General features: G+C 41.3%; 125 protein-coding genes and 1 tRNA gene. 43 read left to right on the top strand and 83 right to left on the bottom strand.

Annotated features, from left to right (window positions below):
* Positions 1-578 (top strand): IS3 family transposase (locus BLR37_RS20585; RefSeq protein WP_167356654.1); only part of this gene is annotated, 578 nt, incomplete at its 5' end.
* Positions 579-652: 74 nt separating this feature from the next.
* Here the strand turns inward: BLR37_RS20585 and BLR37_RS20590 are convergent.
* From BLR37_RS20590 to BLR37_RS20615, 7 genes are all read right to left on the bottom strand, one after another.
* On the bottom strand, positions 653-2,158 hold the full coding sequence (locus BLR37_RS20590) for an alpha-L-fucosidase (RefSeq protein ID WP_090771919.1): 1,506 nt from the start codon (positions 2,156-2,158) through the stop codon (positions 653-655).
* A 137-nt stretch (positions 2,159-2,295) separates the two neighbouring features.
* On the bottom strand, positions 2,296-4,173 hold the full coding sequence (locus BLR37_RS20595; RefSeq protein ID WP_244154720.1) for a RagB/SusD family nutrient uptake outer membrane protein: 1,878 nt from the start codon (positions 4,171-4,173) through the stop codon (positions 2,296-2,298).
* A 12-nt stretch (positions 4,174-4,185) separates the two neighbouring features.
* The gene (locus tag BLR37_RS20600; protein ID WP_090771921.1) at positions 4,186-7,548 is read right to left on the bottom strand and encodes a TonB-dependent receptor; all 3,363 of its coding nucleotides are present in this window, start codon (positions 7,546-7,548) and stop codon (positions 4,186-4,188) included.
* Between the two features lie 240 nt (positions 7,549-7,788).
* Positions 7,789-8,952 (bottom strand): FecR family protein, encoded by a 1,164-nt coding sequence (locus BLR37_RS20605; protein ID WP_090771923.1) that lies wholly within the window; start codon positions 8,950-8,952, stop codon positions 7,789-7,791.
* Positions 8,953-9,019: 67 nt separating this feature from the next.
* Positions 9,020-9,580 (bottom strand): RNA polymerase sigma-70 factor, encoded by a 561-nt coding sequence (locus tag BLR37_RS20610; RefSeq protein WP_090771925.1) that lies wholly within the window; start codon positions 9,578-9,580, stop codon positions 9,020-9,022.
* Positions 9,581-10,015: 435 nt separating this feature from the next.
* On the bottom strand, positions 10,016-10,159 hold the full coding sequence (locus BLR37_RS25430; protein WP_167356655.1) for a hypothetical protein: 144 nt from the start codon (positions 10,157-10,159) through the stop codon (positions 10,016-10,018).
* A 179-nt stretch (positions 10,160-10,338) separates the two neighbouring features.
* Positions 10,339-14,265 carry a Dyp-type peroxidase gene (locus tag BLR37_RS20615; RefSeq protein ID WP_090771927.1) on the bottom strand — a complete coding sequence of 1,309 codons (3,927 nt, stop codon included), beginning with the start codon at positions 14,263-14,265 and terminating at the stop codon, positions 10,339-10,341.
* A gap of 381 nt (positions 14,266-14,646) precedes the next feature.
* On the opposite strand from BLR37_RS20615, the gene BLR37_RS20620 reads away from it, so the two are divergent.
* On the top strand, positions 14,647-16,224 hold the full coding sequence (locus tag BLR37_RS20620) for a sulfatase (protein WP_244154721.1): 1,578 nt from the start codon (positions 14,647-14,649) through the stop codon (positions 16,222-16,224).
* 51 nt (positions 16,225-16,275) lie between these two features.
* Here the strand turns inward: BLR37_RS20620 and BLR37_RS20625 are convergent, their stop codons facing one another.
* Complete coding sequence (locus tag BLR37_RS20625) at positions 16,276-16,638, bottom strand: hypothetical protein (protein WP_143009634.1); 363 nt, start codon at positions 16,636-16,638, stop codon at positions 16,276-16,278.
* 808 nt (positions 16,639-17,446) lie between these two features.
* The gene (locus BLR37_RS20630; RefSeq protein ID WP_090771931.1) at positions 17,447-19,306 is read right to left on the bottom strand and encodes a helix-turn-helix transcriptional regulator; all 1,860 of its coding nucleotides are present in this window, start codon (positions 19,304-19,306) and stop codon (positions 17,447-17,449) included.
* Positions 19,307-19,535: 229 nt separating this feature from the next.
* On the opposite strand from BLR37_RS20630, the gene BLR37_RS20635 reads away from it, so the two are divergent.
* The 7 genes from BLR37_RS20635 (at position 19,536) to BLR37_RS20665 (ending at position 26,483) form a co-directional block, all read left to right on the top strand.
* Positions 19,536-19,859, top strand: coding sequence for a magnetosome magnetite crystal formation protein family (locus tag BLR37_RS20635; protein ID WP_090771933.1), 324 nt, complete (start codon positions 19,536-19,538; stop codon positions 19,857-19,859).
* Positions 19,860-19,871: 12 nt separating this feature from the next.
* Positions 19,872-20,402 (top strand): hypothetical protein, encoded by a 531-nt coding sequence (locus BLR37_RS20640; RefSeq protein WP_090771936.1) that lies wholly within the window; start codon positions 19,872-19,874, stop codon positions 20,400-20,402.
* 48 nt (positions 20,403-20,450) lie between these two features.
* Positions 20,451-21,014: a hypothetical protein gene (locus BLR37_RS20645; protein WP_090771938.1), complete on the top strand. Its 564-nt coding sequence runs from the start codon at positions 20,451-20,453 to the stop codon at positions 21,012-21,014.
* Between the two features lie 103 nt (positions 21,015-21,117).
* Positions 21,118-22,110, top strand: coding sequence for a hypothetical protein (locus BLR37_RS20650; RefSeq protein WP_090771941.1), 993 nt, complete (start codon positions 21,118-21,120; stop codon positions 22,108-22,110).
* Positions 22,110-22,994, top strand: coding sequence for a hypothetical protein (locus BLR37_RS20655; protein WP_090771943.1), 885 nt, complete (start codon positions 22,110-22,112; stop codon positions 22,992-22,994). Before BLR37_RS20650 ends, BLR37_RS20655 begins: the two co-directional genes overlap by 1 nt.
* 130 nt (positions 22,995-23,124) lie before the next feature.
* A complete protein-coding gene (locus BLR37_RS20660) occupies positions 23,125-24,615 on the top strand; it encodes a PhoX family protein (RefSeq protein WP_208599705.1) in 1,491 nt (496 codons plus the stop codon).
* A gap of 74 nt (positions 24,616-24,689) precedes the next feature.
* The gene (locus BLR37_RS20665) at positions 24,690-26,483 is read left to right on the top strand and encodes a cytochrome-c peroxidase (protein WP_090771945.1); all 1,794 of its coding nucleotides are present in this window, start codon (positions 24,690-24,692) and stop codon (positions 26,481-26,483) included.
* 281 nt (positions 26,484-26,764) lie between these two features.
* Here BLR37_RS20665 and BLR37_RS20670 read toward each other — a convergent pair whose 3' ends face one another.
* Positions 26,765-27,448: an arylesterase gene (locus BLR37_RS20670; protein WP_090771947.1), complete on the bottom strand. Its 684-nt coding sequence runs from the start codon at positions 27,446-27,448 to the stop codon at positions 26,765-26,767.
* A gap of 100 nt (positions 27,449-27,548) precedes the next feature.
* On the opposite strand from BLR37_RS20670, the gene BLR37_RS20675 reads away from it, so the two are divergent.
* The gene (locus BLR37_RS20675) at positions 27,549-28,238 is read left to right on the top strand and encodes an ABC transporter ATP-binding protein (protein WP_090771949.1); all 690 of its coding nucleotides are present in this window, start codon (positions 27,549-27,551) and stop codon (positions 28,236-28,238) included.
* The gene (locus BLR37_RS20680) at positions 28,231-30,765 is read left to right on the top strand and encodes an ABC transporter permease (protein WP_090771951.1); all 2,535 of its coding nucleotides are present in this window, start codon (positions 28,231-28,233) and stop codon (positions 30,763-30,765) included. Before BLR37_RS20675 ends, BLR37_RS20680 begins: the two co-directional genes overlap by 8 nt.
* A gap of 186 nt (positions 30,766-30,951) precedes the next feature.
* Here the strand turns inward: BLR37_RS20680 and hxlA are convergent, their stop codons facing one another.
* Complete coding sequence (gene hxlA / locus BLR37_RS20685) at positions 30,952-31,584, bottom strand: 3-hexulose-6-phosphate synthase (RefSeq protein WP_090771953.1); 633 nt, start codon at positions 31,582-31,584, stop codon at positions 30,952-30,954.
* 31 nt (positions 31,585-31,615) lie between these two features.
* On the bottom strand, positions 31,616-32,245 hold the full coding sequence (gene hxlB, locus BLR37_RS20690) for a 6-phospho-3-hexuloisomerase (RefSeq protein ID WP_090771955.1): 630 nt from the start codon (positions 32,243-32,245) through the stop codon (positions 31,616-31,618).
* Between the two features lie 205 nt (positions 32,246-32,450).
* Here hxlB and BLR37_RS20695 point away from each other — a divergent pair, with 205 nt between their 5' ends.
* From BLR37_RS20695 to BLR37_RS20705, 3 genes are all read left to right on the top strand, one after another.
* On the top strand, positions 32,451-33,314 hold the full coding sequence (locus BLR37_RS20695) for a helix-turn-helix domain-containing protein (RefSeq protein ID WP_090771957.1): 864 nt from the start codon (positions 32,451-32,453) through the stop codon (positions 33,312-33,314).
* Between the two features lie 42 nt (positions 33,315-33,356).
* On the top strand, positions 33,357-33,539 hold the full coding sequence (locus BLR37_RS20700; protein ID WP_090771959.1) for a hypothetical protein: 183 nt from the start codon (positions 33,357-33,359) through the stop codon (positions 33,537-33,539).
* 100 nt (positions 33,540-33,639) lie between these two features.
* On the top strand, positions 33,640-34,929 hold the full coding sequence (locus BLR37_RS20705) for a GntT/GntP/DsdX family permease (RefSeq protein ID WP_090771961.1): 1,290 nt from the start codon (positions 33,640-33,642) through the stop codon (positions 34,927-34,929).
* A gap of 15 nt (positions 34,930-34,944) precedes the next feature.
* Here BLR37_RS20705 and BLR37_RS20710 read toward each other — a convergent pair whose 3' ends face one another.
* Genes BLR37_RS20710 through BLR37_RS20720 form a run of 3 tightly spaced genes read right to left on the bottom strand, consistent with a single transcriptional unit; the run spans position 34,945 to position 39,738 of the window.
* Positions 34,945-37,392 carry a TonB-dependent receptor gene (locus BLR37_RS20710; protein WP_090771963.1) on the bottom strand — a complete coding sequence of 816 codons (2,448 nt, stop codon included), beginning with the start codon at positions 37,390-37,392 and terminating at the stop codon, positions 34,945-34,947.
* Between the two features lie 23 nt (positions 37,393-37,415).
* Positions 37,416-39,329 (bottom strand): M56 family metallopeptidase, encoded by a 1,914-nt coding sequence (locus BLR37_RS25435; RefSeq protein ID WP_167356656.1) that lies wholly within the window; start codon positions 39,327-39,329, stop codon positions 37,416-37,418.
* A 25-nt stretch (positions 39,330-39,354) separates the two neighbouring features.
* Entirely contained in the window at positions 39,355-39,738 is a 384-nt protein-coding gene (locus tag BLR37_RS20720; RefSeq protein ID WP_244154722.1) for a BlaI/MecI/CopY family transcriptional regulator, read from the bottom strand.
* 189 nt (positions 39,739-39,927) lie between these two features.
* Here BLR37_RS20720 and BLR37_RS20725 point away from each other — a divergent pair, with 189 nt between their 5' ends.
* Genes BLR37_RS20725 through BLR37_RS20735 form a run of 3 tightly spaced genes read left to right on the top strand, consistent with a single transcriptional unit; the run spans position 39,928 to position 41,874 of the window.
* Positions 39,928-40,623: a FadR/GntR family transcriptional regulator gene (locus BLR37_RS20725; protein WP_244154723.1), complete on the top strand. Its 696-nt coding sequence runs from the start codon at positions 39,928-39,930 to the stop codon at positions 40,621-40,623.
* A gap of 4 nt (positions 40,624-40,627) precedes the next feature.
* The gene (locus BLR37_RS20730) at positions 40,628-41,461 is read left to right on the top strand and encodes a sulfite exporter TauE/SafE family protein (protein ID WP_090771969.1); all 834 of its coding nucleotides are present in this window, start codon (positions 40,628-40,630) and stop codon (positions 41,459-41,461) included.
* Positions 41,462-41,472: 11 nt separating this feature from the next.
* Positions 41,473-41,874 (top strand): DUF1634 domain-containing protein, encoded by a 402-nt coding sequence (locus BLR37_RS20735; RefSeq protein WP_090771971.1) that lies wholly within the window; start codon positions 41,473-41,475, stop codon positions 41,872-41,874.
* Between the two features lie 334 nt (positions 41,875-42,208).
* Here BLR37_RS20735 and BLR37_RS20740 read toward each other — a convergent pair whose 3' ends face one another.
* Positions 42,209-43,066, bottom strand: a complete 858-nt coding sequence (locus BLR37_RS20740; protein WP_090772141.1) for an NAD(P)-dependent oxidoreductase — start codon at positions 43,064-43,066, stop codon at positions 42,209-42,211.
* A 129-nt stretch (positions 43,067-43,195) separates the two neighbouring features.
* On the opposite strand from BLR37_RS20740, the gene BLR37_RS20745 reads away from it, so the two are divergent.
* Together BLR37_RS20745 and BLR37_RS20750 are read left to right on the top strand one after the other, a co-directional pair.
* Positions 43,196-44,299, top strand: a complete 1,104-nt coding sequence (locus BLR37_RS20745; RefSeq protein WP_090771973.1) for a DNA alkylation repair protein — start codon at positions 43,196-43,198, stop codon at positions 44,297-44,299.
* A gap of 73 nt (positions 44,300-44,372) precedes the next feature.
* Positions 44,373-45,032 carry a hypothetical protein gene (locus BLR37_RS20750; protein ID WP_090771975.1) on the top strand — a complete coding sequence of 220 codons (660 nt, stop codon included), beginning with the start codon at positions 44,373-44,375 and terminating at the stop codon, positions 45,030-45,032.
* 78 nt (positions 45,033-45,110) lie between these two features.
* Here the strand turns inward: BLR37_RS20750 and BLR37_RS20755 are convergent, their stop codons facing one another.
* From BLR37_RS20755 to BLR37_RS20785, 7 genes are all read right to left on the bottom strand, one after another.
* Positions 45,111-45,302, bottom strand: coding sequence for a hypothetical protein (locus BLR37_RS20755; protein WP_090771977.1), 192 nt, complete (start codon positions 45,300-45,302; stop codon positions 45,111-45,113).
* A gap of 70 nt (positions 45,303-45,372) precedes the next feature.
* Entirely contained in the window at positions 45,373-47,457 is a 2,085-nt protein-coding gene (locus BLR37_RS20760) for a glycoside hydrolase domain-containing protein (protein WP_090771979.1), read from the bottom strand.
* A gap of 133 nt (positions 47,458-47,590) precedes the next feature.
* Positions 47,591-48,109 (bottom strand): DUF2911 domain-containing protein, encoded by a 519-nt coding sequence (locus BLR37_RS20765; RefSeq protein ID WP_039475639.1) that lies wholly within the window; start codon positions 48,107-48,109, stop codon positions 47,591-47,593.
* A gap of 413 nt (positions 48,110-48,522) precedes the next feature.
* Positions 48,523-50,217 (bottom strand): sodium:solute symporter family protein, encoded by a 1,695-nt coding sequence (locus BLR37_RS20770; RefSeq protein WP_090771980.1) that lies wholly within the window; start codon positions 50,215-50,217, stop codon positions 48,523-48,525.
* 101 nt (positions 50,218-50,318) lie between these two features.
* Entirely contained in the window at positions 50,319-52,787 is a 2,469-nt protein-coding gene (locus tag BLR37_RS20775) for a PIG-L family deacetylase (protein WP_090771982.1), read from the bottom strand.
* A gap of 93 nt (positions 52,788-52,880) precedes the next feature.
* On the bottom strand, positions 52,881-53,984 hold the full coding sequence (locus tag BLR37_RS20780) for a M20/M25/M40 family metallo-hydrolase (protein WP_090771988.1): 1,104 nt from the start codon (positions 53,982-53,984) through the stop codon (positions 52,881-52,883).
* Between the two features lies 1 nt (position 53,985).
* Positions 53,986-54,597 (bottom strand): N-acetyltransferase, encoded by a 612-nt coding sequence (locus BLR37_RS20785; RefSeq protein ID WP_208599706.1) that lies wholly within the window; start codon positions 54,595-54,597, stop codon positions 53,986-53,988.
* 284 nt (positions 54,598-54,881) lie between these two features.
* Here BLR37_RS20785 and BLR37_RS20790 point away from each other — a divergent pair, with 284 nt between their 5' ends.
* The gene (locus BLR37_RS20790) at positions 54,882-56,219 is read left to right on the top strand and encodes a sigma-54-dependent transcriptional regulator (protein ID WP_090771990.1); all 1,338 of its coding nucleotides are present in this window, start codon (positions 54,882-54,884) and stop codon (positions 56,217-56,219) included.
* A 311-nt stretch (positions 56,220-56,530) separates the two neighbouring features.
* Here BLR37_RS20790 and BLR37_RS20795 read toward each other — a convergent pair whose 3' ends face one another.
* Positions 56,531-56,983: a substrate-binding domain-containing protein gene (locus tag BLR37_RS20795; RefSeq protein WP_090771992.1), complete on the bottom strand. Its 453-nt coding sequence runs from the start codon at positions 56,981-56,983 to the stop codon at positions 56,531-56,533.
* A gap of 45 nt (positions 56,984-57,028) precedes the next feature.
* On the opposite strand from BLR37_RS20795, the gene BLR37_RS20800 reads away from it, so the two are divergent.
* The gene (locus tag BLR37_RS20800) at positions 57,029-58,663 is read left to right on the top strand and encodes an ABC transporter substrate-binding protein (protein WP_090771994.1); all 1,635 of its coding nucleotides are present in this window, start codon (positions 57,029-57,031) and stop codon (positions 58,661-58,663) included.
* A 6-nt stretch (positions 58,664-58,669) separates the two neighbouring features.
* On the opposite strand, the gene BLR37_RS20805 is transcribed toward BLR37_RS20800, so the two are convergent.
* From BLR37_RS20805 to BLR37_RS20890, 18 genes are all read right to left on the bottom strand, one after another.
* Entirely contained in the window at positions 58,670-60,754 is a 2,085-nt protein-coding gene (locus tag BLR37_RS20805; RefSeq protein WP_090771996.1) for a S9 family peptidase, read from the bottom strand.
* Positions 60,755-60,852: 98 nt separating this feature from the next.
* Entirely contained in the window at positions 60,853-62,283 is a 1,431-nt protein-coding gene (locus BLR37_RS20810) for a SusD/RagB family nutrient-binding outer membrane lipoprotein (RefSeq protein ID WP_090771998.1), read from the bottom strand.
* A gap of 11 nt (positions 62,284-62,294) precedes the next feature.
* Positions 62,295-65,429, bottom strand: coding sequence for a SusC/RagA family TonB-linked outer membrane protein (locus BLR37_RS20815; RefSeq protein ID WP_167356657.1), 3,135 nt, complete (start codon positions 65,427-65,429; stop codon positions 62,295-62,297).
* Between the two features lie 310 nt (positions 65,430-65,739).
* Positions 65,740-68,196 carry a TonB-dependent receptor gene (locus BLR37_RS20820; RefSeq protein WP_090772000.1) on the bottom strand — a complete coding sequence of 819 codons (2,457 nt, stop codon included), beginning with the start codon at positions 68,194-68,196 and terminating at the stop codon, positions 65,740-65,742.
* Positions 68,197-68,446: 250 nt separating this feature from the next.
* The gene (locus BLR37_RS20825) at positions 68,447-69,685 is read right to left on the bottom strand and encodes an SAM-dependent methyltransferase (protein WP_082018578.1); all 1,239 of its coding nucleotides are present in this window, start codon (positions 69,683-69,685) and stop codon (positions 68,447-68,449) included.
* Positions 69,686-69,705: 20 nt separating this feature from the next.
* Positions 69,706-70,509, bottom strand: coding sequence for a DUF1365 domain-containing protein (locus BLR37_RS20830; RefSeq protein WP_090772002.1), 804 nt, complete (start codon positions 70,507-70,509; stop codon positions 69,706-69,708).
* Positions 70,510-70,641: 132 nt separating this feature from the next.
* Positions 70,642-71,886: an NAD(P)/FAD-dependent oxidoreductase gene (locus BLR37_RS20835; RefSeq protein ID WP_090772003.1), complete on the bottom strand. Its 1,245-nt coding sequence runs from the start codon at positions 71,884-71,886 to the stop codon at positions 70,642-70,644.
* Between the two features lie 104 nt (positions 71,887-71,990).
* Positions 71,991-73,019, bottom strand: coding sequence for an SAM-dependent methyltransferase (locus BLR37_RS20840; protein ID WP_090772004.1), 1,029 nt, complete (start codon positions 73,017-73,019; stop codon positions 71,991-71,993).
* Between the two features lie 84 nt (positions 73,020-73,103).
* Positions 73,104-73,919, bottom strand: coding sequence for a DUF1295 domain-containing protein (locus BLR37_RS20845; RefSeq protein ID WP_090772006.1), 816 nt, complete (start codon positions 73,917-73,919; stop codon positions 73,104-73,106).
* Between the two features lie 82 nt (positions 73,920-74,001).
* A complete protein-coding gene (locus BLR37_RS20850; RefSeq protein WP_090772008.1) occupies positions 74,002-74,337 on the bottom strand; it encodes a DUF1475 family protein in 336 nt (111 codons plus the stop codon).
* 347 nt (positions 74,338-74,684) lie between these two features.
* Positions 74,685-75,413 carry an acyl-CoA desaturase gene (locus BLR37_RS20855; RefSeq protein WP_039475592.1) on the bottom strand — a complete coding sequence of 243 codons (729 nt, stop codon included), beginning with the start codon at positions 75,411-75,413 and terminating at the stop codon, positions 74,685-74,687.
* A 129-nt stretch (positions 75,414-75,542) separates the two neighbouring features.
* A complete protein-coding gene (locus BLR37_RS20860) occupies positions 75,543-76,040 on the bottom strand; it encodes a cupin domain-containing protein (RefSeq protein WP_039475589.1) in 498 nt (165 codons plus the stop codon).
* A gap of 256 nt (positions 76,041-76,296) precedes the next feature.
* Positions 76,297-77,157 carry a polysaccharide lyase gene (locus BLR37_RS20865; RefSeq protein ID WP_143009636.1) on the bottom strand — a complete coding sequence of 287 codons (861 nt, stop codon included), beginning with the start codon at positions 77,155-77,157 and terminating at the stop codon, positions 76,297-76,299.
* 269 nt (positions 77,158-77,426) lie between these two features.
* Entirely contained in the window at positions 77,427-78,449 is a 1,023-nt protein-coding gene (locus BLR37_RS20870) for a LacI family DNA-binding transcriptional regulator (RefSeq protein ID WP_090772013.1), read from the bottom strand.
* A gap of 197 nt (positions 78,450-78,646) precedes the next feature.
* Positions 78,647-80,527, bottom strand: coding sequence for a RagB/SusD family nutrient uptake outer membrane protein (locus tag BLR37_RS20875; RefSeq protein ID WP_090772145.1), 1,881 nt, complete (start codon positions 80,525-80,527; stop codon positions 78,647-78,649).
* A gap of 11 nt (positions 80,528-80,538) precedes the next feature.
* Positions 80,539-83,676, bottom strand: a complete 3,138-nt coding sequence (locus BLR37_RS20880) for a SusC/RagA family TonB-linked outer membrane protein (RefSeq protein WP_090772015.1) — start codon at positions 83,674-83,676, stop codon at positions 80,539-80,541.
* 576 nt (positions 83,677-84,252) lie between these two features.
* The gene (locus BLR37_RS20885) at positions 84,253-85,809 is read right to left on the bottom strand and encodes a RagB/SusD family nutrient uptake outer membrane protein (RefSeq protein WP_090772017.1); all 1,557 of its coding nucleotides are present in this window, start codon (positions 85,807-85,809) and stop codon (positions 84,253-84,255) included.
* A 25-nt stretch (positions 85,810-85,834) separates the two neighbouring features.
* On the bottom strand, positions 85,835-89,035 hold the full coding sequence (locus BLR37_RS20890) for a SusC/RagA family TonB-linked outer membrane protein (protein ID WP_090772019.1): 3,201 nt from the start codon (positions 89,033-89,035) through the stop codon (positions 85,835-85,837).
* Positions 89,036-89,761: 726 nt separating this feature from the next.
* On the opposite strand from BLR37_RS20890, the gene BLR37_RS20895 reads away from it, so the two are divergent.
* Positions 89,762-90,157 (top strand): DoxX family protein, encoded by a 396-nt coding sequence (locus BLR37_RS20895; RefSeq protein WP_090772021.1) that lies wholly within the window; start codon positions 89,762-89,764, stop codon positions 90,155-90,157.
* Between the two features lie 91 nt (positions 90,158-90,248).
* Here BLR37_RS20895 and BLR37_RS20900 read toward each other — a convergent pair whose 3' ends face one another.
* A complete protein-coding gene (locus tag BLR37_RS20900; protein ID WP_090772023.1) occupies positions 90,249-90,629 on the bottom strand; it encodes a winged helix-turn-helix transcriptional regulator in 381 nt (126 codons plus the stop codon).
* A 78-nt stretch (positions 90,630-90,707) separates the two neighbouring features.
* On the opposite strand from BLR37_RS20900, the gene BLR37_RS20905 reads away from it, so the two are divergent.
* Entirely contained in the window at positions 90,708-91,448 is a 741-nt protein-coding gene (locus BLR37_RS20905; RefSeq protein WP_090772025.1) for an SDR family oxidoreductase, read from the top strand.
* A gap of 166 nt (positions 91,449-91,614) precedes the next feature.
* Here BLR37_RS20905 and BLR37_RS20910 read toward each other — a convergent pair whose 3' ends face one another.
* From BLR37_RS20910 to BLR37_RS20920, 3 genes are all read right to left on the bottom strand, one after another.
* Positions 91,615-92,370 (bottom strand): DUF4262 domain-containing protein, encoded by a 756-nt coding sequence (locus BLR37_RS20910; RefSeq protein ID WP_090772027.1) that lies wholly within the window; start codon positions 92,368-92,370, stop codon positions 91,615-91,617.
* A 142-nt stretch (positions 92,371-92,512) separates the two neighbouring features.
* Positions 92,513-93,631, bottom strand: coding sequence for an agmatine deiminase family protein (locus tag BLR37_RS20915; protein ID WP_090772029.1), 1,119 nt, complete (start codon positions 93,629-93,631; stop codon positions 92,513-92,515).
* Positions 93,632-93,703: 72 nt separating this feature from the next.
* On the bottom strand, positions 93,704-94,540 hold the full coding sequence (locus tag BLR37_RS20920; RefSeq protein WP_244154724.1) for an AraC family transcriptional regulator: 837 nt from the start codon (positions 94,538-94,540) through the stop codon (positions 93,704-93,706).
* Between the two features lie 365 nt (positions 94,541-94,905).
* On the opposite strand from BLR37_RS20920, the gene BLR37_RS20925 reads away from it, so the two are divergent.
* Positions 94,906-95,553, top strand: a complete 648-nt coding sequence (locus BLR37_RS20925; protein WP_090772031.1) for a hypothetical protein — start codon at positions 94,906-94,908, stop codon at positions 95,551-95,553.
* 57 nt (positions 95,554-95,610) lie between these two features.
* On the opposite strand, the gene BLR37_RS20930 is transcribed toward BLR37_RS20925, so the two are convergent.
* The 9 genes from BLR37_RS20930 to BLR37_RS20970 all read right to left on the bottom strand — a co-directional run bounded on the left by BLR37_RS20930 (position 95,611) and on the right by BLR37_RS20970 (position 106,934).
* Complete coding sequence (locus BLR37_RS20930; protein ID WP_090772149.1) at positions 95,611-97,350, bottom strand: CocE/NonD family hydrolase; 1,740 nt, start codon at positions 97,348-97,350, stop codon at positions 95,611-95,613.
* Positions 97,351-97,373: 23 nt separating this feature from the next.
* Positions 97,374-98,066, bottom strand: a complete 693-nt coding sequence (locus tag BLR37_RS20935; RefSeq protein ID WP_090772033.1) for a LytR/AlgR family response regulator transcription factor — start codon at positions 98,064-98,066, stop codon at positions 97,374-97,376.
* Positions 98,063-99,118 carry a sensor histidine kinase gene (locus tag BLR37_RS20940; RefSeq protein WP_090772035.1) on the bottom strand — a complete coding sequence of 352 codons (1,056 nt, stop codon included), beginning with the start codon at positions 99,116-99,118 and terminating at the stop codon, positions 98,063-98,065. The genes BLR37_RS20935 and BLR37_RS20940 overlap by 4 nt, the downstream gene beginning before the upstream one ends.
* Before the next feature lie 215 nt (positions 99,119-99,333).
* Positions 99,334-102,555, bottom strand: a complete 3,222-nt coding sequence (locus BLR37_RS20945) for a PVC-type heme-binding CxxCH protein (RefSeq protein ID WP_090772037.1) — start codon at positions 102,553-102,555, stop codon at positions 99,334-99,336.
* A 12-nt stretch (positions 102,556-102,567) separates the two neighbouring features.
* Entirely contained in the window at positions 102,568-103,425 is an 858-nt protein-coding gene (locus BLR37_RS20950; RefSeq protein WP_090772039.1) for a ThuA domain-containing protein, read from the bottom strand.
* 21 nt (positions 103,426-103,446) lie between these two features.
* Positions 103,447-104,382, bottom strand: coding sequence for a 2-hydroxyacid dehydrogenase (locus tag BLR37_RS20955; protein WP_090772041.1), 936 nt, complete (start codon positions 104,380-104,382; stop codon positions 103,447-103,449).
* Positions 104,382-104,870, bottom strand: coding sequence for a VOC family protein (locus tag BLR37_RS20960; protein WP_090772044.1), 489 nt, complete (start codon positions 104,868-104,870; stop codon positions 104,382-104,384). The genes BLR37_RS20955 and BLR37_RS20960 overlap by 1 nt, the downstream gene beginning before the upstream one ends.
* A gap of 11 nt (positions 104,871-104,881) precedes the next feature.
* Positions 104,882-106,048 (bottom strand): mandelate racemase/muconate lactonizing enzyme family protein, encoded by a 1,167-nt coding sequence (locus BLR37_RS20965; RefSeq protein ID WP_090772046.1) that lies wholly within the window; start codon positions 106,046-106,048, stop codon positions 104,882-104,884.
* A 1-nt stretch (position 106,049) separates the two neighbouring features.
* Positions 106,050-106,934 (bottom strand): sugar phosphate isomerase/epimerase family protein, encoded by an 885-nt coding sequence (locus tag BLR37_RS20970; protein ID WP_090772048.1) that lies wholly within the window; start codon positions 106,932-106,934, stop codon positions 106,050-106,052.
* A 182-nt stretch (positions 106,935-107,116) separates the two neighbouring features.
* On the opposite strand from BLR37_RS20970, the gene BLR37_RS20975 reads away from it, so the two are divergent.
* The 3 genes from BLR37_RS20975 (at position 107,117) to BLR37_RS20985 (ending at position 108,855) form a co-directional block, all read left to right on the top strand.
* Positions 107,117-108,016, top strand: a complete 900-nt coding sequence (locus BLR37_RS20975) for an AraC family transcriptional regulator (protein ID WP_143009637.1) — start codon at positions 107,117-107,119, stop codon at positions 108,014-108,016.
* A 108-nt stretch (positions 108,017-108,124) separates the two neighbouring features.
* Positions 108,125-108,439 carry an aminoacyl-tRNA hydrolase gene (locus BLR37_RS20980; RefSeq protein WP_090772052.1) on the top strand — a complete coding sequence of 105 codons (315 nt, stop codon included), beginning with the start codon at positions 108,125-108,127 and terminating at the stop codon, positions 108,437-108,439.
* Positions 108,440-108,444: 5 nt separating this feature from the next.
* Positions 108,445-108,855 (top strand): hypothetical protein, encoded by a 411-nt coding sequence (locus tag BLR37_RS20985; protein ID WP_090772054.1) that lies wholly within the window; start codon positions 108,445-108,447, stop codon positions 108,853-108,855.
* Between the two features lie 957 nt (positions 108,856-109,812).
* Here BLR37_RS20985 and BLR37_RS21000 read toward each other — a convergent pair.
* The 3 genes from BLR37_RS21000 to BLR37_RS21010 form a co-directional block, all read right to left on the bottom strand.
* A tRNA-Ala gene (locus tag BLR37_RS21000) sits at positions 109,813-109,886 on the bottom strand.
* 208 nt (positions 109,887-110,094) lie between these two features.
* Positions 110,095-110,721 (bottom strand): chloramphenicol acetyltransferase, encoded by a 627-nt coding sequence (locus tag BLR37_RS21005; protein ID WP_090772060.1) that lies wholly within the window; start codon positions 110,719-110,721, stop codon positions 110,095-110,097.
* Positions 110,718-111,413, bottom strand: a complete 696-nt coding sequence (locus BLR37_RS21010) for an HAD family hydrolase (protein ID WP_039475531.1) — start codon at positions 111,411-111,413, stop codon at positions 110,718-110,720. The genes BLR37_RS21005 and BLR37_RS21010 overlap by 4 nt, the downstream gene beginning before the upstream one ends.
* A gap of 79 nt (positions 111,414-111,492) precedes the next feature.
* Between BLR37_RS21010 and BLR37_RS21015 the strand changes: the two genes are divergently transcribed.
* The 3 genes from BLR37_RS21015 to BLR37_RS21025 all read left to right on the top strand — a co-directional run bounded on the left by BLR37_RS21015 (position 111,493) and on the right by BLR37_RS21025 (position 113,910).
* Positions 111,493-112,134: a Crp/Fnr family transcriptional regulator gene (locus BLR37_RS21015; RefSeq protein WP_090772062.1), complete on the top strand. Its 642-nt coding sequence runs from the start codon at positions 111,493-111,495 to the stop codon at positions 112,132-112,134.
* Between the two features lie 296 nt (positions 112,135-112,430).
* A complete protein-coding gene (locus tag BLR37_RS21020) occupies positions 112,431-113,042 on the top strand; it encodes a hypothetical protein (RefSeq protein ID WP_090772064.1) in 612 nt (203 codons plus the stop codon).
* Positions 113,043-113,283: 241 nt separating this feature from the next.
* Entirely contained in the window at positions 113,284-113,910 is a 627-nt protein-coding gene (locus tag BLR37_RS21025; RefSeq protein WP_090772066.1) for a carbonic anhydrase, read from the top strand.
* A gap of 94 nt (positions 113,911-114,004) precedes the next feature.
* Here the strand turns inward: BLR37_RS21025 and BLR37_RS21030 are convergent, their stop codons facing one another.
* The 10 genes from BLR37_RS21030 to BLR37_RS21075 all read right to left on the bottom strand — a co-directional run bounded on the left by BLR37_RS21030 (position 114,005) and on the right by BLR37_RS21075 (position 132,705).
* Positions 114,005-114,769 carry an SDR family NAD(P)-dependent oxidoreductase gene (locus BLR37_RS21030; protein ID WP_090772068.1) on the bottom strand — a complete coding sequence of 255 codons (765 nt, stop codon included), beginning with the start codon at positions 114,767-114,769 and terminating at the stop codon, positions 114,005-114,007.
* Between the two features lie 54 nt (positions 114,770-114,823).
* Entirely contained in the window at positions 114,824-115,663 is an 840-nt protein-coding gene (gene kduI, locus BLR37_RS21035; protein WP_090772070.1) for a 5-dehydro-4-deoxy-D-glucuronate isomerase, read from the bottom strand.
* An 86-nt stretch (positions 115,664-115,749) separates the two neighbouring features.
* On the bottom strand, positions 115,750-116,976 hold the full coding sequence (locus BLR37_RS21040) for a DUF2264 domain-containing protein (protein ID WP_090772072.1): 1,227 nt from the start codon (positions 116,974-116,976) through the stop codon (positions 115,750-115,752).
* 290 nt (positions 116,977-117,266) lie between these two features.
* Entirely contained in the window at positions 117,267-118,451 is a 1,185-nt protein-coding gene (locus BLR37_RS21045; RefSeq protein ID WP_208599707.1) for a glycoside hydrolase family 88 protein, read from the bottom strand.
* 80 nt (positions 118,452-118,531) lie between these two features.
* Complete coding sequence (locus BLR37_RS21050) at positions 118,532-120,640, bottom strand: polysaccharide lyase family 8 super-sandwich domain-containing protein (RefSeq protein WP_090772074.1); 2,109 nt, start codon at positions 120,638-120,640, stop codon at positions 118,532-118,534.
* Between the two features lie 3 nt (positions 120,641-120,643).
* Positions 120,644-122,938, bottom strand: a complete 2,295-nt coding sequence (locus BLR37_RS21055) for a glycosyl hydrolase family 95 catalytic domain-containing protein (RefSeq protein WP_090772076.1) — start codon at positions 122,936-122,938, stop codon at positions 120,644-120,646.
* Positions 122,939-123,063: 125 nt separating this feature from the next.
* Positions 123,064-124,794, bottom strand: a complete 1,731-nt coding sequence (locus tag BLR37_RS21060) for a RagB/SusD family nutrient uptake outer membrane protein (protein ID WP_167356658.1) — start codon at positions 124,792-124,794, stop codon at positions 123,064-123,066.
* A 12-nt stretch (positions 124,795-124,806) separates the two neighbouring features.
* Positions 124,807-127,917, bottom strand: a complete 3,111-nt coding sequence (locus BLR37_RS21065) for a SusC/RagA family TonB-linked outer membrane protein (protein ID WP_090772080.1) — start codon at positions 127,915-127,917, stop codon at positions 124,807-124,809.
* Between the two features lie 41 nt (positions 127,918-127,958).
* Positions 127,959-129,641 (bottom strand): RagB/SusD family nutrient uptake outer membrane protein, encoded by a 1,683-nt coding sequence (locus tag BLR37_RS21070; RefSeq protein ID WP_167356659.1) that lies wholly within the window; start codon positions 129,639-129,641, stop codon positions 127,959-127,961.
* Between the two features lie 10 nt (positions 129,642-129,651).
* Entirely contained in the window at positions 129,652-132,705 is a 3,054-nt protein-coding gene (locus BLR37_RS21075) for a SusC/RagA family TonB-linked outer membrane protein (protein WP_090772084.1), read from the bottom strand.
* 336 nt (positions 132,706-133,041) lie between these two features.
* On the opposite strand from BLR37_RS21075, the gene BLR37_RS21080 reads away from it, so the two are divergent.
* On the top strand, positions 133,042-137,079 hold the full coding sequence (locus BLR37_RS21080; RefSeq protein WP_090772086.1) for a hybrid sensor histidine kinase/response regulator transcription factor: 4,038 nt from the start codon (positions 133,042-133,044) through the stop codon (positions 137,077-137,079).
* 33 nt (positions 137,080-137,112) lie between these two features.
* On the opposite strand, the gene BLR37_RS21085 is transcribed toward BLR37_RS21080, so the two are convergent.
* Together BLR37_RS21085 and BLR37_RS21090 are read right to left on the bottom strand one after the other, a co-directional pair.
* Positions 137,113-137,937: a HEPN domain-containing protein gene (locus BLR37_RS21085; protein WP_090772088.1), complete on the bottom strand. Its 825-nt coding sequence runs from the start codon at positions 137,935-137,937 to the stop codon at positions 137,113-137,115.
* Positions 137,938-137,943: 6 nt separating this feature from the next.
* Positions 137,944-139,119 carry a hypothetical protein gene (locus BLR37_RS21090; RefSeq protein ID WP_143009638.1) on the bottom strand — a complete coding sequence of 392 codons (1,176 nt, stop codon included), beginning with the start codon at positions 139,117-139,119 and terminating at the stop codon, positions 137,944-137,946.
* Positions 139,120-139,221: 102 nt separating this feature from the next.
* Between BLR37_RS21090 and BLR37_RS21095 the strand changes: the two genes are divergently transcribed.
* Positions 139,222-139,869: a LexA family transcriptional regulator gene (locus tag BLR37_RS21095; RefSeq protein WP_090772092.1), complete on the top strand. Its 648-nt coding sequence runs from the start codon at positions 139,222-139,224 to the stop codon at positions 139,867-139,869.
* A 64-nt stretch (positions 139,870-139,933) separates the two neighbouring features.
* Here BLR37_RS21095 and BLR37_RS21100 read toward each other — a convergent pair whose 3' ends face one another.
* The gene (locus BLR37_RS21100) at positions 139,934-141,460 is read right to left on the bottom strand and encodes a RagB/SusD family nutrient uptake outer membrane protein (RefSeq protein ID WP_090772094.1); all 1,527 of its coding nucleotides are present in this window, start codon (positions 141,458-141,460) and stop codon (positions 139,934-139,936) included.
* A gap of 11 nt (positions 141,461-141,471) precedes the next feature.
* Positions 141,472-144,741 (bottom strand): SusC/RagA family TonB-linked outer membrane protein, encoded by a 3,270-nt coding sequence (locus tag BLR37_RS21105; protein WP_090772096.1) that lies wholly within the window; start codon positions 144,739-144,741, stop codon positions 141,472-141,474.
* 324 nt (positions 144,742-145,065) lie between these two features.
* Here BLR37_RS21105 and BLR37_RS21110 point away from each other — a divergent pair, with 324 nt between their 5' ends.
* From BLR37_RS21110 to msrA, 3 genes are all read left to right on the top strand, one after another.
* Positions 145,066-146,313, top strand: a complete 1,248-nt coding sequence (locus tag BLR37_RS21110; protein ID WP_090772098.1) for a YdcF family protein — start codon at positions 145,066-145,068, stop codon at positions 146,311-146,313.
* 2 nt (positions 146,314-146,315) lie between these two features.
* Positions 146,316-147,191: a hypothetical protein gene (locus BLR37_RS21115; RefSeq protein ID WP_090772100.1), complete on the top strand. Its 876-nt coding sequence runs from the start codon at positions 146,316-146,318 to the stop codon at positions 147,189-147,191.
* Positions 147,192-147,432: 241 nt separating this feature from the next.
* Entirely contained in the window at positions 147,433-147,921 is a 489-nt protein-coding gene (gene msrA / locus BLR37_RS21120) for a peptide-methionine (S)-S-oxide reductase MsrA (RefSeq protein WP_090772102.1), read from the top strand.
* Positions 147,922-148,014: 93 nt separating this feature from the next.
* On the opposite strand, the gene BLR37_RS21125 is transcribed toward msrA, so the two are convergent.
* The 5 genes from BLR37_RS21125 to uvrA form a co-directional block, all read right to left on the bottom strand.
* Positions 148,015-150,456 (bottom strand): bifunctional YncE family protein/alkaline phosphatase family protein, encoded by a 2,442-nt coding sequence (locus BLR37_RS21125; protein ID WP_090772104.1) that lies wholly within the window; start codon positions 150,454-150,456, stop codon positions 148,015-148,017.
* 19 nt (positions 150,457-150,475) lie between these two features.
* The gene (locus tag BLR37_RS21130) at positions 150,476-151,315 is read right to left on the bottom strand and encodes a hypothetical protein (protein WP_090772107.1); all 840 of its coding nucleotides are present in this window, start codon (positions 151,313-151,315) and stop codon (positions 150,476-150,478) included.
* A 19-nt stretch (positions 151,316-151,334) separates the two neighbouring features.
* A complete protein-coding gene (locus BLR37_RS21135; RefSeq protein ID WP_090772109.1) occupies positions 151,335-152,177 on the bottom strand; it encodes a metallophosphoesterase family protein in 843 nt (280 codons plus the stop codon).
* A 539-nt stretch (positions 152,178-152,716) separates the two neighbouring features.
* A complete protein-coding gene (locus BLR37_RS21140) occupies positions 152,717-153,328 on the bottom strand; it encodes a LysE family transporter (RefSeq protein ID WP_244154725.1) in 612 nt (203 codons plus the stop codon).
* Positions 153,329-153,378: 50 nt separating this feature from the next.
* A complete protein-coding gene (gene uvrA / locus BLR37_RS21145; RefSeq protein ID WP_090772113.1) occupies positions 153,379-156,192 on the bottom strand; it encodes an excinuclease ABC subunit UvrA in 2,814 nt (937 codons plus the stop codon).
* 260 nt (positions 156,193-156,452) lie between these two features.
* Between uvrA and BLR37_RS21150 the strand changes: the two genes are divergently transcribed.
* From BLR37_RS21150 to BLR37_RS21160, 3 genes are all read left to right on the top strand, one after another.
* The gene (locus tag BLR37_RS21150; protein ID WP_039483301.1) at positions 156,453-157,037 is read left to right on the top strand and encodes an RNA polymerase sigma factor; all 585 of its coding nucleotides are present in this window, start codon (positions 156,453-156,455) and stop codon (positions 157,035-157,037) included.
* An 84-nt stretch (positions 157,038-157,121) separates the two neighbouring features.
* Positions 157,122-157,316 (top strand): hypothetical protein, encoded by a 195-nt coding sequence (locus tag BLR37_RS21155; protein ID WP_039483298.1) that lies wholly within the window; start codon positions 157,122-157,124, stop codon positions 157,314-157,316.
* Between the two features lie 245 nt (positions 157,317-157,561).
* Complete coding sequence (locus tag BLR37_RS21160) at positions 157,562-158,773, top strand: MFS transporter (protein WP_090772115.1); 1,212 nt, start codon at positions 157,562-157,564, stop codon at positions 158,771-158,773.
* A gap of 93 nt (positions 158,774-158,866) precedes the next feature.
* Here the strand turns inward: BLR37_RS21160 and BLR37_RS21165 are convergent, their stop codons facing one another.
* Positions 158,867-159,556, bottom strand: coding sequence for an LA_2272 family surface repeat-containing protein (locus BLR37_RS21165; RefSeq protein ID WP_090772118.1), 690 nt, complete (start codon positions 159,554-159,556; stop codon positions 158,867-158,869).
* 206 nt (positions 159,557-159,762) lie between these two features.
* Here BLR37_RS21165 and BLR37_RS21170 point away from each other — a divergent pair, with 206 nt between their 5' ends.
* From BLR37_RS21170 to recA, 3 genes are all read left to right on the top strand, one after another.
* The gene (locus BLR37_RS21170; protein ID WP_090772120.1) at positions 159,763-160,728 is read left to right on the top strand and encodes a helix-turn-helix domain-containing protein; all 966 of its coding nucleotides are present in this window, start codon (positions 159,763-159,765) and stop codon (positions 160,726-160,728) included.
* A gap of 260 nt (positions 160,729-160,988) precedes the next feature.
* A complete protein-coding gene (nth, locus tag BLR37_RS21175) occupies positions 160,989-161,654 on the top strand; it encodes an endonuclease III (RefSeq protein ID WP_090772123.1) in 666 nt (221 codons plus the stop codon).
* Between the two features lie 134 nt (positions 161,655-161,788).
* Positions 161,789-162,802, top strand: a complete 1,014-nt coding sequence (recA, locus tag BLR37_RS21180; RefSeq protein WP_090772154.1) for a recombinase RecA — start codon at positions 161,789-161,791, stop codon at positions 162,800-162,802.
* 92 nt (positions 162,803-162,894) lie between these two features.
* On the opposite strand, the gene BLR37_RS21185 is transcribed toward recA, so the two are convergent.
* A complete protein-coding gene (locus BLR37_RS21185) occupies positions 162,895-163,092 on the bottom strand; it encodes a hypothetical protein (protein WP_090772125.1) in 198 nt (65 codons plus the stop codon).
* Positions 163,093-163,373: 281 nt separating this feature from the next.
* The gene (tsaD, locus tag BLR37_RS21190; RefSeq protein WP_090772127.1) at positions 163,374-164,375 is read right to left on the bottom strand and encodes a tRNA (adenosine(37)-N6)-threonylcarbamoyltransferase complex transferase subunit TsaD; all 1,002 of its coding nucleotides are present in this window, start codon (positions 164,373-164,375) and stop codon (positions 163,374-163,376) included.
* Between the two features lie 74 nt (positions 164,376-164,449).
* On the opposite strand from tsaD, the gene BLR37_RS21195 reads away from it, so the two are divergent.
* Complete coding sequence (locus tag BLR37_RS21195; protein WP_090772129.1) at positions 164,450-168,883, top strand: translocation/assembly module TamB domain-containing protein; 4,434 nt, start codon at positions 164,450-164,452, stop codon at positions 168,881-168,883.
* A 335-nt stretch (positions 168,884-169,218) separates the two neighbouring features.
* Here BLR37_RS21195 and BLR37_RS21200 read toward each other — a convergent pair whose 3' ends face one another.
* The 3 genes from BLR37_RS21200 to BLR37_RS21210 form a co-directional block, all read right to left on the bottom strand.
* Positions 169,219-170,430: a bifunctional 3,4-dihydroxy-2-butanone-4-phosphate synthase/GTP cyclohydrolase II gene (locus BLR37_RS21200; protein WP_090772131.1), complete on the bottom strand. Its 1,212-nt coding sequence runs from the start codon at positions 170,428-170,430 to the stop codon at positions 169,219-169,221.
* A gap of 139 nt (positions 170,431-170,569) precedes the next feature.
* A complete protein-coding gene (locus BLR37_RS21205; RefSeq protein WP_090772134.1) occupies positions 170,570-171,994 on the bottom strand; it encodes an LptF/LptG family permease in 1,425 nt (474 codons plus the stop codon).
* A gap of 30 nt (positions 171,995-172,024) precedes the next feature.
* Complete coding sequence (locus BLR37_RS21210) at positions 172,025-172,405, bottom strand: START-like domain-containing protein (protein WP_039483412.1); 381 nt, start codon at positions 172,403-172,405, stop codon at positions 172,025-172,027.
* 659 nt (positions 172,406-173,064) lie between these two features.
* Here BLR37_RS21210 and BLR37_RS21215 point away from each other — a divergent pair.
* Positions 173,065-173,324 (top strand): transposase (locus BLR37_RS21215; protein ID WP_143009639.1); only part of this gene is annotated, 260 nt, incomplete at its 3' end.

Here is a 173,324-nt window from a genome sequence, read left to right on the forward strand (position 1 = left end):
CCTTGATCAGGAGAAAGAAATACAGATCCTATAAGGGTGAGTTAGGAAAAATTGCACCCAATTTATTGAATCGAGATTTTAATTCAGCACAACCTTGCCAGAAGTGGGCCACCGACATTACAGAATTCAAAGTGGGGGATAAAAAACTGTATCTATCTCCAATCATAGAATTATTTAATGGGGAAATTCTCAGCTATAACTTATCTGAGTCTCCAAATTTTGAACAGGTATCCCTTATGTTGAAAGATGCGTTCAAAAAGATAAATAGGAACACAAACCTGATTTTACACTCTGATCAGGGATGGCAATATCAGATGAAAGAACATCAGCGAATGCTGAAAAAGAAAGGCATTAGGCAGAGCATGTCCAAAAAAGGTAACTGCCTGGATAATGCCATTATTGAGAATTTCTTTGGCATCATAAAGTCGGAACTATTCTATCTTAATAAGTACAGTGCAATCAATGAACTTAAACAGGATATAAAAAATTACATTGAATACTATAATAACGATCGAATAAAACTCAATCTAAAAGGAATGAGCCCGATAAAATATCGAGCTCATCACATTAATAATTAATTGCTAATTTCGTCCAACTTTTGGGGTGCACTTCACAAATACAACTGTCCTCTTTTTGATATGCATCCTATCAGTTACCCTTTCTCATCCAAAAGATACAAACCAAACTCGGCTAATGTAGGGTTTAACCGCGAAGCCAATATTTTAAACCTCACCTGCTTAGTGGTAACGGCATTAAACTTCAGCAAACGTTTGTAGCCTACTGTAGTGCCCATTGCAAAATTCTTCCACTGCTTACCATCAAAATACTCAGCTTCAAACTTTTCAATACGTTGCCCCACGGCTATGTTTTCTTGTAAAGCAAGTACATTAAAAGTTGCATTATTGGTCCAGTTTAACTGGATAGTAGCAGTAGTATCTTTACCTGTAGTAGTAAAATAGGTATTTAATTTACCATCAAACATGGCTTTTAAACCTTTGCCAGTTGTTGATGTAGCGGTTGCCGTCTGAGCAATATTGTGGCTAAACGTACTTTTCATTTTGCGTCCAAAAGCAGCCAGGTTTTTAACATCACTTTCGGCAATAAGCCCTTTTTTATCTGGTGGAATATTTAAAAGCAAAACACCGTTTCTGCCTACCGAAGTGAAATAGATATCCATTAGTTTAGCGGGCATTTTTACTTTTGCATCTTCATTGCTGTGGTAAAACCATCCCGGACGGATACTCACATCGGTTTCGGCCGGATACCATACCAAACCTTTTGCATTGGCCAGTTTACTGCGGCTGCCACGATCCTGATCTTTGTACGATCCGGTTAAGGTTGGGATCACATTTACATCTTTTTGAGATAAAGCAGCAATTTTTTCCTGGCTCTGCTCGCCCATAGGCAACACACTCCATTCAGTTTCGCGCCCAACGCCAGTTTCGGTACCCACCCAGCGTACATCAGGCCCCTGCACAGCAATAACCGCCTGTGGTTGTAATTTCCTGATTAAGGTGTACCAGCTATTAAAATCATATACCTGCTTTTTGCCATTAGGGCCTTCGCCATTTGCGCCGTCAAACCAAACCTCATCTACCTTACCGTATTGGGTTAACAGTTCAGTTAACTGGTTAACAAAATAAGTATTGTAAGCATCAGTTCCGTACAAAGCATTATTGCGGTCCCAGGGCGATAAATAAACACCAAAACCAATGTTATATTTTCTGCAGGCATCGGCTACTTCTTTTATAATATCGCCTTTACCTTGTTTGTATGGTGTATTTTTGATGCTGTGCTCCGTAAACTTACTTGGCCATAAGCAAAAACCATCGTGGTGCTTGGCGGTAATAATGGCCTGCTTAAAACCAGCCTCCTTTATGGCTTTAACCCATTGTTCGGCATCTAATTGCGCGGGATTAAAAGCCCTGATATCTTCCTTGCCATCGCCCCATTCCCTATCGGTAAAAGTATTAATACCAAAGTGAAAAAAAGCCGTTAACTCGAGCATTTGCCAGCGCAACTGCCGTGGCGAGGGGGTTACATTGGCAGCCTTGGTAATGATGGTGCTTTCACTATCGTCTGGCGAAAGGCTAACAATGCTTTTTTGTGCATAGACCTGCGTGCAGAGCAGGGAAATTAAAAAAATAATCTTTTTCATTTGTGTTGTTGGTTGTATTGGATAAACTCAATTTGAGGTTATAAATTTATGCATAAAAGCAACAGCAATTCTGCTGCTGCCTTTAAAGAGCGCATATTTTAAAGATTGTTATAGCTGGCTTCAAAGTCTGCCCCGGTTTACCATCCAGGATTTTGAACCAGTTTGGTGCTTTTCTGAATTTCTGCCAGTGGAATAGGCCATAAATAATAGGCACGGGTAAATACCCTGGTCTCGTATTGTGTACGTTTAAGAAAATCGGCATCGGTTTCGGCCCCAACGTTCATACCATAAAAAGGCCCTCCCTGTGCGCCTTGCCCCGAAGCATTTTCGGCAATCATCCACCTGCGCACATCAAAATACCGCTGTCCTTCAAAACAAAGTTCTACCCGGCTTTCTTTTCTGATGGCCTCGCGCTGCAAAGCCTGGTTGCCAATTATAGCCGGATTACTTACACTCCATTTTGGAATACCTGCACGTTCGCGAACCAGATCTACATACTGTGCAATTTTAGGGTCGGCCGGATTAACTTCATTTAATGCTTCGGCATATAAAAGGTAAAATTCTGCCAGGCGAAAGATAAAAGAAGGGCGGTAAAAAGTTTTCGGTGCCGTGGTTACCGACTGGCTTACTGTTCTGTTTAAACGTTTGTACATGTTGTAGCCGGTAATCGAATAGTTAGAAGCAATGTCGTTACCATTCCCTTTGGTGAACTTAATCAGCGCATTGGTTACCGGCCATCTTTTTCCATGATAAACAATCGAAGCATAAAAACGGGGTTCGCGGTTTACATACATGTTAAAAGTTCCGGCTTCCGATCTTCCTGCAGGCACCTCGGTTACGGTAGAAAAACCTACCTCACTGTAACCCGATCCCGGATCGTTAATGGATTTACCGTTTTTCATAAAAAAGGCATCTACCAATTCCTGGGTAGGTCCAACATTTCCGTAGCCACCCTGACTGCGTGGGGTTGCCCGGCGCACCATACCATCTCCGGAAGAAATACTCCCGTAAGCTTCGTTACCGCTTGCCCAGATTACTTCACTGTTCATGGCCTGAAACAACTGATAAATAGATTTATCGGGATCTAAAACGCCAGCCGTAAATTCGCGGTACAAATCATATTTACCCACCGAGAAATTAATAAAATCCTGAAGTGCACTAACTGCCTTTTGCCATTTGTTATCATCTTTTGCCGGGAACAGTTTTTTACCACTTTTATTGGTTAAGGCCATGGCTTCAGCAAAACCTCCGTTGTACAATGGGCTTGCGGCCAGAACCAGTATTTTGGCCTTTACTGCCAGCGCAACACCTTTAGTTGGTAAGCCAAGATTATTGATATCAGTTAGGGAAATATATTCATCCAGATCAGGTGCTACCGCATCCATCTCTTTAGTCACAAAATTAACTACTTCGTCTACACTGTTGCGCTCAAAATCCAGATCGGCATCGTTTGGGTTAACGGTCTTATCCATAATCGGAACCGGCCCATACAGTTCGAATAACAAATAGTGATAATAGGCCCTTAAAAACCTGGCCTGTGCCATTAGTTTTTTGTATTCAGGCTCTTCAATGGCATCGGCAACGGTACCACCGGATGAAGTGCCACCAACACGGGGTATAATTTTAGCATTGGCCATAAAAACATTGGCCTGGCGGATATACAGGTATAAATCCCAGCGACTAAAGGGTGCACTTGAAGCATTAAAACCAGCAGGTGGTTCTACCCTGAAAGCGCCTTGCTGATTTCTGTTTTCATCGGTAAAAGCTGGCCACGGGTTGTCTACTCCCCTAACGGCTGTAGTAGATAACTGAAAAACCATTGCCGATGAAGTGCCAATACCTGCAAAAATATTGCGGTGAAAGGCACGTGCATTAGCCGGTGTAGAAAAAATCTGGTCGAGTGTAAGCTGACCGGCTAATTCATCAGATACATTTAAATAGTTTTTACTGCAGGAACCCATACTGATGATTATGCAGCATAACAACAGGGCTTTATATATTTTTGATTTCATCATTTCTTCTTTGGATTATAAATTAAACTCAATGCCAATGGTGTACGAACGTGGAATAGGATAATTTAGCCCTTCATTGGCATTGCCGATCTCAGGATCCCACATTTTAATGCTATCCCAAACGGCTATATTGTTACCCATTAAATATATCCTGCCGGTTTCGAAACCAATTTTCCGCAGCATTTTTTTAGGGAAACGATACCCCAGTTCAATATTTTTTAAACGTATAAAACTGGCATCACGCAGCCACCAGGTGCTTGCTACCTGATTGTTTGCAAAACTGATAGAATGTAACCTTGGGAACATTACATTTTGGCTGGGATTAGCTTCTGTCCACCTGTCTGCCACTTCAGCCCTTAAATTTGATTCTTCTACACCAAAAGCAAACGGGAAAAAGTTACCTGCAGCGTTTTGGCCAAATACGGTTGAGGTTTTGGCTACGCCCTGAAAAAAGATACTTCCATAAAAGCCTTTATACTCGGCATTGAGGCCGAAGCCATACACAATGCCCGGGTTTGCAGGATTGCTGCCTGTATAGTAACTGCGGTCGAAATTATCAATCTTCCCATCACCGTTTAAATCCTTGTATTTAATATCACCGGGCCTAACTACTCCCCCCAGGGTGCTTACCGGCAATCCTGGTTTTAAGGTATAGGTGCGTTTTCCTGCCGCATCGGTAGTCAGGGTGAAATCATTATCGGTATGTAAGCCATCGGCGGTATACAAATTCCACTCCCCTATGCTTGTACCGGTTTGGTTCATCCAGGGATAAGGTTGTGGCAGCTCATCAATCTCAAGTATTTTATTTTTGGCAATAGTTAAATTACCCCTTGCTGTTAATTTCAGCTCGCCAATATTTTGTTTAATGTTAACTGATCCATCCATCCCTTTGTTAGCTACGGAACCAAAGTTTTGCCATGGCGACTGCCTGAATCCGGTAACGCCCGAAACGGTGCGGCGTTGCAATAAAATACTGGAACGCAGGTTATTGAAATAATCGACAGAAAAATCGACAGCTCCTTTAAAAAATTCGATATCTATTCCGTAATTCCTTTTGTTTTCAATCTCCCAGGTTAAATCGGGTGCTTCAAAACGTCCTTCTACAATACCATTTAGACCATTCAGAGAGCCGGTGCCACCAATTCCGATCGGATACCCGGTTGTGCCAGTGGTGTAGGTACCGCGGTAAAGAAACCTTGCCCCACCGGTATTATCGTTACCTGTTTTCCCCACAGATGCCCTGAATTTTAATGATGATACTACTTTGCGCAGTGCTTCGGGATAAAAAGGCTCATTGCTGGCAAACCAGGCACCACCTACTGCAGGGAAAAACCCAAACCGGTTTTCGGGTGAAAAAGCTTCACTACCGGTAATACCAAAATTCCCTTCTATTGAATATCGGTTGGCATAATTGTAAGTTACCCGGCCTACGTAGGCTTGCTTTTTAAAGGCCAGGGCTTCACCTTGTTGCTGCGCCTCTTTTTGATAGGTTAACAACATGGCACCAACGGTGTGGTCGTTTGCGAAAACCCGGTTATAATTTAATGAACTCTCTAAATAGATATTTTTTTGGCCGTTGCTTGTTTCTACAGGCTCGCCCAAAGTGGTTTCAGGATTTCCAACCTGAACATAGATTAGTTTTCCATTGGCATCGCGCGAGGTTGCATTGAATTGTTTAGGCGATTTTAGCCTGTTCATGTAATAGTTCATGGTAGCATCGAAACTAACAATGCCTTTAAAGCTCAATCCTTTGGTTATAAAATCTAATTTCTGATCTAATGATAATTTGGATTGCAAACTTGTTCTCCACTCTTTGGCATAACCAGACTCCATTAATAAATTATATGGGTTTACCCTGTTACTACTTGGAATACCAGGGTGACCGGCTATGGTGCCATCAGAATAAACGGCCGGGAAGAGATAACCGGGCACGCCCATCATCCTCGAAAATATGGCTGCAGTTCCGGTACCGGGGTAATTGGTTAAAAGATACTGTCCGCTCAAATCTACCCCCAAAATGGTTGTTTTGGTCACATTTAAATCGATATTGCTGCGCAGGTTATAACGCTTAAGACCTAAATTATTATCGTAAATATTGTTGGGATTGGATTTAAAAATCCCGTTTTCCTGATAATAGGCCCCGGAAACAAAAAACTTAGCGATATCACCTCCACCCCTGAAATTTAAAGTATGGCGGGTATTAAAGGTATTATCCCTAAGCATAACATCCAGGAATTTGGTATTCGGATATAAATCAGGGTCTGTTCCGTTTTTATACAAAGCCAGTTGTTCATCTGTTTTAAACACTGGACTATCTTCATTCCTCAAGGCCTCATTGTAGGCAAAAAGGTAATCGTACGAGTCCATAAACTCGGGGAGCCTGGTGGGTTTATTCTGCGTATACTCGCCGCGGTAAGTAATTTTTGTTTTTTGTACTATACCACGTTTAGAAGTAATTAAAATTACACCATTAGCGCCTTCAGCCCCATATACCGCAGTAGCCGCGGCATCTTTCAATACGTTAAAGGTTTCAATTTCATCGGGCTCAATATCGGTCATAGCGCGGGGTATCCCGTCAACCAGTACCAGCGGATTGGTTCCACCTGCAAAAGAGCTTACCCCTCTGATCCAGAACTCGGCATTATCATAACCCGGTTCTCCCGATCGCTGAATAGCGATAATACCTGGCACCTGGCCTGCAATGGCATTGGTTAAGCTGCGCGTGGGTACGCGCAATGCATCGCCCTTTACCGAAGCTACTGAACTAACCAGGCTACTCTTTTTTTGTTTACCAAAGCCAACCACGACCACATCACTCAGGTTAGCCTCATCGTTTTTAAGCACCACGTTGATCACTGTACGACCATTTAGCGGTTGTTCCTGACTCTTGTAGCTTAACAAACTAAAAACAAGTACCGCCCCCTCCGGCACTCCTTTTAATACAAAGGCACCGTTTCCATCAGTAGCAGTGCCGATAGTAGGTTTATTTTTAACCTGTACCGTAACACCCGGTAATGCAAGCCCCGAGGTATCTTTTACTGTTCCGGTAATGGTTAAGACCTTTAGGGCAATTGGATTTATTTTAGCTGTTTCTAAAATGGTGATGGTTTCTCCGTGAATCCTGAACCCTAAACCCGAGCCTTGCAAAGCTTTACTTAAGGCGGTATTGATATCGGCATTGCTTACTTTAAAGGTAACCCGAAAAGCCTTTTGGATGATTTCTTCGTTATAAAGAAACCGGTAACTGGTCTGTTTATTCAACTCGGCAAAAACAGTTTTTAGTTCCGCATTTTTTACCGAAATATTAACCTGCTGTGCCCTTCCCTTGGCGAATACACCAATCTGAAGCACAAAGATTAAAAGGGTAATAAGTTTCATAATTCTGATCACTATAGGTATACCGGAAATTGCTTCCCGATGGGCAATATTTTGTCTGTGACAAAAGAAATTCATACTTTCGTTTGATTTAGGTTAGAGAAATAAGTTCGGTTTTACACTGTTTTTTCGTGTCTGAATTACTTACCGGAGGTGGTGGTACACTTCCGGTATTCATTTTTTCAGACATGGATGGTTCTGTCTGCTTTTACATCATATTTTTTCGGTTTGGTTTATATTTGGTTAATTGATAATCAGGTTGCGGCCTTCTATACCGAAAGAGCGGTTACTTACATCTTTAAGCATATCCAGTACCTCGCTTAACTTAGCCTTTCTGCTTACATGCCCAGTGATATGGATTTCTGGTATTTTAGTTTTATAAATGAGTTTTAAATCGTACCATCTGCTTATTTCAGTCAAAACGGGCTCCAGTGCATCATTACTGAAATAGAAATCGCCTTTACACCAAGCCACGGCTTTATCTAGATCACCTTTTGCAACTACAATGTTCTGCTGATCAGACAATGCCTGTTTTCCGGGAACGAGGATACTACTACTTTCTCCGTTTCTTACCTTAACTGAACCTTCTAAAAGTGTGGTTTTGGCAGTTTGGTTATAGGCTGAGACGTTAAAATGGGTACCTAAAACTTCAACTTCCGACCCGTTAAGCTTTACTTTAAAGGGACGGGCAGCATCTTTTGCTACTTCGAAATAGGCTTCGCCCTTTAAGCTTACCAACCGCTCATTGTCTGCAAAACTAACCGGAAATTCCAGTTCAGACATCGCATTCAACATAACTTTTGAACCATCAGGCAAGGTTACTTTATAAGTACCGGCTTTAGGTACAATAAGCGTATTGAATTTTGTAGCTGCAAGCGCATTGGTGGCCGACTGACCATAACTGATTTCCCCCTGATTACTCACAATAGTGGTTCCTTTTTCATCACCGATTATCTGCTTTTCTTTATCTAAGGTTATTTGGGTTCCATCCGAAAGAATCAGTTTAGCGGTTTGGGTACCTGGCAAAACATCGTTCTGGTAGGTCTTAGTAATATCAGCCACAATTCCCGGATCAGCTTTATTTAAATTAAAATAGAAAAGAAAAACTCCAATAACTGCAATCAAAATAGCGGCATATTTAAGCCATCCATACCGGTTCTTGCGTTGAACAACCTGAGGTGTCTGAAAACGGTTATTAACCTTGTGCCAGGCCTGATCTACATCCACACTATCCATGTTGGACAGACGCGCTGCAGTGGGCTCGGCAGCACGGTAAGCTTCCAATATCCTATACCTTTCTTCATCAGCTGCCAATAGTAACTTCAATCGCTCCTCCTCTTGAGGGGTTAAGGTACAAAGCAGATATCCGGAAATTAATGCTGACAATTCAAAGGCTTCTTCTTTCATCGTTTATATTGGCTATATAACTAAGAAACCTGAAGGGCAAAAAAGGATGGAAAATATTTTAAAAAAATTAATGGTGGAGATACATGACCGTAAAAAGTGCCATTGCAGCTTTACCAAGGTGGATTTTCATTAAAGATAAGGCACGTTTTTTCTGACTTTTAACGGTATTTATGCTAATATTCATCAGCTTGGCAATTTCGCTGTTGCTTAATCCTTCTAAATAGCCATATCTGATTACCATAGCACATCCTGGCGGAAGGGCATTGATCTGATCATAAATTTCAGCAATAATCTCGGTATGAATAATACTTTCCAGAATCTGCGGATCAGAATAAATATCCAGGGGATTGTTTTTATGATAAACATCAACCACATTATTGTGTCTGATTTTATTTAAACAGGCATTTTTTACGGTTGTGTATAAAAATGATTTTACCGCATTGAAATTGGCTGCGATACTTTCCTGCTGCTCTAAATAAACCACGAAAGCATCCTGTGCCACATCTTCAGCCAGTTCTTTATCCTTTAAAAGGTAATACGCAAAATCGTATAAACGCCGGTAAAGCCCCTTAAAAAGCTGCTCTGGTTGCAAAACATCAACAACATCTTCGCCGTTTTTACTGAACATGCTTATCTATTATGGGATAGTCAAATTGGTTACACAAAAATTGGAATTGAATATAAATAAAGGGATTTCCGCCAGTATGGTATTGAGTTAATGTATTTGGTCACAGCAAATTTATAATAATTAAGCTAGGATCAAAATCAAATGAGATATTTAAAGACTAAAGCTGAAAGACCAAGCGTGAATATTTAACCCATTAATACTTATCATCAATCAGTTCTATTTCTTTAAGATTTTTCCCTTTAAAAAAAACTCTCCGGATGAAAAGAAACCTAACCTGAATTTTAGCAGTGAAGCGAATCGTTTGGCGATTTTCTGCTTCAGCAAAAACATAGAAACCTTTTCGTAAAAATGAGAAGTATCACTTGCAAAATAAATATTTTTTCCATTTTCCAGTATTACCGTTTTTGTTCTATGATTTCCCTGATCAATAAATTTCTATGCAACTGTACCTGAATAGGATTCAACCTTAAAGCCATTGAGCCGGTCACAGGCGAGCAACCGGGAAAATTTACGTTCATTAAAATAGGCAATTACCAGAATCAGCATCCCAACTACCGGTAATAGTTTAATATATTTCATCTGATATAACCTATAAAATACTAGCGCTATAGGTAAAGCTTAAAAGGAAAAGGCCAAAACAGATCATCATTTAAACCTTAGCGGAGAAATCTACCCTAAAGAGGACTAAAGCTGAATGTTAAAAGGAACAAAATAAAGGCAGGTGGTAAGCTTGGCTCCCACCTACCTATTATTCAATTTTATCCTTCTGCCATTTTATGGTGGAACGGACATTTACTGATATCTCCCTCTTTCTTTTCCATCACTTCTGGTGTAGAAACCGGCCTTCTGCGGTGCTGATCCTGTGTAAGCGGGAACACCGAAGTAAAGAAGTTAGACCAACCTCCTGTCCTTACCCTAAGCAGGTTAAACTGCTCTGGCGAGCCTACAGCCTGGCTATAGGTATCAGGGCTTGCTACTGTAATAGTTAAAATATTGGATGAATGACCTTGGGCGAATTGCTGCATAACGCGTACGATTCTCTCTGCCGGAAAATCTTCATTCACATTATAATCGGTTGGTGCACCATCGGTCATCAGATCAGTGCCTTCTCCTTCAAAACCAGCTAATGAAGCTTCGAAACCTGCATATTGATGTTCTACCGGTAAATCCATCGGACTTGGTGCTGCGCTCAAATCGGAAGCTACAGCAGTACCCAATCTACGTCCATCTGCACTCGCACCATTCCAGGCACCCATTTCTACGTGGTTTTCGAATGTACCCACCCCCGGCTGAATCTGAATACCAAAAGGATGCTCTTCTGTACCGTAACGTACAGCGAGGTTTTGCAAAGCGCTGTACATTTGCGGCAGTGGTTTGGTAAAAGTCTCTACTGAAATTTTAGCAATTCCACCCACGATAGTATCGCCAAAGGCATCAATTTCGTGATGTCCTCTGCCATAACGCGGCAGGCTTAAAGCAATTTCGCGCAGACGTTTAAAACGATCGGAACGGCTGGTAATGCGCGATTCGCCGGCCAGTGTACTGATAAAGGGCTCGGTCATTTTATATCCCCAGTCGCAGCACAAACATTCCAACAACTCGGGCAATGTGGTAACCGCATTTTTATCGTCAAACACCATTACTTTAATGGCGTATAATGAATTAATGGCCGAACTTAGCGAGATGTAACAAGGTCCGTAAATATTGTATTTGGTACCACCGCTATAAAAATCAAGTCCACGGGCCAGGCAATCGTCCATCAATACGTTTAATATTGGCGAAGGGCAGAATTTGGTGTTGGCACCAAAGCCCATGAGCTGTCCGTTAAAGGCTTTACGGTTTAACAGTTCAAAATGCTGGAAATAAATCCTTACCAGCTCATCAAAGCTCTTGATCTGATCGGCAGGTTTGGAATTAAGCGATACATTTTGTCCGAACAGGTAGGCTTGCCCGGCCGATGAATAGGTACGTCCCTGGTTTAAAGCACACTCCAGCGGCTGTAAGGTAGAAAAGCCACCCAGCGAAAACCAGTTCTCGCCCGGAAACTGTGGCTCGTAGCAACCATCGCAGGCATAATTCTGTGCCGATTGCATGGAAACTGCCGAATTCCAGTTTTTATTGTTATGACTCAATTCGCCTCCTACATGATCACCACTGCGGTAAAGCCCTTCGATAATTTTCTCATCGTTAAGCAAAATCGGATGTGCACCGCCTGAGAGGACAGCATGGGCCGCTTCTTCGAGTATTTCTTTGGGAATATCTTTACGGGTACGCAACGACAGACAAGGTGCATTTAAAGGTAACCTGCCCGAGGCGCGGATAAACAGTTTGGTTATATCGTTATAGGCTGGTTTGCTGGCAGCAAAATCTGTAGTGCCATCGGCAATGGTTCCGCCTACGGTAATTTGCTGAATCCACTGACCTAAAGAAGCGCCCTGCGGGTACGGACCAGAGGCACCACCCATGGCCAGGTTGCCAAAAGGCTGATGATCTTCCATAAAAATACGGTTCTGCTGTACTTTCTCATCCAATTTAATGTAAAAAGCATCGATAATTTCCTGTGCTTCATCTTCAGAAATACCATCCTTTTCATAAAAAGGCTGCAACAGCTGATCCATACGACCAATTGCGGTAGGCTCGCCGTTTAAGTGCAAACAGGTGTGCAGGGTAAAAATAAACTGTACCGCTTCTACAAAAGTATCGGGCTTATCGTTAGCCAGTTTTTTCATCCTTGCGGCAATAGCCAGCAGGTTGGCTTTTTCCCAGGCCTGCCCTTCGGCCATTTTTGCAGCAGTTTCCCGTGCCAGCTTTTCGTAGTTCTGAATGTATTCGGTAATGCCTTGCAACGATAAATATGAAGAACGGTAAAAGTCTTTCAACTCAGCAGTTGTGGCCTTATGCTCGTAAGCCAATACCTCGGTTTTCATTTGCTGTAAACCTTTTTGCAAGGCTTTTTCGTAGTGCGGAATTACGTGCCCTACTCCCGATGCTTCACTCAGGTTGCTTAAAAAGCCATCCATACGCTCCGTTTCTGAAAGGTATTTCATTACATAACGTCCTTCGCCCAGCGACAGGTTTGGCATAGCACCTACAATAATCTCTTCGGGCGAAATGCGGTAGGTATCCGATCCGTACACACATTCGCCTTTAGCTTCGATAAAAGCGGAATAAGGGTGTAGCGAACCATCAGGAAACCTGATTTTACGTCCCCTGAAACCGTAATCGGCCGAGCTGAATAACTGCAGGCTCATGCGTACTGCCCAGCCCTTTCTGATCATGATCGATTCTTTCATGATGTCGGCCGGTTTATCGCTGCCCTCGTAAGCTTTGATGTAATGTGCCAGGTCTTCTTTAATTTCCTCCTGCTTGCGGTTAAAATACCAGTTGTCCTGCCATAAAGAAAAAATATTTTCGAGCAGACTCAGGATACGGTTGCTAGGGGTTTTAAAATAGTGGTTGTGGCGGTTAATACCAGTCGACATGGCAAAAAGATAATTCTGATGGTTGTAGTACATCAGACCGTTTTTAGATGCATCCTGATAATGACGGTCTAAACGTGTCCAGTCTACCCCTGGAAATTTAGACCAATCGCCTTTTTCCATAAACGAGAAGTTATTGCTGTAATCGGGATGTATATCAAGCCCCAAATCATCTACGCTTGGGATGTAAAAAATACCACCCAGATCAGATTTAAGGTGATTGAACAAACGGTCGTTCATAAAGCCTTTATCGCCACCAACCTGGTTGCTCATGATGTTTTCGAGAATACCTGCTTCCTTGGCAAAACCGGCAAAGTAAATACCTTCCTCATCAGAAACAGTAACCGATTTAGGTGCCCTAAAACCAACTGATGATTGTTTAGCTCTGCCAAAAGGTAAACCTAAACGCAGGATTGGTGTGGTATTCCCATGTGCGTCCTGTATCCGGGCCGATTTAATGTGGCTACGCGAATCGCGGTCGGGAATAATGGTATCATCAGTTTTGCGGCCAATCAGGTCTTCAATCTGGTCTTCTGTCATCATGTTGATCTGGTTCCAGTTAATAATAAATCGCTGTGCCAGTACAAACGATCCACCCAGGTGACTAATGTCTTCGCCACCAATTAAAGTATGTTTGGCTATGGTGATCGGGTCAGACGGATTGTTGAGGTTTTCGGAAAAACGACAGCCCAGTACCTTACCTTTATTGCCATCCTTTTGGTTGGATTTAGAAGCCGCATCTTGCGCAAAATAATGTTTGGTTACCCCTTTAAGTCCGTTGGTCAGAAAATCGAGTACAACCTCGCAGGCCTGCTTGCTATCGCTTTTAATGTGAAACCAAAGATCGCCATCCGTATCATCAAAAACCCCTTTCGAGGCGTCGAAAACATCAGAGGTAAAAGGATCATCTTTGGTTGGGAAATTAAGGCGCATGCCCAGCGGTAAGGTTAGTCCTTCTTTTTTACAGATATTGGCCCAGTTTTTAAAAGAAATACCCAGTACTACCGAAGTATTTCTGTTGGCCAATACTTCGTTGGTATTAATTTCTTTCCGTACTGCAGCCATCAGTTCGGTTAATTGCGGCCGGCTTACGGGTGCATTAGTCCAGAAGGTGGTAAAAATGGCAAATGGTGATGGGTACACTAATCCACGCTGACAATGTTTCCACACTTCGTCGAGTCTTTCTTCAAGTTTTAAGGTGTTCATTTTAAGAGATGTTTATGTTTATAGATGGTTAATTTTGCCTGCTCTTTAACTTAAGATTTAGCGATCTACTAAGTAACCATATTTCGATGTATTTTTACACCGTATAATCACCCTATTTTTAACTACACATCTACTATCACGGCCCTTACATCTACTTCTGCAGAACCGCACTTAAAACCGTCGACATAAATCACTAATTACCAACTAAATCCATTTTTAATCCACGGGCTCAGCTGCCGGAAATCCGACGGAAATTTCGATAATGAAAGCAACATTAGTCATCTAATAAATTGATCAAACGTTTGCGTTGTTTTGCATTAAACATTTAGCTTATCTTAGAACCTAACAGCTATTCATCAACAAGTTAACCAGCTAACCAAATTGAAAACAACTCCTAAAATAAGCAGCAACATAATACAGCGATTGGCCTTTATACTCTTGCTTTTAACTGGTGTAAACACCTTTGCGCAACAAAAGAAAAGCAGGCCAAATATCATTTTATTTTTAGTAGATGATATGGGTATCATGGATACTTCTGTTCCTTTTCGCGGCGAGGCAATGCCCTTAAACAAGCGATATCATACCCCCAACATGGAGCGATTGGCCAAACAAGGCATGAAATTTACCAATGCGTATGCGCAACCGGTTTGTACGCCCACACGAACAAGCTTGCTTACAGGAATGAACACGGCACGTACCCACATCACCAACTGGACATCGCCCAATAAAAATGAACCAACAGATGCTAAAGACGAACAGTTTGGTCCTTTAAACTGGAATATTAACGGATTAAGCAACACTCCGCAAACCGAAAACACAGTTTATGCTACTACTTTCCCACAATTATTAAAAAATGCAGGCTACTACACCATTCATGTAGGCAAAGCGCATTGGGGCTCAATGGGTACACCAGGATCAAACCCTTACAACCTGGGGTTTATGGTTAATATTGCCGGTCACTCGGCAGGTCACCCGCAAAGTTATCTTTCCGAGCAACGCTATGGCAATTTACCAGGCAAAGCACAGGCACAAGCCGTGCCCGATTTGCAGGAATACTATAATACCGGTACTTTTTTAACTGAAGCACTGACTCTAGAAGCTAAGAAAGCGATGGAAACGCCTATTGCCAGAAAAGAACCTTTTTATCTCAATCTGGCACATTATGCTGTACATGTACCACTAATGGCCGATAAACGTTTTGTGCAGCGATATTATGATGCTGGGTTAGATAGTGCCGAAGCCAGGTATGCCAGCATGATTGAAGGTATGGACAAAAGTTTGGGCGATATTATGGATTTCCTTAAAGCAAAGGGCATAGCAGAAAATACCATTATAGTTTTTATGAGCGATAATGGTGGCTTGGACGCGCATGGTCGTGGTGGACCGGTGAATACGCACAATTATCCTTTCCGTTCGGGAAAAGGTTCGGTATATGAAGGCGGTATCCGCGAGCCGATGCTGGTAAAATGGCCAGGTGTAACCAAACCACAAAGTACAAATGCCAATCCGGTAATTATCGATGATTTTTTTCCCACTATACTGGATTGGGCAGGCATACGCAATAATAAAACGATTCAAAAACTGGATGGCATAAGCCTGGTACCTACCTTAAAAAACCCAGCTGTTAAACTTACCGAACGCCCACTCGTTTTCCATTACCCAAACAAATGGACCAACGAAAAGGAAAAAGATGAGCAGCTTTTAGGCATAAACTATTATAGTGCGCTAAGGTACGGCCAATGGAAACTGATTTACCGCATGCGAAACCAGGAATTAGAATTGTACGATTTGAGTAAGGATATATCGGAGAAAAATAACCTGGCAGCAGCAAATCCTGCCGAGACTAAAAAACTGGCTGGCATTTTAGGTAAAACCTTAAAAGAACGTGGTGCACAAATGCCTGTAGCAAGTAGTACATCAAAGCCAGTTCCTTTCCCTGATGAAGTGACTATCCGGTAAAACATGAAGATATCTAAATATCCCAAAGGCATAAAAGCGTTGGGATATTTTTCAATGCCATAATAAAACAATAACCATTACCAGAAGCATAACCAGCAGTAAGATAAAAATAAATGGTTTTGTAACCAGGTTACCGAATATTCCTTGCGGATTTGTAAACCAGGAAGTTAACGTCTTCCGTACCCCATGCAGCGAAGCAGCCTCGCTTGATTTAAATTCGTTCCAATTGAGATAACCCACAAATATGGCCAATGCATTTAATGTTGTAATTTGAGGGTGGTAGGACTCTTTGGTTTTCAACTTTCCGAAAACCCTTTTAAGTGTATTTTTACTAATGTATATTTTGGTTTCCCGCATTACAGCTTCCGATAATACGATATAATTAGAGTCAGACCACTTGTTTATTATGGGCATATTTAATTTTTGGGCAATTAAATTGCCACAAACAGTCAGATATGAATTGAGATTAACCAGTTTTCTATGCATTTTCAGTGCAGTTGTAAATTATTTCCCTTTGCTTTAATGCCCCGTTTTCCGGCAGGAAACCGCTATTTAATAGTGAAGGGCTGATATGGTGACAAAGACAACAATTACACCAATAGCCATATACGCACAGTTTTACGCAGTAATTAGCTCATTTATTAACTGTATAATGCAAATAACAGCTGTTTCGGGCCTTTATTTTTTTCAGGCTTAGCTATTTATCTAAAATCAGGGATTAAAAAAGTGTGGAAATAATTCCACGCTTTTCCACAATTCAACAATATTTTATTCCACACTACAAATCCCGCAAACAGCAGCACAAAAAAATCACGTCCATGATTTTGGATGAACAATGGGCAAGAAAAAAATAGGCTACATCTTGATTTTACAATAGTTTTGGGACAATGATTCTTGATTCTGGCATTGAGCCGAATTCAGACAAATAACAAACCCAATGCAACTTCAAATAGACAGTACCTGGATATTGGTTATAGCAGGAGCGCTATTGGGTTATTACCAATTAAAAAACAAAGGGAAGATTTAGCAGCAGTGCTTTAAAAAACATTTAAGATTCTTCGCTCTGGAGATATACCTCGGGATGGGTAATCAATCAGGGTTTAGAGTTGCCCTGAATAGCTTATAGCTATGGATGCAGTTTCTCATCAACTGCATCCTTTTTTTTATTTACGTTGCTAAGTTATCGTAAGCTTAAATAACATTGTTTTAAAAAGAGATTTGTTTAAACCTGTTTGGTACCTACGTGCTGCAAGAATAGGTTAAGATCGTCTTCTTTGCTTAAGCCCAGTTTTTGTTTTATACGGTACCGGCTCATACGCACACTTTTGGCTTCTATGTGCAGAATTTGTGCTATTTTTTTGGTATCCATATTCAGGTGTAGGTAGGCACAAAGCTTCAAATCAAGCGTTGTGAGTTTTTGTTGTGCCTGCTGAATAAGTAATGTAAAGAAATCGGGATGAACTTCCTGTATCTGAAATTTAGCCTGTTCAAAATCATGATCAAGCAACAGTTCCTCGTTCCAGATCTTATTAATGTTAAGCGTACTGTTTGTGCCCAGCTGCTCTTTGATCTGAAAAAGCATTTCTTTTTTATGCGCCAACTGCAGTTTACTGGCCATCATCTCTTTCTGTAATTGCTGTTGCTGGCTTTCTAACAACTGTTGCTCGGCTTTTAACCGCGACTGTTCTTCTTTCTCCAGTCTGGCCTGTAGTTCTGCTTCTTGTTTTTCTAAATCCAGTTCGCGCTCGCGCTGGATAGAATATCGTAACCTGAAATGATAGGATCGAAACATAAATACCAGGCCCAGTAAGGAAGCGATGGCAATGCCGATGTACAGATTTTGTTGCTGACGGGCGTATTTTTCGCTTTGCTTTAATAATTTAACCTCATTGTTTTTTTTTTCAGACTCGTATTGTATTTCCAGTTTCTGTGCATTTAATACCTGTTTCTGATCAAAGAGCTTCTTATTGTATTCGGTTATTTTTTGCTGAAATATCAAAGCTTTCTGAAAATCTCCCTGCTGTTCGTAAAAGTCAGCCAAGCCCATTGCAACGGTAATCAGTGTAGGATAATATGGAGTTTCCTGACTTTTCATGATGCTATAAGCTTGCTGTAAATAAGCTTCTACCAGAGGCATATTCTTGTCCCTTTTGGCAAACTCGCTTAAAATACCTAAACCATTGGCCCTTATTTCTTCGCCGTTAACAGCATTGCGCATTACTTCTTCGGCCATACCAGCATAGCGGATAGCATTGTTTTTCGCTTGCTCATCAGTTTCAGGGAAAAACCTTACGTAATAGTCGGCACTGTTAATACACACAATAGCATAGGTTTTACGGGCCACATCTTGCCCATGTTGCTGATAAAGTTGCTCAGCCCGGTTTAAGTAATAAATGATACTATCGCGCATTACCTCATTTTTGGAAGCAGCATAATTGTAATCAGCTGCAACCGAGCACGCAACATAGCAGTTGCTTAACAAATTATAATCACTTGCCTGAAGTGCATTTACAGTAGCTGCCTTGGCATAACGGTTTACATTAGCTACATTATCCCAACGTGTATTTAAAGCATATAACTGGTAATAAATTTTAGCCGAAAGATACGGATCGGCTGTTTTCTCCAAAGCTTTTAGCCCCTGCTGGCAATATTTGGTTACCAGTTCGGTATTATCAATCGCATTGTACAATAAGGCTTGCGCATAACAGGCGTAAGCCATGGCAAGTGGCTGGTGTGCAAGTTGTGCCATAACCAAGGTGGTATCGGTCATTTTTTTTGCCAAAGCCAGTTGTTTAGTATTGGCATAAACATTTGCCAACATTAAATAAGCCTTTGTGGCTTCCAGATAATTCTTGTGTTTCAAAGCCAGGCCAGTACTTTGTTGGGCCTTAACTAAAGCGGCTGCATAATTGCCACCGGTACGGTCCTTTTCGGCCAGTTTGGTAAGTAATGCAGGGCGGTCTTTCTCGCTAAGCCGAAACAAAGCGCTGCTATCGGCCGGTTTTTGTGCCCTCGCCAGACTTAAACAGCACATAAAGCTGCCTAAATAAAAGGGTATGTTTTTAAAAACGGTAGTTTTCATATCGTAAAAATAACCATATAGATGATAGCTTGAGCAAACATCTGGCCGAAAAGCAAAAGCAAAACACAAATAAAAACAATTAATAATCAATACGTTACATAAAACTGTAGATATATTGTAGACGCGCTTTTTTAAGTTGTAGATGCTCTGTAGCCAGCTAAACTTTGCAAAAAAAAGTCATTTACCCCAGCTTTGCCTTAAACATTTTTAAACTTAAAAACATCAAACCATGGACAACAAGACCTTATCCATCATTTCTTACATTACCATCATCGGATGGTTAGTCGCTTATTTTAGTGGAAAAGATAAAGCCGACAGTTTACTCAAGTACCATTTAAGACAAGCGCTGGGGCTGGGTATAGTGAGTATCATTTTTAATATTGTGTTTACCGCTGTAGCCATGGCGGTACCTGCATTGTCCTTTTTGGGTATAGTGGGTTATGTATTTATTATCCTGTGGATTATCGGTATTATTAATGCAGCCAACAGCGTAGAAAAACCTTTGCCCCTTATTGGTAAGGCTTTTGAAAATAAATTTGCTTTTGTAGGCTAGTAAAAAAGAAGTATGTCTCTCCAATCTATCAGAATTTATGTGCTTATGGTGGCGGTACTAACTGCCACCGCATGTAAATTTCAGCAAAACAGCCCTGAAGAATATTTCGACCAGGCAGCATTAAATACCAATGATATATCGCGCTTTGGTACATACTACTTTGAAGGCTACCAGAAATATCTTAAAAGTACAAGTGGCTCCGGCAAAGTGACCAGCTGTGAGGAATATTTGAAAAATTCTATTTCAAGGGCTGAAAATAATTTAGAAAAAGTAAAACAGCTTAAACAAACTACTGAAACAAGGCAAATGCTGGAGGCCTCGATAGCGTTGCATTCTTATGTTTTAACAAGTTATAAATCAGAACATCTTGAAATAGCGAAAATGATTGATATGCATGAGCCTGAAGCACAAATTAACCAGGCGCTTACAAGCCTGGATAATAAGCCCTACAATGCTTTTATTGACAAATACAACAAGCTTTGGAAACTTGCCTCCAAATATGCTAAAGACAATAAAATTGAAGTAGAAGAGATGCCTTTTTAAGCATTGTTGTTTCAACCATGTAAAAATTTTATCATTAACTGAACAATCATGATAAACATAACAGATTTTAAAGAAAACCTGGGGCTGAAGGAAATCCCTGTTGAACTTGAAAAACTAATTTATTTCCAAAATAACATCTCTTCCTTCGAAAATTATGTACAGGGTTTTGGTGTTTTGATCGATAACAAATGGGGATTGAAAAGCTGGAGCGAAGATGAAGATTTTTTAGCCCGATTATTTCCCTTTGCCCAGGCAAACAGTACAGGTTCTTTTTATACTATCTGGAACGACGGGAGCAATAAACCTTTAAACCAGATGCCCGTTGTAGTTTTTGGAGATGAAGGCGGCGTACATGTAGTGGCAGAAAACATCTTACAATTGCTGCATCTGCTTACCTACGATACCGAAATCATGGTGGATTTTGATGAGGCTTATTTCTATAAAGATGAAGAAGACGACTATCAAAGTGAAGATCTGGATCGGTATTTAGAATGGACAACAGCAGATTACAAGCTCAATAAAATTGAAGTACCCAATGAACTCATTAAAAATGCACAGGAAAAGTATAAAGAAAATTTCGACGGGTGGTTCCAACAATATTTTAAGAACTAAGGGCAGCAGAAATTAAAAATCGGATAAGCTTGTTTAACAGGAGCTATAAGTGTTTTGAATGATATAAAACAGACCGGGCAATGAAAAAGCAAACCCCAACGCTATGATAGGCCGCATATTTTCGATATTCTGGATGGTGTTTATGTTATTTTTCGCTATCCCTTTTCCGATGTTGCTGTATTACAACATCAAGAGCGAAAGTATGCCCAATCTGATCGAAAATGATCCATGGATTTCGCTGGCCCTGGTAGCTTTATCTATTTTACTTTGGGTAAAGCTGTTAATTGGCTACTACTACAAATGGGTACTGGTAAACTTTGCAATAAAACGCAATATCGAGCGCCTCAAAACCACTGGTATACCGCGTGAAGCTAAAATTTTGGCAGCTACAAAAGTACCAGATACTTATGCTGGCTGCGACACTTACAACCTCAAAATTCAATTTAAAAATCTGGTCGATAGTGAAATTACCCATCAAACAGCTGTAAACGATGCCAAACCTTACGAACGTCGCTACGAAGCGGGTAAACGTGTCAGCATCCTGATTGATCCGGGAGTTAAACGGATTCCTTATTTCATTTTTGCGTCTACCGAAGTCAGTATCCGTAAAATGACTATTCTACTCACCTCTCTAGGCTGGCTCGTGCTCTTAAGTGCGGTTGCAGCTTATTATATTTATGCTTATACGACCGAAAGCGAAGGTATGGGCTGGCGTTTTATGAGTATTGGCCATCCTTTACTCATCTGCCCTGCAGTACTTTTGTTTTACCGGTTTTTACTGGCGTTTATTGCAGGAAAATTATCAGGCAAACCCAACGAGAAATTCCTGATTAAATTTAAAGGCATAGCTACCGAGGCAAAACTCCTTGCTGCAAGACAAACCGGAACCTACATTAACGAGCAGCCGATGATTGAATTTGAACTGGAATTTCGCGATAACCACTACCAGAAACATCAGGTGAGTATAAAAAAGGTAATCGACTTGTTAGCACTCGATATTACGAAGCAGGAATATATTTCAATTTTTTATCTGAAAGACAATCCGCAGCGTGTGGCATTTGCACAGGATTTAAATGAAATTAACGGAGAATTCTGATGAAAAACCTAAAACATATTTCTCTGATTATATTGTTGGCTTTACTGTGCCTGGGTTGTCAACACATCAGTAAAAGCATTGATGAAACTTTTCATCCTAACGATTCGCTGGTTAAAGCTTACTATAAGAAACATAGCTTTGCAAGCAATAGAGCGTATACCAGCACAATTAAAACAAATATTACTACCGATACGCTACGTCATCAGGAGAAAATTGTAATTATAAATGGTGATACAATTACTACAACTAACATGGAAAGTAAAGCAAAATTACTTTTCGAGGATATTGAGCAACTCAAACAAAAACAATCGCCTACGGCTGCAAAGGCCATGCAAAAACGGATAAATGATTTTTTAAAAGAAATGAATTTGCCAAACATCGGTCCCAAAAGCCCCCCAGAAGGGAAAACCTTAAAAAAAGCCAGAAAAGGAATACTAAATGAAAGCGAACTAGCCAGGGCACAAGAAAAATTGAAACAGCTTCCGCAATACCAAGGCAAAGAGATATTTTTATATGAGTCTGTTCACTTTTACCAGGATGGATCTATTAACCTTGCACTTCAGCAGCCTGCTAACCCAGCATATGTAGATGCATACCGGTATCGGCATGGAGAATGGTCGACGCCAAAGGCTGTTTTGGCTCGAAATATACCGCGGAGGATCTTTCCTTTAAGTAAGATCAATTTTGCCGATGCGCTTAAAGTAGTGAGCAACTACAATGAGAAAGCAGCACTGGTTGAAGGTGCAGAGCCTACTGCTACCGTCTATATTTCCATTTGGGATGGTGGTATGCGTTGGTTTCCTGGTACCATAACCGGTAGCCGGATGCGTTATGATATACAATTTAACAACGACGGATCACTTAAAAGTTTCAGGGAGGAATAATGGAAATAGTTTTCATTCCAGCGTTTACCACAGAACCATTCTAAATAACGCAATGCAGTTTAGCTTAACATAAGCTTTAATTTTTCGCAACATAGCCCATGTAATTTTGCGCAAACGGAAAACAAAACTTATGAACAAAACACTCTTAAAGCAAAAGGCTTTAGCCCTTGCTGTGGCCGCATTCGTTACTTCGGCAGTTGTAATCAGTGCCTGTAAAAAGAACAATGAGCCTGAAACACCTGAAACCACTACCCCGGTTACATTAAAAGATTATTCAGTAAACCCTTCGCTGGTAAAAGCAATGCCTGGTTTCGAGAACCTGAACATTACTACCTTAATCAGTTCGGATGATGTATTGCCCGAATCACCAAATTTCATTTTCGGTGCACAGCCCGATGGAGCAGGAATTATTAAAAATCCTGCAGGCGAAGGTTTCATTATGATCAACAATCATGAAATTCTTCAGTCGGTATCGCGCGTATATCTGGATAAAAACTTCAAACCGGTAAAGGGAGAATACATTGTTGATTCGGATGGTGGCATGACCCGTCTTTGTTCTGCTACTATGGCCACTCCGGAAGAACACGGCTTTCCTAAACCAGTTTTCTTAACTGCAGGAGAAAGTGGTGCAGAATCGATGATTCATGCCATCGATCCGCTTGCAGCAGCCGACAAAAAGAATAAACAAAGAACCGTTAGCGCTTTGGGCAGATGGAGTGCCGAAAATGCGGTACCACTTCCTAAAGGAGCGTTTGCGGGTAAAACTGTAATCATGATTGGCGAAGACGAGAGTGACGGACAGTTGGCCATGTATGTTTCCAATACACAGGGTGATTTGGAAAACGGCAAGTTATACGTAATGAAACGCAGCAATAACGATCCAATTGAAACCAATATGGATAAAGGACAAAGCTACGACGTAGAATTTGTAGAGCTTGATAACGTAAAAAGCAGTACCGGCGCCCAGTTACAACAACAAACTATTGATAAAAAAGCTTTAATGTTAGCACGTGTAGAAGATATCGACTACAGAAAAGGCAGTGCTGCTAACGGACGCGAAATATACTTTACTGCCACTGGTGTTAGTCAGGGCGATAAAATTACACCTGTAAGTGGTAAAACCATGTGGGGTCGTGTATACAAGCTGGTATTGGATGCAAGCAACCCATTAAAAGGTAAATTGGAAGTAGCGGTTGACGGGAACGACAATCCTGGAAAAAGTATCGTAAACCCGGATAACCTTTGCGTTACCGAAAACTACGTATACATTCAGGAAGATGGCGATTCATTTTACAAAAACAACGATCACGATGGAACCATCTGGCAGTTTGCAATGGCTTCGAAATCGCTAAAACCGATGTTGCAGATGAACCACCGCAGAACGGATGCTACGTTTAATGCAAAATACAACCCATCCAACAACACACAATTAAGCAGCTGGGAGTATGGTGCCATGTACGATATCTCTGCTTTAACCGGTATTCCAGATACATTTGTGGTGAATTTACATCCACATACCTGGACAAATGATAAATACAAAAATGCCGATGGTGGTACAACCAGGTTGGTTAACAACAACGAAGGTGGACAAGTAGTAATTGTTCGCGGCGTTTCTAAATAATCCAAAACGCTTTCTTATCCCTTTCAGCAAAAGCTGGAAGGGATTTTTCTATTTTATTTCAACTCTACCCAAACATGCCTGCGCTTAAAAAATTTGTCTTTTTTGCTTCATTAATCAGCCTGACTACGGTGTTATCTATTTTCTGTAAAACAGAAACTAAAACGACTGCAGAACAGATTAAAACAGATTTCGATGAGCAGCTCACTGAATTTCAAAGCATTATTGACCAAAAATTATTTAAAGCTGCTCAAAACCGGGACGAAAAAGCAATTAAGCAAGCCTTTTTACTGGCAAGGGCAAAATACAAGCAACTGGAATATTATATCGAATATTTTTTTCCTTCAACAGCAGTTATGCTTAATGGCGCCCCTATTGATGAAATTGAACTGGGCGAAAACCTGATCGAGAACCCAACTGGTTTCCAGGTGATGGAAGAAATAATTTACGAAAGTCCAACGAAAGAAAACCGACTTGAATTACTAAACGAGGTAAAGAAAATGCAGCTGAACCTGCAAAGGGTTAGTCGCTTTAATGCGCAATACCAGCTTACCGATGCCCAGCTCTTTGATGCAATCCGTTTAGAAATTTTCAGGATTACAAGCCTGGGCATTACTGGTTTCGATACGCCAAATGCCTTGCAGTCAATTCCCGAAACCACTTCTGCTTTAAAAGGAATTGAAGGTGTACTGGAGAAATATGAGGGAAAAGCAGCAGATCAAACAATCACTTCGGCGATTGCCTACCTGGATAAAAACTCCGATTTTAATACTTTTGACCGGCTAACTTTTATTACGCAATATCTCGATCCAATCAGTAAAAAAATCAACGCAATCCGGTTGAAAAAAAATATCGCAACAGCAGCAAGTGGCTCTGCATTGCGTGATGAAGCGGTAAGCATGTTTGAGCCAAATGCCTTTAATGTAAATAAATTTGTAGGTAACAGCACTTTGTTTATCAGCGACGCTAAAATTGCATTGGGCAAAACCTTATTTAACGATCCGGTACTTTCTAACAGTGGTAACCGCAACTGTGCCGGTTGTCATCACCAGGCGAAGGCCTTTACCGATGGTTTAACTAAAGCGGTAGGAATATCGAAACGCGAAACCTTGCTCCGGAATACCCCAACACTAAGTTATGCAGGTTTGCAACGTGGTTTCTTTTACGATTTAAAAGCTGGGACACTCGAAGATCAAGCCTTGGATGTAGTACATCACAAACAGGAAATGAACGGATCGCTTAGTCGGGCTGCTGAGCGCATCAACGCTTCCAAAAATTATCAAACCTTATTTCAAACAGCCTATCAGGATAAAGCCGGGAAAGCCGACCCCTGGAAGATTCAACATGCATTAGCCTCTTATATCCGGTCGTTATCTCCTTTCAGCTCCAGATTTGATCGCTATATGCAGGGAGACCAGAAACAACTGAGTACAGAGGAAAAAAAGGGTTTTAACTTATTTATGGGCAAGGCCAAATGCGGCAGCTGCCATTTTGCACCGCTTTTTAACGGTACTCCGGCTCCCCTTTTCAATAAAAGCGAAGCAGAAGTTTTAGGTGTACCTGCAACCACCGATACCATTAAGCCTCAATTAGACCGCGACCTGGGTCGTTACGCGCTTTATAATTACCCGCAATACAAGCATGCCTTTAAAACTTCGACTTTAAGAAACATTACCAAAACAGCGCCTTACATGCACAACGGAGTTTACAAAACCCTGGAAGAAGTTATGGATTTTTATAACCGTGGTGGAGGGGCAGGAATGGGCATTGAGGTTGATAACCAAACTTTATCTGCAGATAAACTGAATTTAAGTAAAACGGAGATTAAACAGATTATTGCCTTTTTAGATACGCTTGAGGATTTGCCTTAGACTACTTGCGTTTTTTTACCATTCCGGATCGTCACCCTGAATTTATTTCAGGGTCTCTGGCTAATCTATGAAGTGTTTTTGCCACGGAAGCACAGAATCCACGGAGGAAATTTTATAACTTAGCGTACTTTGCGCCTGCTCTTTATGCGCTTTGCGGTTAAAAAAGGCGATGGGTTATTTTTGCCACGGAAGCACAGAACCCACGGAGTATTATTTTATAACTTAGCGTGCTTTGCGCCTAATCTTTGTATCCTTTGCGGTAAAAAATGGTGGTTAAAAAATTAAAGTAAATCTTTCAGCACCACCCAAACATTTTCCGCCAAAATCTTATCGCCTTCTGCTGTTGGATGAATACCATCTGCCTGATTTAATTTCGGTATGCCACCGACCTTATCGAGCAAAAACGGAATCAGCGCCATATTATTTTTCTTAGCCAACTCCGGAAATATGTTTTTAAAATCGGATGCATATTTAGCACCCATATTTGGTGGCACCTGCATGCCGGCCAATACCAGCTTGGCATCAGGATATTTTGCTTTTACCCGATCTACAATATCCTGCAGATTTTTAGTGGTTTGCGCAACCGGCAATCCCCTTAAACCATCGTTAGCGCCAAGTTCGAGTACAAAGATTGATACCGGCTGTTTCAATAACCAATCAATCCTCCCTTTACCACCTGCAGAAGTTTCGCCGCTCAAGCCGCCATTAATTACCTTATAAGGCAGCTTTAACGAGTCGATTTTATTTTGGATTACCGCCGGATAAGCTTCCGATGGATCGAGCCCCATACCGGCTGTTAAGCTGGTCCCAAAAAAGAGAATATTCTTTTCCTGTTGATTTACCACAACAGCTTTTTGGTCAGCCGAATCTAAAGTTTTATCCGTATCGCTTTTGCTTTGCCCATTACCGCAGCCCAGTAGCGCTATTCCCAAAACAAATAAGCCTAAAATGCGTTTTCGTAACATATTTAACCGGTGTATATCTAATTATAAAACATTATCTTAACAGGCAACATCCTGTTATGTTTGGCAACAATCTATCCGCAAACCTTAAAAAAATCAGCTATTGGAAAGCATATTGAACATCCGAAAAGTAAGCAAAATTTACCAAAGTGCCGGACGCGAATTAACAGTTCTCGATCAAATTAATTTTTCAATCACACAAGGTTCAACTGTAGCCATTACCGGTCCATCGGGAAGTGGAAAAACTACTTTACTCGGTTTATGTGCAGGGCTTGATCGGGCAAGCACCGGCACGGTAGAGCTTAATGGCATTGCCCTCGAAAAATTAGACGAAGATGAACGCGCAGCCGTAAGGAACCAATATGTTGGCTTCATTTTCCAGAATTTCCAGTTACTGCCTACGCTGACAGCATTAGAAAATGTAATGGTTCCTATGGAGCTAAGGGGCGCAAAAAACATAAAGGCACATGCTTTAGAGCTGCTGGATAAAGTTGGACTGGCCGATCGCGCACATCACTATCCCGTACAATTATCGGGCGGAGAACAGCAAAGGGTTTCCCTAGCCAGGGCTTTTTCAAATCAACCGGCCATTCTTTTTGCCGACGAGCCTACCGGAAACCTCGATGCCGAAACGAGCGAAAAGGTAATTAAGCTGCTTTTCGATTTAAACAAAGATGCCGGAACCACATTAATTATTGTAACACACGATCTTGAACTCGCTGCCCGTACAGCAAGAACCATCAAAATTAAAGGTGGCGCAATCCTCTCAGACGAAAACCCTACCTATGCATAATCTCATCCCGAAACAGCGTATTAAACTTTCGTGGCTCCTTAAAATGGCCTGGCGGGATAGCCGCAAAAACCGTTCGCGTTTATTGCTTTTTATTTCTGCTATTGTTTTGGGCATTGCTGCCTTGGTAGCTGTTTATTCCTTTAAAGATAACCTGCAAAAAGATATCGATGCGCAAGCGAAAGAATTAACCGGTGCCGATTTGGTGTTGGATAGCCGGAAAGGGGTAAGTAATGTGATGAACAATATGCTCGATACACTGGGCGATGAGCGTTCGCAGGAGAAAACTTTTGCCTCCATGATTTATTTCCTGAAAGGTGGTGGCAGCCGTTTGGTACAAATGAAAGCCCTGCAAGGAAAATATCCTTACTATGGCAGCATCGAAACCACTCCAATAGCAGCAGCTACAAACTTTCAATCAGATAGAAATGCTTTGGTCGATAAAACATTGATACTTCAATTCAACGCAAAGGTGGGCGACTCGGTAAAGGTAGGTGATCTTAATTTTAAAATCTTGGGTACACTAACCAAGGCGCCTGGTCAAACCGGTATTTCGGCCAGCATTGCCCCCACTGTTTACATTCCGCTACAATACCTCGAAAAAACCAATCTGATTAAAACCGGAAGCCGGATTAACCATAAGTTTTACTTTAAATTTAACGATCCATCAAAAGTTGACGAATGGGTAAAAAAACACGATAGCAAACTCGAAAAAGAAGGCTTTGATGCCGAAACCGTCGAATCAAAAAAAGAACAAACCGGCAGATCGTTTAAAGATGTAAACCGCTTTCTGGCCTTGTCGGGTTTTATTGCATTGCTACTGGGCTGCATAGGTGTTGGTAGTGCCATACAGGTATATATTCAGGAAAAACTGGCAGCCATTGCTACCTTACGTTGCCTGGGTTTAAAAGCGCGCCATGCCTTTTTTATTTACCTGATTCAGGTCTTTTTTATTGGTTTAATTGCAGCAGTTATCGGCGCAGTGCTGGGTACAGCCATTCAATTTTTGCTTCCCTGGGTATTGAAAGATTTTCTGCCCATCGAAATTACCATGCAGGTTTCCTGGCCTGCCGTGGGCCAGGGCATTTTACTCGGAATCATCATATCTGTACTCTTTGCCCTACCATCGCTCTTAGGGGTAAGAAAAATATCGCCATTAAATGCCATCCGGGTTTCCTTCGAAAAAAGCCGGGGCCGTCTCGATCCCCTCTTGTGGTTGGTATATCTGCTTATGGCAGCCTTTATTGCAGGTTTTACACATTTACAGATGAAAACCTGGGTACAGACCCTATTTTTCACCACGAGTATCGCCATTGCCTTTATTTTACTGCTGATCTTATCTAAACTACTCATGTTTATGGTCAGAAAGCTTTTGCCCGGAACAGCTAGTTATTTGTGGCGCCAGGGTTTTGCCAATCTGTACCGCCCCAACAACCAAACTTTGATGTTGACGGTTTCCATTGGCCTTTCTACAACTTTTATCTGTACTTTATTTTTTGTACAAGGTATTTTAATGAACCGCGTTAGCCTGTCGTCAGGCAGCAACCAGCCCAACATGGTGATGTTCGATATCCAGAATACACAAAAGGAAGGGCTCGACAGTTTAACCAAATCCTTTAAGCTGCCCTTAATGAACCAGGTACCGGTAATTACCATGCGTATTGAAGAAATTAATGGCAAAAAATCAACTGCTGATACCAATAACCGAAGGGCCTACCGCAACGAAATCAGGGCTACCTATCAGGATACCCTAACTGCAGCAGAAAAAATTACTGCAGGTAAATGGACTGGAAGCGTAAAAGCTGGTGCAACAGTCTACATTTCGCTCGATCAGCGGTATGCGCAACAAATTAAGGTAGGCTTAAACGACAAAATTCTTTTCAATGTTCAGGGTATGATGATCCCGACTGTAGTGGGGAGCTTAAGGGAAGTAAACTGGAGCAGGATGCAAACCAATTTCAGGGTTGTTTTTCCGGCAGGTGTTTTAGAAGAGGCGCCGCAGTTTCATGTGCTGATGACCAGGGTGCCATCAAGCGAAGTTTCTGCACGTTTTCAGGGCGAAGTGGTGCGGCAATTCCCCAATGTTTCGGTTATTGATTTAGACCTGGTTCTAAAACTGCTCGACGAACTATTGGGCAAAATCGGCTTCGTTATCCAGTTTATGGCGGGATTCAGCATGGTAACCGGTTGGATTGTGCTGATTTCTTCAGTGCTAACGAGTAAAAACCAGCGGATAAAAGAAAGTATTTTACTGCGCACTATGGGTGCCAGCAGTAAGCAGATCATCCGGATTAATGCGATTGAATATTTCTTTTTAGGAGCCTTTGCAGCTGGTGCCGGATTAATCCTGTCACTGGTTGGAAGCTGGACACTGGCTAAATTTAGTTTCGATGCAGCATTTATACCGCCGTTTTGGTCAACGCTGGCATTATTTGGTTCGATTGTATTACTGGTGGTAATTACGGGTGTTTTAAGTACAAGAAGCATTCTGAAACAGCCACCCTTAAAGATTTTAAGAACGGAGGGTTAAGCGGATGAGCGAAATGCGTTTGGCGTTAAGGGTTAACCACTGGACAAACAGAAATAAATCTGGCTTTAACTTCTGGTGTATTAAGCTAATTGCTAAACATCATTTAACCAACGATAAAAAGGATGCACGCAGATATAAAAATCTGTGTGCATCTGTGGTTAAAACCGAACTTAATAACGTTTTGTCCTATGCGGCATTAATCGCTTCGCGAAGTGCTTTTGCTGCTGCTGCCGGATCTTCGGCACCGTAAATGGCCGCACCTGCTACAGCTACTGTTGCACCTGCCTGTATAACGGCGGTAACATTACTAAGATTTACACCTCCTGCTATAGAAACCGGAACACCAGCTCTTGCAGCTTCATCAATCAATACCTGAATCGAGTAACCTGCCGTCCATTGCTCATCTAAACCTGCGTGCAGTTCTACAAACTCAACACCTAGTGAAGTAACTTCCTGCGCTCGTTTAACACGGTCAGGATAACCTATAGTATCTACTACTACACCTTTTCCATGGGTTTTTGCGGCTTTTACGGCTCCAATAATTGTTGCATTTCCGGCAGCACCCATTACGGTAACTAAATCAGCACCTGCTTTAAAAGCAATATCAGCTTCTAATTCTCCAGCGTCAGCAGTTTTTAAATCTGCAAAAACCAATTTATCAGGATGCGCGGCTTTCATTGCGGTAATAACTGTCGAACCCATATTTTTGATCAAAGGGGTTCCCAATTCTATAATATCTACATAAGGTGCAACTTTAGCAGCCAAAGCCAATGCTTCTTCTGTCGTTAATAAATCTATTGCTACTTGTAATTTTGCCATGATTTTATTTTATATATGATTAAATTAATTGTTATTCCAGGTTTGCGTGTCTTGCCCATAACAGTTCTGCCGGTTGACCGCTCAGTTTCCATAGTGACTGAAAAACGGCATCGTTAAGTAAAAGCAGAAACTGCTCAAAAAGGCTACCTGCATATTGCACGGATATTTTCTTACTGTGGTCTTGTTTTTCCGCAGCAGGTATCAGTACCAGATGGCTTGATAATTTCGCCAATGGCGATGCTACGCTGGTAGTTATTGCTACTACATTCGCCCCTGCCGCAATCGATTTTTCCGCAGCCTTTACAATTGACCCGGTTTTTCCCGAACCTGATGCCGCAATCAATAAATCGCCTGTTCCAATTGCCGGACTTGTTGTTTCGCCTACATAATAAACGGTTAATCCAAGGTGCATTAAACGCATAGCTGCTGATTGCATAGCAAAACCCGAACGACCTGCAGCAATTATAAAAATCCGCTTAGCCTGCTGAATATGGTTTACAAAAGGAATAAGCTGATCGAATTCCATTTGTGTAACCAAACGGGCATTTTCTTCAATAATCTTATCCAGGTTCATCTGCAGATCCCAAACCAGTTGCTGGTTATCAAGAAAATCCGTTGCTGATTGCTTATCTATAACCTCTTCATTTGATTTTAAATCCATTTTTAGCAGTCTATTTATTGGCTCAAAGGTATAGCCACATGCTAAAACAATGATTATACATTTAGCTACTTATATAGGACAATTTGGAAATATATCTCACCAAAAGTCATCCATTAGCCACATTAAAAGCATTATTTCCGAATAGTCCACCATTATCATCAATTAATCCAACACCTAAAAAATTAATCTTTTAACTTTAACCATCATGAGTTTATCGAAAGAAGCCAGCTACCTTGAAAAATCGATTATTTACATCCGCGATCTGAGTAATTGCCCTCCCAGCTACCTTAACGATCCAGGTAGAAAAGAGTTTTTCGAGATCGTTTGGCTCAAAAATGAAGAGCCCTTACATGCGCTTCAGTTATCAGAATTCGAAAGTAAAGGCGACTGGATTTACCTTATCCCACCATATCGCGTACATCAGCTAAATAAAGCAGGCAAAAATGGGGTATTGATCTCTTTTAAAAGATCGGTACTGGAAGGAGAAGAGAAAGAATTTTTGCTCGATCTGTTTAAGATCTTTAATGTTCAGGGCGAATTTTCATGCTTAAGGCTAAATCAGGAAACGGCAGCTGAGTTAAGCAATATTTATCGGTTGATCGAAGATGAATACCAGAAAGTTAGCAATACTTTCATCATTACCAGGGCTTTGTTAAAAGTATTTCTGTTAAAATTGATTCAGGTAAAAGAGCATGAATTCACGAGCCATGATGTACAGCAAAAAAGAGTTTACGAATTCCTGATGTTACTCGAAAGCAACTATCAACAGATTAGAAACACTGATTTTTATGCCGGTAAAATCGGCCTCAGTTCAAAACGACTGAACCAGATTTTAAAAGAAAAACTAAATAAAACTGGTATGCAGATCATTCACGACCGTATTATACTGGAAGCTAAAAGAAAAATCATCCATAGTGAGCAAACTATAAAGGAAATTGCCTTTGAACTCGGATTTTCCGACCGCCCTTATTTTAGCCGTTTCTTTAAAAAACAAACCCAGCAAACACCAGAAGAGTTTCAAAAAGAGGCCAGAAAGCACATTGAATCGAAATTTAATACGCTGGTTTAAAAAAACCTACAATTTTTACGAATAATCTATACTTTTATCTTTATGATCAGATTAAACAGTGATACCCCAATTGATGTGCTTCAGGATGTAAAAGTTGGCAGCATGGTTACCGATACTTTCAGCAAAACCGGCCTGGTAGAAAGCATTGAAGTAAAAGATGATGGCTTATACCGAATTTATGAATTTACACTGGTTACCGGCCGAACCATTACAATTAAAAAATAGCTTGTAACTATGGTGATTTAACCACTGATAAACAGGATAAACACAGATACAGTATTTATCCTTAGTAAAAAATAAAACATCGATCCTTAACCCTAACCAAATGTCATTATTCATCTTACTCTTCGGAATCCTGCTGCTATTTGTATTGATTTTGAAAAAAATCAACCCGATGATTGCTTTGCTGGCTGTTGCCATGATAACAGGTTTGCTCTTGGGCATGCCTATCACCAAGGTAATGGGCGCCATAAGCAATGGAATTGGTAGTACGCTGGGTGGTATGGTAATGGTTCTGGCTCTTGGTGCTATGATGGGCAAAATAATTGAGGATAGTGGCGCAGCAAAAAAGATTGTCTTTATCCTGATCAGGGCTTTTGGTCAGCAAAATATCCAGTGGGCAGTCTTGTTAACCGGATTATTGGTTGGCATTCCGCTTTTTTACAATGCTGGTTTTGTGGTACTAATTCCGCTGGTTTTCGCTATTTCAGCAGCTACGGGTTTATCTAAATTATATATCGGATTGCCCATGGCTACTGCACTTTCGGTAACACATGGTTTTTTACCTCCGCACCCGGGCCCGGTAGCGCTTGCGGGTATATTTCATGCTGATATTGGCAAAACCCTGATTTACGGATTGGCACTCAGTTTACCGATTGCAGTTATTGCAGGGGTATATCTACCCAGGCTCATCATTAAACGAAACCCGGCAAATACACCGCAGTTCTTTGTATGGAATGAAGATGAGCATCTCCCATCGGCTACCAGAAGTTTTATTACCGCATTACTTCCGGTATTTTTAATTATTGCCGGAACACTGGGCAGTAGTTTTAAAATGGAGTATCCAGGCAAAGCCATCTTTATTTTCCTGGCCGATCCAACCGCAGCACTTTTGCTTTCGGTAATACTTACCTTATTGCTGCAAAAAGTTGCGATAGCCAAAGCCATGGAATCGTGCACTGAAGGGGTAAAAAGCATTGCCATGATTGTTTTAATCATTGCCGCAGGCGGTGCCTTTAAACAAATATTAATCGATAGCGGTATGGGTGAAACGGTAAAAGCGCTTACAGGAGGTTTAAACTTATCGCCATTATTGCTAGCCTGGCTCATTACTGCATCACTCAGGATAACTTTGGGCTCGGCTACCGTTGCAGCGTTAACAGCCTCGGGCATGGTTTTGCCTTTAATCGGATCAGGTACCCCACCCGAACTGATGGTATTATCAGTTGGTGCGGGCAGCCTGATGTTCTCGCACGTTAACGATACCGGTTTCTGGATGTTTAAAGAATATTTTAACCTTAGCCTGAAAGAAACCTTCAGCACCTGGACGGTGATGGAAAGTTTAGTCTCAGTTTTAGGTTTGGTAGGTGTTTTGCTATTGAACCAGATCGTTTAAAAGACGATTAATCCATTAATTCTTCACCCTGTTCTTTTCTGCATCGGCACCCGATGATTCATGACTGGAAGGTGTGTTAAATGCTTTACCAAAGCGGTAGCTGTAACTCACAACTATTCTTCTCGAATCCTGACGGTTAACCCAATTGGCTTCTGTAGCGGCCAGGTTATTAATTACCCCATTAAAAATCCGGTTTCTGAAAATATCGCCAGCACTTAATTTCAATGTACTTTTGGGACTTAGCTTTTTCTGTACCGCGGCGCCAAACTCATGCACCGATCCCAATAAAAACTGTACATTCGAAAACTTGCTCTGGTATTGTCCGTTCAGTTCGGCGCTCCAGCTCGGGCTGATTTTAAACTGCAGATTGGGATAAGCCCTGAAAAAAGTACCATTGGTTACCAAAAATCCGGTATAAAAATCGGTCTTCGAAACCATCCTGCCCACCTCTGTGTAAGCGTTCAGTTTCAGCCATTTGGTTAAATCGATTTCTGCATTTACCGAAAGATTGGCTACTCTGGTTTTACCCACATTGGCTGGCCGGCTATAATAGGTGCCGTTTAAAATTTCGATGGTTTCATTTACTTCATCGCACACCCAGCTGTAGCTAAAGGTGGTGGTTATTTTATTTTTAAAGGTATGCGATAACTCTAAACTCTGCGTAAACGAGGGCTTTAAGAAAGGGTTACCCACATAATACGTAAACTTATCCAGCGGAGAAAAGAAAGGGTTCAGGTCCTGGTAATAAGGCCTGTCAATGCGGCGACCATAGTTTAACCCGAGCTGGTTATTTCCTGCAGTATCAAGCTTGTAAGAAAAGTAAAAGGTAGGGAACAAGCTGTTGTAGGTACGTTTAAAACTCGAATCGGGTTTAATCAGGTTACCTAACTGATGCCCGTTTGAAACGGTATTTTCGTAACGCAAACCCACTTGCAACGAAAACCTTTTCCCTTCCCTGCTCATGTTCAGATAAGCCGCATTGATATTTTCGCGGTACAAAAAGTGATTGCTCTTTTCGTAATCAGGGCTTGTTTTTCCGTTAGCAGTATTGAAATAACCTGCCGTGTTATTGGTTTTGGTATAAGCCGATTTCGCGCCGGCATCCAGCTTCCATTTATTGGCCAATGGATGGCTGTAATCTATTTTAGCCGTATAAATATCGATATTGGAAGGTAAATCGCCCGTTAAAATATCCTGATATTTCAAAGCCATGTTGGGCAGATAACTGAAGTTGTAATAAGTTTGATCAGTTTGGTTGTGATACAGGAGGTAATCTGCATCAAAGGTTAACTCTCTACCCGCTTGATTAAATTTATGCCTGTAATTTAAATTCACCCCCGCATTCTGGTACTTAATCTGGTCGATATTTTCGGCACGGATTACCGAATCGAGTTGCATGCTGGCATTAGACAGGTTGCTGGTGTTGTTATTTACCTGTTTCGAAATCCTGTTCATCCCTGTAAACACTACACCCCATGTTGTTTTTTCGGTCGCATAAAAATCCAGTCCTGTTTTCAGGTTAAAAGTGTTGCCATGCCTGCGGAAATAAGAATTCTGGTTAAAGTAGGATTTGGCACTACCATCGTCATTTTTATATTTCCTGTTCAGATCCAGATCGGTAAAACTGTTGTTAAGGTTGTAACTGAGCGTTCCGAAAACATTGAGCTTATCTTTGCGGTAATTAAAATTAAAACTGTCGTTCGAGCGGCTCATCTGGCCCTGATTCAGACTAAGGTTAATTCCTCCATTAAATCCTGCCGTTTTGGTTTTCTTCGTTTTAATGTTAATTACCCCACCATTTCCAGCCGCATCATATTTGGCCGGTGGATTGGTCATCAGTTCAATCTGATCGAGTGATGAAGAGGGCAACGAGCGCAGGTAATTTTCAAGATCAGCACCAGAAAGGTAAGTAGGCTTATCATCGATAAAAATAGCCACCCCATTTTTTCCTTTAAGCGAAATAGCCCCGTTCTGATCGACACTTACGCCCGGCGATTTGCTCAGCACATCAAGCGCTGTGGTACCCGCATTGGAAATTAACGCATCAACATTAACCACAGTACGATCTATCTTGCGTTCAACAAAGGCCTTTTGGCCGGCAACCGTTACCTCTTTCAGGTTATTGGCTCCGGTAGCCATTTTAATATCCGCCAGGGCGATATTGGGTTGCGCCGCATCCACCACCAATAAATCTGACTGGTAAATGGACGCTCCCACAACTGATATTTTAATCTGGTATTTACCATAACCCAACTGATCAAAACTAAACCGTCCGTCGGCTTCGGTAAAACTGGTTTTTAACAAAATAGTATCTTTAAGCAACGCAACCGTAGCAAATTCGATGTTTTTGCCTTCGGCATCCAATACCCTGCCATAAATTTTAGATGATGGTGTTTGAGCTTGAGCGAAAGTAAGGGCAATATTCATCCACATGGCAAAAAAAGCCACTATAATTGTTTTCATGAGGGGTTTGGATTAGCGCTTTTTTAGAAATTGGTTTTGTGGTTCTCAATCACATAATTATACATCAGTGAATGGCCCTCATTTTTCAGAAACTTTTGTTTGTATTTTTTCTGCACATCGGCACTTTGCTTAACACCATTTACAATCAGTTCATCTTTGTTAAGCTTGTAAGATAGCTTGTTGGTACTGCTGATAATCCCATCTTTCATCATTTCCTGATTAATTTCACTGGTATAATCGTGGCCATCGCCATTGGTTACTGTTTTAGAAGTAACGGTACGTTCAACACCGGTTCTGGTTGTTGTGGTGCCATAGGCAGGTGGCGTAGGCGGAGTTGGCGGCGTTGCAGGTGTACCATACGCAGCCGGAGTTGGAGGAGTGGGAGGCGTAGGTGGTACCGCGTAAGAATTTATAGCTCTTGGTGCTCTGGCCGGACGTGGAGCCCTTGCCGGACGTGCTGGTCTCGGAGGACGAGGAGGACGAGGCACATCATAACCTTTTCCATCAGCATGCTCTTTTGCCCATTTTGCATCTTCCTTAGCCCATATTGCGTCTTGTTTTGCCCATTCAGCATCTTCCTTAGCCAGTTTTTTGTCTTCTTCCGCGCGTTTTTTATCTTCAGCGGCCATTTTCCTGTCTTCTCTTGCGCGCTGTTGATCTTCCTTCCGGGCTTTAATGTCTTGTTCAGTTGCTAATGCAGCTTTGTTTTTTTCCTGCACCAATTTTTCGTTACGATCAAGCTTAGCCGCTATTTCGCGTTCCATTTGCTCAGCAGATTTACCTTGTTCTGTTTCGCTGGCTTTGCGATTGGCAGCAGTCCGCTTTTTGGTCGAATCCTGCAGTACCTGAATAGCACTTGATATGTTATTTCCGGCAACGGTTTTTGCATTGCCCACACTTTTAAACGCAGCAGTGCAAATCACTACCGAAACCAGTGCGATGGTTAATATTGTCTTTTCCATTTTGTTTAAAGTTGAATTGGTATTGAATAACATCCTGCTTGCCCTATGCAGCAGGCTACCTTTCCTGCCCGTAACCGCCATTGCATAAGCAGGTGCACGCTGCTTAAACTCCTGACAGACAACCAGGGCCTGAACGTAGTTTTTACGATCGTTAACACAGGCAATGGCCAAATCATCGCAGCAGTGTTCACGTTCTGTTTTTATTAATTGCGATACCCAAAGTACCGCCGGGTTGAAGAAGAAAACGATTTCGATAAAGCTCTGTAACAGGTTTACCAGATAATCTTTGCGTTTAATGTGCGCCAGCTCATGGGCGAGAATGGCTTCCACCTCGGTAGTTGATAATCCGTTAAGTAAACCAAGCGGCACTAACACCAAAGGTTTAAAGTGACCTACCACCATAGGCATTTGGGCAATACCCGATTGCATCAGGCTGATTTGCTGGTTTATCCCCAGTTTTTCACTAAGTTCAGTCAGTTTTGCATCCCATTTTTTACCAGCAGCATAAATGGCATGGTTACGCAAATGGTAAACATTATTTAAGCCCACAATCAGCTGAATGCTTTTACCACAAATGATCAAAAACCAGATCAATACAATTTGTATATCGTAGGCATTCCATAATGAAAGTGCCCTGTTCATACCGGCACTCATTTTATCCTGAACACTGGTAACTGCTTGCCCGTCAGCAGGAGAAAGGTTAACGATCTTATTGTGGTTATCGCTAAACAATTGTGCGGCTATTACCGGCTTTTGCAATTCTTTATAAAAGGTAAAAGCGATGGCTATTACAAACAGGCTTAAACAAATGGTTAACAGGTTATAACGCAAAGTAGCACTTGCCTTGCGGGTAGTAAACATAACCAAACCTGCCAGCAGGGCCAGTATTACACCCAGCCAAAGCGAATGAAAAAGCGTTGCGCCTAAGGCATGCAGCCAATTTTCGGGTAAAAGGTTAACCAGTTTAAATTCCATGATTGTGGTTTTTAGCATTAATTAATTATTCCATGCTATCCAATAGCCGCTTAATCTCTTCAATCTCTTTTTTAGATGTCTTTTCATTGCCCAGAAGTTGCATCATTAGTTGCGATGCCGAGCCTTTGTACAGGGTATTTACAAAACGATCTAATAATTGTACTTTGGTTTTCTCTTCTGCCTCAACCGGAATATAAATGTGCTTCATTTGGCTTTCATCACGTTTTAAAATTCCTTTCTCGGTCAGGATTTGCATTTGTTTGAGGGTTGAAGTGTAGTTCACCTCGCGCTGCATATTCAACTGATCGTTCACAAACCGAACCGTAGATGGACCAAATTCCCACAAAACCTGCAATATTTCTAATTCGGCTTTGGTAGGTTCGGGTAGATTATTTTCAGTCTCATTCATTTTCATACGCTAAAGGTACGATAGTTTTCGTACGATACAAATATTAGGTTAATTATTTTTTCACAACCAATCCCGAAAAACATATAATAGCCTCATAATCAATTAAAAATATTTTAAAAATTAACCACTACCAAATGAGAGTTTATATATAAAATATAGAAATGAGATTAAAAAGACACTAAACATCTGATGTTTAAAATAAACATCGTATGTTTGCGACATCATTTTAAAGCTATGGAACAGGAAGGTAAACTTTTCGAACAAGTTTCGGTTAAAATCCGCAACGACATTAAAGCAGGCAAATTTAAAACCGGCGAAAAAATACCGGCAGAACCGGCTTTGATGGAAATTTATGGTGTAGGCCGCTCTACCATCAGGGAAGCAATCAAATCGCTCACCCTCTCAGGTATACTTACAGTTAAACAAGGTTTTGGTACTTTGGTCAATGCAATCCCTGCTGAACCGATTGAACAACGCCTGCGCCGGTCGGATTTTGCCGAAATTAATCAGGTAAGATCGATACTTGAGCTGGAGATTGTACTCCTGGCCGCACAAAACCGTACGGAGCGTGATCTGGAAACCATAGCCACCGCACTGCAAAGCAGAAAAGAAGCGATTGAGCAAGAATCGCGGCCCGATTGTTCCAATGCCGACATCGAATTTCACCTGGCCATTGCCCGGGCATCAGGCAATCATGTTTTAGCTGATCTTTACGAGAGCTTTACGGTAATCATCCGCGACTTCTTTGCCAAAAGGGCACCATCAGGTATTACCCATTTTGCCATGAGCCACCACTTGCACCAATCGTTGTTTGAGGCCATCCAAAACCGAAATGCTGCCGCAGCCCGCGAAATTACCAGTACCATATTGAACAATAACCATTAATATCATGTCAATTTTAACTTTTACCCTAATATTAATCCTGGGGGCTTATCTGGCCGGTCTGGTCGGTTCGTTAACCGGTTTGGGTGGTGGAGTAGTTGTAATTCCGCTGCTTACCCTGGTGTTTCATGTCGATATCCGTTACGCCATTGGTGCCGCCCTTCTGGCCTCCATTGCCAATTCATCGGGTGCAGCAAGTGCTTATATTAAAGAAGGCATTACCAATATAAGACTGGGCATGTTTCTCGAAATTGCCACGACCCTCGGCGCAGTACTGGGTGCGTTAATTGCCATTTATACGCCAACCAATACCATTGCGATCCTTTTTGGCTGTGTATTGCTTTTTTCTGCAGCCATGACACTGAGGAAAAAGAACCAGGAAGCTTTAACGGAAGGCAGCCAGCTATCGGCCATTTTAAAACTGAACAGCAGCTATCCTACAGCAGCAGGCCCGGTAAATTATAAGCTTAGAAACGTGGGTGCGGGTTTTTCCATTATGACAGTGGCCGGGGTAATGTCGGGTTTACTAGGCATTGGCTCGGGAGCTTTAAAGGTACTGGCAATGGATACAGCCATGAAAATCCCTTTTAAAGTGAGTACAACCACGAGTAATTTCATGATTGGGGTTACGGCAGCGGCCAGTGCAGTGGTTTACCTGCAACGTGGCTACATGGACCCAGGTATTGCTTTTCCGGTAGTACTCGGCGTACTGGGTGGTGCATTTACGGGTGCGAAACTCTTAACACATATCAACCCTTCAACACTCCGTATCATCTTTTGTATTGCCATTACTTTTGTCGCCTTAGAGATGATTTATAACGGTTATCACCATCAATTTTAAACACTACCAATATGAAAAATTCAATTTCAAAACAACTGATCGGCGACCGCGATGTAGAAAAAATTGTTGGTCAGTTGTTGCGCTTCGGAGTAATTACCGCAAGTTTAGTTGTGCTGTTGGGCGGCATCCTTTTTTTAACGCAAAACGGCAACGGGCCCCGTCCCGATTATCATATTTTTAAAGGCGAGCAAGACAGCTTTATCACTTTTGAAGGGATATTTATGGGGCTTTTTACTTTTAAACCCATGGCCATTATCCAGTTTGGGGTTTTACTGCTAATCATTACCCCTATCATGCGGATTGTATTTTCGCTATTTGCATTTATGCTGGAAAAAGACAAACTCTATGTAATCATTACGCTGATTGTTTTGGGGATTATTCTGGCGAGTACTTTTGGCGGATTGAAGGTTTAAATTTTCGGTTGTTGCAAACAAGCCAATCATTGCTGTCCGTAGAGTTAAGCGTAGCGTCTCTACGGATTGGTAAATGAAATTGAGTTTTCTAACTCAATCCATAAAAACGAGTCAAAGACTCTTTTCTATTCATAATCCGTAGAGTCCTCCGGAACTCTACGGACAGACAGTGGTCATTAATTTATCGGTCGGTGTCACCACCGACCGAAATAAAATATCTATTCGGTTGGTGCAGACACCAACCGATAGTCCAAAGCCACAGATTAACAGATTGGATTAATCTGTTAATCTGTGGCAAAAAAATAATAGCTAATAGCCGTAAGAATAGTGGTCATTAATCAGCCTTAATCTCTTTTATCACTGCAATAATATCTTCTTCGCCATATTTAACAGCTGCAGCTTCGAAAGTTTGCAATGCCGTTTTAGCGAGTGGCGATGAAATCCCTTCCGCTTTAGCCAGGTTTAAATCTTTCACAATGTGTTTCAGTGCGAAAGCGGCCTGATATTGATCTGCAATGATCGCATCGCCCTTAATTTTCGTAAAGATATTTCCAATGGCGGCATTGTTGATCAGATTGAGCAAATCTTCGGTTTTGATTCCCTGTGCATTGGCAAACAATACGGTTTCGGCCAATCCCTGAGCATACAAAGCCAAAAGTGAATTAATGGCCAGTTTCGCACTATTCCCTGCTCCTGTTTCGCCTACGTGCATGGCTAGTTTTCCCAACCGTTCTAGAATGGGTTTTATGGTATTAAAAGTACTTTCATCGCCTCCAACCATAATAACTAACTGACCTGTTTCGGCCTGCTTTACACTACCCGAAACCGGGGCATCTAAATAAAAGTGTCCTTTAGCCGCGCAATCGGTAGCCATTTGCTTCGAGATAGCAGGTGAAACCGTACTCATGTTAACAATGGTTTTCCCAGTTGTTTCTGCACTCAAAATACCATCCGATCCCTTAAAAACAGCTTCTATTGCGGCATCGTCACTCACCATTACAAATACTACATCTGTTTGTAATGTGAGCTCTTTTGGTGTTTCGGCCAGTAAAGCCCCTGCTTCTGTCAAGGCTCCTTCTTTTGCTTTGTTCCGGTTATATACTTTTACCTGGTAACCTGCTTCAATCAATTGCGTAGCCATCGGGATACCCATGTTACCCAATCCGATCCAGCCTATTTTTGTTGTGTTCATTCTGTCTTTTTGTTGATAAACAAATGTGCCAAACAAAAAGCTGAAATCGTTTACGACAATGGTAAAAATGATGTTGACCAAACAAAATAAAATTTTATTGCGTTAACTTTGATCTTCTATTCTACTCCTATGGCCAGCCCCCTTAAAGATTTATATTCACCAGCATTTTACAACAGGTTAAGCAGCGCATTAACGACTACTATTCCGGATTTTGACACACAAAAGTTTACGCAAAACATTTTTGTAGCGCATTTCGATTCGATGGAGCTGAAGGAAAGAATGAAGCACACCTCGCAGGTATTGCATCATTTTTTACCTAAAAACTATCCGCAGACCATTACAATCCTCAAAAAAACAATAGAACAGCTAAGAATTCAGGGTATTGGCGAAGATGGACTTGCTTATATGTTTTTACCCGATTACATCGAGACCTATGGCATTGATGATTTTGAAAACTCTGTAGCAGCACTGGAGTTTGTTACCCAGTTTGTAAGCTGCGAGTTTGCCGTTCGCCCTTTTATCTTGAAATATGGTAACGAAATGATTTTGCAGATGCAACAATGGTCGTTACACGAGAGCCATAAAGTGCGCCGACTGGCTAGCGAGGGCAGCAGACCGCGCCTGCCCTGGGCCATGGGTATCCCGTTTCTGAAAAAGGATCCGGCTTCTATTTTACCGATTTTAGAAAACCTTAAAAACGATCCTTCCGAATATGTAAGGAGAAGTGTAGCCAACAGCCTAAACGATATTGCGAAAGACCATCCACATATCGTTTTGCAGGTTGCCAAAAGCTGGTCGGGCTTAAGTGCCGAAACGGATGCCCTGATTAAACATGGTAGCCGTACCCTTTTAAAACAAGGCCATGCCGAAATTTTGAAACATTATGGTTTGGATGATACCGGCATTGTACTGAAAGATTTTAAGCTTTTAACACCGACAGTAAAAATTGGCGATAGCCTGACTTTTTCATTTACGATTAGAAACGAAAATCCCACAGAACAAAAGGTAAGGCTTGAATATGCAGTGTACTACAAAAAACAAAACGGACAGAACACCAAAAAAGTTTATAAAATTTCAGAAAGAATTTATCCTTCAGCTGCCGAAATCAGCATCATCCGCAAGCAAAAATTTGTATTAATTACCACCCGGAAATTCCATTTAGGCGATCATCAGCTTTCGATGATTATCAATGGAGCAGAAAAAAATCTGGTAAGTTTTGAATTAATCAGTTAGCTCAAGAAGTCAAGTTTTTAGCACAATGGCATTAAAAACTTGACTTCTTTAAAAAGTTTATATAAATTCATTAATGCCTGTTAATGAAAAATATATCCAAGATTTCATTGAAGATGAGTACATTCATATTATTTGTAAATCTGTTAGTGGCTCATTATTATTTAAAAGTGATGAGAACCGTATATATTTTCTCAAAAAATATGCAGCGTATACCTCAGGATATTTAGATACCTACTCCTATATTTTATTGGACAATCATTCACATTTCCTGGTAAAATGTATTAATTCCGATGATCTTAAATCTTATTTAAGTACTCTAAACAATGGCTCTTTAAAATCACATCAAAAAAAATACCTGCTTGGTAAAATCACCTATAGTGAGGCTGTCGAATTTCAAATGAAAGATTTTTTCATTGCTTATGCGATGGCTTTTAATAAAGAAAATAACCGATCAGGCTCTTTGTTTATTAATCCTTTTCGAAGAATAAGAATCAATGATGATGCGCACTTGCAGCAAATCGTAATCTATATTCATGCTAATGTACTGAAACACAATACACGCAAGAAGTTTGAGGATTACAGATGGTCATCTTACTTATCAATCTTATCAGATAAAGCGACCCTGTTAAAAAGAAAAGAGATTATTGATTTCTTTGAAACCAGAAATAATTTTATCCTTCAACATCGTACACAAAGCCAGTACTTTTATAATTGTGAAGGACAATTGGAATAAATGGCAGGAAACAAAAGAAGTCAAGTTTTAAAAACTTGACTTCTTTGCTAGTATATTGAGAATTTTTTAAATGGTGTTTTACAGCAACCCATACAAACCGTGTGCATAATTCCGCAAGGAAGCCGATACTGTTTTCATTTTATCGGGCGATGGTCCTTTAACTTTATAAGCCTCCGGATGAAGGGCTAAAGGTTGCTCATCGGTTTCTGCTGTCGTGTTTCTGTTGCTTAATGTAGCATGTTGTTCGTCGCTTAATTTTAAAGGTGCCATGATCTCGAATTTATACTACAATAACAGGGCAGATTTAAATATGTTTTCCGGTTAAGCTTAATTTTTCAAATTAATTTTCGAGACTGGAAATCCAGTTTTCAGTATCAGAAATTTTAACAGGTGTAGCGCTCGCCACAATCTTTAAAACACCTCCCGCATTAATATCTTCCTGTGTAATATAATTTTTCTTAAAAGGCTTTCCGTTCAGAAAAACTTCTTTAATGTATTTGTTTTTTAAGCTAAAATTAACGGTTTCAATTTTAAAGGTTTTTCCTTGCGGCAGGTTATAGGTAACCGTCGGGAATAAAGGCACATTTAAGTAATAAACCGGCCAACCCACGCAAGCCGGAGAAAAACCACTGGCAGCAAATACATACCAGGCACTCATTGCGCCAGCATCATCATCCATGGTACGCAGATAAGCATGCGGCTGATTGCGGTAAATTTTACCGATATAACTACCAATGCCGCGGCTGTTGTCGTTAAAGTAATTCTGGATCACCGTATCGGCAGCCAGTTGATGCATCCAGTACTGTGATTTATATCCCGATTTGGTTACATTGTACATTAACGGCACCTGTAAATCGGGTTCGTTGGCATGGTTATACAAATCGCGGTCAAAAAATTCATCCAGTTTGGCTAGGTACGATTCTTCTCCCCCGTCAAGCTCGATCAGCCCTTTAAAATCGTAAGGTACAAACCACCTGTACTGCCAGATGGTACCCTGATATAAACCTCTTGCCTGCATGCGGTCCACATCATTCTTGCGCATGTCTTTAAAATCTTTGTTCCAGTATTTTTTGTACTCCAAAGCCTTAGCAAGGTAATAATCAGCCTTTTCCTTGTTCTTTAAGATCTTGAATATTTCGGCCAGTGCCCAGTTATCGTAACTCGATTCCAAAGCTTTATCCGGCGATTTATAATCCAAACCATTTACTTCTTTCACCAAAGAATCGGCTATTTTATTAAAATCAACCGGATATCCTTTCCGGTAGGCATCCAGCAATACTACAATGGCATGTTCTGAACGTACCGTGTTTGAAGGCTCATTTTGACCTGCATAATCTTTTTTACCTGACTGATACAAATCGGCAATGGAGCTAACCATGCCCGCATAACGGTCTTGTGCAATTAAAGAAAGTAGAGGAAGCTGTGTTCGGTAATTATCCCAAATGGCCCATCCATTGTAACGGATTTCTTTGTCTTTCTGTTCTTCACCTTTGGTGTTCCGGTAGGTACCATCTGTTTCTGAAATAACATAAGGCGACTGCATAGTACGGTACAGGAGCGAATAAAATAGCTTTGCACTTTCTAAATCGCCATTTACTGCAATTTTCGATAAATTGGCATTCCAGTCTTCGCGGCTTTGCGCCTTTACCGCAGCAAATGCATTTTTATTGATTGACGCTTTTGCAGCAGCTACACTAACCGAAGAAAGCGCAATATTGATACCAGCAGAAGTGATACCTGATTGCAGTGTAGCAATTAACTTATGTTCACCAAGTACTTTCCAGGAAACATTTTCTCCCATTTCCAGATAGTAAAACAGTTTGTATTTACCCGCTCCACAGGTTGTGCGTGAGGTAATCCAACCGCTAATGGTATTGCCATTTACTTCATGTTCTTCGGCTACAAATGCACCATTAAAAGCATAACCTAAATCGAGGTAAAAACCTTTTGCACCTACCGGGAATTGATAAGCATGCTTACCGGCCTTTCCCAGCACAGTAAAGCTGGCTTTAATTTTATTTTCGAAACCCACTTCATAATAACCCGGACCAGCCTTTTCTGATGCTTTAATTAATTCTGATTGTGCCGGATCGCTACCTAAGAAAGGTTTGATGAAGATATTCCCACCTGAACCCTGACAACCTACCCCTTCAAAACGGTTATGCGTAAAACCTTCAAACTTCTTAGCCAGATACTCGTAACCGGTATGGGTTTTAGGGTAAGTTTGCGGACCGATACTTAGCATACTGAAAGGGTAAGATGCTGCTGGCGACATTTGTCCGTGATCTGCAGAAGAACCTAAAAAAACATTCACCTGATCGACAGGTTTAGCTGTACTAACGGAAAATAAGCTTGTTTTCTGTTGAGGTAAAACGTTTAACGAGAAGAGTAATAGCACCGCTATTATTGGGATTGAAAACTTCATTGGTGTTTGGTTTTAAAATTGCGCCAAAATAACATTTTAAGATGAAGTGAAGGTTATGTTTTAGCTTCTTTACAAAACAAAAAAGCCATTCCGAAAATTCGGAATGGCTTTTAATATCGTATTTGCCTTAAGCTTATTTTACCGCAACCGGAACAGAAATCTTATCCCAGTCTAAAGAAAAACCGCTTTTGCCAATTTTATAAACCAAACGCTCCTGGGTAGCTTTCAAAGCTTTTGTTTTTACATCAACGCGCAAAGCATCTTTAGCTTCTTCGTATTTGTAAGCACCCCATTGTTTAGGCTCTTTGTTAAAAATAGCTGTCCAGGTTCCGCTTTCTTTCGGGATTAAGAAGAAGCTATATTTACCAGCCGGCAACGCTTTACCTTCTACCATAATGTCTTTATCGGTTTCGAAAGTTGTGGCTTCGTTTGCACCTGCACGCCAAACTTTATCCCATGCTTCTAAACCACCCCAAATTTTACGGCCTTTTACCGCAGGGCTGCTGTAGTTGATGGTAATGGTTGCATTCTTGATTTTACCGGTTGCAGTTGCTGCAGGGCTTGGTTTAGGCTGCGCATCTTGTGCCATTGCACTTACAGAAACCGTAATTGCTGCAAATAACATAGCGATTGATTTGATCATCGTTTTCATAGTATTGTATTTATCTGTTTTTGTTGTTTTTGATTTTACGAATTTATGGCTTTAACACGATAAAACAATAATCCTGAATAAATTGATACCGGAATGACGATTAGCACCATCCGTCCAGATCCTGTCCGTAGAGTTAAGCGTAGTGACACCGACCAGTAGGATGAATGAATTACTCCGTGCGTTCAGTGCTTCCGTGGCAAAAAATGCCGGTTTTGGTGCCAGAGAAATACGCACGTGATATTGGGAAAAAGTTGTAAAAATATTTGTGCTCCTTGTGTCTTTGTGGTTAAATATAAATGATGGTTCGTGTGACACGAACCATGGGAAGGTAATAGAAAAACTCAGTTGGTTGGTGGCGACACCAACCAGTAAAAAAATGGTTCGAGTGGACACGAACCATGGGAAAATAAAATTTATTGACTTACAACCGCCTTAGGTTTATGAAACAGTAAGCCCAGCAGTGAAAACCCAATTACAGCAGCAGCGCCAATTACATTAAGCCACAAAAAGGAAACAATATCAAACTCGTATACGGCAACCACTACAATTTCTGCTAGAATTGCAGCAACAAAAACCAGTGGTCCATCAATTTTTTTAAAGTAAAACGCCACCAGGAAGATTCCCAGTATTGGTCCATAAAAAAGGGATCCCAGTACATTTACTGCCTCGATTAAAGACCCCATCTGTGTAGCAAACATGGCCACAGCAATTGAAAAAACACCCCAGCCTAGTGTGTGTAGCCTGCTGTATTTCAGTTCCGTTTCATCATCTGCAGCTTTGGTGCCGAAAATGAGATGTACATCTTTTAATGAGCACGCTGCAAGCGAATTAAGCGCGGCAGAGATAGATCCCCAACTGGCCAGAAATATCACCGCAAAAAGCAATCCCACCATACCTACCGGCAGTGTATTTTTAACAAAATATAAAAAGATATAATTGGTATCTGTTTTCTCTGCGTTGTAGTTCGATTGGTTAATAGCCTCTTCTACCCGCGTATGCAGGTCTTTCACCTTGCTTTGGGTAGCTCTAAAGTCAGCTATCGAGGCATCCAGCAAAGGTGACTGCTTATCCTTTTCGGCCAAAATAGCACGCGATTGCCGGGTAAACTGCTGTTCGAGTACATTGTGTTCTTTCTCGAAGTCAGCAGCCTGTTGAGGTGATTTTTCCTTTAAAAATTGATAGGAACGTTCGTTAAAATAAATGGGAGCCGGTTTTAAAGAGAAAAAAGCAAAAAGTAAGGCACCAATTAAAAGAATGGCAAACTGCATGGGGATTTTAACCAGGCCATTTAGCAGCAATCCCATCTTAGCATTGGTATTATCTTTTGCAGTGATATACCGCCCTACCTGACTTTGATCGGTACCGAAATAAGAGAGCGCCAGGAAAAAGCCCCCAATCAGTCCGCTCCAGATATTGTATTTATCTTTCCAATCGAACTCAGTAGTGATTACGTTCAATTTACCCGATTTGCCGGCCAGATAAAGCGCATCCTTAAATCCAATACCATCAGGCATGTGCTGAATCAACAAGTAGCCAGCAAAGGCCATGGTGCCCAAAATAATTAAAAACTGTAGTTTCTGGGTATGCGCGATGGCTTTGGCTCCACCCACATAGGTATAAATCAGCAAAATACCTCCTGTAAGGATATTGGTTAAATAAATATTCCAGTTTAAAACACTCGATAAAATAATGCTTGGCGCATATATACTAATCCCGGTTGATAATCCCCTGGAGAACAGGAAAAGCAGAGAAGTGAGTACCCGCGTTTTTTTATCGAAACGGTTTTCCAGATACTCGTAGGCCGTGTAAACATTCAGTTTTTGAAAAATGGGAATGAAGGTAATGCAGATTACAATCATGGCCAGCGGCAGACCAAAATAATACTGTACAAAGCGCATTCCATCGGTATAGGCCTGGCCCGGTGCCGATAAAAAAGTGATGGCGCTGGCTTGTGTTGCCATAATGCCCAACAGCACAATATACCAGGGCATTTTATTATCGGCCTTCAGGTAGGAGGCATTGTTTTTTTGCCCGCGACCAATAAACACGCCATATGCCACTACAGCAAAAAGGGTAAATATCAATACTGCCCAATCGATATTACTCATGCCCAGAATTTAGTAAAGAGGTAATAAAATACAATCTGAAACACCAGTGCAAGCGCCAGTAGAATGTACCAGGTGTTCCAGTTTTTAAGTTGATTTTTCATTTACTTCCCAGCTGATAAAAAGTTAAAGAATAACCTGGCAGCACCAACATTTCCAGCAGGCAACTGTCTGAAGAATGCAAGCGGACTATAAATAAAATTACCTTTACCATATTTGGCATATAAGGTCGATCCCTGCAAAGGTTCCTCATCGGTATCGTGCATTTCAAAAAGTGTTTCGTATTTATCATCCCATTTATCAGGGAAATAAGCACCACGTTCCTGCACCCAGCCTTTAAAATCTTCGGCAGTTATTTTGTTTGGATAGTTCAACAGCTTGTGATCTGGCTTTAAGATTTTTACCTCAGCATTTTCTTCGGTTACCCTTTTCCCGCTAATACTCAACGGATAAATGCCGAAATCCTGCAACGCCATATCCTGAGTGGTGTTATACTGCATTACAATGGTACCACCATTTTCTACATAACTACGTAGCGCAGCCTGCCAGTTTTTAATTCTTTTCTCTGTATTAATTACACGCACACCGGTTACCACTGCATCGTAAGTAGCGAGCTTTGCAGCATTCAGGATATCTGCTTCGGTTAACACATCAACCTGCAAACCTGCTTGTCTTAAAAACTCCGGAATTAAATCCCCTGCACCTTCAATATAACCAATTTTTTTAGCCAGCACTTTTACATCGCCTTTTATCAACCAGGTGGTAGCAGGTACAAAATACTGTAAGGTTGGCAAATGTGGATACTGAATCATTACCTGCCCGCGGGTGTATTCGGCACTTTCTGACGAAAACACAGCTTCAAGTTTATTCTGGCTGGTTTTAATTGCCGCCAGGTCTTCAGCAGGGATTAAGAAATTACGGGTATTGATGGTATTCTCAGCCAGGTTAATCCCTTGGAAGGTTTTGATCACCTGATTGCCGATTTTGAAGCTGATTTTACCATAATTGAGATTCTTATTGGCCCTTAAACGCAGCGTAATATTCAAACCTTCTTTCTCTTTGGCAAAATAAACCGGTTCGGTAAAACTCAAATCAAGCGCCGGAATAATGCGGAGTCCTTCAACCACATCACCTTTAACGGGATCAAGCTTCTTGAACGACAAAGGCAATTGCACATCAAATTTTTCGGTTTCAATTTTTAAGGAAAGTAGTACATTAATAGGCGATTGCACTTCAGGCAAACCAATCAATGTATCGTTAGGCACGCTAAAAGTTGCCGCGTTTTTTGCCGGTTTAGCTAACCAGTAAGGCTCCGTTGGAGCAGCATCGGCTGGAATCTGAATCTTACGTTCGATGGTAATTAACGAATCGCCTGATAATTTCCTGTTGAGATTATCGGTTTGGTTTAACCAGTTTACGCTTTCTAAAATTACCGGGCTTGCCGACCGCGAAATGAGGTTTAAACGGAAGTTATAACTGTTACCTGCAATGGCTTCTGGTTGATTAGTTACTACCTCTCCCATAAAGCCTACACAGCTTAAAATAATATGATCTATAGTCGCAAGTTTATCTTTACGCAAGTCTGCATCAGGCAATGCGGCTATCTTTTTCCGAAGCATGAGCAGGCCATGCAAACTTTTATCGGGCTGGTTGTAATTAAACGATAACAAAATAATATCGATCAGTTCATCAATGTCGCCCACACCTTTGTCAGACCAGTTCATGTTTAAGCCATCAAAAAGCCCTCTTTTAGCCGGCTCGCCAGCTACATGGGTAAAATACTCGGTACGCACACCTGCTACCGACTGCGTGCCCGCGCCCTGGCTTTTGTGCAAACTTCTGCTTAATCCGGCCAGTTCGCCGTAACCCATACCCAATTGCGCATCGTACTGACCAACGGTAAGCTTTAACTGATTTTCGGCAGTGGTGTTAACCGAACCAAACCTGAACGTATTCCACAACAACCTTTTAGGCTGCCAGACCGAAACGTATTTTAGCTGATTGGGAAACATGTTTTTATCTGCCGCAGCCTTAAAGGCTTTTTCGGCTACCACAGCGGAAGCGGCATGTTGGCCATGACCTGCCGCAGCAGTAGGCGGAAAGCGGCAGATAATTACATCGGGCCTGAATTTCCGGATTACCCAAACTACATCCGCGGTAATACTATCGGCATCCCATTGTTTAAAAGTATCGTTGGTGTTTTTAGAGAAACCAAAATCAATAGCACGGGTAAAAAATTGCTGTGCCCCATCCAGTTTTCGGGCTTCTAACAGCTCATGCGTTCTAATCAATCCCAAAGCAGCCCCTTGTTCAGTACCCAGAAGGTTTTGGCCACCATCTCCCCTGGTAAGCGATAAATAAGCAGTTTCTACATTTTGATCATTTATTAACCACGAAAGTAAACCTGTATTTTCATCATCGGGGTGTGCAGCTAAATATAAAACCTTGGGCAAGTGCTTTAGGGTTTTGAGTTCTCTGTAAATCTCGGCCGATTTTGCCGGGCGCACTTGTTGGGCAGCACAGAACATTACCGGTAAGCATAGGGTGAATATGGCAGTTAATCTTTTGAACATACTATTTGTTTTGCGAAACTCAAATATGCTCAAAAAGCTTTTACTTTAGCGCTTCGGAAACGAAAAAGGTACAAAAAATGGCGCTTTGCAGATTTATTGCGTTTTAAAAAGCGTTTCGAGCAAATGAATGTAAAGACTTATCCCCTCCTCTATTTCTTCTATCCTGATAAACTCATCGGCCGTATGCGATCTGGCCGATTCGCCCGGCCCCATTTTTACCGAAGGCATAGTCAGCCAGCCCTGATCGGAACTGGTAGGCGAAACATATGTTTTTCTACCCAGCGCCAGTCCGGCCACTACCACTGGGTGTAGTACATCAATATTGGATGGATTGAGCACATTGGGCCGAACATTGAAACTGCACAGGGTGTGATTGATAATAACATTAAGAATCTCGCGTGGCGTATAGTTGTGATCGAAACGGATATCGACTGTAAAATGACATTCGCCGGGTACAATATTGTGCTGTAACCCTGCATTGATTTGTGTAACAGTCATTTTTACCGGGCTAGGCAAATGGTCTTCTATGGGAAACTGAAAGTGCGAAAACCATTCGATATCTTTTATGGCTTTGTAAATCGCATTATCACCTTCCTCACGTGCAGCGTGCCCTGAACGACCCTTGGCCACGCAGTCAATCACCATCGATCCCTTCTCTGCAATAGCCATATGCATACCTGTTGGTTCTCCAACGATAGCAAAAGAAATGGGTTTAAGATCGTTCAGAATACTTCTGATACCGTTTACCCCCGAGGTTTCTTCTTCGCCTGTCGCTGCTAAACATAAATTAAACGGAAGATCAGTCGATTCATAAAAATAAATAAAGGCCGAGATGAGCGATACCAATGAAGCCCCTGCATCATTACTGCCTAAACCATGTATTTTTTCATCATAAATCAGCGCACGAAACGGATCTAAAGTATACTGCTCATTGGGTTTTACGGTATCGTGGTGCGAGTTGAGCAAAATAGTTGGTTTGGCATTGTCGAAATATCTATTGTAGCACCATACATTATTGTTTTTGCAGATGGTGTTAACGCCGTGTTTGGCCAGATGCGATGCTATTTCGCTGGCGGTACCCTGCTCTGAACCGCTAAAAGAAGGTATGGAAATTAAAGTGGACAAAAGCTCGAGTGCCTCTGTGTACAATTGGTTTAAATCGGGATGAGCGGTCTGTTGTTTTTCTGCGATGTTCATATTAAATGCTTTTAAGGTTGAGGTTTTGTTTCAGTTGGAGCGTATTTTCTGCACTGGCAATAATTTGATCGATATGTTCGGGGCTGAATAACATGGCTGTGCATAAACAGTTACTTCTGTTTTTACTTTCGAGAATTGGATAGTTGATGCAGCTTTTGCAGCCTTCCCAAAACGCGGGATCCTGGGTAATCTGTGCAAAGGTTACCGGCTCGAAACCCAGCTGATTGTTCATTTTCATGATGGCTGCACCAGAGGTAATGCTGAATATTTTCGCATCAGGATATATACGGCGTGAGAGACTGAAAATTCTGTTTTTAATACTTTTGGCAACCCCCGAATTTCTAAATTTGGGTGCCACAATTAATCCCGAATTGGAAATGAAGGTATCTTTTTCCCAGCTCTCGAAATAGGAGAAGCCCACCCATTCGCCAGCAGCAGTTACCGCAATCACGGCCTTCCCTGCATTCATTTTTTCGACAATGGAGGCCGGTGTTCTTTTCGAAATACCCGAACCCCTTAACAATGCTGAGCTTTGCGTTTCAGCTACAATTTCTTCTGCATATTTTGCATCTGCGCTGGTAGCAACCCTGACAAAAATTATTGAATTGTTCATTTTAATAAAATTTCATACTTGTCAGTCATCAAATGCAATACCCACAGTAGCACAAAACGATTAAAGCATTGATTATCAATACAAAAATTTAAATCAAGTCTAAAGCTATCCCAGCAGCAACAAACAAAACCCTGCCATTTTGAAAAGCTTTTTACCATATTGAAAAGTTTTCAAGCCAGCGGAATTTAATTCAGCCCTTTACCAATTAAGCGCCTGGGCTGAATTCTAACAATCGTTAATTATTCGGTATATTTATTGTTAATATTGCAGCATAAATTGAACCTATGAATGGGATGGTGCTCATCATCGATGACGAAAAGAAAATCTGCAGTTTACTTTCCAGAATTATAGAACTGGAGGGCTTTAAAACCTTACAGGCTAACACCGGGAAAGAAGGATTAAAACTTTTAAAAAACAACGATGTAAGTATCGTGATCAGTGATGTAAAGCTGCCTGATGTGAATGGCGTTGCACTGGTAAAGGAGCTTAAAGCCATTAAACCGTTTGTCGAAATCATTAACCTTACCGCTTATGGCACCATTGCTGATGGCGTACTTGCCATTAAAAACGGAGCCTTCGATTACCTGGTAAAAGGCGACGACAATGATAAAATTATCCCCCTTTTATACCGCGCGATGGATAAATCCAATCTGCAACGACGTGTTGCGGACCTGGAAAACAAAATTGCTCAAAAACACAGTTTCGAAACCATTATCGGCCAATCAAAAGCCTTAAAAGAGGCGATTGATCTGGCCCGAAAAGTAAGTGTAACTGATACAACTGTTCTGCTTTTAGGAGAGACGGGTACGGGTAAAGAGGTTTTTGCACAATCTATCCACTATGCAAGCCCCCGGGCAGACAAGCCTTTTGTAGCATTGAACTGCAGTGGTTTTAGTCCCGATTTGCTAGAAAGTGAGCTTTTTGGTTACAAAGCTGGGGCATTTACTGGGGCCAATAAAGATAAAAAGGGCTTATTGGAAGAAGCCAACGGTGGCACCTTGTTGCTGGACGAAATTGGCGAAATGAATCTCGACCTGCAAGCCAAACTATTGCGTGTATTGGAGAGCCAGACTTTTATAAAGGTAGGTGATACCCATACCCAACAGGTAAATGTCAGGGTTTTAGCGGCCACCAATAAAGATTTGAAAGGCGATGCCGCTTCCGGCAAATTCCGTTCAGACCTTTATTACCGCCTTTCAGTTTTTACACTCACGCTTCCGCCGCTACGCGAACGTAAAACAGATATCCCGGCTTTGGCCAAACACTACTTAAAGGCTTTTGCTGATAAAGTAAACCGTGCAGTACCAAAAATGGATGATAAAATCCTTTCCATCCTCACCGACCACAGTTGGAAAGGCAATATCCGCGAACTTAAAAATGTAATTGAACGCCTGGTCATCCTTTCAGATGGCGATACTTTAAGTGCCACTGCCCTGCCCCCTGAGTTTTTCGAGTTTATGCCTGCCGAAAATGAGTATAACTTACAACAGATCGAAAAGCAACACATCCAGAAAGTACTCCTGCATACCAAAGGCAACAAAACAGAAACTTCGAGATTACTGGGCATTGGCTTAACTACGCTTTACCGTAAAATAGAAGAATATCAGATTAAAGAGATCTAGTGGAAAGCTTAAAGACTAAAGCTAAAAGACCAAAGCTGAAAGCAGGTCTCCCATAGGCACATCGTCATTTCGAGCGCAGCCGAGAAATCTATCTTGAGCCTAAAACTCAAATGCCCTTAAGTGTCTTAGGTGGTAAATAAAAGTCGGAAGTCAGAGGTCGGAAGACCGGACGTTAAAAGGATGGAAGGTGGAAGGCTGGAAGGTAGAAGATCAAATGCCTGTCTTTTCAATATACCCTTAAATGCCCTTAAGTGTCTTAGGTGGTAAATAAAAAGTGTAGGATCGGCGCCTTATATGGTGAAACAGCCAGACTAAGCCCCAAAGCGAATCCATTTATCCCCTTCATGACCAAATATAAAAGAGCCAGGATGCAACATTTCGGCAATATCTTCGATTAAAGAAACGGCATTTTCGGCAGTTCTTTCCCGGTTAACATCGTCGTTTAAAAGAATAATGCGATTATTTTGTACAGCCTGCCAATCGGTGTTCAAAGCAGCGGGTACCTCGCGCATTAAATCTGTAAGTGTTTTGCCTGGTTGATAATAAATTATAAATACCGCATTTAAAACATCGGCTTCTACCATTCCACCAGCCAGCGCGATCTCTTCGGTTAACAGATAGTTTGGATTATTGCTGGTATCCAGGCAGGCTACCGGCATTTTATCCATAAATTTAATCTTATGTTCTACTAAATCTAAACGTTCCTGTAATTCTTCCTGTTTAGTAGCTTCGAGGCCAATAAATAAATCGTTTAAAAAAGACATCTGCATTAAATTTATTAATTTGTGCAAAAATAACATTCCTACCCGATGCGAGGCTCATTTAATTATATATTTTGGATTTTTTGTGCTACCCTGATTTTTAGCTGTAAAGAAAACACCAGTCACCAGGACAAAAAAGTCTTCAATATTAACCTCGATCAGGGCCTGACCTCAATAGATCCAGCCTTTGCACGCAACCAGAATGCGATTTGGATGACCAATCAGATTTTTAATGGTTTAGTGCAGGTCGATTCATCACTGCAAACCATTCCCTGCATTGCCAAAAGCTGGCAGATTTCTGCAGATGCTTTGACTTACACTTTCCACCTGCGCAACGATGTGTATTTTCACGACGATCCTATTTTTAAAAATGGCAAGGGACGAAAAGTTGTAGCCAGCGATTTTGCCTATAGCTTTTACCGGTTAATTGATCCGAAGGTCGCTTCATCTGGCGGATGGATTTTTAGCGATAAAGTGAAGGACGAGCATAATTTTATAGCCTTAAACGATTCTACTTTTCAGATTAAACTCGTGCGCCCCTTCCCGCCGTTTATGAGTTTGCTTACCACGCAGTATTGCTCGGTAGTACCCAAAGAAATTGTAGCGCATTATGGCAAAGACTTCAGGAGTCACCCTATTGGCACCGGGCCATTCAAATTTAAATACTGGAAAGAAGGTGAAATTCTGGTGCTTTTAAAAAACGAGCACTATTTCGAAAAAGACGCCAACGGTAAACAGTTGCCTTACCTGGATGCCGTAAAAGCGACCTTTATTACCGATAAACAGAGTGGGTTTATGAGTTTCTTGAAAAAAGACCTCGATTTCTACTACAATGTTGATGGCAGTTATCGCGACGATATTTTGACCAAGAGCGGCAAAATGACCACTAAATATAAGGGAAAATTCAGTTTGACCAAAAGCCCTTATCTCTGCACTGAATATGTAGGCATATTGGTCGATACCAATCTGACTATTGTTAAAAAATCGCCTTTGCGATTAAAAAAAATCAGACAAGCCATTAATTACGCCATTGATAAAGATAAACTCATTAAATATCTCCGCAATGGCATTGGTGTAGCTGCTACCTCCGGTATTATTCCGAAGGGCATGCCTGGATTTGACAGCGTTGCAGTAAAGGGATATGCCTATAACCCCAAACTGGCCGCCAAACTTTTAGCAGAAGCAGGTTTTCCGGAGGGCAAAGGTTTAGCAGAAGTTACCCTGAATACCACTACAACTTATAAAGATTTAATTGAGTTTATACAAGGCGAGCTAACCGCCGTTGGAATTAAAACCAAAATTGATGTAAGCCCAAGTGCAAGCTTAAGGGATTTAATGTCTAAAAACCATGTTAATTTTTTCCGTGGCTCCTGGCTGGCCGATTATGGTGATGGCGAAAATTTCCTTTCGATGTTCTACTCCAAAAACAAGGTTCCGTATGGCCCTAACTATACAGCCTTTTACAATAAGGCCTTCGATGCGTTATTTGAGCAAAGCTATTATGAACCTGATAGCGAAAAGCGTTTTGCGCTATACCGTAAAATGGACCAAATTGTGATGGATTATGCCCCAGTAGTTCCCCTTTTTTACGACCAATCGGTGGTGATGCTACAAAATAATATCTCGGGATATTCTTTTAATCCGCAGAGCCTGATGATTTTAAAGCGGGTTCAAAAAAAGTAAGACGGATTACTTTTTATCCATTAATTTACGTTTCAGAAAATCGGCGGTAGCCTCGCTTACCTTTAAGCCGTTTGAAAATTTCATCCAATGGTGCGTATCATCTGGAATGACTAAATATTCAAAATCAAACTTCTTGTCTTCGAAACGTTTGGCCAAATCAACACTTTGGTTAAAGGCTACATTGCGGTCATCATCGGCATGGATAATGAGTGTTGGCGATGTCCAGGTGTTGATGTAGCTAACCGGCGAGGATGATAAAGCAATTTTAGCTGCCAATGCAGCATCGGGTGCAGGTTCTTTACCTTCGGCAGCCTGATTGCTGAAACGGTTGTTTACACCATGAATATCTACACCAGCAGCAAACAGTTTAGAATCTTTTCCAAGAGCCAACGCAGTTAAATAACCACCATAAGAGCCTCCGTAAACCCCTATTTTGGTTTTATCGATGTTAGGCTGGGTAGCCAGCCACTCTCCGGCGGCTTTAATGTCCTGATATTCTGATGCCCCCTGCGCCCCTGCCCCCATTGGTTTATGAAAATCGAATCCATAACCAATGCCTAAACGGTAATTAACAGCTAGTACCGTAAAGCCCAAATTAACAAGGTATTGATTCAATGCATAATCAATGGAATAATAATCCATAGGGTTCCAGCCTAAAAACATTTGCCTTTGCGGACCGCCATGCACATACACGATTGCAGGCTGGTTTTTGATCGCTTTCTTTGGCGAGAAGAGCTGCCCGTAAACCGTATTACCATCGGCAGCTTTAAACTGTACATGTTTGGGCACCACCATTTCTTTAATTGGAAAATCGGCTGGAATCAGCGAATCACCAATCAGCGTCACTTTTTTCCCTGCGTTAAGTATAGCCGGTAAAAGCGGTCTTTGCGCGGTAGCGCTCAGGCAGAAAAAGGTTTGGTTATCACCCGCAATTACCGGGTAAGCCTCAATCCCTTCGCCGCTGCTTAAAGGCTGCATATTGGCTTCATTTACCGAAACCTTGTAAATGTGCCTCCTATCCAGATCATCCTGATTTTTGCCTGTGTTGGCTGCAAAAACCAGGGTCTTTTTATCGTTGCTCAGTTTAATATTTTCGACACCATAATTGCCCGGAGTAAGCAACAACCTGCCCGTACCATCGGGATTGATGGCGTACAGGTGCGGCCAGCCATCTTCGTAAGAAGTAAATACAATTTTACCCTGTGCCCAGTGTAAATTGGCACCTCCATCAATAGTCGGATAGGAGCCTCTGATCGTTTCAGCCGCTTTCCAAACCTGTATGTCCTGACCGGTTGAAATATTAACTTTGCGAATGGCCCAGGGCTGGTGTTTGCGGGTTAAAACAGAATCCGTTTCGGTACCTGTACCGGGTGTACGGATAAAAGTAATTTCACTTCCATCTGGCGACCAAACCGGCATATTATCCCTGGAAAAAGATGGCGATAACCATTGTACCGGGGTTTCATCGTTGGTGTACACCCCTATAAAAGCGTGATCGCTTCGGTTGGAAACGAAAGCAACTTTTTGCCCGTCAGGCGACCATTTATAACTTCCGTTCAGGCCTTTTGCGTAAAACAGGTTTCTGGCGGGTACTGTGCCATCTATTGCGGCAATTAAAATCTGGCCTGCTTTGCTAAAAAGTACCTGTTTACTATTGGGAGAAATTGCCGGGTTATCCCCCTCGCCAAGCACAATTACCTTTCCTCCACCATAAGGAACCGCCAATACCTGTACTTTAGGTGCAATTGGAGATGAATTTGCATTAACCGGGCCGCCATCTCTGCCACCATGATCTCCGCCGCGCACAAAAACAATCCAGTCACCATCAGGCGAAACAGATAAACTGGTTAACTCCTGACCATCATCTTCGTTGTAGCTGGTAATTTTAATCGCTTTATAATCGGGCGCCGTTGCTGTATAAATATTTCTCCTGCCCTGTTCGTTTGCGGCCCAAGCTATTTTTGAACCAGTAGGCGCAGCTACCAACTGGCTTGGAAAAGGATAAGACAAAACAGATTTTAGGCTAAACGACTGTGCAAATATTTTTGAGGTAAAAAGGAGCACAAACAGAATAAACAGCGATTTTTTCATTCCTTCCGATTTTGGGATAAAGCAGTTAATGCATAGCGTTTGGCGGATAGCGTCTGGCGAAAAGCATATCAAACACTTTCCGCCACACGCTTAACGCTTTACTGATCCCACCACAATTTGGTTGTCCGTGGTACATCAACAGGTACATTGCCTCCGTTTTTACTTCTTTCGCCCTGGGTATAATCTAAACGGCGGATAAAGGTAGGAAGCGCTGCATTGGCTGGCATTCCGAAATCTTTATACTTGTAATCGAAACGGCGGGCATCGTTCCAGGCTTCGGGATTTAAATAAGTAACAATGTACTTTTCTTTAAAAATAAGGTCTTTGGTTAAGGCCGCAGCACCAACCGCCACCAAAGGATTGGCCAGATAAGCATCCCTGTTAGCCGCTGTAACCCCAAGTTTATCCATATTGGCACTGATCCCAGCGAGGTATGCTGCATAAGATTTTACCTTATCAGTACTAAAATAAGCTTCTGCTTCGATAAATTTAAGCTCGGCATAGGTAACAATAAACAAAGGAGAAGTATCGCTCGTCCAGGGCGAATTTCTAGAAATGTAGCACTCATCTTTGGTAGTGTTAGCTCCGGGCAGGCGGTTACCGGCACCATTTACCGTTCCGATATATACGTTATTGATCGTTTTATCGGTAATCTTTTCAATACGGGGATCAAAAACAGTAAAAGTGGTACCATTCATCGCATCAATAAGCTGCTCAGACAGCCAGCCACCTAACGATTGTTGGGAATTAGCCAGTGCCACGTTTGCCCATGGGTTGCGCTCTTTAAAAGTAGCCATGCTTGCATCATCGGCATTGGCGGTAAAAGAATTGCTCAATGCTGCCAATACAGCCGTTGGATTGTAGGCACTTGTTTTACTCACCTTATTCAACAATCTCGCTTTCAAAGCATAAGCCATTTTTAGCCAGTTTGCCCTTTCGGCAGTAGTTTTTCCATAAATCAAATCGCTGGTTGGCGCCAGTTTAACGGTCGATGTGGTTTTAGCCAGTTCTACAATGGCTTCATCTAAAAGCGCCATGGCCTGGTTATAAACATCCTGCTGTTTATCGTACTTAGGCCTCAGGTTATTGATGTTAAAAGCTTCCGAAAATGGTGCATCGCCCCAAAGATCGTTTACCAATGTAATATTGTAGGCTATAATTACATCGGCCACGCCTTTATATTCGCTAGATCCCTGGGCAATGGCCAGTTTCTTCATTTCATTTGCATCAGCCATGGCAAAATAAAGAGCATCCCAGGTGGCACTAAAATCGATAGCCTGATAGGTATCGCCAGCACCATTGGCTGTTGGATTAGCCGTATATTGCACATATGGAGCAGTAATACTTCCAATGAAATAATTGTTGTTTCCAATTTTATAGGTTGAGGTAGCCAGCAAAGTACTAAGCGTTGCCACCGGAACCTGGTTCGGATTATCAGACAGTTTATCAAAATAGCTGTCTTTACAGCTTTGCAATCCTAAAGTTGCAATTAAAGCTGAGCATAAGGTATATTTTATAATCTTTTGCATCGTAATACTATTTAAAAACCAACATTAAGGGTAAACATTATGGTACGGGCAGATGGATAGGTAAAACCTGCCGATCCATCGTTGTTGCTACCTGCATCGAAAGAACTCGATTCCGGATCTACACCATAATATTTGGTCCACAACCATAAGTTATTTCCGGTAACCGAAAGTGAAGCATTTTTAATGGCTTTTGCCGGCAACCAGTTTTGTGGCACGTTGTAAGTTAAACTTGCCGAACGTAAGCGCACCCAGGATGCATCGCTAACAAAAGGCTCTGAAACGTTACGGTAATAAATACGGTAGTAACCCTCACCATAATCTACACCATCCGGTCCAAAACGCTGCCCCATGTAAACCGGTTTGGTATTGGGCTGGCCATTGGCCAATACACCATCAAATACTTTGGTCGTTCTTCTATCGGCAGTATAATCAGGTAAACCGAAAGCGGAATAGAAATCTTCAAGCCAGTTGTATTTTTCAAAACCTAAACGGGCATCGAACAAGATATTTAAACTAAAATCTTTATACCTGAAGGTGTTGCCCAAACCTACAATATAATTTGGCTGCGAGTTACCCAAAAGCTTCTGTTTACCGCCCGAAATACTCGGAAAACCATTGGCACCGATTAATAAAGGCAGATTTTTATCAAGTACAATCGGATCTTCGGCCTGGCTGCCATAGTAACGGTTAAAATAACTGCCATAAATATTACCATAAGGCTGGCCCTCGATGAGTTTCATGGTTACGCCGGCATTTCCATAACCTCTTGCCGCACCATAAACAATCTCGGTTATTCCGTTTGGCATAGTAAGCACCTTATTTCTGTTGGCCGATAGGTTCAGGTTTACATCCCACCTAAAATCTTTTGATACAATGGGTTTACCATTGATTACCAATTCTACCCCCCGGTTCCTGATATCGCCGGCATTGATAGATTTGGTTACATAGCCTACTGCCGAAGAAATCTGCGTCTGGATAATCTGATCCTGGCTCAACGAGTAATAATAGGTAAAATCGAATCCTAAACGATTTTTAAAGAACGACATTTCCAAACCAGCCTCGTAAGTATTGGTAAACTCGGGACGAAGATCGGGGTTACCCAGGTTTGGTGCAATGGTTAAACCTCCGGTGCCTGTTGGTAAAGGCGTGTAAGGTGTATATCCGGTAAAAGTCGAATATTCGGAAGCATCTTTACCTATGCGCGCGTAAGACAGACGTAATTTAGCCTGACTGATTACCTCTGGCAGCTTAAACTGATCGGAGAACACATAACTTAAACTTGCAGAGGGATAAAAGAACGACCTGCTTGCTTTAGGTAAGGTAGAGGTAATATCATTTCTACCGGTGATGGTTAGGAATAGGTAATTTTTATAATCAAAAGTAGCCTCGCCAAAATAACCAACCAGCCTTTTTTGCCTTGAACTCTGGCTTGGTGTCAGCACCCCTGCATTGGCGAGATTAAAGAAATCGTAAACGCCCAATATGCTTCCCAGCGTACCCACTTCTTTTATCTTGCGGTCGTAAAGCTCTTGTCCGAGCCTTAAGGTTCCGGTAAGGTCGTCAGTTAATTTAGTAGTTAGGGTGGCCACAAAGGTGCTGTTAATGGTCCTGAACTTGGTATTGTATTCGCCATAAAAACCCTGCAAGTTATCGTACATGGCCTCAGTTGCATACATCGGGCCACGCGCGGTACGCACCCGGTTATCGTTATAAGTATCAAAACCCAAACGGTAAGAAAAATTAAGCCATTTTGCTGGATCGTAGGCCAGGCTCAATCCACCAATAAAGCGGTTAACATCGCCTTTAAACCTGTTGTTGGCCGTGCCCCAAATGGGGTTGTTGGTACCAATATATTTTTGCGAACCATCTGCATTCTGATAGTCGGAAACATCGTAACGTGGCGACCAGTAGGCCAAACTTTCACCAAAACGATCGGCGCTGTAGGTATAGCCACCCGAGTTGGTAAAATTCATGTTTACCGAGGCTTTAAATTTCGGGCTAATGGTAAAATCGGTATTTAACCTGCCTGAAAAGTTTTTGTTATCGGTATTGGGCATCATCCCTTTCTGGTACAATTGCGAAACCGACGAGAAAAACTTAACTACATCGCCACCGCCTGCTACGGAAACTGAATTTTTAATCTGCTGACCAGTGCCAAAAGCCTGATCGTAGTTGTTAAACAGCTGATCGGGATGTGTAGGATCGATTAGTTTTGCCTCTGCTATGGTTGGGCCCCATGCCGGGCCAATGCCGCCCGGAGGGTTAGTATAAACACCCAAAACACCCTGTGTATATTCGGTTTGCACATCGGGGCTTTTTAATACCTCGTCAAACCCGTAACTGCTGTTCAGGTTAACCGTAACGCCGTTCTGTTTACCTCTTTTGGTTGTAATTACTACTACCCCATTGGCACCTCTTAAACCATAAAGTGCTGTTGCAGCGCCTCCCTTTAAAATATTAATGGTTTCAATATCTTCCGGATTAATATCAGAAGCCCTGTTGGTTACTCCCCTTGCCCCAAAAGCGGTACCATCGGGATTTGCGCCAACCGTTGAGGTTGAATTATCGATCTGTACCCCATCAATTACATACAACGGATCGCCTGAAATATTGGGATCGATAGAGTTTACGCCCCTGATTCTGATATTTGCCCCCTGACCAGGCCCTCCTCCCGTACTTGAGATGGTTGCCCCTGCAATTTTGCCTTGCAAGGCATTTAACAGGTTAGGCTGATGGTTGTAGTTTAAATCGTTTCCACTAACTGATTGCGCAGCATAGCCTAAAGATTTAGCCTGCCGGGTAATACCGAGTGCTGTAGAAATGGTAACCTCCTGCAGTTCCTGCGCATCGGGCACCAATGTAGCATTAATGCTGGTTTTATTCCCAACAGTAATTTCCTGGATTTTATAACCGATTAAGCTGATCACCAATATCGAACTGGAAGCAGGCGCTTTTATGGTATAACTACCGTCGCTATTGCTCGATGTTCCTGTATTCGTTCCTTTTATTTTAATACTTGCACCTGGCAATGGTCCACCATCATCAGACGAGGTTATTTTTCCCGTAATTGTTTTTACCTGCGCCATTGAGGATAGGCCCAGCAGTAAAATACAAAGAAAAAAAATTGAGGTAAAGGTTTTTCTCATTTCTCAGTAGTTTAGGGTTAATAATGTAGTTAATGCAATATAAGGTTTTAGCCTAAAAGAACACGCATAAAACGTGACGGAATGGCCTTGATTTCAAGCAAATTTTTACACAATAGCGGCACATCCCGGCAAAAGCATGCAAAAAAGAACAGTAAAGCCGCAAAAACAAGCTTAAAAGACTATTCCCCTTAAAAAGTGTAAAATGCACCATTCATTTTTAATTGTTTACGCACAAAAAACCTCAAATCGAAACAAAAAATCCTTTCTGAAATGATTCAGAAAGGATTTGAATGTATGTTGATTGGGTATTTTATTGCTGAACGCCGCCACCCATACCGCCACCACCTTGTTGCTGGTCTTGCTTGGTATCGTCGTTTTTAATTTTTTTCTTTTCAGTAAATTTAAGTTTACCAAAAGAGTAACTGAAATTAACACCAAACGATCTTAGCGGATAATAGATATTGGTACTTTGGTATAGGGTACTAATTCTATTGCCATCAGTTGTTACCGAATTATTAACTGTTTTAATGTGTAAATCTCTGGTAAATGGATTTAAAGTGTTTATACCTATTGATCCCTTTTTGTTCAGGATATCTTTCTTAAACGATGCGCCATAAAACACCATAGCATCTGTCTTACCCTGATAGGTTCTTCTTGGCGAATTTACAACACCAAACAATTCGAAATTGTAACCTTTACCAAATCCGTATGCAGAGCGTCCAAATATATTATAGTTTAAGAAAGTGCCTGTACTTACCCCTGTTAAACTATTGCTTACTTCGTAAGTATTCACACCAAGATTGGTCATCAAAGTCCATTTTGGTTTAGGATTGTAAGATGCAAAAACATTGGCACCATAAGTTTGGGCTACACCAACGTTAATAAAGCTTGTTAAAGTTTTATCTACTCCGTTTTCTTTAAAAGAAGTTATAGAACTTTCGATAACCCCTCCGGTACGACGATAAAACACAGATGCATTAATTACCGAACCTTTAATAAAGGTTGAATAGCCCAGCTCCAGATTATCACTTAATTCAGGTGCCAAATCAGGTCTTCCCTCTCTAACGTTAAACTGATCGCTCTCGTTACGGAAAGGATTTAAATAAGATAAACTCGGTCTTTGTACCCTGCGGTTATAGCTTAATTTCAAAGTTGCATTTCCTTTAAGCGTTTGCGAAATAATTACACTCGGGAACAAGTTAAAGTAATCGTTTTTCTGAATTCCTGCCTTTTCAGTGTTAAAGCTAATGCTGGTATACTCTGACCTCAAACCACCTTTAAAATTTAGTTTTTTGCTTAATTTAAAACTGATTACACCATAAGCCGAGGCAACGTCCTGATTATAATCGAAATCACCCTCACTTTCGTTGCTAAACTCACTGCTGATATTCCTGAAAATACCTTTAGCACCCACTTCTAAAATAGTCGATTTGCTAAACGGATAGGTATAATCAGTTTGCGCGGTATACTCCTTGTTTTTACCGGTGTTGTTGTTGTTAATCGGCTTGAAGTTAGAGCCCATTATTTCATTCTGAAATTCAGTAGTATTTCTTCCGGTTGATAACTGGCCTGAAATGGTAAATTCTTCGCCTTCTTTCTTGGTGGTGTGTTTGTAATCTACGTTCCAGTCAAAATTACTGAAACCCATATCCATATCGCTTTTATTTACCAATTTAACACCATTAATCGTATAATCGGCTTCACCAGGACCACCGTTAGAAAAATTATTGTATTTTAAGTTAGAGCTCAGGTTGTTATAAGCATTAAAATCATAATCTACACCAACACTTCCGTTATAACCGTTACGGCTCCATTTTGAGTATCCGTCTTGAGAGATGTTGTTAAATGTAGTTTTGGTTAAACTATCTATACGGGTATTGTTTTCGAACTGTACCCTCGATTTCTGTGCATAAGCCAGGTTTGTACCTAAACTTGTATTGATACTCAACCGACCGGTTTTAGCAGTTAAGTTAAATGCACCATTATTTTGGCGGGTACCTGCCGAAGCATTAACTGTTCCGCTTACACCTTGTGCATTTGATTTTTTAGTAATGATATTGATGATACCACCAGATCCTTCTGCATCGTATTTAGCCGATGGACTGGTAATTACTTCCACACTTTTAATCTGCTCGGCAGGAATCATCTTCAACGCATCAGCAACGCTGCTGGCCATGGTACCAGAAGGTTTACCATTAATTAATACACGTACGGCGCCACCACGTAATTGAACGTTTCCATCCACATCAACCGATAACATCGGTACTTTACGCATTACATCGGTTGCATCGCCTCCGGCGTTCGTGCCATCGGCTTCTGCATTGTACACCATCCTGTCAATTTTATTTTCAATTACCGCTTTCGTACCCTGTACCTGTACATCGGCCAGTACATTCTCAGTAGAAGAAATATAAATGGTACCCATATTGTTATCGGGCTTGCCAGGTGTGGTAGTAACCAATATGGTTTTAGTTTTATAACCCATAAAGCCAATCATCAGCTTGTAAGCATCGGGCGATACATTTTGAAGGCTTAGTTTACCTTTTTCGTCGGTAACACCACCGTTAACCGATTTATTATCTTTTACGTTAATTAACGATACAGTTGCGTAATCAATAGGTTTTTTAGTTAATGAGTCGAGTATAACAGCGGTAATCCGACCGGTAACGGTTGTTTTTTTTGCTCCTCCACCAAAGCCACCTGGAAATTGGGCATGCGCTTTAAAAAACAGGGCAATGGTGAGGGTTAATAGTAGCAGTTTTTTCATGTTAGGAGTTAGTCTTTTGTAATTAGTCTGCGCAAATTGCATTTTGTTACAATGCTGCGCCACACTTTTTACGTGAGTAGTTTAATTTGGTCGGCAAAGATCGTTCTTTTACCGGTGAAAATAAAACTCCTGATGAATATAGGTACCAGAAAAGCAAAAAGACCGCATATAACGCGAAAATGGATGATAAAAATCATCTTCTTATCATCCATTTAATATTTTATGGAGCATTTGGCGCTCCCTAACCTGCTTACCTGCCCGTATTATTTGGCCTCGAATAAACCATTTGCATCACGTTGATATTGCGCATGGCGAAAGCAGCCTCACAATAATTTAAATAATAGTTCCATTTACGGATAAAAGTTTCGCTGAAACCGAGGGCTTTCACTTTATCGATATTTTTATTGAATGCTATAAACCACAAATGCAGGGTGCGGGCATAATCTAATCCCATGTCTTTTAAGTCGACAAGTGTTAAGTCGCCCGTTTCGTTAATGGCCTTATTTATGGCTGCAACCGATGGTAACAATGAGCCCGGAAAAATGTGTTTCTGGATCCAGTCTACCCCGTTGCGTAATTTATCGTAGCGACTATCGGGAGAGGTAATTACCTGAAAGGCGAAAATGCCATCGGGTTTTAAAAGCTCCTGGCATTTTTCAAAGTAAGTTTCCAGGTATTGGTGCCCAACTGCTTCAAGCATCTCGATCGATACAATTTTATCAAAAGTTCCGGTAATCTTGCGGTAATCCTGAATAATAACTGAAACCTTATCTTCGAGTTTTTCGGCATGCACACGCTCCATGGCTAACTTTTGCTGTTCCTTAGAAATGGTTACCGAAGTAACTTTGCAACCATATTTTTTGGCCAGGAAAATGGCATTACCACCCCAGCCACTGCCAATTTCCAAAACATGATCGGTAGCTTTAATTTTTAATTGTTGTGCCAGCCTATCGTATTTGGCATATTGCGACTCTTCCAGACTCGTATGCTCGTTGGCAAAATAGCCGCTCGAATAAGTCATGGTTTTATCTAAAAAAGTAGCAAAGAAATCGTTGTTTAAATCGTAATGCTCGGAGATATTTTTCTGCGAACCGGCCAGCGTATTTGCCCTTCTTACATGGTATATTTTATTTACCCATTTTAACAGTCCCAGTGCAAAAGATTTAACTTTACTACCCGTAACCGAGGGTGCATTTTCGATATTGAGGATTACCCATTTAATTACATTGGTAATGTTGGTGGTATCCCAAAGGCCTTCGGTATATGCTTCGCCAAAGCCTATATCGCCGTAAAGGGCAATCGATTTAAAAAAATCAGCATGGTTAACCTGTATATTGGCTGTTATAGCATGTTCTCCGTTGCCGAAAACCAAAGTTTCGCCATTTGGCAATGAAAGTTCTAACTTTCCTAAAGTCATTTTAGCCAGTGCATTAAGCACTATTCTTTCGAAAAACCCTGTTGATGTTCTGGTAGCGACAAGCGTGTTCATACGGTTATTTTTTCTATTAATTAAGGTTTATATGGCTTATATACGTTACGTTGCAGCGCAGGGTTTTTGGCCTTAGCATGAAATGGTATTTTTTTTAACCAAAGTTTCAGCGCCTGCCAGTGAATCATGCCCATTACCTGTAGCGGAATTAATGGGATAGCAAAGAAACATTTTAACAAGCTGCTATTGTTTAGTGGTTTCTGCTCCCCTTTTAAGGTACTGATAAAAAAACGTTTACCATTTTTATCCAGATCATCAATTTCAATATTGAGCTCAGTGGCAGGCACCTTTAGCCTGAAATCGAAAGCATCATCCAGATCAACAAAAGGTGATACATAAAAATATTTGGTGGTTATTTTTTTAAAGATATCGCCATCCAGTTCTTCTTTTCCAAAGAAAAAAAGTTTCATTTCGCGATAGGTATTACTGATTTCGGCCACACAACATACCGGATTCCCATCCTGATCGAAGCAATAATAAAAAGAAACCGGGTTAAAATTATAGCCCAACACATTGAGGTTAGTAAGCAGTTTTATTTTGAGCCTGCTGCCATCTACACCATTCTCTTTCAAATAATCTTCTAAGTGATGACGTGTATTTTTGGTTTTATCGGGATTTTCTCTTGGCAACTGAAGGTGTTCGGCATCCCGGAAAGAAAAAAGGTTAAATTTATTCCTGCTGAACCAACGTAGTTTTTGCGCCAGCAGATCCAACTCATCCAGATCAATATAAAACATATATACCCTGTACCAAAACGCGTGTTTTTTGGGCGCCAGGCGGTGGTGCATGACTTTGGCGGTGTATATACTAGATTTGAACTCCATTATTAATCAATTTACGAAATTTTTAACTGGTTGTCATTTTGAGCGCAGCGAAGAATCTCTCTATACTAGCGTTCGTTCATTTTAAATCAACAGCTAAAAGATTCTTCGCGGCGCTCAGAATGACAGATCTTTTTACAGCTGCACGCACAAATCCACCGCGCTCTTGTAAGCATCTTCATGAAAGCCATATTTAAAATAACTGCCACAATAGTATATCGGTCCGGTTTCATTTAACCTGTGCAATTGCGCCTGCGCCTGCATGGCAGGTACATCAAACAGCGGGTGGTGGTAATCAATTTCTTTAATCACCTTATCCGGGTTTAAAGTAGTTGTAGGGTTAATGGAAACAAAATAATTCTGTTTTTTAGATACACCCTGTAAATTATTCATCCAGTAAATGGTACTGGGCAGTAATTTATCGCCCTGTTGCTCTACCCGGTAATTCCAGCTGCTCCAGGCCAGTTTTGCCTTTGGCATTTGTGCCTCATCGGTATGCACAACCGCTTTATTGAGCTGATATTTAAATTTGGAAAGTAGTTCGGTTTCCAAAGCTGTTTTATCTTTAACTATTTCGAATGTCTGATCGGCATGACTGGCCATAATCACCTTGTCGTATTCGAACTTTTCACCTTTTGCTGTTTCTACTTCTACCATGCCATTTTCCAGCCTTTTTACAGCAACAATTTTAGTGCTGGTCTTAATCCGATCGCGAAAGGGAGCAATTAGTTTTTCGCGGTAAGCCTGACTTCCCTTTTGTAAGGTATACCATTGATGCTGAGTATTGAGCCCTAAAAAACCATGATTTTTAAAAAAGCGGATTAAAGTAACCGCCGGAAAATCTAAAATCTGCTCCATGGGTGCACTCCAAACAGCGGCACTCATTGGGATAAGATATTGCCACAACATGTTGTCGCTATAGCCAAATTCTTTAAAAAACCTACCTATTGAATAATCCTGGTATTGGGATTGGTCCAGAATTTCGACACTCTGCTTATTGAAACGGTTAATCTGCATCAACATTTTCAGGTAAGCAATATTGAACAGGTTTTTGCGCTGGGCAAATAAATGGTTTAAACTTGACCCGCTGTACTCGAGCTTTTTAGGCAGAAATTGCACACTGAAAGACATATCTGTTTTCATTACCGGCGCATCAATTTCGGCAAACATCTCAGTCAGGTTGGGATAGGTTTGATAATTGAAAACCATAAAGCCGCTATCGAGGTAAATCGGTTGTCCGTCTTCCTCGAGCGTAATGGTATTGGTATGGCCACCAATATAATCCAACTCCTCAAAAAGGGTAATATCGTATTTATGTTGCAGTTTGTGGGCACAACCCATACCTGCTATTCCGGAACCAATGATGGCGAGTTTTTGCATTTTTAATGATTTTGAATTAAGCGTCATGCTGATCTGATAGCTATCGGATTTATTTCAGCATCTCTCAAGAAGACCCTGAACCAAGTTCAGGGTGACGTATCGAGCTACACCTTGCTAAATAAATAATGGCATACCATCCATTCGTTTCCTTTGTTGTAATTAAAAAGCTCGGCGCAGGCCAGGTAAAATAAACGCCAGTACACCCACCATTTTACTGCCTGATCTTTGCCATAAGTTTCTTCGAAGATGGGCATAATCTCTTTTTTATGCTTATCCATATTGCTTAGCCAGGCTTCTGATGTTTTAGCATAGTTTGTTCCGTTTACTACCCAATGTTTATCGATTTTTAAATCGTCGTTAAAGTAAAAAAACAGGTGATTGGAAGGCATAATGCCACCGGTAAAAAAGTATTTGCTCATCCAATCGGTTTCATCAACTACCTCAAATTTATAAGCGAGTGTTTTGTGTGTAAATATGTGCACAAACAGTTTCCCTTCGGGTTTGAGAAAAGAAGCCACTTTATTGAGCAGGAGTTTATAGTTGCGCATGTGCTCGAACATTTCAACCGAAACTATGCGATCAAATGTATCGGCAATGGTAAAGGTATTCATATCGGCGGTTAACACGGTAAGGTTATCAATGCCCCGTTGTTTAGCTGTTTCATCAATAAAAACCTTCTGTGTAGCCGAATTCGAAACCACCGTAAAGGTACTCTGAGGAAATTTTGCGGCCATATAAAGCGAAAGCGAGCCCCAGCCGCAACCCAGTTCGAGCACATTTTGCCCATTTTGCAAATCAGCTCTTTTACAGGTTAAGGCCAGCATATCATCTTCTGATGTATCAATATCTTTTACCCCAGCTTTCCAATAACCACTGCTGTATTTGAGGTTTTTACCCAAGCAATATTGAAAAAAAGCGGTAGGTAATTCGTAGTGCTGCTCATTGGCATCGGCGGTATTTACGGCAATAGGCGATTGCTTTAATTCGGCAATCAAATCCATAAATTTTTCCTGCTGCAATTCTTCATTGTTTAGCGTTTCGTCGTCTAAACGCTGCTTGCATAACTTTCTGATCCCGATCCTCAATGCCGCATCCGGAAGTTTATTATTTTCTAAAAGTTTATCGTACCACATATGTTGAGGTGTAAAATGGAATTAAAGATGGAAAATGGTTGATTTACGTAGGAAACCTGATAACGGATTTATCAATCATCCGTTTTACTTTGCCCCGCTACTATCCTTTTTGCTCCACGGAAAAAAAGCACTGGTTGTATCCTGATATTTTTTATAAGCTACCGGCTTGCTGCGCAGGTTTTGTTCTTCGTTATTGGGTACGCCGGTAACCCGGGTTAACAGGTATAAAATAAGGGCGGGACTAATGATCGCCACAATGCCCCATGGCGATGCCAATGCAAAAACAAAATAGGCGATCCAGGTTAGCCACTCTAAAAAGTAATTGGGATGACGGCTGTAATACCATAATCCGGTATCGCATACTTTACCTTTATTGCCCGGGTCTTTTTTAAATTCGGCCAGTTGCCTGTCGGCAATCATTTCGCCAAAAAATGCAATTACCCAAATACCTGCGCCAATATATTCTAACCAGGACATGGATTGCGAGGTATTGGCTGTGATGATGAAAAAGGGAATTGCCAAAATCACATTAGATATGGCCTGAAACTGAAAAAACACAAAGAAATTGCGCTCGGCCTTATCGCCCCATTCTTTACGGAGTTGCTGGTACCTTCCCTCCTCTTCACTTAAATGACCAATAACACGCTGCCAAAGGTGAACGCCCAAACGGAGCTCTGCAAGTAAAAACATGCCGCAGCTTAAAATTTTTCGCGGTTCAAAGCCTTCCGACAGGAAAAAAGTGATCAGCGTGATTACAGGGAAGTTCAATGCCCAGAATACATCTACTACTCCCGCATTTTTGATTTTTTTTGCCCAGAGCCAAACCAGGGACATAATCAGGCAGCACGAAATAAGCGATATAAAGGCAATAAATAATAGATGTCCTGTTTGGAACGGCATAAGGTTTAGGATAAAAATTTAATGCTAAATCAGCTTGCTTTAAAAATGAACTACTTTTAAGGCAATCTTTACACCTTAAACCCTACACCTCACGCCTTAAAAGTAATTCTTTAACACCTTCGCCGGGTTTTAGTTTAAATAAATGTACTAAAACATAAGCCAGGGTAGCTATACTACCTAAACATACGAACAAAATGGTTATAGAGATTTTAAGAATAATGCTTTTTTCTTTGTAGAACATCCACAGGGTGATGATGAAGATATTGGCATAAAAATCCCAAAGTGTGGCGCGCATCCAGGGGATGCTACCCAGGAAATCCCACTGATCAAATAAGTTACTTTCGAGCGAAGTACTGATCACTTTATAGCACATGAAGACCAGTAGGATAGAGAAAACGATTTTGAGAAAATTAATCATGAATGCAGGCTGAATTTAAAACTACTTTGTTTAATATACGTTTAAACCTGCAATAAAGATTTGGATGTTTAACCTTTAATCCCGATCCCGTCACCCTGAATTCATTTCAGGGTCTCTGACTTACCGCGATATCTTTTATTTACCACCTAAGACACCTAAGGGCATCTGAGAGGATAAAGAATATAGGCATCTAGTCTTCCGACTTTCGGACCTCCGACTCCGGACTTCTATCCACCACCTCAGACACCTAAGGGCATTTAAGTTTTAGACTCAATCCGTCACCCTGATCCGATGGCTATCGGATTTATTTCAGGGTCTCTTATTTTTACTTAGTCTTTAAGCTCCAATTAAACCTTCCTGATCTTAATAATCCGCATCCAGTGCAATACTTTCATAACCGGATACGTTGGATCGAATTCCCACCATTTGGTTGCAAAGTTCGGACTATTGGGTTTTTTATGATGGTTGTTTTGGAAAAGTTCGCCCATTAAGAGGAAATCCCATGGCAAAGAGTTTTTACTGTGATCTTCGTTATCGTGGTTCGAATAACCGTATTTATGGCCACACCAGTTTACAATTGCCCCATGCAATGGTCCCATTAAAAAGTGGATCGGCAATAAAAGGAACATCCACCAGTGGTTGGCAAAAGCAACATAAAACCAGATATAAAATAATCCACAACCTATTCTCCAGAACCATGAATCGCCAATGCGATCAACCAGCGGCCATTCGGGATAATTACCCTGAAAAGCAGGTTCTGGCTGTATTTTAAAGTGCAGGTAATTCATATACATGTTCTTTGTGGCAATCATCATCCCGAAAACATCCTTGAAGAAATGTGGAGAATGTGGATCTTTCTCGGTATCGCTATAGGCATGGTGCATCCGGTGAAGAATGGCATAAGCCCTTGGATTTAAGAATGATGAACCTTGCGAGATTAATAATACCAGATAGAAAAACCGTTCCCAGAAACGCTCCATTTTAAACATCTTGTGCGATGAGTAGCGGTGCAGGAAAAAGGTTTGGCTAAATAATGATAAAAACCAGTGGCAAAGAAAGAATATAAGGATGGTCATGTAAGGTGTGTATACTTTATAAACGAAGTTTGAGGGCGTTTAGTTTTCGGGCGGAAAGATAGACAACTGGTAATGTGCGAATAAGTAAGCCGTACCAATCACTAGCAGATGGATACGGCTTAAAAAAATTTATCTTCCGAAATCGTCCTGAACGCGAACGATATCACTTTCATCTGATGGGTTCGCAGCATCGGTATGTTGCCAGATTTCTGCCACTACACCCCAATCTTCCAAACCGATTAAACGGTGGCGTTCGCCTTGTTGTAATTTAATCTGGTCTTTTGGCCCGTATTGTTTTACTTCACCTTCTTCATCAGTTTGGCTGGTTTTGATACCAACTGTACCGGTTACCACTTGCCAGATTTCAGCTCTGCGGTGGTGGTATTGCCACGAAAGACGTGTGTTTGGGGCAACAATTAAAATTTTCGGGCTTAATTTACCACCAATTTTAAGGTCTTCTACATTTAAACCATCAAAATAAGTATCGGCAAATTGTTGTGCCTGCGCTTCGTCAATTACAAAGAAACCACCCCAAGGACGGGTTTCATCGCGGTTTACTACGTTAAAGCCTTCAATTTTTAAACGTTGTGCTACACTTTCGAATATTTCTTTTTTATCGTTTGTCATCGGTAAAATATTTGTTTTCTAATGATTGTCGAGGTTTACCCGCATTAATAAATGGCTAACGCGGTTTTTATAATTTGCGCAAAAATAAGCCTTATAAATTAAAAAAGGCCTATTGGGCTTTTTATTTTTTAGCCATCACAAAAATCATACACTTCTGCTATAATCGAAAGATAGTTTATAAGCATCCGATAAAGAAAAAGCCTCATGGAATTAGCTGATAATCCCATGAGGCTTAAAGTATAAATGATCAGGCCGATTATTGAATTTTATTCACCACAAGGTCATCAAAATAAATATAACTGGTTTGACTTGATCCCCACACAGCCACATCTTTTCCACCCCTGAAATTGTGGAAAGAAAGTCTGTTGATCAAGCGCTGGGCATCGTTGGTGGTCCAGCGGATGGCTTGATCCAATACCGTGGTACCGTTAATGATTACCTGTACCCAACCGTTTTTGGTCGATCCGGTATTGCTTTTGGCATACAAATGAACGGTATAAGTTTCGCCTTTAACCAGGCTGCCGGTAGCCGGGTAAGATTTGCCAAAAGTATCGCCACAAGGACCGGCCATATCGCGGTGATAGACATAAGGCTGAAAGAACACACGGCTACCGGTATTGTACCACATCAGGCGCAAACTACCGCCATTACCATCGGTGGCAATATCGCAACCGGTATTTCCTTCGCCAATGAGAAAGCCAAAACCTACTTTACCACCCCTGCTCCAATCGAACTGACTATGGAAACGTACTTTAAAAGTGGCTTCGTAGGCCGAACCATCAGAAATATCGGCGCCGGCAATTAGTCCGTTGGAAACTGAATTTGGCGCCAGGGTTGCACGGGCCCAGTTACCCGAAATATAGGCCCTGTCTTCGTTCCAGCCGGTTAAGGTTGCACCTCCGAAATCGGCACTGGCCTCGCTGTAAGAATAAGATCCATCAGCGTGGTTAAAACTGGTATTGATGTTACTGGGATAAGCTTCGGTTACCGCATTTGATTTTGGGGCTGAATCTGCAGGCGCTTTATTTTCTTCGTTTGATGTGCCTGCATTTTTTTTACACCCGAATGTTGCCGAAAGTATAAGCAACAGGCAGCTGATAAAATGTTTTGAAATCATTTTTTGACTCATGTTTTTTTAGTTAAGATTTAAATTTGGTTAGTTTTTTTCCGGATCATAACCTCCTATCCTGGATAGTTTGTTATGGCTTAATGGGTAATTGCTTTCTGTTTTTCGGTTAGTAATTATCTGTTATACTAACTTAACCATAAAAGTAAACCCAGACAGACGACGTGCGAACCAAAAACATAAAAATGCAATTGATTTACAGTTACAACGATTGAAATTATCACATTCAACCTGTTTAAAACTAACTAAATTACAACACTTTAACTTGCCTCATGCACTTTGAGATTGCAGTTTACTATTACTTTTTTATAGGCATTTACATCTATTTCACCATTAATGAGTTTTACCACCAGACTTACGGCCTGCTCGCCAAGCAATTCGGGATTTTCTTCGATAGAGGCAATCGGCGATGAACTGAGGTAAGCAATAATCGGATCGTTGCCAAAACCAATACACTCTAAAGATTGATATGCCGGATGATCGACAGATTTTAAAAACCTGAGGGTATCAAAAAGCAGCTTTTCCTTAAAAGCTACCAGGGCTGTAGGACTGTTTTCGTAATCGTTAAACAGGTTTTTAATGGCCATTAAATTATTTTCCTCATCAAAATCGGTATAGGCTACATGTGCTGCATTGAAAGCAACGTTATTGTCTTTAAGCGCATTAATATACCCGGAAAAACGATCGTGACTAAAATTAACCATTTTGGGTCCGCCCAAATAGGCCACTTTTTTATGTCCGCGGTTAATGAGGTATTCTGTAGCCATGTAGCAACCCTGGTGGGTATTGCTCAGCACTTTATGGCAATTGAGGTTAAAACTGGGATTACGGGTGTAATACACCACAGGAATGCCAATTTTTTCGAACCGATCCAGGTGTGCAAAATCAGCGGTTTGTTTGGAAATAGCCACAATTAAGCCATCCACTCTTGATCCCAATAATGCAGCAGCTGCCATCACTTCCATTTCGTAATTATCGTGCGATTGGCTAATGATAATGTTATAACCATGCGTAGTAGCCAGCTGCTCCATACCGTAAATGCTCCGGGTAAAAAAATGATCAGAAAGATTAGGCAAAATAATCCCGATAATCCGCGATTTGCGGTCCCTTAATCTCAACGCAGAAACGTCGGGGGTGAAATTTAATCTGGCAGCCAGTTCTTTTACCCTTTGCTTTGTACTTTCTTTAATTCGCGGGTAATCTTTTAAAGATTTTGAAACAGTTGATATAGACAATTTTAATTCTTTAGCAATCAGTTTTAAGGTAACCGGTTTATTTTCCATAGATGGCAGATATTTACAAACCCTTTAGTTTGTTATGGGTAAACAATACGTATCTGAAAGTAAAAAACGGCCAGAGTGGTGAGCAACCACCCTGACACGTTATTAAACCAACAATTATGAAAAGGTATTTATGCCCCTCTCATTTTTAAGGGGCATTTTATTTTTTGAGCGCAATGATTTCAAACTCCAAACATTGTTTACTGGATTTTGTCAAGGGCGGGCACATTGTTTTCGTAACCACTATATCCCTTATTCTGATTGATACGACCTTCGGTATTGAAACGCTGTGCAGCTGCCGGAACCGGCCAAAGTACATGGTAAGGCGATATTTTAAAGTTTACACCTAATACAGTTGGTACTTTGTTTCGGTAAAAATCATTTTTTTCAATAATCCTGTCGTAAAAGAAATTATTATCAGAAAAAGATGCAAGGCTATAGGTTTTGCCATTGTATGCAGGTTTTCCGGTAGTGGCAAAAATATAAGCGATACGGGTAAGCTCGGTTTTGCGGGGCTCTTCGTAAAACAATTCCCGGGCTCTTTCATCCAGGATAGTGCCAATGTTAACGGCCGATGCATCAGTTAACAAGGCTGCATTTGCCCTCGAGCGTACCTGATTTAAATCGGCCATGGCTAGGGCTAAATTACCTTTCCAATAATAGGCCTCGGCGCGGAGCAAATAGGTTTCAGCCAGGCGAAAAATATACCAGTCGGTGTTGGTTCCTCTTGGTGGTGACCAGTATTTATCAACAGCAAGCGCGTTGGTAGAGTTGATAAAGGTTTTGTAGTGTGGCCAGCCGAAGAAATGGCGAATGGTATCCAAACCTTTATTCAAAAACATATTATTTACGTTGGCTGGCGATACATCAACCAGTGGTTTTCCGTACAATGCCCTTTCGGCAACGTTGCTGGCTGTTTTAATGGCAGGATTGTTATATACCAAATCGGTCATATTCATCCACATACCCGGGGCGTGGCGGTAATCGGTATTATCCGTCCAGATGTTTTTGGTACTATAGGCTGTACCACGGTAACGCCCAATCCCCCTGCCATACATTAAGGTTAAAGGAATTTCGACATTTACCCCGTCAACAATGGCCTGTGTACTCCCTGATGGAGTTCTTAAATTGGCAAAATGCCAGGCTGGCACGCAGTTACGCATAACCTGCGATCCTAAATCTGTTGCACCAGCCAGTGTTTCGCGGTCGATGGTTAAAAACAGGGCTTCGCGGTTGGCCGCAATGGCTTTATTGTCCATCCGGTGTAAATCCCAGACTACATTTTTGCTTGCATCGCCAGCTGTACTGCCAAAACGGTTACGCATTAAACTGTAAGTACCGCCATTAATTACATTGTTTGCTGAGGTAATTGCGGCATCAAAATCGCCCAGCGCTAAATTAACTTTGGTAAGCAAATGGCTGCAGGCACCTTTGGTTACCTCGCCACGGTCTACATTATCTTTTACCCATTTTTCGGCGAACAACAAATCTTCCTGCATCTTTTTCAGGATTACTTCCCGTTTGGTAGAATAATAATCGAGCTTGGGTGTAGTAATATCTTTTAAATTCAAAGGCACATCGCCAAACTGGTGCACCAGGCGGTAATAGTAATAAGCGCGATAAAAATACGCTGCTCCTAAAATGGCATTTCTTTCGGCCTCATCTTTAAAAGTTACATTATCGATGTAAGTAATAATAGTATTTGCCATGCGCACTCCCCTGAAACCTTCTGTCCAGTAAAAACCTATCCGGTTAAAATCCGGATTATCCAGATTGGCATCGGGTGTTACGCGGGTATCCATATCCTGCGCCTGGGTGGTTTTATCGGTTGTACCATCTACAGCAACCTCCGAAAATATAGACTCGGTTACAATGGGAGCCATATCGCCGGTAAATTCTCTTCTTACGTTAGCGCCAATACCGGCAAGTGCAGCTTTCATGGCAGCCACGCTGGTTAAAGCAGTTTGTGGTTCCAGCTGCGAAAGTAATTCAGAATCTAAATCCGATTTTTTACATCCATTTACAGTTAGCAGCATGGCAAAAGCTACAAATGGAATTATTTTTTTATATATGCTATTCATGTGCTTCATTTTTAAAAGGTAACATTCAATCCGAAGGTGTACACCCTCGGCGTTGGAACAGGATTTCCGTTATTATCAGCCGTTTGAGGGTCCCATTGATTCCAATTTGGGGCATACACCCCCACATTGCTAACATTGGCATAAATTTTTGCACTTTGCACTTTCAGTTTGCTGAGCAAATCTTTGGGTATGCTATAAGCCAGTGCAATTGTATTAAGCCTGATGTAAGAACTTTTGCGGTAAGCATTAAAAGTTACCCCGCTAAGACCTGAGTTTAAACGTGCGTAATCATTGATAGGGTTAGCTGGCGTCCAATATGGAATAATGTATGAGCTGGAACGGCCAAACCCCACACTTCCGGGTTGGTTTTTGGCATAAATATCGCTCCTTTGCTGCCCCCAGCTCGATACAAGCTGAAATGAAAAATCGAAATTTTTAAAGATATTAAAATCGTTGCGCATCGACCAGTTAAAACGTGGACTGCGGTACCCTATAAATTGTTTATCCAGATCGTTATAGACATAATTTCCATCCACATCCTCGAGTTTAAAATCGCCGGGTTTGATTCCTTTATTAAACTTATTGGCTTCAGCAACTTCATTCTCCTGCCATACCCCTAAAATTTTATACTCCCAGATCACATCGATGTCTTTACCAATAAACCATCCGTTTCCGGGATCATCGTTCGGGGTTGCCAAAGCCACAATCTTGTTGCGGTTAAGTGAAAAGTTTACAGAAGTATTCCAGGTAATGTTACCTTCGGTAATGTTGCGGCTATTTATACCGAGCTCAATACCTTTATTGTTTACACGCCCCAGATTGGCAATTACATTGGTGTAACCAGATGCAGAAGACAATGATTGACCAATTAGCAGATCAGAAGTTTTTTTATCATAAAGCTCTAACGAACCATTGATCCGATTGTTTAAAAAACCAAAATCCAAGCCCAGGTTTAATGATTTTGTTTTCTCCCACTCCAGGTTCGGGTTACCCAGGCGTGAGCTGTTTACCACAGTATTTACCTCACCCGGCGTGCCACTGCTGTTAACCGATTGATATTTGCCACCGCTTAGGGTTTGAATAGAAACATAAGGATCGATTACGTTATTCGCATCTCTGATTTCGCGATTTCCGTTAATACCATAAGATAAGCGGAGTTTCAAAAAGTCGAGCCATTTTACTTCTTTCAAAAAGCTTTCCTCGCTCAGTGTCCAGGCCAGGGCAGCTGCAGGGAAGTTGGCACGTTTTTTTGATGCACCAAAAGCCGAATAACCATCACGACGAACAGAGCCGGTAAAGGCATAGCGACCTTTATACGAATAATTTAATCTCGCCAGCAAGGCATCCCCTGTGTACACTTTATCGTCGCTGCTTACAGTTGGTTTATTACCGCTTTGCAGGTTATGGAATCCCAAAACATCCGTCGGTGCAAAACCTTCGTTACCAGCAATAGTATACCAGGTCGAATATTTTTCGCCGTTTACCAGTAATGTCACATCTACGTTGTGATCTTTGGCAAAGGTTTTATTCCACTTAATCAGGTTATCCAGTTGCCAGTTGTAGCGGGTTTCCTGGGCGCGTTGCGCCGAACCTCCGGGAATGGTTACGTTCGGATTTTTAGACGATTGATGGTTAAAAGTACGGTACTGATCCAAACCCGGGCTAAAGTTAACCTGATAACTGATACCAAATGGCAATTGTAATTTGGCATAAAGGCTTCCGAATAAGGTGCTTTGTTTCTGCAACCTCGAATTGTAGGTTTGATCGAGGAAAGGGTTCCTGGCATTTAATCCGTTATCATCTGTTGGAATTCTGCGTAAAGAACCATCAGCATTATAAAAATCACCATAAGGAGATAAATCAGGCAGTTGGGAAAACTGAGCTTCAATAGCACCTTCATCGCGATCAGCAAATTGCATATTCATGCCCAGGGTTAAAAATTTAGCCGCTTTCCCCTCCAAATTAAGCCGGGTACGAAAAGTACTGAAACCACCACCGGCAATAATGCTTTCGTTTTTCAGATAGCCTAAAGACATGTAGTAGTTTATTTCTTCCTTTCTGCCGCTAAGGCTCAAAGTATGGTCCTGACGCTTGCCGGTAACCAAAAGCATATCATACCAATCGATGGTTTTGCCAGCCAGGTAATTGGCTTTCTCATTGGCCAGTAGCCCTAAACGGCTTAACCACAAATCGGTTGGATTGGTAGTCGTTTGTCCGTTTAACCATTGGGTAAGGGTTACTCCCTCTGGTAAATTATTAGGATCATTGTAAATATAGGCCGGATTTACGCTACCACTGCGCTGTACATCCGCACGCCAGTTTAAAAAGCCAGGTCCATCGTACACCGGCTGATCTTTAGCCAGCGTTGCCATACCGAAATTGGTATTCACCGTAATGGTAGGTGAACCACTTTTGCCTTTTTTGGTGGTAATGGCTACCACACCAGTAGCCGCTTTTGCACCGTAAACAGCAAGGGAACTGGCATCCTTTAACACATCTACTGATTCGATATCGTTTGGATTAATGTCTGACAATTGACCAATAAAAATAACACCATCTAAAACAATTAAAGGCGTTGTAGTACCGGTAAGGGTGGTTTTTCCACGCACCAGTAAATCACCCCCGCCCTTTGCACTGTTGTTAAAACCAACACTTAAGCCGGGAATATTCCCCCTGAGGATGTCGGTAACACTGTTGGGATTCTCGTTTTCCAATTGAGTAGCTTTAATACTAGAAACTGCTCCGGTTACATCCTTTTTCTGTGCGGTACCATAACCTATTACCACCACATCGGTTAGCCCCTGTGTGGCATCTTCGAGGGTAATGTTGATCGTTGTACGTCCATTTACCTGAATTTCTTGTGTGGTAAATCCCACAAAAGTGAATACCAGAGTTTGGTTACCCTCCGGAGCTTTAATGCTATATTTACCTGCCCCATTGGTAAGCGTACCTACCTGCGTATTTTTAATCCGCACGTTAACGCCGGGCAAGGTTAAGCCTTTATTATCTTTAACAATGCCTGTTATGGTGGTCTGGGCAAAGGCGCTATAGCTTCCACATAGCAAAAGCAGCCAGATGGCTAAAATTTTTGCTGTACACAGGCGCCTGAGGTACAGTAGCACTGCGCTTTTGTTGTAAATTTTACTCATAAGTTTATTTTAGTTAATTGATATTAGGAATGATTAGCTTAGTTGAGAAAACCGGTTAGAAATGACAGGCCTTAACCAGAAGCAACGATTGATTAGCCCATAAAGGCACGAAACTTAGCGAATTAGTGTAGATCATCTGGTTAGACTTATTTCATTACTAATATAAAATGCCGGAAGAGCTGAAATAAAAAGCGAAAACCCGAATAAGCTTAAAATAGGCCTAAATTTCCATTTCCAACGATGTAATAAATTTTGTAAAAACCTAAACCAGGAGAAATAAGCCACGGAAACACAGCGTACACGGAGGTATTGGTTTAAACCAGTTGCTTAATGAGTAGAGAACAAAAATAGTTCCTGTAGATTTAACTGATCGACGCAGGTATTGGGTATCATAATTACGGCATAGATTGCTTCCCTGAAGAAAAATCGGGTTCGCAATGACGGATTAAAAAAAATTAAATTCCGTAAATGCAGTGTTTCCGTGGCAAACATTAAGATTAATTTACTCATTGGGAAGCAAAAAAGGGCGCCCAAAAAAATTTGGGACACCCTCATCTAACAAACCAAAGTATTTTGTTAATAACCCGTATTTTGTGTAAGGTTCGGGTTATTTCTGATTTCGGAAGTTGGGATTGGAAAAAGCAGGTTTTTTGTCTGCAAAGGCTGGTTTACACTCTTATTCACATGCCCAACAAAATTATCAAAGCCATTGGTGCTTTCGTTGTAAACTTTGCGCAGACGAAGCATATCAAACCAAAGAATGCCTTCATAACACAGTTCGTGCCAGCGTTCTCTCCAAACGGCTTCTTCAAAAGTAGTTTGGTTTAAACCCGCAAGGTCGCCTAATTGTGCTCTTTTTCTGATGGCATTTAATGCAGTGTAAGCTGCTGTATTGGGCGCACCATCAGCCCTGTTTTGGGCCTCTGCATAAATTAACAGTGTTTCTGCATAACGAATTTGCGGAATGTTAAGATCGCTACGGCTGGTGCCTTCTGTACCCAAAGTACCATTGGCTACAATATCGAAGTGTTTAAAAATATAAGGCTTGCCACGGTTAATTAGCGGCATTTTAAAACCATCGGTATAGTAATCGGTAAAGAAATAACCTTCCCTGTTTTTGGCGCGTAAATCGCCGGCCTCGTATGAGGTATAAAACTCACCGGTAGGTATAGCTGTGCCAATTCCATCAATTTTAGAAACCAATGGCTGGTGTAGTGGCAAATAAGACGATTGCAGGGGATTACCTGCGCCAGCTGCATCGTTGTACTGAACACCGAACAAATGCTCCAGCTTATTGTCGTTTTTGGCATCGTGTAGGGCAGCATAAGTTGGAAACAAGCCCAGCGTAGTTGGGTTAGCAGTTGAATAATCGATTACTTCTTTGGCTTTATCGGCAGCTAATTTATAATAAGCGGTTCCTTTATTGAGCGGTTGCCCTGCCATGGTGAGGTACACTTTGGCGAGTTCGGTTTTAATGGCAGCGGTTGATACACGCCCCGTAGCATCCATGTATGGCAATCCTGCGGCCTCGGCTAAAACCAAATCATCAACAATTTGCTTGTAAACCTGTTCCTGCGATGTTCTGGAAGGGGCAAAATTGGGATCGCTGGAACTGGTTATGGGCTTAAGGATTAAGGGTACATCGCCCCACAAACGTACCAGATAAAAATAAGCCCAGGCCCTAACAAAAGCAGCTTCGCCTAATATCCGTTTTTTCTGCGCGTTATCCATCGGGTTAATCCCCGGCACTTTATCCAGCACCAGGTTGGCCTGTGCAATTACCTTGTAAAAACCACTCCAGTTTTGATTAACATGTAGGTTGGTACCATCGTAAATTAACGAATAAAGGTTATTTAAATCCGAATTCTGTGCCGTTTCGGTCGATTGGATGCCTGTTGGCGCATCCAGCATCTGCCAGTTACTAGAGTAAATACCTGCTCCATTACCAATAAACCTAAGCTCTGAATAAACAGCCGCTATACCTGCTTCAGCATGCTCGGGTAGGTTATAAAAGCTAGTGGGCGAAAGATTGGTGGGGTCGGTCTCATCCAAAAATTTCTTACAGCCCACAGTACCTGCCAACACTCCACCCAGTAACAAAAGGGCGGCAATGTTTTTTATATTTAATTTCATTTTGATTCCTTTCTTTAATTAATGTTTATAATCCAATGTTTAAGCCCACGGTAAAAGTGGTTGGCTTTGGATAATCGAAAAATGTTTGCCCTTGTGCAAAGGCATTGCCATAAGTGGTTACCTCAGGGTCGTTACCGGTATACTTGGTAGCCAGGAAGAAATTCTGCACCGAAGTGTATACGCGGAGCTTGCTTAAACGCAATTTTTCTACCAGCGATTTGTTAAAAGTATAGCCCAGCAACAGGTTTTTACCCCGGATAAATGAACCATCTTCTACCCAGTGGGTATCTACGTTGGTTACATAACCCGCAGCCTGATCTCTGATAGCGGCAACAGGGGTATCCTGGTTTTGAGGTGTCCAGGCATTTAATACACTGGCAAAACTATTGGCTTGTACCTGTCTGTCTTCGCCCGAGTGATGCGTCATATTCAGCACATCGTTACCGTACGAGTATTGCAGCTCGACAATCAGATCTAAGTTTTTATAGCGGAATGAGTTCGAAAATGAACCCCAGCCCTTAGGTGCTCCGTTTCCAATAATCTGACGGTCGGCATCGGTAATGGCATGGTCGCCGTTTACATCGAGGTATTTAATATCACCCGGAAGCAAGGTTTTACCTCCGCGGTAACTTACATATTTAGCAGCCTCACCTCTTTCCGCTTCGCTCCAGGTACCTAAACGTACCAGCCCCCAGAATGAACCAACCGGCTCGCCAACCCTGATAATACCCGTTTGATTGGTAAAGTTAGGGTTACCTACGCCAAAAATATCATCGGGTGTCGCCAGAGCAAGTACTTTATTCCGGTTTAAAGAAATGTTGAAACTTGTTTTCCAGGTAAAGTTATCGGTTTGGATATTCACCGTATTAATGCCCAGATCTAAACCTTTGTTTTGCATCGAACCCACATTTTTCCTGATTACGGCATAACCTGTAGTGCGTGGAACCGGGGCATCGAGTAGCATATCGGTTGTTTTACGGTAATAAATATCGGCTTCTAAATTAATGCGGTTGTTAAATAAGCCTAATTCTAAACCTGCATCATATTGCGCGGTTTTTTCCCAAACCAAATCAGGGTTGGCCAACCGGCCGATGCCAATACCGGTTACGCGGGTATCGTTAATAATACCGAAGTTATTCACCAAAGTAGCTAACGACTGATATGCAGGAAGCTCAGAGTTACCGCTTAAACCATAACTGGTTCTGAATTTTAAATTGGAGATGGTTTTATTGCCTTTTAAAAATTCTTCATCCGAAATTTTCCAGGCCAGCGCCGCCGAAGGGAAAAAGGCAAATTTGTGGTTCTCGCCGAATTTCGATGAACCATCTACCCTACCCGTAATCGTTAATAGGTATTTATCTTTAAAGGCATAATTAATCCTTCCGAAATAAGAGTTAAAAGCCGAACGGTTTCTGCTCGAACCAACAGAAATAGATTTACTGCCCGAGCCCAGATTATTGTCGCCGTAAAAGTCGGTTACAAAATTTTCGGCATGACTGGTGTTACTGAAAAAACTTGTTGCCTGCCACGAAATACCCAATAAAGCATTAATAGCATGCGATTCGGCAAAACGCTTGTTATAAGTTAAATAATTCTCTAGCGACCAGAAAGTTTCGCGGTCATCGGTAATGTTGGCGGTTCCGTTTTGTCCGTCGGAGATACCATACAGTTGCTTGGCATTGTACTCGTTGGTATTTCTGGTAACAATATTGGCGCCTAACTGGGTACGAAACTCCAGGTCTTTGCTAAAACTGATTGAAGAATAAATGCTTCCGAGGGCGGTTTGGGTAATTAAACCATATTTCCTGTCCGTTAGGATATGTACGGGGTTGGAACCACCTTCAGCCCAGGGGATCAGTTTATTATCGCCCCATTTTCCGTCAGGCAGTTTCACAGGTAGGAAAGGAAAGGCTTCAGTAATCATTCGCACCGAGTTTAAGCCACCTGTGCCTTGATCTATAATGTTTTCGTCCTGGTTGTTGTAGCTTAAGTTACCACCTACTTTTAACCAGGGCTTAATTTTGCTATCGAAATTAAACCTGCCCGAATAGCGTTTTAAATAAGAGTTTAGTAAAAGTCCCTGATCATCGCGATAGCCTGCGAAAACGCCATAGGTATTGTTTTCGTTGCCACCTGTAAAACCCAGCTGGTGGTTTTGCGACAGTTTATTTTGAGTTGATTCTTTTAACCAGTCGGTATTGTACAGTGGATTTCCATTGCTATCGAAAAACTGTGGCAAGGCAATCCTTGCAGCTTTTGGCACAGGTGTAGAGGCATAGTTTCCTGCTGCCCAACCTACCGGATCGTACACTTTAATATTTTCGTAGGCCAGATCCTGCACTTTAACATATTCAAAGGCATCGAGCATTTCTACATGGTGGGCAGCAAGTGTATTGATGCCAAATTCTGCATCGTAGGTAACGCGTTGCGCATTGGCGGTACCTTTTTTAGTTGTAATTAAAATTACACCATTGGCACCACGCGCCCCATATATGGCTGTCGATGAAGCATCTTTCAACACCTCTACCGAAGCAATATCGCTGGGGTTGATGTAATCGATGGCATTACTGTTTTGCGTTTGCGACCCCACTGGAAGTGCTACCCCATCAACCACATACAAGGGGTTATTACTGGTATTGATGGAACTGAATCCCCTGATTTTAATGCTGGTTTGCCCACCTGGACGGCCCGAGTTGGTGTTTACCTGCACCCCGGAAATCCTTCCTGCCAGGGCCTGGTTTAAAGATGAAGCCGGACGCTCCTGTAATTCAGTGGCTTTTACTACCCCTACAGATCCTGTTAAATCTGTTTTTTTAACAGTACCGTATCCAATTACCACTACCTCATCGAGCTTGTTATCGGAAGCTGCTCCAAGTTTAATGGTGATGTTATTATCAGCACCAACTGTTACATCTTTGTTTTCGTAGCCAACGTAAGAGATACGCAATACGTCGCCAGGGTTTGCATCGATGCTGAACTTGCCCGCTTCGTTGGTAACTGAGGCTTTGCCCGATGTGATGTTTTTAACCCCAGCCCCAGGTATGGGCAGGTTCTTTTCGTCGAGCACTGTACCGGTAATTACCTTACGGTTTTGTACCTCTGCCAATGGTATTTTACTGATGGAAAGTTTGATGGGTTTCTCAGCATCCCGATGCCTGGAGAAGGCAGGGCCATTGAGCAAAAAAAGCACAGAAAGCCCTGTAATCTTTAGTAGATTGATTTTCATTAGGTTTTAGTTTAGTAAATGATGTTTGAAAAACGTTTTAGCTATTATCCAAAGATGATCTGATCAGGGTTATAATCAAGCTAATAAAAGGTACGGGCTACCATTTAACCTGTGTGTTGCAGACATACAGTCTTGTAAATTTATAGACAACTATTAAATCTGTTCACACCAGTTTATACTGCAAAACAAAGGCAGTTTACCCGGCTCATATCATATCTGGTTATTTTGATAAAACGATTTATCAACTCAATATTAACCATTATGATACAAATTCAAAAATTACTTTCTGCAACATAAATGTTACCAAAAAGTAAACCATAAAATACAGACTGATTAGGCTTACAATGTCAGTTTATTTTGATTGAAGACAAAAAGCACATCTGGTTCAAAATCATAGCCAGTGTTAATGCAGGCAAACTTTAGGCATAACAGGCAAATTTTCAGAAAATAAATGATAAAATTTTCTCCATGGTGATAGATTTGGGTGCTAATCCCAGCGTGCAGGTTTACCATTCCCTTATTGCTACTATTTCACCATATAAATCATTTCAGAACATTTAAGCATTGGATTTTATATTTCTTATATGGTAAAAATTTTCTGCCATTTACTTTCACCTTTCCAACAGTCTATCTCAGGTTCAATATTGCCCATTTCGGGTATAAATAGGTGGTTTAGGGAGCTGTTTTGAAGCAATTTTGTTTCAGAAACTTAAAAAAAGAAATATTATGAAACTTAAAATTGCAAAAAGAATTTACTGGATTGGTGCTGCATTAACAGCTTTATGGTTTGGCGCAAGTGGCATTTTTGAACTCACCAAAAATCCTATCGTATGGGATATCACGCTACAACTGGGCTACCCAGCCTACTTTATTTATGTGCTTGGGGTAGCCAAATTATTGGGCATTGCGGTTCTTTTAACACCAAACCGTTTGCTCCGTTTAAAAGAATGGGTATTTGCCGGGATATTTTTCGATATCATATTCGCTTTTTCTTCCAAACTCAGTGTTATTGGTGCCGCAGCAACAGTTGATGCCATTGTAGCCTTTGTTATGGTATCGGTAACCTACATCATGTTCCGCAAAATTTACCCAGCAACTTATTCGCCAGCTGTTGCAGAATAAGCAAACTAACTACACCCAAAATTTATTTAACCTGCATTGGATTTTAACCGGTGCAGGTTTGTTGTATTTGGCAACGATCAAAAACTCCTATTTACGACTTTTCTCTTAAGCGTTGCCGGTGTGCTTTGCCCCATTTTATCATTTCTAAAATAATGCTGCCAAAAGAATGGCAGTAATCCGTTGGCGAGTATTCGATAATCACTGGTGTATCATCAACCACTGTGCGTTTAATGAGTTGGTTGGCGCTCATTTCCTTTAACTCTTTAGAAAGCATACGCGTGGTAATGCCCGGAATGCTCCGTTCAATGTCACGAAAACGTCGATTTCCATTGCAAATAGAATTGATAATCGGGATTTTCCATTTACCACTTAAAACGTACAGGGTATCCTGCAAAGCCTGTATTTCTTCGTCCTGGTTGCGTGGACTGGATAAAATTTCGTTCGATTTCTCGAGTAGTTCTTTGTCGTTCATACTGGTATACTTCGTTATACTACTTACAAAAGTATACCAATATAGCTTTAATTTTGTTCAAACAAAAAAGTAATTCTCATGGAACATTTAAAAGGAAAAATAGCACTGGTAACCGGCGGAAATAGCGGCATAGGTTATGCCACCGCAAAAGAATTAAAAGCACAAGGTGCGGAAGTAATTATTACAGGCCGAAGAAAAACTGCGGTGGACGAAGCTGCCGCTGCACTTGGTGTTACCGGTATGATTGCCGACCAGGGTAGTGTAAATGATATAGAACAATTGGCTTTTGCAGTAGGGCAGCAATTTGGCAAAATCGATATCCTCTTTATCAACGCCGGCGTACTCGAAAATACTACGATAGAAAATGCAACCGAGGCAGCTTTCGATAACGTAATCGGCGTAAATTTTAAAGGAGCCTATTTTACCCTGAGCAGGTTTATTCCCCTGCTAAACGATGGCGCTTCTGTTGTTTTCCTATCATCGAACACCGCCAGTATGAATGCTGCAAATAGCTCTATTTATTCTTCAGGTAAATCGGCTTTAAATGCGGTTATGCGCATTGCTGCTACAGAACTGGCACCCCGTAAAATCAGGGTAAACAGCGTAAGTCCGGGGCCAACTGCAACAGAAATTATGAACAAAGCAGGCTATACACCTGAGCAACTGAGCCAGGTTAACGCGTGGATATTAGACCGGGTACCATTAAAGCAAATCGGTAAGGCTGAAGATGTAGCTAAAATGGTGGCTTATTTTTGTGGCGAGGCAGCAAGTTTTATTACGGGTGCTGAAATTGTAATGGATGGTGGCATGAGCTTATAATGGAAACAGAAGTTGCCAACTTATGGTAAAGCTACAATTTGGCAACTCTGCTCATACTGCATTACAAACAGTCATTCTTCCTGCAAGGTTCTCCCGACTAAAATTAATGCATTTCCTTTTCATACTCATATCAGAGCATAACTTGCTTACAGAATCCATCCGAAATTTACTCAGCAATCTCATCTGCTGCATATTCCCATTCAGCTGTGATATCGTTTCGCCAGGCACTCCAACCATATTGTAAGTGATATATTTCGTTTAAAGACGGATCGAGCCTAGTCAATTCTTCTAAACATACCAACCTGGCATCATCAAGGTTAGGTTCAATACTGGTATGAAACTGCCAGTCGCCGTCATCATTGTGATATACATATAGAATCGGGTCGCCTTCAAAAGCCTGTTTTGTGGTGTAAACACCCAAGTTTTTTTCTTCGTAAAATTTAAAATCAATATTGCGGTCTAAAAGCGGTTGCTTAAATTTCCAATCAGCATTAAAATTCTCTTCCCATGGAAATTTTTGCTGTTTATCTGGCCAGATCAGTTGCAGAACGGGAAAATCAAAATTCATATCATAGAACCATCCGGCGTACCCTAAATAACCGGGATAAAATGCTTTGTTCACTTCAACAAACTGAACCTGAAATCCTTCTAAAAAACCTGAATATAGTTTCCCAGTAGTTAATACCGCTCCATCTTTGATTAAATCACAAGCATGATTGATAATTGCAGACATCACATCGTTATGTAATCCGAAACAAATGATTTCAGGGTGCGCATATTTTTTATACAAGCCTATTGAGTAAACGAAACCCGGCAAATAATTATCCGCCTCGATTAAAGAAAGGTGACATCCAAAATCTTCTATATTGGCCAGTATAGCTTGTTTGGCCTCTATATCGTGGTGCTTATGCTGATCGTCCATAACGATGAAGTAAAATTTGGTGAGAAATATACACTTTTAACACCTAAAAGATTTAATCATTGGATTTTGTATGCTATTAAACATATGAGTTAAATCTAAAAAGCTGTAACCATGTTGAAAAACAAGCTACAGCCTCTTAATTTTACCTAGGCTGCTGTTGCGTAACGCAATGCACCATACCACCATTGGCAAAAAGGTTACGGCAATCAATCCCCACCACTTTTTTACCCGGATATAATTTTTGAATAATTTCGTTTGCTACCACATCATTCGGGTCGTTATAGTTGGGCACTAAAACGCGGTTGTTGGCAATGTAGTAATTGATATAGGATGCCTTACCTAAATTTTTACCATAAGTAGTCACCACGTCATTTTTAGTCAGCGGAACTTTTACAAAGTTATAACTAGTTCCTTTTTTATCGGTTGCAGCATATAATTTGTCTACATCAGCTGCAGGTACCTGCCAATAATCCAAATCAGCGGCATTCATGGTAATAATGGTCGAAGGGTTGGCAAACCTTGCAAATCCGTCGATATGCATGTCGGTAATATCGAGTCCTGCCTTGCCCTCGAGCCAGATAAATTTGCTGATGCCTAAATATTTGGTAAAAATGGCTTCAGCTTCCTGCAGGGTCATTCCCCTGTTCCGGTTTTTATTGAGGATAGAACTTTTACAAGCCATGAGCACGCCCTGGCCATCAACCTCAACACTTCCGCCCTCGTTAATCATCACCGAATTCAGATCTATTCGTTTAATCTGTTGATCGGCTGCTATTTTTGATGGTATAGCATTGCACTTGCTGTATGCGGCTTTTTCACCCCAACCGTTAAAGCCCCAATCCTGAATAAAAAGCTGACCATTTTTATCTTTTACATAAATTGGGCCGTTATCGCGCACCCATACATCGTCTGTCGGATAAACTTTAAAATCGATGTTACTCAATTGAACATCAGCCGATTGAAGTAAGACCATAATCCGACTTTTCTCGGTTTCATCATAAGCAATAACATGCACCTTTTCACTTAAAGCCAGTTCTTTTGCCATTGCAACCCAGGTGGCATCGAGCCTGTTGCGGTAAGTTGCCCCATATTGGTACTGGTGCGGCCATTGCAGCCAGGTACCTTCGTGTGGAGCCGATTCATCGGGCATGGTATAAGTAATTGTGCTATCTGCTGGTTTTGTAACTGTTTCTACTTCACCTTCGGTGCACGATAATAAAACTGCTGGTAATAACATCAGTATGATTCCCATTTTTTTCATGATAAGATTCTTTTTTTTATAGGGCAAAACTAGCCGTATAAAAAACTGCAAACTTGTCTCAAATTGACAAGTTTACTTTAATGGCAACAGTATGGCTGTTAACTGCTCTTCTTCCCGTTCGGTATTATCAACATGTTTAATGTAACGTTCAATAATGGGGTTCTGCGAAAATTCGAGTCCGCAATCTAAAATCCAGCCCGCATAAATTTTCTGGTAGGTATCATCGAGGGTATCATATTTTCCTTTGTGAAGAAATTGTGCATAGCGGCCTCCCATGATGATTTTGGAGGGTAGTTTCTGATCGGCTGCCGGTTGCGAAGCACAGGCATCGTACTTACAGGCCAGCTCATCTCTAATCAAAGGCTCATCGGCAATAATGCCAAAATATTCCGTCTCTCGTTGCGGAAATGTGTGCTTTACAAAATCGCTCCATAACTGCTCTATTTCGGGATTGGTATATTGAATAAAGGTACTTTTGTAATAAACTTTTAACGGAGGCAGGTACACAATTTCGGGCTTAAGCGTACCCCCTGCTTTTACCGGAGTAAGATTGGTAGTCCTAAACAATTGTACTTTGCCCGATTTGGCCAGTTTGGGCGAAATGCCGAAATGTTGTTTAAAAGCTTTTGAAAAGGAAGCCAAATTGGCAAAGCCAACTTTTAGCGCGATGGTGGTTAGGCTTTCTTTGGTATAAAGAATTAATTTATAGGCATTTTCTACCCGCAGCCTTTGCTGGTAAGCACCTATGGTTTCGCCGCAACTGTACTTAAAAATCCGCTGAATATTACGGTAGGAATAATTGGAAACCGCTTCAATTGCTTTGATCGAAATGGGCTGATCGTACTGCTGCTCAATCAGGTTGATGGTATTGTAAACACAATACAGGTTGGCAACATCAGCATTTATCATTATTTGAATGGATTGATCAATGAAATTTACTTAAAAACGGATCGTAAAAAAAGTAAAACGGCAGATTGTGCACGAAATTGTTAGCGCACCTTGGGGCTGGTAAAATTAACTACCTATGCCCTGTACACCTTAAGCTATCTTTTTGTAAACTGAAATATCAACCATACCATATTAACTCAACATTAACAATACCGCCATTTGCATTCAGGCAAATAACATCGCATTCAAAATCAAGCGTATACTAAATGAATACATTGACAAATATCAATACCTAAATAACAAAATAGCTTTAAAATTGTAATATTAGACATACAAAAATTTTGGTTTAAGCAAAAAAGATATACTTTTGTGGAAACAAACCAAACATGAAAATTGCCGCCTCTTTTACGCTAGTACTTTGTTTTATTGCGCTGTTTACCCATGCACAACATAAAGGTCTGATCCAGGTAAATCAAATGGCAAAAACAGGTGCAAACATGTTTGAAGTTTCAAATAAATTAAATGGCGATGCGCTGATTGACCGTTTAGCGGCACAAAGACGTGCTTTCAACAACAGCCGCAGCAATTCTGCTCCACAAGTGGCCAACCTGCCAAACCCCGAGCATATTTTCGACAGAAGCAGCCTAACCACCATTACTTTTGATGGTTTAGATTATTACATATTAAACAACCGTGTAATTGGCATTAAGGGATTGGAGCTATCGGATGAAGTTTTGGCGCAAATAACCGACAAACTATTGTTACTGGATAAAGTTCAGTACGACTACTGCGAAAAAGCGAATAAAGAATATTTAAACGCTAACACCAATTTTCAAAATATCAGAAACATGGACAGGTGGTTTTTTACTACCCTTAAAATATTAAACACTACTGTAAATGATATTGCTTCGTTTACCAAAAACGAAAATCCATCTTTATCGGTAGCCACAAACATCAGCAAAATGACCCAGCCCAATATCGATGCCTGGAAAGGAAAGCAAACTGATGAGGTGCTGGTGCAACTAGCAAAATAAACCAACAAACCAAACAAGAAGAAGCCCCGTTTATATTGAACGGGGTTTTCTGTTTAGTTAAAAATTGGTATCAGATATTTGCAGATCAACGAAACTCGCATCCGACCATTGGATTTGCAATGGCTTTCCTGCATCCATTATCGTCTCCTTGCTTACATCTTTTCCGCTGCCATAGTTAATTTGTGCAAAAGGATTTTTATCGATATTGAGGACCAGCAATAGCCTGCTTCCTTTACTTAACTGGCGGCTAAAAAACCTCGACCGGTAAAAAGGTATGGTTTCCGCTTTACCCGGAACGAGAAGCTTACGCTGAGCCATATCTTTGGCATAACTTGCGCGACCTAAAAAATACGAGAGCTGAAAATATTTGCCCTCAGGCGTAATTTCATAAAGCACGAGACCAACATCCATATCTTTTTTATTAATGATGGCCTTTAGCTCGCCTTTCAAATAACCACTTACCGATACCGCGTGGCTGAATGGTTTGGTTACAAAGAAAAGGCCATTTGTTTGATCAATTTCCTGCTTGATAATCTGGCTGGGATAATAATCGTTATTGAAAGTACGCCTGTCAGCCAAATCAACCTCTTGCCTGATAAAGGTTTCTTGCTGTGGTTTAATGTCCGATAAAAGACTGTTCTTTTCGGTTCCGCTGAGGTAAAACCTTACTGTATTTTCTTCTACCCGATCCATCGAAGGTACATGCTTCCATAGATTAGCCCCCATCACTTCGAAATTAATTTTATCCTTTATTAAGGCTGGTTTTGCTTTTCCCTTCAGTACATAATCCAGCCACTCAAAAGTGATTTGCCGCGTATTTATCAATGCAGCTGAATCAACCTGATACCCTTTTAGCAAAGGTTTACCTCCCAATTGCGCTCCAAAATGGTCGTACGGACCAATAATGAGATAATGTTCGGCAGCAGGCCTGTACTTGTAGTGCTCTCTCAAATATTCGAGTGCTGAAACCTGCCCGTCGTCGTAATAACCGGTAATGCTAAGCACCGGGATATTGATTTTTGCAAAATCATCATGGTAAGGTACCATGGCTTGCCAATAAGCATCGTAAGCAGGGTGCGAGATCCACTTTTGCAACCAGGGATTCGGCGTTCCATCCACGCTATCGATACGGTTATAGGCTGCTCCGCTCTCCCACCAGGCATTTCGCATGCGTTGCCATCTGGCATTATCTTTATTCACCACATCATCGGTGTATTTGTTATTGGTAACATGGAAGGCCCACTGGTAATTGGCATTTAAAAAAACATTGTTCTCCATGGGCAAACCCAATCCCGGAATAGCTGCAACGTAGGGCACAATGGTTTTTAAGGCTGGATGCAAATACTTGGTTGCCGCCCACTGTGCAAAGCCCGAAAAACTTCCGCCGTACATGCCTACGCGGCCATCGCTCCAGGGTTGGTTTACAATCCAGTCAATTACTGCATTCACATCGCGCGCTTCATGCTCGTAAGGTTCTGGCTGATCAGGACTCAACCGCTTACCCCGGGCATCGGCTACCATGCCAACATAACCCTGATCTGCGGCAAATTTAGCTTCTGCCAAACTTCTGTTCAGGTCAGAATAAATCAGATACATTAATGCACAGGGTAGCTTTGTGCTAACTCCTTTCTTTTGCACCACTACAGCCGAAAGTGTTATGCCATAACTGGTTTTAATTAAAACACTATCTTGAATAATGTAATTGGCGGTATCGGGCAAACTTAGTTTCTGTTGGGCGATACCAAATTGGGCTATTAAAAGGCATAGCAAAGCCATACCGAAAAATTTTCTGTTCATTTTCATGCTATTTAAATTTTAATTTATCTTTTTTGAAGGCTCCTGAACCTCACAGATTGGCGTTCTGATAATTGTACGGCAGTTCCTGAATGAAGTGTTACCAAAATTCTGCTTCCGGTATTTTCTACTGATGCTACATTATTGATATTGAACATCCGCTCTCTGGAGGCCCTGAAAAACATGGCGCAATCAGGGTTTTTCTCCAAGTTGTTCAGCGAGTTTTTCATCAACACCTGTTCTTTTCCATAGTAAAGCCGCACATAATTTTCTTCAGAAGTAATCAACTCAACTGTACTCCATTTTAAGAGGTGAAGCTTATTTCTGTCTTTAATAAAAAAAGTCGGCTCAAATTGTCCCTGGCAACGTTCAGTAACCATGTTTATGGCTTTCTCCAGACGTTCACTACGTACGGGTTTCATCAGGTAATCGAGCGCGCTTACCTCAAAGGCCTGAAGCGCGTAGGTATCGTAAGCGGTTACAAAAACTACCTGGGGAATGTGGCTCAACGATTCGAGCATTTCGAAGCCAGTTTTACCCGGCATCTGGATATCTAAAAAAATTAAATCGGGCTGTAAAAGTTCAATCATTTTTTGTCCTTGCTCAGCATCTGCCGCTTCGCCCAATACCACAATCTGCGGATAGGCCTTTAACATCCTGATCATTTCGGCCCGGGCCTGGCGTTCATCATCAATCACCAATGTTCTTATTGTTTTCATGCCATTGGAATAATTAAGGTTGCTAAAACATTTTCTTCATGCTGACTGATATTAAATTTAGCCGCTCCTTTGTATCCTATATCGAGCCTGTTTTTTAAATTTTCCAGACCAATCCCTGCATTTTCATTATCCAGTTCAAGCTTGCCAGGGTTAGTTACCTCCACGCATAAAAAATCTTTCTGCTGATATGTGGCAATAGTTACCTTACCACCTGTCAGCCTTTTGGCTATTCCATGTTTTACCGCATTTTCGACCAGCAGTTGCAAACTCAGCCGCGGAATACTTACCGATAAATCCGGAACATTGATTTGGAATTCAAAACGGAGCCTTTCTTCCATGCGCATACTTTCCAGCTCGAGATAATCTTTAACCAGTGCTATCTCTTCATCCAGGCGTACCATCATTGCGTTTCCGCGGTACAGGCTATTGCGCAAAATTTCGCTTAACAAATCTATTCCTCTCGCTGCACCATCAGGCCGGGTATAAATAAGCGATTTAACGGTATTGAGTGCGTTGAAAAGAAAATGCGGATTGAGCTGGCTGGAAAGATTATCGAGCTGCGCCTGCTTGAAACCCAACTGCAGCACGGCATTTTCATTGGCCAGTGCTACTTCTCTCCGGGCATAATGGTAAAGATGGTAAGCCAGCAACCAAATGGACATTAACCGGATACCGGCCATAAATATGCCCGAAATATTAGTAAGTGCAAACTGATCGAGATCCAGTCGTCCGCTATTTACAAACATGGTTCGCAAAAAATATACTTTTGGGATTGTACAGCAGGTATAAATAATGCCCATTACTGGAACTGCAATAAACATCCTAACCATCAGGCTATTTAAAGGCAGGAGCTGCCATTTATTGCTTTCGGCGAATAGTTTATAAAGATGGGTAATACCTGCATAAAGTATCACATCGGTTACCAGCTGAGCAAAACCTAAGCCCCAGAGAAACTGGCCGCTGGTAATGGCTACAAATGCCCAATAGAGCGAAGCGGTAGTCCACCCGATGAGCTGGCATTTCCAATACAATGAAATTTGAGTTCGTTCCATTATTTTTCTTTACAACAAAGCAATGCAAACTAACAGCAATATAAAAGATAAAGTACATGGACGCAAGAAAAGGGAGGATGAATGCGGCGGTAGCTGCTGATGCGCTAATTTAGCAGATGCAAAAGGGGTAGCACGGCCCCTTAAGTTAAGTGGTAAGATAAGAACTGAAAAGTTTGGGGTTAATAAAAATAACCCCAAACATGATGATACAAATTTTATTTTTTAGCACTTTCCATGGGATGCTCTTTCAGTAATTGCTCTGGTGAGTAAAAATCTTTTTTATTTTGAATAGCTTTTCTGATTGCTTTTACTTTCTCGGGCGAAATTGCAGTTCCCTTATTGCCAAATGAATTACGGACATAAGTGAGCACTGCCGCTACTTCCTGATCTTTCAGCAATCCGCCAAAAGGTGTCATCGGAACCTGGCCGGGGTATTTTTTGCCATTCACTTCAATTGGCCCCATTACTCCTTTCAACACGAGTTTGATCAGTCGGTCATCGCTTCCGTTTACCCAGTTATTAGGGGTTAGCGGTGGAAAGCCAGCAGCTGCGAGCCCTTTACCATCTGCCTGATGGCAGGTTTTACAATAGCCTTCTTTGTTATAAATAATTTTTCCTTCTTTAAACAAGGCAAGTGCCGGGCCAGTTAGTGCTGTTTTTTCATCCTTTTCTTTTCCTTCAGCTACATTTCTGCCATTTAAATGTGCTACAGCAGTTTGGTAGGCGGGCAACATCCAGCTATCCATTGGCAATTTATTCGCTTCGGCTAAAACAGGAAGTCCTTTGTCCTTACCAATCCACGATGCAGCAGCAATAGCCGTTAACCTTACCCTGCTATTTTTATCCCTCGCGGCTTCCATTAGCAAATTTGCCTGGTCAGGAAGCTGATGACCGGTATAACGTACCACTTCTACCGCAGCAGCTCTTACCCGATAGTCATTGGCTTTCAACAACTTTCTTAATAACGGTTGATTTACTTTGTTCATTCCCCAGCTTACCCAAAGCGCTTCGAGTAAATGATGTTCGTACCTGGTATCATTGGTATCCAGCTTGGCAACCCAGCTTGTCAGTTTAGCCAGCACCTCATTAACGTCACGCCCTCTTAGCTCACGGCGGGTGCGGTATCGGGTACGGTACTCGGGTAGTTTCAGGTGATCAAAAAGTTCTTCAATGCTTGCTCCGGCAATTTTAGCAGGTTTTACCAGGGGCCTGGATGGATAAGTAATGCGATAAATCCTGCCATGCGAGTGATCACGCAGGGGATCGCGGGCATTGTGCTGCATGTGCCCGATGAGGACATTGTGCCAGTCGATAACATATAAAGAACCATCAGGAGCAAACTCCAGATCCACCGGACGGAAATTAGGATCGTTACTCACCAGCAAATCCATACGGAAACGGCTTTTATAACCTGTACCGTCATCCTCCAGGGTATGCTCTTTTGTTCCCAAAAAACCAATGGTATTGTTGATCAGAAAGTCTCCCTGGTATTCGTCGGGGAAATGGCGGCTGGATACAAATTCAATACCCGATGTAGGCCTTACCAGGTGTTTTTCTTCTATCAGTTGTTTTGATTTAGGGTTAGCCTGTCCGTATCTGGGTAAAATTGTACCCGGAAGCATCCAGCGAAAATCAGGACTGGAAGTTTCGGCATAGAAAGGCTGCCCCCAATCATCAAATGCAATACCCCATGGGTTAGGAATAGCCATTTGTGCAGTGCGCTCTAATTTTCTGCGCCGCGAATCGTACCTGTAAAAACCGCCATTGGTGGCATAAATTGGCCCGTAAGAAGTTTCGATGTTGGTACGGAGAAATACCCCCTCACCTGAAAAAATGGCCCCGGATGGATCTGTAGTATAAGCATGACTACTGTGGTGAGAGTCATGGTCGTCAAAACCACTCAGCAAAATCTCTTTTTTATCGGCTTTATCATCTCCGTCAGTATCTGTAAGCAGAATAAAGTTATTTCCCTGGGCAACATATACCCCTTCTGAGGCAATCTCAAAACCGAGCGGTAAATGAAGTCCATCGGCAAATACGGTTTGTTTATCGGCTTTTCCGTCGTTATTGGTATCTTCCAGAATTATGATTTTGTCGTTGGGTTTTGCATCGCCAACTTTATATTGCGGGTAAGTAGGCATCACGGCCACCCACAAGCGCCCCTTATTATCGAACGACAATTGCACAGGTTTGGCCAAAAAGCTGAATTCAGTTTCAGAAGCAAATAGCTCTACCTTGAAGCCCGGCGGCACAGTTAAACTGTTTACGGCTTCCTGCCCGATCAGGTATTTAAGATTACCATTTTTTTTGCTGGGTGTATAATTGGTTTTAACCTCGGGCAAAACTGTTGTATGCTTATCGGCAGCTGCAACATCCATTTTTTGTCCTTTCGCTGCTGCCAGCCAAATGGCCGTATCCCTGATAACGGTCATTTCACGAATCTTTTTGATCTCTGCGGGGAAATTATCAGGCCCGTAAGGTTCATACCTTCGACCATATACATGCACCCCGTTAGGGATCTTAAAATCATTCAGCCACATCCAGTTTTTTTCCATTACAGCATCGTGCACCAGTTTCCGGTTATTTTCTGCTTCTGATGCCTTTTCTCCAAAAATCTGATCGGCAAGCAAAACCCCCAGTTTTTTATATCCTTCTTCGTTGAGTTGAGAACCATCAACGGTTAAGGGGCTCGGGGCATTTTTATACCACGCCAATGTTGGGTTAAATATATCAACAAAGCGAACCCTGTTTGCAGCCGCAATTTCTCTCATGGCATTGGTATACAGCAGCAGGTTTTCATTTTCCTTTTTACCGTCTGGCAAATCATACTGGGTTTTGCCCTTTACGTTTTCAAATGCAATAGGCGATACGATGACAAGCTCTGGCGTTGAAGTACCATTATATTTTTGTTTCAGTGTCCATTTGATAAACGCATCCAGTTCGGCTTTATAATTTTCGAGCCCCGCTGGTCCTTCAAAAGATTCGTTAAATCCAAAAAAGGAAATGATCACATCTGTTTTTAACCTGGTAAGCCATTGATCGGGTGTTTCAAAAAAGCCTTGACCCGGATCTTCCATTTCTAATGTGCCACCTGCATCTTTTCTTTTAACCAGGTTAGCACGCTCTACCTGAAACTTTTCGGCACCGGGAAACGCCCATGGAGAATTCCTGGCGGCATGAGGCCTGAAGCCGGGCGTTTCTGCCGGGTTGCACATATTGCGAATGAACAATTGTTGCGTGGGGAAACGGAGCTGCAATTCTGTTTCAAAATTATCGTAATTGATCATCCTCGAGCCCAGGTTATTGCCGATCAGGGCAATGCGTGTACCTTTAGCAACAGCAAGCGGCGAAGATTTATATTTAAAGGCGTTTATCAATATCATCGCAGGTACTAAGGCGATGAGGCACAACAGGCTGATTTTGATTATTCTCGTCATCTTTACACAAGTTTACTTAGCAACACGATAGGGTACCTGGATATCCATTTTACCTTTCCATTTCTTTGGTACCTTCAAACCTAATTCGTCATGAATGGCGTTAATTACAAGCCGTTGGAAAGCTTCAACCCTGAAATCTTCGGGATGCCCCATGGTGGTCATAAAAACCTTCCCACCGAAAGAATTGATGCCGGTCCAGGCGACAGGATTTTGTACTGCAGGCCTTTCGGGTTTCACCGCTGTGCCGGTAAGCAATGGAGTTGATCCGTTTGAAGGATAATCAGGCACCACATGGTACAACCATGAGCGAACGTGAAAATCTTTTGCCACGCCGGTAAGGATAGGGTTATTGGCTTGCGCGGGAATAACACTCACATCGGTACTGCTGGTGTGTCCGTAGTGTGTGTGTTTAGCCTTCCCTCCCCACCCCGGAGGCGCATTTAAGGCAAATTCGCCGAAAGCATTCCATTTTTCGCTGGGGTGCCCTTTGGGGAAATTAAACGCATGTGTAGTGGTACGAAAGCCCATTACTGGTTTCCCCGACTTCAAGTAGGTATCAATATGCGCAAGTTGTTCGGCAGGAAGTCTTCTCCAGCGCAAATAAAAAACAACTAAATCTGCATCTTTTAATATTTCCAGTCCGGGAATATTTTCTTCGCTATTGTGGTCGGGCGATGCCTTAAGTACAACTGTTCTCATGCCATAGTTCTTTTCAAGTTCTGCAGCAACAATGGGTAGCGTTTCTTCTCCACTATATTCATGATCGCCACAAACAAAAACAACCAGCGGCTTTTTAACTTTTTGCGCAGATGCCGAACAGCAAAAAATGGTACTCAGGGTTAATAAAAAACCAACACAAAAATTATTCATTTTATTAGGGATTAATGGTTATCAAATAAAGGAATCGCGATTATATACACTATTTAATTCAGCCGCTCCGCCACCAAGTATAGCGAGCACATTTTTCACAGTAAGCAGGCACATGCGTTGGTAGGTAGCAGCTGTAAGACTGGCAGTATGCGGTGTAATAAGTGCATGCGGATGCTGTACTACCGAAAGATTCTCCACCGGTGGTTCATCCGGCAGCACATCTGCGGCAAAGCCGGCAATGGTATTGGCATTCAGGGCATCGAGAAGTGCTGCATGATTGATCAGCGCTCCCCTTGCTGTATTGATCAGGAATGCTGTAGGTTTTATTAAGGCCAGTTGCGCTGCACCAATGATCTCATTCGTTTCCTGAGTTAAAGGAAGATGTAAACTAATAACATCCGATTGTTTTAAAATCTCGTCCATTGGCAGGTTCTGTGTTGTTCTACTCCAATACAGCACCTTCATACCAAAGGCCTCACCCAGTTTCGCCACACGTTTGCCTATATTTCCCATCCCCAATATACCCAGCGTTTTGCCATTCAGTTCATCGCCGGCATATTGATTACGCCAGTTCCAGTCATGCTGTTTAACACGTTCTACCGACTGATATAAATTACGCATTAACATCAGCATTAAGGCAAGCGTATGTTCGGCAATAGTGGCCGCATTACTGCCCGGCGCATTAACTACCCTTATTTTTCTTGCCGTCGCCTCAGCCACATCCACATTATCAAGTCCAACGCCGCACCTGGCTACCACCTCCAAATCCGGGCAACCATCCATCAGGTGCTTATCAATCTGTCCCTTGCCCCTGGTAATAGCTGCATGTATTTCTACGCGTACCAAAACCTCATTTAGCCCGTCTTCTGTATATCCTTCAAATACATTCGCATTTTCCTCCAGTAGAGCAAGTGCCTCATCCGCAATGGTTTCGAGTAACAATACGTTTTTCTTCATTACTTTTTATGGTATAAAGTAGCGTTATCAGATTTTAAGCCTCTGTAATCGTTCCTCTTCGAAACGTATAAGCCTTCTTCGTACAGTTCATCTTTAAAGATCTGCTCATCCACTTCCGACCCGGGGATAGAAGAAATTTCGACCAGGTTACCAGCGGGATCGCGCACAAACATCTGCATGGCTCCGTCAGGCAATTTCCTCACTTTTCCCCAGGGATTAATATCAATGGCATTCAATGCTTTCATACGAAAAAAAATGCTACTGAAATCGTCTACCTGCACACAAATATGCCCGCGAAAAGAGGTCTGGTCGTCCCATTCAGAAATATGCAGTTGTTGCTCATCATTAAACCTGAAAAACATTACAGGGTAATCGAACTGAAAAGCAGGAAGCGGCTCAAGGCCAAGTTCCTGGGTGTAGAACGCACCTGCTTTTTCCAGATTATCTACGATGAGCGTTACGTGATTAATTTTAAGTGCCTTTGCCATAATTAATTATTTTATACCGGCTGTTTAAACTGTTTTACAAAATCCCAGTCAGGCGTTAATCCCAATCCTGGTGCTGCAGGTGCAGCGATTTCGCCGTTAATTACATTAATTTGTTCTTTTACCAAATCGTACATCATGGGATTTCCTCCCAGAGAGAACTCAATAATTGTTGCCGCGGGCGAGGCAAACGCTACGGTTAACCCTGCCATGAAAGAAAATGCGGAGCCCCAGCAATGCGGTGCCAGCTCTACCTGGTGTACACTGGCCAGATGCCCGGCGCGCATGGCTTCTGATATACCACCGATAATGGCCGCATCGGGCTGAACAACATCTATAGCCCTGATTTGCAAAAGATCGTGAATATCAAAACTGGTATACTCACTTTCGCCTGCTGCAATGGGGATATGTGTAGCAGCCCTTACTTCTGCTGTTCCTTTTTTATTATCGGGACTTACCGGTTCTTCAAACCAATAAATGTTACAATCTTCTACCCCGCTGCAAAATTGTTTAGCCTCGGGTACGCTGAATGTGCCGTGCGCATCAACCATTAACTTAATGTCGGGGCCCAGCGCTGCTCGGGCTGCTTTTACCCTATCTATACTTTTCTGCACAGTATCGTCCATTACACCTACACGCATTTTCACTCCCCGAAAACCTTTACTCACATATCCGTTTAACTGTTCGCCTATATGGTTTACGTCTGCCCAACCTCCACTGGCGTAAGCAGGCATTTTCTCTCTGCAGGCACCGCCAAGTAAATCCAATACCGGAACGTTCAGCATTTTCCCTTTCAAATCCCACAGTGCGGTATCAATCCCACTCATGGCCGATACGGTAAGCCCCCGCCGCCCGAGAATAGGAAATTTTCGCCCCCTCGACAAGGCGTAGTGATCCCTTGTTCCATTATACATTTCTTCCCACAGCCGGGTAATGTCTTTTACTGACTTGCCCAGCAATACAGGCTTTAGTTCATTTTCGATGCAATTTACAATGGAAGCACATACACCGGAAGAGCCGACCGCAGCCTTAGCTTCTCCAAAGCCCTGCAAGCCTGTATCCGTTGTTATGACTACAAGGGTCATATCGAAATTGGTGAGGAGCCCGTAATCTGATATATGTTGTTTGGCTTCGGGTATGGGGCAACGTAACCAAAATGCTTCTACGTTTGTGATTTTCAATTTAAATAAGTTTTGATAAAGTATTAAATGATTGTTGGGTTAGCATGGTATAAAATGCATCGGTAACAGATGAGCTGCCATGATCGATCAGGAATTTCTCCTGCTCAGGGCTAAGGTTTTCAGGCTTTTCATCTACAGCACCGGGATAAGGATTAGCCGGGGTACGATCTAAGGGTGCGCAGAACTCTACAGAAAGTACCTCATTATAATTTATTTCCCGAAGGGTATCGATGATCTTTTGCCAGTTCAGGTTGCCCATTCCAGGTGCCATCCGGTTATTATCGGCCACATGAAAACCTACCAGTTTCCCTTTGGCTTTTCTAATAGATTCGAACAGATCCGTTTCTTCGATATTCATGTGAAAGGTATCGAGGCATACACCACAATTGGGGCCTACAGCTGCTGCCAGCATCAGGGCCTGCTCGGCACGGTTGATAAAATAGGTTTCGAACCTGTTGATGGGCTCAATACCCAGCAATACACCTGCGGCTTCACTGTATTCGTATATTTCTTTCATCGCGTTAACAGCCCAGCCCCATTCCTCTTCCGGCCGGCCATCGGGTACTAACTTACCTACGGTAGCAGGCACAACAGAAACCATGTGGCCATCCAGCTCTTTCACCATTTTCACTACATCTTTTACGTATTGGATGGAAGCCGCACGCTTCTGCTCGTTACGGGCCAGCAGGTTACGCTCACCGAGCATTAGTGTTACAGAACCCCAGCAACTCAGGCCGTGTTCCTTCATTAGCTTTCTTACCTCCTTTGTATTGTACTGATCGGGGTTTCCGGCAATTTCGAGCCTGTTATAACCAATTGCTGCAACTCTTCGTATCGTTGTTTCAATGGTTTCGGCACGCATCCAATTGTGTATCGCAAGTTCCATAACGGATAAAATATTTTTGGTTAGTAGCTTATAGACACCGCACAACGGCATCCTTGTAAAACAAACTTATTCAGATTTCAATGGAAATAAAAATACTTCATTTGCTCATTTTTGATACTATATTTACATTAGTAGCCAAATTTAGCGTTCAAAAATAAGTATTGTACCAAAAAGCAGTAATTATGAAAGTTTCTTACCGACCGATTTCCACTCCTGAAGATGCCAGTTTCGCCATCAAAGAATACTGTCAGCCACAGTTTACCAATACCTTTCATTTTCACCACGGCTACGAATTAATCCTGATTGTTAAAAGCTCAGGTCAGGTGTATGTGGGCAATAAGGTTATTCGTTATCACGAAGGCGAGATTTTTATGTTCGGACCGGGACTGGTACACTGTTTTTCGAGTGATGTTTTGACTGCGATGGAGGAAGAAGTAGCGCATGCCATTGTAGTGCAATTCTCGGCAGATTTTATGGGAAAGGATTTTTTTGAAACCCTGGAGCTGAGGGCAGTGAAAGAATTGTTGCAAGAGTCGGTATATGGTATAAAGTTCGGCACTGCTGAGTCTTCCATCAGTAGCCGCTTCTTTGACTTTCAACCCAACCAGCAATTGAAAAATCTGATCCTTTTGCTACAGATATTGGAAGAACTTTCTCAGACCAGCAAGAAAGGCGCATTACTCATTACCGACGATATCAAAAAAATACGTTATAAAGAAAGCGACGCTAAAAAACTGGCTTCGATATTCAATTATGTATTCGAAAATTATCATCAGGAGATTGCTATTGAGTCGGCTGCTTCTATTGCCTGTATGAGCAAAGCCGCATTTTGTCGTTATTTTAAAAGAAGCACCCACAAAACATTCTCACAGTTTGTAAATGAGATCAGGGTAAGCCATGCCACAAAATTGCTGATTGGCAAAGAGAACAACATCACAGCCATTTGTTATGCCTGCGGTTTTGATAATGTTTCTTATTTTAACAGACAGTTTAAGCTGCATCAGGGTATATCTCCACGTGAGTACCGGAAAGTATTTATGGAAAGTAATGCCGACCGCCCCTTTTTGCGGTCTACTGATTGATAAAGTAAGATTACCATTTAATGACTGGTAATGTAGAATTGCTCCTCTTAGCAGATAAACTTCTTCAACCTCACAATTTTTCTTAAGTTTATGGTAAACGCCCTATTCATGAAGATGTATATTTTAGTTAAAAGAGCAGTACCAGATAAAATGGTACCTTTAGTTGCAGCGCATGCCTCCCTGGCCTGCTTTAGAAAATTTGAACATACAGCAAACATGCAAACCTGGATTAACGGCATTTTTAAAAAAGTGGTTTGCGTGGTTTCTGAAAAAGAGTTTGAAAATGCCAAAAAGGAGGCAGACCATTTGGTGCTAACAGAATCGGCTTTAGACAATCAGGAAGTTTGTATCGCCTTTTCACCCCGGGAAGAATACACTAAAATGTTTAAGTTTTTCAGCATGTGGACACCACAAAATAACTAAGCAACATGCACAACCAGGAACAACAAGTTTATAAATGGCTGGTTAAAAGAGGGTGTCTTTTACTATTTAAAGATGGCGATAAAATACACCTGGAGCTGGATCAGGAAAACAGCGAAAGCTGCTTATTAACCCAAGAAGACACTGAAAGCTTAATTGCTATACTGACATCTTTAGCTGAAACCGTTTGGCATAACCCTGATTATATTAAAGAACCCTACCTAGGACAGTTCTATAGAACCGAAAATGATCTCGTTTATTGGGATTTAGGCGAAACGAAATTATATATAGGTTTTAATGTAAATGAGTATGCATTAACCATAAACTATAGTGGCAATGCTGTTGTGAAAATTTCTGTTAACTATGCTGTGGAGCTTATTCAGATAATGACTCATTATGGTAAACGATTTGGGATATAATTATTACGCCACCTATAGCAAATACTGAAATTCGTTACTTTAGTTAGATCAATCATTACAATGAGAAAAAAGGGAAACCCTAAGTCATTTATTTATTATGATAGCTTAAAACAATGGGAAAGCATTTGCATGCTTTTATATTCTTTAACTACAATGTGCGTAATTCTGACTCTTCTTTTTGCTAAACCGGAAACTAAGCAGATTATAATAATTATGTACGCAGTAATATCACAATTGAGTATGTACTTTGGATTATACACATCGCTACGCAATTTCAAGGCATACTTACTTTGGTTTGGCTTTGGCATAGTACATCTGATACTTTTCTTTTGTTTCAAAGAAAATCCTGCTCTTGAAATGTACGCAGGAAATCCAAGCGTATTTTTATCAAATACCATCGTTCTTTTGTTACTCTTTCAGCTGCTTAGATACCTTAGTTTAAAGTTGCAGAACCGGGAGTTTGTAGCACCTGCAAAAAATGGACTAGATATATTTGAAAACAAAAAGGTAACTCTTGCAGATTCTATAATCTTTATAATCTATATGAGTTCGTGGCTTGGCCTTACGATGCTTCCACTAAAGTAAGGCAATGCTAATCGGAGCAGATACAACTAAACAAAGCGAAATTAATTTGCAATGAAAGCAGCGCCGTGATGACCAAATTAAAAAACTGCAGCTTTTTATCTATCTAAATCTAAGTAAAATGAGTTTTTCAAACAGAATTCTAGTGTATCTCGGGATGTTCCTTTTCATGTTTGGTGGTATATATTGCATTACCCAACTTTTCGCCATAGTGCTTGACCGCCCGCTTTCTTTCCTTACATTCAAAATCGAAAAATTATCCTGGATATTCTTTTTCGCACTGTTGGCAACTTTGATTGGCTTTTGGCTAATTCGCAAACAAAAAAGATGATGAAACAAAAAAGCCGATCTAAATTAATAAATCGGCTTACGTTGTGGAGAATACCGGATTCGAACCGGTCACCTCTTGCCTGCCAGGCAAGCGCTCTAGCCAAATGAGCTAATCCCCCATTTTTTGAATATTCAATAACCAAACCTGAATAACCAATAGGATCATTGAGACAAGCGTTCGCTGCTTGTGCTGCAAAAATAGCAAATACTTTATCGAAAGCAAATGATAATTGATTTTTTTATTGCGGTGCGATAAACGTAGTACAAAAACGGCCGCAAACACCCCAAAAAGCCATAATTGGCTGTTATTTTAGCTAACCTTCCAGGCTATTTTTGATTTAACAGCGCCTGATAGGCATCTACAAATTGAGCCACATGGTAGCCATCCATTAAAGCATGGTTAACATGAATCGAAACCGGCATTATTTTTCTTCCGTTTTCATCCCTCACCTTGCCAAAAGAGATTTTTGGGCAGCTATCCTGAAAAGCAAAATTGCGGGCATGAGATAATGAAGTAAAGTTTAACCAGGGCAGTGCCGAATAATGGATTACATTTTCGCCCGAAGCAGATGGAATTAAGCCTGTTGTAGCCTGTACTTTTTCAATTTCCTGATCGGCTAACAGTTTAAACTCGTTAAAGTCTGCATAAAAATCGAGGTAACCGAAACCAAAAGTACCATTTGGGCGGTTAATGGTGGCCGCAGCATTTACACAGTCGTATTTCCAAACCTCGCCATCAATAATGCGGTAACTAAAAGGCTCGATGGCATTGGCGGCGGCCAGCGATTTGTGTAAATAAAGCAGGAAAAACGAAACTGCTTTCTCTTTAGCTTCCTTGTAGGTAGCCGTGCAATCTAAATCTACGGTAACACCAAAAAATGGTTCCCCAAAGGTGCTAAAAAAATTAAAGTGATCTTTTCTGATCCAGGTGTCTATATCTATTTTCTCTTTCATTCAATTAATTTGACTAAAACTTCTGACAAGCTTTCCATCTCGTAAAAATTGGGATGCTCGATGGTATGGTCGATACTTTCGTGCACCCAGGTGGTGTGGTACGGGATGTGAACGGCATGACCGCCAATGTTAAGTACCGGTAATACATCAGATTTCAAGGAGTTGCCCAGCATTAGAAATGATTCGGGATTACAATCCAGGTGTTTCAATAGTTTTTGATAATCCTTTTCCTGCTTATCGCTCATAATTTCGATGTGATGGAAATAATGGTCTAAACCCGATTTGGTCAATTTCCTTTGCTGATCGAGCAAATCTCCTTTGGTAGCCACCACCAGTTTGTATTTTCCGTGCAGCGCCTTTAGTACTTCCTCTACCCCATCCAGCAGCTCAATGGGTTTGTTTAACATTTCCTGCCCCAGTTCGATTATCATTTCCACAACTTTGGGGTCATTTTTCCCCATTGTGACCCTCAATGCCGTTTCGATCATACTGAGCATAAACCCCTTAATACCAAAGCCATAGAGTGGCAAATTGGCAATTTCTGTTTTGTAAAGTTCTACAATTAAACTGTGGCGTGGCATGAAGTCTTCCAGCAGGGCCGCAAATTTATCTTCAGTTTCGCGGAAGTAAGGTTCGTTTACCCAAAGGGTGTCATCAGCATCAAAAGCAATTACGGTAATCTGATTGTTCATGGTTATGCTTACTTTAGTGCCACAAAAGTAAAGCCGGCAACTCCCATAAAAAAGGACATTTGTCTCGGCGAGAAAAAATATGTTACGAACAAATCTCGATTTTTTATCCTTTATTGAGCGTTTTTGCAGAGAAAATGAAAGCGAAAACATTAGCCTTAAAAGCTTTAGGCCTGGCTATCGTTTAATAGAGCAGGGCGATAAAATCAGCAATATTTATATCATTAAAGAAGGAATAAGCAAGTGTTTTATCTCCGAAGAAAACGGCAAAGATTTCATTATCGAGTTTTTAGGCAAGGGCGAAGTTGTTGGCGAACTGGAGGCATTGAAAAAAATTGACTGTTTATGCAACGTAGCTGCCATAAGTGAAGTAACGGCCTACGTCATCCCCGATCATGTTTTCCTCTCACTGATACAAAAAAGTGGCGAATTTACTACCATCTTACTCCAGGAGCTATCAACCCGGATAATCCAAACCAGCACAAGAGCCTCTTTTCAGCAATTATATACTGTTGAATATGCGTTATTGAAACTGCTGCAGTTACAGGCAAATGAAAGCATTTCACTCTCAAAAGACGATATGGCTGCATACCTCGGCATTTCAGTAAGAAGCTTTAACAGAAGCTTAAAGCAACTCATAGAGAAAGGCAATCAGGATACACCTGAGTTTAAAAACATGCTGCAAACTGCAAACATAAAAAAGCTGGTAGACCGGCTAAAGTAATCCTTACAACTTTATGGTATAATTATTGCTATAAACATTTTTGTTTTTACAGCTGTAACGTTTTCATTGCGGCATACGTTTACCAGACAAAAAACAAACTAAACAATTACACACAAAAAAACCTAAATATGAAAAAAACTTACCTTCCAATCTTTTTAAGATTTCCGAGTTAACGGTATCTGGCCATTTATACAATAGCCACCTATTCGTCGATATCCTTAATTATCATAGAATTAATGCAAAAAACGGTTCACCGAAATTGCTATTTTATTGATTTCAGTAATCTTATTAACAAAATGAGTGCTTTTATACACATCTACACCAACGCCTTAACAGACGATTTAATTCCAACAATTTTAAAACGTCTAAACGAACACGAAAGTGTTTTAGACATTAATTCATCATTTTCATTCAGAAATTCGAACGGGAATTTACCCATTGTATTTAAATGGGAAAAGCCAAGTTTAGAAATATTTAATGAAAATAATTTAAAGCTGAATTTTAGCACGTCAATTAAACCTTTCGATCTAAAAGAATACAAGAAAAAGCTTTTTAAAGATAAAATCATTAAACAAAGTTTTATCCAGAAGTTAACTGCGCTTTTTAAAAAGAAGAAGAAAAAGAAAGCAGTTAAAACCATTAAGTTAAGTGCCGAAATAGAAGCACAACTGCAAAATTACAATAAGGTATTTTCGATTAAATACCATGCCGGTGATGTTTTTGAAAATCACTTTGGCACCTTAATCGGCGCCATTATTACCGAACTTACCAAAGGTGTTTGTCACTTCACTCAGGATAATGTATGGTACGATTCCAAAAATGTTTTAAGAGAATCATTGGTTAGCTTATACACCCTTGAGGAACTTCCTAACCACATCAATAAGAATGTGGTAGCTGTTGCCAGCTAAGAAAATGGCTACTTCCTAAGTTTGGTCAAACATTAAGCTTAGGAAGTATTCAAAATGATTTTCTGTGTTATTACGACAGAAATCCCTCCCCTTTGCGCCAATGCCTGCCATAATTTCATACAAAGCACTAAACATTTAGCAGCTTAATTTGTTATCAAAATCTGGAAATCTTTTATAGTTTTATGCCCGTATAAATACTATATCTTTTCCATTGAATAACATAAACTTATCCAAATAAATTATGAATGTAGCAGAAGTTTTTAAGAATAACGAAAAATGGATTGCAGAAAAACTTTCCATCAATCCGGACTATTTTAGCGATCTGGCTAAAGGACAAAGCCCTGAATTTTTATACATTGGATGTTCTGACAGTCGTGTTACGGCAGAAGATTTAATGGGAATACAGCCGGGACAGGCCTTTGTACACCGTAACATTGCCAACCTGGTAAACAACGTAGATTTAAGCGTAATGACCGTTTTAAATTACGCGGTAAGACACCTAAAGGTAAACCACATTGTAGTTTGTGGCCACTATAACTGTGGTGGTGTAAAAGCAGCCATGCAGCCAGCAGATTTAGGCATTTTAAACCCATGGTTAAGAAATATCCGCGATGTTTACCGTTTACATAAAGATGAATTGAATGCCATTGCCGATGAAGATGCACGTTATAACCGCCTGGTTGAGCTAAATGTACAGGAACAATGTGTTAACCTGCTTAAAACAGCAGCTGTACAGGAAGCCATTGTACACCGTGGCTTAACCGTTCAAGGCTGGGTTTTTGACATCAGAACAGGCCGTTTAATTGATCTGAAAATCGATTTTGAAAAAATCTTGAAAGATATTACGGAGATCTATAAACTTTACTAGTCACAAGTATTAAACCTCGCAGGTTTTAAAAACCTGCGAGGTTTTTTATTATAAATCCAGACTCCGGACTGAAGACTGCAGACTTCGAACTAACCTATCGTCCCATCCAGCCGCCATCAACAGTTAAGATCGTTCCGTGAACATAGTCACTTGCGGCTGAAGCAAGGAATAAAGTTGGTCCTTTAAAATCTTCTGGGTTACCCCATCTTCCTGCCGGAATACGTGATAAAATTGAGGTACTACGATCCTGATCTTCGCGTAAAGCTGTGGTATTATCGGTTGCAATATAACCTGGTGCTATGGCATTTACATTAACACCTTTAGCTGCCCATTCGTTAGCAAATGCTTTGGTTAAAGAAGCAATTGCACCTTTACTGGCGGCGTACCCTGGTACAGTAATGCCACCCTGAAATGACAACAGCGATGCAGTAAAAATTACTTTTCCACTACCTCTTGCTACCATATCCCTGCCTACTTCGCGGGTTAAAATAAACGGAGCAGTTTGGTTTACCGCAATTACCTCATCCCAATATTCATCAGGATGTTCGGCAATAGGTTTACGCAAAATGGTTCCGGCATTGTTTACCAGAATATCAATTACCGGATGATCGGCTTTTACCTGTGCAGCAAATGCCAATGTGTTTTCGCGTTTACCAAAATCGCACTGGTAAGCATAAAACTTACGACCCAGGGCTAAAACTTCTTTTTCTATGGCGCTACCTTGCAATTCAAGGCTGGCCGATACACCAATAACATCGGCACCTGCTTCTGCAAGTGCTAAAGCCATGGCTTTTCCAATTCCTCTCTTGCAACCGGTAACTAAAGCAGTTTTACCTGCTAAATTAAATACGTTTGACATGTGTTTTCTATTGATACTTTTGTAAGATCTCTCCGCTTCGGTCGAGATGACGGTTTATTTCAGTTCTGTAATGGCGCAGTGGTCCATGTCGCCATAATCCAGGTTTTCGCCTGCCATACCCCAAATAAAGGTATAGTTACTGGTACCCGCACCTGAGTGGATTGACCAGTTTGGCGAAATTACCGCCTGATCGCCCTGCATCCAAATGTGGCGTGTTTCTTGCGGCTGGCCCATAAAATGACAAACGCTTTGCCCCTGTGGAACTTCAAAATAAAAATAAGCCTCCATTCTCCTGTCGTGCGTATGTGCAGGCATAGTATTCCAAACACTGCCCGATTTTAATTCGGTCATTCCCATCTGTAACTGGCAGGTTGGCAAAACACTGTTTACCAACAATTTATTAATGATGCGGTGATTTGCTGTTTCCGGTGTCCCCAGTTCAACAATTTCGGCCTCGGCTTTGCTTACTTTTTTGGTTGGGTAAGTATGGTGTGCAGGCGCCGAGTTGATATATAACTTTGCAGCCGTACCTTTATCAGCCGATTCGAAAAACACTTCTTTAGTGCCTTTACCAATATATAAAGCTTCTTTGTAATCCAATTCGTAAGTTTCGCCATCAGCGGTAACAATTGCCTTTCCACCTACGTTAATAATACCCAGTTCTCTGCGTTCTAAGAAGTAATTTGCTTTTAAATCATCAGGGTTTGGCAGGGCTATTTTCTGGTCAATTGGCATGGCGCCACCCACAATATACCTGTCAAAATGAGATAAAGTTAAGTTTACCTGGTTGGCTTCAAACACGTTTTCAATTAAGAAATTATCCCGCAAAGCAGCGGTATCCATTTGTTTAACTTCTTTTGGGCTCTGAGCGTAACGGCTTTCGAATTTGTTCATTGGTTAAAAATTGAGTTGTGAGGTAAGATTTGAAGTAGGATCAAATCTTACCCGCAAATATATTTATACGATATTGATTATTGGTATTAATACTCAACTTTATAATCCTTTTTTATCGTTTCTCCGCTCCAGGCTTTTAAACTCGTCCATGGTGCTGGTGCATCGGTCCAGAATTTATTATCGGCTGGCAAACCCAGGGTTAAAAAGCCAAGGGTAGCCATATACAAACTGCCTGTAGAAGTATAAATATCTGCAATTTCTGGCTGATGCCCGTTAAAACCCAGTACCAGCCAGCCTTTATCGTCAAAATTCTGATTGCCATTATACAGGTTATAAATTACTTTGGTTAAAGCACCGCGTACTTGTGCAGGTTTAACATATTCGGGCAGTTTTTCCATCAGGGCAACCTGTGCCAAAGCCTGAAAAGCGGCAGTACGATAGGTAATGGAACGGCCGTATGCCGGATAAGTTCCTTCCGGAGAAATGATCCGCTCCAGGTATTCTGAGTAACGTACCATCCGTTTCAAAGCCAGATCGTAATCGGCTTGTTGCGCTTTTTTCTTATCAACCAGCACTTTTAAAAGATCAACCAGCATGGGGTGTATTACGTAAGAATTGTAATAATCCATGCTGAATTTTTCGCCATCGCTATACCAGCTGTCGCCTACATACCACTCTTTCATTTTATTGATAGCAAACTGTACGCGAGCCGGATCGTACTGCTCGCCAATGCTTAATAAAAAGCCTTCGCTTAAGCCCGCAAACAATAACCAGTTGTTGTATGCGCCGGTACGGGTGCGCAGCGATTTAAACTCTTCGATAAATCTCTTTTTAGTGGTTTCATCAAGTGGCTCCCACAAGGCTTTTGGTGCACGTAAAAAAGCATGGGCTACATAGGCCGCATCAACAATCGGCTGACTTTCTGATCGGAAACTGATATAATCCGGACTCTCGGGGTTTACCGAATTGGTTAATGCCTTTAAAAGCTCGGTACGCATATTTTTCCGCAGCTTGCCTTCTGCAGTTTCGTCATCAGGTAAAGCCAGCCACGGTGCCACACCGGCCACAGTACGACCTAATGCTTCGAGATAGGTAACTTTGGCGGCATTTAAGCCATAACCAGGCGCTTTTTCTACTGGCATATTCTTTTTTAAAGTTTCATTGGCCAGGTTATAGATTACCGGATAGGCTATACGGTACAAATGTTTTACCCAAATGGCACGGTCTTCTGCGCCTGTAGTTGTTTTTTTATTTTGCGCATTTGCCAGCTGCGTAAAAATCAGCAGGAAAGCAAAAATCAGTTTATATTTCATTATAGTTTATTTAATAATAATTTGAGTGGTATTAAAAGTTTAATATTATTCGGAGAGCAAGTTACAAGCTACTATTTAGGTTTCATCCCGCTTTCCGTTTTACTTCGCCCGATGCTTCATCGGGCTCCGTGTTCACTACATCCGATAGCTATCGGATCGGGTCTAAGTGGCACGGTCTGCATCAGTATTAACGGTTAGGTGCCTTAACCCATAAACATTAATTTAATGCAAAATCAAGTCTAATCTACATCCTGAATAAAATATATACAAACCTCTTGTTTAACAGTTTTCTATAAATACCATTTTTTATAGCGGGCCAGTGCCTCTAAGTAGTAATAATCGGCGTAAACAAGTGGCACATCAATCTCACTGTTTAACGGAAAAGCCCCAGTGCTGTGCATCAGTAAAAAGCCCCCGTTTTCGCCAGCTTTGGCACGATAAGTATCACTGGCTAATGAATAAATCATGGTCTCTGCGGCCGATTTAAAATCAGCTTTTTCCTTGCCATCGGTATATTGTCCCAATTCAAGCAGTGCCGAAGCAATAATTGCACCTGCAGAAGCATCGCGTTTGGCATATGGAATTAAAGGAGCATCAAAATCCCAGTACGGAATCTTATCTGCAGGCAGGTTCGGATGGTTTAAAATATAGTTGGCAATTCCTTTAGCCTGTTTTAAATAGTTCTGATCTTTTGTAAAACGGTACATCATGGTATAACCGTATAAAGCCCATCCTTGCCCGCGCGACCATGCCGAGCAGTTTGCAGCACCCTGCCAGGTTGCTTTCTTAAGCACATCACCAGTTTGCGGATTATAATCAACCACATGGTAAGAACTAAAATCGGGGCGGAAATGATTTTTGATAGTTGTATTGGCGTGTGTGACGGCAATTTCTTTATATTTTGGATTTCCTCCGTTATCGCTGGCCCAGTTTAACATTTCCAGATTCATCATATTATCAATAATTACCGGACACTCCCAATACTTGTTCTTATCCCACGATTGAATAACCTGAATTTTTGGCCTGAAACGCGTAGAAAGCGATTGTGCAGAACGCTGGATAATTTCTTTATAGGCTGGATTTTTAGTGATGCGGTACCCGTTACCAAAACTGCAATACATCATAAAACCAAGATCGTGGTTACCCGTAAAAGTTTGGTTGGGCTCCAATACTTTCAGTGCCGCCTCAGCCTCATTTTTTACCTGCTCATTTTTAGTTTGCTCGTAAATGTACCATAAACTACCCGAGTAAAAACCACTACACCACCATTTAATATCGTAATTAACAGATTTGCCTTTATCGAAACTCTGCGGCGTTTTACCTGCAGGGATATTTTTGGCCAATACCTGATACTGGCTGGCTGCAAATTTAAATTCATCGTTAATTAATTGAGCCATCGGTTTTTTGGGGCTCTGGGCATACGAAACACTCCCCACAAAAAGGAGCAATGTAGCGGCTAGGTTAATTTTTTTCATTTGATCTGTTTTGTTTTTCAATATCAGGTTAAGCCGGTTTTTAAGGGGCAAATCCTGATGGTTTCATAAATTTATGTGTGTTACTCTATTTTAAAACTTGCTGTGGCACCGGCAAAGGCTCCCTCAGGCAGCTTACAGGTTATATTTTTAGGTATTGTTGAGCCGGCAGGTTTAAACTGTACCTGAATGGATGCCTTTTCTTGTGCAGGATCGGCAATATAAAGCACAGGATTTTTGGTGTTTAAATTTTTGATGTACACGGTACAAGGCTGGTCTACCGTAAGGGAGCCACCATCATAAACCAGTGTTCCCGGCTTGTAAAATACGGCTTGCACCATGTTTAAAACGGTATGTTTTACGGCCTGTAGTTCAGCGGTATTTTTTAAAATTTGTATCACAGAACGATTGTATTTTTTTATGCCCTCAACAGTAATGCCGGGAATAACAATATATTGGTAACTGGCATTTTGAGGCGCTATACCATGGTTAACCCAGATTTTAAAGACCTTATCGGTTAATTCGGTTTTGCTCTGCCCCTGATTAATGCGATACCAGCTACCACTTTGCACGGCATTGCTGATTTCGACATTGCTGCGCTCCGGAAAGATATAAGCGATACTATCGTGCAATGCCCAAAATCCTTTTTCGCCTTTTGCAGTTGATGATCGGCTAATAACGCCTCTCAACCAGGCCTGGTTAATCGTAGTAGTCACGCTTTCTTTGGCTTCACTAGTAATACCAGCACCCAGGCAAACCACTTCCTTATCGAAAAAGAACCAGGCTTTTTTGGCCTGAACACTATCGTAATTTAAATCGTAGCACGATACGCCATAAACGCCATCGCTTGCCCCACCAGAAAACTTCGTTGTTCCTGGTATTCCCCAATCTTTGTGGATGGTTGCCCCCTCATCGTCTGGATAATCCCTACCGGTAGTTCCGGGTATCTTATCCCACTCCCATACTGGCATTAAATTGGCATACTCCGACCCGCTGCGCTGGATATTGGTTGCACCATCGGGCAAAAATTTCCCCAAGATATTTTCGTTATTTCCACGTTCGGTACGTAAAGTACGATCAGATGAGCTTTGCACGCTGAAGGTATAGGCCGGCCGTATGTGCAAGGTGTAATTGCTTTTCCAGAAATGGGTATGGTTAGCCACAATACCGTAATCGGCAGGTTTTTTATTGGCTGTTCGCAGCGCAGAAGCCTCCCAGTAACTGGCGTTTTCGGGATCGAACAGCTTAATTTTCTCAATCATACCTCCCATACCGCTGTTTAACGAATCTTTACGGCTAATGCCGCGGCCGCGTACATTAAAATCGTAAAACGAACCACGGATGGTTTGCAGAAAAGTATTTTTAAGGTAGTTTACCAGGATGGCCAGTTGGTCTTTAGGTAAGGCATAAGCTGTTCCGCTTAAATAAAATGCGGCATTTACCGAGTTACCGGCAAAAACGCGACCATAACTGGCAATAGCCTGTTGCTTGCCATGCTGGTAATAACTGCCATCAACCTGTACCCCTTCTTTTCCATCGGTAATGGCAATGGGTTCGAATAAATACTTTCCGGCCGAATCTAATGTAGCTTTATTGCGGGTTAAACAAGCCCGGTAAAGGTAGTGCAGGGCTTCATCAGAAGTATTGGCGCCATCGCCGGTTCTAAAACGACGAATCACCATACGCTGAATCAACGCCTTTTCGAGATCTGCAGGCAACTGCACTTTTGCATTGCGCATTAAAATGAGCGTTTGCCCAATGGCCTGTGGATAGAAAATATCGTTATACCACCAGTTTTTATTTTTTGGATTTTTATCGAACCAGTTTTGTAAAGCTTTAACAATTGATGCATGCAGCTCAGCATGATTATACCATTTGTTAGCAGGCCGGATATAAGCCGTGGCCATATCCTTAATTCTTTTCAGTGGGGCATATTGCGCATCCGCATAGTTAATATCGGCCCAGCTACCATCTGCATTCAGGTTTTTCAGGTTAACACTAACTTCTGCTGCCAGGTTTTTATCTTTAACAAAAGTTTGCAGATCGGTATTAATGCGCTGTAAAATGGTATCATAGGGTTCTTGCTGTGCTTTTGCCTGATTAACAAAAAGCAACAGTACACCTAAAGCACCAATGCTAAACGCTTTAAAAGATGATATTTTATAATTTACGATTTTCTTTCCTGCAAACATCTGTTATTTTTTATTGAAGCCCCAAAACCAGTTTTCATATTTTGTGTAAGAAAAAGCGGGCATCGGTTTTTCTTCAAAACTAGCCGAAACCAGCTGTATCATTTCTCCACTTATCGTTTTTTTTATTTCGATTATGGTTTTTTCGGCTGTTTTTTGAAACTGATAATCAACCTTTCCGCGTTTGTTGGAACGGATGGTAAATTTATCCATATCGGTTACCAAAGTAAGTTTGCCTCCCTTTAAGCTGGTTATTTTTATATTTTGCGTGCGCCCATCCTGCATATCGGCACTAACCAAAAATGCGCCCTCTGCAAGCAATTGTTTAAACGATATATTTTGCCAGTTTTTTGGGATTGCCGGGAAAACCCTGATTTTCTTACCCCAGCTTTGCAAAAGCATTTCCTGTATGGAAGTGGCGGCGGCCAAAGGTGTTTCGATAACCGGGCCAGATTCGCGGTAAAGCGTGTTTTCCTGCACAAAACGATCCAGCAATTCGTTTAACCACTGATAGGCCATATCGCCATTGCCTGTACTTGCATAAATAGAAGCTGCTCCTGTAAACGAAAAACCAGCCAATGCACTTTTGTAGGAAAGCCAGTTTTTTAACGACTGGCTAATCAGCGCCCTGTTTTCGGGCTGATCCCAGTTAATGAGATTATAAGGATAAATCATCAGCAAGTGTGAATAATGCCGGTGCGAACTGTTTAGGGGTACATCTTTACCAATTAAAAACCCACTTTCACCAATAGGGAAAGGCGTAAGATTTTTTAAAATCGTTTTCCATTTGCCGGCATCCGCATCATTTAACTCTTGCTCATCGTTTACCTTAATCAGTGTTTGCAGTGCCCAGCTTAAACTGGCCAAAGTATAATTGGCATCTTCGGCATTTTTATATTCGGGCGAATGCGACATGGGAAAATGATAAATCCCCTGATCGTCTGGCTTAAGCTGGTGAATTAAAAAATTCGCCGATCGCTTTAACAAAGGAAATATTTTGGTCTTAAGCGTTTGTTCGTCGCCGCTGTAAGCATAATATTGGTAGTAATAATAAAGCAACCAGGTAAGATTGGCTGGTTCAAAAGTTCCTTTGCTGATTTCGGCCTCACTGATGGGGCTTACCAAGCCAAAGGCCGAGCTCCTACCAATGGCTGCAGCATCATTACGCCATTTTTCGGGCACATTGTTAATCAGGTTTTGCCGGTTACGGTTTAATGATTTAAAGAGCGATTCACCCAGCTCGAGGTGATTGGCAGTAAAAATTGGCGAATAAGTGAGCTGTGCATTCAAGTTCCACCAAATAGCTGGCCATGGCGTGGCGGTAGTCCAGGGCCCCATTAAATCGGCAACAGGTTTATCGGCCCGGGTTACTGAAGCCAGTTTGTAGAGCTGTATCCAATAAAAGTTTTCCATCCGCTTATCGGGCAAGGCAATAAAACTTTTCTGGTAATACTGGTGCCACCAGTTGCGGTGTGCTACGTTGCTTTGTTTATCCTGCTCAAATTTTTGCAGGTAAGCAGTAGCTTCTTTATTTTCATCAGCAGTGCCTTCGCCATCATAGCCTACACTTACCAATAACTGTTGCCTATAACTATTGTTTAATATTTTATATGCCGTAGTATAACCGCCGTTATTAAGTAAAGGCTGGTTACAAAGCGTGTAACCATTTGCTGTACTCATTTTTACAGGAGGATTTTCGGGATAGTTTACCGGCTTATCGGTTGGGTAGCTCTGAAAATACCGCGGGCTAATGCTCTTTCCGGGATGCCATTTCCAACCCCTTACCTGCTCTTGCGCAGTACCTTTTGCTGTAATACTAATTACATTCTGGGTTGCGGCAACAAAAGCGGTAAAGCTTATTGTGCCCTGCGTGGTAAAAACTGTTCCACTGGACGTTGCATTGTAAATATCAAGTTCTATTTTGGCACCTGTTATTTTTCCTGCGGTTTTAAGGGTAAAATAACCAATAGGCAAGCGCCCCTGGGTATACAATTTACCTACATTGGGTAAAAGTTTTTCGCGGTGATCTACCACATCTGTGCGTCCGATATCAAAACGGATTAAACTGTCGTTTTCCTGATAGATGTTGGTTCCAAGCAAACCGTTTCCGAGAATAATCCCACTATAGTAATCTTTGCCGAGCTGATCCCACTTTAAATTTTGCTTCGCCATAAATACCGGCCAGTTTACTTCGCCGGCAGGCACCTGCGCTGCACACCACAATGGAATGTAAAAAAACAGCCACAGGAAAAAGCTGCAATGAATTAAACGGTTATATTTTAATGATGAGTTTTGCTGCATTTCAGGTTAAATGTTATGATGTTTGGCCAGGTAGGTAAAAAAGCCACCAAGCAAAGGCAAGGTGGCCCAACTAACACAAACTAACCAAATTTGTTGGGGATAAAGCCCCATACGTTTTTTATTTTTTACCAGCCTGCATTCTGTATCAGGGCAGTATTTTTAGCTATTTCAGAAGCCAAAATCGGGAACAAACCATAATGTGCAGGGAAGTGATGCTCACGCACATCTACATATTCATAGTTGTAAACATTTCCGGTTTTGGTAATTTTAACGCCTCTAATTGGTTTCTCAAAATCAACCGCAGCGGTTTTCCACCTTCTGGCATCCCACATGCGGTGCTCTTCCATAAACAGCTCTACACCGCGTTCGGTCTGAATCAGCAAACGCATTTCATCTTGCGTTGCATTGGCTTTAATACCATAATTTCCATCGGCACCTGGTGTAATACCTGCACGTTCCCTGATTTTTCTTAATGCATCATAAACCTCGGCTGTTGGGCCGCTGTATTCGTTTAATGCTTCGGCATAGTTCAATAAAATTTCGCCATACCTGATCAGGCCCCAGCATCTTTCACCATTTCCGGTAGAGTTTTCCAACAAATATTTACGGGGGAAATATCCGGCATTAAAAGCCAGTGGCCCGCTCACGGCATCGGTAGTACCCGATCCTACATAAGTATATACAGGCGCATTGTTGTTTCCGCTTAATATCCATGGAGCACCGTTATAAATTACCGAATTGGCGAAACGCGGATCACGGCTAACATAAGGATTGGCAGGATCGTAGCCCGAACCAGCTTCGGTTATGGCTTTTCCATTGGCCATCGGGAACCGATCAACCATTTGCTGGCTTACCGTGAAGGCATAACCTCCTGATCTGCTTTGTGGCAGTAAAAAGCTTTCGAACTCGCGTTGTGCGCCACGCATGGCTGCAAACAAGTACTCGCTGTTTACACGCATCTGAAAAACCTTATAAAAGCCATAACCAGGTCTGTTGGTTGGGCCATTATCTACATAAAGCGAGTAGTTTCCGGTATTTATAATATCCAGTGCAGCATCAGCGGCCTTTTTCCAGCGCTCTTTGTCGTAACTCGCATAACCGGTTAAATCGTGTACCTCGCCTGATGTAGCATATTGCCCCCCATTAAATAGCGGACTTGCTGCATACAATAGCACACGTGATTTTAAGCCCATGCAGGCACCCTGGGTAATGCGGCCGTAATTTTGCGGCAGAATAGTTAAACTGGTTGGCAAATCGGCCTTGGCTGCATCGCACTCGGCAACAATGTAGTTTACACATTCCTGATAGGTTGATCTTTTGAGCGTAAAATCTTCAGTAATATCATACACTTTATCGCCCAGTAATGGTACGCCACCAAATGCCCTGATTAATAGGAAGTAATACCAGGCACGTAAATAACGGGCCTCAGCTATCATCCCCTTTTTGGTTGCTGCACTAAGCGGAGCACCACCAATATTTTGTAAAAGTACATTTACCCTTCTGATATTTTGGTAAGGTACCGACCACATGTCTCTAAAATCAGTGTTGGTAGTGCTTTTGGAAATTAAACCAAAGGCAATAATTACACCTGAGTTCTGCGTACCGTTGTAACGGCCTGTAACCCCCTCATCGGAAGCTCCCGCATGCCCGCCGGCATCAAGGTACTGGATATCGTATTGAAAACCTACCTGCTGATAAATCCGGGTTAAAAAGGCCTGGGTATTGATACTATCGGCAAAGGTGGTTTCTTCGTTTAAAACAGTTGAAGAGCTTTCATCGAGTAAACCACCTTTTTTACAGGAATAGGTTATAACCATGATGGCAAATAAGGCTATGATTGAAATTTTCTTTTTCATAATCATTTTTAATTAAAATGTAACATTTAAACCCAGGTTATAAATGCGCTGCGTAGGGTACACACTAATTACAGTAGTGGTACTGTTTCCATTTTCAGGGTCAACCTGATACAAATCGGTTACGTTTGTCCAGGTAAGCAGGTTATTACCATTGGCATAAACCCTGATTCCTGATACACGCAGTTTTTTGGCAAATGAATTGGGAAACATATAACTGATCTCGGCAGTTTTTAAGCGCACATAATAGTTGTTTCTGGTCCAGAAATCAGAGAAGTTATTGGATACGTTTGGAAAATTGGTTACTGCGTTCCCCCCCAACCTTGGGAACGTAGCTGTAGCAGCCGTTTCGGGTGTCCATCTGTTTAAGTGTATCGGTTGGTAATTAGAGTTTCCGGGCACAATGGTTTCGGAGTGGAAACGGGTACTGTAACCATACGATCCCTGAAAGAATACGTTCAGGTAAAAGTTTTTATAACCGAAATTAAAGTTGGCGCCATAGGTGGTATTTGGCAGGTTTGGTTTGCCAATTATTCCCTTATCACTGTCATCGATAATACCATCACCATTTAAATCCTGGTATTTCATATCCCCGGGGCCTACTGCAGTAGTTGGTTTTGCCACTTTCGGATCAGCAATTTCTGCTGCAGTATAAAAACCTAAAAAGTGCCAGCCAAAGTACTGGCCAATTGGGCTACCTGTTGCCGCTAACCAGGGGTATGCCGGCTGGGCCTCATCCTGATAAAGGATTTTGTTTTTGGCATAAGAGAAAGTTAACCTTACACCTGCAGAGAAATTGTTTATTTTTTCATTATAGCTTATCTCTCCATCAAAGCCCCTGTTGTTTACCTTACCCAGGTTAACAGGTGGCAAACCTACTCCAATAGTAAGCGGGACACTTTGTCTGGTAGTTAAAATATCGTACCTGTCGTTGTTAAAATAATCGGCGGTAATTTTAAATTTTCCATTAAACATATTTAAATCCATACCAATATCCAGTTTCTTTTCTTTCTCCCAGGTTACATCTAAATTACCCAGGTTGCCTTCGGTAATTCCATTATACGAGGTACTTGTTGTACCAAAATTGTAAGCACCTGAAGCCTGTGTATAAAGCTGTACATATTTTTTAGCACCGCCGATATCATCTGATCCAACCATACCGTAAGATGCCCTGAATTTTAACAGATCTACAAATTTGATGTTATCAGAGAAAAACTTTTCTTCCGAAATATTCCAGCCTATTGATGCTGCCGGAAACCAGCCTTTGGTTTTAGACCCTGTAAATCGGTCGGTACCATTATAAGCGGCATTGAACTCGAGCAAATACTTGTTTTTAAAATCATAACCCACCCTAAAAGTTGTTCCGGTAATTACCGTTGGTACCCCGGGGCCTTGATTGCTATCGCCGGTAGTGGTTGAATTAATTACCCTGTTATCGTTATATAATACCAAACCATAAGCGTGGTGGTTACCAAAATTGCGATCGTAGTTTAATGAGGATTGTGTATTTATAGTACGATAAATAGTACCGTTACCATATGTTGTTGAAAATGGCGGTGTACGGTATTGTGTGGCATTAAGTGGCAAATATAGTCCGGTGGCAGAATTATACAAATAATATGGTAAAGCTGTTCTGCTTGAATTTACACTAGAGCTTTGAGCACTTGCGTAAGATAATAATACCTTGGCGGTTAAGCCATTGGTAAGAAAATCGAGTTTCTGGCTTGCACTCGCAACGATGTTTAAATCATTATCGAAAGTTCTGCTATAGCCCGATTCTGCCAGGCGGCCAATAATACTGGTGTTTGCATTGGTTAACAAAGGATTGTATGGATATGAACCATTTGGATTGGTAACCGGGAAAGCCCATGGCGGTAAGTAACCACCACTGTAGATTTCGCCCACAATACCGTTACCGTTGGCATAATAAGCATTACCCTGTCCTGAATTGAAAGGCTGGTTGGTTTCGCCAAAACGGCCTGTCAAATCTAATCGGATACTTAATGTTTTGGTAGCCTGAATATCTAAATTAGACCTGAAGTTATAGCGTTTATAATAATAATTACTTTTTACACCATTGTCTGCACCAAAATCGCGGACATTACCATTCTGCCACAAATAACCCGCAGAAACAAAATACTTTACACTCTCGGTTCCACCCTGAAAATCTAAATTCTGACGGGTAATTAAAGCACCTGGTTTAAAAATGGTTTTCCACCAGTCGATATCCGGGTGACCATAAGGATCGGTATGATCGCGGTAAGCAGCCAGATCGGCATCACTTGCATACAATTTGTTGTTGGTATCGCCCGAATTTCTAAGCGCCTCGTTATTTAATAATTTTGCTTGGTACGAATTTAAAAATTCGGGGGTATTCACATCCATCTGGTAACCGGCTTCTGATTTTAAATTGATGCGTGGTTTACCGGCCACCCCTCTTTTGGTGGTAATTACCAATACCCCGTTAGCCCCTTTAATACCATAAACTGCAGTAGTAGAAGCATCTTTTAAAATGGAAACTGTTTCTACTTCATTTGGATCAATATCTGAAACCTGGTTGTAATCGTACTCTACATCATCTACAATAATTAACGGAGAAGTACTACCGGCGTAAGTACTCACCCCACGAATAAAGAAAGCGGCACCATCTGCACCTGGCTGGCCACTCCGCTGCTGTGAGGTAAAACCGGGCAACCTACCTGCAAGGGTATTCTGTATACTGGCACTAGGGTTTTGTTTAATCTCTACTGCAGAAATAGAGCTGATAGCACCCGTATTGGTAATTTTCTTCTGCTTGCCAAAGCCCACAACCACTACTGCATCCAAATCCTTTGCATCTGTTTTTAAGGTAATGGTTACAACGGTTTTACCGGCTACATTCACTTCCTGGTTCAAGTAACCTATAGATTTCACAATAAGCACTTTACTACTACCTTTTAACGTAAACTGAAACTTACCTTCGGCGTCGGTCACCGCCCCATTGTTTGGCAATCCTTTTTCTACAATCGTAGCGCCGGGTATCGGTCCCGAATTATCTACAACCGTACCTTTTATAACCGTTTGCGCCAAAGAAATGCCGGGTAAGAGGATAAAAAGGGTTAATAATTTATATAATATTTTTTGCATAACTTGTATGGTTATCATTTAACAATCTGTAAAATCCCGAATTACCAACCCGGATTCTGTGTTAAGTTCCTGTTTTTATTTACTTCACTTGCTGCAATCGGATAGCGGTACATTTTAGTTGCATCGAAAGTTACATTCAGCGCATCGGTTCGGGTATAGGAGAAGGTGCCGTTTGCATTTTTAATAATCTGCATGCCATGCAGGGTACTGTTCAATACAGTTTCTGCAATTTTCCATCGGCGTATATCCCAGAAACGTTGCTCTTCGAAAGCCATTTCTACCCTGCGTTCATGCCTGATGGCCTCACGCATCTCTGCCTGCGTCATGGTGGTTTTTAAACCATGCTGGTAACCTGCTGTGGTACCGATCGGAATACCAGCTCTTAAGCGCAATGCTTTTAACTGGTTAAAAGCTTCGGTACGATTTACCGCATTATCGGCTGCCTCATTCATGGCCTCGGCATAGTTGAGTAAAACTTCTGCGTACCTGAAAATCGGGAAGTTGTGTGTTTGATTGCTATAAACTGTTGCCGTAACAAAAGTCTCGTTCATAAATTTGCGCATGTAGTAACCGGTACGCGTTTGTACGTTTACGGTACTGCCGGGTTTATCCAAACCGCCATCATAAGTTTGAACTGACCGGTTTAGCCATTTGGCATTGTTATGCAGAATAGTAAGGGCAAAACGTGGATCGCGGCCAGTATAAGGATCTGCCGGATTATAACCAGATGCCGGATCGGTAATGGCACGGCCATTGCTCATATCGAAAGCATCAACAAGCTCTTGCGTAGGACTTGTATAGCCCGAACCTGACGCATTGTTAGCGGTGTAACCTATTGGAGCGTTTCTGGTTTCGACATCAAAATTTACCGCTCTCTGGTAAGCCAAAATAATTTCGCTGTTTTTACGGGTATTAAACACGGTAGTGTAAGCCGATGCCAATGAAAATACGTTCAGGTTCATTACATCTTTGGCAGCCTGCGCAGCAGCTGCCCATTTGGCCAAATCGTTGTTTGGATTATTTAATGGACTAGCATCGTACAATAATGCCCTGGCTTTTAGTGCCAATGCAACACCTTGCGTAACCCGGCCAAAGTCTTCGTCTGATGCCAGTGTATTATCTGGCCTGGCAATGGTTTTTAAGGCCTCGCACTCATCCAGCAAATATTTAAGGCATTCTGTGTAAGTATTTCTTGGCATTTCAATATTATCATCAATTCCCAACACACGGTCGCCCATAAGTGGTACCCCACCATAACGTTTAATGAGCTCAAAGTAGGCTATTGCCCTCAATATCCTTGCCTCAGCTTTCCAGTATGCTTTCAAACCTTTTTGGTTTAACGGAACTACATCAATATTGGCCAAAAATACATTGGCTTTGCGAATGGTCTTGTAATTGTTATCCCAGGAGTTATCGACTGGAGTAACTGCCGAAATCCGGCCATTTACAAAATATTCAATTGTACTCGATGGCGATGAACTAATGGCATCATCAGATGCAGCATCTAAAACATCGTTACCAATGCGGTTATAACCATTTGGCAGGTACGAATAAATATCAGCCAGAAAGGCTTTGGCCTGTACCCCCAGCGAATCTGTTTTATCAAAAGTATAGCTTAGATCAGCAGTGGTTGGTTCTGTTTCGTACATTGGTTTTTTACATGCCGAAAAACCAATAATGATAACGGCTAATGTGCCAACGATTTCTTTTATCTTAATTTTCATATCACCCGCATTAAAATTTAACATTCAAACCAGCATTAACCACTCTTTGCAGTGGATAACCGCTTCCATAAACTTCAGGATCTACCCGATCGTATGCAGAAAGGGTGAAGGCATTTACTGCATTTACAAAAAAGCGTACAGAAGCTAATTTTAGCTTACCGGTTACCACTTTCGGTAACGTGTAGCCCAGTTCCACATTTTTTAATCTCACATAACTGCCATCGTGCAACCAGTATGATGAAGTAGCCTCATTATTTGGATTAGCGCCAATGGTTAAACGTGGTTGAGTGGCTGTAGCAGCAGTAGCTGGTGTCCAACGGCCAAGATTCTGTTCAAATGCTTGTCCTAAACCATTGTTTTGGAAAGCCCATTCAGTACTGCCCGAAACGTACACATAGCGGTTCTGAACGCCTTGCAGGAGTGCAGAAAAATCAAATCCTTTGTAACTGAAGCCCAGGTTAAGACCATAAAACCAAATCGGATTATTATTTTTAAGTGCTCTTACATCCAGCTCATTAATAATCCCGTCGTTATTTAAATCCTGGTATTTAATATCTCCGGGAACCGGTGTATAACCCTGTATTTTTGCACTTGAGTTAATCTCGGCCTGATTTTGGAATAAACCTGTTGCCACATAGCCAAAAGTCTGGTCTTCTCTTTGTCCGGTACGTTCCATCCACGAATATGGCCTGCTAATTTCATCCTGATACTCGATAATTTTTTGCAGCGAGAAAACATTTGGTGCAATGTAGTAGTTAAAATTACCCACATGGTTGCTGTATTTCAGATCGAATTCTACCCCGGAATAACGGCTAACCCCTATATTTTCTGCAGGATAGGTAGTACCCAGTAAGGCCGAACTTCTTCCCCTGGTTTGCACCAGATCAAAGTTTTTATTGTTGAAATAATCGGCAGCAACTGATAATTTATTATTAAACAAACTGGCATCAATGCCCACATTGTATTGATTTGCTTTTTCCCAGGTAATATGCGGGTTGGCCAATGTGCCTTCGGCAACACCGGTTATAGCCGTTGGCGTTGGTGCGCCATAATTATAGGTATTGCCTGTTACATAGTACTGGTTATAGGCAAAATAACCAGGGTTAGCGTTGCCGGTATAAGCATAATTTGCCCTGATTTTAAGCGCATTTAACCATTGGATATCTTTTAAAAAGTCTTCTTTAGCCATGTTCCATCCTAAGCCAAAACCATAAAAGAAACCATAGCGTTGGCCTTCTACGTACCGGTTTACCCCACTGTAGCTTAAAGCCGCTTCGGCCAGGTATTTTTCTTTATAGTTATAATTTATCCTGCCCGATAAGTTATTGTTGATTAATACAACCTGATTACCTTGTATGCTTTGCGAGTTGTATTTTAACAAGGCACTAATTCCATGATTGCCGTAGGTTTTATCAAGTCCGGCAGAAAAATCGACAAATAAATTTCGGCTCTGGCCGGTGTTGGTTGTTAAATTAACCTGCTGGCCATCTACCCCAAACTTTTGATATACATCAGGGTTGGTACTGGCCAGCTTATATACCGCGTACTGTTTGGTGCGGATAATGTTTTCGGATACACTATGGTTAAAACTGGCCAAAGCTTTTAACCACAAACCTTTGGTAACATTATCGAGTGTTTTCTTTAACGATATATCAGCAGAAATGTCTCGACTACTGTTGTAAAAATAACCCGAGCGCGTAGTTGCTCCCCACAAGTTGGTCTGATAATCGGAAGTACCGGCCAGCGAACCGTTAGGATTAAAAACAGGATAAGCATTATTTGGAATCGAAGCCAGTTGTGAAAAAACGTTATTACTACCAAAATTGGATAAAGTGGTACCTGTAGTAAAAATTGCTGTACTTGCACTAACTCCACCCGGTTGGTTACCATTCTGGATACGGCCAAACAGGTTTAAGTTTAATAAAGTTGTCGGCGTGATATCGATATCGATATTAGTACGTACCAGATAGCGTTTGTAATCGGTATTGGTACTGTAGGTATTTCTTTCGTCGTCCTGCTTTAAAATACCGCTTTGGTTCAGGTAATCTACATCCAGAAAATATCGGGTAGCATTACCGCCACCATAAGTATTCAGGTTGTAACGGCTAAAAGTTGTATTGGGTTTTAAGACGGTGCTGTACCAATCTACATCAGGGTGAAATATAGGATCAGAACCTGTTGCCCAGGCATTTAAATCAGCTGCAGTATAGCGGGGTGCTTTACCATCGTTGGCCAATGCTTCATTGTAAAGCGTTGCGTAATCAAAAGCACCCAGTGGTTTCGGCAATTTAATGGCCGATTGCAGACCTGCCTGTGCCGTAAGCGAAATGCGTTGCTTGCCTACCTCTCCTTTACGGGTATTAATCATAATTACACCGTTCGAAGCCTGTTGCCCAAGCATTACTGTAGATAAACCATCTTTTAAAATGGTAACCGATTCTATTTCCTCCGGATCGATTGAAGGATAATCTCTCGGGATACCGTTTACCAGGACCAATGGTGCATTCCCCCTTACGGTAATACTGGTTCCGTCGGCTCCTGGCCTGCCATTACTTTGTAAAGTGTATAATCCGGCTAACCTTCCGGATAAAGCATTGTTAATTCCCGCTACCGGAACTTTAATCAGATCGGTATTGTATACTGTAGAAGTAGATTGCAGGTTAGTTACCGTGCTTTGCTCGCCATACAATACCGGTGTAGCAGCCTGGCGTTTCTGGCTCTCGCTAAGTGATACATTTAACAAAGCCTCTTTTACCTCAACCTCTTTTACCAGGTAACCATTGAGTGTAAATGTTAAAATATCGCCTTCAACAGCACTTATTTTATACTTACCATCCTTATTTGTTGTAACACTATTACCGGTTTCTTTAATGGTAACGCTAACGCCAAAAAGCGGGTTGCCAAAGTTATCAGAAACTGTTCCGGTAACCTCCAACCGGTGGCCCTTGTTTTTGCCTGCTACATGCCTTTCGACTCGTATGGTATTGGCATAGGCCAAAGCCGGACATGCCGCATATACGGTTAACGAAAAAAGCATTAATTGCTTTAAGTAAGTTTTCCTCATATTTTGTTTTGGTTTAGTTACTGGTGCGTGTCCGGAGTAATGTGTTTGCCCTTCCGGGTGCACGCTTTTGGTTATCGTCTATTTGGTTATTATCATGCCTTTTACCGGGGGTAAATGCATAGGGTCAAATCTATCCAGAAGCCCCAAAACAAAAGGGGTAAAATCCTAAACAAATGGGGGTAAAATTCTAAAAATATAGCTAAAAGGCTAGCTAACGCAATGCTGTGAGCAGATAAAGTGTTAAAATTGCCGGTGCTAAGCCAATTTGATTTTAATAATAAAAATAGAGTTGTACATTTAATAACATTAAGCTAACCATCCCTGTATTTTGTGAACATGAAAGCCCTGCTCTTCTTTATATTTACACTCTTCGCTATAGCAGGCAAAGCACAAGACCAATACGCTTTTAAACACCTGAACGTAGAGAGCGGACTTTCGCAAAGCTCGGTACTCTCAATTGCCCAGGATGCCCGGGGTTTTCTCTGGTTCGGTACACGTTTTGGACTCAACAAATACGATTCGCAAACGTTTAAAATCTACAGCAGCGAAAAAGGCAATAAAAAAAGCCTGAGTTCTACTTCCTATCTCTCTTCAATAGTATCACTTAAAAATGGATCGCTGTTAATTGGCACCCAAAACGGGCTGAATAAATACAATGAAAAGGACGATAATTTTGACCGTTATCAGCACGATGATAAAGATGCAGGCAGTTTAAGCAACAATATTGTATTTTGCATTTATCAGGACAAAAAAAACAGGGTTTGGGTAGGTACGGAAAATGGACTAAATTTACTAACCGACACTACCCGATATCGCTTTAAGCGTTTTTTATACCAAAACAAACAACGTTTACAAGTTTATACCATTACCGAAGATCACAATGGTACCCTGTGGTTAAGTACAGACAATGGCTTAATGAATATGCGCTTTAGCGGAAACCGGGTTATTTACAAACATTTTAAGGCCTATAGCGACGAGCTCGCTAAAGCCATCGATAACCACATTACCACAATGGTTGAAGATCGCGAAAACAACCTTTGGATTGGCACTAAACAAAGCGGTATAAGTAAGCTCGACCTAAGCACCGAAAACATTACCAATTATAAATATTCGAGCCTTAACCCACAGGGTATCAGCAGCAATAACGTGCGTAAAATTATGCTCGATCAGGAGGGCAAACTGTGGATTGGTACCTTACACGGCATCAACATCTATAATCCGGCAAACCAAAGTTTCAGCACTTTACAAAATGAGCCCGAAAATCCATCCAGTTTAAGTCAGAATTCGGTTTACGATATTTTTCAGGATCGTCAGGGTATTATCTGGGTTGGTACTTATTATGGCGCTATCAATATGGTTTATCCTAATTATACGCCTTTTAAGGTTTATCGCAGCACTGCCACATCAAACGGCCTCAGCAGCAATGTAGTGAGCTCAATCATGGAAGATCAGCACCAAAACCTGTGGATTGCTACTGAAGGTGAAGGCATTAATTATTACGATAGGAAAAGCAATACTTTTACCCGCTACAAAAACAACCCCAATAACCCCGCAAGCCTAAGCGCCAATCTGGTAAAATCGGTTATCCGAGATAAAAACAATAAAGTCTGGATCGGCACACATTATGGCGGGCTAAACCTTTTTAACCCCGAAACCAAAAGTTTTGTACGCTATACCAAGCATAAAAACGACACTTCTTCATTAAGCAACGATGAAATTACGGTTGTTTTTGAAGATAGTTTCGGGAGGTTCTGGGTAGGAACCAACGGCGGTTTAAATAGTTTTAATACACAAACGGGTAAATTTATCCGTAACCGGGTAAATGGCCGTGCCGATGCTGTACTTTACATTTTCGAAGACAGCAAGCGAACACTGTGGGTAGCTACCAACTCGGGGCTTTATCAGTTAAAAAGCGGTGCAACTAAATTTGTAATCCGCGTAGCTGGCAATCCCGAAATTTTAAGGTATAACGAAATCAGCTGCATCACCGAAAATAAAGCCGGTTCTCTGCTTATTGGCACCACCAGGAATGGATTATTTCAACTAAACCCCGAAAAGCACCAATATAGGCGGCTAAGCTTACTGGATGGACTTCCAAGTAACACCATTATGGGGATACTTGAAGATGATTTTCAAAACCTGTGGATTACTACCGATAAAGGCCTGTGTAAGTATAACCCGGCATTACATACCTTTAAGGTTTATAACATTAAAGATGGTTTGCCTGGTAATGAATTTAATTACAAATCGTTTTTAAAAGACAGTAAAGGTCAGTTTTTCTTTGGTAGCCTGAGTGGTATGATCAGTTTCTACCCCAACCAGATCAGAGAAAACAAAACTACTCCACCTGTAATTTTTACGGGCTTAAAACTCTTTAACAAACCTGTGGCGCTAAACAGCGGAGATGGCCTGCTGAAACAGAATATCAGCACCTTACAGGCCATTACTTTTGAATCCGATCAGAATGTTTTTTCAGTTGATTTTACTGTCCTTAATTTCATTAAATCGAATAAAAGCCATTATGCATATAAACTCAATGGTTTCGAAAAAAACTGGAACTATGTAGATGTACCTTCGGCTACCTATACCAATCTTTCGCCGGGTCAATATACCCTGATGGTTAAAGGCACCAACAACGATGGCGTTTGGACCAACACCATAAGCACGCTCGATATTACCGTATTACCACCATTTTACCGTACCTGGTGGGCTTATTTGTTTTATTTGGCAGCCTTTATTGCCATATCGTTTGTATTTATTCGCTATTTGCTGATTAAGGCCGTACTGAAAAAAGAAAAGGAAATTAACGAGCATAAGCTCGAGTTTTTCACCAATATCTCGCACGAAATACGCACGCCTTTAACGCTGATTGTAGGCCCATTGGATAAACTGATCGAAAATGCCAAAGACGATCCATCATTAAACCGCGAGCTGCAGCCCATTAAAAACAATGCTTACCGCTTAATGAACCTGGTAACCGAGCTCCTCGATTTCAGAAAAGCAGAAAGCGGAAAAATGACCCTGCACATTAGCCCCGGAGATATTGTAAAATTCTGCCGGGAGATATTCCTGGCTTTTCAGAATATTGCCATTGCCAAAAGCATCGATTACCGTTTTGAAACCGTGCAGCCCGATATTAAACTTTATTTTGATAAAGTTCAACTGGAGAAAGTGTTATTTAACCTGCTTTCCAATGCTTTTAAATTTACGCCAGATAAAGGTAAAATCAGTTTAAAAATCAGTCAGGAAAATAACCGGGTACAAATTATGGTGAGCGATAATGGCAAAGGGATTGCGCTTGCCGATCAGGCTGGTTTATTTACCAATTTTTACCAGGCTAACCCAACAACCAGCATTGGCACAGGTTTAGGTTTATCCTTATCTAAAAGCATTGTAGAGCTGCATCATGGCGAAATTACTTTCGAAAGTATGGCTCAGAGCGAAAATCGACATGGTGCTACCTGTTTTACCGTAAATTTAAAAACCGGCAAAGCACATTTTAAGCCAGCCGATTTTGTAAAAGATTATGTGTATTATGATGATGCTACCAACTACGAACTCCCGGGTACTGCCGAAGCTCAGATTCAGGAAGCAGAAACTGTAGTATCTGCCGGCCCTAAAAAATATAGTATTTTACTGGTAGAGGATAACGAAGACGTAAGGGCATTTATTAAAAATGCGCTGGGCAATACTTACACCATTTACGAAAGCGAAAACGGAGCTACAGGCCTGGCACTGGCGCAGGAAGTGATTCCCGATTTAATTATCAGCGATGTAATGATGCCTGTTATGGATGGCCTGGAATTGTGCCGCAAGCTTAAAACCGACGAAAGAACCAGTCATATCCCCGTGGTATTGCTCACAGCCCGTTCGGCTTATGTACACCAGATTAATGGTTTTGAGCAGGGTGCCGATGCTTACATCATGAAGCCCTTCAACCTCAAAATTCTCGAACTGAATGTACAAAACCTGCTTAGCGCACGCGAAACCATCAGGCAGAAATTTGCGCAGGTGGTAAGGCTCGAACCTAAAAACCTGGTAATTAATACCACCGAGCAAAATTTCCTGAACAAAATTATCGCAGTTATTGAAGATCGGATTGCCGATTCTGAATTTGATGTGCCTACCCTATCATCGCAAATTGGCATGAGCCAGCCGGTACTGTACAAAAAAATAAGGGCATTGACTGATCTTTCGGTTAACGATTTTATTAAATCGATACGCATTAAAAGAGCTGCACAGCTATTGAAACAAGGTGCAGGTAATATTTCAGAAATTGCTTATTCGGTAGGTTTTAACGATCGTAAATACTTTAGTTCGGAGTTTAAAAAACATTTTGGCAAAACGCCGAGTGAGTTTATAAACGAAGATTAAAATAAGGCAATACAATGGCCAACATCATTGTTTTTAACGCAAATTGTTTATCTCCCGATCAAAATAATTATTCAAAACCCGCTGGTAAACCCGGTTTGCAAGGGGGGCAAGTAGCCTGCCTTTTTCAAACAAGGCCATTATTTCGGCTTCTGTGATCTGGTAATTGTTTTCATAGCGTACTGCCAGGTAGGCTTCATCGAGTAAGTACAACAGGTAAATATCTGTTTCGTTGCCCGGTTTAAAGAGTGTGGCCAGGCCTTGTACATAGGGCTTAATATAATTTTGGTGTACTTGTACACGGTGTGTCTTTTTTTCGGCACCCATAACCAAAAGCTCGATGGCACGGTAGCCCAAATCAAAGAACTGATGCAACATAAAGGCACAGTGCGGTAGGTTTTGCCTTTTTAAATAGAATTTTGCCCCTGCTAAAAAATCATTGGCTTTATTTAATTCTGTAGTGTAAGTACATTTAACCTGTTGTGCAAGTAAGTTACCATCTATATTCCCGTGGTTAAAAAGATCAGTAGAGCGGTTAAAGAGGCAGTTTTGAGGTTTACACAGCTGATTGAAAAATAAACTGCCGTTTTGCAAAGCCTGTTTAACCTCGTGCTCATGAAAAAGCCTGTAGCTAAATTTCTGCTGGTTACTAAACACAATATTAAGTACCGGGACCAGTTCGTTTAAAATACGCACCTGCTTATTGGGTACCACAATAAGCAATTCATTAAGTACCTTTTCGGCAAAAATTTCGGTATAGCAAAAAATATAAGCTGTCTGTACCACAGCACATATACCTTTTATCAGCGCAGCTAAATCTGCATCATTTGCTATTGCTACATGTATATTTTTACGGCTCATGGTTATTTATTCGTCGGGTATGGTAAGTAATGCAGGCGAAAATGGCTGGGTAATCATCAGGAAAAACGCTTCGGTAAGCATCAATAAGGTTTCGTATTGTTCAAAAAGAAATTCCTTATCCATCAGTTTAATGCTGTTTTGGGTACTGAAAGCAGCATACAACCATTCTAGTAGTCCTAAACGCAGACGTTTAATTTTTTCGGGCACAAAAAAGAGCTCAATAAAACGGTATGGATTATTTACATAGCGCACAGGCAGTGTATTTATTTCGTATTGGCCGGCATGGTAATGGCCATCTGTAATGCGGTTTGCTTTATTGGAGCTCAGCATTGTGGTTAATGTATTGCCATTGATGTCGTAAAAAAGTTTACGGGTAGCAATCAGGTAGCCGGCATAAAGCAATTGGGTAAACTGGTTATACAGAAAAAAATAATCTGCAGCGTTACGTACCCTATCCTCTTTACCCAGTGCAGCCTTGTACCAGTTTTTAAGGTAAGTTTTATGGCCAGCCAAATCATCGAGATTAAAAAAAGACTCTACTACTCCAAAGGGATTGGCTTCGAGCATTTCAGTTAAACATAAAGGCGAAGTATTTTCAAATACAGCTAAATCATAATGATAATCAATACTTCGGCTACTGTTTTTACTAATTACCCTTTCGTGGATTAACCAGCAGGCCTCGAGCATTTTTTTTGTGTTTTGGTAAACCGGATAAGTGTACTCGTTCCAATCTTCATCCGTATTGCCTGCCAGTGCTGCCTGCAGCCAGTCTTTATAATTTAACTGATAATGCGCAGCATCATAAAAGAAAAATATAGCCACAAAAGCCTGCCTTGGTTTTGTCATTTCGTTTTTAAGCAGGTGTTTGGCTTGATATTGAATCAAAACCATTTCCTTTTTTAGTTCTGCAGCGTCCATTTGTATGGCTTCGAAGAAAACAAAATCTTGCTTAAAACCTTTAAAAACAGTTTCAGCACCATTTAAAAGCTTAAGCAATTGCTCGTAAAAATTGAAAAGTGCTGCAGGCTCGTTTTTTTGAATCAAAGCTTCATCAACTGAAATGGGGTTTACCCAGTTATCTAAAAAATCGATCCGGTCTGCAATGGTGTAATCGCGAAAAAAATCTGCTATGGCCGCTAAAAAAGACCGGCTCTCGTTTCCAAAATTTGCTGAGCTTTCCATAATTGTTCTTTTTAATTTATATATTAGCTTTACTAACAAATTTAGCAAATAAAAATAAGTAAAACTCATATAAATACAAAAAACTTATTAACATTTTATCCTATGAATGAAAATCAGCGCTTAAAAACTTTAATTGATTTATTGGGATTTAAGAACCAAAAAGATTTTGCGCTGGCACTGAATATCCAGCCAGGTTCTTTATCAGATATTTTAAGGGAAAGGATAAATGTATCCAATGCTGTTAAAGATAGGTTAAACTTAAAATTCAATGTAAATTTAGCCTGGCTGGAAGATGGTATTGGCGAACCTGTTTTAAAAAAAACGCCCATTGTAACTCCTAGCAAAGAAGGTGTGCCTTATTTTAACCTCAGTTTAGAAGATACCGATAAATTTATTGTAGAAGAAGAACAGGCAGAATACCTGGTAAATTACCGGCCTTTTAACGATTGTACAGCCTATTTACCGGTATATGGCGATAGCATGTACCCAAAATATGCTTCGGGCGAAATTATAGCCGTAAAAGAAATTACCAATTACGATATTTTACAATGGGGCGAAGCTTATATGGTAATGACCGATGAGGAAAGCAACAGCCTGCGCACCATTAAACTGATTTTCGAACATTCCGATTCGGCTAAAATAATTCTGCGCTCATCAAACCCTAATTTTAAAGGCGATACCATCATTAACAAAAAGAACATTCAAACCTTGTATATTATTAAAGGTAAAATTACGCGTAATGCGATTTAAACAACATTAAAAGAAAAAGCGGGCTGATCAGTTCAATCAGCCCGCTTTCTTTTATCTAACCCGTTTAGTAACCCGGATTCTGGTACATTTTCACCGGATCGAGTTTTACCTCATCAAAAGGAATCGGGTAGAAACGATCTTTTGTGGTTACATTGGCCAGCTTGGCTATGCCGTAGGAGGCTTGTGGCTTGGCTTTTAAATAAGTAACCAATTCGGTGGCAGTAAAGTATCTGATCAAATCGAACCATCTTTGGTGCTCAAAAGCCAGTTCTACCCTGCGCTCGTGCAAAATAGCCAGTTTTAGCGTCGGGAATTTTGCGGCATAAGTAGCATCGGTTTTAGCCACAGCATAAAGTGGCATTGCAGCCCTCGCCCTTACCATATCCAGATACTGAATGGCAACTGCATCGTTACCCTGCAACATATTTACTTCGGCAAGCATTAAAATTACATCGGCATAGCGCATTAAAATACAATCGTTACCGCCGTAGCCGTTTTTAGTAGCTGCATCGCTCGCGTCGCGAAATTTGGTAATAAACCAATCTTTAACCGTGGCATCGTTGGCATACTTGATTGAAAAATCTTTTCTCAAATCGGCAGTTTCATATTCATTAACCAAATCAAGCTTAAGGTTGCCGCCTATACCAGTTGATGCTTTTTGCGAATTGATGGTTTCGCCTTTTGCCTGGTTGTTGGCTGCAATGCTCGAGCTGTAGTTAATATCGCCCTGTTTGTACACAATTTGAAAAAGCAATTCTTTACAGGTTGTTTTTTTGGTAACATCGAATACCTGGCTATATGGAATTTCGCTAAGGTTACCAAAAGTACGCATGTTGTAAGCGGCCAACAGGTAGGTGTTTGCATTAGTCAGGTTTTCAGCCTTATTATTTGGCAAAGTAGCCGCCATAGTTAAATACACTTTACCCAGGTAAGCATTAAGCGCTGCTTTAGAAACACGTCCAATGCCCGATTCGGGTTGAAAGTTAGGCAGGCTACTGTTTAAACCATCTTTTAAATCGGCCACAATCTGGTTGTATACATCAGCCTCAGGCACGCGGAAAGTACTGGCTTTTACCTCATCAATGGTATTTAATTGTTTGGTTACCAGAGGAACAGCTCCCCACTTTCTAACCAGCTCGAAATACATAATTGCACGGATAAATTTAGCCTCGGCGCTGTAGTTTTGCTTGTTTGCCTCATTGGTAAAAGTAACCTTATCGATATTAGAAAGGATTACATTGGCCCTGGTAATAGATTGATAAAGCGCCAGCCAATGCGATTTCAGGTACGAATTACTTGGTAAAAGAGAGAAATCGTTAAACTGGAACGGCTCGCCGGCGTTACTCTGATTATCATTTCTTCCGGTATCATCTGATCGTTCGTCGGTAAATAAACCACTGTTCTCGCCCATGGTGTTACTGCTCCTTAACGATTGGTACGCGCCATTAACAGCGAGCAATACATCGTTTTCGGTTTTGAAATAATTTTCAACCGTAACTGCATTTGGATTGGTTTGCGCTAAAAAGTCTTTTTTGCAGCTGCTTAAACATACTGCAACGCTTAAAGCCGAAACTAAAATATATTTTTTCATTTTCTTAAATTCTAAAAAGTAAGTTTAACACCCAGATTATAAGCCCTGGCCAATGGATAGTTACCATAATCAACCCCAGGTGTTAAGTTAGAACCACCACTGTAATCTACCTCCGGGTTATAACCTTTGTAATCGGTTATGGTAAAGGCATTATCAACACTTGCATAAATGCGGATGTTAGTTACTTTAATGGCATTAGCAAGCGATTTCGGGAAAGAATAGCCCAGTGTAATGTTGGTACATCTGAAATAAGAGCCATCCTGAATGTAAAATGACGATAAACGGGTAGAGTTACTTTGTGTACCTGCACGCGAAGGGCGGTAGTTTAGGCCGCTGCCCGGATTGGCTTCGTTACGGTAACGGTCTGCTACATCTACATACTGGTTGCCCGAACCTTCAAAATTGTACAGGTAATAATCTTGTCCATCTAACACCTGGTTACCATACGAGCCATTAAATGATGCCCTTAAATCGAATGTTTTATACGAAGTATTCAAAGCAAAACCATAGGTAAATTTAGGATACGGTGTACCAATAACCGTTTTATCTGCATCGTTCACAACTCCGTTTCCATCGGTATCCTGGAAATACAAATCGCCAATTTTTGCCGGATTGGTTGAAGCTGCTGAAGGTGCAACTTTACCTAAATTATCGGCAGTAATGCGACCCAATACTTTAAAGCCATAAAACATACCTACAGGCTGCCCCTCTTGTGTAATGTGTGTTAAATACGAACGCTCGGCACCATTGGTTAAAATGGTACTGGCTCCACCCATATTTAATACTTTGTTGCGGTTAACAGCAATGTTTCCGCTTAAACCTAAGGTAAAATCCTGGTTTTGAATAATGCGGCCATCAATTTGTACATCGAAACCTTTGTTTCTGATTTTACTATCGGCCAGGTTGGTTAAGATAGAAGAAGTACCCGAAACCGCCGAAATTGGCTGGTTAAACAACAAATTGTAAGAATAACTTAAGTAGTAATTGGCAATAATGTTTAAACGGTTATTAAACAAACCGATATCGGTACCAAAGTTATACTGAGAAGTAGACTCCCAACCCAATTTAGGATCCTGGATGGCATTTGGCCAGATAGCTGTAGAAATAGCATTACCGAACACCACACCACCCGGTGCACTCATTTCTTGTGCTGTTCTGTAGTTAGGGATGTTGTTGTTACCGCTTAAGCCCCAGCTTGCCCTTAATTTTACGGTAGAACGCTCGCCTAAGAAACCATTATAAAAATCTTCGTCAGAAAGGTTCCAGCCTGCAGCAACAGAAGGAAAATTACCATATTTGTTTAGCGGACCAAACCTCGAAGAACCATCGCGACGGAATGAACCGGTTAAGAAATATTTACCGGCATAGTTATAACTGAAACGACCAAAATAAGATAGTAAAGTATTGGCAGTTTTAGAAGCTGCATCTAAAGCAAAGAAACTTGGATCGGCACCTTTATCGGTGATCTCTCCAATATTATCGTTCTGGAAACCCTTTGCCGATACTTTAATCAAATCGCTGGTTGTTTTCTGTGCAGAATATCCGGCCAATACATCCAGTTTATGTTTACCAAAGGTTTTATTGTAGTTTAAGGTAAACTCAGCCAGCTGATCGATCTGTTTTAAATTTTGTGCAACAGCAGTAGCCGCAGCAATCGATTCGTTAGAATATGGCCTGTTATTACCGTTACTCAAACTGGTTGGCAAATAGTAATCATATTTTTCACTGTATGTTTGGGTACCTAAGTTTGCTTTAAAATCAAGGCCTTCTATAATTTTGTAAGTGGCATTGGCATTATAAGTACTCCTGTCGCCTCTTCTTGCAATTTTTAACTGCTCTACTGTAGCCAACGGATTTTCAGGGTTTTGGATTCCGTATTGCGAAGCCAGGGCCCCCATTCCAAACTGAATCGGATTACCGTTTGCATCTCTCGCAGGCAGGTAAGGCAAATAAATCAGCGCCGACATCATCGGACTTAAGTTATAACGGCCTTCCTGTACCTCGCGGTTATTGTTCTGGGTATAAGAAATGTTGGCGCCCACACGTAAACGCTCACTCACGTTTCCATCTATATTGCCCCTGAAATTGATTACCTTTTGGTTGGTGTTGGTTACAATACCATCGTTATCCTGGTAACCGCCACTTAAAAAGTATTTTACGTCTTTATTACCTCCGCTAAATGAAAGGTTGTGGCGTTGAAAGGCTGCATTGCGGTACAGTTCATCCTGCCAATCGGTATTGTAAGCCGCAGGAATAGCCTGTTGTGTGCTAAAATTATACAAATCAGCAGGGATACTTACACTGCTTCCATTACCTACGTTTGCAATCCGTGTAGCATTATTATCGCTATACATAGCATCGTTCCAGGTTTTACCGGCATTTACCCATAAATCTTTGTAGGCATTATTACGTCCGTCTATCAATAATTGTATAAACTGATTGGCGTCAAGCAGCTTTACCTTTTTGGCCAGCTGAGAAATACCACCCTGCACATCATATTCAAAATGGCCTTTACCGTCTTTACCTCTTTTCGTGGTAATTAACACTACCCCACCAGATGCCCGTGAACCGTAAATGGCAGCAGAAGCCGCATCCTTTAAAATGTCGATAGTTTCGATATCCTCAGGATTAATGGCTACGTTATTACCTGCCGGATAACCATCAATAACATATAAAGGATCGGAACTGGCATTGATAGAACCAATACCCCTTACCCTGATTTTGGTACCTGAGTAAGGTGCACCGCTGGTTTGCGATACCTGCACACCGGCAACCTTACCCACTAATGCCTGCCCTACTGTTGGTGAGGTTAAGTTTAGTTCGCTGGCTTTAACGCTGCTAATGGCTCCGGTAACATCCGATTTTCTGATCTTTTGGTAACCAATTGCTACCACCTCGTTTAAGGTGTTGCTGCTTTCTTTAAGTTTAATATTAATGGTTTTGTTGCCTGATACGATAACTTCCTGCGTATCGAAACCAACAAAAGAAAAAACCAGTGTAGCGCCATTATTCGCCTCTATCGAGAATTTTCCGTTACCATCGGTAGAAGTTGTTTTTTTGGTTTGTTTATCGTAAACGCTAACGCCCGGAAGCGGTTGTCCCTTCTCGTCGGTTACAGTTCCGTTAATGGTAGCAAAACGGTTGTTAAGCTCGGTAGCCGGAACTAATTTGCTATTGCCTGAGGCCATGGCGGCTGGACTGCATGCAGCGAGCAAACCAACAGGCAAAAGCAATTTCCTGCAGGCACTTTTCATGCTTGCGGTGAAAAAAAATGATGTCATCTTTTTGTGCTTAGTAATAAATTTTTAAATAGTATTGGGGTTTGTGTTTTTGTTTGGCAGATATGTAGATCATGCATTTACATAGGCTTATCCTTAAAGGTTAACAACTTGTTTCCTGAGCGTTCTACGGCGACAAAAGTAGAGGTGTATTTTTAACACTATGTATCCGTTGTGTTAACTCTATGCAAAGATCATGGGAGCTATTTTAAGTTTACATTAATTCTGCATCAAGCATTACTAAATCGATTTAAATATGCTTAAGAATAACATCTGCTTAATACTGATTTAATAGCTGATGCGTTACTTCGCTCCCAAAAAATTTTAATGAAAGTCTTCTATCCCTTTTTTATGCTTTGCCTGTTGTGGCAAGGTTTACAGGCGCAGCATAAACCCGAACAAGCTTATCAGTTAATAAAAAGCAATAATGCGGTACAGTATAAAAACTACTATCTGCTTACCCTTTTCCAGCAGCTTCCAGAGCTGAATAAAATGCTGAAAACAAACAGCACGCTCAAAAAAATTGCCGATACCAAAAACGCACAGGTAAGTGAGGCTTTAAAGACCTGCAAAGCCGATATTAGCTGCTATGCCAATGCTTTAAAGTTTAGTACCGAAGAAATTATAGCAATTAGCCAGGAGTTAAGCAACAGTTACAAAGAAAATAATGAACTTGGAAAACTGGTAAGCAATCACCTGATTGCTTCGGGCTGTTATAATTTGTATGCTAATGAAAATCCTAAAAACCTGCTTATAAAAGCCTGGGAACAAGATGCCAATGCCTTAAATTACACCATTGGCGTATATGTAGCAGGCAATAAACCCAATTATCCCAAAATAGATTCGATTAGTTTCAACATAAAAGATAAAGAATATGCAGAGCTTACCGCCGCAAACGCCACATTAGCTTTGCAAGGCCAAAACGAATTATTTTTTGAGCCTGCATTAAATTTTGCGCTGGTAGCTTTAGAGCTGAATGAAAGAAATGATGCCGCCGATTACGAGCCAATGATTAGCGGGGTAAACCAGCCAGCCATTAGCCAGATTAAAAAAATCGATTGGAAAAAATATCCATACAGCGTAATTCTGGTTCCCGGAGCTGGTCCTGAAGATAAAGAAACCGCCTTAAGTGCCGGAGGGATGATCCGTTGCAGGTTAGCGGCCATACAATACCTGAAAGGACAGGCGCCGTTTATTGTCGTATCTGGCGGACGCGTACACCCCTACAAAACCAAATTTAGCGAGGCGTTCGAAATGAAAAAATTTCTGATAGAAACCTTACAAATACCAGAAAGCGCGATCATTATGGAACCCCATGCCCGCCACACTACTACCAATATGCGTAACTGTATAAGGCTGATGTTCCGCTACGGCATACCTGTTGATAAACCTGCTATGGTGAGTACTGTTAAATCGCAAAGTTACTACATTACTACAGTGCTGTTAGAACGTTGTAAAAAAGAGCTTGGTTATTATCCTTATCAGAACGGGAAACGATTGAGTGATACCGAATCAGAATTCTATCCAAACACAACCTCCTTACAAATTGATTTCGACGAACCTTTAGACCCTTAGCCATGAAAATTTTGAATCCCATATTGGTACTGTTGGTCATGTTCTTTGTAGCCAAAAGCAGTAAAATGGACGGAAAAATCACTAAAAACATTACTGTCGATTCGCTGGGGGCCTGCCAGGGTATTAGCTATCAAAACGGGCGGTATTTCCTCTACGGCGACCGCGAAGTTGGCGTAATGCGCGAATATAAAATGGAAAAAGATTCGTTAAGTTATCTCTATAAAGAATACCGCTTTACTGTAAAAGGCGAAAATGTCATTAAACATCCTACCGGAATAGCCTATCATAAAGGTTTGCCTACTTTTGTGGGCAATTCAGTAAAGCAAAACGCAGCAGGAACGTTGTGGAAAGCGGTAATTAACTGCATTAACTGGGATGGATTTTTAAAAACCGGAACATTAGATGGCAATTTGCTGCAAACCATTGATGACGATGCCTGCATACAGGGTGCAAGGCCAGAATATGTAAAGTACAAAGGAAAATGGTATGTGGCTACTGCCGATTATGGCAACAAAACCAATCAGGTTCGCTTAATGGATCCGCAAGCTTTAGCTAAAGCGACTAAAACCAGCGAAAAAGGTGTGGTGGTTCAAAAATTTACCTGCTCACCCTGGGTGCAAAACCTCCACTTCATTGCCAGTAAGGGTATCCTGGTATTGATTCAAAACCAGATTGAGGGACGCAAATGGCGGTTAACGTTCCTTGATCTGGAAAAATCAATCTCCACCGGGCATGAATCAGTTTTGAGCGTAGTGGATACCGATAAGCCTGATGAACTTGAAGGTTTTACTTTTACCAACCAGGCCGATAAAGGCATTGCGGTAAGTTCTTCGCGCAAAAACAATGTTAGTTTTATGGATTTTGCGTTTGGCGGGTAGTGATATAGTTTGGAGTTGGGCGTTTGGAGTCGGGAGTTAAGGCCCCTCAACAATGAAACAATTGAACAATAAAATTTTCCGCTTAGTGGTCGGTGGCGCACCGACCACCTTACTCACCTTTACTCTAGTGGTTGGTGTCCTCACCGACCACCCGAGATTGTTAACCATCGCATGGCCTCTTCTTTACTTTCCTTTTACACATCTTCACCGTATCTTTATTCAATAGAAAAAGGAGATACATATGAATACTGAAAAAGCCATTCTTGCTGGCGGTTGTTTTTGGGGAGTAGAAGAATTGATTCGCCATTATCCGGGAGTAATTTCAACTGTAGTTGGATATACCGGTGGCGATGTACCCAATGCTACTTACCGGAACCATGGGACGCATGCTGAAGGCATCGAAATTACTTTTGACCCCACCATTTTATCATACCGCAAATTATTAGAATATTTTTTCCAGATCCACGATCCTTCAACACGTAACAGACAAGGAAATGATGTTGGTACTTCTTACCGTTCGGCTATATTTTTCGCTAACCCAACCCAGGAAGCTACTGCAAAGGAACTGATTGCCGAAATGGATGCCTCGGGTATATGGCCAGGAAAAATTGTTACAGAGGTTGTACCGGAAACGGCTTTCTGGAATGCTGAGGAGGAACACCAGGATTATTTACAGAAAAATCCTTACGGCTACACCTGCCATTTTGAAAGGCCAGACTGGAAACTATAAATTAGTTTGGAGCTGGGAGTTTAGAGTTAATTACAGCAAATACACCAAAACAAAAAGGCAATTTTCTCATCGAAAATTGCCTTTTTGTTTGCACTAATCATCGTCATCTTTTTTCTTCTTTTCGAGAATCACAAAAGCACTTCGTTTTGGTGCAGGCATTACCGATTGCTCGCCCTTAACTGATTTCCACACCACTTCATTTAAGTCTAAATCAGGTGCCGAATCTTCTTTTGCAAAATTGAAAAATTCTGAACGCCTGCTGCTTTCGTTAACAGCCACATTCCGGGTATCCAAATCAATAAGGGGTTGTAAAACGTTGTAAGGCGTAAAATCTGGCTTCGCCGTAAAGCATTCGTACAAAGGCATTGCTCCGGCATCATACTGGCTCATTGGCGGCAAACCTAAAATAAGCTCCATGGTACGCAAAAATCCTGAAGTAGAATACATGGTATGTACTGCTGCATTTCTTTTTACATACGGACCAATTACATAAGCCGGAGAACGGTGCGCATCAACATGGTCTGGCCCGTTTTGTGCATCATCTTCCAAAATAAATACAACAGATTCATTCCACACCTTACTGTGCGAAAGGTGTTCAATAATACGGCCTACTGCTAAATCATTATCGGCAACGGCTGCCTGAGGTGAGTATTTTCCTTTCTTCTGGCCACTGGTATGATCGTTTGAAATACGCAAAGTACTAAACTGAGGTACCGCACCGGCTACCAGTAACGAATCGAAATCGTGCTGCCAGGCATCTACACGTACCTGATCTTTAATATCCATATCAAAACCTGGCGAAGACGGGCACATATGTCTCTGCAAAGATTTAATATTGGCTTTATCGTAAGAACCAAACTCGCCATAACTGCGGTAACTTATCCCAGCCCGCTGGCAATAATCCCAGATAAAACCTCCTTTGGGATAGGTTACAGGTCTGCCGCCTTCGAAATTGGTACTGCCGCCGCGGGCACCATAGCTGGTTGGCCATGTTTTTTCTACCACATCGGTTGCATAAGCCGCCATACTCCAGTTATGCCCATCGGCACTTACTTCGGCATCTACATAAAAATTATCAAGCAATACAAAGTTCTCGGCCAAAGCATGCTGATTAGGCGTTACTTTGCGTCCGAAAAGAGTTAGCGTAGAATCGCCGTTGCCTTTTTTAATATCGCCCAACACCTGATCGTAAGTACGATTTTCTTTAATGATATAGAAAACATGTTTGATTGGCGATTTTTCACCCTGTTTTCTGGGAATCGGGTTTCCGGCTTCACCATCGGCAGTTATCGCCCTTTTATCGCTGAAAGGTGTATTGGCATAAACTTGTTTGGTATACACTTTTAATTGCTCGGGCTTTGGCGCATCGATAAAGGATAAAGTACCTTTAAACAAACCGGCAATGTATTGCAATCTGCTATTGGCCGTGCTCCCCATGTGGTAATCGCTGTTATCTACTTTCGAAACGGGTTGTGGTCCTTTCGGGTTCGCCATTGAAGTATTGCCCTTACCATTGGTAACCAACACCTTCGAGCCTAAAACCTTAACACTGGTTGGGTACCAGCCTACAGGTATAAAACCCTGACTCTGGCTCACCCCTGGTTTACTTACATCGAAAACAGCCAGGCAATTGTTATCGGCATTGGCAATGTATAAAGTTTTTTCATTGCTACTCAAAGCCAAACCATTGGTAGTTGAGCCCGTTAACTGGGTAGCATAAAGCGTGGTAGAAATGGTTTCAATTACCTTGTTGCTAAGTGTATTGACTACCGAAACCGTATTGTCGTTTGCATTGGCTACATATAGGATATTACCTTTTTTATTAAGCAAAAGCTCATTAGGGTGGTCGCCAACGGGGATTTGCTGAACAATGCTTTCTGATTGCAAATCAACAACCGCAACTGCTTTTCCACCCCAAAGCGAAACATATAATTTGCGTTCATCGGCAGCCAGTGCACAACTATAGGCGATAGCCGGAAGTTGTACCCGTTTTAAAATCTTTTTAGCCACTGGATCGATGATATACAAGGCACTGTCTTCTTTAGTAACCGTAAATAATTTACTGTTGTTTTTATTTACGACGATGCCGGCCGGACATATTTTACCTTTCGGCCAAACCGGCCCCAAAGTAATGGTATCGCTCTTGCCCAGTTTATTGTTCTCAATGTTAAAATCCAGAATCCAGTTGTCGTTACCACCCGATGCGTAGAGGTGTTTTTCATCTTTACTAAAAGCAATGCCGTACCACGATTTGGCCAGCACCTTTTCATCGATAATTTGTTCGGTTTTAGGATTGATAAGCTGCAACGACTGCGTACTCTGACCGTTGTTGGTGATGGCCAGGTATTTACCCGATGCACTCAGTTGCATGTTTAAGGGTAAATCGCCAAGTTGTACCGAATGCCCCGCCGGGCTTAATTTCCAGCCATTGGGTAACAAAATTTGTTGTGTAGTTTCATTTTTACCAGGCCATTGTGCAAAACCACGCTGTACCAGCAAAAACGTTAAAAGAATAAGGATATATGATTTTTTCATTGTTTTGATTTTTGAAAAATTACCGGTGAAGATTAAAGTTTACCAGGGCCCTGATACTATAACCATTCCCCGAAGCTACGTTGCCGATTTCGCGTATCGCTGCAGGAGAGGTAACCTGACTCCGTGTAGCATAAAAAACCGGTCCTCCGGAAATAGAAAAGGAAAGTTTACTGTGGTTAGGCTCCAGATTAATAGATGGGCCAATTAACAGTTTTGCACCTCCTTCTGCCTCGTCTTTTTCCCAAAAACCTTCCAAATCCTGACCAAGGGCTTCGAAACCCAGATATAAAGCGCTTGAAATGCGATGCTGAAAGCCGATGCTGGTGATGAAATCTAGCTTATCTCTTGTGCGGCTAAAGGCTTTTTCAAAACGTAAATTACCCGCCATGCGCCAATTGGTACGATCGAAAGCGGCTGTGATACGACTAATGGCCGAACCAGTGTTAGACCAATCTCTGCTTAAACCAAGGCCCGCTCCCAATCTAAAGCCCGAAATACCTTTGCCACCTATTAAATCCCTGATTACCTCGGCTTGCTCTGCAGAAGCTACGCCACCACCATTGGCAAAACCCAGGGCAGCTGTGGCGTACAAAGTAAAACGGCTTCCTAAATAACCTTTAACCCCAAATTGTTGACCTAAACCATCATAACCAAACTGTCCGTTAGCACGTTCGCCGTAACTACCCGAGTAATGGATATTCCAGCGCGGGTTTTCCGCAGTAAGGGTGTTTATCGTAAATAGAAAGGGTTGGGCAGCATCATTACCCGTTTTTAATACCGGGTTAATGGTTGCCTGATTCTGAGCTGAACAATTGATTGCAAATGCAGCAAAAACAGCTGCAAAAAATATCTTTTTCATTTAAAAATAGCTGAAGCTGTTAAAATTTGGTTTCGTTTAACAAAGGCGATTGACTTGCGTTTACCTGATAGGTTTTAATCTTATCATTTTCATCAACCTCTACAATCCTGTAGCCTTTGTAAGCCGTGCCCCAGTTGCCGCCAATGTGCGCATCAAAAAAGTGTGGTAACTTGTCGGTATAAAATACAGCGTCTAAACTGTGGTCGTGGCCATGAAATACAGCCTTTACATTAGCGTAGCTATGCAAAAGTTTAATAGTATCGGGGCACTCAACAAATGGGCTCTCTGGCACCCAGAAATGTGGCGGAATATGCAACACCACAAATACAGTTTTTAAATCTTTAAACTTATCCAGCTCCTGCTTTAAAAAATCGTTGTTCGGGCAGCGGTATGTTCCCTTAGTATCTGATGTATTGGCCAAAACAAAACCTACTCCGTTTTTTTCGAAAGAAAAATCATCCTCATAACCAAAAACCGATTTCCAGAGTGGAGTATCGGCATGGTCGTGGTTACCTGGTACCGCATAAAAAGGAACTTTTAAACGGTCGTAATAATCCTTTTTAACTTCTTTCAGTAATTCAGGTCTATCGTGTACCAGATCGCCGTTGATAATTACAAAATTCAGCGGATTTTGCTCATGCGATGCATTAAGCCATTTTACAATATTCTCGTGGTGAAGTTTATACTCAGTTCCCGGTTGTCCGTAATGCCCGTCGGATGCGATGGCAAAACGAAGTTTTGGCCCTTTTCCCGTTGTGGCTGGAATACTGTTTTCTTCAGCAAATGAAGGGAGCACTGGTGATAAACCGGCCACTACTGCAGCAGCCAGACCACTTTTTAGAAAAAACCGTCTGTTAGACATAATAATTAAATATGTTTTGTTTCAACTGGCAAAATTCGGCCAGTCAAGCTTCTTAAACATAAATTTAATGTTATGATTAGGTTAACAGAACCTTATCTGTGTATCAATTTTATAACAAAGAACCTGCGCTAAAGAAATGATCTGTGTATGCAGTGCGTCTGGTAAGAAAGAAAATGGTCCGTGGCGACTCGAACCACGGCACCCGCATTCCGTGTATACCGTGTCTCTGTGGCAAAAAAAGATATGATTCGTGGTGACACAGGCCATGATTTATAAATCTGTGTATTCCAGATATTAAATATAAAATCTGCGCTTATCTTCTTATATCTGCGGGAGAATGACAGGAGTTTCCCGCTGATACCGCAGATTTCGCTGATGAGTATTCAACAGTGTTAATGACTCGAATATCTGAATACTACAAATGAAAAGCATTCCGTGTGTACCGTGCCTCAGTGGCTAAAAAGAAAAAAGTATTCTGTGGCGTCACTGTCTCCGTGGCAAGAAAAAAGATATGATCCGTGGAGACACGGATCATGACTTTAAAAAATAACAATCGCTTGTTTCACCATTAAATATCCTGCCAGTGCAAATAGAAATATGGCGATAGATTTATTGATAATCAAACTGCTCAGTGCAAATTTTTCCTGAATATAAGTAGCAAAGTGTGCATATAAATACAAGGCCAGTGCCGAACCAACGCCCGAACCCAGGCTGAAAATCACCAGCGAAAGATAATCCGTTTCAATCCATTGGTGTAAAATTACGTAGTTACCAAAAAACAACCAGAACGGAATCTGAACAGGATTGAGTATTCCTAAAATCAATCCGTAAAGTACACTTCCACTCCGTTTATCTTCTTTTGTGTTGCTTGTTTTTGGCACTTTCTTCCGGTTTTTCCAGGTGATGGTACCCATTACCAGAAACATCACAATCATAAAGCAATCTACCAAAGTGCTCAACCGGACCTCACTAACGGCCTCATTTGGATTGATATCACTCATCGCCCAACGGGCAAAACGCATCATACCAAAGGTAAAAAACACTTCCACACAGGAGAAGGACAAAATGAAGTACCAAACCTGCCGCATACCTTTATTGATGGCAAGTTGTGCAACAGTGAGATTGATGTTACCTGGGGGGATATACCCCATTGCGTTAAGGATAATGCCTATGAAAAACGTTAGAAAAAGCATTGCCGAAATTATGGATTTAAATTTAAATGCGCAGCCAAATATTTTCCGGTATACGAATTTTCTACTTTAACCAGCTCTTCGGGTACCCCTTCAAATACCACATTACCACCACCATCGCCACCTTCCGCACCAATATCGATTACCCAATCGGCACATTTAATCATATCCATATTGTGTTCGATCACCAAAATGGTATTGCCTTGTTCAATCAGCGTATTTAATGCTTTTAAAAGTTTTTTAATATCATGGAAATGCAAACCGGTAGTCGGTTCATCAAAAATAAATACCGTTTTATTGGCATTATTACCCTTAATCAGAAACGAAGCCAGCTTAATCCGCTGTGCCTCACCGCCTGACAAAGTATTTGACGATTGCCCCAGATGTACGTAGCCTAAACCCACATCAACCAGCGGGTTTAACTTATTCAGGATTTTTTGTTCGTCTTTAAAGAAATCGACTGCTTCATCAATGGTCATGTCCAGAATTTCAGAAACATTTTTTTCTTTATAGGTTACATCCAACACCTGTTGTTTAAAACGTTTGCCGTTACAGGCCTCGCAAGGCAGGTAAATATCGGCCATAAACTGCATTTCGATCTTCACTTCACCTTCTCCCTGACAAACATCGCAGCGCCCACCTTCTACGTTAAATGAGAAAGCAGCAGGTTTCAGTCCGGCAGCTTTTGCAGCAGCCAATCCCGAAAACAAAGCACGGATATCATCCCAGGCTTTAACATAAGTAACCGGATTTGAACGGCTTGAGCGGCCAATCGGGTTTTGATCCACCAGTTCTACGGCACTTACCAAATCGTAATTACCAAAAATACCGTCGTACGCACCTGTTTGTTCGCCTGCATAGTTTCCAATTGCCTTTTGTAGCGCCGGATATAAAATCTTTTTAACTAAACTGGTTTTTCCAGAGCCGGAAACCCCACTTACCGCGGTAAATACACCTAATGGAAATTTAACATCGATATTTTTAAGGTTGTTCTCTCTCGCTCCTTTAATCAGAATATGGTCTTTCCATTTACGGCGCTGCGCAGGAATGGCAATTTTCTCCAAACCAGCCAGGTAACGACCGGTTAAACTGTTTTTATCTTTTAAAATCTCTTCGTAATCGCCACTGAAAACCAGGTTACCGCCATGAGTACCTGCCTCCGGGCCAATATCAATAATGTGATCGGCTGCACGCATCATTTCTTCTTCGTGCTCTACCACCAAAACGGTATTGCCCACATTACGTAAAGAGACTAAAACTTCAATTAATTTGTTGGTATCGCGCGGGTGTAAACCAATACTCGGCTCATCTAAAACATACACCGATCCTACTAAACTACTGCCCAGCGAAGTGGCCAGATTTATCCTTTGCGATTCTCCACCTGACAAGGTGTTAGACAAGCGGTTTAAAGTAAGGTAGCCCAAACCAACATTGTTTAAATAGAGAAAACGGTTATCGATTTCGGCCAGTAAACGTTTGGCTATTTTAGCATCGTTTACACTTAATTTTAGCTCATTAAAGAAAACCAGTGCTTTCGATAGCGGCATTAAAACCACATCAATAATCGATTTTCCGGCAATCTTAACATACGATGCATCTTTGCGCAGGCGCGAGCCTTTACAATCAGGGCAAGTTGTTTTTCCACGGTAGCGTGATAACATTACACGATACTGTATTTTATAGGTCTGCTCTTCCAGTTCTTTGAAAAAAGCATCCAGTCCTTCAAAATATTTATTTCCTGTCCACAATAGCTGCTGTTCCTTTTCAGTTAAAGCGCTGTAAGGCCTGTGTATCGGGAAATCGAATTTTGGCGCTGCTTTTACAAAGTTCTGCAGCCAAACACCCATTTTTTCGCCACGCCATGGGGCAATGGCATTGTCGTAAACACTTTTGCTTTTATCCGGAATAACCAGGTCTTCATCAATGCCAATTACATTGCCATAACCTTCGCAACGTTTGCAGGCCCCGTAAGGATTATTGAAAGAGAAAAAGTTAGGAGTAGGTTCTTCAAAACGAATTCCATCCAATTCAAATCGATCGCTGAAATGTTTGGTTTCGCCTTCGGCTTCTACATAACAATCGCCCTTACCTTCAAAAAAGGCAGTTTGCGCCGAATCTGCCAAACGGCTTAACGTTTCTTCTTCCTGATTGGTTACAATCCTGTCGATCAGGATCTGAACTGTTTTATCGTCAGTTAGTTCAACATCTTTAAAACCGGCATCATCTAAAATACCTTCTATTTTTTCAATTTTATTGTTTATGCGTACCCTTAAAAAGCCCTTTTGCAACAAAATGGCCAGTTCTTCTTTAATGGTGCGGTTATTATGCGGGTAAAGCGGACAGAAAATGGTTACCGTCGTATCTTCTGGCATGGCATTAACATAATCTACCACGGTGCTTACCGAATCTTTTTTTACTTCATTGCCCGAAACCGGCGAAATGGTTTTACCAATACGCGAAAAAAGCAACTTCAGGTAATCGTAAATCTCGGTCGAAGTACCTACCGTTGAGCGCGGGTTTGAAGTAATTACTTTCTGCTCAATTGCAATTGCCGGGGCTATACCTTTAATATAATCTACATCCGGTTTATTCATCCGCCCCATAAACTGACGTGCATACGACGATAAACTTTCTACGTACCGGCGTTGTCCTTCTGCGTATAAAGTATCGAATGCGAGCGAAGATTTGCCCGACCCCGACATACCTGTTACCACTACCAATTTATTTTTTGGAATGGCCACATCGATGTTTTTAAGGTTGTGCACACGGGCACCTTTTATAATAATATTTCTATGCGGATCTTTTTCGGCCTCTTTTTTGCTCATGTATTCTAAAGGATATAAAGGTATAAACCCAACAAAGTAATTTGGGTTTTAAGAAGATACAAAAATAGGGTACTGGGATGGTTAATTTATTTTTTAACATTTTATTTTTTGTTTTTTGATAAAAAAATAACTTTCTTTGAACATTAACAACCTCAGAACCAAACTAACACATTTCAAAAACATAGGAGAGCAGCTATAGAAATTATACATCTACAAATTAATTTTTAGCAAACAGTACGGGATTTAGTGTAGGTAAACCTATGAATTTACAATCATATAATGATCAGGACCTGGTAAAGGTATATATTGCCGGGAATGAGAGCGGATTGCAGGAACTTTTAAAAAGACATAAAAGTAAAATTTATACTTCTATCTACTTATTGGTGAAAGACCAATATCTGGCGGAGGATATTTTTCAGGATGCTTTTATCAAAGTGATTAACACCCTGCGATCAGGAAGGTATAACGAAGAAGGTAAGTTTTTACCATGGGTAATGCGTATTGCGCATAACCTGGTTATCGATTATTTCAGGAAAGAAAAAAGAACACCCATTATCACCAGTTCTGATGGAATGGATGTATTCAATATGCTACACTTTTATGATGAGAGTGCAGAAGACAGGATGCTCCGCGACCAAACCCATAAAGATTTAAAGGCGATGATCCATTTATTGCCTGATGAGCAGAAAGAAGTGCTTTTAATGCGTCATTATGCCGATTTGAGCTTTAAGGAAATAGCCGATTTAACCGATGTAAGTATCAATACAGCCCTTGGTCGTATGCGTTACGCATTGAGCAATCTGCGCAAAATGCTTAAAACAAAGGAGGTGAGCTATAAAGGGTAGCGTAATTGTTACATAAAATATAGTAGGGGTTGAAATAAAGCATCTGAACTATCGTTAAGTTTATAAAACTTATCGCGTTTGCTTATGACAAAAACCTCTACATCAAAAAACAATGTAAATTTACCAACCCCGAACATGTTTCAGCCTAAAATGGATATGGAATCTGACGCAGAAATCGACTTATTTTATGAGCAAATCAAAAGTAAGTTAGATAGGCTGGCTAAAAACCCACAAGATGAAACCATCAATAAGATTTTAGCCTACAGCAGGTCTTTATAAAATTTACACTAGTCAAAGAGGTTGCTCCACAGGGTGGGGCAACCTTTTTTTATGCAATCTGGTTAATGATCAATGGTTGATAGTTAATAGTCCAATTATCTATTCTGCCATGAAGTATTGACCATCGACTACGCCCCCGTCTTAAAAGCAAACAGCCTGACTACCCGGATAAATGGCCTAATTTTTACATTCCCTTAAAATAAAAAGCCCTACCTTTACATAGTGTAATTTTAACACTAAGCGCAATGAATAAAAACTTACTTCCACTCACTTTAGGCGGTTTAGGCATCGGTATAACAGAGTTCGTAATGATGGGCTTGCTTCCCGATATTGCAAACGATTTAAGGGTAAGCATCCCCGAAGCCGGTCATTTAATTTCGGCCTATGCCCTCGGTGTAGTAATTGGTGCGCCTCTACTGATTATGATTGCGGGTAAATATCCACCTAAAATGATATTAATTGCCCTGATGATTATGTTCACGGTTTTTAATGCATTTTCGGCCTTTGCCCCTACTTTCAACACTTTGTTTATTGCACGCTTACTTTCAGGTTTACCACATGGTGCGTTTTTCGGTGTGGGTTCTGTAGTAGCCAGCAGAATTGCCGAGAAAGGGAAAGCCGCACAAGCGGTATCGCTCATGTTTATGGGCTTAACCATTGCCAATATTGTTGGTGTACCTCTGGGTACTTTTATCGGGCACAACTTCTCCTGGCGCATCTCTTTTGCTGTAGTGGTATTGGTTGGGCTGATTACTTTATTAAGCTTAAAACTTTGGCTACCTGCTTTAGAAGCTACCAAAAACCGCGATCTAAAAGCAGAATTGAGTTTCTTCAAAAAAAGAGATGCCTGGATTATCATTTTCATGATTTCTATTGGTACAGGCGGCTTGTTTACCTGGTATAGCTATATCGCTCCGTTAATGACCGAAGTTGCCCATTTCTCGGCCAACGCGGTAACCTATATATTAATGCTTGCGGGTTTAGGTATGATGTTCGGCAACTACGTTGGTGGTCGACTGGCTGATAAATTTTCGCCGGCTAAAGCTTCTGCTGCCTTATTAATCACTATGGTGGTTACCTTAACCATCGTGCATTTTGTTTCGGCTAGTCAGCCATTGGCTTTAATCATGACCTTTATTACCGGCGCCGTCGCTTTCTCATTAGCTGCCCCTATCCAGATGTTGATGATTCAGAGCGCTAAAGGATCCGAAATGCTGGCCGCATCGGCTAGTCAGGCAAGTTTTAACATTGGTAATGCATTGGGTGCCTTTTTTGGTGGCCTTCCGCTGGTTTATGGTTACGACTATACTTCGCCGGCCTACGTTGGCGCTGCAATGGCCCTGGTAGGTGCTTTGTTTGCCTTCTGGTTAATTAAAAGCAACAGCAAGAAACCCGTAACCAAAACTACAGTAACCGAAGAAGAAGAAACCGAAGAACAATTTGTAGTGATGCATTAGGTTTTAGGAGCGCGATCCCGAAGCTTCCTTTACCGAAGTTTTGATTTCACGAGGCAACAAGCCCATACAGTCAGCAAAATAGATTTCATAACCTTAAGCTTTAAAATTCCAGTTAATTAAAGGCAGTTTTCTTTTCTGGTTTACATTCCAAAGCCCAACCTGCAAGCCCTTTAAATTTTTGCTTTTATTAAATAATCCAATCTGTATCCCACGGCTTTTTAACACGTCGTTGCTTAATAAACCAATTTGAATGCCTTTGTAATCTACAGCACTATTACCTATACCCACCTGCAATCCGTTTCCTTTATGCACATCATTAAACATGGAGAGTTGTAGGCCATTCTGCTTTTTAATTATAGTACCCACAATCGAAATAGATATACCATTTGAAGCATACAAATATTGCCCGATAGCACCAACCGTTAACCCGTTTACTATACAATCTCCGCAAACTGTTCCCGAACCGGAAATATTTAAACCATTGATCTTCTCGGTAAACTCAAACTCCCTGACACTAAAAAGATTATCATTTTCATTTATAGGGCTACGGGGTATAAGCGGTAGCAATAAACCCAAACCAATCAACTCTAACCTCGTTCCATTAGTTACTACATTAGTATGTGTTTCTTTAAATCCCGAAGCAATTCCAAATGAAAGCCCTGTTATTTGGGCATTGCCCTGATGGAATGTTGCTGCAGGAAAATGATTTTTTCTGTCCTGACCATAACCTTTTACGCCGGAATAAAGAAAGATCAGCATAATTAATATAAGTCTGTTGTTCATGATATTTTGAATTAGTTTATAACCAAAGATCGACAGTTAAAAACAAGCAATTTATCTTTAAAAATTACAACAGCTTCCATTTATCCTCTATAAAGCATCATACCGTCCATTAATTACCCTAAAAGATTAATACAAAATCACTTATTAATCTAAAAAACTTGATTGATGATATAATTACCTTATCTTCATTTCATAAATTATTCTTTATGGAGAATCAGCAAGCAATATTCTTTCAAACTATTAAAGCAGCTTTGCCCGAATACCAGAATATGGCGCTAAGTATAGCCGAAGAACTGGGCATCAGCACCAACGAAGCTTACAAAAAAATCAGGGGCGACAGCAATCTCACGCTTCAGCAGATTATTAAACTGTCTGATTCTTTTAATGTACCTTTTGTATATAGTCCAAAGCAATCTTTATCCGTTACCTTCAATTACCTCAGTGTAAACGAAGACCTCAACATGGTTAATTACCTGAAAGACTTGCTCGATAACCTTCAAACCATTAAAAACAGCAAGCAAAAGCACATTACCATTACTACCGATGATATTCCGGTATTTCACTTTTTTAAGTACCCTGAATTAACCAGTTTTAAATTGTTTTTCTGGGCAAACAGTGTCAATAACTTCGAAGTTCCGTTTAATTCGACCTTTCTGTCGGATGAGATCATCGAAATATCAAAAACATTGCATGCTACTTATTTAGAAATTCCCAGTACAGAAATATGGTCGAAAGATACCATAACCGGCACTTTAGAACAGATCAGGTATGCTTTTGAAGCCGGCCACCTGAACGACACCGAACTGGCCGTTAAAATTGTAGAGCAGGTAAAATATTGCCTTACCGATATGAACATGTACGCCATTGGCAGCAAAAAAACCATTGACCCCAACCATACTTTTAACTGGTACAACTGCGATGTGCTGGGTAGCATTGCCTACCTGGTCGATTTCAAAGACCGCATGGCCTGTTACAACCGTTTCAATACCTTTAACTATTTACGTACCGAAGACCAATCATACTGCCTGCAAACCAGGAAATGGATGCAGGGATTGATTATGAAATCTGTTTCGTTCAGCGGTCAGGGAGAAAAGCATCGTAACAAATACCTGTACAGTGCCTTTTCCGAATGCGATAAACTATTGCAGGAGATTGGTCAGGCACAGGGTTAGTTTTGATTTGGCATAAATAATAACCAATTATCAATGCGTTGAGCGTTTGGCGGCTGGCGTTTGGTGTTGGTTTACCAAACTAGATTAACGCAAGGCCCTTCGACTCCGCTCAGGGTGACAGCGCGTTTGGAGTTTGCAGTTGTGAGTTTGGACGGAGACAGTTAACCAATTTAAACAATTAACCAGTTAACCAATTAGCAATTACTAATGAACAATTGAACCAATAAACCAATGAACAAGTTTATCTATTATATTTGCGCATGCTTAAAAAAGAACGTTATAAACTTTTTGTAGAACACTTTTCGGCCAAGCAACCCGATGCCGAAACCGAACTGCATTACAATAACCCCTATCAGCTTTTAGTAGCCGTAATTCTGTCGGCACAGTGCACCGATAAGCGGGTAAATATGGTTACTCCTGCCCTGTTTCAACGTTTCCCAAATGCCAAAGCACTGGCAGAAGCTACCCCAGATATTGTTTTTGATTACATCAGAAGCATCAGTTACCCCAATAATAAAGCGAAACATTTGGTGGGCATGGCCAATATGCTGCTTAACGAGTTTAACGATGTGGTACCATCGGGAGTAGATGACCTGCAGAAAATGCCAGGTGTTGGCCGCAAAACTGCTAATGTAATTGCATCGGTAATTTATAATGCACCTGCTATGGCGGTTGATACCCATGTTTTCCGCGTGGCTAACCGGCTTGGCCTAACCAATGGTAAAACCCCGCTTGCCGTAGAAAAAGACCTGGTTAAAAATCTGCCCGAGCACGACATTCACATTGCCCACCACTGGTTAATCCTGCACGGGCGCTACGTTTGTGTAGCCAGAAGCCCTAAATGCGATGTTTGCGAAATTACCTACATGTGCAGGTATTTCGAGCGCTTAACCGCGCAAAATGAGCGTAATAAATTAAAAGCTTAAAAAATTATTTTCACTTTACTATTGACATTAGCTAAAAAAGATTTACCTTAGCTAAATATATTAGTATTTTAAATATCAACATTCAAGTATATTAGCCGATAATCGATTATATTTACGCCGTAATGAAAAAAGAAATGAGCACTTCAAATCCAGATAAATTAAAAGCCCTTCAGCTTACTTTAGATAAGCTCGAAAAATCTTATGGTAAAGGTACCATCATGAAACTTGGTGATACAGCTGTTGAACCTATTGAATATATTTCCACAGGATCAATCAGTTTAGATATCGCTTTAGGTATCGGCGGTATTCCAAAAGGCCGTATCATCGAAATTTATGGTCCGGAGTCTTCTGGTAAAACCACTTTGGCTACCCACATTATTGCCGAAGCACAGAAAAAAGGTGGTATTGCTGCATTTATTGATGCAGAGCATGCTTTTGATCAGTTCTATGCGAAAAAATTAGGCGTTGATACCGATAACCTTTTAATCTCTCAACCAGATAACGGTGAGCAGGCTTTAGAAATTGCCGATAACCTGATCCGCTCAGGAGCTATTGATGTAATTGTAATTGACTCTGTTGCTGCTTTGGTTCCTAAAAGTGAGATTGAAGGCGAAATGGGCGATAGCAAAATGGGTTTACACGCCCGTTTAATGAGTCAGGCACTACGTAAATTAACCGGAACGATTGCCAAAACAGGATGTTGCTGTATTTTCATCAACCAGTTACGCGATAAAATCGGTGTAATGTTCGGTAACCCTGAAACTACAACAGGTGGTAATGCGTTGAAATTCTATGCTTCAGTACGTTTAGATATTCGTCGTATTTCTCAAATCAAAGATTCTGACGAAGTTTCAGGTAACCGCGTAAAGGTTAAGATTGTTAAAAATAAAGTAGCTCCTCCTTTCCGTATTGCCGAATTTGATGTCATGTTTGGCGAAGGTATTTCTAAAAATGGCGAGATCATCGATTTAGGTGTTGATTTCGGTATCATCAAAAAAGCAGGTTCCTGGTTCTCTTATGGCGATACTAAATTAGGACAAGGCCGTGATGCAGTAAAACAACTGTTGAGCGATAACCCTGAGCTGGCCGAAGAACTGGAAATTAAAATTAAAGCCGAAGTAACCGGTGATAAACTGGTAGAAGAATAAGTCTTCCGGCACGTCAATAATAAAATATAAATGCCCTCCCAAATCATATTCGGGAGGGCATTTTGTTTTAAAAAACTTATATCTGCTAAAATTTAGTTTTGACTAAAAATAGCGTTGAAATCTTTGGTCACATACACAATAACCAACAATGCGGCAATAACCAAAGCGCCAAGTATAATTACCCCCCAGCTCCCTTTAAGTTTGTTTTTATCTTTCCTGATTAGCCAGTACAAAAGACCAATTAAAGGTATGGCACAAACAATCCAAAATATTAACGATGCTCCAGTCATTTTTAAAGTTCAATGTTCAATAATCAAAATTGCAATTATCGAACGGTTATAATCTAATTATTTCTATGTTTATTTCAACACAAAGGCTCAAAGATACAAAGTCAATTCACAGTTTACAGTTGGCAGTTATCAATAATCAAAGTTTGCAATAAGCCCTTCGACTCCTCTCAGGGTGACAACCGGTTCTGAATTGGCAGTTTACAGTTAACCGGTTTAAACAATTAACCTTATGCAATTGGTATTTACCAATGAACAAATGACTAATGAACCAGTGACCCCGCTTAAAATTCCATTCTAGCCATCGGCGATACTTCCTGACCTACAAAATCTTTTGCCAGAAATTTATGGTAGCCAGCAATGGCAATCATACCTGCATTATCAGTACAATATTGAAATGCCGGCACGTATACTTTCCAGCCTAATTCATCTGCAGTTTGCTGTAAACCATTGCGCAAACCTGAGTTTGCCGAAACACCCCCAGCGATGGCAATTTCATTAATGCCGTATTGTTTTGCCGCTTTCTTTAGCTTGTTTAACAAAATCTGTACAATGCTGTGCTGTACCGATGCACAAATATCATCTAAATGCTCAGCTATAAAGTTAGGGTTTTCTTTCTCCTGCTTCCTGATAAAGTAAAGGATAGACGTTTTAAATCCACTAAAGCTAAAATTCAGCTCAGGTATTTGCGGTTCGGCAAATTTAAAAGCCAGCGGATTACCCAGCTTAGCATGCTTATCAATTAAAGGACCACCGGGGTAAGGCAAAGCCAGTAGTTTAGCTGTTTTATCAAAAGCTTCTCCGGCAGCATCATCCAGCGTTTCGCCCACAATTTCCATATCAAAATAATCCCTTACCAGAACAATCTGCGTATGCCCTCCTGATACGGTTAAACACAGGAAAGGAAAAGCCGGTTTCGGATCATCGATAAAATGTGCCAATATATGCGCATGCATGTGATTAACAGAAATTAAAGGTATATTTAAGGCTAGTGCAAACGATTTTGCAAAAGAAACACCAACCAAAAGTGATCCCAAAAGACCAGGCCCCCGTGTAAAAGCTACGGCAGTAATGTCCTGTTTTGTAACTTTGGCATCAATTAAAGCCTGCTGTACGGCGGGCACAATATTTTGTTGATGTACCCTCGAAGCTAATTCAGGGATTACACCACCATAATTTTGATGAATTGTTTGGTTTGCAATAACATTGGCAGTAATTTTGCCGTTGTTACAAATAGCAACTGAAGTATCATCGCAAGAGGACTCGATAGCAAGTATAACAGACAAATTATTAATATTTAAGTCGCAAAATTATTAAAAAACTATTTAAAATACTCCTTTGGGTAATTGCATCAATAATTTTGCTGCTTGCGCTGCTCATTTTTTCGCTACAATTTAAGCCTGTTCAAACTTTTTTTGCACAGAAAGCAGCCGCATACCTATCAAAAGAGCTTAAAACCACCATTGCCATCAAGAGTCTTTACATCAAGCCTTTTAAATCAATCGTTTTAGAAGATTTGTTGGTGCTCGACCTGCAAAAAGACACATTACTGAGTACGCCCCAATTCATGGTGGATATTAATCAGCTGTCTATTGACAAGCGCATTATCGATATCAACACCGTTCAGATCAACAATGGCCGCTTTTTCCTAAAGGATTTCAAAGATAAGTCTTCTAACCTCGATTTTATCATCAACTATTTCGATTCTGGTAAACCTACTGTAAAGAAAAAGAAAAGTAAGCCCTACGATGTAAAACTGGGTCGCATTATCTTAAACAAATTTGCCTTCAGATATAAGAATTTTGCTGCCAAAGATACCACCCTGGCTAAAAGTGTAAATTTCGAAAACGTAGATGTTAAAGAACTTAGCGGTATTTTTGAAGGGCTCGACACCAAAAACCATTTGGTTAAAACGAATATCAAAAACCTGACACTGAAAGAAAGAAGTGGCTTTTACCTTAAAAACCTTACTGCACAAACCACTATTGATAGCAATGCAATTGAACTGAAAAACCTCTTGCTCGAAACCAACCAGAGCCGGTTGACCAATTACTACCAGATGCGGTTTAAAACCTATCGGGATTTTAACCACTACGTAGATAATGTGCGCATGAAGGCTAACTTTAAAGATAGCCACATTACTTCAAGAGATGTAGCCTTCTTTGCCCCCGAACTCAGCACAATGAAACTCGACCTTGATGTTGACGGGCAGATTACGGGACTTGTAAATAACCTTCGCGCCAAAAAGCTTTCGATAAAAACCGGAAAGGCAACCTACATTAAAGGCGATTTTATATTAAAGGGCTTACCCAAGTGGAGAGAAACCTTTATGGACCTGAACATCGAAATGGCAGGTACCAATAAGGCCGATCTGGATGAAGTACTGGCGGGCATTACCAACAGCAAAAAGCAAATTGTGCCAACTGTTGTCAATAAGTTTGGTAACATTAACTTTAACGGAAGCTTTACCGGTTTTCAAAACGATTTTATTGCGTACGGCGAGTTTAAAACAAAGTTGGGCCGTCTGGTTTCGGATGTAAACATGAAGATCGATAAGAACGATATTCCAACCTACACGGGAAACGTAAAAAGCTACGATTTTAACCTGGGCAACCTGGTTGATGAAAAAAGTCTGGGCCGCATCAGCTCTTCGCTCTATGTAAAAGGCCGCGGTACAGAACTAAAAAATCTGACGGAAAAAATAAACGGCGATGTAGATTATATCGACTTTAACAATTACCGCTACCATAATGTTAAGATCGACGGAACCTTTGATAAAAAATACTTCGATGGTAAACTGAGCATCAATGACCGTAACGTAAAACTGGTTTTTGATGGCGGGGTTAACCTGAATCCGAAATTACCGGTATTTAATTTCAATGCCACCATTTCTAAAGCGCGTTTAAAAGCCCTTAAATTGCTTAAAGATTCGTTGATGGTGGATGCCAGATTTAAAACCAATTTTTCGGGCACCAACCTCAACAACATTTCCGGTAAATTATTAATTGAAGAGGTTAGATTACAAAACCCCAAAGGTATTTACAGTGTAGATTCGGTGCAGCTAACCGCCAACGGTACCGGCGCTAACCGTGTGCTCGATATCCGTTCAGATATCCTTGATGCGGGCATACAGGGCGAGTACGACCTAAACTCAATTGTTTCTTATTACAAGGCAATTGCCAAAACCTATATCCCATCGCTAAGAGCAGATATTTTTAAATACAAGAACCAGATTTTCAAGTTTAAACTGGCGATTAAAAAGTTCGAGCCGATTGCACAGATTTTTATGCCGGGACTTGAACTGGAAGAAGGCGCTACGTTTAACGGCGATTTCGATTCGCGCAACAATACGGCAGTGCTGAACGGTTTTGTTAAAAAACTGAAATATAATGGTGTAGTGGTTAACAATATTATTGTCGATGAAAATACCACTCCACAGCAACTGCAACTCATTGTTACTTCAGACCGGGTGCAGCTTAACGATAGCTTGTACATTAAAGATGTAAACGTTTCGAATATCCTGCGCAACGACAGTCTGGCTTTCAACGTTAAAATGTCGAACGCAGATGAAGACAATCAGCTCGATTTAAACGGTCTGGTAGAGTTTACCAAAAACCAAGATACTACTGCGCGCCTGAGTGTGCTGCCTTCTATTTTAAAAATTAATAACGAAGAATGGCGCATACAGGAGAAAGTACGTATTGTGCTCAACAATGGTAAAACCGAGATTACCAATTTCGACCTCACCAACGGCGCACAGCAATTAACCATTGATGGATTGATTTCGGAAGACCCGAAAGACCTGATTACAGTAGGCTTTAAAGATTTTAACCTCAAAACACTTAACCCTTTTACCAAGGGCGCAGGTATTAAGCTGGGTGGTAACGCTAACGGGAAAACCAATTTATATGGCATACTTAAGGCCCCACGAGTAAACGACGACCTGAAAATAGATTCGCTTAAATTTAACGACATCTACATTGGTACACTTACCGATACTTCATCGTACAACAACGCCAGTGGTAAAATTGATGTATTTACCCGCATAGAAGCAGAAAATTCAGAAACGTTTAAACTGACTGGGAACCTGGATCTGAAAGAGAAGGAAATAGATCTGGCCATAAAAATGGATGAAAGTAAACTCACTATTTTAGAACCTTTTGTAAAGCAACTGGTATCTAATTTAAAGGGAAATATTTCTGCCGATTTAACGGTTAAGGGCAAATTTGACAAACCACAAATTAATGGCACTGTAGCTTTGGATAAAGGGCAGCTGATGGTCAATTACCTTAAAACAACTTATGTGATTACGGATGAGGTGAAAGTAACCAACAGCGTAATTGATTTAGGAGAAGAATTTACGCTGACCGATTTAGAAGGGCACGAAGCCACAGCAGATGGTACGGTAGACCTGAACGATATTAACTACCCTACTTTGGATGTTAGGGTAAACGCCAACAGTTTAATGGCTTTAAATACTACTGCCAAAGATAATTCGGTTTATTATGGCCGTGCTTATGGTACGGGAGTATTTAAATTTACCGGGCCTACCAATAAGATGAAAATCGACATTAAGGCTAAGACTGAGAAAGGAACGGTTTTCAATTTACCTTTAAACAGCTCAGAAACCATATCGGATAAAGATTTTATCAATTTTGTAAGCCGCGATTCGACGGTAGCCGTTAAAAAGACCACCAATTTCGATGGTTTAACACTAACCTTTAAATTAACCATCGATCCGAATACCACAGCCAATATTTACACCACACTGGGTAATTTGAGCGGTAAGGGTAATGCCGAGCTGAACCTGAATATTAACAGCTTTGGCGATTTCGAGATGTCGGGCGATTATATTATCGAAACCGGAAGTTTTGATTTTACCGCTCAAGAGGTGATTAACAAGAAATTTGAGATCAGACAGGGCGGTACCATCCGGTGGACAGGTAATCCTACAGCGGCACAAATTAACCTGAAAGCAGTTTACGCACTTAGGGCCAGTTTAAACGATTTATATAAAGCGGCCAATCGCGATGCCAGCAGCAATGCCAACCAAAGGGTAAATACGGAGGTTGAAATGGGCTTAACAGGGCTTTTATTAAAACCTGAGATTAAACTCGATATCAATTTTCCGGCACAGCCTTCTATTAAAGAGGAACTGCAAACTTATTTCAGCGATCAGAACAACCTGAACTTACAGGCTTTTAGTTTAATTATCAGAAGAAGTTTTGCGCCAGGAAATGGTGGACAATCGATTGGTAACCAGTTGAGCTCAACGGCTACCAGTACCGCAACTGAGCTGGTGTTTAACCAGTTTAACAACGTACTTTCTTCTTTAAACCTGAACTTTGTCGATTTGAACGTGCGTTCGCTAAGTGAAGCCAATGCATCATTTAAGTTCTTTAACGACCGCCTGATTATTAACGCTGGTATTGTTGACCGTAATAGTGTAAACGATTTTACCATCATCGATTTTGGTAAAGATAATGTGGGTAGAGAGGTTGAGGCCGTATTCCTGATCAGAAAAGACGGAAGCTTAACCATTAAAGCCGCCAATAAACCACCTACACAACAAAGTATCTTCTTAAACAGCGGTATTAGTCCGACGGCCAATGTAACGTCGTTTGGTTTGGTGTACACGCAGCAGTTTGATACGTTTAAAGAGTTTATACAGAAAATCTCGGGTTCTTATCGCCGCAACCTGAAAAGGAAGCAGACCGAAGCACCGGTTAAAACCAATAAATCGCTGAATAAAGATGTGATTATTAACCAGACAAAGGGGAACCAGAGGAGGTAGCTAATAGTCGATAGTCCATAGTCGATAGTTCAGAGTCAACAGTGGAGTAATCTGTCATGCTGAACGCAGTGAAGCATCATGCTTGCGCGCGTTTCTAACGCGTGCAGGAATAGCCATACGATTGTATCGTATAAAAAGCGTTAGCAATAGTTACGTACTTTTAAAAGAGATGCTGAAATACCCGTCCGACTGGCTGGGCGGAAATCCGATAGCTATCGGATCAGCATGACGAAAAAGGTAAGAAACTCAACAAAAAAAGGCCGGCATCACCTGCCAGCCTTTATATTATTCTGTACTCAGCTATTATTCAAAAGAAAACAGCTAAAGCAGGTTAATTATCCTTTCATAATGGAGTGACCCATTTTGTCCCTTTTGGTTGTTAAATAACGCTCATTGTGTACATTACTGGCAATCTCAATCGGGATATTTTCTACCACTTCCAAACCGTAGCCAATTAAACCGGCCCTTTTAGTTGGGTTATTACTCATCAAACGCATTTTTCTAACGCCTTCCGATCTTAAAATCTGGGCACCTACGCCATAATCGCGTTCATCGCCTTTAAAACCAAGCTTAATGTTGGCTTCAACAGTATCAAAACCAGCATCCTGTAAGTTATACGAACGCAGTTTATTAATCAGCCCAATGCCTCTGCCCTCCTGGTTCATGTAAACCACAATACCTTTGCCTTCTTTTTCAATCATTTCCAAAGCTTTGTGCAACTGCGGGCCGCAATCGCAACGGCAAGAACCGAAAATATCGCCGGTTACACAAGAACTGTGTACACGGGCTAAAATCGGTTCATCGGCACTCCACTCTCCTTTAGATATGGCTAAGTGTGTAGCGTTATTGTCCAGTTGGGTATAAGCCGTCATTTTAAAATCGCCCCATGCAGTTGGTAAAGCAATGCTCACCTCGTGTTTAATCAGGCTATCTAAATTTAAGCGGTAAGCAATCAGATCTTCAATTGAAATAATTTTTAACTGGTGCTGCTCAGCAATTTTAAACAAATCGGGAAGACGCGCCATTTCGCCATCTTCTTTTAAAATTTCGACCAATAAACCTGCAGGTTTCATGCCTGCCAAACGGGCTAAATCTACCGCAGCTTCGGTATGGCCTGCCCTGCGGATTACGCCACCATCTTTGGCAATTAAAGGGAAAATATGTCCGGGTCTGCCCAGTTCTGCCGGATCGGTTTTCGGATCGACCAAGGCCAACATGGTTTTAGAACGGTCGCTGGCCGAAATACCGGTAGTACAACCATGGCCAACCAAATCAACCGAAACGGTAAAATTGGTTTCGTAAGCGGCTGTATTTTTACCCACCATTAAATCGAGGTTAAGCTCCTTACAACGCTCTTCGGTTAAAGGGGCGCAGATTAAACCACGACCATAAGTAGCCATGAAATTGATCACTTCAGGTGTTGCATTTTCGGCAGCAGTTAAGAAATCACCTTCATTCTCTCTATTCTCATCGTCGACAACAATAATCACTTTACCAGCTTTTATATCTGCGACAGCTTCTTCTATTGTGTTTAATTTTGTTTGCATTTTATATAGCATTATGGAGGAAAACGCGGCTAACCAGCTTTAAACAAGTTTTTAACTAACGGCGTTAACTTGTACAAATGTACAACCTTATTAAGCAATATTTGGATTAAAATATCATTTGTAAGTAAAGGAAATGGGGTTACTTTTCCTTCTTTTTAAACACTTTAAGCAGCATTTGCTTGTAATAATTTACATCAAAAAGTGCCGAATCAACCGTGGCTTTATAGGTTAAGAAAGCAGCCAGTGGCGACAGCACAATCATGGCCATCCACATTCCTACTATAGGGTTCAGATTACCCTCGCGCGCCGATTTTTCGGCAACAGTGGTAATGATGTGGTACACCAGGAAAAATGAAATGGCTACTACTACGGGTAAACCCATCCCTCCTTTTCTGATAATGGCACCCAGTGGCGCACCGATAAAGAACAGCAGGATACACGATGCGGCAAGGGTAAACTTACGCTGATACTCTACGGTGGTAAAAATAATTTCGCCGGTTAAATCGGTTTGGCGTGGCGCCCAGTTGGGCACATGCTGCATGATGTTGGCCACTACATTGGTTGCATTATCCAGGGCCTGCTTGCGCGATCCGTTGGGGATACTTTTCAATATCACATCATCAATTTTGGCTGGTGCAGCCTTGATCCGGGTGTAACCCTGGGTTACGTTAAACTGCTTAAAGTTACCCTTTAAATTCTCGATGGTACGCATCTGAATAGTATCCAGCTGCTTGGTAAGCGAATCGCGCTTGCGCACAATGCCTTTCAAATTTAACATAGGCGTGCTGTTACCGAATGCATTGGGGTCGGTTTTATTGCCATCAAACGACGACATGTCGAAACGCGGGGCAGTTTCTTTAAACCTGCGGCGCGAGAAAACCTGTCGCGGGTTATACATACCGCTGTTGCTGGCCTGCTCTTCGTACTGTACGCCGTTTTTAAGGTTCAGCACCAGAAACTTACCATCGGCCGTTTTTTCCATCTTACCTTCTTTGGCCAGAATTACCTTCGGAATACCATTATTTTCTTTATGATCGTAAATCATAATGTTATGCAGCGTACCATCTTCTTCTTTCGAATCGACACGGATGGCATAACCGGGTATGGCATTGTTAAACACACCTGGTTTGATGAGGAAAGAAAGTTTTTTATTGCGGATATCGTATAGCAGCGAGCCAAATTTTAAATTGGCTTTGGGCAACATGTAGTTGGAAAAAAGAAACGACGATACCATCAGGATTAAAATCACCACAAAAAGTGGTCGCATGGCTTTCTGCAACGAAATACCTGCCGATTTAATGGCAACCAGCTCGTAGTTTTCGCCCAATGAACCGAAAGTCATGATAGAGGAAAGCAGCACCGAAAGTGGCAGCGCCATCGAAACGTTTGCCGCCGAAGCATAATACATCAGCTCCAGAATGGTGTACCATTCGAAGCCTTTGCCAATGAGATCATCAATCCATTTAAACAGAAAAAACATTAGCAAGATGAACATCATTACAAAAAATGTTGCAATGAATGGTCTTACGAATGCTTTTATTAATAGAAGATGTAGTTTTTTCACCCTACAAAGGTAAACAATGCGTAGCGAATATTATGCACCCAAAACACTTATCAGGTAATCGATCTGGTTATCCCAGATTAATTTCTTCTCGGCCATGAGCTCTTCTGTGGTAAAATCGGTAATGGCAAGGGCTACATCGTTGGTTAACTCATCCTGTACAATTTCCATCTCAAAATAATACTGAGGGTCATCGTCAAGCCATTTAAACTTTACCAGCTTATTTTCCTTAACGGTAACCATTTTCGCCTTCTGCTGCTCATCATCCCAGGTAAAAGTATATATCTGATCGCGGAAAACCACGTCGTCGGCAAACCATTGCGACAAGCCATTGGGCTCGCTTATAAAACTGTATAATATTCTTGGTGACGATCTAACTTCGTACTCCAGAGTAAATTTTTTCTTTTCTGCCATGTTAGTACACTACCAGAATAATTCCGGATTATTTTAAATGTTATTTTTCTAAAGAAAGGTATTTTATTCTATATCTGCAACTCTTATCATTTTTTTGCTGAACTACCGTATTTAACGGATTTGATAGTTGATTTTTTAGCTGGACAAGGTTAACTGGTTAACTGTTTGAATCGGTTAACTGTCGCCATCCAAACTCACAACTCTAAACTCTAAACTCTAAACTTGTTCATTGGTCATTGGTCATTGGTAAAGCAAATTGTCACAAGGTTAACTGGTTAACTGTTTGAATCGGTTAATTGTCTCCTGTCCAAACTCACAATTGCAAACTCCAAACTTGTTCATTGGTCATTGGTTCATTGCTAACTGCAAATTGCCAACTGCCAACTGCATAAGGTTAACTGTCTCCTGTCCAAACTCACAACTCCAAACTCCGAACTTGTTCATTGGTCATTCGTTCATTAGTAAAGCAAATTGTCAACTGCCAACTGCATAAGGTTAACTGTCTCCTATCCAAACTCCAAACTTATTCATTGCTAAGTGCAAACTGACAACCACTATTGTTTCTTTCCCCTAAAACACTTATCTTCAACTGGAGTTGCTACATTTGACTAGAGGGATTTAGTCGTCAGATTTAGAAAGAAACTTTTAAATTTGATTATATGAGCAGACGAGTGTTTGATGAATCCTTCAGAAAGATGGCTATAGAGCTTTCTTACAGCAGAGGATCTGTAAAAGAAGTAGCTGATGAGTTAGGTATCAGCCAGACTCTTTTGAGTAAATGGAGACAACGGGAATCAGAGTCCTTTCAGGGAGCGACAGAATTGACTGAAGATCAGAAACTGATTAAAAAGCTACAGAAAGAGCTAAAAGATGCTCAAATGGAACGTGACATATTAAAAAAGGCTGTCGGCATCTTTTC

Origin of the sequence: Pedobacter soli (assembly GCF_900101435.1) — a bacterium.
Lineage (GTDB): Bacteria > Bacteroidota > Bacteroidia > Sphingobacteriales > Sphingobacteriaceae > Pedobacter > Pedobacter soli.

Coding starts and splice junctions, on each gene's coding strand:
- BLR37_RS20760 (WP_090771979.1), bottom strand. CDS start 47,457: ATGAAGTTTTCAATCCCAATAATAGCGGTGCTATTACTCTTCTCGTTA.
- BLR37_RS20850 (WP_090772008.1), bottom strand. CDS start 74,337: ATGATTAATTTTCTCAAAATCGTTTTCTCTATCCTACTGGTCTTCATG.
- BLR37_RS20875 (WP_090772145.1), bottom strand. CDS start 80,527: ATGAATAGCATATATAAAAAAATAATTCCATTTGTAGCTTTTGCCATG.
- BLR37_RS21080 (WP_090772086.1), top strand. CDS start 133,042: ATGAAAGCCCTGCTCTTCTTTATATTTACACTCTTCGCTATAGCAGGC.
- BLR37_RS21100 (WP_090772094.1), bottom strand. CDS start 141,460: ATGAAAAAATATATTTTAGTTTCGGCTTTAAGCGTTGCAGTATGTTTA.
- BLR37_RS20800 (WP_090771994.1), top strand. CDS start 57,029: ATGCGAGGCTCATTTAATTATATATTTTGGATTTTTTGTGCTACCCTG.
- BLR37_RS20790 (WP_090771990.1), top strand. CDS start 54,882: ATGAATGGGATGGTGCTCATCATCGATGACGAAAAGAAAATCTGCAGT.
- BLR37_RS20625 (WP_143009634.1), bottom strand. CDS start 16,638: ATGCCCATAATAAACAAGTGGTCTGACTCTAATTATATCGTATTATCG.
- BLR37_RS21210 (WP_039483412.1), bottom strand. CDS start 172,405: ATGGCAGAAAAGAAAAAATTTACTCTGGAGTACGAAGTTAGATCGTCA.
- BLR37_RS20720 (WP_244154722.1), bottom strand. CDS start 39,738: ATGAATGAGACTGAAAATAATCTACCCGAACCTACCAAAGCCGAATTA.
- BLR37_RS25435 (WP_167356656.1), bottom strand. CDS start 39,329: ATGGAATTTAAACTGGTTAACCTTTTACCCGAAAATTGGCTGCATGCC.
- BLR37_RS20610 (WP_090771925.1), bottom strand. CDS start 9,580: ATGTTCAGTAAAAACGGCGAAGATGTTGTTGATGTTTTGCAACCAGAG.
- BLR37_RS21110 (WP_090772098.1), top strand. CDS start 145,066: ATGAAAGTCTTCTATCCCTTTTTTATGCTTTGCCTGTTGTGGCAAGGT.
- BLR37_RS21075 (WP_090772084.1), bottom strand. CDS start 132,705: ATGAGGAAAACTTACTTAAAGCAATTAATGCTTTTTTCGTTAACCGTA.
- BLR37_RS20880 (WP_090772015.1), bottom strand. CDS start 83,676: ATGAGTAAAATTTACAACAAAAGCGCAGTGCTACTGTACCTCAGGCGC.
- BLR37_RS21150 (WP_039483301.1), top strand. CDS start 156,453: ATGAATTTACAATCATATAATGATCAGGACCTGGTAAAGGTATATATT.
- BLR37_RS20930 (WP_090772149.1), bottom strand. CDS start 97,350: ATGAACAGAAAATTTTTCGGTATGGCTTTGCTATGCCTTTTAATAGCC.
- BLR37_RS20915 (WP_090772029.1), bottom strand. CDS start 93,631: ATGAAAAAAATGGGAATCATACTGATGTTATTACCAGCAGTTTTATTA.
- kduI (WP_090772070.1), bottom strand. CDS start 115,663: ATGAACAAATTCGAAAGCCGTTACGCTCAGAGCCCAAAAGAAGTTAAA.
- BLR37_RS20950 (WP_090772039.1), bottom strand. CDS start 103,425: ATGAATAATTTTTGTGTTGGTTTTTTATTAACCCTGAGTACCATTTTT.
- BLR37_RS20840 (WP_090772004.1), bottom strand. CDS start 73,019: ATGTGGTACGATAAACTTTTAGAAAATAATAAACTTCCGGATGCGGCA.
- BLR37_RS20795 (WP_090771992.1), bottom strand. CDS start 56,983: ATGTCTTTTTTAAACGATTTATTTATTGGCCTCGAAGCTACTAAACAG.
- BLR37_RS20730 (WP_090771969.1), top strand. CDS start 40,628: ATGTCAATTTTAACTTTTACCCTAATATTAATCCTGGGGGCTTATCTG.
- BLR37_RS21105 (WP_090772096.1), bottom strand. CDS start 144,741: ATGACATCATTTTTTTTCACCGCAAGCATGAAAAGTGCCTGCAGGAAA.
- BLR37_RS20700 (WP_090771959.1), top strand. CDS start 33,357: ATGATCAGATTAAACAGTGATACCCCAATTGATGTGCTTCAGGATGTA.
- BLR37_RS21055 (WP_090772076.1), bottom strand. CDS start 122,938: ATGCAGCAAAACTCATCATTAAAATATAACCGTTTAATTCATTGCAGC.
- BLR37_RS20920 (WP_244154724.1), bottom strand. CDS start 94,540: ATGATAAATGCTGATGTTGCCAACCTGTATTGTGTTTACAATACCATC.
- BLR37_RS21135 (WP_090772109.1), bottom strand. CDS start 152,177: ATGTCTAACAGACGGTTTTTTCTAAAAAGTGGTCTGGCTGCTGCAGTA.
- BLR37_RS21095 (WP_090772092.1), top strand. CDS start 139,222: ATGAATGAAAATCAGCGCTTAAAAACTTTAATTGATTTATTGGGATTT.
- BLR37_RS20860 (WP_039475589.1), bottom strand. CDS start 76,040: ATGACAAACGATAAAAAAGAAATATTCGAAAGTGTAGCACAACGTTTA.
- BLR37_RS21025 (WP_090772066.1), top strand. CDS start 113,284: ATGAATGTAGCAGAAGTTTTTAAGAATAACGAAAAATGGATTGCAGAA.
- BLR37_RS20905 (WP_090772025.1), top strand. CDS start 90,708: ATGGAACATTTAAAAGGAAAAATAGCACTGGTAACCGGCGGAAATAGC.
- BLR37_RS20895 (WP_090772021.1), top strand. CDS start 89,762: ATGAAACTTAAAATTGCAAAAAGAATTTACTGGATTGGTGCTGCATTA.
- BLR37_RS20870 (WP_090772013.1), bottom strand. CDS start 78,449: ATGGAAAATAAACCGGTTACCTTAAAACTGATTGCTAAAGAATTAAAA.
- BLR37_RS21170 (WP_090772120.1), top strand. CDS start 159,763: ATGGAGAATCAGCAAGCAATATTCTTTCAAACTATTAAAGCAGCTTTG.
- BLR37_RS20770 (WP_090771980.1), bottom strand. CDS start 50,217: ATGAGTAATATCGATTGGGCAGTATTGATATTTACCCTTTTTGCTGTA.
- BLR37_RS20680 (WP_090771951.1), top strand. CDS start 28,231: ATGCATAATCTCATCCCGAAACAGCGTATTAAACTTTCGTGGCTCCTT.
- BLR37_RS20595 (WP_244154720.1), bottom strand. CDS start 4,173: ATGATGAAATCAAAAATATATAAAGCCCTGTTGTTATGCTGCATAATC.
- BLR37_RS21115 (WP_090772100.1), top strand. CDS start 146,316: ATGAAAATTTTGAATCCCATATTGGTACTGTTGGTCATGTTCTTTGTA.
- BLR37_RS20650 (WP_090771941.1), top strand. CDS start 21,118: ATGATAGGCCGCATATTTTCGATATTCTGGATGGTGTTTATGTTATTT.
- BLR37_RS20845 (WP_090772006.1), bottom strand. CDS start 73,919: ATGCCGTTCCAAACAGGACATCTATTATTTATTGCCTTTATATCGCTT.
- BLR37_RS21070 (WP_167356659.1), bottom strand. CDS start 129,641: ATGAAAATTAAGATAAAAGAAATCGTTGGCACATTAGCCGTTATCATT.
- BLR37_RS21005 (WP_090772060.1), bottom strand. CDS start 110,721: ATGAAAGAGAAAATAGATATAGACACCTGGATCAGAAAAGATCACTTT.
- BLR37_RS20925 (WP_090772031.1), top strand. CDS start 94,906: ATGAAAATTGCCGCCTCTTTTACGCTAGTACTTTGTTTTATTGCGCTG.
- BLR37_RS20940 (WP_090772035.1), bottom strand. CDS start 99,118: ATGGAACGAACTCAAATTTCATTGTATTGGAAATGCCAGCTCATCGGG.
- BLR37_RS20900 (WP_090772023.1), bottom strand. CDS start 90,629: ATGAACGACAAAGAACTACTCGAGAAATCGAACGAAATTTTATCCAGT.
- BLR37_RS20590 (WP_090771919.1), bottom strand. CDS start 2,158: ATGAAAAAGATTATTTTTTTAATTTCCCTGCTCTGCACGCAGGTCTAT.
- BLR37_RS20645 (WP_090771938.1), top strand. CDS start 20,451: ATGATAAACATAACAGATTTTAAAGAAAACCTGGGGCTGAAGGAAATC.
- BLR37_RS20810 (WP_090771998.1), bottom strand. CDS start 62,283: ATGCAAAAGATTATAAAATATACCTTATGCTCAGCTTTAATTGCAACT.
- BLR37_RS20820 (WP_090772000.1), bottom strand. CDS start 68,196: ATGAAAAAACTGCTACTATTAACCCTCACCATTGCCCTGTTTTTTAAA.
- BLR37_RS20605 (WP_090771923.1), bottom strand. CDS start 8,952: ATGAAAGAAGAAGCCTTTGAATTGTCAGCATTAATTTCCGGATATCTG.
- recA (WP_090772154.1), top strand. CDS start 161,789: ATGAGCACTTCAAATCCAGATAAATTAAAAGCCCTTCAGCTTACTTTA.
- BLR37_RS20945 (WP_090772037.1), bottom strand. CDS start 102,555: ATGACGAGAATAATCAAAATCAGCCTGTTGTGCCTCATCGCCTTAGTA.
- BLR37_RS20955 (WP_090772041.1), bottom strand. CDS start 104,382: ATGAAGAAAAACGTATTGTTACTCGAAACCATTGCGGATGAGGCACTT.
- BLR37_RS20630 (WP_090771931.1), bottom strand. CDS start 19,306: ATGAAAACTACCGTTTTTAAAAACATACCCTTTTATTTAGGCAGCTTT.
- BLR37_RS20830 (WP_090772002.1), bottom strand. CDS start 70,509: ATGGAGTTCAAATCTAGTATATACACCGCCAAAGTCATGCACCACCGC.
- BLR37_RS20865 (WP_143009636.1), bottom strand. CDS start 77,157: ATGATTTCAAAACATTTTATCAGCTGCCTGTTGCTTATACTTTCGGCA.
- BLR37_RS21040 (WP_090772072.1), bottom strand. CDS start 116,976: ATGAAATATAAACTGATTTTTGCTTTCCTGCTGATTTTTACGCAGCTG.
- BLR37_RS21125 (WP_090772104.1), bottom strand. CDS start 150,456: ATGAAAAAATCATATATCCTTATTCTTTTAACGTTTTTGCTGGTACAG.
- BLR37_RS20735 (WP_090771971.1), top strand. CDS start 41,473: ATGAAAAATTCAATTTCAAAACAACTGATCGGCGACCGCGATGTAGAA.
- BLR37_RS20725 (WP_244154723.1), top strand. CDS start 39,928: ATGTTTAAAATAAACATCGTATGTTTGCGACATCATTTTAAAGCTATG.
- msrA (WP_090772102.1), top strand. CDS start 147,433: ATGAATACTGAAAAAGCCATTCTTGCTGGCGGTTGTTTTTGGGGAGTA.
- BLR37_RS20765 (WP_039475639.1), bottom strand. CDS start 48,109: ATGAAAACGATGATCAAATCAATCGCTATGTTATTTGCAGCAATTACG.
- BLR37_RS21200 (WP_090772131.1), bottom strand. CDS start 170,430: ATGCAAACAAAATTAAACACAATAGAAGAAGCTGTCGCAGATATAAAA.
- BLR37_RS20640 (WP_090771936.1), top strand. CDS start 19,872: ATGTCTCTCCAATCTATCAGAATTTATGTGCTTATGGTGGCGGTACTA.
- nth (WP_090772123.1), top strand. CDS start 160,989: ATGCTTAAAAAAGAACGTTATAAACTTTTTGTAGAACACTTTTCGGCC.
- BLR37_RS20975 (WP_143009637.1), top strand. CDS start 107,117: ATGAAAGTTTCTTACCGACCGATTTCCACTCCTGAAGATGCCAGTTTC.
- BLR37_RS21060 (WP_167356658.1), bottom strand. CDS start 124,794: ATGAAAAAGAAAATTTCAATCATAGCCTTATTTGCCATCATGGTTATA.
- BLR37_RS20695 (WP_090771957.1), top strand. CDS start 32,451: ATGAGTTTATCGAAAGAAGCCAGCTACCTTGAAAAATCGATTATTTAC.
- BLR37_RS21155 (WP_039483298.1), top strand. CDS start 157,122: ATGACAAAAACCTCTACATCAAAAAACAATGTAAATTTACCAACCCCG.
- BLR37_RS20885 (WP_090772017.1), bottom strand. CDS start 85,809: ATGAAATTAAATATAAAAAACATTGCCGCCCTTTTGTTACTGGGTGGA.
- BLR37_RS20705 (WP_090771961.1), top strand. CDS start 33,640: ATGTCATTATTCATCTTACTCTTCGGAATCCTGCTGCTATTTGTATTG.
- BLR37_RS20615 (WP_090771927.1), bottom strand. CDS start 14,265: ATGAACACCTTAAAACTTGAAGAAAGACTCGACGAAGTGTGGAAACAT.
- BLR37_RS20825 (WP_082018578.1), bottom strand. CDS start 69,685: ATGAACACGCTTGTCGCTACCAGAACATCAACAGGGTTTTTCGAAAGA.
- BLR37_RS20745 (WP_090771973.1), top strand. CDS start 43,196: ATGGCCAGCCCCCTTAAAGATTTATATTCACCAGCATTTTACAACAGG.
- BLR37_RS20835 (WP_090772003.1), bottom strand. CDS start 71,886: ATGCAAAAACTCGCCATCATTGGTTCCGGAATAGCAGGTATGGGTTGT.
- BLR37_RS25430 (WP_167356655.1), bottom strand. CDS start 10,159: ATGAAATATATTAAACTATTACCGGTAGTTGGGATGCTGATTCTGGTA.
- BLR37_RS20750 (WP_090771975.1), top strand. CDS start 44,373: ATGCCTGTTAATGAAAAATATATCCAAGATTTCATTGAAGATGAGTAC.
- BLR37_RS20890 (WP_090772019.1), bottom strand. CDS start 89,035: ATGAAAATCAATCTACTAAAGATTACAGGGCTTTCTGTGCTTTTTTTG.
- BLR37_RS20710 (WP_090771963.1), bottom strand. CDS start 37,392: ATGAAAACAATTATAGTGGCTTTTTTTGCCATGTGGATGAATATTGCC.
- BLR37_RS21130 (WP_090772107.1), bottom strand. CDS start 151,315: ATGAAAAAGATATTTTTTGCAGCTGTTTTTGCTGCATTTGCAATCAAT.
- BLR37_RS21020 (WP_090772064.1), top strand. CDS start 112,431: ATGAGTGCTTTTATACACATCTACACCAACGCCTTAACAGACGATTTA.
- BLR37_RS21165 (WP_090772118.1), bottom strand. CDS start 159,556: ATGAACAACAGACTTATATTAATTATGCTGATCTTTCTTTATTCCGGC.
- BLR37_RS20785 (WP_208599706.1), bottom strand. CDS start 54,597: ATGAACAATTCAATAATTTTTGTCAGGGTTGCTACCAGCGCAGATGCA.
- BLR37_RS21045 (WP_208599707.1), bottom strand. CDS start 118,451: ATGAAAAAAATTAACCTAGCCGCTACATTGCTCCTTTTTGTGGGGAGT.
- BLR37_RS20780 (WP_090771988.1), bottom strand. CDS start 53,984: ATGAACATCGCAGAAAAACAACAGACCGCTCATCCCGATTTAAACCAA.
- BLR37_RS21160 (WP_090772115.1), top strand. CDS start 157,562: ATGAATAAAAACTTACTTCCACTCACTTTAGGCGGTTTAGGCATCGGT.
- BLR37_RS20740 (WP_090772141.1), bottom strand. CDS start 43,066: ATGAACACAACAAAAATAGGCTGGATCGGATTGGGTAACATGGGTATC.
- BLR37_RS20815 (WP_167356657.1), bottom strand. CDS start 65,429: ATGAGAAAAACCTTTACCTCAATTTTTTTTCTTTGTATTTTACTGCTG.
- BLR37_RS20855 (WP_039475592.1), bottom strand. CDS start 75,413: ATGACCATCCTTATATTCTTTCTTTGCCACTGGTTTTTATCATTATTT.
- uvrA (WP_090772113.1), bottom strand. CDS start 156,192: ATGAGCAAAAAAGAGGCCGAAAAAGATCCGCATAGAAATATTATTATA.
- hxlA (WP_090771953.1), bottom strand. CDS start 31,584: ATGGCAAAATTACAAGTAGCAATAGATTTATTAACGACAGAAGAAGCA.
- BLR37_RS20635 (WP_090771933.1), top strand. CDS start 19,536: ATGGACAACAAGACCTTATCCATCATTTCTTACATTACCATCATCGGA.
- BLR37_RS20755 (WP_090771977.1), bottom strand. CDS start 45,302: ATGGCACCTTTAAAATTAAGCGACGAACAACATGCTACATTAAGCAAC.
- BLR37_RS20960 (WP_090772044.1), bottom strand. CDS start 104,870: ATGGCAAAGGCACTTAAAATTAATCACGTAACGCTCATCGTAGATAAT.
- BLR37_RS20985 (WP_090772054.1), top strand. CDS start 108,445: ATGCACAACCAGGAACAACAAGTTTATAAATGGCTGGTTAAAAGAGGG.
- BLR37_RS20970 (WP_090772048.1), bottom strand. CDS start 106,934: ATGGAACTTGCGATACACAATTGGATGCGTGCCGAAACCATTGAAACA.
- BLR37_RS20670 (WP_090771947.1), bottom strand. CDS start 27,448: ATGTTACGAAAACGCATTTTAGGCTTATTTGTTTTGGGAATAGCGCTA.
- BLR37_RS20910 (WP_090772027.1), bottom strand. CDS start 92,370: ATGGACGATCAGCATAAGCACCACGATATAGAGGCCAAACAAGCTATA.
- BLR37_RS21085 (WP_090772088.1), bottom strand. CDS start 137,937: ATGAGCCGTAAAAATATACATGTAGCAATAGCAAATGATGCAGATTTA.
- BLR37_RS21090 (WP_143009638.1), bottom strand. CDS start 139,119: ATGGAAAGCTCAGCAAATTTTGGAAACGAGAGCCGGTCTTTTTTAGCG.
- BLR37_RS21010 (WP_039475531.1), bottom strand. CDS start 111,413: ATGAACAATCAGATTACCGTAATTGCTTTTGATGCTGATGACACCCTT.
- BLR37_RS20655 (WP_090771943.1), top strand. CDS start 22,110: ATGAAAAACCTAAAACATATTTCTCTGATTATATTGTTGGCTTTACTG.
- BLR37_RS20935 (WP_090772033.1), bottom strand. CDS start 98,066: ATGAAAACAATAAGAACATTGGTGATTGATGATGAACGCCAGGCCCGG.
- BLR37_RS20775 (WP_090771982.1), bottom strand. CDS start 52,787: ATGTTCAAAAGATTAACTGCCATATTCACCCTATGCTTACCGGTAATG.
- BLR37_RS21185 (WP_090772125.1), bottom strand. CDS start 163,092: ATGACTGGAGCATCGTTAATATTTTGGATTGTTTGTGCCATACCTTTA.
- BLR37_RS21050 (WP_090772074.1), bottom strand. CDS start 120,640: ATGTTTGCAGGAAAGAAAATCGTAAATTATAAAATATCATCTTTTAAA.
- BLR37_RS20980 (WP_090772052.1), top strand. CDS start 108,125: ATGAAGATGTATATTTTAGTTAAAAGAGCAGTACCAGATAAAATGGTA.
- BLR37_RS21030 (WP_090772068.1), bottom strand. CDS start 114,769: ATGTCAAACGTATTTAATTTAGCAGGTAAAACTGCTTTAGTTACCGGT.
- BLR37_RS20665 (WP_090771945.1), top strand. CDS start 24,690: ATGCCTGCGCTTAAAAAATTTGTCTTTTTTGCTTCATTAATCAGCCTG.
- BLR37_RS21140 (WP_244154725.1), bottom strand. CDS start 153,328: ATGGGGTATATCCCCCCAGGTAACATCAATCTCACTGTTGCACAACTT.
- BLR37_RS21015 (WP_090772062.1), top strand. CDS start 111,493: ATGTTACGAACAAATCTCGATTTTTTATCCTTTATTGAGCGTTTTTGC.
- BLR37_RS21065 (WP_090772080.1), bottom strand. CDS start 127,917: ATGCAAAAAATATTATATAAATTATTAACCCTTTTTATCCTCTTACCC.
- BLR37_RS20660 (WP_208599705.1), top strand. CDS start 23,125: ATGAACAAAACACTCTTAAAGCAAAAGGCTTTAGCCCTTGCTGTGGCC.
- BLR37_RS20805 (WP_090771996.1), bottom strand. CDS start 60,754: ATGAAAAAATCGCTGTTTATTCTGTTTGTGCTCCTTTTTACCTCAAAA.
- BLR37_RS20600 (WP_090771921.1), bottom strand. CDS start 7,548: ATGAAACTTATTACCCTTTTAATCTTTGTGCTTCAGATTGGTGTATTC.
- hxlB (WP_090771955.1), bottom strand. CDS start 32,245: ATGGATTTAAAATCAAATGAAGAGGTTATAGATAAGCAATCAGCAACG.